Source organism: Niallia sp. FSL M8-0099, assembly GCF_038006945.1.
Classification (GTDB): Bacteria; Bacillota; Bacilli; order Bacillales; family Cytobacillaceae; genus Niallia; species Niallia circulans.
Genome location: NZ_JBBOWF010000003.1, coordinates 57,672 through 233,494, shown reverse-complemented (window position 1 = coordinate 233,494; position 175,823 = coordinate 57,672). Strand labels below are relative to the sequence as shown.

At 31.6% G+C, this 175,823-nt stretch carries 158 protein-coding genes and 1 pseudogene (1 of these 159 only partly in view); 57 read left to right on the top strand and 102 right to left on the bottom strand.

All coding sequences use genetic code 11. The features are described 5' to 3' along the window. Window positions 1–92: 92 nt before the first annotated feature. Complete coding sequence (gene istA, locus NSQ92_RS25475; RefSeq protein WP_061801336.1) at window positions 93–1,382, top strand: IS21 family transposase; 1,290 nt, start codon at window positions 93–95, stop codon at window positions 1,380–1,382. Next, window positions 1,382–2,140 (top strand): IS21-like element helper ATPase IstB, encoded by a 759-nt coding sequence (istB, locus tag NSQ92_RS25470; protein WP_061801337.1) that lies wholly within the window; start codon window positions 1,382–1,384, stop codon window positions 2,138–2,140. Before istA ends, istB begins: the two co-directional genes overlap by 1 nt. Window positions 2,141–2,778: 638 nt before the next feature. Here istB and xerS read toward each other — a convergent pair. Further along, window positions 2,779–3,894, bottom strand: a complete 1,116-nt coding sequence (gene xerS, locus NSQ92_RS25465; protein ID WP_341123892.1) for a tyrosine recombinase XerS — start codon at window positions 3,892–3,894, stop codon at window positions 2,779–2,781. 322 nt (window positions 3,895–4,216) lie between these two features. On the opposite strand from xerS, the gene NSQ92_RS25460 reads away from it, so the two are divergent. From NSQ92_RS25460 to NSQ92_RS25450, 3 genes are all read left to right on the top strand, one after another. Then, window positions 4,217–6,364, top strand: coding sequence for an ATP-dependent nuclease (locus NSQ92_RS25460; RefSeq protein WP_341123891.1), 2,148 nt, complete (start codon window positions 4,217–4,219; stop codon window positions 6,362–6,364). Beyond that, window positions 6,349–8,031 carry an ATP-dependent helicase gene (locus NSQ92_RS25455; RefSeq protein WP_341123890.1) on the top strand — a complete coding sequence of 561 codons (1,683 nt, stop codon included), beginning with the start codon at window positions 6,349–6,351 and terminating at the stop codon, window positions 8,029–8,031. The genes NSQ92_RS25460 and NSQ92_RS25455 overlap by 16 nt, the downstream gene beginning before the upstream one ends. A 738-nt stretch (window positions 8,032–8,769) precedes the next feature. Then, the gene (locus tag NSQ92_RS25450) at window positions 8,770–9,423 is read left to right on the top strand and encodes a hypothetical protein (protein ID WP_341123889.1); all 654 of its coding nucleotides are present in this window, start codon (window positions 8,770–8,772) and stop codon (window positions 9,421–9,423) included. A gap of 551 nt (window positions 9,424–9,974) precedes the next feature. On the opposite strand, the gene NSQ92_RS25440 is transcribed toward NSQ92_RS25450, so the two are convergent. The 6 genes from NSQ92_RS25440 to NSQ92_RS25415 form a co-directional block, all read right to left on the bottom strand. Then, on the bottom strand, window positions 9,975–10,940 hold the full coding sequence (locus NSQ92_RS25440; RefSeq protein ID WP_341123888.1) for a DUF3800 domain-containing protein: 966 nt from the start codon (window positions 10,938–10,940) through the stop codon (window positions 9,975–9,977). Between the two features lie 434 nt (window positions 10,941–11,374). Then, the gene (locus tag NSQ92_RS25435; RefSeq protein WP_341123887.1) at window positions 11,375–12,049 is read right to left on the bottom strand and encodes a hypothetical protein; all 675 of its coding nucleotides are present in this window, start codon (window positions 12,047–12,049) and stop codon (window positions 11,375–11,377) included. A 339-nt stretch (window positions 12,050–12,388) separates the two neighbouring features. Next, a complete protein-coding gene (locus NSQ92_RS25430; protein ID WP_341123886.1) occupies window positions 12,389–13,144 on the bottom strand; it encodes a hypothetical protein in 756 nt (251 codons plus the stop codon). A gap of 189 nt (window positions 13,145–13,333) precedes the next feature. Next, a complete protein-coding gene (locus NSQ92_RS25425) occupies window positions 13,334–15,433 on the bottom strand; it encodes a KAP family P-loop NTPase fold protein (protein ID WP_341123885.1) in 2,100 nt (699 codons plus the stop codon). A gap of 229 nt (window positions 15,434–15,662) precedes the next feature. Then, window positions 15,663–18,800 carry a metallophosphoesterase family protein gene (locus NSQ92_RS25420; RefSeq protein WP_341123884.1) on the bottom strand — a complete coding sequence of 1,046 codons (3,138 nt, stop codon included), beginning with the start codon at window positions 18,798–18,800 and terminating at the stop codon, window positions 15,663–15,665. 775 nt (window positions 18,801–19,575) lie between these two features. Continuing rightward, window positions 19,576–19,728, bottom strand: coding sequence for a hypothetical protein (locus NSQ92_RS25415; RefSeq protein WP_341153317.1), 153 nt, complete (start codon window positions 19,726–19,728; stop codon window positions 19,576–19,578). Window positions 19,729–19,941: 213 nt separating this feature from the next. Here NSQ92_RS25415 and NSQ92_RS25410 point away from each other — a divergent pair, with 213 nt between their 5' ends. Continuing rightward, window positions 19,942–20,127 (top strand): hypothetical protein, encoded by a 186-nt coding sequence (locus NSQ92_RS25410; protein WP_341123898.1) that lies wholly within the window; start codon window positions 19,942–19,944, stop codon window positions 20,125–20,127. A 589-nt stretch (window positions 20,128–20,716) separates the two neighbouring features. Here NSQ92_RS25410 and NSQ92_RS25405 read toward each other — a convergent pair. From NSQ92_RS25405 to NSQ92_RS25340, 14 genes are all read right to left on the bottom strand, one after another. Continuing rightward, window positions 20,717–21,031, bottom strand: a complete 315-nt coding sequence (locus NSQ92_RS25405) for a hypothetical protein (RefSeq protein WP_341123882.1) — start codon at window positions 21,029–21,031, stop codon at window positions 20,717–20,719. A 21-nt stretch (window positions 21,032–21,052) separates the two neighbouring features. Continuing rightward, window positions 21,053–22,648: an NlpC/P60 family protein gene (locus NSQ92_RS25400; protein ID WP_341153316.1), complete on the bottom strand. Its 1,596-nt coding sequence runs from the start codon at window positions 22,646–22,648 to the stop codon at window positions 21,053–21,055. 398 nt (window positions 22,649–23,046) lie between these two features. Beyond that, window positions 23,047–23,190 carry a hypothetical protein gene (locus NSQ92_RS25395; protein WP_341152933.1) on the bottom strand — a complete coding sequence of 48 codons (144 nt, stop codon included), beginning with the start codon at window positions 23,188–23,190 and terminating at the stop codon, window positions 23,047–23,049. A 15-nt stretch (window positions 23,191–23,205) separates the two neighbouring features. Then, window positions 23,206–23,661, bottom strand: coding sequence for a hypothetical protein (locus NSQ92_RS25390; RefSeq protein ID WP_152112338.1), 456 nt, complete (start codon window positions 23,659–23,661; stop codon window positions 23,206–23,208). 265 nt (window positions 23,662–23,926) lie between these two features. Further along, window positions 23,927–24,181 (bottom strand): hypothetical protein, encoded by a 255-nt coding sequence (locus NSQ92_RS25385; protein WP_016204214.1) that lies wholly within the window; start codon window positions 24,179–24,181, stop codon window positions 23,927–23,929. A 115-nt stretch (window positions 24,182–24,296) separates the two neighbouring features. Further along, window positions 24,297–24,623: a DUF4257 domain-containing protein gene (locus NSQ92_RS25380; RefSeq protein WP_016204213.1), complete on the bottom strand. Its 327-nt coding sequence runs from the start codon at window positions 24,621–24,623 to the stop codon at window positions 24,297–24,299. Between the two features lie 295 nt (window positions 24,624–24,918). Continuing rightward, window positions 24,919–25,164: a hypothetical protein gene (locus NSQ92_RS25375; protein WP_328283185.1), complete on the bottom strand. Its 246-nt coding sequence runs from the start codon at window positions 25,162–25,164 to the stop codon at window positions 24,919–24,921. 30 nt (window positions 25,165–25,194) lie between these two features. Beyond that, window positions 25,195–25,368: an aspartyl-phosphate phosphatase Spo0E family protein gene (locus NSQ92_RS25370; protein ID WP_016204211.1), complete on the bottom strand. Its 174-nt coding sequence runs from the start codon at window positions 25,366–25,368 to the stop codon at window positions 25,195–25,197. 40 nt (window positions 25,369–25,408) lie between these two features. Continuing rightward, window positions 25,409–26,029: a thermonuclease family protein gene (locus NSQ92_RS25365; protein ID WP_144545656.1), complete on the bottom strand. Its 621-nt coding sequence runs from the start codon at window positions 26,027–26,029 to the stop codon at window positions 25,409–25,411. 185 nt (window positions 26,030–26,214) lie between these two features. After that, window positions 26,215–26,388, bottom strand: coding sequence for a hypothetical protein (locus NSQ92_RS25360; RefSeq protein WP_186325669.1), 174 nt, complete (start codon window positions 26,386–26,388; stop codon window positions 26,215–26,217). A gap of 12 nt (window positions 26,389–26,400) precedes the next feature. Next, window positions 26,401–26,589 (bottom strand): hypothetical protein, encoded by a 189-nt coding sequence (locus tag NSQ92_RS25355; protein WP_047944802.1) that lies wholly within the window; start codon window positions 26,587–26,589, stop codon window positions 26,401–26,403. 65 nt (window positions 26,590–26,654) lie between these two features. Continuing rightward, window positions 26,655–26,954: a hypothetical protein gene (locus NSQ92_RS25350; RefSeq protein ID WP_047944801.1), complete on the bottom strand. Its 300-nt coding sequence runs from the start codon at window positions 26,952–26,954 to the stop codon at window positions 26,655–26,657. Between the two features lie 55 nt (window positions 26,955–27,009). Beyond that, the gene (locus NSQ92_RS25345; RefSeq protein ID WP_341123879.1) at window positions 27,010–27,237 is read right to left on the bottom strand and encodes a hypothetical protein; all 228 of its coding nucleotides are present in this window, start codon (window positions 27,235–27,237) and stop codon (window positions 27,010–27,012) included. A 212-nt stretch (window positions 27,238–27,449) separates the two neighbouring features. Continuing rightward, complete coding sequence (locus NSQ92_RS25340; RefSeq protein ID WP_016204207.1) at window positions 27,450–27,752, bottom strand: hypothetical protein; 303 nt, start codon at window positions 27,750–27,752, stop codon at window positions 27,450–27,452. A gap of 147 nt (window positions 27,753–27,899) precedes the next feature. Between NSQ92_RS25340 and NSQ92_RS25335 the strand changes: the two genes are divergently transcribed. After that, window positions 27,900–28,244: a helix-turn-helix domain-containing protein gene (locus NSQ92_RS25335; protein WP_171510432.1), complete on the top strand. Its 345-nt coding sequence runs from the start codon at window positions 27,900–27,902 to the stop codon at window positions 28,242–28,244. A 274-nt stretch (window positions 28,245–28,518) separates the two neighbouring features. Here NSQ92_RS25335 and NSQ92_RS25330 read toward each other — a convergent pair whose 3' ends face one another. Beyond that, on the bottom strand, window positions 28,519–29,328 hold the full coding sequence (locus NSQ92_RS25330; protein WP_341123878.1) for a Shedu immune nuclease family protein: 810 nt from the start codon (window positions 29,326–29,328) through the stop codon (window positions 28,519–28,521). A 114-nt stretch (window positions 29,329–29,442) separates the two neighbouring features. Here NSQ92_RS25330 and NSQ92_RS25325 point away from each other — a divergent pair, with 114 nt between their 5' ends. Together NSQ92_RS25325 and NSQ92_RS25320 are read left to right on the top strand one after the other, a co-directional pair. After that, window positions 29,443–29,916, top strand: coding sequence for a hypothetical protein (locus tag NSQ92_RS25325; protein ID WP_341153315.1), 474 nt, complete (start codon window positions 29,443–29,445; stop codon window positions 29,914–29,916). Window positions 29,917–30,227: 311 nt separating this feature from the next. Continuing rightward, entirely contained in the window at window positions 30,228–30,869 is a 642-nt protein-coding gene (locus tag NSQ92_RS25320) for a hypothetical protein (RefSeq protein ID WP_341123876.1), read from the top strand. A 364-nt stretch (window positions 30,870–31,233) separates the two neighbouring features. Here NSQ92_RS25320 and NSQ92_RS25315 read toward each other — a convergent pair whose 3' ends face one another. Together NSQ92_RS25315 and NSQ92_RS25310 are read right to left on the bottom strand one after the other, a co-directional pair. Then, entirely contained in the window at window positions 31,234–32,214 is a 981-nt protein-coding gene (locus tag NSQ92_RS25315; protein WP_341123875.1) for a helix-turn-helix domain-containing protein, read from the bottom strand. 134 nt (window positions 32,215–32,348) lie between these two features. After that, window positions 32,349–32,672, bottom strand: a complete 324-nt coding sequence (locus NSQ92_RS25310) for a hypothetical protein (RefSeq protein WP_341123874.1) — start codon at window positions 32,670–32,672, stop codon at window positions 32,349–32,351. 283 nt (window positions 32,673–32,955) lie between these two features. Between NSQ92_RS25310 and NSQ92_RS25305 the strand changes: the two genes are divergently transcribed. After that, window positions 32,956–34,119: a tyrosine-type recombinase/integrase gene (locus NSQ92_RS25305; RefSeq protein ID WP_341123873.1), complete on the top strand. Its 1,164-nt coding sequence runs from the start codon at window positions 32,956–32,958 to the stop codon at window positions 34,117–34,119. 526 nt (window positions 34,120–34,645) lie between these two features. Here the strand turns inward: NSQ92_RS25305 and NSQ92_RS25300 are convergent. From NSQ92_RS25300 to NSQ92_RS25100, 41 genes are all read right to left on the bottom strand, one after another. Continuing rightward, window positions 34,646–37,609, bottom strand: coding sequence for an SIR2 family protein (locus tag NSQ92_RS25300; protein WP_341123872.1), 2,964 nt, complete (start codon window positions 37,607–37,609; stop codon window positions 34,646–34,648). Window positions 37,610–38,814: 1,205 nt separating this feature from the next. Next, the gene (locus NSQ92_RS25295; protein WP_341123869.1) at window positions 38,815–39,462 is read right to left on the bottom strand and encodes a hypothetical protein; all 648 of its coding nucleotides are present in this window, start codon (window positions 39,460–39,462) and stop codon (window positions 38,815–38,817) included. 4 nt (window positions 39,463–39,466) lie between these two features. Then, window positions 39,467–40,813 carry a hypothetical protein gene (locus NSQ92_RS25290; RefSeq protein WP_341123867.1) on the bottom strand — a complete coding sequence of 449 codons (1,347 nt, stop codon included), beginning with the start codon at window positions 40,811–40,813 and terminating at the stop codon, window positions 39,467–39,469. A gap of 13 nt (window positions 40,814–40,826) precedes the next feature. Next, window positions 40,827–41,162, bottom strand: coding sequence for a hypothetical protein (locus tag NSQ92_RS25285; protein ID WP_341123866.1), 336 nt, complete (start codon window positions 41,160–41,162; stop codon window positions 40,827–40,829). Between the two features lie 71 nt (window positions 41,163–41,233). Then, window positions 41,234–41,767 (bottom strand): signal peptidase I, encoded by a 534-nt coding sequence (gene lepB, locus NSQ92_RS25280; RefSeq protein ID WP_053215780.1) that lies wholly within the window; start codon window positions 41,765–41,767, stop codon window positions 41,234–41,236. Between the two features lie 19 nt (window positions 41,768–41,786). Beyond that, window positions 41,787–42,080: a hypothetical protein gene (locus NSQ92_RS25275; protein ID WP_047944123.1), complete on the bottom strand. Its 294-nt coding sequence runs from the start codon at window positions 42,078–42,080 to the stop codon at window positions 41,787–41,789. A gap of 213 nt (window positions 42,081–42,293) precedes the next feature. Beyond that, window positions 42,294–43,139: a hypothetical protein gene (locus NSQ92_RS25270; protein WP_341123865.1), complete on the bottom strand. Its 846-nt coding sequence runs from the start codon at window positions 43,137–43,139 to the stop codon at window positions 42,294–42,296. 14 nt (window positions 43,140–43,153) lie between these two features. Next, window positions 43,154–43,561: a hypothetical protein gene (locus tag NSQ92_RS25265; RefSeq protein ID WP_341123864.1), complete on the bottom strand. Its 408-nt coding sequence runs from the start codon at window positions 43,559–43,561 to the stop codon at window positions 43,154–43,156. 15 nt (window positions 43,562–43,576) lie between these two features. Next, entirely contained in the window at window positions 43,577–43,888 is a 312-nt protein-coding gene (locus NSQ92_RS25260) for a DUF2325 domain-containing protein (RefSeq protein WP_047944126.1), read from the bottom strand. A gap of 96 nt (window positions 43,889–43,984) precedes the next feature. Further along, window positions 43,985–44,431, bottom strand: a complete 447-nt coding sequence (locus tag NSQ92_RS25255) for a response regulator transcription factor (RefSeq protein ID WP_047944127.1) — start codon at window positions 44,429–44,431, stop codon at window positions 43,985–43,987. A gap of 164 nt (window positions 44,432–44,595) precedes the next feature. Further along, the gene (locus NSQ92_RS25250) at window positions 44,596–45,144 is read right to left on the bottom strand and encodes a hypothetical protein (protein ID WP_341123863.1); all 549 of its coding nucleotides are present in this window, start codon (window positions 45,142–45,144) and stop codon (window positions 44,596–44,598) included. A 20-nt stretch (window positions 45,145–45,164) separates the two neighbouring features. Then, on the bottom strand, window positions 45,165–45,722 hold the full coding sequence (locus NSQ92_RS25245; RefSeq protein ID WP_047944130.1) for a hypothetical protein: 558 nt from the start codon (window positions 45,720–45,722) through the stop codon (window positions 45,165–45,167). Continuing rightward, complete coding sequence (locus NSQ92_RS25240) at window positions 45,715–46,395, bottom strand: hypothetical protein (RefSeq protein ID WP_047944131.1); 681 nt, start codon at window positions 46,393–46,395, stop codon at window positions 45,715–45,717. Before NSQ92_RS25240 ends, NSQ92_RS25245 begins: the two co-directional genes overlap by 8 nt. Then, on the bottom strand, window positions 46,383–47,033 hold the full coding sequence (locus NSQ92_RS25235; protein ID WP_341123862.1) for a hypothetical protein: 651 nt from the start codon (window positions 47,031–47,033) through the stop codon (window positions 46,383–46,385). Before NSQ92_RS25235 ends, NSQ92_RS25240 begins: the two co-directional genes overlap by 13 nt. A 285-nt stretch (window positions 47,034–47,318) precedes the next feature. Continuing rightward, window positions 47,319–48,047 carry a hypothetical protein gene (locus NSQ92_RS25230; protein WP_341118253.1) on the bottom strand — a complete coding sequence of 243 codons (729 nt, stop codon included), beginning with the start codon at window positions 48,045–48,047 and terminating at the stop codon, window positions 47,319–47,321. A gap of 10 nt (window positions 48,048–48,057) precedes the next feature. After that, window positions 48,058–48,657 (bottom strand): hypothetical protein, encoded by a 600-nt coding sequence (locus NSQ92_RS25225; protein ID WP_341123861.1) that lies wholly within the window; start codon window positions 48,655–48,657, stop codon window positions 48,058–48,060. A 229-nt stretch (window positions 48,658–48,886) separates the two neighbouring features. Further along, on the bottom strand, window positions 48,887–50,701 hold the full coding sequence (gene ltrA, locus NSQ92_RS25220; RefSeq protein WP_341123860.1) for a group II intron reverse transcriptase/maturase: 1,815 nt from the start codon (window positions 50,699–50,701) through the stop codon (window positions 48,887–48,889). A 573-nt stretch (window positions 50,702–51,274) separates the two neighbouring features. Continuing rightward, on the bottom strand, window positions 51,275–52,225 hold the full coding sequence (locus NSQ92_RS25215) for a hypothetical protein (RefSeq protein ID WP_341153314.1): 951 nt from the start codon (window positions 52,223–52,225) through the stop codon (window positions 51,275–51,277). Between the two features lie 60 nt (window positions 52,226–52,285). Beyond that, entirely contained in the window at window positions 52,286–54,085 is a 1,800-nt protein-coding gene (ltrA, locus tag NSQ92_RS25210; RefSeq protein WP_341123858.1) for a group II intron reverse transcriptase/maturase, read from the bottom strand. 692 nt (window positions 54,086–54,777) lie between these two features. Continuing rightward, window positions 54,778–55,578, bottom strand: a complete 801-nt coding sequence (locus NSQ92_RS25205) for a hypothetical protein (RefSeq protein WP_341153313.1) — start codon at window positions 55,576–55,578, stop codon at window positions 54,778–54,780. 277 nt (window positions 55,579–55,855) lie between these two features. Then, complete coding sequence (gene ltrA / locus NSQ92_RS25200) at window positions 55,856–57,721, bottom strand: group II intron reverse transcriptase/maturase (RefSeq protein WP_171510404.1); 1,866 nt, start codon at window positions 57,719–57,721, stop codon at window positions 55,856–55,858. Window positions 57,722–58,469: 748 nt separating this feature from the next. Beyond that, window positions 58,470–59,408, bottom strand: coding sequence for a hypothetical protein (locus NSQ92_RS25195; protein ID WP_213086491.1), 939 nt, complete (start codon window positions 59,406–59,408; stop codon window positions 58,470–58,472). A gap of 336 nt (window positions 59,409–59,744) precedes the next feature. After that, window positions 59,745–60,068 carry a hypothetical protein gene (locus NSQ92_RS25190; RefSeq protein ID WP_152116068.1) on the bottom strand — a complete coding sequence of 108 codons (324 nt, stop codon included), beginning with the start codon at window positions 60,066–60,068 and terminating at the stop codon, window positions 59,745–59,747. A 1,272-nt stretch (window positions 60,069–61,340) separates the two neighbouring features. Next, window positions 61,341–62,156, bottom strand: coding sequence for a hypothetical protein (locus NSQ92_RS25185; protein ID WP_341118258.1), 816 nt, complete (start codon window positions 62,154–62,156; stop codon window positions 61,341–61,343). Window positions 62,157–62,175: 19 nt separating this feature from the next. After that, complete coding sequence (locus NSQ92_RS25180) at window positions 62,176–62,733, bottom strand: hypothetical protein (RefSeq protein WP_341118259.1); 558 nt, start codon at window positions 62,731–62,733, stop codon at window positions 62,176–62,178. 1,945 nt (window positions 62,734–64,678) lie between these two features. Then, window positions 64,679–65,770: a DnaA N-terminal domain-containing protein gene (locus NSQ92_RS25175; protein WP_144545608.1), complete on the bottom strand. Its 1,092-nt coding sequence runs from the start codon at window positions 65,768–65,770 to the stop codon at window positions 64,679–64,681. A 355-nt stretch (window positions 65,771–66,125) separates the two neighbouring features. Then, on the bottom strand, window positions 66,126–66,395 hold the full coding sequence (locus NSQ92_RS25170; protein ID WP_016205235.1) for a hypothetical protein: 270 nt from the start codon (window positions 66,393–66,395) through the stop codon (window positions 66,126–66,128). 505 nt (window positions 66,396–66,900) lie between these two features. Further along, on the bottom strand, window positions 66,901–68,619 hold the full coding sequence (locus NSQ92_RS25165) for an LPD1 domain-containing protein (RefSeq protein ID WP_341123855.1): 1,719 nt from the start codon (window positions 68,617–68,619) through the stop codon (window positions 66,901–66,903). 60 nt (window positions 68,620–68,679) lie between these two features. Next, a complete protein-coding gene (locus NSQ92_RS25160; protein WP_341123897.1) occupies window positions 68,680–69,684 on the bottom strand; it encodes a DNA cytosine methyltransferase in 1,005 nt (334 codons plus the stop codon). A gap of 11 nt (window positions 69,685–69,695) precedes the next feature. After that, on the bottom strand, window positions 69,696–70,778 hold the full coding sequence (locus NSQ92_RS25155; protein WP_341161098.1) for a DUF6094 domain-containing protein: 1,083 nt from the start codon (window positions 70,776–70,778) through the stop codon (window positions 69,696–69,698). An 80-nt stretch (window positions 70,779–70,858) separates the two neighbouring features. Further along, window positions 70,859–72,658, bottom strand: a complete 1,800-nt coding sequence (gene ltrA / locus NSQ92_RS25150) for a group II intron reverse transcriptase/maturase (protein WP_341123854.1) — start codon at window positions 72,656–72,658, stop codon at window positions 70,859–70,861. Between the two features lie 798 nt (window positions 72,659–73,456). Continuing rightward, window positions 73,457–73,861: a single-stranded DNA-binding protein gene (locus NSQ92_RS25145; protein ID WP_016205240.1), complete on the bottom strand. Its 405-nt coding sequence runs from the start codon at window positions 73,859–73,861 to the stop codon at window positions 73,457–73,459. Next, window positions 73,858–74,517: a JAB domain-containing protein gene (locus tag NSQ92_RS25140; protein ID WP_341123853.1), complete on the bottom strand. Its 660-nt coding sequence runs from the start codon at window positions 74,515–74,517 to the stop codon at window positions 73,858–73,860. Before NSQ92_RS25140 ends, NSQ92_RS25145 begins: the two co-directional genes overlap by 4 nt. Before the next feature lie 46 nt (window positions 74,518–74,563). Continuing rightward, on the bottom strand, window positions 74,564–74,923 hold the full coding sequence (locus NSQ92_RS25135; RefSeq protein WP_144545596.1) for a DUF6018 family natural product bioysynthesis protein: 360 nt from the start codon (window positions 74,921–74,923) through the stop codon (window positions 74,564–74,566). A 201-nt stretch (window positions 74,924–75,124) separates the two neighbouring features. Continuing rightward, window positions 75,125–76,261 (bottom strand): DUF418 domain-containing protein, encoded by a 1,137-nt coding sequence (locus NSQ92_RS25130; RefSeq protein WP_144545594.1) that lies wholly within the window; start codon window positions 76,259–76,261, stop codon window positions 75,125–75,127. Window positions 76,262–76,359: 98 nt separating this feature from the next. Continuing rightward, a complete protein-coding gene (locus NSQ92_RS25125) occupies window positions 76,360–77,592 on the bottom strand; it encodes a replication initiation protein (RefSeq protein WP_341153312.1) in 1,233 nt (410 codons plus the stop codon). A 1,427-nt stretch (window positions 77,593–79,019) separates the two neighbouring features. Continuing rightward, the gene (locus tag NSQ92_RS25120; protein ID WP_016205245.1) at window positions 79,020–79,241 is read right to left on the bottom strand and encodes a hypothetical protein; all 222 of its coding nucleotides are present in this window, start codon (window positions 79,239–79,241) and stop codon (window positions 79,020–79,022) included. A gap of 167 nt (window positions 79,242–79,408) precedes the next feature. Further along, window positions 79,409–79,576 (bottom strand): hypothetical protein, encoded by a 168-nt coding sequence (locus NSQ92_RS25115; protein ID WP_341123850.1) that lies wholly within the window; start codon window positions 79,574–79,576, stop codon window positions 79,409–79,411. A gap of 109 nt (window positions 79,577–79,685) precedes the next feature. Further along, a complete protein-coding gene (locus tag NSQ92_RS25110; protein ID WP_341123849.1) occupies window positions 79,686–80,102 on the bottom strand; it encodes a hypothetical protein in 417 nt (138 codons plus the stop codon). Beyond that, complete coding sequence (locus NSQ92_RS25105; protein WP_144545589.1) at window positions 80,102–80,632, bottom strand: hypothetical protein; 531 nt, start codon at window positions 80,630–80,632, stop codon at window positions 80,102–80,104. The genes NSQ92_RS25110 and NSQ92_RS25105 overlap by 1 nt, the downstream gene beginning before the upstream one ends. Before the next feature lie 518 nt (window positions 80,633–81,150). After that, window positions 81,151–81,825 (bottom strand): SOS response-associated peptidase, encoded by a 675-nt coding sequence (locus NSQ92_RS25100; protein WP_341123848.1) that lies wholly within the window; start codon window positions 81,823–81,825, stop codon window positions 81,151–81,153. Between the two features lie 1,009 nt (window positions 81,826–82,834). Between NSQ92_RS25100 and NSQ92_RS25095 the strand changes: the two genes are divergently transcribed. Further along, on the top strand, window positions 82,835–84,070 hold the full coding sequence (locus tag NSQ92_RS25095) for an IS110 family transposase (RefSeq protein ID WP_095322885.1): 1,236 nt from the start codon (window positions 82,835–82,837) through the stop codon (window positions 84,068–84,070). A 308-nt stretch (window positions 84,071–84,378) separates the two neighbouring features. On the opposite strand, the gene NSQ92_RS25090 is transcribed toward NSQ92_RS25095, so the two are convergent. The 4 genes and pseudogenes from NSQ92_RS25090 to NSQ92_RS25075 form a co-directional block, all read right to left on the bottom strand. Then, complete coding sequence (locus tag NSQ92_RS25090) at window positions 84,379–85,452, bottom strand: Ger(x)C family spore germination protein (RefSeq protein WP_163187436.1); 1,074 nt, start codon at window positions 85,450–85,452, stop codon at window positions 84,379–84,381. Then, window positions 85,439–86,452, bottom strand: a complete 1,014-nt coding sequence (locus tag NSQ92_RS25085; RefSeq protein WP_286167769.1) for a GerAB/ArcD/ProY family transporter — start codon at window positions 86,450–86,452, stop codon at window positions 85,439–85,441. The genes NSQ92_RS25090 and NSQ92_RS25085 overlap by 14 nt, the downstream gene beginning before the upstream one ends. Before the next feature lie 62 nt (window positions 86,453–86,514). Next, window positions 86,515–87,840, bottom strand: coding sequence for a spore germination protein (locus NSQ92_RS25080; protein ID WP_163187434.1), 1,326 nt, complete (start codon window positions 87,838–87,840; stop codon window positions 86,515–86,517). Between the two features lie 822 nt (window positions 87,841–88,662). Further along, window positions 88,663–89,925 (bottom strand): annotated as a pseudogene (locus NSQ92_RS25075) (IS110 family transposase). Window positions 89,926–90,271: 346 nt separating this feature from the next. Between NSQ92_RS25075 and NSQ92_RS25070 the strand changes: the two are divergent. Genes NSQ92_RS25070 through NSQ92_RS25060 form a run of 3 tightly spaced genes read left to right on the top strand, consistent with a single transcriptional unit; the run spans window position 90,272 to window position 94,992 of the window. Continuing rightward, on the top strand, window positions 90,272–90,841 hold the full coding sequence (locus NSQ92_RS25070; protein WP_000668444.1) for a recombinase family protein: 570 nt from the start codon (window positions 90,272–90,274) through the stop codon (window positions 90,839–90,841). 1 nt (window position 90,842) lies between these two features. Continuing rightward, window positions 90,843–93,791 (top strand): Tn3 family transposase, encoded by a 2,949-nt coding sequence (locus NSQ92_RS25065; protein WP_163187432.1) that lies wholly within the window; start codon window positions 90,843–90,845, stop codon window positions 93,789–93,791. 10 nt (window positions 93,792–93,801) lie between these two features. Continuing rightward, complete coding sequence (locus tag NSQ92_RS25060; protein WP_341123895.1) at window positions 93,802–94,992, top strand: IS110 family transposase; 1,191 nt, start codon at window positions 93,802–93,804, stop codon at window positions 94,990–94,992. A 199-nt stretch (window positions 94,993–95,191) separates the two neighbouring features. Here the strand turns inward: NSQ92_RS25060 and NSQ92_RS25055 are convergent, their stop codons facing one another. After that, the gene (locus NSQ92_RS25055) at window positions 95,192–96,235 is read right to left on the bottom strand and encodes a hypothetical protein (protein ID WP_144545585.1); all 1,044 of its coding nucleotides are present in this window, start codon (window positions 96,233–96,235) and stop codon (window positions 95,192–95,194) included. Window positions 96,236–96,769: 534 nt separating this feature from the next. On the opposite strand from NSQ92_RS25055, the gene NSQ92_RS25050 reads away from it, so the two are divergent. Then, complete coding sequence (locus tag NSQ92_RS25050) at window positions 96,770–98,005, top strand: IS110 family transposase (RefSeq protein ID WP_095322885.1); 1,236 nt, start codon at window positions 96,770–96,772, stop codon at window positions 98,003–98,005. Window positions 98,006–98,332: 327 nt separating this feature from the next. On the opposite strand, the gene NSQ92_RS25045 is transcribed toward NSQ92_RS25050, so the two are convergent. From NSQ92_RS25045 to NSQ92_RS24955, 19 genes are all read right to left on the bottom strand, one after another. Continuing rightward, a complete protein-coding gene (locus NSQ92_RS25045) occupies window positions 98,333–102,442 on the bottom strand; it encodes a PKD domain-containing protein (RefSeq protein WP_341123847.1) in 4,110 nt (1,369 codons plus the stop codon). A 179-nt stretch (window positions 102,443–102,621) separates the two neighbouring features. Continuing rightward, window positions 102,622–103,668: a hypothetical protein gene (locus NSQ92_RS25040; protein ID WP_341123845.1), complete on the bottom strand. Its 1,047-nt coding sequence runs from the start codon at window positions 103,666–103,668 to the stop codon at window positions 102,622–102,624. A gap of 341 nt (window positions 103,669–104,009) precedes the next feature. Then, a complete protein-coding gene (locus tag NSQ92_RS25035; RefSeq protein ID WP_016205131.1) occupies window positions 104,010–104,510 on the bottom strand; it encodes a hypothetical protein in 501 nt (166 codons plus the stop codon). Window positions 104,511–104,519: 9 nt separating this feature from the next. Next, window positions 104,520–104,891 carry a hypothetical protein gene (locus NSQ92_RS25030; protein ID WP_341118161.1) on the bottom strand — a complete coding sequence of 124 codons (372 nt, stop codon included), beginning with the start codon at window positions 104,889–104,891 and terminating at the stop codon, window positions 104,520–104,522. A gap of 64 nt (window positions 104,892–104,955) precedes the next feature. Further along, entirely contained in the window at window positions 104,956–105,132 is a 177-nt protein-coding gene (locus NSQ92_RS25025; protein ID WP_162837589.1) for a hypothetical protein, read from the bottom strand. Window positions 105,133–105,148: 16 nt separating this feature from the next. After that, window positions 105,149–105,304, bottom strand: coding sequence for a hypothetical protein (locus NSQ92_RS25020; RefSeq protein ID WP_193224519.1), 156 nt, complete (start codon window positions 105,302–105,304; stop codon window positions 105,149–105,151). Window positions 105,305–105,498: 194 nt separating this feature from the next. After that, window positions 105,499–106,407, bottom strand: coding sequence for a hypothetical protein (locus tag NSQ92_RS25015; RefSeq protein WP_016205133.1), 909 nt, complete (start codon window positions 106,405–106,407; stop codon window positions 105,499–105,501). An 18-nt stretch (window positions 106,408–106,425) separates the two neighbouring features. After that, window positions 106,426–107,406: a hypothetical protein gene (locus tag NSQ92_RS25010; protein WP_341123843.1), complete on the bottom strand. Its 981-nt coding sequence runs from the start codon at window positions 107,404–107,406 to the stop codon at window positions 106,426–106,428. After that, window positions 107,399–108,937: an ATPase, T2SS/T4P/T4SS family gene (locus NSQ92_RS25005; RefSeq protein ID WP_341123842.1), complete on the bottom strand. Its 1,539-nt coding sequence runs from the start codon at window positions 108,935–108,937 to the stop codon at window positions 107,399–107,401. Before NSQ92_RS25005 ends, NSQ92_RS25010 begins: the two co-directional genes overlap by 8 nt. Before the next feature lie 15 nt (window positions 108,938–108,952). After that, complete coding sequence (locus tag NSQ92_RS25000; protein WP_341123841.1) at window positions 108,953–110,107, bottom strand: ParA family protein; 1,155 nt, start codon at window positions 110,105–110,107, stop codon at window positions 108,953–108,955. A 15-nt stretch (window positions 110,108–110,122) separates the two neighbouring features. Next, window positions 110,123–110,872 (bottom strand): hypothetical protein, encoded by a 750-nt coding sequence (locus NSQ92_RS24995; RefSeq protein ID WP_341123840.1) that lies wholly within the window; start codon window positions 110,870–110,872, stop codon window positions 110,123–110,125. Beyond that, on the bottom strand, window positions 110,869–112,335 hold the full coding sequence (locus NSQ92_RS24990) for a hypothetical protein (RefSeq protein WP_341123839.1): 1,467 nt from the start codon (window positions 112,333–112,335) through the stop codon (window positions 110,869–110,871). Before NSQ92_RS24990 ends, NSQ92_RS24995 begins: the two co-directional genes overlap by 4 nt. Before the next feature lie 591 nt (window positions 112,336–112,926). Then, window positions 112,927–113,769 carry a polymorphic toxin type 44 domain-containing protein gene (locus tag NSQ92_RS24985; RefSeq protein ID WP_341123838.1) on the bottom strand — a complete coding sequence of 281 codons (843 nt, stop codon included), beginning with the start codon at window positions 113,767–113,769 and terminating at the stop codon, window positions 112,927–112,929. 740 nt (window positions 113,770–114,509) lie between these two features. Beyond that, window positions 114,510–115,124: a hypothetical protein gene (locus tag NSQ92_RS24980; RefSeq protein WP_016205276.1), complete on the bottom strand. Its 615-nt coding sequence runs from the start codon at window positions 115,122–115,124 to the stop codon at window positions 114,510–114,512. Next, the gene (locus NSQ92_RS24975) at window positions 115,117–115,563 is read right to left on the bottom strand and encodes a hypothetical protein (protein WP_341123837.1); all 447 of its coding nucleotides are present in this window, start codon (window positions 115,561–115,563) and stop codon (window positions 115,117–115,119) included. Before NSQ92_RS24975 ends, NSQ92_RS24980 begins: the two co-directional genes overlap by 8 nt. Before the next feature lie 404 nt (window positions 115,564–115,967). Further along, window positions 115,968–116,771: a replication-relaxation family protein gene (locus tag NSQ92_RS24970; RefSeq protein WP_226752558.1), complete on the bottom strand. Its 804-nt coding sequence runs from the start codon at window positions 116,769–116,771 to the stop codon at window positions 115,968–115,970. Window positions 116,772–116,923: 152 nt separating this feature from the next. Then, window positions 116,924–117,829: a S1 RNA-binding domain-containing protein gene (locus NSQ92_RS24965; protein ID WP_226752557.1), complete on the bottom strand. Its 906-nt coding sequence runs from the start codon at window positions 117,827–117,829 to the stop codon at window positions 116,924–116,926. 198 nt (window positions 117,830–118,027) lie between these two features. Then, complete coding sequence (locus NSQ92_RS24960; RefSeq protein ID WP_341123836.1) at window positions 118,028–120,649, bottom strand: type IV secretory system conjugative DNA transfer family protein; 2,622 nt, start codon at window positions 120,647–120,649, stop codon at window positions 118,028–118,030. Beyond that, window positions 120,624–121,916, bottom strand: coding sequence for a replication-relaxation family protein (locus NSQ92_RS24955; protein ID WP_341123835.1), 1,293 nt, complete (start codon window positions 121,914–121,916; stop codon window positions 120,624–120,626). The genes NSQ92_RS24960 and NSQ92_RS24955 overlap by 26 nt, the downstream gene beginning before the upstream one ends. Before the next feature lie 1,188 nt (window positions 121,917–123,104). On the opposite strand from NSQ92_RS24955, the gene NSQ92_RS24950 reads away from it, so the two are divergent. The 5 genes from NSQ92_RS24950 (at window position 123,105) to ltrA (NSQ92_RS24925) (ending at window position 129,526) form a co-directional block, all read left to right on the top strand. Continuing rightward, the gene (locus tag NSQ92_RS24950; protein ID WP_144545552.1) at window positions 123,105–123,479 is read left to right on the top strand and encodes a hypothetical protein; all 375 of its coding nucleotides are present in this window, start codon (window positions 123,105–123,107) and stop codon (window positions 123,477–123,479) included. 32 nt (window positions 123,480–123,511) lie between these two features. After that, complete coding sequence (locus NSQ92_RS24945) at window positions 123,512–124,966, top strand: cell division protein FtsZ (RefSeq protein WP_341123834.1); 1,455 nt, start codon at window positions 123,512–123,514, stop codon at window positions 124,964–124,966. Between the two features lie 719 nt (window positions 124,967–125,685). Further along, window positions 125,686–126,630, top strand: a complete 945-nt coding sequence (locus NSQ92_RS24935; protein WP_341123833.1) for a hypothetical protein — start codon at window positions 125,686–125,688, stop codon at window positions 126,628–126,630. 351 nt (window positions 126,631–126,981) lie between these two features. Next, complete coding sequence (tnpA, locus tag NSQ92_RS24930; protein WP_095330205.1) at window positions 126,982–127,437, top strand: IS200/IS605 family transposase; 456 nt, start codon at window positions 126,982–126,984, stop codon at window positions 127,435–127,437. Window positions 127,438–128,263: 826 nt separating this feature from the next. Next, a complete protein-coding gene (gene ltrA, locus NSQ92_RS24925; protein WP_341123832.1) occupies window positions 128,264–129,526 on the top strand; it encodes a group II intron reverse transcriptase/maturase in 1,263 nt (420 codons plus the stop codon). 121 nt (window positions 129,527–129,647) lie between these two features. On the opposite strand, the gene NSQ92_RS24920 is transcribed toward ltrA (NSQ92_RS24925), so the two are convergent. Together NSQ92_RS24920 and NSQ92_RS24915 are read right to left on the bottom strand one after the other, a co-directional pair. Further along, complete coding sequence (locus NSQ92_RS24920) at window positions 129,648–129,971, bottom strand: hypothetical protein (protein WP_047185753.1); 324 nt, start codon at window positions 129,969–129,971, stop codon at window positions 129,648–129,650. Between the two features lie 12 nt (window positions 129,972–129,983). Further along, window positions 129,984–130,580, bottom strand: coding sequence for a hypothetical protein (locus tag NSQ92_RS24915; protein ID WP_047185752.1), 597 nt, complete (start codon window positions 130,578–130,580; stop codon window positions 129,984–129,986). A 224-nt stretch (window positions 130,581–130,804) separates the two neighbouring features. Here NSQ92_RS24915 and NSQ92_RS24910 point away from each other — a divergent pair, with 224 nt between their 5' ends. The 13 genes from NSQ92_RS24910 to NSQ92_RS24850 all read left to right on the top strand — a co-directional run bounded on the left by NSQ92_RS24910 (window position 130,805) and on the right by NSQ92_RS24850 (window position 141,256). Then, window positions 130,805–131,170, top strand: coding sequence for a hypothetical protein (locus NSQ92_RS24910; RefSeq protein ID WP_061794320.1), 366 nt, complete (start codon window positions 130,805–130,807; stop codon window positions 131,168–131,170). 18 nt (window positions 131,171–131,188) lie between these two features. Continuing rightward, complete coding sequence (locus NSQ92_RS24905) at window positions 131,189–131,446, top strand: hypothetical protein (RefSeq protein WP_061794319.1); 258 nt, start codon at window positions 131,189–131,191, stop codon at window positions 131,444–131,446. 225 nt (window positions 131,447–131,671) lie between these two features. Beyond that, complete coding sequence (locus NSQ92_RS24900) at window positions 131,672–132,283, top strand: recombinase family protein (protein WP_047185750.1); 612 nt, start codon at window positions 131,672–131,674, stop codon at window positions 132,281–132,283. Window positions 132,284–132,542: 259 nt separating this feature from the next. Next, on the top strand, window positions 132,543–134,996 hold the full coding sequence (locus tag NSQ92_RS24895) for a Tn3 family transposase (protein ID WP_445668883.1): 2,454 nt from the start codon (window positions 132,543–132,545) through the stop codon (window positions 134,994–134,996). Between the two features lie 178 nt (window positions 134,997–135,174). Next, a complete protein-coding gene (tnpA, locus tag NSQ92_RS24890; protein ID WP_445669277.1) occupies window positions 135,175–135,666 on the top strand; it encodes an IS200/IS605 family transposase in 492 nt (163 codons plus the stop codon). A gap of 369 nt (window positions 135,667–136,035) precedes the next feature. Further along, a complete protein-coding gene (locus tag NSQ92_RS24885) occupies window positions 136,036–136,491 on the top strand; it encodes a hypothetical protein (RefSeq protein WP_341123829.1) in 456 nt (151 codons plus the stop codon). A 417-nt stretch (window positions 136,492–136,908) separates the two neighbouring features. Beyond that, on the top strand, window positions 136,909–137,754 hold the full coding sequence (locus tag NSQ92_RS24880) for a tyrosine-type recombinase/integrase (protein ID WP_171510392.1): 846 nt from the start codon (window positions 136,909–136,911) through the stop codon (window positions 137,752–137,754). Between the two features lie 158 nt (window positions 137,755–137,912). Further along, entirely contained in the window at window positions 137,913–138,488 is a 576-nt protein-coding gene (locus NSQ92_RS24875) for a hypothetical protein (RefSeq protein ID WP_047943199.1), read from the top strand. Further along, complete coding sequence (locus NSQ92_RS24870) at window positions 138,485–139,147, top strand: hypothetical protein (RefSeq protein WP_144545548.1); 663 nt, start codon at window positions 138,485–138,487, stop codon at window positions 139,145–139,147. The genes NSQ92_RS24875 and NSQ92_RS24870 overlap by 4 nt, the downstream gene beginning before the upstream one ends. Further along, window positions 139,144–140,007: a hypothetical protein gene (locus NSQ92_RS24865; RefSeq protein ID WP_341123828.1), complete on the top strand. Its 864-nt coding sequence runs from the start codon at window positions 139,144–139,146 to the stop codon at window positions 140,005–140,007. Before NSQ92_RS24870 ends, NSQ92_RS24865 begins: the two co-directional genes overlap by 4 nt. Window positions 140,008–140,009: 2 nt before the next feature. Next, the gene (locus NSQ92_RS24860; protein ID WP_341123827.1) at window positions 140,010–140,522 is read left to right on the top strand and encodes a hypothetical protein; all 513 of its coding nucleotides are present in this window, start codon (window positions 140,010–140,012) and stop codon (window positions 140,520–140,522) included. Between the two features lie 122 nt (window positions 140,523–140,644). Next, window positions 140,645–140,770: a hypothetical protein gene (locus tag NSQ92_RS24855; RefSeq protein ID WP_341118176.1), complete on the top strand. Its 126-nt coding sequence runs from the start codon at window positions 140,645–140,647 to the stop codon at window positions 140,768–140,770. A 117-nt stretch (window positions 140,771–140,887) separates the two neighbouring features. Continuing rightward, window positions 140,888–141,256 (top strand): hypothetical protein, encoded by a 369-nt coding sequence (locus NSQ92_RS24850; protein ID WP_341153310.1) that lies wholly within the window; start codon window positions 140,888–140,890, stop codon window positions 141,254–141,256. Window positions 141,257–141,301: 45 nt separating this feature from the next. Here NSQ92_RS24850 and NSQ92_RS24845 read toward each other — a convergent pair whose 3' ends face one another. From NSQ92_RS24845 to NSQ92_RS24815, 7 genes are read right to left on the bottom strand one after another with little or no spacing between them, the layout of a single operon-like run. Beyond that, window positions 141,302–142,150, bottom strand: a complete 849-nt coding sequence (locus tag NSQ92_RS24845) for a ThiF family adenylyltransferase (protein ID WP_341123825.1) — start codon at window positions 142,148–142,150, stop codon at window positions 141,302–141,304. After that, entirely contained in the window at window positions 142,151–143,104 is a 954-nt protein-coding gene (locus tag NSQ92_RS24840; protein ID WP_016204961.1) for a hypothetical protein, read from the bottom strand. A 27-nt stretch (window positions 143,105–143,131) separates the two neighbouring features. Further along, window positions 143,132–143,845 carry a hypothetical protein gene (locus NSQ92_RS24835; RefSeq protein WP_341123823.1) on the bottom strand — a complete coding sequence of 238 codons (714 nt, stop codon included), beginning with the start codon at window positions 143,843–143,845 and terminating at the stop codon, window positions 143,132–143,134. Next, the gene (locus NSQ92_RS24830) at window positions 143,823–144,374 is read right to left on the bottom strand and encodes a hypothetical protein (protein WP_016204959.1); all 552 of its coding nucleotides are present in this window, start codon (window positions 144,372–144,374) and stop codon (window positions 143,823–143,825) included. Before NSQ92_RS24830 ends, NSQ92_RS24835 begins: the two co-directional genes overlap by 23 nt. Before the next feature lie 13 nt (window positions 144,375–144,387). Next, window positions 144,388–144,732 carry a hypothetical protein gene (locus NSQ92_RS24825; RefSeq protein WP_016204958.1) on the bottom strand — a complete coding sequence of 115 codons (345 nt, stop codon included), beginning with the start codon at window positions 144,730–144,732 and terminating at the stop codon, window positions 144,388–144,390. A gap of 51 nt (window positions 144,733–144,783) precedes the next feature. Further along, on the bottom strand, window positions 144,784–145,923 hold the full coding sequence (gene dnaN / locus NSQ92_RS24820) for a DNA polymerase III subunit beta (protein WP_341123822.1): 1,140 nt from the start codon (window positions 145,921–145,923) through the stop codon (window positions 144,784–144,786). A 56-nt stretch (window positions 145,924–145,979) separates the two neighbouring features. Continuing rightward, window positions 145,980–146,963 (bottom strand): Rad52/Rad22 family DNA repair protein, encoded by a 984-nt coding sequence (locus NSQ92_RS24815; RefSeq protein WP_144545533.1) that lies wholly within the window; start codon window positions 146,961–146,963, stop codon window positions 145,980–145,982. A 375-nt stretch (window positions 146,964–147,338) separates the two neighbouring features. On the opposite strand from NSQ92_RS24815, the gene NSQ92_RS24810 reads away from it, so the two are divergent. From NSQ92_RS24810 to NSQ92_RS24785, 6 genes are all read left to right on the top strand, one after another. Then, on the top strand, window positions 147,339–147,578 hold the full coding sequence (locus tag NSQ92_RS24810) for a helix-turn-helix domain-containing protein (protein WP_040344260.1): 240 nt from the start codon (window positions 147,339–147,341) through the stop codon (window positions 147,576–147,578). Next, complete coding sequence (locus NSQ92_RS24805; RefSeq protein WP_341123821.1) at window positions 147,550–148,920, top strand: hypothetical protein; 1,371 nt, start codon at window positions 147,550–147,552, stop codon at window positions 148,918–148,920. The genes NSQ92_RS24810 and NSQ92_RS24805 overlap by 29 nt, the downstream gene beginning before the upstream one ends. A gap of 179 nt (window positions 148,921–149,099) precedes the next feature. Then, on the top strand, window positions 149,100–149,393 hold the full coding sequence (locus tag NSQ92_RS24800) for a DUF4258 domain-containing protein (RefSeq protein ID WP_016204952.1): 294 nt from the start codon (window positions 149,100–149,102) through the stop codon (window positions 149,391–149,393). 23 nt (window positions 149,394–149,416) lie between these two features. Further along, window positions 149,417–150,676, top strand: coding sequence for a DUF3854 domain-containing protein (locus NSQ92_RS24795; RefSeq protein WP_341123820.1), 1,260 nt, complete (start codon window positions 149,417–149,419; stop codon window positions 150,674–150,676). A 61-nt stretch (window positions 150,677–150,737) separates the two neighbouring features. After that, entirely contained in the window at window positions 150,738–151,070 is a 333-nt protein-coding gene (locus NSQ92_RS24790; protein ID WP_016204923.1) for a hypothetical protein, read from the top strand. Between the two features lie 768 nt (window positions 151,071–151,838). Continuing rightward, on the top strand, window positions 151,839–152,123 hold the full coding sequence (locus tag NSQ92_RS24785; protein WP_341123819.1) for a hypothetical protein: 285 nt from the start codon (window positions 151,839–151,841) through the stop codon (window positions 152,121–152,123). A 273-nt stretch (window positions 152,124–152,396) separates the two neighbouring features. Here the strand turns inward: NSQ92_RS24785 and NSQ92_RS24780 are convergent, their stop codons facing one another. Further along, the gene (locus tag NSQ92_RS24780; protein WP_341123818.1) at window positions 152,397–153,680 is read right to left on the bottom strand and encodes a hypothetical protein; all 1,284 of its coding nucleotides are present in this window, start codon (window positions 153,678–153,680) and stop codon (window positions 152,397–152,399) included. A 900-nt stretch (window positions 153,681–154,580) separates the two neighbouring features. On the opposite strand from NSQ92_RS24780, the gene NSQ92_RS24775 reads away from it, so the two are divergent. The 8 genes from NSQ92_RS24775 to NSQ92_RS24740 all read left to right on the top strand — a co-directional run bounded on the left by NSQ92_RS24775 (window position 154,581) and on the right by NSQ92_RS24740 (window position 166,056). After that, a complete protein-coding gene (locus NSQ92_RS24775) occupies window positions 154,581–154,964 on the top strand; it encodes a pilin (protein ID WP_016204246.1) in 384 nt (127 codons plus the stop codon). Window positions 154,965–155,032: 68 nt separating this feature from the next. Next, entirely contained in the window at window positions 155,033–155,383 is a 351-nt protein-coding gene (locus tag NSQ92_RS24770; protein WP_016204245.1) for a PrgI family mobile element protein, read from the top strand. 1 nt (window position 155,384) lies between these two features. Continuing rightward, entirely contained in the window at window positions 155,385–156,293 is a 909-nt protein-coding gene (locus tag NSQ92_RS24765; protein ID WP_341153309.1) for a hypothetical protein, read from the top strand. Continuing rightward, window positions 156,241–158,355, top strand: coding sequence for a VirB4 family type IV secretion system protein (locus NSQ92_RS24760; protein WP_047944562.1), 2,115 nt, complete (start codon window positions 156,241–156,243; stop codon window positions 158,353–158,355). Before NSQ92_RS24765 ends, NSQ92_RS24760 begins: the two co-directional genes overlap by 53 nt. Before the next feature lie 20 nt (window positions 158,356–158,375). Beyond that, window positions 158,376–162,770 (top strand): hypothetical protein, encoded by a 4,395-nt coding sequence (locus NSQ92_RS24755; protein ID WP_341123817.1) that lies wholly within the window; start codon window positions 158,376–158,378, stop codon window positions 162,768–162,770. 6 nt (window positions 162,771–162,776) lie between these two features. Then, window positions 162,777–164,849: a peptidoglycan DD-metalloendopeptidase family protein gene (locus tag NSQ92_RS24750; RefSeq protein WP_341123816.1), complete on the top strand. Its 2,073-nt coding sequence runs from the start codon at window positions 162,777–162,779 to the stop codon at window positions 164,847–164,849. Between the two features lie 17 nt (window positions 164,850–164,866). Then, window positions 164,867–165,412, top strand: a complete 546-nt coding sequence (locus NSQ92_RS24745) for a hypothetical protein (protein WP_016204239.1) — start codon at window positions 164,867–164,869, stop codon at window positions 165,410–165,412. Beyond that, on the top strand, window positions 165,409–166,056 hold the full coding sequence (locus tag NSQ92_RS24740; RefSeq protein ID WP_047944560.1) for a hypothetical protein: 648 nt from the start codon (window positions 165,409–165,411) through the stop codon (window positions 166,054–166,056). Before NSQ92_RS24745 ends, NSQ92_RS24740 begins: the two co-directional genes overlap by 4 nt. Here the strand turns inward: NSQ92_RS24740 and NSQ92_RS24735 are convergent, their stop codons facing one another. Further along, window positions 166,057–166,803, bottom strand: coding sequence for a hypothetical protein (locus NSQ92_RS24735; protein WP_341123814.1), 747 nt, complete (start codon window positions 166,801–166,803; stop codon window positions 166,057–166,059). It lies immediately after the preceding gene. Then, complete coding sequence (locus NSQ92_RS24730; RefSeq protein WP_341123813.1) at window positions 166,796–167,977, bottom strand: hypothetical protein; 1,182 nt, start codon at window positions 167,975–167,977, stop codon at window positions 166,796–166,798. The genes NSQ92_RS24735 and NSQ92_RS24730 overlap by 8 nt, the downstream gene beginning before the upstream one ends. 323 nt (window positions 167,978–168,300) lie before the next feature. Here NSQ92_RS24730 and NSQ92_RS24725 point away from each other — a divergent pair, with 323 nt between their 5' ends. The 4 genes from NSQ92_RS24725 to NSQ92_RS24710 all read left to right on the top strand — a co-directional run bounded on the left by NSQ92_RS24725 (window position 168,301) and on the right by NSQ92_RS24710 (window position 171,282). After that, entirely contained in the window at window positions 168,301–169,161 is an 861-nt protein-coding gene (locus NSQ92_RS24725) for an ATP-dependent DNA ligase (protein WP_341153308.1), read from the top strand. A gap of 134 nt (window positions 169,162–169,295) precedes the next feature. Continuing rightward, entirely contained in the window at window positions 169,296–169,448 is a 153-nt protein-coding gene (locus NSQ92_RS24720; RefSeq protein ID WP_162837595.1) for a hypothetical protein, read from the top strand. A gap of 339 nt (window positions 169,449–169,787) precedes the next feature. Continuing rightward, a complete protein-coding gene (locus NSQ92_RS24715) occupies window positions 169,788–170,009 on the top strand; it encodes a hypothetical protein (protein WP_047944556.1) in 222 nt (73 codons plus the stop codon). A 10-nt stretch (window positions 170,010–170,019) separates the two neighbouring features. Next, the gene (locus NSQ92_RS24710; RefSeq protein ID WP_341123811.1) at window positions 170,020–171,282 is read left to right on the top strand and encodes a Y-family DNA polymerase; all 1,263 of its coding nucleotides are present in this window, start codon (window positions 170,020–170,022) and stop codon (window positions 171,280–171,282) included. A gap of 20 nt (window positions 171,283–171,302) precedes the next feature. On the opposite strand, the gene NSQ92_RS24705 is transcribed toward NSQ92_RS24710, so the two are convergent. Next, window positions 171,303–171,950, bottom strand: a complete 648-nt coding sequence (locus tag NSQ92_RS24705; RefSeq protein WP_341153307.1) for a hypothetical protein — start codon at window positions 171,948–171,950, stop codon at window positions 171,303–171,305. Window positions 171,951–172,785: 835 nt separating this feature from the next. Here NSQ92_RS24705 and NSQ92_RS24700 point away from each other — a divergent pair. From NSQ92_RS24700 to NSQ92_RS24675, 6 genes are all read left to right on the top strand, one after another. Beyond that, entirely contained in the window at window positions 172,786–173,490 is a 705-nt protein-coding gene (locus NSQ92_RS24700) for a 4'-phosphopantetheinyl transferase family protein (RefSeq protein ID WP_341123809.1), read from the top strand. A 77-nt stretch (window positions 173,491–173,567) separates the two neighbouring features. Then, window positions 173,568–173,837, top strand: coding sequence for an acyl carrier protein (locus NSQ92_RS24695; RefSeq protein ID WP_341123808.1), 270 nt, complete (start codon window positions 173,568–173,570; stop codon window positions 173,835–173,837). A gap of 38 nt (window positions 173,838–173,875) precedes the next feature. Next, entirely contained in the window at window positions 173,876–174,004 is a 129-nt protein-coding gene (locus NSQ92_RS24690) for a hypothetical protein (RefSeq protein ID WP_341123807.1), read from the top strand. A 79-nt stretch (window positions 174,005–174,083) separates the two neighbouring features. Continuing rightward, window positions 174,084–174,248, top strand: coding sequence for a hypothetical protein (locus tag NSQ92_RS24685; protein ID WP_341123806.1), 165 nt, complete (start codon window positions 174,084–174,086; stop codon window positions 174,246–174,248). A gap of 1 nt (window position 174,249) precedes the next feature. Continuing rightward, a complete protein-coding gene (locus NSQ92_RS24680) occupies window positions 174,250–174,813 on the top strand; it encodes a hypothetical protein (RefSeq protein ID WP_341123805.1) in 564 nt (187 codons plus the stop codon). A 4-nt stretch (window positions 174,814–174,817) separates the two neighbouring features. Further along, window positions 174,818–175,823: the 5' portion of an HAD-IIIC family phosphatase gene (locus NSQ92_RS24675; protein ID WP_341123804.1), read on the top strand. 791 nt of this gene lie beyond the right edge of the window; the window shows 1,006 of its 1,797 coding nt (coding positions 1–1,006); it begins with the start codon at window positions 174,818–174,820; its stop codon lies beyond the right edge, outside the window.

The following is a 175,823-nucleotide window of genomic DNA, read 5'->3' as shown; positions in this document are numbered from 1 at the left end:
TAGAAATGCTATTTTAAATATGTACAATAATGCTTGGATAAATATGTACAAATTTGCTTTCATTTTACATACTAGTCTTGAGGTGACTAGTCATGTATATATCATTAAATGTCGATGTTAATTTTGAGATTAATAGTCTTTCAGACTTACCAAAATTCAAACAAATAATGGAGCATATGAAAATGAAAATTAATAAGAGTAAATTGGCTGAAGAACTTGGAGTAGATCGACGAACAGTTGAGAAATATCTAAATGGTTTTGTCCCCAAGAGGACAAGAAAAAAGTCCTCAAAAATTGATGAATATTATGAAGTGATCGCTGCTCTTTTATCTGAGGATTCTAAACAGGTGTTTTATTATCGGCGGGTGCTTTGGCAGTACTTAAAGGATAATCACGGTTTAGACTGTGGTGCTTCGACCTTTCGAGCCTATATCGCTCGAATACCTGAATTTAATGCTTACTTTGTGGAGGACAAACGTATTGCTTCTCCGAAGGGGACGGTTCGCTATGAAACTCCGCCAGGTAAACAAGCTCAATTAGATTGGAAGGAAAATATTCAATATGAAACAAAAGATGGCGAGCAGGTCGAGATCAATGTAGCTGCGCTTATTCTATCTACTTCAAGATTGCGAGTATTCCACTTGAGTATTTCCAAGTCACAAAGTACGCTGTTTTCCTTTCTAACAGAAGCTTTTGAAACGTTTGGCGGTGTTCCTGAGGAACTCCTTACGGATAATATGAAAACAGTGATGGATGAAGCAAGAACGGAACATTATCCGGGTAAAGTGAATGCAAAGTTTGAGCAATTCGCAAAAGACTTTGGCTTTAAAGTGAAAGCCTGTATCGCTGGCAGACCAAGGACAAAGGGAAAAGTCGAAACGACAATGAAATTGTTAGACGAAATTCATGCCTATCAAGGACAATTCTCTTTAGAGGAACTGCATCAATTTATACAAGAGTTAGCCAACAGAGTGAATCACCAGATTCACCAAGGGACAGGAAGAATACCAATGATTGAATATAAAAAAGAAAGGAACCACTTACTCCAGCTACCAACTGATAAAGTAAGAGATTCCTATCGCATTAAGCACACACAAGTAAAAGTCAATGCATCCAACATGATCTCCTACAAATCAAACCAGTATTCCGTACCACCAGAATATCAAGGAAAGAAAGTAGGTTTACAAGTGTATGATAACAACTTATGGATTTATTATAACATGAAACTTATTGCACAGCATCCAATCAGCAAAGCGAAGCTAAATTATCAGGAAGCACATTATAAAGCAGGTTTGGCTGTTTCAGCCCCTTACTATAACTATCCGGAAATCGATGATTTGGCAAAGAAAAATCTAGCAACGATTGGAGAAGTGTATAAATAATGAATCTATCCACTAATTATCAACAATTATTAAGAAACCTAGAGTATCTAAAGCTGAAGCAAATGACTCTACATTTAAATGAAGTAATTGATTTCGGAGTCCAGAACCAGCTGTCATTTATTGATACGTTAATCAAGTTAACCAACTATGAAATTGATGTGCGAGAACAAAATATGACGCAGTCGATGGTAAAGGTGGCTGCATTTCCACATATGAAAGAAATAAAAGATTTTGATTTCACTTTCCAAACCTCAGTCAATCAGCAACAGATTCAAGATTTTCTAACCTTTCGCTTTATTGAAGAGAACGAGAATATTGTTTTCTTAGGACCAAGTGGTGTTGGCAAAACACACTTGGCCACCGCCATAGGGATTGCGGCAGCAAAGAAAAGAACAAGTACCTATTTCATTAAATGCCATGATTTAATTCAGAATTTAAGACGAGCACGATTGGAGAACCGCTTAGAAACTCGTCTAAAACATTATACAAAATATAAACTATTAATCATTGATGAGATTGGTTATTTGCCAATTGATCAAGAAGATGCGAAATTATTTTTCCAACTGATTGACATGCGATATGAAAAGCGCAGTACGATCTTAACAACGAACGTAAACTTTAAGGCATGGGATGAAGTATTTCAGGAGCCTAAGCTGGCAAATGCCATCTTAGATCGCATCTTACACCATGCGAAGGTTGTGACAATGGTGGGAAATTCCTATCGTTTAAAGGATCATTTAGTGCAAGAAAACGAGTGATTTTGTACATCCTTAAACGAGCGAAAATGTACATATTTGTGTTGACATTTATATTCTTCCTTCCGTGAATAGCTTATCTTCTTATGCCAGTGGTCACTCCACCCTCCAAGAGATCCCCCACGGAATTCACCGTTTCCTTCCTCAAGTGAGGTACTATGTTTTCTGTGTTCCTCATGACCTACTGAAAGCCAAGGGCTATTCTCTCCTAATTGTTCCGTCCTTCCAAATCGTTCTAGACCGATTTGTACTATGACATCGGCTGACTTCTGATGGTTCAGCTACTTATCGCTAAGTAGGTTAGGAAGTGTACTTCCCGTATCCATCAGACCTCCCCGGGTAAGAGTGCAATCTTTCCTTCCATCTATCTGCTTCATTTACTTTGTATCACCTTCGGCAGAAAGGACTTTGTTTTGTTTGGCAAACTCATCCAATGATACCTAGCCTTCTATGAAGTTCGTGTCCCTCAGACCGGAAGTTTGCCGCCCGCTTCCTTCAGATTCCGCGTCACCACGGACACCCTTGCGTTAGGCTAACTACTACTTCTGCCTTCGCAGTTCGGGACTTTCACCCTAAAGATTGCACACATGCCGGGCACACCAAAAAGGAAGCATAAAGTTTTCACTTTAATGCTTCCTTTTTTATTTTTTTCTCCTTTGATCAAGTTGTTCTGCAGCAAGCTTAGCTTTTTCTCTAGATGTATTGATATAAAGCAAGGAAATGTCAGATTGTGTATGACCCAATTGGTTCATAATAAGCGGAATGTCTCCTCCTGTTTGTTCTGCTAAATTAGTAGCGTAAGTATGTCTTAATTTATGGGGGGCCATTCGTTTATCAAATGATTTGGTATATTTATAAACTATATTCTCAACAGCACGTGCAGTAAGAGGGAGTGTATCTCCCTTATATTGTTTAACAAATAGATACTGACTTTCCTCATTTCCTGCTTTATATCTTTCATTTCTTATAGATAGATAATCTAATACATCTAACATAGAAGAAGGAGTAACTGGAATAGTATCTTTCTTACCGCCTTTTCTAATAATACTTATTTCGTTATTTTTACTATCGATATCTTTAAGGCGTAATTCTATCAGTTCATTTACTCTAATTCCGCTACCCAAAAATAATGAAATGATAGCAAAATTTCGTTCCTTGTCACGATTAAAGAACTTTAATTCTGAAGGGGAAAGAGTGTTTTCATATTCATTTTTTATATACTCCAAAAAATTGAGATCTTCATTTCCTATAAAAATCTTCTCCGAAATCTTTCGTGCTCTTTCATTAAAAGTTTCCGAAACTTTCTTGATAGGAATTTTTTTCATTACATTTCGATGAAAGTATGGTTCACCTTGTGTTCCTAAAACTTCTGCTTCAATCGTTAAATAATTGAAAAGCGAACGAAGGGAGGACTTATGCCTATTAACCGTTTTTGAACTTATTTTATGAGATTCATTTGCTTTCTCGTACTTTTTTCGACTGACATATTTAAAGTAATCTTGTGCATCTGATAGGGGAAGAGATCCTAACAAGCTTACTGGAAATGTTTTTAAACTAGACCATTTGACCCTTTCATCAGCCATTAACCAAGATAAAAACTCCTTATAATCTCTAACATAATTGAATAGGGTAAGAGGGGAGCGATTATCCATTTTGGCCTCTACATATTCATTTATAAAGTCTGGCATTTCCTTTAGAAGTTCCGCTAATCGCTTTTCATAATATTCATGTTGTTTTGTTATAGCCAATTCTATCACCCCTAAATAAGAACATTTCTTTACATAATGTATAATAACTCTTAAATAATTTCTAGTGGTAAACGTCTAAAACCTTGGTATATAAGGGATTAGACGTTTTCTTTATTATATCATAATTCAAATTAAGAAGGATTAACGCTTATTACTGCTTGAAACTGTGTATTTAACAGAGATAAGTATTTATTCATATGTCAAAATGGTAGATTAGTTACCGTATAGAGGAATAAGAATAAAGGAAATGTTCGAATATTGTAAATTAATATATGTTAATATATAAATAATTAAATAGAGTTACAAAATTTAACTATTAAGGAGTACTTTAATGTTTATATCAGAACTAAAAGTTACTAATTTTAGAGGATTTACTAGTGAACCAACTGTTATTGAATTTAAAGAAGGGATTAACGTGATAATTGGTCAAAATAACGCAGGGAAGACTACAATAATTAAAGCTTTAGAAATCTTGTTTGACAGTAAATCCTCTAGAAAACTAAATATTAATGATTTTAATCACAATTTAGCATTAGATAAATTAAAATCTAATCCTCCCAATATCTCTATATCCGCGAAATTAATGGAATCAGATAATGAAGAATCGTACTCGGATGAATTGGTTGCAGTTTCTAACTGGCTGACAAGTATAGGTACTCCATATGAAGCTACTATAACATTCAATTTTTTCTTACCTGATAATGATGTAGATACATACAGAAAATTAATGAATGAAATATCTAGTACTGATATAAATGATTACTGGAAAGTAATCGAGCAACATTTTTTAAAGAAATATGTTAGCAAAACATATGTGGGAAATGCAGATTTAAAAAATCAGGTTAATGTCTCAGAACTATCTAGATTCGACTTTCAATTTCTTAGTGCAATAAGGGATGTTGAAAGGGATTTATTTAAAGGTAACAATATGTTATTAAAAGAAGTAATAGATTTTTATATGGACTATGAAATTAAAAATGATGTAAATTTAGAAATCCAAGAAAAGCTTGATAAAATTCAACAAAAAAAAGATAGTTTTGCTCAAGAATCAAAGAAATTAATAAAGTCATTAAAAGATAGAATGACTCAAGGTGAAGAACAAATTCTGAAGTATGTAAAAAATACGGGTGCAGGTATAGACAATTCGAAACCCGTTTTTGAAGGTGAAATTCTCGATAATGAATTATATTCGGCTTTAAGATTAATTGTAGAAAAGGAAACGGGTGTTAAGTTACCCGCTACAAGCAATGGTTTAGGATATAACAATTTAATCTTTATATCTTTATTGCTTTCCAAAATGCAAAAGGACTCTTCTGGAGAGTATCTAGGATCTAATTCTAAAGTATTTTCAATTTTAGCAATTGAAGAGCCAGAGGCTCATTTACACCCTAGTATGCAATACAAGTTTTTACAGTTTCTAAAAAGAAATAAAGAATCTGAAGTAAGACAGATATTTATTACTTCTCATTCTCCTAATATAACAGCCGCTGTTGACTTAGAAGATATAATAATTATGCAAAAATTAAAAGTTAACATTGGAAACGAAAAACCTATAGAAGTTATAAGGCCGGCTTACCCATATAAAGTTTTTGAAACTAAAGAAGGTAATACCTATTCTGAAGAAGATCAGAAGTCTAGAGATTATGTAAAAAGATTTTTGGATGTAACTAAGGCGGATCTATTTTTTGCAAAAAATATTATACTAGTTGAGGGAATTGCAGAACAACTAGTTATACCAGAGTTTGCTAGTAAACTAGGGTTATCTTTGGAAGATAGCCATACAACAGTTTTAAATATTGGTGGCAGATATTTTGATCATTTCTTAAAATTATTTAATACTATTAAATCTCCTTATGCAATTAATAAAAAAATTGCTTGTATTACGGATTTAGACCCGGTGAGAAAGAAAATAATTGAAGGAACATCAGCAGAAGCAAATGCTAATTATGACACTACAGAAGATGATTCAAGCAATTGGGAAAAATGTCATCCTATTTTTTTTAGTATAAATAATGAATTATATGATTACAAAGAAACATCGAATCACCTTATCAGTAACAGAGAAAGCTATTCATCTAACATAAGAGTATATACACAACCAATTGGTTTGAGCTCTACTTTTGAATATGAAATGATCAGAACAAATTATACCAATGATATCTTAGTAACAAGTTCAATCTCTAATAGTAATGAGTTGAAAGAATTATTTAAAATGGTTGACCGAGAAGAAGCTTTAGAAGAAATGATAAGTAGGATTAGAAAATCAAAATTTAAAACGGAACTATTAGAATCGGTAGAAAATGGAGTTTTGAAAGATTCTAAGGAAAATAGAATTGCACTACTTGCAAGTAGATTTCTTTTATCAGTTAAAAAAGGGGAAGCAGCACAAGAAATGGCTTACTTAATTAGTAACGATGAGGAAAACTTAATTAGTCCCCCAGATTATATAAGGGAGGCGATAAAATGGATATCTCAGTAGCAATTGAATTGGAAAATAGCTTAAGTGAAATTCCTATTGACCAGAATTTTAAACTCTATGCAGGTCCAGGTGCAGGGAAAACTACTTTTTTGACAAATCATATTAGAAATATTCTCAAAAAGTCACATAAACTAAAGAAATCCAGACAAATTGCTTGTATCACTTATACCAATACAGCGGTGAATACTCTAATTCAAAGATTGCAAGGTTGTACAAATTCTACAGAAGTTTCCACAATTCATAGTTTTTGTTATAAATTTATTGTAAAGCCATATATTTGGGTTTTAAATGATCCTTTAATTCCTTTAGAAAAAATAGATGGGCACGAGGAAATTAAGCTAAGAAAAAGTCAGTTAAGAGATTTTAAAACAAGGAGTCAGCAGTTACATTTTGCTGATGATAAATCTTTAGTAGAAGCATTAGGGAAACTAAAATGGATTTTAGAAGCTGGGGAACCAGTACTTAAGTTTATAAAATTTAATGATGGACGAATTGGAAGCTATTCAATTAAGAAACAATCGTATATGCTTTATAAACAATTATATTGGACGGAGGGTAAAATAAGCCACGACGATGTCCTTTATTTCACCTATCGTATTCTTAAAGAAAAACCAGAAGTCATAGAAATTATAAGAGCTAGATTTCCTTATATTTTGATTGATGAATTTCAAGATACTAGTCCAATCCAAACAGAAATATTAAAAATGATTGGTGAAAGGGAAACTTGTATTGGGATTATTGGTGATATATGTCAATCTATATATTCCTTTCAAGGAGCTAATGTGGATTTATTCAGAGAATTTTCTTTAAATGAAATGAAAGTTTATATTTTGTCTGGAAATCGACGATCTACAAATCAAATTATTAATGTATTAAACCATATGAGAGAATCAGTGGATTTTAAGCAATATTCCCCTATTAACTTAGATGGTCCAGCACCGATGATTCTAGTTGGAGATAGTTCAGAAGCAGACTCTTATTTAAAAGATAATTTAGGGCAGGTTATGTTTTTATCGTATAAACATACCAATCAACCCAATGTGAATATTTTGGTAGATGATTCAGATGGAGATAGAAGTTGGAGAATATATTATTTAGTTCAAGCTTTAGAACTAGCTAAAAATCTTGATATAAAGAATGCATTAAAATATATGAAACAGGCCTATCGGAAGACAATTGGGTTTACTGAAAAGGAAGCTTTAGAAAACTTAAGGAGACTTATAAATGATTATGAAGTTATCCAAAATGAAAGTATTACCGATCTTCACAATAATTATATAGTTGGTCATTATGACGTAACAGGGAAAATTACTAGAGGTAAAGTAAAGGCTTTATATGATAAATTAACTTATATACAGCTAGTCTCGCAAATAAAGATTATAGAAAATGGATTGATCAATTTTAAAACTATTCATCAATCTAAAGGTGAAGAATATGAGACAGTTTGTGTAAGTCTACCTTCAAAGGGTGATGGCAAAGAAATTGATTTTCTTATTAATCCGGATATGAATAAAGAATCACATAGGGTTTACTATGTTGCGTTGAGTAGAGCTCAAAACAGGTTAATAATTAAAATGGAAGCTATCAGTGATGAAAATAGGATGAAGCTTGTAACTTTAGGTTTTGAAGTAATTCAACTAAGAGAAAAAAGTACATTAATAACATGATAAAAGGTAGTTAATTATAATATTATATGGAAGTAATTATGCTTAAAGATAGATAATGAGAGGCTTGTTAAAAGAGGTAATAAAAAATAAAAGATGTTGTGTATTGTAAAATAGAAGAGCAGAGATCTTCGCTTTATAAAAAGGATAGCTCTTCAATTCCCTCAACTGCAATAGGGCCAAACTAGCTTATGGAAGAAAAGGGGCAGCAAGCAACCCTGTAATAAGTGAAACCCTTGCTAATAATAGATAAAGGGGGGCGATTGTTGAATATAAGGACTCGTACTTATATATATCTAATATGTATGAGTCCTTATATTCTCTATATTATTTTAATTTTATTCTTTATGACAGGAAATCTTCTTGCTACAGGTATTCTTCAACAAGTTTCACTAATAACGGCGTCATTAGGAAGATAAGATAATATTATCCTTCGATTAACTTCTATATACAAATAATTCTAATCTATAAAAGGAGCTGATTATCTGCGACTCCTTTTTTTGAGGTAATCAGGTTTTCAGAAGAGATATAGGATATTCCTCTTTCCAAAAATTAAAAATGGCCATAGATTGATTAAAGCTAATAATTAACCTTGCTCTTGTTTTTTCCAATTGTTACTAAACTTCTAGAACAAAAATACGATATAAATATTAGAAGATTTATTAAATTTAAATAAGTATAAATTTATATTGAAAGAGAAAGAAATACATAAATTATTGGTAATAGATTTGAGGGTTAATTATGAATCAGGAACTACTAACAGATTTAGAATTATTAAATAAATTTAAACAGATTAATTTTCATAAGCTTGATAATTTTTTCAGTGACTTTTTTATAGAATATAGTGACTCTATTGAGATTAGGCATTTGAATTTAATGGAGGATTTATATAAAAAATTGAAAAATGCGCCAGTTCCCAATTTTTCAAGATTTGGTATGAAACAGTTTTATCATCGTGAATTTTATTTCGATGATGAAGATTTTTTTAGTTTATATTGGGATATTGAATTAGCTACCAAAATAATAAAAAGGAATAAACTAAAACCAGAGGCTGTACCAGTAAAATATTTACTTGATGGACTAACACAATTAAACCCTTCAAAAGTACAATCTTGCATCAATTTCACAAAAGTTAATCCAATATTTATCGTTGCATATGATCCTCATAATACTGTAATTGTTATCGATGGAAATCATAGAGTCAAAGCACAAGAACTTAAAAGGAATCCATATATTGATGCTTATTTACTAAATGATACCCTTTCAATGGAATGTATGGCAGGAGATATATTTAGATACTTATATGCAGTTCATACAAATGCCACTCTACTAGTTAATTCTATAGAAAACCAATCCTATAATGGTAACCTAGATGATTTATTGATAAAACTCTAACATAATTTATGGTCAACACTTACACTAAAAATTATATTTAAACAAAAAAAACCGAATAGCAATATCTACTGTCCAAATTTGCCAAACCAGGGTGTTGTTGTAAATATCTAAGTCGCCCAGGTCAGAAATTTGATGTTCTCGATTCTCTTATGAAGTAATTGTAAATCGAATAATAAAGTAACTAATACGATAAATGGAGCATGAATAAAGCCATGCTGCCATTTTATCTAACAAAAAGTTGTAATAAGGTAAAGTTGAGGTTATACAAGAAGATAACGGTCATTCATATTTCCACTTTTATGATCCAAATGGTAATTAACTTCAAGTACATTGGTAGGAAGAAAATAAATTTCCTTATTGCATTAACGGGCTCTTTATTTAAATAAAAGGATAAATTAATATTATAAGGTGAAAATAGGAATATTTATTAAAATAATATATTCCATAAATAACAAATATATTTTGTATAACCGAATAGAACAAACATTCGTATAATACAATTTTTACGAATGTTTGTTTACATAATTATATTATTGGCAACATCAAAACAATTAGTTTAATAGATATGTATTACGACCAATTCCATTGATTTGATCTTTATAACCTAATAATTGCCTTAATCGTGTATTGGGATATTGAAGCATAATTCTCAAATCTCTAGTAGATATCTTCGGATACTCCACCAAAATTCTTTGAATTTTAGTCATTTCTTCAATGTCATAATTTGCTTTATGGATAATAAAAGGGGATACGTACTCTGCAATATTAATTGGAGTAAGTTCCTCATTACCAGTCCACTTAAAAAGTCGGATTTGATTTTGAAATCGTATAATATTATCATCAACAGATAAAAAACGATAAATTAAATCACTTTTTACAATCGAATGATCTGAATCTTCAAGGTATCCTTCTTCTAACAGAAATACAACTATCCCCATAAAAGTATCTACAATTTGGAGGGGAATAGACTTTTTAGAATCCTGAGATATTACCTTGTTGACTCTATAGTTTTTATTTCGATATGCTGAATGTGCATTCATTTGTTCAGTTATTTTATCATTAAGAAATAGTTTATCATATTCATCATTGCTATCAATTTTAATCTTAACATTGACAGGGTCAATATTATTACCTATATGAGATAAATCACGCGTTAATCCATAGAAAAGCCGTTCTGGTATTTTAATATAAAATAAGTTTCGGAGTTCACTAGCTGATAAACCAATTTTATCAGCTGCTGAGAATGCATCAGTATTGTTCACTATTAAAATGTTTATTCTAATATTTTCTTTTATAACTGTATGTAACGTTTGTAAGTACTTTTTTATATGTGTATCCTTTGTATATTCTCTAAAATGTAATTCACTATTAGAATTACTGTTCTTAAAAATGACCCTTATTTTTTTTACAAGATTGGCAAGAGCCAAGTCAGTACCACTATATGCACCATAATAAGAAAACTCTTTATTAAATTGATCAATTTTGTTTGATTCATCGAAATATATTAAATAATTCATATAAACACTTCCTAGTGCTATTAATTTGACTTTTAGTACATAAATGTTATAATTACATCATAAATTATATGATATTACTTTCTCCGCTACCGTTTATGTAGAGCTGGTAATATACGCGCAAGAATAGCTTTTCCCCGCTACCGTTTTGGCAGGGCTGAGCTATTTTTTTGTTTTAAATCTATAATTATATTATACCAAACTTACATTTTATCCGTCCACATTCTATTGTTCGTAAAATTTATATTATACGAATAGTTAAAAGTAAAAGATTAAAAGATATTAACCCCCGCTCATTTTATTGTTGTGTAGGAAGGTTCTTATCTTTTATTAAAATTTTATCCTTTATATTTATACTAAATATTAATACTAAGTTATTTATATTATTTCTTCTTCAACTTAAGCATCCTTCTGTGTAAGTACAAAGTTTCATAAATTTATTCTAAGATAAAGCCATTTGTTAACAATTTCCCTAGGTTTATTGTGATTATCTTCTCCTTAGCTGATTCTTTAAATATAAGTAAGATTTCATCTGTACAAATAACTTGTTCTTTTAGAGGAACTATTAGACGAGAATCATTTAGAAGTTCCTTGAGCCTATCTTTGGTAATATTTATCGCTAAGAAAACCCCTTTTTGATATTCATATTTGTTTATAAACTGATCGATTTTCAATATATCTTTTTTCATATCTTTTATAGTAAGGCTAGGGTTGGCTTTAACTTCGATAATTAAGCCATTATTCATTGTATTAGGTTCATGTACTAGGAAGTCAGGATAATATATTTTATCGATACTTTGTACTTCACAATATTCTTCAATTTCACTACCTATTGGCCCTTTGCGGGGTTCACCTTGCAATATCCATTCTTCGGTCAGTTCATTTTGTTTTTGTTCCATTATTTTGCGAAATTGATGATAAAGCTCATAGCAGAATACTCTCTCTTGATGCCTACTCAAATACGGTATTAACTCTTTTCGGTCATCCTGGGATTCAATCTTATTCTCATGATAATTAAGCATAGAATCTATCCAAGCCTTATTTCCATAATAAACGTCTTCGACATTATTGATTGCTTTTCGCAAAAAATCTATATATTTACCAATATGCAAGTAATCATCACTCCTATATTATTTATGTACCAAATTCTTTGTCATAAATTAAGCAGAAGGTTTACTCTTCATTGATTAAATCTATTCTTAAGAAATATTAATAATCTATGAGAGTAGTAATAACTTCTTAATGCACCTTTCCCTTACTCTCATAAGGCAGATTTCACTAGTACATAACTATGCACTTAAAATATTCTTTCTCGTTTTCGACAAATCCCAAATCAGATTCTAATACAAGTTATATTGCGGATAATAGTTTCATTTCACAGAGAGATTTTAATTGTTCGCTATATATTAGAATTGTTTCATTTACCTAGTTATCTATTAATCCAGAATACTTTATTTAAATGTTTTTGGATTCTCTATAAATTCAATTCCAGCTAATTGATAGCGATAGAATGCATTTTGGCCATCCCAACCATTCTGCATATTTGTTGAAGGTAGAGAATTATCTTCTTCCTTTGTCACAGTACAAGTATAGTAATATCTCATTAGCACTTTATAGATTTCATCATAAGTTAATATTTTTTTTCTTGCTTTTTCCACTAGCATATTTAAATAAAGATTTTTGGGTATCATATGTTCAAAAATTAGTTTGACCTTTTCTTTTTGATGCATAAGGAGTAACGCTTGAGGTGTAATAAAGTCAGTCATACTGTATTTGCCATTATACAAGCCTTTCTGACGATGAAAGCTCTCAGTTAGATAGTATAAGTCATCCCCTAACCCTTTAGGACTTAAATGGTGTTGCTTTAATCGTTCATCGCTTATTTGGAGCTTTATGTAAATAATTTGCTCCAAATTTCTGCTTAAAAACTCAATGAATTCTATTCTGGAAAATTCACTTTTTTGGAGCGTATTTAGAGCTACCAGTTGTTGTTCCCTTTTAAGATTAACATCATCACTTAATTTACAAATTTTGTAAACATTTCCATCTGTGTGCATATAACTAATGTTATGCTGAATTCCCTTATTGACGATTGACCAGGGAATCTGTTTTCGACGTAGTTCTGCTTTCATAAAATGTGCTGCCTTTTGAATTGTTGGAAATTGTGCAAGTTTCTCATTATTTTTGAATATAATAACTGCTTTCATGCTAACTCCTTATTTATCATGATTTAGACGTTTATATTAGAGCTATTGAAGCCTCGATAAATATATATAAAAATTATAAAGTAAACCATTCACTTGTTTATTTTGGTAAAAGATAATAAAGGGTAAGATTCTTTAGATCTTATCAATTTTACTGTAAGTTGTTAATCTATTATCCCTCTTACTTTTGATTTATTGAGGATTATTATTAAGCCAAATAAACTGCCTTGCTAGCAATTCGTTTCTTTCGATATCAAAGGATGATGGATACTCCTCGTCATTTGGTAATAAAGGGTATTTATCAAGTAAATGATCAATTATAATTTGTGGGTCTATTAATCTGCAAACTGCCTTATAGTTATCTATTTCAAAATCTCCTCTATTTCTCCCACTGTAGGAAACAGGCGTATATCTTTCTAGGAATTCAAAAACAAAAAATTCATCTTGCTGAAGTTTTTCAATCAAATAGTCCGTAGCTTCATTATCTAAACCGTAGTCATTCCATATAGCAAACATGTATGCTAAATACTCGCTCGCTCCCTTAGTTTTACCGCCATATAACCTACTTGCAATGATTTCTGTTAAATATCTTGCAAGTTCTTTATAGTCGTTTTCAGAAAGTAAATTCTCATGAGTGAAATTTTTATTATTTTCTTTTTCTGGATTTAATAATATAAATGTTTCGATAGAAAAATCTAAATTATCTATACTCTTTAAAATATATCTACAAATAGAAAGTCTTAACTCACTGTCTTTAACAGAAGAAATACACCCAACAATTACATATGCCGCATTACCAAACTTAGTATTTCGCATAAATCCGTCAATTATTGGCAAATCATTTGATATATTAGCTAAAGCTAAGGCGATATGTTTAACCTGATTAATCGTGAACCATCTAGTCTTGCGTCTTAATTTAGTCATTATTGATTCCCTATTTTGTTCGGTAATTATCTTATTAAATTTTTCTTTAACTTTTATTTCATTTAAACTATCAGCAATTTTTAGCAAGTCATCCAGAACCATATCTGAAATATCTTTATTATTTACTGAGTATGAAAAATATCTTTGGAAATAGTCTTTTGCAGAAATTCTTTGTTTTAAACTCAATTGATCTTCTTCTTCACCAATAGAAAAGATTGTATAGATACTATTCAACTGGGGAAACAAGTATTTTAATAGATTCAACATTCCTTCAAATTCTTCATTATCTAGACCTTTTAAAGCTTCCTTAATTCTTTGAACTTTTTCTTCTTTATCTGTTTCTGAACTAGTGTTTTCAGATAAAAACAAATCTTGGTTATCCCTTATGAAGGAATAGATTATTGGAGTAAAAACTCTTATCCCTTCAATTAGCATTAAATCAACTACATTCACTTCACCTTTAAGTAAAGGTAATGAAAAGGTAAGAATATTCCCATATAATTTTGCTTGCCTTGGAGTACGAAGAAATAACTCCAAACTAGTTGTAAAGTAATGATAAAATTCCTCTTTTTCACTATAACTTAAGTCTATCTTATTTTTTTCAAGAATATGTTTTAGTTCATTCAAACAGTAATCCCTTAAATTTTCTAAATCTGCTGCTGGTAATTGTAATGGAACTTGTATGATTTTTTCTAAGAAAGAGGCTCCTGTGAAACTGCTGCTATAAGAATATTTATCTTGCAATGCTGAGGTTACAACCTCTTTATCAAAGGCAAGCACATATGCTGTATATTTAAAATCAGCAGTCAATTTAATAAGTCTAAATAAGGAATGTATTTCATTTTTATCTAAACGGTCTATATCATCTACTAACACAACAACTCTTATCTGCTCCTTATTCAGCTTTTCTTCTAGTCTAGTTTTAAGTTTATCTAAATTAACCCCGTTAGCTAAAAATGGGCTTACACCTTCAGCTATAGTATTAAAACCAGTAGCTTTTGCTATGGGAATACCATATGTATTAATTAGATTAGATATTTTATCCTTTTTTGTTTCTAAAGAGCTATCAATTGCGTCTGCTAAATAGTTAAAAAAGTTTATTAGCATCGTTTCTTCTGTTCCAAACCTCCATGGATTAAACTTTAGACATACTATTTCAGTATATGGTTTTAATTCATTTTCTATGAAGTTGAACACCGATGTTTTACCTTCACCCCAAGCTCCATTTATTCCTATAACAATACTACTTGGGTCAGTCCTTCCAGATATAACTTCAGCAATTCTCTTTGCAAATGGATACCTATTAAATTTATCTTCACTCAAGTCCATTATTGGTGCATCTGAAGAGTAATTATTAGTGTCTTCCAATATATCATCCCCCGAATAATTTAATTACTATATTTTGATTTTTGCCTAGGTGGTATCTAATTAAGGTAATATCATAAAGCCTTAGAATTAGAGCTAGTAAAAAGGTCAACCAATAACTGGTTAACCTTTTATACTAACTCGTCGTTTAATTGACAATAACCAATATAATATATTCTGGATAACATTCTCGTTTAGATTATTACGCACATACTTTATAGAAATTGAATTTTTATCTTAATACACTATTTTCTGCAGTAGTAATTCTATACATACTTTGAGGCTTATACTGGATTCCAACGCTAGAACAAATTTTTTGTTGTTCCTTAAAATCAGTTTTAAACATATACAGATGTCTTTTTACAAAATCTCTTAATAAATCTTGACCAATTTTATTATCGTTTAATAATTTATATAGATTTTTTATATCATCATATGGAAATTGATCATAATGTTCAAGTTTAATTGCGGCATTTATCAATCTTGCAGAATTAATATCTAGAACATCTTCAACTTTTCTTAATGTTTCATCTAACTCCTTAGATCCGACAGATAAAGAAACCTTCATTATTGTACCGCTAATAACTAATTTTGACATATTATATAAGATTCTTTTGGATCGCTTTGTAATTTCTTCATTTGATAAATTTGCATCTCCCTCTTTAGATATTATTAAATCTGTAATGAATTCAATTAAACTATCTTTATTATTTTTTAAATCCCCAATTATAGAGTTAGCTGTTCTTAAACCGATTGTGAAGGCTTCGCTACATAGGTTTTTCTTTTCTTCGCCCTTCATAGATCCATAATAATTCTTTAAAATTTGGCCAATTAATTCAATCATTTTAAATGCTTTATTCATTTCATTTATAATTTGAAGCTGATGGTTTTCAACATCCTCTTCTGATTCCTCATTGAAGTCATCTTCTGATTCATCTATTTTTGAGTCATATAAATTATCCGCACTTTTATTAACTTCATAACGGTTCGTTTTTACATCAATATCATGAATTACCATTGCTGGAATTGAATCCATAAAATCATTAATAATGCTAACATCTTCATCAAGTCTTAATTCAGTTAACGATTCAAAAATACCTTTTGCAGCCTCTTTCACTCTGAACATTATGGATGAATCTTTAGATAAATGAACTAAGAACATTAATATATTTGCATTTTTTTCTACATATAAATTCTTGCAAAGATTTGCAATGATTTTTTGCTCTTCTTCCTCTTTAACATTCTTTGCTAGATATTGAGCTATAAAATAATAATATATGTAAGAATAAGAAAACCTAAATCCGTCATTATGACTTTCCAGAATTTTTGCTCCTAACAATTTTTGCTTATAAATTGTAAATGGCAGTTGCTCATTCGTTAAATCATATTCTAATCTATATTTATCATGAAATTTGTCCCATTCAAGTGGTTTTATTTTCTTTAACTTGAATTTATAAAAGTAAAATGCTAATTCCGTCAAATAATTATTCATCGTTTCAATATCTTTGTTTTGTATCTGTATTTTCATCAATGCTTGCTTAATTAAGACTTCATAATAATAACCATTTGTGCTTTTATCTAAGTTATGTTCTTTACCACTTTCAAAGGTCTGCAGCATAACTAATATATATAACGGAAAAGTAGGAATGTAATTTGAACCAATAACCGAATTTACCATTTTTTCAAATTGATCAATTATGCGGATTTCTTGTTCCTCATTCAAGCTCTCTTCCTGACCTAATTTTACCCATTTACCAATCAACTCAGCTCTTTTTACATATCCAAACTCCGATAATTTAAACTGTCTTATCTTCAAATTTTCTATTGTTGTTGTTCTTAATTGCAGCATTTCTTTAATATTTGAAACTGAATCAGAAAAAAACACAATGTTATTAAACCACTTATTAGCATATTCTAAAAATTTTGTTTTCAATTTATCATTCAATGCTGCCTTCTGCCAATTATCAATGATTAAAACTCTATCATTTCTTTTTAATTGTAAATAACGTTCATAATTGCTTTTTCCGTATGTATCCCATACTGGTTCTTTCAGTAACTTTATCATATCTTTAATAAGTGCAGGTTTAATTCCTTGACCATCAATAAGAAGCGGATAATATCCTAGTTGATAAAATTCATTAAAGTACTTCTTGGATAACGTCGTTTTTCCTGATTCCTTTTCTCCAGTAATAAAAAAGTGTGTACTTGTATTTAGTTCACTCAATATGTGATCAGCATTTTTTTGTGATGTTACCTCATTATTCTTTTCTTGATAAAGCAACTCTTTCATATGTGGATAAACATAAATATCACTAATACTTACGTCCTCTACTCTGGGATGAGTAAGCGGAATTTGCAAATTGTTTATTTGATTTAAATAACGATCTGTAGGTTCTAATATTTCTGAATTATTACCTTTAACTGAGTGATTGTACTGCAAAGTGTTCTCCCAATCAGTTTCCATAATTCTTGAATAAATATCACCCTTCCAACCAATACAGACAACCTTTTGATGTTGATTTTCTAAATTAAAATGAATTACATTATAAGATGAGATACTATCGTCCCAATTCTCTTGAAGCGCTCCTCCTTCATGGTACTGAATTTTTCTTTTATTCCAATATTCAACAGTACTATTTTCCCCCGCATGTTCATGACCGCTTAATATAATATCTGAAGAATTTTCAATTGATTTACGAAATGCTTTTCTATTATCAGGGTCTAACCAGTTATCAGGATGATGTATTAAAGTTATATTTACATCTCCTAAATTATCTTCTATAGAATCTAACATATTTATAGGAAATATCATTTTCCCTGGATTTTCTTGTAATTCTGAAATCCATGAATTATTAATAAGATTAAAACAAATTTTTTTATTTTCTAAGATTAGAGTTACTTTTTCAAATAATTCATTTTTATATACTAATTTACAATTTTTCCAATCCTGATGAAATATCTCTTTAAATTCTTCGAAATATTTCTGCTGTTTTATCATTTTTATAATTGATTCTTCAATTGGAGAATCTTTCTTTTTTCTTACATCTTCTATGAGTATTTTGCGAGGTTTTTCAAATTCTTTATTGCTAAAATCACAATCATGGTTTCCTGGTATAAATAAAAACTCAACTTCTTTATTTAATTCATCATATATCTCTTGTTTTAAGTTATCAAAAAAGGAAAATGCCTTATTATAATATTGATCTTGCAAACCTGAATAAGCTATATCACCAGTAACACAACATACTATATAATCCGAATCTCTTAAGTTTGAAATTACAGATCTATAAAATTTGTCCAGCTTATCCTCAAGGGAATTATGCTCATTTTTAAAGTGTATATCTGAAATATGTAAAATTGTAAATATCATGAATTCACCCACCCTTTTATATAATCTCTTGAACTATCTCTAACCATTACAAAAGTTCTCCATTATCCTTTAATATAAGGAAATTACTTATCAATAATTTGATATTCTCTCTATTTTAAGTACTTTCGATAACACTAACCACTTCCTTTGTTGTCTTTGACATGTAAGTCGAATCCACCAAAATAATTTAAAGATTTATCATCTAATTTTTCTATTCAAATTATTAAGTGATTAAATAGAGGATTGGACATGTTTTTTATAAAAAAATACTTGGATTAAAAGAACGATTGAAAAATACATTAAAATCCTTTAGAACACCAAAGAACAGCAGTCTCAGAGAATTTATTATTATAATTTCATTGCTCTCTTCGCTGCTTCATTAGCCTCACGTTGCTTTAAATTTCCCTGTTGACTCTGTTGTGTATTAATATTATATTAAGCCTGTTTACCTGCAAGTTTCCAAGCATAATCAGCTTCTTAAAATTAAGTATATTATACCATGTTCCATACTAATAAATGGAAGATTACTTACTAGTTTTTCCTATATACATATATTCTTTTTAAAATCTTTGTTTTCTTTTAACTTTTGAAATATTCCTCTTGTATAAATTGTAACTTTCACTTTTCTAGATAGATATTTCCCATACCTCTCCTCCTTCAATAGATAGAAAAATTATAGAAACACGATGAGAATAATTTCCCCTCTACTAATTAATTTATTTTCTACTATTGTATATTATTATTTATTGAAGGTAGTGTTCTTGTACAGCTAAAGTTAGTCAACATTTACTTCGATAAAAATTGTAGTAGTTAAAATGCCCTCTGCAGCAGTAAACGGTAAAGCTATAAACACACCATATGAACCCCATTCCGAAGGAGCATCATATAATTTCATAGAAGCATGAAAAATTATCAAATTAAAGGTCAAAGTTATCCACTTCTTACTTGGCATATAACGGGTACAAATCCGGAAAGATATGGTTATCGATATTTAACTTGCAAAATGCCCTAAAGAAGAAACCGAAACATAAGAAATAAAGAAATGAGGTTATAAATGATGAAGATAGAATGGAAAAAAGAAACTATTATTTTTTAAACTTGAAGAGAATCAGAGGTATGGGCTGATACTTTAGCAAACGAAATACATGGTAGAACAATAAATGGATATATAACACCAGATTATAAAATAGCATATGCTCTTTCATTTTTTCTAGCTTCTAATCCTGATTATGTTGTTCATACAGAAAAGAGTTTCAATATTCATCCAGGATTAAAGGTAGAGGATTCATTTATTTATAAAGTTTGGGTAACTTTTAATAGTAAATAAATCATATATGAGGTGAATCTATATGATTAATACCTACTGAAAGCTTCTACATGTCAGCAAAAAATTTAGATTTTCTTTCATTCATTTATTTTTTGACGCTTTAACTTTTTTCAATTTAGTTTACTTCATTGGAAAATACATTGAAAAAACTTCTTGGATAATTAAAGGAAATTACTACTTAAATTCTCCATATTGAACATGGATTTGTAATATCGTATGTTGAAAAGAAACTCAAAAATGGAATTTTTATCTGTTTTCGAGTTTCTTCTCTTTAAAGCATCTAAATTTCCTCGTTCGTAGTAACATTTAGTTTTTTTAATAGTTAGTGTTACTTCTTTTACAAACGATATTTAGTTATTCAACACTTAGAAAAAACAATGAAAAGTTAAGTAATAAAATTTATGCAAATTTTGTTGCTTCCCAAGTACTTCTCACTGTAATTATAAATTTATAGATGAATGATTAAACAAAATCAATAGTAATTAAAATAGTCTTTTATTAATTATTTTTTTATGGGTGGAGGGTAGAAATATAATGAGATTTATCAACCTCATTGTATTTAAAAATTTTTAGAATTCATAGCTATCTTCTATGTTTGCATTTCATATATGTCTTCGCTACAAGTTAAACAGCTTCCATAAGCATCAGGTTTCACCCCTTTAAATGTCAGTCTTGCAGAGACTTCAATAGCAGAGATTTTAGATTTGCAAGGAATGTAATTAACTATACATCCTCCAATTTGACAATAGGAAGTTTGAACAATCCATCCTAATTCCCCATCATATAAAACATCAAAGACATATTGTTTTGATTCAATTATCAACTGAATTTGATTCTCTATTCTTACTATTTCATTTGCTAATTTCTTTGCATTATCTATCATTTTGCTATTTTTACTATCCATTTCCCATTCCTCCTCATATAATTAATGGGAAATTCTTTTAACTCTTCCATTAAACTTTTGATTCCAATAGCCATTAGACATATCTGCAATTGCAACTCCGGTAGAGCTTTGGGCGCCGATGAATTTCCCTTCTCCTAAATAAATCCCAACATGCCCATCTTTTTTATAAGTATCAAAGAATACGAGATCTCCTGGTTTAGCAGCTTCATAATTAACCGCATTCCCCATTTCTTTAAGAGTGTCTGTTGTCACTCCGGTTCTATTGCCTAAGGTTACTCCAACTTGTTCAAATGCCCAATGAACAAAGCTAGAACAATCAAAATACCCTCTACTTATATCCTCTTTGCTCCTTCCTCCTCCAAATACGTAATAAGAATTATTTATCCACTTATATCCTACTGTTGTAACATCAATCCCACTATTATTATTGATATTTAGATCGATTGTAGATATGTCCTTTTGGAACTTAAAGCTCTCTGCTAACTTTATAACTTTATCAACATACCAATCTGCATGGTTATAGGCCCATATTGCCTTCTCTTTGTTATTTTCAAATCCATGAGAAGCTAAGTAATACGCTGCGCTTGCAATGCTGTCCGCTGGATTCCACGGGTCTGCTTTTCCATCATTATTAGCATCAATTCCAAACCCGTTTCCTCTTTTTATGGTTTCTAAATCGGTGATGTCTATATCTTCAGCTACTAATCCTCCACCAATATCGTACTTAGATCCTACCCATGAAGAAGGCATAAATTGCATAGGTCCTATGGCTCCAACACTGGATTCCATGGAAATATGAGTGGAAAAGGAGGTTTCTACAGCATGTATAGCCGCTAAGTAATACCATGGTATGTTATATGTCTGTTCACCATAAAGATAATATGGCATATATTCTTCTGGTACCTCTTTAGATGATGTAATGCTTTTTTGGTAAAAATCACTTTCAAATCGTTCTCCATTTACCCTGGCATTTTCATTAGTAATAGCGGCTTCAATCATCTCTTTATCCTTTGATAAAGTTTTGCTTTTTAATTCTAATTTTTCTTTTTTTTCTTTATAAGTATCCTCTTTTTCCTTCAATGCATCTATTAACTTACTGGAAGCTTCCTGTTGTTGTTGCAATTGTTCATTCAAATCGCTAAATTCATTGAGTAATGTTTGTTTTTCCATTAAATACGTAAAATCTCTGTTCAAATCTTCTACGAAATTAAAGTTCTTTACGTTCTTCTTTATAATAATATCTTCATTTATCCCGGCAAAATTATCCGAAAGAAAGGGTAGATCATTCACCGAACTTTTCTTTTTTTCCCGATATTCATGTTCTTTCGCGGCCAGTTCATCTTTAACTTTTTTTACCTGCTTTTTATTTAAGTCTATTGCTGTTTTTAAATGATTTAGTTGCCTTTTTTTTAAAACTAATTCATTTTGGGTTATATTTATAGCCTTATCCATCTTTACAATTTGTTCTTTCAAATTTTTATTATATTCATCAATCGAATCAATCGTTGTTATTTCTTTTTCACTCTCATTTGCAGCAACATGGATTGGTCCATTTATCAACCCTATGGATAACCCAATAGCAGAAAGAAAAGTGATACTTTTAATTTTACTACTCATTTTAACCCTCCCCAAAAAATAACCCCAAGAATACATAGAAATGAATGTCTCTCTATGAATCTTGGGGTTATCCCATTTGAATTTTCAATTTGTTCAACATATTCATGTATTAACACTTTAAATAATCAATTAAAATTAGGATTAATTGAGGTAATGCTAGCACAATGCCCATATTCAGACCAAAAAGTACTTTTCCTATACACATTTACTTCTCACTCTCTATCAAACCTTTGTTAAATCAAGTGATTACTTTCTCAAACATTACTCTTTGGTAGATAAAGCTACTGCTAGAATCCCCAAATACCCTTTTGTCGAGCTATTTCTTTTTTGAATACGGTTTATCATCTCAACAAGCGTTTTTTTCTCTTCTCTACTACTTTTTTCTATAATTAATTCTGCTAATTCTTTACTCTCAATTTTTTTTTAATAAAGGGTATTTCAATATATTCATATTTACTTAATTCATATCTAATTACCATATCTGTATAATCTGTAGGAAATTGAATAAAGTCGTTTTTAACTAATTCTGAAGATAGAGACATTTGTTTCTAAGCCCCCTATTCTACTTCAGCAATTGTGTCATTAATCGCATTTGCAAATTCTTGTAAATTCCCTCTTTCCAGTATAGAAATCTCAATAGGTAAAGCTACCCCTCCATTATTCGATACATTTAACGAACAAGTATAACTGTTAAACAAGGGAACAATACCGATAAGAATAAGGACTAATCCTATGAAAAAATCACCATTAACAAAAGAAGGAAGTCCTAATATGAATGTAAAAAACAGACCAAACAAAAATCTCTTTAGATGAAATTTTGTTGATGTTGAAACACTAGCTATGTTCTTTAAGGACATAGTAACTTCATTTTTTCCTATAGGCATTAAACCTAAAACGGTATTGCGATCATACCCTTTAAACCGTTTATTAGTTAATAATAAATCTGTTGTTAACCATCTTAATAAAACATTCGTACAGTATGTGCCTTCTTTCAGTTTTTTCTCTCTTTCCATGACGCTTTTTCTCCTTTCAACAAAAAAATCCCCCTAGAATAAGACATACAGTTTATATGTCTTCATCTAGGGGGATTCCCTCTTCGTTATTTATATAGGTAAATTATAGCAACCATATAACGAAAAGTCTAGTTGTTATTAATTTTCATTAATTAAATGTTCCTTTATCCTATAAGCACTTTTATTTTCTTATTTTCATAAGAATCGTGCTTATGTACTTATCAAAAACAAAACAAAAAGAAGAGATTATTAATCTCTTCTCTGTTCAGTAAGATGATACTTTTCTTAATCGCTTAGGGGATCTTCTATGAAATATCCTTCTATCTTCCTGTAAGGAAGCTGCTTGCTCTTTATTTGAACCTATTGATTCATAATATCTTTTTTTAGCTTCATTAAAAATCTCTTCTATAGCCTTAGTTATCTTATCCATTTGGCGTTCAGTAATACAATCGTCTAACTCTACCATTAAATCATTAACTTGTTTTTTTTCTTCTTCCGTTAGGATATCATTCAGTTTCATGATTTCTCTCCTCTCGTCTATCTTACCTCGACTATATTCTATGCTCTTCTGCACTATACTACGATTATTGTTATAAATATTATAACATATCGAAATCATGTTGAAAAAATAAACACTACAGATCCTGATTTATCTTTCTGTTTATTTCCTCTATTCTGCTTTCCTTCTTTGATTGAAGTGATTCTTCAACTTTAATAATTGCATTTTCACCTACATATCCACCTAAGATTGATGTTAAAATTACTCGTTCCGTTCCATTTGGATCACTGAATAAAATCGTAACAATAGCTCCAACAGCTCCAAAACAACCATCCAATAAGAAACCCGGATAGAATGTAAGTTTATTATTCCTCGGTTTTTTTATTGTCCCATACCTCTTTGCGTGAGTTAAAACTCCCATACCAAATCCAATACAACCAGCCAAAATTATTTTATTTAACATGCCTATTCACCTCTCTTGAAAAATTTGCGCAAACACAAAAAAGCCTTTGAGGCAATAGACAATAAATACATGCGTTACATGTATTATGCCTATTAGCCCAAAGGCTGCGTGTTTATTAGTTAAGACGCTAATCCTAAATAGGATTGCCAAAAAAGAAAAAAGAAAAAAAGGTTATACATTTATTATACGATTTTCTTTCTTATAACACTACACAATTTAAAAAGAGATAGTAAACCTATCCCTTTTACTAGATATAAATTTTCAAGTCTAAGAATTTTTATTATTTGATCACTTCTCACCATAAATTAAAATCCACATAATTTTTTGCTGACTTTAATGTAGAAAATATTAGTCGTACGTCTCCCGCTTCTTCTAATGGAACGTACTCTCCTCCTATAAATGGATAAAACATACCAATTATCCAACCGTCCCCATCTGGATTTTCTAGAACCAGATACTTAGGTATTTCATCACCATAATAAGTAATTGTTTTATGATAGCTAAAGAATCTATTAACGTCTTCTTCTCTCCAATCTATCATTATGTCCCCTCCTAAACTATTCTTACCCTCTTAACAAATTCTAACTTCTACCGATTCATTTTGGTTCATTTGCTGATATCTTAGTATTAATTCATCTAACTCTTTACTCTTCTTTATTGCTTCGGGAGAATTAAATCCCTCTGAGAATGCAATTTTTAACATTTCTTCTCTTACCCGCTCTATTTGATCTCTTAGTTTATACATGAGTATTCCTCCAATTTTATTGTTTTAGAATATCTTTGTATTACTTAACAAAACCATTTAAGTCAGTATCTGCATAACCAGGGATGCTCCAAATATTTAATTGTTTTTCTTTTGCTATATTTTCTGCATCCTTATAGACATCAATAAATTCATATTCATCAAATAAGTAAGCTAATTTAACATATCCCTCTTTTAATAAATATGACTGAATACTAATTTGATCTAAAAAGACATGCGCCAAAATTCTTCCGTACTTATCCTTTTCATCAGCATTAGGATCCAATTGATAGGTAATTTCCTTTCCTTCTATAAGGTTAGCCAGATATTCCTTACCTTCTTGTCCAAATGGCTCATTCTTCCCTTTTGTAATTTCAGGTCCATTTATTCCGATTAACCTCAAAGCGGTATACTTATCTGCTTCCAAAACTAAAGTGTCAGCATCTATCACTTTTTTTACTATAGCTTTGTGTTTTTCTGTTTTAATATCAGCTGCCTTTTCACTAGAACGATTGACATCATTAAAGTACTTCTTAAACGAAATCTCCTTTTCTACCTGATTATCAGTCTTGTAGTTCTCTTTAGACTGGTATGTAACTAGGCTATCTGTTGAACATCCACTTAATAAAAATAAAATAAATAAAGTGGAAATAATCTTTTTCATCTAAACCCCTCATTTCCAAAAAAGAGAGCACTCCAATATACTAAGACTTTACTTAGTAATTGGGGTGCTCCCATTTCTCAATATATTATATTCACTCTTCTAATTTCCTATATATTTATAATAAGGATAAAAATAGAAAAATTCAACCCAAAAAAAACTAAACTCTCCTTTCAGAAAAGGCAAAGCTAAATTGCTTCTATATCCTCCATGATTTTCTTAGTTTTTTCATTATTATTGATTCCACTGGCCATGGAATACCACCAAACTAAATCTTTTCTTCTTTTCTTATTATCTATTCTTGCTAACTCCATAACTAATTTAGTCACAACTTCTTTTTCTTCTTCAGTATAACTAATCATTAAATAATCCTCCTATATAGATACTTTTTTGGTATTTATATCTGCTAGTAATTCATTTTCCATTAAAGTTAATGACAAAAGTGTTAAATCATCTATTTTTTCATCATCTTTATTTCGTGTGATCCCCTTTTCTTTTAGGAATTCGATTATTCTTTTTCTCTCTCTTTCCACTCTTATATGTATTTCACGATCGTAATACATCTCAGTTCCTCCATTTCACCTGTACCAATTATTACTAATATGATTCCAAAAAAATATCAGAATTTTTAATTTTCTTCATAGTAATCATCAGAGAAATCTGGTACATCCTTTTGGTTTTCACAAATATTTTTAATCTTTTCGATATCAAATAAATAAGAAACCTCTTCGCTAATATCATAATCAAACTCATTTGCAACAAATATAGCCGCTTCTTCATTTTTATAGATCATTAAACGAAATGAACTAAACTCCGATTGTGCCTCTTCAACATATAATCCATTATGCGTGGAAAATTCATATGTTTTAAAACATGAAGTTTCAACTTTAAAGTTCACCTGTTCTACAGTATTTATTAAAGTTTCCATTCTTTTGCCTCCCTTTTTATTAAAAAAACCAATGATAAATGCCAACTGATCTCTTTTAGAAAAATGAAATCTGTCCTGAAATACTTACTTTAAATGTAACCTCACTTTTCTCCCTTGTTTCCTCATTAATTTCAAAAGGTGTTTTTTCGTAGCAACCAAAATGAGCCTTCTTATTGTTAAAACGAGAAACATAAAAATAATCCTTACCATTTTCAAATAAGTAATAACTCATTCCAGGCACTAAGTTAGCACTATCTGCTTTTCCTAAATATTTCCCCTTCATTAATTACATACCGCTCCTTTCAGTGATAAACACAAAAAAGCCTTTGGTCCTTTTATTAACCTAACAAAAATATTGTTAAGTAAAAATCAAAGGCCCAAAGGCTTCGTGTCTATTAGAATATGCTTATCATAAAGATAGCTAAAAATAAAAATTACAAAAAAATGTATATATAAATTCTAGTTGATTATTTTGAAAAAAGCAATAATTACTGATTATTTACCACTTAATTTCTTATATTGGTGGGAATTTACACAGAACTCTTTTATTATCTTTTCTAGTTGCTCCTTTGTAGGATGAACAATACTCTTAGTTGTATAAATTTTTTCAATAATTAGTCCCCCACCATACACTAGCCTCACTTCAACAGTTCCGGTTAGACTAAATCTTGTGACTTCAACTCTTAATCCATACTCATTATCCTGAAGATAGTATGTAGTTTTCTTAATTTTATATTTACCATGCGAAAATGGTATAATGGTTTCTTTTTTCTTAATATAGTAGTTTTCTTCATTCATGGGAAATCCTTTCTGTTACTTATTATAGTAATGTAGAAATTCACCTGTCTTTTAATACTTATAAATATTATTCTACTTATTTTTTTGAATATAAACTACTGTATAGTATTTCCATTGTTTTTTACCCTTATAGAAAGAGGTGAAAAAATGAATAACTTAGTAAAAACCATTGGAGAAAGAGTCCGTTATTTCAGATTATATAGAGGTTTTACACAAGAGGAACTAGCTGAAAAGGCAAATATTCACTATACATATATTGGTGGTATTGAAAGAGGAGAAAGAAATATCTCCCTGGAAACGCTTAACAAAATTACGGAAGCTCTTGAAATTTCACCTACTGATTTATTTGCACAAAACTACTTAAAAAAAGAAACTGATAAGACATTACTATTAAAGCTTCATCAGGAATTATTAAGTACAAGAAGTACAGAAGAGATAATAATTGTCCATCAATTAACCCAAAACATTTTGCAATTAATAGATAGAAAATGATATTTATAAAACATTTGTAGTTAATCCATATTTCTTTATGTAAGCAGACATAACCGTTTAAATAGATGAAATGGTTTTAAAAAGTAGTTGTCCTGTAAAAAGGATAAAACAAAAGTATAAGAGCCTCGATACATTTCAATGTCCAGCAAGGCTCTTACAGTTAATTTTATTGATTTCTATACTTTAAAAGGTATTTCAGCAGCAGATTTATATCATAAAGAGTACCAAGAATGTGGATATTTATTTAAAAGTTTAATAGTAATTTCATGAAGTATTATAACTTTGTTTTATTGGACTTAAACCTCTGCCTAGTTTCTTCGGTATATTTGTTATTATGACTTAGAATATTTCCTACTTCCCATTTTTCTATTTCGTAACCTTGTTCAATTAGTATTTTTTTTTGTTCTGCCTCTAATTTTAAATTTGCTGGCGTTAAATAAGCAAATATACTTGTTTCTAAATTAGAAGGAATCGATTTCACTTGATACCCTTCACGCCAATGGGATAGAATCATTTTCCCATAGTTATACCATGCTGATGTATATTCTGAAATTAACGAATCAAAAGTCATTACTCTTATGTCATCATTTGTCTTTTGTGCAAACATCCTTGTTCTTCTAATATCATTTTCCTTTTCAGAGTTTCTACCATATATTAATACATATTTAAACCTAATTGGTCGATCTTCTAAGGGTTTTTTTAGAGGGGCTATTCTGTTTAATATTTGTGTAGGATTTTGTTCAATATACGCTTTCCATTCGGTTATTTGATCCATTGCATTATTAAATTTGGCACTAAACTTGATTTGTTCGTTATTATTTGTAAATATTTTTTTCTTGGGGTCTTCTAATTCCACCAAGACTAAATGCCAGAAATCTGTCGATTTAGTTAGAAAAGCAAAATCTGAGATAAGTCCATCACTTATCTTAAATTTTGTTATTATACTATTAAAGTGCAAGTGATGGTTTAATAAAAAAGGGGTCGAAATAAGTTCTGTATTTTCTTCAAGAAAATTTTGTATATGATTTTCGTTTAATGAAATGTCATCTAATTTATGTTTAAAACGTTCAATCAAATCACTCAATATTTTCTCCTCTTTCCATTTTAATATATTCTAATTATACAATAACCTATATACAATATAGTAACTTCAAGAATGACTAAAATAAAGGCAAATGAAAACAAGGAGGAGCTAAATATGGATCTAGAAAAATTATTTAAAATGTGGGTAAATCATCCAAAAGAAGGCTTTGGAAGAACTAATTTAGATTTTACAGATGAATGTTGGAAAAAAGTTATAAAAGATATTCAGATTTGGGAGAGTAGTGACAATAAAGTAGCAAACGAGTTTGCAAAATATTTGAAGTATACCGGCACATTAAGAAGAGTTCACCTAAATCTTGAAAAAGTGAATTTTAATAATCATTATGTTTCATGGACAGCAGCTGAAAGACTAGAAGATATATACTGGTTTAAATCATCGATTCCTCATACAATAATTACAGCAGAAGCAACAAAAGAGAATCCAGGGATTAGTGTTAAGGGGTTTATATCAGCTATGAAATTGGAGATTCCAAATTTTGAGTTAAACTCATCGGCTATCAGAGAAGAGCATGAAGTGATTTTTCCATTACAAGAAAAAACAATATTAAGAATAGAAAAAATAAAATAGAGGTTATATTAATAAAATTGATAGGAGAAATTCATGCTATAAAAAGTCGTTTTCCTATATTATTAATGTATCGACTTTTTTATTAGCATATTAGGGCAATAGATTTATGAACCAAAACAAATTTTCATTGGATCACTCCCTATCATATCGTAATTTATCATTAGAATTACTTGTTCCACTAACCTTCTTTTAGTGGATGAAAGATTTCTAAACCACTGGTTTGATTCTTTTTAACTAACTCCCTTCATTTACGATATTTAGTATTATTTTAAAGTTTTCATAAACAAACACTTGAAATGAGGTATTTCAATATGAATAAATATAATTTAGTTTGGTTACTTTCTGAATATAGACTAGAGTTAATTACACTATATTCTAACGAAGTAGAAAATTTTATAGAATCAAAATTTGATGAATTTATACAACAAGCAGATGAAGCAACAAAGGGGCTAAGCGAAGATGAGAAACAAAATTATTATGAATATTATTATGATGACTTGGCATTAGTACGGGATGAATATCCAAGTATTCTAAGATACTCAATTATTACTGCAACATATTCTAGCCTTGAGCGAGCATTATTTAGAATACATTATCAGCAATCAAAGGATAGACATGGTTTCAAGAAATACAAAAAAAACAATTCCGATCTAGATGCCATATTAGAATATATAACAATAGAAATGGAAATAAATATCCTTCATTTAGCAGATGAATTAAATTTTATACAAAGCTTAAATAAAGTTAGAAATAATATCGTTCATAGTAATGGAAGAATATTTGATGATAATAATCCTAAGCGAATTGAAAAAATTATTAATAAAAGTTCTAACCTAGAAATAAACTCAGGACAACTTGTGGTTAAGAAAGAATATATAGATGAAATGTTATTTCACGTTAATAATTTTCTGACGTCAATTTATAAAGAATTAGAAACAAAACATCCCTTCTAAAAAATAGGAGGGTTAATTCTCACCTTTCTAGATTCATGCATTTTGGTGTAATATGAATTCACCCTACATTTTCTTCTTATTTTCCCTCCAGATAAATTTATCTAAGTAACCAAAAATATTTTTTTATAAATGTTATATTTAGTGGTAATTCTCTGAGGTTTATTTCAATTTAACATGCTCCTTTAGTGCTATAAAAAAACTGCATATGGCAGCTTTTTTAAGTCTGGGGTGATTGTATATTATGTATATGAACGTTAAAATTAAGATTAAATTCATGGAACCCCAAATGGTTTCAATTTGTTCATTTTAAATCTCAATATATCAATTACCGCTGCCTATAAATATGTTTATCCAGAAAAAGATATTAGTTATTTTCATTAACATATTCTACAAGAATTTTAGAAACCAACTCTTCCAAAGTCAAATTTCTCTCAGACGCAATTTGTTTCAAAGAATCTTTAACATGAGATGGTATCTCTATAGATAACACGTCATATTCAGAATCTATAAAAATCCCTTTAATCGTTGAGATTATGGAACCTTCCACCATATATTCCTTAATAATTTTTATCGTATCTTCATCTAAAGTATCGTAAGGGAAACAATATGGTTTAATTTCTAACTCTATCTTTTCTTTATTTATGTTCATCTTCATATTTGTTGGAGTGATATATTCATAACATTTATCTAAGAAAGAGTATATATTAGATTCAACATTATTTTCGTAAGGGAACTCAAATTTAGCAAATTTCCTTTTGGAAATTATCGAACCTCTTTCAATTAAATAAACCGGTTTAAAACCATATTGCTCAATTTTCGTATATGGAATCTTATTTCCACTAGCAGTTAGTAAAAAGTAATCTTCATCTTCCCCAACCATCAATCTGCCATGTTCTTCACTTCTTTCATGAATAAACAATTGAAACCAACCTTGTTTATTTGGTTTGGAATAAAACTCTTTGTTATTTCTACTTCTAACATTTTTATAATTTTTTTGAAAACGTTCAAGCTCCGTTTGTTTAATAAAATATAATTCCCTACCTCTATAAACTTTTTTCTCTGCAGTAAGTTTACCATCCTTTATATAGTTAAATACCGTTACAGTAGATACACCTAATTGTGTAGCAACTTCACCGGTGCTAAGTCCTGGCTTTTTTAATTTGTCTTTTACCTCTTCTACATCATCAATATAAAAGTACTTCGTATTGTCAATTTGCCAACTTTTTTCATTCACTGCAGTTAATATGCCTTGTCTGGAATATGATAAAACTGTGTTCTCAGCAACACCTAATAATTCCGCAGCCTGTTTTGTAGTAATTTGCTTTTTCTTATCTTCTTGGCACATTTTATTCTCCCCAACTAATCATTATTAAAATAGTGTATACATATCATTTAATATTAACACAATATTATAATCTATTTATATGTTACCATTTACTATAGTCAATATTCAATTGGGGAATAATTCTAATTTATGTATTAATTCTCACTTTGTTTACAATACTCACTAGCATTCTCTAAAAAATCTGTAATACATTCTTCTACCTTTTTTCTTGTTGGTTTTTCTAATGTAATACTTTTAATAGTTTTATCAATAACTACCCCTCCTCCCCCTATCAATAATTTAATCTCCACTGTATCTTTTTCTCGACTCAAACTTCCTCTTTTATCTACAAATCTACTAACTTGCACTCTAAGACCATATTTGGATTTTTGTAAGAAATAAGTTTTCACTTGCACTTCATATTTACTTACAAAAAAAGTACTTTCATCTAATGCTCGGTATAAACTTTCGCTAATCAAAAAATCCACCTCTTCCTTTTATCATTAAACAGATTATAATATATATCTTAATATTAAACAAAGGTTTAATGTATATTTTATATAAAGAATATGATACCTACTATTTTATATTAAAACGTATTTTAAGTATTATCTTTATTTATATGTATATATAGTAGACAAATAAATGATTTTTCTACTAATATAGGAGTAGATATTAAATGTATTTAAATTTACTTAATAATGAATTACCTACAACCAGATAATTACTATACTTTTAAAAAATGACAAAAGGGGTGTGAAAATGCTAGAAAAGGAAATTTCTTTCCATTCGAATAAAAATTCGTTAGAATTTACAGGAAGTCAGTCATCCATCGCATCGTTTTCAAAAACACTAAAAGATCCATCAGTATTTCAAAATTTACCTGACGAGTTAATCATTATGGAGGATGTATCTAAAAATAAGGAAATAAATGACTTGGAAATGATGTATTTATTTTTACACCAAAAGAAAGATATGGATATACGAAAGAATAAAATGGAGAACACCATCGAAGAGTACAGCAGAGATTTACTTATCATGTATAAACAGATAATAGAAAATGCTTTTTCCATTGGATTAGATTTAAACGCACAGCAAAATCCTTATCAGATATTCAAACTACTCAATCATGTACATATTAGAAAATTTCAAGAGTGGTTAGCTGCAGCTCCGTTAGGGAAGGGGAAGAAGCCATACGCAGTTTCTACACTGAGTCGTAAAATGGTAGTTCTTAAAGGATTTCTTTCTTTTTTGTATAAAACAAAGTATATAGAAGTTCCGCTGCATGAAAAAATGTTGAGTAGTAATGTGCGGGATATTGATCGGCCAGATAGGGATTTAGGAAAAAATGAGGTAGTGCAGATATTGGACTATTATAAAGACCATCCCATTGTTCATTGTTTACTAGCAACCTTAATTACAACAGGGCTTAGAATAAACGAATTATGTCATAGTAAAATATCGGATATTTCTTATGTGGATGGAGATTACTGGTTATATGTATTAGGAAAAGGGAGACATGAAAGAGAGGTACTCTTACATCCATATATAATAGAAGAAATACGGAAATTTCGACGAACAAGACGGTTAGATTTTATATTAGATGGTAGTGATAATTCGTATATTTTTATGACGAACAAAGGGAAACCATACAATTATAAGTATTTATCTAATTATTTAACAAAAAAAATTAATGAAGCGGATTTACCTTTCATCAAAACAAGGAAAAATCCAATTACACCACATACACTAAGACATGCTTTTGCACAAATTAGTTCTGATCAAGGGGCGAGTTTGGATCAAATTAAAATTGCATTGGGGCACAAATCGATTCAAACAACATCTATTTATCTGCAGAAGAAATCAAGAAGAGAAAACAATGCGGGGCATGCTTGGAAAAATTCAAGAATAATTAACTCATTGTAACTAAATTAATTATTTTTACATTAGCTCTGGTAAACTTAAATGTTGAAAATATAAAAAAGGGAAGCCTATTCAGAAAGGTTTCCTTTTTTATATTTTCAAACTTACTCTAAAAAAAAGTTTCTATATAATGCTTTGATTAGATAACCCACTGTTCCAATTTTTTGACTCCGTAATTATAATAAAGTTCCTCAATCTCAATTGAAAAAATTTTCATGCCAAACCCCTTTCGGTCTCTTGGCCAGTTTTGTTAAACCATATTGCTCGAAGTCAAAGAAGATGGCTCACATTTCTTGTGATTGTCTTTTAAAAGCAACAGCTTCTAAATCCAAGTGTAATCTATCATAAGTAACTATCATGAGATTCTAGTAGGGAGTATCCCTTTATCATGCCAAATGTAATCCATGTTGCCTTTTAGACTGTACTAGTGGTATTGGTAAAATTTTTCTGCAAAACTTGCAACGATAACGTTAACGCCCATTATATTTACCTAATCGAACTACATGATTTCATTAAAAGAAGGGCCTTTTCAAAATCTTCTTACATACAGTTCATTAAAAATATCCTTATATTTTTCAAACGTTTGATTTCCCAATCTCTTTTCGAATAAGTTATATACAGATTCCTTGAATCCTTCTCTCTTCATTAAAGTTTCTATTTCTTCTTCTTTTAAATATAGAAGTAAATCTATATCAGTTAATTTAGGATTTTCCATATTAAACACTAAATCGAAATATTCTGAGTAGCCATCAAAGGAATGCACATACTCTTCAACTTCTTCTTTTTTAAGGCAATCATTTCTATATAAATCTGTTAATATATTTAGGTTTCTTTCTACAGGATCTGGATGTAACTTTATATTCTTATCTTGAGTACGAATTTTTTCTACTGTATCTTCTATTATAATTTTATTAATATCTTTGTCTGCAATAACAACATTGTTAATCAAAATGACATAGTAAAAATATAATTCATTAAAATCTAACGAACTTTGCTTAGTCTTTATTTCTTCTAATAAACTTTTTATTACTTCTATTATTAATAGTTTATGATCCTCATTTAAAGCATTAACTATCGGAACCAGTAGTTTTCCTAAAATTTCATATAAAAAATTATAATGGTTTTCTTTATAGGATTTCTTTACTAAATCTATAATATTAGATATTACATCTCTTTTTATAGGATATTCATTATAATCGGTATATATATTAGTCAAATTTCTATAAAATCCATTTCTATCAAATTCAACTATTCTCTTATTCTGTAAGTATGTTTTTAAATATTTCTCCAAATAATCTGATACAGTCTTTTGGAACAATACTTTTTTATTTGCTACCGAAACTATAAATTTATTTAGATATTTAAATTCATTTAGATAAATTTTTTCATTTATAAGTAACACTAATTTATTTGCGATATCATTTGCCTTTTGAATACTTAGGTTCGATTTCGAAATTAATGTTAATAAATTAAAAAGATATACCTCGCTTTTTTCTTTGTTTTTATTGTTTAATATATTTTCAATTACTGTATCTAAAACTTTCATAATATACTCAAAAGCTTTAATATTAAAGTTTATTTCTTTAATATTATAGTCTATCAAAATATTTTCTAAATCACTTGTCTTTAATTTTGTTACTATTATATACACTTCAAAAAGATCCAATTCTTCTATTTTATTTGCAGAAATTCCGCTGAAGAAACCTTTCGTGTTAGGGTTATTTTGAGTGCTATAACTCGCAAAAACACCTTCTATAAAACTTAAATATAAATATTTGATCTCTGTATATTTATTTATGCATAAATAGTTAGACTCTATAAACATCCAAATATTACTTATTATATGGAAATTTTTATCTATCGAACTATTAAAAGAAAAACCGCCTTTCTCAACAGTACGTTTAGTCTTCTTTAACGTATCTACTTCTTTATTTAACTTATTTTGTACTTTATATATTAAATTAAAGTCTTGGATTTCCTTCAAAAATTCTATACTCTTTCTTTCTTTGTATGGAAGATTGTTGTAAATATCTTCGAGGTCTATTTCTTTAATTTCTATTTCTAAATCATCATTTACTTTATGTGAATTAACTAAAAAATGTCCTACATGTTTTCTATTAAATTCAGAAATAAAATAAATTAAATATTCCTTGTCTTTAAAAGTCTTCAATGAAATAGTCTTATAATATTTATACGCATCAAGAAAATGATCATGTTCATAATATGTATATGCTTGATTTAACATAAGAAAATAATCTTCTCCCTCGATAAGACTCGTAAAACTATTTATATCTATAGGACTTATTAAACTATCTTTCTCTATAATTTTAATCATCAAATCATCTAAAAACTTATCTTCACTCTCAATACTAAATAATATCTTTTTTTCTATAGAAACTCCCTGAATATTTGCCTTTTCGAATATTTTTATAATTTTATCAAACATCCAGTTATCTTTATATTGGTCAGCATTTGAAAATATCTTTAATAAGGAATTTTCACCATTTATAATTGTTAAAGTTCTATCACCAAATAAATCATAACCCACTGACTTTAACCCTAAACTTTTCACAATTTGATCTGGCATAATAAAATTCAAATTCTCAAAACAACTGAGTTTTTCATAAATACCTTCTAAGTCACTCATCTTCATTGATTTATCAAACGAATTAAAATAAGTTAATATATCAAATAATCTATTTCCTCTCCAATTAGATTTATCAAACACATTATTATTTGGCAAATTATTGACTTCATCATCATACAAAATATTAATACCACGATTTTTATAGTATGCATGCTCTATACGGGAATATCTTTTACTACTTTCAATTAGATATGCTGGTTGGAAATGATTTCTCAGTATATTTTTAACCCATTGAAAAATCAAATTAAAGTTTGAATCATTCACTGAATATCCTATAAAGAGAACAGTATTTGTAGCTATTAAAGATTTAATATAACTTTCTATTAATGTAAAATTTGATGAATAATTTAAGTAGTCATCTTCCTTTAAAACAATATTTCGATTTTCAAAATCACCATGCATTTTAATAATAGTTTTATTAAAATTGTCATACGGGAGGTCTAAATCATGTTTTACAGTATGAAAAAATTGGCCTTCTTCTATTGCAGCTTCTTCTAGCAAAGTATCGTAATTGGTAGTAATAATATGAGTAGGCTTAAGCTTAAATATCTCCTTATGTATTGGATTTGATTTATATTTCTTTTTTCGAAAAATTTGATTTAATTTTTCGAAATACTCTTTTTCTCCCCTTTCATTAAAATAGTATTGAGGGATCTTCATATATAAATCCGGTGATTTATCCACCTCAAAATCCCCTAAATCTTTTGCAAATTCTTTAATTAATTCATTCCAAGTTGGCATTCCTGAATTCGCCGAAACTCCTGCTCCTACGAAAATTACTAATTTATTATTTTCACTCGCTTCTTTAATTTTTTTTATACTAGTGTCTAAAAAATAGTCAGCCATATATTTTTACTCCTTTAATTAAAGTTAGATTCTAACCGTATTTTCCATTCATAATTACTTTGCTTTACATGTTTTAACCTTTTAAAATTTAGTCTTGATAAGTCTTTAGTATATTCAAACTACTACTATTATAAATAAGATCCCTAATAGTTTTTAAAATAAGATGCTCTGTTTCATTATTATCTATACTTAAAATCAATGTGGATAAACTCTTGTCGCAGGTGTTGCAATTTCTATTACATAGAATTCTTTATTGCTTATCCTATTTTATATATAAAACTATACAGCACGATTTTCTTGTTCCATCTAATAACAATGAAAACTTTCTACCTAATGGCAAATAAACTATTTTCATTGCAAGATGATAATTACAGGCATCTTTAGATAACAATTGAATCATCTTTATAAAACTTTCTAACCCTTGGCTCTTAATATCCTTAGCAATCTGTAATGTGTTAAATTCAATCGGTCGAATCATACCACCATAAACCGATTCATCCACCCACGATTTATTGCTTCTTATTTAGAACGCCACCACCTTGAACTTAAATTTAGATATAAATATCACCCTAATTCACTTCTTGTATATCGCAAGACTCTTTCTGTACTATTGTATCATTGCCAAAGTCAAATTGTGTAACCTACACAGGCTGATTGGTATCCTGCTTTAAATGTTCGGCAGGATTGTCATTTAAAATAATTTCAGATCCGCCTTGATGTTGTGAATTTCTATATTTACGGTTACTTGGTGTAAAAATTCTTTTCTTAATTTGTGAAGCATGTTCAAGAGTATCTAATTTTCTTACCAAGTAACTAAGTATTTTTGGTTGTCCGTTTTCGTTTTCTACATATATGTTATAATCGTCTTTTGATAAAAAGAGCTTGTTTTTTTATCTTCATATTGTATGAAATGATATTATAATTCTCGAATTGATAATTATAATCGCCCTCATCACGAACATCAAAGAAAAACATTTTAGTATTTGTAACAAAAAAATAACTAATCCAACTATTCCTATTAATGTTAGGAGTGCCCCTACATCATCCTATGTCCATTTCCAATTTTCTTTTTTCTCTGTAATATCCATAATAACTTCCCCTTTTACTAACCTATCATTTCTATCAATGATTTAATCCAACCAAGTATCTTCAGAATGGCACCCAATACATCAATATAGAACAACATACCTGATCTCCTTCTCTATTTATTTGATCTTGTTGATCAATTGCACCTTTTTTATATTTTGTTCCATAGCTAAATGATGTTTCTCCAATAAATCTTTCATCTTTTCATCTTGATAGATTTTTACTTTTTGACTAGCCTGCTTTTCAATTCCATTAGCATATTCAGAAATTTCCTTAATAAAACCTATAACTCTCTCTATCTCTTTTTTTAAATCCTGCTCAGAAAGTTTTTTAGAGAGGTCTTCCAATGACGAAATCGAATAAATAATTTCTTCATTAAAATGAATCACAAAATATTCTTCTTTAATTTTTGATAAAGGAATCAAAATTTCATTTCTGAATAAGTAATAATTGCTATTGTCCAGCTTGAAAGCAAATCTCCTTTTATTTACTTCGTAATAACGGTTACTTACCCTCAGATTTTCTTTTCTCATGGACCAAATCAGATTCCATTTCGGATTCAGAGGGACATATTCATTAATAGGAAAAGAAAACTCAATAACTTTCCCTATGCTCTTCCCATAAGGAATATCAATTTCATTTATAAAACTTACCTTTTTATGATTTTTTAATTGGTCCAAATATTTACGAGAATAATGAATCTTAAATAATAATGAACCAATAAGAAAAACCAACAGTATTTTTTCTATCCATAATATTATTTGCATGTTATTACCTTCTCCCTTTTATAATGGTCATTTTAAGCTTCTTCCGATCTTTTAAACCATTGCTTAACATTATCGCTATTGAAATACATAAAGCACCTATAAAGACGATATGCAGCAGGATCTTTAAATCATCTAGTGATAAAAAGGGGGATTCGTTTTTGCTACTTGCCTTTTTCTCATCATCAAAGTTAAGCTTCCACATTCCTCCCTCATATAAAGCTTTAATTTCAACCTCAGTTGTTTTCTCTATATAATCCTCAAAAAATCCAGGATATAGATGAGTTAGATTAACTGTGAAAGAATACATTTGATCATTTTCTTTTTTCTCTTTAAGTATATCTATTGATGATAACGGGTTTTCGTTTTCACTAAATGCTTCAATCATTTCAGTTTTAATTTCTTCATCTGTCTTCCCCTTTGTAAAGCTTTGATTTTTAGAGACCAAAGTGCTTGCAGCCCCATAGTTTGCATTTATTACTTCTTTATAATATTTAGTAACTACTTCCCTTGGGGTTAAATCATGTTCATCGATCACTTGGTTAACAGCATCATCTACTAGATCAAAAGTTAAATACCATTGATTTTCAAACTTAATAGCGACGATTCTTTCTTGATAGGTATATTTTTTGGAGTCAGTTAACGAAGCAGTAAACAAAATACTTCTTCCATCGATTTCCTTAGCATCTTCTATGCTAAAAGTAGCAACAGAATTACCTTTGCTAGTATAAAATTGGGATATTTGTTTTATTACTTGTTGAATATCAGAGGTATTTCTCTTATCTTCAGGCACTAATTGACTTTCAATTTCCGGTTTAGATAGTAACAGCTCTTTAATTGCTGTTCCATAATTCCCTTGTCTTATTAATTCATAATAACTATTTACCTTTTTGCTCGCCTCTTCCTTTTCTTCTTCAGTAATCGGTTCAGTATCCTCAACAGGTTTTACATCTTTCAATTCTTCAACTTTAACTGGTTCGCCTGTTTCAGCAGAAACGTATATCGGATCTCCTTCATTGGTCACAGAATCTAAAATCAAATACACACCAGCAGTGGTTAATAATGTTTTGCTAAAATTATTCCCCTTATAATAAGCTTGTCCTTTATATTTATTTTTTCCTTTAGTTGCATTTGCTGCAGCATTTTTACTTTTAATATTACTAGGACTAGTTTTTGCATTGGTTTTTGTATTATTTTTTGATTTCACTGAGCTAACCTTACCGCTATTAATAGAAGAACTTTTCACACTAGAACCTCCGGTTTTCCCTAAAGATACCTTTGCAGAGGCTGTACTATATGCTGTGAAAAATAATAAAATAATACTGAGGGTCATTATTGCTATTTTTTGTTTCATTACATTTTCCTCCTTAATCAAAAGATGAAGAACTATCACTTGAAGAGTCATTACTATAATCACTAGATGAATAATCATAAGAATTATTGTTTGTATAATCAGAACTACTTGATGACTCGTTTGAATTTTCAATCATTTCCCTTAGGACATTTCCATTTTCAAAATAAAAATTATTATTGAAAAACTCATTAGAGTTTTTGTTAGTTTCATAACTGCTTTTATTAGAGTAACCTTTCAATTGCCCATTTTTCATTCCACTTCGTTCTCTTATTTCAGTACCATTACTTACGTTTATGAATTGTTGGATTTTTCTATGTTCCAAACTGTCTCTTCGTTGTTCTTTTTTCAACTCCGTTATATTTCTTTTCAAGTAGTCAATAACAAACATTAACGATATAACACATATTAGAAGAAAAATAATCATTTAAAACTATCCTTTCCGATTGAAATAGACACTTTGTTTAAAGGCCAATAACGCATTCCAATGCAGCCTTCTACACTTTCAATAGGAATTGTTCCTATTTCTCTACTATCCGTACTAAATTGTCTATTATCCCCTAATACAAATAAATGATCAGCTGGTACTTTCCCCACTAAAGCATAATCTTCCGTATAAATATCTTTGTTTTTAGGTATAAACACCTCATCAATAGCTTCATTATTTATAAACAATTGATTGTTCTTGTATTGGACCGTTTCACCTGGCAACCCAATTACTCGCTTTACTATTTTCTCTCCTGATGGAAGACGGGCAATTATGATTGAAAATCTATCCGGTGTATTAAATTTATTTATTAGAACTAAATCACCATTCTGTAGTGTAGGCTTCATAGATTCTCCATCTACCTTTAAAGGAACAAAAATAAATGATCTTACGATGAACAATACTATAAAAAAAATAAGAATTTTCCTTACATATGTTTTCATTTTTGTTCTCTCTTCTTGACTCATCATCTTATATCTATACTCCTATCTATTTTCGAAAACAGCCTATATCAAATAACCTTCCACTTTTTGTTACACCTGTTTCTAAAGTTAATATCCAATCATAGACATCATCTAGATTAAATCCATTTATCTTCAATTCTTTTGGGAATTCTATTTCTTCCTCAAAAATTTTATATAGCTTTTCTTTGGCCGTTTCAATTGGTCCAAATCCATATATATATTGATGTTTTACCTTCTTCCCCTCTCTATAAGATTTACGAATATACAAATACACCTTTCCTTTAGAGGTTTTCTTAGTTAAGTAACCCACCCTTTTCATGTACAACCTCACCTTTTTGTTTCTCCTACAAGTTGAAATTTTCTATATGTAGGGGAAACCCGTTTCAAAAAAATATTCCATTATAGATATAAATAGCTTTATCCAACCTATCAAACAAATCCATAACGGAATGGAGAAACATCCCCCTAAAAATACCCCTTTTATTAGGTTGCCTTCTAAGGTTTCTATTACTTCTTGTCTGATCAAATTAATTCATCCTTTTTTAATGATTTCTATATATTCGTCCGATTTAATTAGTAGATTGGTAAAACTCTTATCGTTAAATGTATTTTTATGTAGGTGTCCCCAACAAAGAATGTACTTTCCGATTAATTCTTCATCCGTATAAGTGAAATATTTAAAGTATTTTTCAAAGATAACGATTGAAAAAGGGATATTATTAATTTTTTTAAAGTTCAAGTAAATAACTTTTTCTCTTCTATTTATTGCTTCTATCTCTCCATGAACTAAATAAGGAAGGTTAAGTACAGCCATATCAGACCATAACTTCTCATGAGCTACCTCTTGGGACAAAATCAAATTGGAAATAGGGATTTTGTGGCCTTTCACTTGAATTAAAATACTACTAAGAATATCTGGTTCATAAGTGGAAAACAATTTAACAATAGATTTCAGTGAGCTTATGCTGTTAGGAGGAGCGGTTTCGTTTTTTATTTTAATAGTTTCCTTATTCTTTTTTTCTTCATCTTTGTCTTCTCTTTGGATTTTTCTAGGTTCATAATCAGGGTCTAATTTATTAAAACTTAATTTAATCACTGTTTCACTTAACCCTTGATCTATAAAATCACTTTGATAGTCATTAATTTTCGAAAGGCTCTCTTCAAACGATAGAGGTCTGTAAAATCCACAGGAAGAAGTGTGCTTAGATTCATTTTTACCTGTAGTTTTAAAATATGGTGTTGTTCTTTCGTTACCTTTTACATGAACCAATGGTGCCTTGCAGCTTTTATCGATACAATAAATTTGTTGACTGTGTAGTTCATCATTATATTCATTAATAGAGATAATTCTTCCATCACGAATCATAGCTGATATCATTTAATGTCTTCCTTTCATAACATAAATTTAGCTTTAACATATGTGCTCCAATTAACTTGGCGGCACTTCCATTTATACTTCTTCTCTTGCTTTCTCAAATAAGATATAGTTGCTTTTCTAATATTTTTTGCAAACTCTAATGCCTCTTCCATCTCAGAAAAGGAGAATGTCGTTCCGCTCAAAATATAGTCCTCTAAACAGTCCTGATCCTTTGTTAGCAAACTATCAGAGAAAATGATTTTTGCTCCTTTATTTCTACTAAACAAATGAAAATGTTGCTTTTTAATTTCTAAATGTATGGTTACCTTTTGGTAAGCTAATTCTAATAAATACTTTTCAAATTTTTCATCTGAAAAAGAAATTTTATAAAATACGCAAATCTTACCTTTTACACCTTTAATGTCCGTAGTAATGAAGAACATTATCTTAGCTCCTTTTTATGCAGACAATCCTTCAAAATAAGCAAGTGATGATTGAATTGCTCCAGTTACTCCGCGTCCTTGATGATAAACAATTGTTTTGTTTTGCTCTTTGCAAATCTCCTTAACCATAATCATAGATTTACGATTTATTGCCCCTTTTAACACAACTACACAATCCGCCTTATTGATTAACGTTTGGTATTCTTTTTTATTTCCTGACTTTTTCGATTCTCCAGGATGATGTAGCACTTTAAGCTCAAATCTGTCGCCCATTTTTTTGAACGTTTTATCTTGATTTCCACCAACAACCAACAATGTATTTGCCATTATGATCACTCCAATTACTTAATTTAAAATAATCATAACACAAAATACCACAAATACAACTATTTTTTTAATAAAACAAAACTTTCATTACATCATTCACAACCGAATCTCTTCTTTTGTTTTTAAGACATTAACAAATCGGTTATATTTTGATAAGATATATGCACCTATATCAGGGTGAACATAGATTGTTCCATGTAACAATACGTTTTCTATCGCTTCAGTCATTTCTTTAGTAGGCATTCGTTTGGATAAAAAACCGTTAAACATATTTAATTCAAAAGGAAACCCATTATCATTTTCCTTAATCAAAATGAACTTAGTACCATACTCGTACAAAGTCTTTATCTTATCCATAGCTTTTACTTCTTTTAAAGCCTCTTGTGTGAGAATTATAAGTTTTGGCTCACCACGTAAAGTATCTTGTAGACTATCTTTTGTCGAGACTATATAATCTTTACCGAATTTCACCTCCAATAGATCTTTAAAGCCTTTGCGAAAAGTAATATTCTCATTTTCAACAATAAAAATACATTCCTTCATAGCTGGTCCTCCCTAAGAAATCAAAAAAACCCTATCTTAAGTAAGACACCATAAAAGTGTCTAACTCAGATAGGGTTTTTCCCTTTAGATATTCAATTAATTGATATTATTATATCCTTTGAATCGCTAGATATCAACGTTTACTTCAAACTTTGATGGCTTTGTTAGTTTAGAATATGTCCATTGAGTAAGGTTACATATCGCCCTATACCATTTTCATCAATATACCAAGCTATTCGTGATGCTAAACCTATTGATGCATTATGATTATGAAGTGGTACTGCCGACTTATAGACTTTTTCTCCAGGATTAGGACTAACTAATACAATTGGCTTCTTATAATCATTAACTATCCAACAACCGTATTCTTGACAAGGAGAAACATACCAATTGGCATCCGTTCTTCCAGCTGGAAAATCCGGTTTAAAAGGATAGCACGATTTTTCTAAGGTTTCAATTTGTCCTTGTATCTCAGGATAAGAGATTTCCTCTTCTGCTAATCCATCCAATTCTTTTTGATTTATTTTTATATCCAGTTCCAAACTACTTATGGGTAAATATCTACTACATTTTGAAACAACGAACGGATTATCTACATCTACCTTATTCTTAATTGAACAGGATTCTGTTAAAACATCATAAAGATCACAAGAATTCCGGCATGTATAAGATATTTCTTTCGCATTTTTTGTATTATCTACTACTAAAGACAACAAGATATCACCTTCTTTATTTATGCTGCACCAAATGCATATGGGATTATAAAGCTAATAATCAATAGAAATCCCGCAGATGCCCATAGTCTCTTACTCCATCTACCAAATTCAGGGTGTTTCAAAAGTTTATAGAATAGAAACATCACTAATCCAACTAATGTCATTCCCACTACTGTATAAAAACCAGATAACTGTAATAAGTTTATTACATCAGTTGCAAACAGTGTAACATTTGTTGTGTTTATTGTAAATAATACAATTAAAAAAATACGAATTATAAAGAAAGAAATTGGAGCCCAAATTAGTACACCGGTAGCCCCTTTCATAACTTGCCCAGTTTTTGTAACAATTGAATACCCTAGCCTAACAACTCCAACCAGGAACATTATCGTAAAAAGAGATGAGAATAAACTAGAAACTATCGGTGCAGAATCATTTATGGAATTTCCCCAATTTGTAATCATATCATCCATAGATGGAGCATCACTAAAGGGATTTGCCATTGCTTTTGTAGGAATCAATAAAATTGTGATTATTATTAATGACATAATCGTTTTGACTTGGCTTCTAATCATTAAAGATCCCTCTTCGTTGATGAACTTTAAAAGTGAATTTGGACTCAAAAGTAGTGGATTGCATTCTACCATCAACAGCATAAACCTTATGTGAATAACTGAAATTATTGGCATTCTGATCCATGATATTTTCTACTGTAGCTAACCACTGAGAAATAATTTGTTTATTCACAGGTTTTGTTTTTGCCTCTTTTAAAAGAGGCGTAATTTTATTACCAGGAATTTTTAAACTTACATGGATGAGATTTGTCATGTATTTAAAACCACTTACATCAAAAAATTGGATGAAATTCCGATATTTTTCTAACACCTTAAATTGCTCATATAATGTACTCATTATTTTTGCCTTTTCTAGGCTTCCAGATAGTGGGATACTGATTGTTAAATCAATATTATGATGGTTCATTTCTCCTGAAGGTAAGACTTCTAAATGTCCTTGAAATGGACAATTTAAATCATCGCATAATGGTGAAAGCCAGCTATAATTAGCAAATATAAGATTTTCTTTTACATTTTCATAATAGTCATCTTCTTGCTTTATTTTCTCTGTACCAATTGGCCCTATTAAAACAAACTTATCTCTCGTTTTAAATTCTAATCTCGATAAGTTTAATTGTTTTTCCTTAATTGTTACCATAATCTCATTTATACTTTTTTCTCCTATACGAACCATTTCCATTTCTCCTTTTCATTTTTAAATTGTATTGGTTTTATCATTCCATTTTGGACTTTAATTTTTGTATAGAACGGTGTTTCTGGAAGATTGTCTATAAAATTATCAAAACTTGCTATCCATTGTCCTAAAACATCCGTTTTATTTTCATTTATTAAATAGGATTTTTCCTTAGGGTTAAGGTAAATTCGAATTTGATTTAACTGTTTTCTTTCTCCTTGAACCTCTATCGAATTAATTATGGGAAAAAGAGGGATGAGCTTTTTAAATTTGCTATATAATTGGGATAAAGTTGATAATTTATCAACTGCTTCTACAGGGATAATAATCTCTATATATTGCTCTTCCCGTATAAATTCACCTCTATCATTAATTTCTAAATTTACTGTAAAATCATGAACTTTAAGAGTGCTTAAAGGCAATAAGCTTCTCTCGTACATATTAATTACTTCTTGAGATAGCACCTCTAAGTAATTTTTCTTGAGTGACGTATTAAATGTATCTCCATATAAACAACCAATATAGAATTTATTATCTTTTATCCTATAATCTAAATTTAGTTTTTGAATATAACGATTGTCATCCTCAATCACAGACAATATAGATTCTAAACCAGCTGTGTTGATTTCAGATCTCATTCCACTGCCCCCTTTAGATGGCTTTTTATAATTTCTTTCATTTTTTTTATCATTGATGTACATTAGTATAGTATTAATATATATAGTAAAACTGTCGAAGTTTGTCGATTACAGGGATATTTTTACTAATTTTCATGAAAAATTCACCAAAAACTAGTTAAATAGACCTTTACTGGTGGATTTGTACCCGAGAGGATTCCCCCTTCACTAAATGAACAAATCCTAATTTGTTCATTTAGTGAAGGAGGTGAACTAAATTCACTTCCTCCGAATAGCAAATAACCCTTAAATTGCAGCTGCCTCATATTCGATTTTTTCATCCGGGATAATATAATCTGATGAAACAGCATGTTCTAAAATTTCTATCTTTAAAACTCTTATATTTTTTCCTTCTCTTTCAATTTCTAAAGACAAGGAATCCTTTCTATTTATTCGATACACACTTTCGCCAATATTTATCCACGCTCTTTTACCATCTGAAACATGAATATATTCCTCTTCCATACCTAGAACAGATACAAGCCAACGCTGCTTCCCTTGTAAATTATCAGCTATTTTTGTAGTGGGTATATCATCCACTTGATCCTCTATTTCTGAATTTACTTGTTTATTTCTACATTCTCGAGAAGTTGTGGTATTTAAATCTGTAAGGTTAAGTTCCTCTTCAAGAGGTCCACTTTGCTCGTCACATAGTTCCTCAAAATTAATTTCTTTAGTCAAATTCGATAAGTATTCTATTGTTCTATCATCTAATTCTGAAACAGTCGGAGTAATATGATAAATATTAGTTGGGCGCATAACTTCTTCCCAATCATCTTCCTGTATATTTAGATTTTGAGTTTCTTCTAAATAAATAATTTCATCTTTCGATTTAGGTTCTGTCTCTGTTGGAATTAATCCATTCTCTAAATAATACTGTTTCATCTTTAAATCCATACAGACTGCATGGAAAAAATATTCTATTAGAAAATACATATATACAAACCAATCTAAATTTATCGTAATAGTATGCATTTTTATCCTCCTAAAATAATTCGAATGCCAGCTGACCACTGACTACTCTAAGTTTATTTTTCTTTTCTGGTTTTTCCTCCACTAAATCAAACAAGGAAATTTGTGAACTATCATTATTTGTTTTAGACTCCCTCTCACTTCGAGTTAAATAGTCTACTATTTCACCATCAAGAGCTGAATCACTTCCAAAAGCAGCATATAAATCTACTTCCAATATCATTTCGTTAAAATGAAAACCAGGAATTTTACCTTTCTCTATATTGCTAGCGATAGTTTTAGATTTTCTTATAAGAACATTTCTTGAACTGTCAGTTTTAATGTACTTATTAGCCCATTCTTCGAAATATTCTTTGTTTGATTTTAATGAGAAATTCTTTGGTTTTCCAATATTAGAAAGAATTTCTCTAGCTCTATCAGACGCTTCTGCAACCCATTCTTCCGTACTTCCTTGAAGCACATTTCCTTTCTTTATCGACTGTATTAACATGGATTGTAAATCGCCAGTATCCCCTAACATAGCATTCAATCCATCACTTGAAACATCACCGTTAATAGCACCAGCAGCTTTATTCTTCATGGCTATCAATGTTGCCATTTGTTCTTGGTACATATTTTTATACGCTAAATAATACAGTCTACACTCCTCAGTTTGTTTTATTCTCCACGCTCTTCGTGCAGCTTGATTAATTGTAAATAAAGACCAACTAAATTGATAAAATATCAATGTTGGAGTACATAATAGTCGGGTAGGTCGGAGATGTTACCACCTCTTTCCCCCCTAAGAACCGTACTTGTACCTTTCAGCACATACGGCTCAAGCCATCTATCATCCTCTCAACTTAATAACGGAACTTCTTGAATGCTCTTTTCATAAGATTAATAGCCTTTTTACTATTCACGTCTTTGATACCATTGCTTTCTAGGTAGTTTACGACTTTTGGTAATTTCTTACCTTCGCCATAATTCTCTAACAATACATGGTGTGTTTTATGACATGATTTGTGTAGTAGTTCGAGGTTATCATAACTATCAACTCCGCCAATTACTACAGGCACTATATGATTGCTTTCAATTGGTTCTATTCCTTGTAAGGATTCACCACAAATTCTGCATTTGTATCTGCTCTTTTTCGCAAGTTTCCTTTTAGCATTAGTATTTTCCCTATTGAATATTTTCTCGTCACGTTTATCAAAGTAAACTTTAAGCGATGCGTCAAATGGACTATTATATTGTTTGATCTTTACGTGTCTTTCAATCTTAGTCCAACTCATGCGAATAAGCTGTTTCGTATTATCTTTTGGACACGTTAGGAGCCACTTGTCTTTGCTTACGCCTGTATTGTCTGGTTTAAAGTACATTTTCATCAGTTTTCTAAATGAAGTTCTATGATGTCTGTGTTTAAGGTAAATTACGACTTTTTCATTAACATAAGTATCAATGTCTCTGAAAATTACTTTGGCTACTGTTGGTGACCAATAGTTTGCAATCCCTTGTAATACACGATTCAGTTTTTCAATTAGATATGCTGTTTCTCTGCCTTTTCCCCAGTCGAATACTTCCTTGATTTTCTGTTTAGCATTTTTGACACTTTCAAGTGATGGTTTAATGAATAATTTATTTCCATCCTTAGTTGGGTATTGTTTGAAGTTAAATCCGAGGAAATCGAATCCTTCACTAATATGAACAACTCTTGTTTTCTCCTTTGCTAACTTCAATCCACGTTTGTCTAGATATGGTTGTAATTTTTCGTACATCCCAACGGCTTGTTCTTTCGTAGGGCAGACGATAACGAAATCATCTGCATATCTAACAACGCCAACTGACGAGGTATACAATGTATCTCCCTGTCTTTTAGAGTGGATATATCTTACTCCAATTTCTTCTTCCATCCCATGTAATGCTATGTTCGCTAACAGTGGTGAGATGATTCCGCCTTGTGGTGTTCCCTTGTCTGTTTTATGGAATGTAGCATTGTCAACGTATCCACTTTCCAACCATTCTCTAACGATTTTGTTATTTGGGAAGTTTTTAATTCTTTCCATAATAAGGTCGTGGTTTAAGTTGTCAAAGCAGCCTTCAAAATCACCTTCGAAAATCCACCCCTTAGCGCTTCCTCTGCTTAATTTCACGAATAAATCGCTCATAGCGTCATGTGCGCCACGTTTAGGTCTAAATCCATACGATGTCATTTCAAATTTTGCTTCCCACTGTGGTTCTAGAGCAGTTTTAAATACGTTTTGGTACACTCTATCAACAATTACAGGAATGCCTAACGGACGTTTCTTTCCATTCTTTTTAGGGATATATGTTCTTCTAGCCGGTTTAACCTTAATATTTCTTATACTGTACATTTTAAGTTTGTTGTATAATTCAACTCGCTCTTGCGGAGTGTTAGAAATATATCCGTCTATACCAGCTGTCTTTTTGCCTCTATTTTCTTGCGTTACGCGCTTAATACTTAACAGTAAATTCGCTTTACTTCTAAGTAGAAGTCTTTGTAATTTCCTTACTTTTCTCGTTTGTTTAAGTTGTTCGGCACGATAGATTCGTTGTTGAAGTTTCCTTACATAGCGATTAACTTTCATCCAATTAATTGAGTGCCAGTTATCCACCAGTGGGGAAACAGCCGACGCAACGTACTCGTTGGTTTTCATAACATATCTCCCTCTCTTTAAGGATTATTCTTTTCGCTTTCTATTCGTGTTGATGACCACGTGGAAGTCTGCAATCTTTCGATTTGGGTATTGCCCTATTCGACGGCTTATACAAATGAGTTTTCACCTTAACTTTCGTTATGTCGACATTCGCTTTCTCCACGTTCCTTTACCCTCTACATATTGTGGTTTCCTTACGGTCACCCTACCTTAGATGAGAGGAATGTATAGGGCTTACCAAGTTTCACTAATAATAGATACGTTAGGTTAGGCATCCTTCTTTACTCCGGTGGATCTATGGGTCATTTCGCAGTTCCTCGACCGTAGAACTTTTCCTATCCACATCTACAAGCTTGTTCAATCACAGTACGCTTGTTGTCGGTAACGAAGACTACAAAGGTTCAGCTTACGCTTATACCTTCCTAACTTTCCCTAGCTCTTTTGGAATTCTGTGTAAATTCCTCCATTAAGCATTTAACCCTCATGCAACCCAACAATTCGATTACTCGAAAAGCAGTGTCGGGCGGGAACGTCCTCAATGACTAAGACGGTTTCTTATGGAAACACTATTATTTAGCAACTTCTTGTCGCACGGTCTAATCCTACTTTCACTAATTCTTGAGATACAATACAAACATCATAATTTTCTTTTTTTATCTTTTTTTCTAACCATTCACTTCGTCTATTTGTACTTGTTGAAGAAGTATCCAGGATACAGACCTTAGCACCAATCATTTCTAAAATATGCTTTAATCGTGGTCTAACATCCCTACCTTCAACGCTTGACCCGGTATCTCGAACATAAACAATAGATTTTCTTCCTTCAGATATCTCGCCCTTAATTATTTCCTGTAACTTCTTCTCTTTACTAAGAATTCTTTCTTGTTCAAATGGTTCTGGCTTCCAAATAAGTTCACCATTCATATAAAATGCCGGATAAGTAAATGGATTATCTGGGTATGAAATTCCAGTCTGAGTTAACGGCATATATAATTTAAACCCATCTTCTAACTCCTCAATGGATCTTTCAAAAGTGTTGACCATTCTCAGATAATTTTGTTGAAGATCTTCATCTGGTTTCACTAGTATAGTTGGCACATTCACGAATTCAACTGGATCTGGCCAAACATCAACTAATCTAACAAGTACTGTATTTTGTACAAGAAATTTTGAAAAAACAAACGGTGAAATACCTGGTAGTATTTTCTCGTTTCTTTTTGTCCCACCTCTTGATTGCTTGTTTGTATATTCAGCATTGGAATCTTGATTATAAGTGGTAGTTTCAATTACCCCATATTCTTCGTTCCATTTTCTAACTTCAGAATATTTATAACCATTTTCCACCATCAAAGAAGGAAACAGCCTCCATAAGGTATAATAAATATCTTCCGCTTTTCCACCAAATAATGTTCCCGTTCCTCCAACCACTTTCTTAGCTGCAGCTGCAATACTTCCAAGTGCATTTCCTTGAGCACTAGTCGATGCTTTCAATATCCATAGGTAAGAATTTGATGTTATCTCCAACTTTTCCCCGGATCCACACCGTACGTGAACCTTTCAGCTCATACGGCGCTCCATCTAGATTTATCTAATAATAATCCTTTCGAGTTTACATAGCTTCCTGAGTTGGTTTAGTTTCTCGATTTGTTTAGTGTGAAGGTTGAATCTATTAACATACTTTAATATGGTTTCTTCCTTAGTAGCGTGTATCGCTATGTGTATATCCTTATGAACAACAACAAGGTTTTGAAATTCGTCTGTTCCACCAAGAGAGGTAGGCATTTTATGATGACAATGAACGTCAGCTGCTTTGAGAGGTACTCCAGTAACATGACATCTTCCTTTTTGTGCGGAGTATTTAGATAATCTATTATCCATATACTCTACACTTCTATTAGGAAGTCTGGATTTCATTAGTTCAGCTAGTTCTTTATCCCAATCAAAGACTTTTTCATCAGTGTATGGGTTAATTGCCTGCGAATAATTTAAATTATTCTTGGTCTTCACTTGACTTATTGGAAATAGGTACACACCAGCAATTCTGTATGTTTTACGAGTATTTTCGTAAAACTTTAGATATGCTCCTATTTCTGGAAGATTAATAGGTTTACCATACCATGCTATCTTTTTAAGTCGGCTTTTGAGAGTTCGAAGAACTCTGTATTCAATATCGCTCATATCATTAACAATGTGAGTAGCGTATTGGAAGTTATTTTGAACTCCTAATACTACGGAATTGTAAAGATTGGCGTTACCGGCCGTAGGATGTTTGTGTATGTTATGAATTCTATCCTTCAATTTCGCGATGATTTGTTTTTGTTTGTCGTCATCAATATGAGAATAAAAGACTCTTTTGTTTCCTTTTCTAACGGCTTTAAATATATAACCTAAGAATGAAGAAGATTTCTTTCTAAGATTTATAATTTTTGATTTGTTAGGTGATATTTCAAGTTTTAGCCTTTTGTTTAAAAAGTCCACGACTGCATGAAACCACTTAACTGCTGATTCATAACTATTGGTCATGATTCGAAAATCATCAGCGTATCTCACTAAGAATCCCTCTTTAAGTTTGGAATTTCTTCTAAGGTTTGTATATTTCGAGTGATTTACAGAGTATTTATACCTTGTTTCAAAGCTTTCCCACTGGTCTGCTACCCATTGGTCTAAATCATTTAGAACTATATTGGATAGAAGAGGTGATAAAATTCCACCTTGAGGTACTCCTTTTGATGGTATGCCTTCTCCTTTAATCGGCGCTTTAAGCATTTTACTTATGACCGAAATTACTCTCTTATCCCTTATGCCAATATTCCATAATTGTTTGAGTAGAATGGAGTGATTCACGTTATCAAAGAATCCTTTTATGTCAATATCAACCGTGAAGTGGTATTTATTGATATTTACTAGCGTTTGAACTCTTGCAACAGCATGTCTTGTTGTACGTGTTGGTCTAAAACCATATGAGTGATTGTAGAACTTTCCTTCACATATGGGCTCAAGTATATTTAAGAACATATGCTGTACTATGCGGTCTCTTATACTCGGAATACCTAAAGGTCTTTTCCCTTTTGAATAATTTTTAGGTATCCATACACGTCTGACTGATTTGGGTTTGTAGTTCAATACTAGTTTTCTCAAATGATGAATAAACTTATCTTGATCAACTTTAGCAAGGTCTAGAATGGTTTGGTCATCCGTTCCCGGAGTCTTTGCACCCATATTAGATTTAACTTGCCGATATGCTAGCAAGATATTTTCATCGGAAATAATAATCTCTAACAAATCCTTAAAGTTTTTAGTACCTTCGCGGCTCCTCTGAAACAAATCATTTTGTATTCCCGTGAAATCGTAATATTGTTTATGTCGATTTGCTATTGCGCTCATTGGTGTAGAAATCATCTCCTTAAAGTGATTTCCAACTCACCTTCTTACCCGAAAGATGAGCTACAACTCTAACTCGGATTTTAATTAGAATTCTAGACTTGGGTCTATCCCTCCACTATGTTTCCATAGCTTCAGCGGTACTGTGACCCTACTTTCACAACCATAAACACACTTCAATTCGTAAGAATCTTATAGTGACCTCCCCACTGATAGGTGTTTAATTAGGAGTTGGTTGCTTACCACGTTCCGATATACCTAGCTTTGCATATACCCTTAGATGGTCGCTTTACACCTGTGAGCCTTATAGCCTCATCGTTGGCTATCCCGATTTTCATAACGAACAATTTTACTCATCGGTATCTCACCCTACATTTAGTAGTACGAAGGGTTTCCCAATCGTCAATCCTCTAGGCGCGTACATTCGCAATCTTCGTCAGTTCCCCACGGAACATTCTCATCATAGGTATTTTATAGCGTCCCGGCCTATCTCCAACCATACCTTCTCTATAAGAGTGGCTTCAGATTTGAATTCAGCCGACTTCACCTAGTTCCATACAGAATGCTTGTATTTCTATCAAATACTTGCATGTAGGAGTATCAGACTGTCGGTTTCAGCTCAACGTGACGGCTTTCATTTCCGACATCGGTATATCAGTTGTATCTAAGATTATTCTTAGACCACCTATTTCGTATCAAACGACACTTATAAGGTAACGTGTCACACGTTCATGAATCTCATCCACAATTGCAATATCAAAAAAATTTTTCATTTTTCTTCGAATGTATTCAATACTAGCAACTCTTCGTGGTTGACCCTGCTTTTTTGGTACCTCTTTTTGGTTACTTTGAATATGCTCTAATAAGTTCTTATTTCCCTCTTTAATGGCATGAATCAATTTCTTTTCATATACATACCATTCTTTTATTGATGAATAACGAGTTGCTACCTTCTTGGTCCATAAGCTTTCTCCACATTCTGAACAAAAGGCATTTGCGGGCTTTTGTGTATTTTGGAGCCTTCTTCCAGTTCCGAATTCGTCTTTATCCATGGTTCTTGTAGAACGCACTTCTATTTCTTTAGAAGGTTCATCCGTATCAGGAATCATTTTTATATCTTCAATTACCTGGTGAGCCTTTCCACAAGAAGGACAATAATAACCATATCGATAAGGTAATCTATCTTCACTTTGCTGTTTACTAGTTTTTTTCTGACTAAATTGAACAGCCGGAACGATAGATGAATCTCCTCTCATGGTCGTAAAAGATATAACGAAAAAAACTGGTTTTTTTGGTTTCTTTCTTCCACTCATTAACCAATCACGATGATAATTAATTAATTGACTCGTTCTTTCAATTACTCTCACTTCAGCATGAGGAATTATTTCTTTAATCTCTTCTGGCCACTTTTTAGTTAAAGAAGGTGGGCACATTAAAACACTATGATATCCTTCTTTATTTTTCATATCCGATAGTACATCAGCCACAGCAGTCATAATGGTACTTTATGTGTGGCATCCCAATCCGTAAGGATTGAGGTAGCCACTACCCATTTCGGGTGCGATAGGTAAGAATTTGAAGTAATCTCCATCTTTTCCCCCGCCTCACACCGTACGTGCGATTTTCACCGCATACGGCGTTCCATCGGGAAGCCATATTTTAAACTGTTGTCTCAGTTCTCCATAAAGCCTGTTATAGCATTGCGACTATAACTGACATCACACTAATTTGTTCAAATACGAATAAGAGTTAATTAATCCTCGAAAGCCGTACTTATTTAGCCTCTTTAAGCAACTTTCTAAGTTGCTCTATTTTCTTTCCACCTTTGGTATGGGTAACAGGATTTTCATTGTGAACCAGCTTGTGGCATGTTTTGCATAAGGAAACTAGATTTATCACCTTATTGACTTTATTGAGCGGTAGTTTAGGGTTTTTGTGATGTGTATTAAGATTCCATTCATATAGTGAAACCTTACAGCAGTTACATTTCCCCCTATCTCTGTTAAATGCGTACTCTCTATTTAGATAGAATTCGAAATTATATATCGGATAACGGTTATTGAGTTGATAGAAAGGAATATCCTCTTGGAAGAAATTCGGTCTTTCTAGTGCCTCACGTTTGCCAGTTGTCCGTTTATAAATATTTCTACCTTCTTCTGTGTAGGGAGACATTAAGAGATTCACTTTCATTGCATTACGTTTAGGAGTAAATGCAAATTTGGTTATTCCTACTTTGGCTCCATGCTCTTCAACGAAGAACACCTTGCTTTTTTGCTCTTTATGTCTATCTCTTCTATTTATAAGGGTGTCCGCTGGAGTAGTTAGTTGATGATATCGTCCTCGACGATTGTTCATAAACAACCATGTTCTCCATTGGGCATAATGAATACGTTTATCAAACCCTTGAAATATAGTAGATACGTTGGCGATTTTATAATAATTTGCTATACCGACAATCTTTGAGTTGATACTCTCGATTATGGCAACCTGTTTGGATTTAGTACCGCGATGGTCATAAAGGGTTTTAATATCTTTATTAATTTCCTTTATTTTCAATTTGGCTTTATCCATATTAGGAATAGCTTTTCCTTGTATGCTGCCTTTTCTAAGCCGATGTTCTTCTGCAAAAATCCAGAATCCTAAGAAATTGACCCTATTAGTTCTCACATCAGTAATTAAGGTCTTTTCCTTGGATAGCTCCAGTTTCAATTGGTGGTTAAAATATTTCTCCACTTTTTTGAGAATCCTTTTGGCATTTTCCTCACTTTTACAGAGTATAACCCAGTCGTCTGCGTATCTGATTAGAAATGTATCTTCGTGTCTTTGACGAACACGTTGTAACCCATTTCGAGAAACGTCTTTGACCTTATACCTAGCTGGATGCTCTTGGAACATTCTAGCAATCTCCCAATCAAAGTAATTAAGATAAATGTTAGCCAGAAGAGGTGAGATGATACCGCCTTGTGGTGAACCACTAACGCTGTCTCTGAAGTTACCTTCTTCCATAATTCCTGCTTTTAGCATCTTCTTAATCATCATAAGCACTCTTTTGTCTCGGATTCCTAATGTCCACATTATTTCAATCAACTTATTGTGATTGATATTATCGAAATATCCTTTAATATCGCCCTCTATTACCCAATAGGTTTTGCTTCTCCTAATACGTTCTAGTGTTTCAGCAATGGCTTGTTCAGCTGAACGCATTGGTCTGAAACCAAAGCTGTAATGGTAAAACTTAGCTTCTGCTATGGGTTCAATGACAATTTTGGCTATTTCTTGTATGATGCGGTCTATCATGTTAGGAATACCCAAGGGACGTTGCTTACCATCTGATTTGGGAATGTACTTTCTTCTTACTGGACTAGGTTGATAATTATTGATATTCCTACGAATTAGGGACATCAACTTATCTCTGTCCATTTGAAGATAGTAATCAATAGTCTTACCATCAATACCAGCAGTTTTGCTTCCTTTATTACCCTTGATATTATGAATGGCGGTCAGTATAGTCTGCTCGTTCTTCATAAGTTCAATAAGGTTATAGAAAGGTTTATTGCTTTCTTTGGCTAATCGGTACATACTATCAAGTGCTAGTTTTAGCTCTTTTTCGTTTTGTGGAAATTGTTTATTATCCTTCATTTCTATGTGGATCGCCCCCTTGATTAGAGAAAATGGACTATCCGAAATGAATTAACTCTTTTACTCTCACATGGTTCGTTTGAACATTTTCCTCAATTAGTGCAATACTTCTCGACTAACACCCTTCCCTAGAATAGTTTCTACCCTCTCTTACATTTCGTTGCAGAAGCAACTTATAGCAAGATACAAACGGCTATTCATTATTGGTACTATGGTGTCGCTGACTTCCAATAAGTTTCATAAGTTCCAATACCTCCACTTATTGGCTCTCGCACGTTCCCTTTAAACCAGCCCTTCTTTTACATTCCTTAGATGCCCTCTATACTCCGGCGCAACTTGTTCATGAGTAGACTATTCCTAACTCTCATGAATCTTATATAGGCACTGGAAAGACCTATATAAGCAATTTCTCTACTGGCAAAAGGGAAATACCTTCACGCAAATCCCAACCATATATCTCGTTATTAGGTTGGGGAATGAGTAACGGAGCGTACATACGAGGGTTCGATTTCGCTCATCATAGAATGTTTTTAAAGCCTACCGCCCTATATCCACGTTCAACGAGTTCGCTTCAAGGACGACTTCACCTAGCTTCAGACCTCTATCACATTGGAATGATAGACGCATGTAGGAGTCTCATAGACATGACTTGACTTGGAATATTAGCCATGACAGGGAAATTTCACCCTGTAAATCGTTTAAAGAGTTGTAACCAATCTTATAAAGATTCGGCCCCCGCTTTTCGTGTTTAAGCTACACTTATAGCGGAACGTGCCGCACTACCTGTCGACATTTCGCCTTGGATGATTACAGCCTTACTCTTAGCAAGTTTTTTCGCTACAGCAGTACTTACATGAGCTTGAACTGGAAACAATTCACGTTTATAAGTACTAATTTTAGGACTAATATGATCCACTAAAGGATTATGAATTGGTGATACCTCTCTGCTAACTTTATTAATCATTCCCTCAACATTTTGTTGCATATACTCTGTCAAATCTGATACCATTTCTACTTCAGTTCCAGTACCCTCTTTGCGGAATCTTAACTTTTTCTCTTTAATCATTTTAGAGATTAAATTATCAACCTCTTCTTCTGTAGCTTGTAACTTAAATAAGGAAAATCCTTTTGGAAATAATTTAGAATCAAAGTAAATATCTACAGATTGTAAAATTCCTATATTTAAAAATTCATGAAAAATAATATCTTTCCATTCGGGTAGGATATGTAGTCCAAATTTGCCTCCGCCTAAAACTGTACGTAAGTCATCTGCTGGATCCCCAGTAAAAGATAAAATATAATCATCATTTCCCATTAATTCATCATGAACAACAACAATTGCTTTTCTATTATTAATAATAGTCATTGGAAATTTTTCGTATTTCCCTTTTTCTGTATAGAGTTCCAATTCTTTTGTATAAGTATAATCTGTTAAGCCTTTCTCTCCGTTTCCGAAAGACAAACCACTTGATCCTATATCAATAGCAGCCTTCATAGCTTGTACAGTAGAATCATTACCAGCAATAATAGTTAAAAGCAGTTTTGCTCTTTGCCAATTTTGCTTTGGTTTTTCATAGGCTAATCCATAGCAAAAAGCAGTCTGCCATGCATCATCAAGATATACTTCAATCATTTTTGGTGTTTCTATTAACTCTTCTGTTATACTTATCGTTTTAGTTTCCTTCATGCTTTCTACCTAATAAGAATAGAAAGCATCGATGCCTCTATCTAATTAGGTAGGGCACCTCCCTTTTATTATTTCATTTTTTTATCAATATACATATTAGATATATAAGACATTGCTGTATCAAAAGATGGACAAAGCTCATTAGATATAGACACTACTTCGGATCTTTTTGAATTATGAATCAAAAACCAATATTGGTTGTATTGATAACCGCAATATTCTATATATCTATCTTTGTATTTGAAATACGAGAACTGAACAGTTTCTATGTTCATATTTTCACCTTTGTGTGTGGTTATAATCTCATTTCCCATTACATTGTGCTTCCTGATTGGTTTAATCTTTAACAAGCGGCACAAGGGATACGCTTCCTTCTAATCCTGCTACTATATCTAGTAGATTCTGTCGATTTTCGATATTGATATCTTTTATTTCTTTAACCTTGTTAGCTGCTACGTCATATTCTCCAATCATTAATTCTATTTCCATCCACCACCAAATTTTATGGTAAGTTTCATTCCCATGATGAATCTGCTTTAAAATGCAATATCCATCCTGTTCTACTTTCTTTTCGATTTGTTTTACTAGTTCCTTGGTGGTCCTAGAATTCTTGGTACCCTCTTTTAATTTTCTCTTTTTAGATTGCTTTTTCGTCGTCATACCTCTCTCAATCCTTTCTGTTATGAATTCATCTATACAAGTGCTTCATTAAAATAACGCAAAAAAGCCTTTGTGATTTAATGTAGATAAATAGCTTATAAGCTATTTATTTTCATCAACCACAAAGGCTGTTAACGTTATATTAAGACTGCTAATCCCTTAAGGGATTGCAAATAAAAAATAAAAGTACGAAACATTTGTATAGTGGTATTATATCCCTACTTTTCTTTTAAGACAAGTAGATAACAAAATTGGTTTTCCCTTATATAATATATATTTTTAAAAGAATTGTTTTTATTAACTTAGTATTTATTTGCTTGCAAAAATTACAACCGCCCCTTGGAAATTTTTCAACCTATAAATACCTTAAAAAATTCACAATAGGGGTTGAAAATTTTACAAAGCGAAAATTATTAGATAATTGCGCCTTGTAATTTTTACAACCCCATGTTATATTTCCGCTTTGTAAATTTTGCAAGGGGGGATGTAAAAAATTCAAAACGCATTGGAAAATTTACAACCCTCCCTTACAATTTTGATAATGCGGAAAATATTAGTGGGTAACTCTAACATTATTTGTAGTTTTGAATAAAGATTGCTTAAGACATTTTAATGACTCTTTATTATTTTTAAGAATACAAAAATTTGAGGAAAGATTGTTCAAAATGTATTTTCTTTTAATAACACTAAAGAAAAAGAATTATAAGATATAAGCATATTAAAGATACAGGAAGAATGACGAAAATGTTTTTTGGCAATTAAATAATAACAAATAGAAGTTAATCTTTATGCTATATAGACCAAAATCATATAAAGCAATCCAATATCTTATAGCATTATAGATAAATTTAATATATTATTTGATTTATTTTTTACGCCGAAAGGTATTGTATGATAAATATTTGGTCTCTATATATTAACCGGTATAAATTTCCGTTCAACAGTGCAACTGGTCCTAGAAAGCGCTGGTGATTTTGCAATGGAGAATGTAGCTCCGTTAAAGGTATACTTTGTATAAACAAGCAATTTATCGCCGTTACCACTTCCTGTGAAAGTTACTTTTAACGTTCGCCTTTTGACACACCAAGAGTTTCTTGGTGCAGTGAGTCCGTCAACTCCTTATCCTACCTTCGGTCCGTTACCGTTGCCAGACGCCATATAAGGCTCTCTCGCCTTCGTGGGATTTTCCTTTGGTAATCCCCTTGGGTTAAAGTAAAAGAAAAAAGGACGCTCAGAAGCGCCCTCAATACGGAATAGAACTGTTTTGTTTTTTTAATTAATAATTTTTTTTATTTTATCAATATCATTATCAAGAACTCCATAAACAACACCGGGCATATTATACACATACTTACTATTTCCGAAGGTATATGAGAGGATAGGTGTAATGGTCATGAAATCATGATTCCCTTCACTTTTTTTATTAAGATTATTAATTTTTATTTGCTTTTTTTCTTGTGAATGAATGTTGAAAGACTGGTCAAACTCGTATGAAATGTCTTTCGTAAGGTCGTGAATTTCAGAAAAATTAATATCCTTGTCTGTTTTATTTTTAACACTAACATCTAAAGATAAAGAAGGATAACCAACATTATATTTACCCGAGGGTTCAATATGTTGATCTTGATAAGAAACATCACTTTGGATAGCTAAATTCCCAAAATTATATGCTTTTACATCCTCATTACCAAATTGAATAAGAACTTGATCTGCTGTTTCAACTTTATCGGTTAAGACCTTAGTAGTAACAATGATGTTAATCAACTTATAGTTTTGGTATATAATTCCTTCATCCACTTGGTAATCTATAACATCAATATTTGGATTGTTAAACTCAATAGATGACACCAAGTCTTTAATTGAAGAATTGGTGTTTTGGACATCTTGAACACCAAAAATATTAAAGGCCATACCATCTTTATTCTCAACGATATAACTTATAAAGTTATCACCGAATTTGAGATTTATATAGTTATGTTGATTACCTTCGACACGTTTGTTGTTTGTTTGAAATATCAAAAAGAAAACAACAAAGGCCAAAGCAACAATTGTTACTAAACTAAATACTTTTTTTCGGCTTTGTATCATGAAATTTTTCCTCGCTCAATTATTGATATACGACCTGTAAATAAGTATCTTTACGCGGAGCATAATGGTAAGTTTTTTTATCAGAATATAACAGACCTTGTGTATTATACAATCTTACTCTGACATACCTCTTATTATAATCACTATAAAAAGCAAGTTTACTATATTTACTGTTGCTTGCTGGAATAGTGATGGCAACACTATAAGTGGTTGTCACAGAATTTGAAACCCCTAATGAATTTGAAATACCTTTTGCAGTTACCCCAACATTAGAAGATATAGTTGAACTTGCTGATTGACTTTTACTCCAAGTATATGAGCTTGCTTTTGCCCATGATCCTGTTAAGTACCTAACAAATTTTTTCACAGTTGTTGGTCCTGAAAGCGTAGTTACTGCTGTATGTGCAGCCATTGTAGTGAATTCCGGTTCTGATAACTGACCTTCAACCTTAACACTTTCTCCTAGTTCTACATTTTCTTCTTCCTCACCACTGTAACCTAAACTTACTTGTGGAACCATTAATAAAAAAATCAACGCGAAAATCGTCCCCTTCAGAATACCCTTTAATCCTTTCATAGTTCCCCTCCTAATGATTGAATTTTCAAATAATTACATGTTTTTCAAAAGCACCTGCATACCTTCTTAAAACTACAAAAACAGGTAAAAATAACCATTACATTACTACCCCATCATTAACTCTAATTACCTCTGCATTAATTCCGGCAAAGTTTCCACATTGATTACAATCGCTTACATTCCAGTTAACTTATTTTTTTCATCATTTTTTCTCCTCCCTAAATTTTTTGTTGTTTATATCAATTTAATTGATACCTTTGTTTAACACTTATTTTAAATTAGTAATTTAAATATGAGTTGCTTATTTGTGAGGTTTATTCTAAATTCAATTGACTTAAAAAAATTATATACTAGAGTATGTTGTTAAAATATCAGATTTTTCGTTAGATTGGCTATATAATGGATAACCTCCATCTTGATTTTCTAATTCGGTAATTTTTTTATATCTCAATTGGAACAATATCTTTATCTAATTGTTGATTAATATCCATTATTGATTCCATTAATTGTATGTCCTATTTTGTATCCGAGATAGATTTCTGAAAATTAAGAAGATTTAGTTGTTTAATAATTGACGGATTTTCAATTCCTTGTTTTTTCAATGTTATTTCTATTGAAGAAAATAAATTTAAAACCCAGAAAATGAAACAATTTCATATTTATTGGTATCTAATTTAAACTCAGAATACTTTACTATAAGCCAATTACTTATAGTAAAGTAAATTTGATCTGATAACTCATAAGAGAGTTTATCTATTATTTCCAGAGCCATTTTGGTAGAAATTAAATAGTTCACTAGTTCTTGTTTGCTATCTCTCCGTGAAAAGATAAAAGTAATCGTTTGTTGATAGTAAATTGTTTGGTAATAATTGAATCTCTAGAAGGGGTTGAAAGTTGAGGTTTTTTAAAATTTTTGAATAAAGCCATATATCATATAAATTACCCATTTTATAATCTTGCAAAAAAAGGTTCAAAATCATGAGTATTAGTTAATAATTTTGCTTCCAGGAATAATATAGAGTATATAAATCAATATTTGACTCTGCTTTTATGGGGATTCCATTTTGTTGAACAATTGAGTATGATATTTTTCTTTAACATTGGTTATATTACCTCTTATGTAATACTCTAACACATTTTTGGGATTATTTGTATTCAAAATTAAATAAAAAGATAATGCACACAAATTATTTACACGTATTTATAACTAACTTAAGCATAACACTTCTTGTTAAACTATATATTGGAAAATTTATTATATTTCTTTTGAATCATTGTTAATTAAAGTGGTTTTATATTAAAAGAAATTTTATTAAAAAAGAAAAAATATCCTCCTTATAACTTATATATATAGAAGCTACCTACAATATTATTTCACATACTTCATGGTGTAATGTTGTACCAGCTGCAAGAATTCTCCCCTATTAATTTTTTATATTGTGGTTATTTTGGATACTGCCAATTTTTCTCTCGTTCTTAAAAACTGTTATTATTAAATGCTCTTCATCCAATTTACATAAATAATTGCTAGTCTTATATTCAAATTCTTCCATAGATCTCACCTTACTTGTTTGATTGCGTTTGATTAATCATAACTACCTCTAATTCTCATCTCCTTTTCTTTTTACATTTTTACTGTTCCCCTGTAATGATCCCTTCTCGAACCTTCGAAAAGACACTGAAAAAGAGTTAGAAGCAAATAATGCAATGACAATAGGAGAAGGGTCGAAACCTTTTATTCAAAGAGAGGCCGCTCACCTACAATTATTCCATCTCAATAAACAAACACTATTTTCTTGAATACATAGTTATTATCAATATTGCTTATTAAGAGATTTGCAACCTTCAAAATAATATTGTGCGCTTAGCAGCTAGATTAATATGAAGAAAAGGACCAAAAATGGTCCTTACTAAAATTGTTATAGTTAGCTTCTCTACATTATTATTAAACTTGCTTATAAAATTCATAATGGGAGAAATTTATGTCAGTGATCCAACTACCTGTTTTATTCACCCATTCTACTATATTATCTTTATATCTTTCTTCTAGCCAATCCATAGCAAATTCGTTCGGTGCATAAATAGTTAAAATATTATTTTGAACTTTTATTAGGATATCTTTAAACCAAGTATCGAAAGAGGGTTTAGAAATATTTGCTTGTGCAGATTCTAGAACAACAGCTAAAAGCAGTTTTTCATCTTGTGTCATATTCTTTTTTAAATGTACCTCTGTTTCAGAATAGGTAATAGATGAGTCAACTTCTTCACTTTTATCTTTTTTATGAATATTTTTAAGTATATCTTTATATTGTAAGTATTTATTGTAAATCTCCTCATAATCTAATTGTTCTGGAAGGATATCCGCTTTGTTTTTTAAATGCTTCCTGGTAAAAACTTCGTGCTCTTTGCGTAATCTAGGAGGTAATCCTTCACGTTCTTTTTTTAGCATTTTCTTTACATGAGCAGGTGCATTTTCAGGGATAATTATATTATTATCTCCCTCTATTAGCTTTTTAGATAATAAAGGAGTTTGTTTCCTGACTTTAAAAATAGGACTCTCTTCCATATTATTCCGAGACTCATTTATTACATTAAACTTATAGACAAAGCCGTAATGCTCTAGTATATCTAAATAGGTATGTAATGTTTTTCTTGATTTATCCATTTTCTCTGAAATCAATTCAAAATTGGGATACACATAGTCTTTTTCCCCATAAGCATGTCTTTTTAAATATGCATATAATCGTGTGGCGTCTCCCAGATAAAATCCCCAAAAGTCAAAAAAATAGTTATTAAAAATAGTAAGCTCACCATCAATTGCTGGAATAGACTCTCCGTGCTCGTCTAAACTAAAATTTCTAACTTGATTTTCCTCAAAGATCAATTTATCTTGCTCTGGGTAAAAATAGGTTTTATATTCTTGAGTATCCTCTATATTTATCAATTTACTTCTTTGCGTAAACATACCTGTATCTTTTAATCGAAAATACTTTAGTTTATCCTTTTTACCTTTTAAATTATAATACTCTTCTTCCACTATTGTTCCTCCTAAGTAAACCCAAGTAAACAAATTAAAGAAGGAGTTTTACTTGCTAAAACATATATTTATGTTAAAATATTTTCAAGAATATAAGTTTAGAAAACTCCCGCTTTCACTCAATTAAACTACTATCAGTTTAGCGCCTGATAGTTTAATTGTATCTAGGTGGGTTTTTTTATTTTATCATACAAGCTTTTGTTTATGGATTAAACAAAAAGGGAAAAACCCTATGACAAAATACCAAATCGAAATTTGGCCTTTTCATAGGGTTTTTCCCTTTGTATTTAATATTGAATTTATTAAAACATACTTTTTGGAATTATTCAATAGGATTAATTTCCAAAGATATTAATTATTTCAATATGATGGAATTTATTTCTCTTATTAACTCTTTTTCTTCATTAATTTTTAATAAGTAATCGGCTTGTTCCTTAGAAATTAGCAATTTTACTTCTTGGACTTTTTTACATCTATTTTTAGGTTTTTCTTGAATTATAGAAAGTAAAACACTAGATCTTATATTTTCATTACAATTTGTAAAATTTTCCTTTAACAAAGAATATAAAATCACATAATTATCTTCAGATGTAAAACCTATCCGTTTTAATAAGTAATTTTCCATCTTAATATCCCTCATTCTTATATCATCTTCTATTTATTTTAACTTATATATACAAACATTTTATAAATTTCTATAGATATCTCTCAATAAAGTATATAATTCACCAAAAAAAAGCTAACTAAACCAACGTTTACTTAGCTGTTATTATACTTTAGATATTAAGTAATAAAGTTCCAGTATACAGTGAATTTCTTTATAAATTTCCTATTCTTTTGTAACGTTAATGACATATTACCTATATTATAACCATTTTGAGGAAGAAAACAACTTTATTTTTAAAGTCCTTTGGACACTCCATTTATTTATTCACTCTTCAATTAAATTGGCTATTAGTTATCATTTTACCATCATCATAATAAAACTATAGTATAAAGTATATATAAAAAATAAACAAAATGTTAGGGTCTAAAGTTAGAGTTATAAAGAAGTTAATAGTAATTTTTATATAAAAAAGAAACCCAAGGTATCTTGAGCTAGATATCTTGGGTTTCTTATATTTTTTTATTTATAATATGTCATTGATCTTTAATGTATCAAATAATATATCAAAAGCTTTATTTATTTTTTCTCGCTCTTTTCCTTGAGGAAAAGCAATCTCCTCTGATGTCCCATACACTAGATAGTCATTACGTCTATTAGTTGCTGATAGTTTATCTGCAATGTAAGCTTCAAACGCCCTTGCAGCCATTTCAATAATATTACTCCAATATTTAGATTCATTTCCATTGTCTAACTCGATTGCATTTAGGTAATATTGTGATTTATCAGTTGGATAAGGTATTCTTTCAACTCTTTCTCCAGTAATTTTTTCATGATACCAAGCCATAGCCAATGCATATTTTTTAACTTCTCTTTTTGCCCTTCTTTTGAGTTTTTCTTTTTCTTTCTTTAGTGAAATTTCTGATGCTCCATAATACTGAGAAAAATCAAGTCTTCTATTTATGCTTTCTCGCTGAATAGTACATTCTTTTTTTATACCTAATGCTATATCTCCGTTAAAACGTTCATAATCTCTTTTTAAAGCAACTCCTCTATAAGTTACATCATCTTTGTTTGTGTTTATGAAATATGCTGTTCCATTTCCTTCTCTTAAACTCTCAGATAAATATTCTAAGGCACTTTTTATTTGAGAAGGTATTTGTTCACCTAGTGTATTACATTCTGTTCCATATCCTCTACTACTTGTATTTTTATGACTTTTAATGTAAATGTAGTGATCAATGCTATGAAATAGCTCATGGGCGAGAATTCCTAAACAACCTTTATTTTTTGTCATATTAATAACTCTTGATAGAGCCTCATAAGTACCTAATGCATTTCCGCCTCTTCCTCTTGCTCCAAAAGCTAGTCCAAGTGTTCCATCTAAAGATAAAGAAGTAACATCAATTTCAAGTACATCTGCTAAATCCAAAATTGCTTCTGAAGCTCGAACTAAATGCTCCATGCCTTTTTCATCATCCATATAATGGCCAAATTGCACTCCTCGAAATCCAAACAACTCCACCAAATCTTCAGGTTTTTTTACCGGGCTTGGTTTCCCACCTCTTCTATCAGGTCTTTCTGGTAATACTCTTTCCCATTTACTATTTTTCTTTTTTGTACCTTTTACGCCATTTTCCTTTTTCCCAAAGATATCGTCCCATGTATTTATTTTTGATGCTGTATTAATAGATGATTTATATCCTGCCCTCAGAAAAAATTTTAAGAAGCTTTTCCCTAAAATAAAGAAATTTGTATCTGATTCTTTATTTCTTTCTAATATAAGCGTTTTGGAAAAACCAACAATAAAGTCTGAAACATCGTCCCACTTTTTCACTTTATTAATAAGTTCTAAGAAACTTTGGATTGCTAACATAAAGTCTCTTCTTCCCTCTTTTGTTTGAACAGCGGGAACCTTATCTATTCTATTAATAATTAATTGCTTCAATTTAGCAACTCCTGGTTCTACACCATTTTCCTTTTCAAGCTTCAGAGAAAAAGATTTTGTTAATTCTCTTTTGGTTATTAATTCCTCTGAAAGAAGCGGATTAAGCTTTTCTATGTTTTCTAATTCTTCCTCAGAATGATTTTCCTGAAATCTTCTTTTTATTTTATCTAGTTCTTTTCTAGAACCAGTAATAAAGTCTCCAACGTCATATGCAACATTCTTATCAATTTGCTTTTCTGTTCTTATTTCTTTAACTTTCTTAATATTAAGATCAAAAATACTTAATTGTGAGTTCATGTTTATATCCTCCTAAAAAACGGATTAGAATATTAGATCTAATCCGTTTTTTCCATTTAATTAAATAATCAACTCTAATTGCCCTTTTGTATTTGTTAGTAAATCTTCTGCAAAATCCTCTTTTAGAATAACTTTAAAAATTGCTTCTAAAATTGGGACGACTATACTATTTCCTGCTAGTTCGTAAAGAGTAGCATTTCTACAACCCTTTCTAGAAGGGAATTGTTCCAAGATTAATTCAAAATCCCTATCATCAAAACCCATTAATCTCCATACTTCTCTTTCAGTTAGATATCTATATCCCTCTTTATCTTTTAATCTAATAATTCCAGCGTTAGGACATCGATCTTGTCTTTCTGTTATAGTCCAACAATAATCTTCTATTACGGATAATCTACGTTTATACTTATCCGTTTCCTTAACTGGGTTAAATTCTTCTATTCTACTCAACATACTTGGAACATTAACCAAATACTGAGAACCAGTTACTTTATTCTCTAAGAATCCACTAATATGACGCATTGGGGTTCTTTCTAATTTATTGAAGTCAAATGCCTCTTTTCCAAAAATGGATATACAAAACACTCTTTCTCTTTGCTGTGGAATACCAAAGTCAACAGCATTTAAAACATCGAAAGAATTTGTGTATCCTAGTTTACGCATTTGTTGAATATAAGAGTTAAACGGGCCAATTAGGTCTCTATCTAAAACGCCTTTTACATTTTCCCAAATTACAACTTTTGGTTTCCACTTCCCCATATTTTCTATAATTTTAAGCGTTTCAAACATTAATGAACTGCGAGTCTTAGTCTTTATATTTCCACCTTTTCTATATCCTGACCTTGAAAAATCTTGGCAGGGAGATCCGTGGATAAGGATATCCGGCTTCAGATTCCATCCAACAACGGATTGTGGTTTATGAGCATGGTCATATAGAGCATTATAAGCACGTACTCTATTTTCTTTTATCTCTACATAATCTATAGCTTTATGATCAACCCCCAGATTTAATAAAGCTTTTCTTGGGGCCCCAATACCTCCGAATAATTCTAAAATTTTTATCATATCAATCACCGTCACACTAATTTTTTTATCATCCCATTTGGAGTTATTATCTTTACAGATACATCCCTCTTTGTTCTGGTTTTAGTTATTACAGTCTTGCTGCCATTGTCGTGATGTTTTACCTCTTCATCCACAATTTTAGAAACGGATTCAAGACCTTGTACTAAATGATAATTTTCGCCTTCACCTAGCTCACCATTAATCGCTCCGCTTGCTAATAATAAAGACAATTGCCCTTGATTAAGCGGCAGAATAGGTTCTCCACCTATACTTAATTGACGTGGCTTGGTTCTATTCATAAAAGCTTCGAATCCTTTACTCTCTCTAATACTTTCAACAAAATCGTCTTTATTTGCCAATTTTGTATAAAATGTAGATAAGTTTTTATAACCGCTTGGTACATTCCATTTAAATTCTCTAGTTACAATCTGATCAATCGTATTTACATTCTTTAATATAAATTCCTCGGAATCCATTCTTAATAAAAAATCAAATAATTTTTCATTAATTCCTTTATATTTTCCTGCCTTTTTTCTTCCAATAAAAATACACTGTTTATAGTCTTCATAATCCTCTTTGGAAAATCGCATAATGCCAACTTCATTAAAGTTAGTTGCTAAAAACCTAGAAATTTTTTGATCTGCAAAACGATATGAAGGAATAATATATATCAATATTCCATTCTCTTTTAGATATCTATAATTCCTTTCTAATTCAACCCATTCTTTTCTTTTGGCTGAAGAATCATCCATCCCCTTTAATGCAAAATCATATGGTGGATTAAGAAATAAGAATGACACAGCTTCAATTTGTATTACCATAGATTCTATAGGGGCATTTATACAATGATTCAAAAGCTTTGAAGCGCGTTCAGCACGTCTTCTATCAAGTTCGACTCCATAAGTATTAATAATAGTCTCTTCATTATTAAAGGCAGCTGCAAGTTGATTTAGAATCTCTCCCTCTCCGCAAGTGGGATCAAACCAAACACCACTACCTTCGACATTTAGTAATTTAATGATATATTCACCTTGTGTTTCAGGTGTTGCAAAAAAACCTGCTTTTAGTTCCGATAGGTAAGTCTTTGATGTAATCTCCGACTTTTCCCCCGGTTAGCACCGTACGTGAGACTTTCACCTCATACGGCGCCCCATCTAACTGGTTATACAGTTTACTAGTCTTTAATAGGTTGAAGTTTGCAAGCTTTACGAAGCTTGTTTAATTTCTTTAGTTGATATTCGTTTATATTCAACAACCTCATATATTTTTCTATAGTTTCCTCTTTCGTAGCATGAACCAAGATATGAGCAAATTTATGAAGTACAGCCAAATTTTCGTATTCGTCAGTTCCACCTAAATATATAGGTGTAATATGGTGGCAATGATAGTTGTGAATGTCTATAGTTAGGTCCACACCTGTAACAAAACATTTGCCTTTACTGGCACTGAACTTTGAGACACGATTATCATTGTATTGAATGCTTCTTTTCTCAATGTAAGTTTTAGCTAGTTGTTGCACAGCTTTTTGAATGTTATACATGAGATTGACTTTACTATTTAGCTCTCTACCTTTCGGACTGTAGTCATTAATATCCTGTTGAAATTGTTTCACCACGATAGATTTCACCGCTGAAACAGGAATTAAAGGTACTTCTTTGATGGAAAAGGTAGTGTAATTGTATTTTTCATATCCTTTCACTTCACATTTGCCTGATCCACTAATTTTTGAAAGATTATTCCATATAGTTCGGTAAGTTTTGTAGGCAATTTCTTTCATATCAACGCTAACGTGCGATGCAGCAGAAAAGTAGTTATGAATTCCTCTAATATAAGAGTTGTATTCATATGCTTCTTTTCGGGTGTTAGAACGATATAGTGTTCTAGCTCTTTGGCGTAAGGATTGTATAATATCTTGTTTCTTTTTATCGCTGATGAAACTATGTGCTACGATTCTTTTTCCTTTCCTAACCCCTTTAATTTTGAATCCAAGAAATTCGGATTTTCTTTTGCGGAGATTTGTTATCTTCGATTTTTCTTTCGAGATATTTAAACCTAGTCTCTTTTCAAGGAAATTTTGTACTGCAAAATACCATCTTTTCGCTTCATTATATGAAGTTGTGATGATTTTAAAGTCGTCTGCGTACCTAACAATAAAGCCTTGCTTCATGTTTGTTTTGGTCTGCAAAAAGCGGTATTTACGAGTATCTTTACTTCCTAGTTTGCTAATGTCGAAGGTTTCAAATTGGTCACTTACCCAATGGTCGAGTTCGTTAAGAACGACATTTGAGAGTAAAGGGGAAAGTATTCCACCTTGTGGAACACCTTTGTTTGGTATCCCTTCACCTTCAATATTGGCTTTTAACATCTTTTTAATAATTGCCAGGAGCCTTTTGTCCTTAATACCTAAAGAAAATAGTTGTTTAATCAATTTGTTGTGATTGACGTTATCGAAGAATCCTTCAATGTCAATATCAACAACATAATGATTTTTCCCTACGTTTATAAGGTTTAGCATCCTTGCAAGAGCGTGATGTGTTGAGCGGTTTGGTCTAAAACCGTAGGAATGTTCAAAGAATTTCGCTTCACATATTGGTTCAAGTATCTGTTTTATGGATTGTTGGATAAGTCTATCTTCCATTGTAGGTATGCCAAGCGGTCTTTCCTTTCCATTAGCTTTAGGAATGAAAACTCGACGTACACTATTAGGGTGGAAGTTGGCTAACCTTTCTCGGATATTATTGATAAAGGTAGCTTCATCCATTATTTTATAATCTTTGATACTTAATCCGTCTGTTCCAACAGTTTTACTCCCCGTATTAGATTTGATATTTCTATATGCTAAAAGTAGATTGTCTCTACTAATAATTAGTTCATAGAGATTAGAAAATGAAAAATTTTCTTTTGATTTTGCGTATAGATTATCAAAAATTGGTTGCATTAAATAATATTCGGAATATCTTACACTATCATTCATTGGTAAGTTCGCTACTCTCCTTTAAAAGGATTTTGCCTACTTGTCCTAACCGATTGCTTACCCTAGTAATTTTCTGTTTAATTCCGTTAGACTAGTGGCCTTCCCTCCACAGTTTGTTATCCCTGTTTCTTCGGTACCATGCCACCACCATCACGAGTATTAACACACGTTATAGATTTGCTCTTTTCCGTATGAACGCTTCAAAAGTCTCCGAACCTCCACGTTACTCGCTTTCCACGTTCCAATCATTCCTATCTGTTCATATATACTTAGGTGCTTTCTTTACAACTACTTGCTGGAGCAACCCTTCTTTGTTGCTAAGGATTTTCATAACAAACATTCTTACTCATCCTCACAAGTACCGCTTTATACGGCGATGATTATTCCTAATCATCTAGGTTATAGTTGTGTACATTCGAAAGTTCGTCAGTTACAAGGACATTCTCACCATATATATTTTATAGACACCCGATTTATCGTTGAACCATTACAATAACAGCATTGGGACCAACTTCAATCGACTTTACCTAGCTTCACACCTCAAATCCTTCGGAGGGAGTTGACGCATGTAGGAGTCTTAGTGACTATGCTTCGGGGTGGTTAGTTCCCTCATTCATAGTTTGGAATGACAGTTAGATATGAATTTGCAATCCCATATCCGAGCTTTTCACGACTTTTTTTAATGTCATTTATAGCTCAACGTGTCGCACGTTTGTTACCTATATGAGACATGTTATTTCCTCCTATTTTTAATCATGAAAAAACGCCCATTCTATTAGAATGAACGTTTACTCAATATTATCTTTCCCAAGGCATTATATCCTCTTGATGATAATTCTCCTCATATGAATATTTGTGATTATTCTCTCCATCATCCTCAGTCTTCAGTCTCCTTTTACCTGAATCTAAAAAGACTATATCTTCTGCAATGATTTCAATTTCTGTTTTATTATCCTTAAATTTTGCTTGCAAACGTGCTGTAACAGCAATTAAACTACCTTTTTGTAAATTATTATGACAAGTGGTAGCTAACTTTTTCTCTTTAAATGCTTTAATTGGAATAAAGTCTGCCTCTCTTTCTCCATGCTGATTTCTATAGTTTCGATTTACAGCAAGTGTCATAAAACAGACTGGATTTTCCTCTGTACCTGCTAAATAAGGATCTCTACTCAATCGGCCTATTAGGTTACATTGGTTTTTCATGCTAATTCTCCTTTGGACTTATTCGTAATCTCTTCCGCAATAGAAACGCACATTTTTTTACCCAAAATAATATGATCAAGTACCTCAACATTCATTAGATTGGATATAGATAAAAAATAGTCGAATAAAGAATAGTCTTCATCTTTTAAAACTGCATAACCTGCAGGTTCATTACTACAGACTACTATTTTTGAAGCGTTTCTTTTAATTGCTTGTCGAAATGCCAAATGAACTAAGTCTTTATTGAGTGTTCTAGTCCCTTTAACAATATTTTGTCTGCCTATAACCACATTATTCTTATTTAAAAATAAAAGATCTAATTGTGAATCCTGCTTATAACGAATATCTCTCACACATTCAATTACATCAAATTTAGAAGATATTTTAAATTCCGATTGCCAATCAAATTTTGGTACCATATTTAAGATTCCATTTAGTGCTTTTATTCTAAATAAAGTTTCCGTAGTTATTCCTTCGAACTTCAATAGCTCCTCTTCAGATAATTGAGAAATCCCACTTAAACCTAACTCACCTAAAGTATCGATCGTTGAGTCACATACGGTTTCACCGACAATAATAGCCAGTAAATGTGGAAGACTAGTGTCATTCTCCCCAAAATACTTAATATATTCCTTTGCGTCGTTGTATCTACTCATAATAAATCTACCTCTCTTAATTAAATGTAAATGTCCTCATAGCTCTTTATTCAATATCAAAAAAATATCCCATTATCGCTTTCTTTAAGCGTGTAATTGTAGAAGGTTTTTCGTAGATAGTTGTACTAAAATGATAAACCTTATCGCCTTTATACCTCCACATTACTTTTGAGTTAATTCCTTGCTCTAAACACTCAATAAATACTAAGAATTCATTAAATGCATGTTCTTTTGACACTGACTTAGCTTTAAATATTCTTCGTTCCCCATCTGGCAAAATGATCTCGATACTATGACGAGAATGTAAGATTGGTTTACTAGCAATAATTTTTTCTGCTTTTCTTTTACTTTCCTCAAATACATTTCCTTGTAAAACTGGCCCCTTACTAATTGTTTCTTTCATCATTTTTCTTCATCCTCTCAATATATTATTTATATAAAACGCAAAAAGCGCCCTGAGAGATGGTTTAATGAATTACACATAAAGTGTAATACTCAATAAATCATCCCAAAGGACGCTGCGTTTAATATCTAAACTGCTAGCCAATAAAAGGCTGCTAAAATGTTAAAAATATAAAATAGTTACATTTTCATTCTACTATTATATCTATTTCTTATCAACCCTATTATAGGAAGGAGTCCTTTTATAGTAAGTTAACTTACGCCATACCGATTCAATGGGTCCTTGCTTATGTTTTTTTAACCACCAATTACTTAATAATATTTGTATGAATATTAAAGCTATAGAAAGAAAAACTAAATGACCAGGTGAAACTTGTGCATATAACTTAAATACTTTAAACATGAAAAAACAACATGTTGTTTGGAATAAATAATTACTCATAGATGTTTTTCCTATATTAGCAATTAATTTGAAATGCTTTCCTGTTTTTTTTAGTAATAACAGAATAGATAAACCATAAAATATGGACATGCTTATATTACCAAAAATTTCGGAAAGTCTTATTAAAAAGTAGGAGTCAGAATATATTATTGCTAATGTTTTTATTGCAATACCAATACTACCACTTATCACCCACATTAATTTGTGGATTTCCTTAATATTAGTAATCAATGCTTTATTTTTTCCTAATATCATCCCTAACAAAAACATTGGATAAATACTGCAGAACAAAGATGGAAGATTTTCTATAGAGTAAATCGTTAACCAATCAACAGTATTTTGTAATAATGCAATTCTTCCCCCTGTTTGATAATTAATAATCACATTTTGTAATAAGTTATAATCAACAGCTGCAATTTGATAATCAAATAACAGTATCTTAATTAATTCAAACAACATTGGAATCATAAATATACCAATCAGCAGCATCATAACACGACCAGGAACTTTATAAACAGGAAGTAAGAACAAACCTATTACTGCGTATATCATGAGTATATCTCCATAAAAAATGAAAAAGGCATGTAAGAATCCAATTGCAAACAGTATCCATAATCTCTTTGAGAATAAATAGTAAGGATTATATCCTTTGTCTTCTGCGTTCTCCATAAAAATAATTGCGCTAAAACCAAAAAGGATAGAGAAGAGGGAATAAAAATTACCTTCAGCGAAGATAAATAAAATCGATTCTACTAGTTTATCAATAGGATCCATCCAAATACTGCTTGGAGAGGATTCATATAAATGAGGACCACTTAGGGGTAATATATTTGCAAAAGCTATGCCTAAGATTGCAAATCCTCTTATAATATCAATTGAATGTATTCTTTCCTTCTTCATTATTCAATCTCCTTCGCAAAAAAGACTACCCCAAATATAAGGTAACTTTGATTTACCTTCATATTTGGGGTAGTCCCATTGAGTTATTTTTTGTTATGTTATCTATTATATCGTTTCTGTAATTGTTCATCTTTTTTGGTTTTAATTTGATACATAATAATTGTTTTATATTTTTCCCATAATTCACTTGCAACTTTTTCACTAACGTTCATGAACTTCATGAAAAATGGAATTACTTCTTTTTCTAGAAAATAATCTGGAATTAATTCCTTACCAGGCGCATATTTTGCAACGATGTTTTGACGAGCAAGATTTAATAGAGATTCATCTATTTCATTTATATCATCTATTATTTCTTTGCTAGTATTTTCCACTTTTCCTATATCAGGATCAACTTCTTTATTTTCATACTTACTTTTTAACACTTTTGATATGTAATTCTCATAATTTTCAATGTCTCTATGCTTTATTTCTTCCAAAACTTCTAAAATTAATTCTATTCCATACTTTTTCCAGGATAGAATTTTCTTATCAGAAATATCGATGCCATGAATATATAGAGATTTCTTTACTGATTCAACAAATTCCTGTGATTCTTTGGAAAGAGGAGTTTGTTGTTTAGGACTTTTTTTATGAATATTAAAATCTATTGCTACTGTTTTTCTACCTTGTTTGACTTCTTTAAAAGAAAAATATAATTCTCCAGTTGCTTCTAACTCTTTTTTGGCAACATTTAATATTCGTTGTTTGAAATTCCCGTATACAGGATACTTATCCCCTACTCCAATCATCCTTTTAAGTTCATCTAGCTCTATTGTTCTTTTTCCAATTTTCTCATACTGTTTTAACAGTTCATAAACTCTCACTGTATATCCACTTTTTAATTTTTTTATATCATCAAAAGAATATCCTGTAAATCTACTGTCTAAGCTAATTAAATAATCTTTAATTATTGGATTAAAAGAAACATGAACAGTACCATTATCATATATAATAGCGCTAAACCATGGAAACCATCCCATTTTATCATTAGACGAGCGAATCTTTATTCTTTTTCTTGTTAGATCATCAGCTAACTCTTTTATCTGACTATGATAATTATTTCCTTTAACATTCATGACTTCTGCAAATTCTTTAACAGTAATTGTATAGTCTGGAAATTGGGAATCATTTTTCTTAATTTTACTAGCAACATATCGAATAAACTTATGCTCTAAAGTGGTTAATTCATTATCATAATAAGCCTCTATTAAATCATTAGACTGGATGATTAGATCATTTACTTTAAATTCAACTTGCTTTGTTTCTATCAAACTATCACCTACTAACAAGTTTGTAATCTTAAACAAATTATGACATTATTTTCAGAGAAAAGAAAGTGAAATATAACAAAAGATTATTAACTGTTATATTTCAGAATATTCTAATCAATAAGATCTTCTACTTTCTAAAGCCTATCCCAAATATGTTATAGTTCTGCTTATCTCAAAGATAACACTATCCCAAATATGTTATAGTTCCGCTTATCTCAAAGATAACACTATCCCAAATATGTTATAGTTCCGCTTATCTCAAAGATAACACTATCCCAAATATGTTATAGTTCCGCTTTTTTTCAAAGATAACACTATCCCAAATATGTTATAGTTCCGCTTTTTTTCAAAGATAACACTATCCCAAATATGTTATAGTTCCGCTTATCTCAAAGATAACACTATCCCAAATATGTTATAGTTCCGCTTATCTCAAAGATAACACTATCCCAAATATGTTATAGTTCCGCTTTTTTTCAAAGATAACACTATCCCAAATATGTTATAGTTCCGCTTATCTCAAAGATAACACTATCCCAAATATGTTATAGTTTCGCTTTTTTTCAAAGATAACACTATCCCAAATATGTTATAGTTCCGCTTATCTCAAAGATAACACTATCCCAAATATGTTATAGTTTCGCTTTTTCTATATATAACCCTACCCCAGATATGTTATAGTTCACTTATCAAAAGATAACACTATCCCAAATATGTTATAGTTCCTTCATTCCAAAAGACATTACATCCAAAAAATTTTATAGTTCAATTATTAAAAGAAAAAACATCCCAAATATGTTATAATTCAAAATCTGAAAAAAGATAACATATTTGGGATGTTTTTTAGTAGTAATTTTTAAGAGTGTATTAAATATATTTTTTAATAAAAAATATATGCATATCATTATGATTTTAAAGATCCTCTGACTCGAGTAATTTAAGAAATGCAATTTATAAAAGATGTCTTTAAATTATCAACTAAATGTAACGTGCTTAAATATCATTTGTTCATTTGATCCCAAAATTGTTATACTTTATCCCAAAAACGTTATTTTTTATCCCAAATATGATATATTTACTATCATTAAACACAGATATATCAAGGGTTCATCAGATACCTAAAATATTAAAACTATAAAACTAAGGTAACTACATATCCTAAAAATGTTATATTTTATCCCAAAAATGTTACATTTTCACCCTAAATTTGCTATATTTCGTCCCAAAATTGCTATATTTCATCCTAAAAATGTTATATTTTATCCCAATTTTGCTATAATTGTCTACTATTAACCTATTAGTACCAAGGGTTTAAAGCTACGATAAAATATTAAAACATCTAAAACTATTAAAAATAAGTTAAAATATTAAAACTAGAAAGCTAGATAATTTATATATAATAAAGAGTATAGATAAATTATATTATCCATACCCTTTATTTAGTACTAATATTGTTTAATATAAATTATTTTAAAAGACACCTCTTTTAATTTAGCAATAATACTATCAATTTTATTTTTTGTATTCTCAAAATCCCTAGTAGGGTATTCTTTAAAAAAACCATGAGCCATTACCCATACCTTGTTTTCATAACCATAAATGTCAACTTTATTAGTCCAACCATCATTATTTTCAATATCTTCTAATTCTACATGTTTTAATAACATCTTATTTCCTCCAATATAGATTTAGTGTCAAGTATGTGTTCTAGATACTCTCTAACTTACAAAATAGCTGTTATTTGCGCTTCTGTTATAAGAGAAAGGTTTCTTATCTAAAATGTATAATAATTGTTCTAAAAGGATTTTCTCCCCTCTAATGCAATCCTGCTAGTTTACCAGTTTATAATATCAAGTATGATTTTTTTAATGCCTTCTGAGTCCACTTTAGAACATATAATTTCTTGATTCTCTAAAATAAATCTAATGTTTCCTTTTTTTTCGATTATATAATCCCATCCACGTTTATTAAGTATGTCAATTAAATCTTCAATTCTATTCATAAAACTTTTCCCCGTTTTTCTTTTCAATATTAAAAAGAGCAGCATTAAATATTTTCATTAAGAAACCACTACTAGTGATATAATAGTAATAGTGGTTTCTCCCTTTTCCTTATTGGATATTATTGAATAACCTAACAATGTTCACATTCTTAACATTTATATTTAAAATATGAAACATACTATAGTTTACCTTGATAATTCTCTTTGCATGGTCCTCGTTAGCAGCCAAAATATCTGTAGTTATATATCTTTCTTGCTCATTAAATTTAAGTAGAACCGACACGAGAAAATGTTTCTTAATTGTTTTTTGGCCATGATAAATTTCTAATGAATTATCAACGAATAATACATCTTCTGTTTTTATTATTTTTGGTATATTGCCTTTTTGAGATATTTTAATAAAAGCGGGTTCATCTTTTATAAGATGATATACAGAAATATTGCCCTTTTCTTCTATTTTTCCGTCAATCAATAATATATTTTCACGAATTTGATAGAAATGTTTACTAGTATAAAAATCAACCATTATGCTAATTCCTCCTCAAATGAAAAAAGATCGTAAGTGGTTGGAATAATATATTCAACCAATTCTTCGATCCTTTTTAACCCGCTTATTAATTTTAAGCTTGTATTCTTTTTACTTCTCAATTGGAACACTACAGTATTATTAGTAACAATTATATTTATACTGTTTTTTTGATAGAAACCCCTTGTGTCAATAGTAATTATAGATGGATTATTATCTAAAAGTGATAGCCAATCATTAGAGTTTTTCCCTTCCTCACTTAACATATACTCAATACAGGTAATTGTAGTATTTAAAGTTCCTAATGAAAGGTCAAACATATAAGCAAAGCTCATAGTATTATTACCATTAAAATACACTCTATATCCCTTTTCTCTTTGATTAGAATGTCCTTTAAATGGTTCAATACGAAAAACTATATCTTCAAAATACCATTCCAATCCATCTTTTTTACTTGAAAATCCTATACCCTTTAATAAGCTTTCTAACTTTGTAGGTTCTAGAGGACAAAAGCATGTGATTTTATACATATGTAATCCTCCTACAGACATTAGAATCAAATAATTTAGTCGTCGTCAAAACCTTTCCCTCCTAGTATTTTGTTTCATTTCTATTAATTTTCTTTACTGTCGTTTACTTTTTTCATAAAAAAAAGCCTTCAGGACAGTTAATAGCACAGCTGCTATTAAAACTGAACCCAAAGGCTCTACATTTACTAAGTAAAAGAAAAATCCAAAATAGAAAAATAATCTGATTTAATTTTAACTTTTTATCCTATTATTTTCAATAGTTTCAGAAGATATCGTCAGTTATTCGAGCAGGACAGTCTGTTTACAAACAAAAAAGTGAAATATACTTTTATACTTGAAGATACATCACAGTCATAGATTTCTATAATTTCCAGATACATAATTCATAACTAATGTTCCAGCAGCATCTATTTTAAAATTCGACTCTAGAATCGTTATATTCGAATAGATCTAAACTTGAACAAAAAGTCACTGTCGTCAATAAATGCTTTTAAACCACTATAAGTATTTGTTGTTTTCTAACAAATTTGCTGAATTAAGCTAGGTGAATTGTTTTTTGGAGAATTAACATCATTTGAAACTTCAAAAGCCTCCATTTGTTCAAAGTCAAAGGGAACAAGTAATTTACTTAACGAGTTAGTATCGGTATTTGTTGGATTTAGCCAGAATTGTTCATCTTCAGGTTTTAATATGACTGGCATTCTATCATGTATTTCAGTCATTAGCTTATTTGGTTGAGTGGTAATTACAGAACATGAGTATACCATTTCTCCTTCTGGGGATTTCCAAGATTCCCATAAGCCAGCCATACCAAATGGTTGATTATTTTTAAATTTTATACGCATAGGAATTTTACGTTCATTTGTACGTTTCCATTCATAGAAAGAATCAGCAAGGATCAAACAGCGTTTCTTTTTATAGGCATTACGAAAACTTGGCTTTTCGGCAATTGTTTCTGAACGAGCGTTAATCATTTTATAACCGATTTTCATATCTTTAGACCAGGAAGGAATTAATCCCCAACGTAAATATCCAAGACGATTCTTTTCACCATCATTGATCACAGAAAGTACGGATTGAGAGGGAGCTACATTATAGTTTGGGTTATAATGGGATTCTTCAATTGCTGAGTCGATATTAAAGCGGTCAATAATTGTTCCAAAGTCGGTAAATAAAGTAAAGCGACCACACATGCTATCACCTGCTTTTTAGGTTAAGTGTAGCAAAGTAGAATACGGAAAACAAACGAGTAGTAACTTATCGTCAAGTACGATAACTACTACGTATTATTATATTATTAATAATACGAAATCAGCCTTTAAAAAAATAACGCGCTACCTTCAGGCTGCGCGTTTATAAATATAACTACTATCCCTACTATTTTTCTCTTTATATTTTTTTCTTGTTCCCTTTTAATAACTAAACGCAATTAAAAATTTCTACCCGACTTTTTTGAAATAACTTTAAATTTTTCTTTCAGTCTTCTATTTGATAACCTATGAGATATTTTTTGATAACGGCAATTCTTTTATATTTGACCATAAAACTTCAATTGTTTTTTTTCCATTAGCAGCATTAAAGGTGATTTTATTTATATAAGTGAGTTTAACTAGATGCTTCTCAGTATAAAAGGTAGATGTTTTGTAAACAAGAGAGTGTTTATTATTTTTAGATTTTTTTATTAGCAAAATTATCATCCTTTATTTTTTTCTTAATTTTATTAAGAAAAGTGAGGTTGAAATGATAATTTTGACAATGAATTTTTCATTTACTTTTTCTCCAATTGTATAGAGATAATAAATACGTTTTTTTTTTTTTACATAAAAAACAAGAACCATCCTACGATATATTGTAGGATGGATTATTTAAAGTGGTTAATTTTGTATCACTATAATTATTCTTATCTTCGAATTTGATAATAAAGTTGTTTGACTATTAATAAACTAACGCACCCGTCGTATTATAAGGTCAGCCAGAGAATTCTGGTTGACTATTTTTTATTCAATTTATAGATTGATAGTAGCCGGGGAAGAACGGACGCACCCGTGGGACTTGATCCCGACAACTAAACTGTTCCCCTCTACTTGTTAACACATGATTAGGCTGGTTGGGACATGATGATCCCGTATAACAAGCGAAGATATGAATGACAAGCTAGATAGAGGTTACCGGTCAATCCACTACACTAGGAGGAGATAATTTATGAATCCAGTTGTTGGTCTGGATGTCGCTAAAGGTGAAAGTCAGGTTCAAATGTTCTTGGATAAAAAAATGCCCTATAAAAATAGTGTGAAAGTTGAACATACGGTGGATGGTTTAAAAGAGTTATACTCTTATTTACTAGATTTAGAGCATCAAACAGGGATGAAACCACCAGTTGTCTTGGAATCAACGGGTCACTATCATGCCCCAGTTGTACAGTTTTTAGAAGCAAGAGAGTACATTGTCATTATCGTAAATCCATTGGTATCTTACCGAGCAAAAAGTTCTAGTTTAAGAAAAACTAAAACAGATGCCATTGATGCTTATCACTTAGGCGAACTGTATTACAAAGAGGATTTAGAGCCGCAGAAAAAGCGTGGTGTTCAGTTATTAAACCTTCGGCATCTGACAAGACAACATGAAAATATGACGGGAATTATGGTTCAAACAAAGCTTCAATTTCAATCTGTATTAGATCAAGTATTTCCAGAGTATAAAGGCGTTTTTGGCGATCTGTATGCCGAGGTTTCATTAAGAACTTTACAAACTTTCCCTACCTCGGAGACTGTCTTAAAAACTTGTGTGGAGGAAATTGCACAATTTATTGATAGGCATTGTAAAGCAAGATCGTTTAATTGGGCGCTTGAAAAAGCAGAGGGATTAATCGCAGCTGCAGAACGCAACCCATTTCAGTCAACGCGTTATCAAAGCCTTCTTGTCAGTCTGAATATGTATATTGATTTACTTCAAGTGTACCACCAACAGCTTTCTACGTTGGAGCGTGAGATTGATCAGTTAGCAGTACAGCTCGAAGAATATGAACTACTCCAAACAATTCCCGGTGTAGGCGAAAAAATCGCTGCAACGATTATTTCTGAAATCGGGGAAATTGATCGGTTTAGTCATCCCAAAAAGTTAGTTGCCTTTGCAGGACTTGATCCTAGTGTATTTGAATCAGGTCGCTTTAAAGGCACGAAGAATCATATTACTAAACGAGGCTCTGCAAGGCTTCGCCACATGCTTTTTACAGCAGTTCGGTGTTCCATTCGAGATAGTCGTAAAAAGAAAACAACTGAAGAAACCATTGCACGAAATATGCGATTACGTGCCTTCTACGATTTAAAACGTGAAGAAGGTAAGCCTTATAAAGTAGCCATTATTGCATGTGCTAATAAGCTTTTACACTGGATTTATGCGATGTTAAAAACGAAAACACCATTCCAAGAAACTATTTAGTAACAACATTTTCCTATACAACTAAAACCTTCCAAATTGAATCAGGAGGGTTATTTGAGTTGTGCATTTTTAGTATAGCATTTAGTAATTATAAATTTAAAATATATTTATTGACAAACTATTAGCTGGTTTTGTTTAAGTACATTGTTTCACATAATTCACAAAGAAAGCCGGTTTTCTTATCGAAAAACAGCTTTTTATTATCTATTTATTTTTTCAATTGTTATATTCAAGATAACTGCTGAGATAACATAAATTTGATTCATAAAATCCAATCCAGTTACAAAAATGGATATAGATATAATTCTTTAAGTTGTTTTCAGATAACCTTCATTTTGAATGTCTATTTTAACATTAATATTAATCTTCATGTTTTTAAAGTAATCTGACCTCCAGTTTTTTAATTCATCACGAGGGATTTGATTTCTAAAAAACTGACCCATTCCGAATACATCAGCCTCATTCTCTTGAAGTTTTGTAAATAATTTATTATACCTCTCAGAGATTAGAGTATTAATTTCCTCTTTAATTAAATTCAAACTGGGTTCTCCTTTTGTTTCCAATATCACAACTCTCATTTTTATTAGACTTTCCATATGTGCATCATTATTCACTAGTCTTCCTATATTGTCAGTTTTAGAACCCAGTAGCATGACTGTAGCATGTTCCATTACTTCCATTTTTCCATTACCACTCTCCCCTTTAAAAACATTGTACAGCAGGGTTTCGTTTGAACTGATTTGCTCGACCATTTTTCCTCTTTTTAATATGGCAGAACCGATTTGATCCATAGTCGTATCTTTTCCCGAACGAATCAAAGGTATAGCCACATCATGTGTATAAGAATGTATGCCTCGGAAGACCTCCCAAACTCTTGTAAGGGCAATGTCAGGATTCCAGCCTGCATTTTTTTCGAAATAGTTATAAGTGCTGAGCCCTTTTTTTTCGGCATTAATTTTAATGTTATTGAAAAATTCTTGAAGATCCTCATCACATATTGCAACTAAAGCTTTTGGGGAAACGTCTCTTGAACGCATAAATCCTGCAATTATATCGTTTATTCCATCCTCAGCAGTTTCTTTCTCAATAAAGATTAGCTTTACATGCAATAAATACACATCGCTCTCCATATTTCTACTAATTGTATCCACTGCTTTTGAGACCGTTTCAGCTTTAGCAGATACAATTTTCGTTTCCATACTACCATCTATAGGCTCTGGTATATTCAGGATCACCAAATATTGGTCGTCAACTTTCTTAACACCTATCGACACTGGTAGTAGACGATGATTTATATCCTTAATATCCCAACAACCGCTCAATATCAACATAGTTAAAAGACTACAAATTAAATAAATGACTTTTTTATTAGATAGTTTCATTTGTATCCTTCCTCTTTAATCTTCTTCCAATATAGTAAATAGAAAGAGGTACAACAATTATAACGTATGACCTTAAAAGAGAATTCATAAAAAGGATATTTTCAACATCCTTCCAGTCTGGAATCCAAAAGCAAACGAAAAAGATTGCTACAGACAAACCGAACAATAGGTAGCTAGGTCTACTTTTAGGAATGTAATAGTTGATTATTCGAATTGCTTTCCACATTAAGAGAGAGAGATACAAAATAATAAAAGCAATAAGGCTTAAAAGAAAAAACATTGTAACTCGATCAAACATTAACCAATCAATATTTATAGAATCCACAATAAGTACAAAAGGAAGAAATGCTTTTGATGCAGTCGCTTGTCCCAAAGTAAGAATTGGAATGTATACTGAAAAGAGAAAGAAAGGAATAAGAAATATCGCAGACAAAATAACATATTTTCTTTCATAAGAGAAAAATGGTTGTACAAATCCAAGAAAGAGAAACCCACCGGCGAATGCAAAATAACTCTCGAAGTAAGCAGGCTTACTAATGAATCCTAAGTCTGTGTCAAAAGGTATGGCATATCTCCAATCAACATTCTGAAATGACATGATTAAGACAAACAATAATATTGGAAAAAATAATATAAATAATAAAAATGCAGTTCGTAAAATGGCTTCGATACCTTTAGATGAAATGTATGCAGAAACAGACAACAATAATAGTATAATTGTCCATAATGGGGTATGGGATAAAAATACCAAGGTTACGATTTCTGCGTATGCTCTGACCGTTATAATAATGGCCATGATTAGATAAAGTAAAACGGGAGCAAAAAATAAAAAAGTTACCCTTTTTTTGCTTTTCGAAAATATACTTAAAATATCCTTTTTTGGAAAAAAGCTGAGACCTTTCATATAAGTCAACAAACATACAAAATGTACAATAATCCCTATTAGAATTGGGAACCAATGGCCTTGTTCTGTACTAGCAATAATATCAGCTGGAAACATAAAAAAAATTAGTCCCAGATGACAAAGCACATACATTATCATAACATGTAGACTTCTTACCACTATTGTTCCTTCCTTCCTATATTTAAATAGAGATAGGACTTGCCAAAGGTAGTTAAACTTGCCAAATAAGAACTAATAAAAACTAGACCTACTACTAATCCTAAAACTCCAAATAGTGAAGAAAGAATTACATTAATATATTTAAATGATCTGATTGAAAGCGAGCTTTGAGCCCCCACAAGGGTTGAGTTAGCAATTGTTGTTGCTGCAAGAATGATGATTAAGAGATTGCTGACTAATTTAGCTTCTACAACTGCTTGTCCTAATATAATTCCTCCAACCATTGTAATTGTGGGACCTACTGATTTTGGAAGCCTTATGCTTGCTTCTAATATCAGTTCTAGAACAACCAACATGATTATAACTTCAACAAGTGCTGGATAAGGAACCCCTTCTCGACTTTGAGCTACAGAAAGTGCAAGCTCTATCTGTAACGCTTCCGGATTTACAGCAACAAGAGCAACATACATTCCTGGACTTATTAGAGCAATTAATGCACCAATTACTCGGAGGCAACTGATAGTTATCATAATGGGAAATGGAAAATTACGATCACTCTCAACAATAAACATATCCCAAAGGAGATTAGGCAGTATTAAAGCAAAAGGTAATTGATCAACTAATATAACAACTCTTCCCTTTTTAAGAAATTGTGATGCATGAAAAGGAAGTTCTGTCGTATTAAATTTTGAAACTGTATCCCAAGATGAAAACCCCAGCATTTTTGACATGCTTTGTAAGTTACTGATATCCATACTCTTATTCTTTTCAATAAGACTATTTATATTTTCAACAAGTTCTTTATCCACTAGACCATTAATAAATAGTAAAGAAATTTTTGTCTTCTGATTTTTCCCTGTTGTGAAGGAATGAACAAGAAGTTTATTTGAAGTAAGTTGTTTACGAAGGAGTCCAATATTTGTGTCAATATCTTCTGTGAAGGAGTTTGAAGGTCCTTGAATTACACTTTCATTTGATGGAACTTCAATTGAACGATTTAACCCCTTAGGAACAGGTTCGTAAATAATAAACTTTTTTGTATGTTCTATATATATAATAAGTTTACCTTCAAGGACTGATGTAATAGCCTTTTTTGTATCGTCTTCAAAAAGTTCACCCATTAAAATAAATATAGATTCTGATGTTTTCCCTTGAGAAATTAAACCCTCTGACTGTTTTTGAAGAATTGTTTTTGTTTTTGTCATATCTACTAAAGTAGATAGTCCTAGTAACAAAACTTCCTTTTTTAAAAGGTAATCACGTTTTATAAAAAAGTCATCATTACCCCCTAACGCTTTTTTAATATCTAAAACTATTTGTTCCATAACATTTTTCCTTTCATTTCCTATATGTTTAATTTGCACTTAATTTTATATAATTATTCAGGGGGAAAATTGATACTGGAACAATTTATATAACTTCTAAATGTTTAAGAAAATAAAAGGAAGTGAATGAACGCAAATTGGGAATACGAACTATTGTCCTTAGAAGAAAAAATTAAGATACAGAAATCTGGAAAAGTTGAAGTGTAGAAGTTTAGGATGAAGAGGAATACAATATTATTGTTTATAAACAGTTTGAAATAATTTTTATAATAAAAGTACATACCAGCTAAGTTACGGAATTTTTGAATAGCCACACAAATATCCCCATTTCAGGTGGGAACGAGGAATTTGTGTGAACAATCTTGATGATTGGGATTTGTTTTTATTAATAGCGCTATTCAACTAAACTCCCTCTATAAAAGAAGGGAAAACGCCGGATTACTCTTGTTTTCTTAGATTTTCATAGTTATTTACCTGTCGGTAAATGTCCTTATAGCTGGAGGATTCTCACTTGAAAGGATATATTTGGACTCTGAGAGAAAAAAGAGCTATAACCCATCAACCACCTTCTTACAACCATTGGTGGATGAGTAAAAATATGATTGCACTGGTGGATCTCCACATTTCTCATGGAGGTCAACCCTCCCATATCTCACAGAGTCTTCGCTCCAAAATTCCTTCGTCCAACCTTTCCATGAGGTGGATGTCAGTCATGCTGCCCGACAGGGTCCTTGCCCGTATTTTAGTTGTTTTACTGACTAATCCGTGCTTCAAATGTTTAAAACAATTAACCTACTAAATAATTTCAATCAAGAAAAGAAATTAAGCTGCTACCTGTAATACGTCCATATGAGGAATGTCCGATAACATGCGTTCTTCACTAAATTCGCACTGCTTTTTACCGATGGTAAATAAAATACGTATGAGCTTATTACATATTGCAATTCAATTAGAGATTGCATCTTCTTCAAAGGATTATTTGGACGCTTTGTAAAATACTCATGTAATGCTTTAAAAGCGGTATTTTTAGCGACCAAAGGCATTGCAACTCGAAAGAGGAGAGCTCTTAATGTCTTCCTACCTCTCTTGGTAATTTAGGTTTGTCCTTTATGCTTACCAGATGTATTTTCCTTAAGACTAAGCCCAGCTAGTTTGATAATCTGCCTTGGGTGGGAATAGTAACTTAGGTCTCCTACCTCTGAAAAAAAGCCTGCAACCGTGTCTTTCCCTATTCCCTTAATAGCCAACATTTGTTCAACACCTGGAATTTGTTCAAGAAGTTTATCTATGTTAGATTCCAGTTCTTCGAACTTTTCTTTTATTAGTTCATATTTGTCTATTAACGTGCGAAGCTCTAACTTAGCCATATCAGAACCTTCCCTAATACCAATTGAAGCAACTGCAATCTTCTTTAGTTCTTTTATTTTACTGAGTCCCACTGCACGTTTAACAGCTTTTCGAAGATGTACTAGTATCTCCTGTTCGGAGAGAGCTACTAACTCATGTGGCAATAAATTTAGTTTTAGTAATTGTATAGCAGATTTACCTTCCCAATCCTTAAAAGACGGTAAGAAACTCTGGAAAATAGCGGTCTATCCAATTATGGACTTGCCCTTGAACTGCTTGAAGATCAACAGATAGAAGATCACGTATTTTTCTAGCCACACGAAGTTCTGCATATCTCCCGTCTTTGACCAACTGTGCGATAACTCTTGCATCCTTTACATCATTTTTAGTTGGAGAATTATCATCTAACTCTTTACTTTTCTTTACATGCAAAGGATTTACAACTACAAACTTGATATTTTTCGCCTTAAGGAAGTGAGCTAAATTCAGCCAATAGTGACCTGTCGGCTCCATTCCTACGATCACTTTTTCCATATTGTTTTGATTCATTAACTTTTTTATCCACTCTAAGAAACAGTTAAAACTAGAATCTGTATTTTCAAAGTATAAAGGTGCTGAAAATTCTAAACCTCTAAAGTCTTGGGCTCTTGCCACATGCTTGTATTTAGCAATATCAACACCTATAATTAATGTTTGAGAAGTAATTTGAGCAATCTTTTCATTTTGGTTATAATTCATTTGAATAGCCTCCTGGTATATGTGTTTGTTGTCCTTTTTGCCGCCAGGCTTTGGACATTCATATCATACCAAGGGGCTTTTTTATGTTCAAACCTCATATTTCTTCATTACAGGAATGCTGCCCGTTAGTGTAAGTACACCTTTTCACAATCTCCTATATCCATTTCCTCTATATAAAAAAATACCAAAAACGACCGTTTTTGGTTGTAGAAAAGAGATTATCTAAAAATATTCAAAAACTACTTAAAACACATAACCAAAAATATAACCAAAATCAAATTACTAATATATCTATTTAAATACCCTTTATGGTATAGTAAATGTATTAAGTAAGGGGGGATTTGTGTTGAAATTTGGATATGCACGGGTAAGTACGCAAGATCAGTCATTGTCATTACAACTGGATGCTTTGAACCATTATGAAGTGGAACAGATTTTTGAAGAAAAAGAATCAGGTAAGAGGAAAAACCGGCCTCAATTGGACGAGCTACTTAAAGTTCTGCGTAAGGGCGACACAGTAGTTGTCTACAAATTAGATCGTATCAGTCGAAGTACCAAACATTTAATTGAACTCATGGAGCAGTTTGAAGCTAAGGGAATTCATTTCGTGTCTATTCAAGATAAAATTGACACAACAACAGCTATGGGGCGATTCTTTTTCAGAATGTTAGCCAGCATAGCCGAATTAGAACGGGACATCATTAGTGAACGAACTAAAGATGGACTGGTAGCTGCTAGAGCTAGGGGAAGAAATGGAGGTAGACCGAAGGTTGAACCTAAAAAAATCATGCTTGCCATGAAGATGTATGAAAGTAAAGACTACTCCTTATCTCAAATTAAAGAAGCCACAGGAATAGGAGCAACAACGTTATATCGTTACTTAGGAACAAAAGAAAAATCTGGCAAGGAGGTATAACATGAGAGGGAAAGAGCTGTTAACCTCCGATCAGCGAAATATGTTTGTGTCTATTCCTGATGATATGAATGAGCATGACATAGAAATGCACTATACTTTTACCTCAGAAGATCTTGGATTTATTAATAAGCACCGAAGAGACCATAATCGCTTAGGGGTTGCTTTACAGCTCGCTGTCCTTCGGTATCCAGGTTGGACTTTATTTCAGATTAAAGACATTCCCAGCCCAATACTCGATTATATTGCAAAACAAATTGATGTCTCCCCTCAAGAATATACCCAGTATGCAAAACGGGTAGCAACTCGAAATGAACATCTAGAGGAACTTCGGCAACATTATGGCTACCAAAACTTATCCTTTGGGGCATATCGAATAATTGCACAATTTACTCTTAAACTTGCTCTTGAGAACGGAAATACAGACTACTTGATTCGCTCAACAATTGAAGAATTGCGAAGACAAAAAGTAATTTTGCCAGCACTGACAACAATAGAAAGGATTGTATGGGAAGCTCGTCAACGGGCAGAAGAACGAATTTTTAAATCTATCATCTCTACATTAAGTGAATCTCAAAAACAAAAGTTAGATCACTTACTTGATGCAAGTTCCACCAATTCAAAGACACCCCTTGCTTGGTTGCGAGAAGTTCCCGGTCAATCTTCTCCAGATGCCTTCTTAAAGGTTATAAAACGTCTTCAAGTCATACGAACTTTGCAACTTAATGTGGATATTAAAGAAATTCATCCAAATAGGGTCTTACAGCTAGCACGATTGGGTTCCAAATATGAACCCCGTTCATTCCGTAGATTTAAAGAGAATAAGAAATTTGCGCTTTTAGTTTTACACCTCCTACAACTTAGCCAAAACCTTACTGATCATGCCTTTGAGATACATGATCGGCAAATTAGCCTATTGTTATCAAAAGGACGTAAAGCTCAAGAAGAGATTCAGAGGTTAAATGGTAAATCAGTTAATGAAAAGGTTATTCACTTTGCAGATTTGGGAACAGCATTGATTCAAGCAAAAGAACAAGGGAAGGACCCATTTGAAGCCTTAGAAGCTATTATGCCTTGGGAGGACTTCGTAAACTCAATAGAAGAGGCGAAGCAATTATCACGCCCTATGGATTACGATTACTTAGACTTACTAAAATTTCGCTTTAACTACTTACGTAAATATACTCCAACATTGTTAGAAGCCCTAGAATTCACTTCTACAAAATCAGGAGAGCCATTGCTTCAAGCTATTGAGACCATTAAAGAGATGAACAAAAATAATAAACGAAAAATTCCAGAAGGAGCTCCTTTGGACTTTATCTCGAATCGCTGGCAAAAGCACGTTTATGATGATGATGGTAATATAAATCGCCAATATTATGAGATGTCTGTTCTTACCGAGTTAAGAAATCTTGTACGCTCAGGTAACGTTTCTATTAAAGGAAGTCGTCAGCATCAAGATTTTGATAATTATTTAGTGACAAAAGAAGCATGGGAGCAAAACAAGCACCTTAATGGACTTACCGCACCACCTTCTGTTGATGAATACTTAAAATTGAAAATAGATGCATTACATGATCGGCTTGAATGGATTAAAGCGAATATCACAGAATTAGATGGGGTTAATTTTGAAGACGGACGGCTGCATCTCCATCGTTTGGAGAAAAACGTTCCAGAAACAGCACGAGAATATAGTTTATCTCTATATCAACTGATACCTCGTGTGAAGTTGACAGATTTGCTTATGGAAGTAGCAAGTTGGACGGGATTCGAAAAGCAGTTCCTCCATGCTTCTACGCTGAATCCACCGAAAGAAGAAGAAAAGCCTGCGATCATGGCAGCGATTATGGCTATGGGAACAAACATCGGTCTTACTAAGATGGCAGAAGCGACACAAGGGGTTTCTTACCGGCAAATGTCCACAGCCTCACAGTGGCGTTTATATGAAGATGCTATGAATAAAGCACAAGCCGTTATGGTGAATTTTCAACACCAGTTAAACTTGTCGTCGTACTGGGGCGATGGTACAACTTCTTCTTCAGATGGAATGCGTGTTCAAGTAGGAGTTTCATCCTTACACGCTGATGCAAATCCACATTACGGCACAGGGAAAGGAACAACCATTTATCGGTTTGTTAGTGACCAATTTTCTAGCTTCTATACGAAAGTGATTAATACAAACGCAAGAGACGCTGTTCATGTTATAGATGGTTTATTGCATCATGAAACCGACTTGCATATTGAAGAACATTATACAGATACGGCTGGTTATACGGATCAAGTATTCGGATTAACTAATTTGTTAGGATTTCGATTTGCCCCAAGACTACGAGACCTTGCAGATTCAAAACTTTATTCATTTGAAAAGCCAGACCAATATCCAGAAATGGAGAAGTTGCTTCGTGGAAGAATTAACACCAAGATCATTCAGGAAAATTATGATGATGTATTAAGGTTGGCACATTCCATTCGTAAAGGAACGGTCTCTGCTTCTCTCATTATGGGGAAATTAGGTTCTTATTCTCGTCAAAATAGCCTTGCGACAACTTTAAGAGAGATGGGTCGCATAGATAAAACCTTGTTTATATTAGATTATATTTCTAGCGAAACATTGCGTCGGCGAATTCAACGTGGATTAAATAAAGGAGAAGCTATGAATGCATTGGCACGAGCTATTTTCTTTGGGAAACATGGGGAACTTAGAGAAAGAGCATTACAAGATCAATTACAGCGTGCCAGCGCCTTAAACTTAATTATTAATGCTATTAGTATTTGGAATACCGTGTATCTATCACAAGCAATTGAACATTTTAAAAATACAGGAAAGTATCAAGAGGAATTGCTCCCGCACATATCACCATTAGGATGGGAACATATAAACTTTCTAGGAGAATATTCATTTATACCTGAGATTTTGAACTCAATACATTCCCTAAGTCCACTTAGGATATAAAAAAACCCTAATTTTTCTGCTTAGCGTAGAAAAATTAGGGTTTTCATATCCAAAAAATGTCTTAGCGTATAATATCCGCGTTTTGTCGGCAGTACCCCATTTACTAGATTTAGAGCATCAAACAGGGATGAAACCACCAGTTGTCTTGGAATCAACGGGTCACTATCATGCCCCAGTTGTACAGTTTTTAGAAGCAAGAGAGTACATTGTCATTATCGTAAATCCATTGGTATCTTACCGAGCAAAAAGTTCTAGTTTAAGAAAAACTAAAACAGATGCCATTGATGCTTATCACTTAGGCGAACTGTATTACAAAGAGGATTTAGAGCCGCAGAAAAAGCGTGGTGTTCAGTTATTAAACCTTCGGCATCTGACAAGACAACATGAAAATATGACGGGAATTATGGTTCAAACAAAGCTTCAATTTCAATCTGTATTAGATCAAGTATTTCCAGAGTATAAAGGCGTTTTTGGCGATCTGTATGCCGAGGTTTCATTAAGAACTTTACAAACTTTCCCTACCTCGGAGACTGTCTTAAAAACTTGTGTGGAGGAAATTGCACAATTTATTGATAGGCATTGTAAAGCAAGATCGTTTAATTGGGCGCTTGAAAAAGCAGAGGGATTAATCGCAGCTGCAGAACGCAACCCATTTCAGTCAACGCGTTATCAAAGCCTTCTTGTCAGTCTGAATATGTATATTGATTTACTTCAAGTGTACCACCAACAGCTTTCTACGTTGGAGCGTGAGATTGATCAGTTAGCAGTACAGCTCGAAGAATATGAACTACTCCAAACAATTCCCGGTGTAGGCGAAAAAATCGCTGCAACGATTATTTCTGAAATCGGGGAAATTGATCGGTTTAGTCATCCCAAAAAGTTAGTTGCCTTTGCAGGACTTGATCCTAGTGTATTTGAATCAGGTCGCTTTAAAGGCACGAAGAATCATATTACTAAACGAGGCTCTGCAAGGCTTCGCCACATGCTTTTTACAGCAGTTCGGTGTTCCATTCGAGATAGTCGTAAAAAGAAAACAACTGAAGAAACCATTGCACGAAATATGCGATTACGTGCCTTCTACGATTTAAAACGTGAAGAAGGTAAGCCTTATAAAGTAGCCATTATTGCATGTGCTAATAAGCTTTTACACTGGATTTATGCGATGTTAAAAACGAAAACACCATTCCAAGAAACTATTTAGTAACAACATTTTCCTATACAACTAAAACCTTCCAAATTGAATCAGGAGGGTTATTTGAGTTGTGCATTTTTAGTATAGCATTTAGTAATTATAAATTTAAAATATATTTATTGACAAACTATTAGCTGGTTTTGTTTAAGTACATTACTTCACAAATTTATTTTTATCATCGGAATGCTGTCCAGGCAGCTTCAACCTGTTACCGTTCAACTCTTGAATTAAGATAATCAAGGAGTTTATACTCTTGCCTGTTTTGCCAGTCACAGATAAAACCCTCTAAATTGAACAAACCCTCAAAGTTATCACTTAGTTTCACTACGGTTTCGAACCCATTACCGTAAAAACTTATATGACCAAATAAAATTTTCCCTTTCTGAATGATTAACAGTTTATGTGCTTGATCAGGAAATGAAATTGCAGAGAAATCCATCTCTTTTCCGGACAGTGTGGCAAATGTGTTTTCGCCGCCATTTACAATCCAATCTCGTATAGGATCGAAGCAAACCTGTAATACGAAATCTCGACCTTTTACAAAGGCAAGGTAATTGAAGATTGTTTTGGCACAGACCCTGAAATACCTATCATCAAACTCAAGTGTTTGGTGTACTCTTTGCTGCACCGTTCCATAATCCGGGATTTGCTTCTCGAATGGTTTTTGTTCAACTAATTTCTTTACAAAATTAGCAACTTCCAATTCAAGGTCTTTATTGCTTAGACCTACATACCATTTACCTTCATGAACCCCTAGAAGAAACTCATCCTGACTAAATCGCTCATCCTCGTGCAATGTATACCTGCCGTTATAATTACCCAAGTTCTTAGTAAAGTCTGTGGTCTGTTGACCAACATCACCGAAAGACTTGTCTGAAATAAACTGACAGCTACCATTTATATTTATTTTGATTTGAGAAATACTATATGGTCTTCCTAAACTTATATATCCAAATTCAACTGTATCTGGATTAATTACGCCACTCATTAAGCTAACTGCGCCTTGTGTCGCTTTCTTAGGATTAGTTATGTTCCCTCTCTTACCTGGCCCTACAAATTGTCTGGGTAGTGCTAAAAGGGACTTCTTCATAACTTGACCTTCCATGGCGGAAAACGCATTGTTAGCAGTATGGCTTACATATTCCATAGGAAGTTTCTGAATACCCCCGATACCAGCTGGGAAAATGTGTTCACCAGACTTAAATGTTACTACCGGCTCTGTTTTCTTTAAATACATACAATACTTCTCCATCTTTTTGACCTCCTATATCAAGTCCTCTCCAATCAGTATAGTATAGAAAGCACTACCAATCACTTAAGGAGTCTTCTTGTTACACCTTTATTAAAATATATGTCGAAACAGAACGATTATTGCTATTTACAAAAAAACATCTATCATTTTACCGAACCATTTAGGAAGCGGTATTTAGAAGATAGGTGCGTTTTTAATACAGGTTCAATACCACTTAAATATTTAACTTCCTAATTTATCCATACTAATAAACTTAAAATTATCTTCCTGTTCACTAACCTCCCCGTTCGTATTATAAGGTCAGCCAGAGAATTCTGGTTGACTATTTTTTATTCAATTTATAGATTGATAGTAGCCGGGGAAGAACGGACGCACCCGTGGGACTTGATCCCGACAACTAAACTGTTCCCCTCTACTTGTTAACACATGATTAGGCTGGTTGGGACATGATGATCCCGTATAACAAGCGAAGATATGAATGACAAGCTAGATAGAGGTTACCGGTCAATCCACTACACTAGGAGGAGATAATTTATGAATCCAGTTGTTGGTCTGGATGTCGCTAAAGGTGAAAGTCAGGTTCAAATGTTCTTGGATAAAAAAATGCCCTATAAAAATAGTGTGAAAGTTGAACATACGGTGGATGGTTTAAAAGAGTTATACTCTTATTTACTAGATTTAGAGCATCAAACAGGGATGAAACCACCAGTTGTCTTGGAATCAACGGGTCACTATCATGCCCCAGTTGTACAGTTTTTAGAAGCAAGAGAGTACATTGTCATTATCGTAAATCCATTGGTATCTTACCGAGCAAAAAGTTCTAGTTTAAGAAAAACTAAAACAGATGCCATTGATGCTTATCACTTAGGCGAACTGTATTACAAAGAGGATTTAGAGCCGCAGAAAAAGCGTGGTGTTCAGTTATTAAACCTTCGGCATCTGACAAGACAACATGAAAATATGACGGGAATTATGGTTCAAACAAAGCTTCAATTTCAATCTGTATTAGATCAAGTATTTCCAGAGTATAAAGGCGTTTTTGGCGATCTGTATGCCGAGGTTTCATTAAGAACTTTACAAACTTTCCCTACCTCGGAGACTGTCTTAAAAACTTGTGTGGAGGAAATTGCACAATTTATTGATAGGCATTGTAAAGCAAGATCGTTTAATTGGGCGCTTGAAAAAGCAGAGGGATTAATCGCAGCTGCAGAACGCAACCCATTTCAGTCAACGCGTTATCAAAGCCTTCTTGTCAGTCTGAATATGTATATTGATTTACTTCAAGTGTACCACCAACAGCTTTCTACGTTGGAGCGTGAGATTGATCAGTTAGCAGTACAGCTCGAAGAATATGAACTACTCCAAACAATTCCCGGTGTAGGCGAAAAAATCGCTGCAACGATTATTTCTGAAATCGGGGAAATTGATCGGTTTAGTCATCCCAAAAAGTTAGTTGCCTTTGCAGGACTTGATCCTAGTGTATTTGAATCAGGTCGCTTTAAAGGCACGAAGAATCATATTACTAAACGAGGCTCTGCAAGGCTTCGCCACATGCTTTTTACAGCAGTTCGGTGTTCCATTCGAGATAGTCGTAAAAAGAAAACAACTGAAGAAACCATTGCACGAAATATGCGATTACGTGCCTTCTACGATTTAAAACGTGAAGAAGGTAAGCCTTATAAAGTAGCCATTATTGCATGTGCTAATAAGCTTTTACACTGGATTTATGCGATGTTAAAAACGAAAACACCATTCCAAGAAACTATTTAGTAACAACATTTTCCTATACAACTAAAACCTTCCAAATTGAATCAGGAGGGTTATTTGAGTTGTGCATTTTTAGTATAGCATTTAGTAATTATAAATTTAAAATATATTTATTGACAAACTATTAGCTGGTTTAGTTCTAGAAGAGCTGGCAAGATTACGATGAATACTATTCATTTTTAAATAACTTTATTGTTTATTAAACAACTATATAGTTTTTTAAAGGGACATTATTATTCGTAAGCACCAATATAAATAAAAAAACCAGTATTAACAATAGTTTGTTAATACTGGTATTATGACATGCCATACTATAATTGACCACATTAATTAAAATTTGCGATGATATTTAGATGAGTTAAATGCGTCATCAATTATATTTATTTTAACGGTATCCTTTTTAATTACTCCATTCTTATACTTTACTTCAAATTCAAATTTAGCTTCTCCTACTTTCAACATAGTTGGATAGTACTGATGTTTTTCTTCATAAAGCGAACCATTATACAATATATTAGTTTCTTTATTTAAATCAACAGGAGAGGTAGTATTTTTGTTATCCATTTGAACCGCGGATAAAGTACTCTTTACATAAATAGTTTCATAAGGTGAAGTATCTGCTTCAAGTAAAAACTTTTCACCACTAAAAAATTTATCTAGTGTATTTCCAAGTTTCTCATGCTTTTTCTTCCAATCGGCTGTATGATTTACATGTCCTTTTATGATTAGTGGTTTAGCATAAAAGGATATATCTACAGTCGTTTTATCATGGCCATCATCCACTTCGGTAGTAAAATCATATTTCCCTACGTCCGGAACAAAAACATAACAAACCTCTTCACCAGAGTTAATATTTGATTTTGTTAAAACGGTTTGTTTATTCCCATAATCCTTTTTTAAAAATAATTTAACTGCCATTGGTTGTTTATCTAAATCAATTACTTTTATACAAACATTTACGGTATCACCTTCATATACATCCTTTGGTGTATATGTAAGAGTAACTTGTGGTGGTCTATTGGTAATCTTTAGAGTTTTCTCTTTTGTACCTGTAGCTCCATCATCATCTGTAACAGTTAATTTTATTTTATAATCTCCCACCTTAGTGAAAATATTTTTAGGATTTTTTTCAGTCGAGAATTTGGTCCAAGTCGTTTTATTTGGTTCCTGATATTCCCATATATTTGTTAATGGATCACCGTCTGTATCAAATGACTTGTTAGTGAAAGAGACAGTGGTATCATTATAAATGGTTGTTGGGTTCCAAGTAAAATCCGCAACAGGTGCTCGATTTTTAACAGTAACATTTTTAGTCACGTTGTGACTAGCTTCTCCGTCTGAAACCGTTAATCGGACTTTCCAAACCCCTTTCTTATTTAAAGTGTAAGAAGGGTCCTTAGAAGTAGAAATAGTACTCCAGGTAGATTCATTTGGCTTCTGAGCTTCCCATTTAAACGTTAGAGAATCTTTATCAGCATCCGTAGACTTATTAGTAAAAGAAACGGACGTATCATTATAGATAGAACTAGGACTCCAAGTAAAATCTGCTACAGGTATCCTGTTTTGAACAGTAATGTTTTTAATCACATTATGACTAGCTTCTCCGTCTGAAACTGTTAATCGGACTTTCCAAACCCCTTTCTCATTTAAAGTGTAAGAAGGGTCCTTAGAAGTAGAAATAGTACTCCAGGTAGATTCATTTGGCTTCTGAGCTTCCCATTTAAACGTTAGAGAATCTTTATCAGCATCCGTAGATTTATTAGTAAAAGAAACGGACGTATCATTATAGATAGTACTAGGACTCCAAGTGAAATCTGCTACAGGTATCCTGTTTTGAACAGTAATGTTTTTAGTCACATTATGACTAGCTTCTCCGTCTGAAACCGTTAATCGAACTTTCCAAACCCCTTTCTTATTTAAAGTGTAAGAAGGGTCCTTAGAAGAAGAGATGGTACTCCAAGTAGACTCATTTGGCTTTTGAGTTTCCCACTTATACGTTAAAGAATCTTTATCAGCATCGGTAGACTTATTAGTAAAAGAAACGGACGTATCATTATAGATGGTACTAGGATTCCATATAAAGTCAGCAACCGGAGTTCTATTCTGCACAGTAACATTTTTAGTTACGTTGTGACTAGCTTCCCCATCTGAGACAGTTAAACGAACTTTCCAAACCCCCTTTTTATTTAGAGTATAAGAAGGTTCTTTTGAAGTCGAAATACTACTCCAAGTAGTCTCATTAGGTTTCTGAGTTTCCCACTTATACGTTAGAGAGTCACCGTCAACATCTGAAGATTTATTACTGAAGGAAACAGAAGTATCATTATAAATGGTACTAGGACTCCAGGTGAAATCAGCATTCGGCGCTCTGTTTTTTACACTAATATTTTTAGTCACATTATTGCTAGCTTCCCCATCGGAAACAGTTAGACGTACTTTCCAAATCCCCTTTTTATTTAGGGTATAAGAGGGATTTTTAGAAGTCGAAATCGTACTCCAATTAGTGTCATCAGGCTTTTGAGTTTCCCACTTATACGTTAGAGAGTCACCGTCAGCATCTGAAGATTTATTACTGAAGGAAACAGAAGTATCATTGTAAATGGTACTAGGACTCCAAGAAAAATCGGCAGCTGGTGCTCTATTCTGTACAGTAATATTTTTAGTTACATTATGGCTTGCCTCTCCATCTGAGACAGTTAAACGAACTTTCCAAACCCCCTTTTTATTCAAAGTATAAGGAGGGTCTTTAGAAGTAGAAAATGTACTCCAGGTAGTCTCGTTAGGCTTTTGAGTTTCCCACTTATACGTTAATGAGTCACCGTCTACATCTGAAGATTTATTACTGAAAGAAACAGAAGTATCATTGTAAATGGTACCAGGATTCCAAGTGAAATCAGCTATTGGAGGTCTATTAATAACATATAAGGCATGACCGACAACACTTTCATCTTCTCCATCAGAAACAGTGAGTTTAAAGGTATAGTCTCCCTTTCCTATAGTGAAACTTGACGGCGTTTTTGCAGTAGACACAGTCACATAATTACTATCTGCGCTGCCATATGGTTTTCTTTCCCAGCGATATGTTAAAGAATCTCCGTCAGGATCTGAAGAACTATTAACCATCTTGATTGGTGTATCATTATAAATAGTATTGGAAGGATCCCATTCCCATTTTGCAACAGGAGGCCGGTTATTTACATATAAAGCATGTCCAGCTTCTGCCTCTTCTTTTCCATCAGAAACTACTAATTTAAAGGTATACTTTCCTTTTGCAATCTTAAAGCTAGATGGCGTTTTAGCAGTTGATATTTGAACATAATTACTATCAGCTGATCCATATGGTTTCCTGTACCATTTGTAAGTTAAAGGGTCGCCATCGGGATCAGAAGAATTGTTTATCATTTTGACAGTTGTATCATTATAGACGTTATTGGAAGGATCCCATTCCCATTTTGCAATAGGAGGTCTATTTGGTTGAAATGATAATTTAGCTTGATCTCCTTTAAAAGTAAAATATGCGGTATTTGCCCATTTGGTTTTATTACTATCATGTGGACTTCTAACTCCATACCAAACAGCTGTTTGAGATTCTTCAAAATCGACTTTTGTATAAGTTTTCCCTTGAGTGAAGTATCTGTTATTACCTAATTCATCAATGACAGAGGGTGCACTTTCTCTAGGGGTTTTCCTTCGTAATACACCTTCTGCATTCATTTCTAAGGTATTAGTATTGGTACCACTTGAAAGCGATAACTTTCCTCCCTCATATGCTTTATTACTAAATTCGAAAGGAAGAATAAGTGGCGTATACACAATTTGATTTTGTACTTTTTTAACGATAAATAAATCCCAATTAGCTTTTTCTTTTCTATTGAAAAGCTCTTCTAAGGGTAAATAAGCATTAAAACTTACATCTTGATATTTCATATTGCAATCATCGTTCCATCTATTTGTTGCACTCGATGGACATTGGTTCCATATGCCAGCCCCTTGATTATTATATTCTAGATCCTCGGTTGCATCTAAACTTCCTTGAACTGTTTTATAAATTTTTACTGTGCCGATACCACTATCACCAGATGATTTTCTAGCAACTATATACGTATCTTGGTTAGAAGAGGTATGTTCACGATGTCCAAATAATACTGACCAACCCGAAAATCTAATATATTTTTGACTACCTTTCCCAAAATTTTTTGTTATAACTTGATAACCATTTGTAACAAACTTGTCTGAATATACATCGTAAACTATTTTTCTTCCACTAGTCATAGTGAAATCTTTTGATCCCATTAGGTTATTCCAATTATTCTTAACCGTTGATGAAACATTATATATATCTTCATCACCAGTACTTGCGTGAGCATGATGCTCTTGAATAAAAAGTAAAAATAAAAAAAATAAAATAGGAATCAGAAAAAAAATCTTTGCATTTCTCATTTAAATCCCGCTTTCTATTCTTTGTAAAAAAATTAACATTTCACCTCCTAATAACAAAAAACGACCCAAAACTAAAGCAGTTTATTAAACTACTTCGTCTTGGGTCGTTCCCATTTAATATAAAAGTTTATATAAAATATTTTAAAGCAAATTAAATGGGGAATCAATAAATATCAAGTTTAAATTTTTAATTTTTTCTTTCTAATAATGAAGATTACTGCAGCTCCGATAATTAGTACTCCTACTACCGAAATAATTATTGGGAGTTTACTAGATTTAGACTCATCTTCATCTAGAATTGAAGAACGAGTTGCTTCTTCTTTAATATTATCATTGTTTTCATTTGTAATATTGGTATCCATGTTATCTTCCTTGTTTTCAGTAGAAGGGTCGTTTTTATCAGATCTTTCTTTTTTCTGCTCAGTTTCCATTGTGCTTTCTTTTGTTTTATTATCATTTTTATCAGTAGATGTATTACTTCCTTCCTTTATTTTTGTTACAGAGGCAACAACTTTATTTTCCTCGTTATTGCTTCTATCGGAAGAACTACTTTGACTTGATTTTGATGAACTATTGGAAGAAGAACTGCTGTTTGTTTTTTTACTTTCTGTATTATTGCTTGTTCCACTTGATTTTGATAGATTAGTTGAGTTGCTTTTACTAGAACTCGATTTTGAAGTATTAGTTGAGTTATTTTTACTAGTATTGGTATTGCTTGAATTTTTACTACCTGTAGAAGTAGAAGGTTTTGTTGCTTTATTATCAGAATTCGGTTGTGTAACCGGTTTGGACTCTGGTTTAGGCTTTGGTGCAGGTTTAGGGTCTGGTTTAGGCTCAGGCTTTGGTGTAGGTTTAGGTTCGGGCTTTGGCTCAGGCTTCGGTGTAGGTTTAGGAGTTGGCTTAGTAGCAACCCTGTTAATATAAACCGTTAATTCTGCATGAGTGTGTTTATCTGAAAAAACGGGTACTATAAACTTTTGACCACTTTTTGTTACAGATTGATGAACCCCACCAAAAATATTAAAAGTATCTGCAGCCTTTGCATAATATCCATACACTATATCTCTGCATAATCCACTTGCATTTGCTGGGTTAGCTTGTGTAGCCTTATCTGAATTAATTGTCATGCTACAGGATGCTAAAGGTAACTCATCTGCAAGCAAATGCACTGGTTTTAATACTCCTAAAATTAGTATTAATGTTAATAACGTTATTACTCTTTTCATATAAATTTCCCCTCTCAATTTTTTTACTTTATTTTTTGTCCTTTATAAACGAAAAAAAGCGATCCAATGGGACGTTTTAATGGATCAGAGTATAATCACCCTAATCAACTTCTAAAACATAGTCCCAAAGAACCGCATCTTTTTTCATTAATCGAATAGCCATTGATGGCACAAAAAATAAAAATAGTATTGATATGCCTTAATTATACCCGGTTCTTAAGATAATTTCATTATAAAAGTAAAAAAAATTGGTTGTTTTAACCATGTTCACTGTTTATATCGGATAATTTTGGAATTATTAAAAGAAAAAACCATACAATTAGCATGGTTCTTTTATCCTGTTATTTATTTTTATACTCATAAACCGCTGCTTGTCGTATCATTGCAAGATCTCCTTTGAACCAGCGGGGGCTTTCAGTAGTTACAATGGCAATTACACAAGGACCTTCTACGTTTTCAAATACCTGATAGTTATCGTTATAATATACAAACGGATAGGTCCTGGATATACTATCATCAATAAATTCTAGATGAACTAAGTACAATTCTTTCTGAAAAAAAGAGTTTGCGGTAGGTGTATAAACATAGCCCTGAGAACTTTTAAGTTTTAAATTATTATTTAAACTATTTTTAAGATTTTCTAATGATTTTTCTTTATCAAAGATTATCTTTCCTTCAGATAATGCAGCTGGATTAATCGCAAGACCAGCATCATGAACTGCTAATTCTAAAGAGTTCTTTAATTGTCTAGAAGCGGTTTTGTCTGTATCTAAATTAAGCTGTAATTGCATAATTAATGCAAAAAGTAGTGCAAATAATAAAGTTCTTAATGTTGTACTCATTATATACTCCTAATATTCGCTTAAGATTTTGGTGCTTTTTGAAATAGTTCTAGGACCTTGGTTGAATATATTAAGAATAAATATAAAAGTTCGTGGCACTTCAATAGTAGCTTCTATATATTCGTTTCGAGGGGTTAATTTAGATGTTCCTGTGATGATAATTTTAGATTCGTCAAAGTTATAACCCTCTACTAGAGTTTTTTTCATTTCCTTAATAATTTCTGGTGTTAATCTGCCCTCAATAGCGGCCTCTTTAGCTCCTTCGGTTAAAGTGACCTCAATTGCATCTCGATGCATACTATCAATTGATGTTAATAATGGTGTGAATATAAGATTTACTGTAATAAACAATACCATCCATTCAGCTAACGTTCTTGCCATTTAGAACACCCCTTTGAAAAAATCAAAGGAGCTGTAAACTCCTTTGACTGTAAATGTTGATCTTTTAATTATTACTAGATACACCAGCACCAGTAGGAAGGTTGCTTTGTGCTCCGTTAATTTTTGCAGAATAAGTAGTAGTATTTGAACCTACTAGATTGTAGCCGATGAAGAATAAGAATGCGCTAATTGTTACTACTGTAAGTCCGATTTTTAAGAATTGAGCTAAAGTTGTGTTCATTTTTAAAATTCCCCTTTTACAATTTGATTTTTATTTGATGTTCATTTTGTAGCATATCTTGATACTGATTGTTTTTTGCTTTATAAGCATTAAATGAGGTTCCTAAAATTAAATAAGTCATAATGGATACAATTGCTGCCATCATCATAAATGTTAATAGTGATTTATTCATAATAATATCCCCTCGTTATCCACCGCTTTTTGCAGTATATAGAGCCATAGAATCAGAGAAACCAGATAATTCCTGATACAAAGCTACAAAAATAAATGTACTTATCACAATGGCTGTAATGGCGATTTTCATGAAAGTACTTAGCGACGTATTTATTGTTGGTCACCTCCTTAAAAGAATAATAGATTCCACCTTTACATTTGTGATTTATCTAATATAGCTATTACCATCATTACTACTACAAGTACAAAATTTAATATATGAATAAAATGTGTAGCTTTGATAGGAATTTTTAATAGATCTGTTGTTATTTTTCTTTTTCTTCTGTAATTTTCAACTTGTTTTTTTGCAAATGTTCCATGCATTCCATTTAACTGTTCAAGTGCGGTCTCTCTTTTCATACTGTCTAGATTTTGTAAAACTCCGATTAGCGCCTCGCTGGGTTTAGAATCTAAGTGTTTAGAAAATTGTTCTAATGCTTTACTTGGTCCATCACTAGTCCATGAACTTAGTAATTCCGTTAACGGTTTTTGTAGCAAATAGAAAAATGGCTTTATATTTTGCAAAATACTATAAGTATTAAGACGATGGACAGTCATCATTTCTATTTCGTTAATGATTAAATCATAGAGCATAAAAATCTCTGAATGTAATTTCGATGTTTGATAGTCAATGGTTCTTTTCATGATATAAACAAATAACGAAATAGGATTACTAGGAAGAGCGAAAACAAATAGAAGTAATATAACAGCAGCCTTTGGTGCAAGATAATCCATATTCCCTAATAAAACCGGAAAAACTATGTAATAAAGAACTAAAAATGCTGTTACTGAATATAGAATTAAATAGTATTTAATACCATTTAGTCCTAATGGATACTTTGCTTGTTTAAACCATTCCTCGGCTTTAGAATTTTTAGCAAGTCCTAAAATAGAGTTCTTATTTTTTTGCAAATTGCTTTTAAACCGTAAACGGTGTTGCATTCTTTCAGATGTTGAATTCATTCCCAAATACACTAAATATCCTGAAGTAAAAGACAGAACAATTACTACTAGGTATTTAAATACATCTATGTATTTAAATAATAGAACTTCTGATTCCATAATATTTGACTCCTTTCCTTATAGGTCGTTTTTAGGATGTTTTAAATAAATTGAAATTATTAGTGAAAAAACAGTCCCTACTACGGAAAGGCAAAAGGTAAATAATGTCCATTTTTCTCCAAATTGAAGCTTAAACCAATCCTGTGCTCCACTTGTAAAATAACCTAATAATAGTGAGCCGATAAACAATGGAACCGTTAGGAATCCATCATAAATAGATTCAACAGTCTGAGATTGTTCTTCTTCTAACATTTCTTCTGTATCCTCTATTTGTTTTGTTAGAACTAAGAGAGAATGTAATACGTTTTCTTTATACATATAGCCTTTTAAAATAATACTTCCTAATCTTTTGGACCAATTGGTTCCAGTAGTATAAGTGAAAACTTGAATGCTATCTTTCAGTTCTTGTTCATTTCGAGATAACTGAAGATCAGTAATTAAGCGAACTGTTACTTTTCTTAAACTCTTATTCTGTATTTCGTTTTGCATGGCACTTAAAGCGTAATAAATATCATATTTATTAACACTATAGGCTTGGGTTAGTTTCTGAACCATACTTAGAAATTCTGTACTCATGACATATCTCAATTTGTTTAATTTTATCCTTAATATTAAATATGGTACGGTCATCAGAAGTAACCCGAATAGTAGGGCGATAACAAAATCTTTTATTAAATAAAAGATAAAAGCGAAACTAGTCAAACCAAGTAAAGTGGTGAATAAGAGAAATACACCAGTATCATTGTCACTACGATGATCACTTGTAGTTCTTATTAATAAGCTTATGTGTTTAAAAAAAGGGTGCTTATAGGTATGAGATTCTGGTGAAGCATTACCACTTTTGATTCTTCTTATTCGGTACTTATAATTAACTTCTTGATACTTTATTTTGACTGAATCCATCATAATCTGATAGGAAATATAAAGCCCAGAAACGATAAAGATGGAATAGAGAACGTAATTGATACCAGCTTGCCAAAACCATTGAAAATTATTCATTTAAAGCACCATCTAATAAATCATTAAGAATATTATCTTTTTGTCTCTCATATTCGCTCATTGGAAAAAGCTTTTCTTTCTTTTTTAGATGATTTAATAGAATTTTAGTATCCTCTACACTTTCTTCAGCCATTAGATATAGAAGTTCCTTACTTATGTTAGAAGAATAATAGTATTGTCCGCTTATTGGGTGGTAGCGAACTAGATCTTGTTCTTTTGGTTTCTTTTCGTTCTCATCCCATATAATTTCTGTTACACCGATAACCCTTTTCTTTCTTCTATCTCTTTCTGCGCTCAGGGAAATGACCAGGTCTATATTTCTTGCTACCCTCTCTTGTTCGTTATCAAATTTCCGATTGGGAAATTCATCTAATAAATGTCGGGTAATCTGAGCAACAATATTTTTAACGGCTGTTAAATGATAAGTAGAAAAGGCACCACGTTCTCCTCTTTCACAAGCTTGTAAGTACCCCTCTGTTTCTAGAGAACGAATCTCCCCAACAGTAATATAGTCATGTTCCATACGAAGAAGTCTTGGTACGGCATGATGTAAGTCTCCTTCTGTGGCCTGAACTTCATAAATTAAACGATCTTTTAAATCCTCGGTTAGATTTAATTCAAAATGTTTTTCTAAAACTGCAATTGTGTATTCAGGTGGTCTTTCGCGTATCATTGACTTCATAAAAGTTGTTTTTGCAGATCGAACTCTTCCAGCAAAAATGGTGTTAGCCATGCTTCTTGATAAGGCTCGATAAAAAGGAACATCATCTTGTGGGATTGTTCCTAATCTTGCTTGTTCTTCTAAACTGTTATTTTTAATTACGAATCGTCTAAATACTATAATGTCTAGTTTAGTTCTAGGATTCATCATCATGGTGATTCGCGAACCATCTTCTCGTTCTATTTCCAGTTCTGGTTGCTGCTCATTAATTAGTGCTTCTTTTGTTCTAATTTGAAAAGCTTTTTTTATCCGATTTACTACTGATATACTTTCAAATTCTTCTGGCTGTTTTTGAAAATAACCATGTTTATCGATCCATAATTCAGTCCCTCTGATAACAGCAGATTCACTATTAGGTTCTTTATCCCATTTATGTAGAATACTTACGCCCCATACTTCATGGAAAATTGCTTCTGGTAAAGAATCATAAAAAGAGGGATATTCATCGGACGTAATATTCTCTTTTTGTAAGACTTCGTTAATTTTTGTTATAAAGTAAGATATAGCCTGTTTGTCCCCAATAACTGCTTGGTGCTGCCTGTTTAACCAAACATCATCACTATTTGAATCATCGTTTATTAAAGAGGAAGATTGATCATTTTCTACAGATTCAGCTATTATGATACTTTGTAGCTCTTCTTTAACTTGGTTACAAATTAAACGAAATGTCTTTTTTCTTTCATAGGTAGTTACAAAATCTTTTTTTAACCCTTTTTCATCAATAGTTTTAGATAACCATTGGGAAGGCTCAAACTCACTTTCTAATCCTAATGATTGTTCTGTATCATTTTTAACTGCATTTAAAGTCATTTTTTCGCCTCCTTATTACCGGTTAAATATAGATAAAAATCCTTTCTTTTCTTTGTGTTCCTTCGTATCTTCTTTCTCTGTTAATTTAGCTTCAGCAATTATTACATTAGCTAAAACATCTATTGGCTTGTTATAGCTACTATCTGAAAAATCGTATAGTAATTTTTTCTCAAAAGTAGCAATGGATCCTAGCTCCTTCATATCTGGTATTGTGACAACTCGATTCATATTTAGTTCTTCCTCAAGTTTTTTTTCGCTTATTAATGCATTCGCAGGTTGGAATTTATTGATAACAAGCATAAAATCATCATTTTTCCCACCAGAAGGTTCAATTATTTGTTGGTATAGATAAGGATAATATCCTCTATAGCCTTTCTCTTCTTGATTAGTAACAAGAAATTTCATATTACAACTTAAGTAAGCTTGTGCTGCAAGTGCAGAATCAAAGTGAGTGCCAGCATCGATTAAAATTACATCAAATAACTGTTGAGCTGTTTGAATCAAATGTTCAATTTCATAAGGTTTATAAAATCTTTGCATTTTAATATCGCGGTTGCCGGCCAAATGATAAAAGGAATCATGATAATAAATAGCTTCGGATAACCTGTTTATCGTTAAATTTTTGACATTGAGATCTACTTTCAAATCATTTAAATATTGACCTTGATACAAGTAAAAATAATCGGCTGGATCCCAACTATTTAAACTCAAAACTAAAACCTTTTCTTTTACTTTGAGTGATAATGCTCTTCCTAAATTTAAAGTGGTAGAGGAAACACCAGCACCATTATGTGTGCCAAATATGCCAATGATTCTCTTTGATAAATAATCATCTTTATTCGTTAGGTTATTGATACAGTATTCAACTACTTGAAGTTCTGTAGAATATTCATGAATAAGGGTTACTTTATATGCTGCACATAGTCTTGTAATTGTCTTAGTAAATTGTTCACTCTTGATTTGAGTAGGCTTAAAATACATGGGAATAGAGGGATATTTCTCTCTAACTACTCCTATGTTATTGATGTCAAATGAATCTCCATCTAATAAAACAGCGTCAATTTTTTCCTTATTTGAATAATCAATATTGCCCATATGAGCATGGAGGTTGTCCATTTTGTCAATTAGTTCTTTGTAGATAGAGTTTTGACTAAAAATTAATATTTCCATTACATGTCCTTCTCCCTATTGATAAGTTATATATAATTTTGCTCCTTTACCGAGCACTTCGTTCATTAACTTTTTAAAGTCCTCTTCATTTAAAATAATCTCCAAATCACTTATGCTTGAAGTAGCATTAAGTCGTTTATCCTCTTTGTTGTTTTCTGAGGATGAGATTACCTCTTTATTACTCGAATCTTTTACATAAACAACCTTTATTGATTTTAAGAACGGTTCACTTTCCATTGAATTAGATATTTTTTCGAGCTGTTCTTTTGTATCCTCAGAGCTAGTAGTAGATGGACCATTTTTATTTAAATTTGTAGTTCCATCGTTATAAATCAAATAAATATTAACGGTATCTTTTCTTCTTAAAGAACCAGGCATTGCATAAATCATTTCTTTCGTTATAGGTCGAATAGCCTCGCCTTCCTCTTCATTTGGTAAAAGTTCGTCGTAATCTATCATTGTTTTAGTAAGAAGTGAATTCCCTTGGATAATCTGATTAGCATCTAATCCAATAATTTCATCCACTTCTGCAGGTAGGATGACGTCATTCATTAAAGTTTGTTTAGGTCTACGTTCTATCAGTAACTTATCTTCTGTAATAGGTTCATTTTTTAATATTTCAGAAGAGGGCTTAATCACTACAACCTCTGTTGAATCAATTCGTACTCGTAAAAATTGATCATAGAATAAGGTTAAACCGATAGCTGATACACCTACCAATAGACCGCTGATTATTTTGATGGAAGGTCTTTTAAAGAAATTCATTCGTTTTGATTACCTCCTGGATTCGTTTTTTCTATCTTAATTTTTCTATTGAAGAGTTTGTTTAATATCCCGCTTGCTTTAGTTTTCAAGAGTTTATTAGGAAGTAAAAGTTCTAATATAGGTACCAAAAGTTCATTTACTTTGCTTTTATAATCCTTATAGTCGTTAAGGAATATCCCTTGATACTGTGCTTCATATACATCTTCATCTTCAAAAGAGGGAATTATAGAAATTAATTTATCTTTAAATAAATCTTGAATTAAGGGATTTTTCTTTATTTTTTCATTGAAACGATTACCAATGATATGTGTTTTCTCAGATTCGATAAGGCTAGAGAATAGTGGATTTTCACCAAGCCCTTGAAGTTGGGTGACATCTGAGTCAAGAACAATGAATAGATGATCTGCTATCTCTAATAAATCAGTGACTACCTCATTGTCTAAGTTGCTACCAACATCAATAATCGTTACAAGTGATGAATTAGTGTAGAGTAACTTTATATAATCCTCAAAGCTAATTCCTACTGGTTCCTCACTTAAAGTGGGATTATGACATATAAGTTCAACACCATCACGAAACCACTCTGTTTGAATATCTGAAGTATTCTCTTGTTGTGCACTCCACTTATTTACGTAATTTGGAGCAAATTCATGGCCATAAAAACGGTCATATGTATAGGGATTTAGCAAGGGATCTTCCACATATAATGTGCTAACTTGGTAATTTGCTATGCTACGAGCTAATATATGTGAAATAAATGTTGTACCATTGCGTTGGTAAAAGCTACCTACAAGGATAGTTTTCTTCCTAACTGGAACACCTACTACTTTTTCACTGGGTGCATTATGTACGTGAATTGAGTATTCCCTTTTTATGACATTTTTTTGAACGATTCTTTGTACGATAGTTTTTTCTTTAGTGTTTTTTTCTTTGTGTGTTTTACCGTTCTCATCTTCGTTAACAGATTCCTCTTCCGAATCTTCTTCCAGTAGAGAGGGAATCACTTCACCATCGATACTAAGAGAGTTATTGATAAAACGTGCTACTTCTGCGAATGAGACTTTCCCTTTTAACTGGTTTATAAATTGTTCAATATCTATTCTTTGGGTATTGAATATATCAAGTACTCCCATACTAACTAGTCGAGAAAGAAGCGGATCATTGCTTGATCGTTCGCATAGGAAAACAATTCTTAATGCGTCGTCGAAATCAAGTCGGAGTTGTTTTATAATACTTAACAGCTCAATATCTTTATCTTTTTGATTTTCTTGCATGGATTCTAAATAAGTATCATGCACAATTAGTATTGAAGGAGTTTCTTCTTTAACAATTTCATAGAGATATTTTCGATGTAAAATTTCTTGTTTACTTAAAGTGAAATCTTCAGGAGACTTTGAAAAGGTCTCAATTAAAATCTTGGTATAGGTTTTATCACCTACCGCTATAAGAACCTTCTTTGTCATACTAAAACTCCTTTAAAACAAAAAAACACCCGAACACAAGGCAATTACAAAGAATTGTCTTACATTCGGGTGCTTCCCGTTAGTCATTATATTAATTTGCGTATTTTCGGTATGAAAGTCTTCTAGAATCCTAGAAGACATTTACATTTAAAAGAGAAAGATTGACGACGATTCAATCTTTAAAATTATAGTATCATGTTACTACTCCACATTCAAGTTAATTATTAACAAAAAGTATTGAAAAATTTAATTATCGCTTAAATCAATTTCTGTTACATATGAAAAGTTATATTTAGCTTCTTTTAAGGAGTCTCTTACAAAGAATAAGAAAAAAGTATTAGAAGTTGATATTGAAAAAGCTAGAAAATGCTCCTTAACAATAAATAAGAGATTATTAGTTGTTTTAACATAATATATTTTGAAATATTCTAAATATACCTGTTAAATTACAAATATAAGATTAATTAATATAATAGATATGTATATAAAAATACCTGTAGTTAGCATTCTTTTTAAAATGTCCTAACTACAGGTATCTCTGTTTATTCTGTTTAATCAATTATTTTATCTTATAAAAGTTCCAAGTGTATTCTAATGTTCAGAATTATATTTATCTATCCCTTTTTGAATTTGTGCTTGATCTTTTGGATCATCGAAAAAACTCTTGTAAAATTTTATGTTAGAAGTTCCAACACCGATTTGTACTAACCCAGCTGCAGACTTTAAAGTTGTAGCACTAAAAATAGATCTTCCAACATACCCATAATGAAAATTACCAATTGCTTCACCTGTCATTAAAGATTTATTTAAATCTGAAACTGTATACTTTGTTGTTGTTCCTAATTGAACTTTATAATCCCATACTCCACCGGGTTTAACTCTTTGTGCGAAATATGAACCAGCAACTAGATGTCTAGTTCCAAATACAGCATTGTCATATACTTTTTTAAGTGATTTTGCATGACTTCTAGTTGAAGACATAATACTAATAATTTGCGCCATAGGTCTTATAACAATTTCCCTAGGTACATCTGTAACATAGTTAATTAAAAGATCTTTGTCTACGGTAATTGCTTTTTCAGTAATTAGTACATTTATTTTTTCAATAAAATTCTTTAAAGTATTAAGATCATTCTCCGATAATTTTTCAGCATCTAAAAAACTATTATAATTAACATTGAGTGTTTTATCGGAATTTAATGAAACTAGATCTTTATGTTTAAGAAGTAGTGTATAAGCATCTTCATCAGAAGAAACGGCTGTAACATTTAAATCAATTGAATCATTATATATGTCTTCTATAGAATTATTAATTTCATTTAAAACACCATTTGAAGAGTCAGGTTCAGCAGCATAAATATTAGTAGGTGTAAGAATAAATAAACAAGCTATAACAATTATAAATTTAGTTAAAAAAATTCTATTACTCTTCATAACTTTATTACCTCACTATTAAATTATTTTTTAAGATTACTAACCATTGAACCAATCTGGACTAAAAAGTAACCAGACAATAAAAGTATAAGACATAATAAAAATTGAAATTAAGTACCCAATAGTCAAAAATATATCTACACTTTTAAATTTCTTTATAGTTATGGCATTTTTTAAATACATAAGAAATAAAACTAGACCAATTATTAAGCAGACAATATTTATAATTCCTAATAAATAATATCCAGGATATATTGGACTTATAATGTAAATAAAATAGATCAATAAATAAACAAAATCTACTAATAATAACTGAAATAATCTTTTTCTAATAGACATATTTCCCCCCCCTTTCTATACTGTAAATTTATTGCTAACTATTCCATTATATAGAAATTTTGTTGTTTTTCAATTTTTTTTGAAAATTATCAATATTTTAGGTTGGATAATTGATAATAGGTGGGGATAAATTTTGAGAAATTGAGGGGAAATTATTTAAGTCTTTAACTGGTAATAAAATGTAGTTCTTAGACTAACTTGTTCGTCATTATAGTCAATAGTCATTAATACACACAATAGCATAGGACGTTCATTATAGGTCCTTCAAAATATCGATTATAATAATTTTTCTATAAATAAACATGTATTACTAGGGTTTCAATCTTGAAAGTTTATTTTGCCTTACTGTTGCAATCAGTGTAAGGCAAAACAAAGTAGTTAGTCCATTCTGATTTTTCTTTTTATTTATCAGCATTCAATCTTCTAATTATACCTGGTATTACGTTTCCTAAGTTACCTTTCTTATACTGTTGTATAAAATCACGATATAGTAATCTTAATATATCCTCTACTACAAATTCATTTTCTGGTTCAACATCTGTAATATCAGATAGCATTACCTCCAATCTAAGTGCTACTTTTCTTCTTAGTGAACATTTAATCTGTTTTGTTTTGGTTGTTTTATTTGGTTTAGCAAAAGTAAGAGGTTGATGCTTATCTTCCGAATAACTATATATTTTTACAAAATAATCATTTCTCTGTTTTAATTCATGATATAAGTCGTAAGGATTGTTCCTATCTTTAACTTGAAATAGAAAGTCATCGACTAAAATACTTATAAGATCTCGTTGGGTAAATTCATAATTTCCCATTGCCTCCGCGACATCTTCACAAAATAACTCCCCTCTCAAATATTCAGAAACAGGGATGAAAAAGGAATAAGGAAGTTTAACTGGGTTAGTTAATTTATTTAATGAAAAGTTTAATAATCTGTCAAAAAATCCATCTGGTCGATACGATAACTCATTAAGTTCCTCTTCATAAACAGGATATATTGGTTTATTTGATTTAGCCATATAAATGACCATCTCTTTCTTTTATTAACATGAATTTCAATAGGCGGTATGCTGCTTCTTTAAGGCTACAATCCCATTCAACTGTCTTATCAAAGAGTAGGTCATGATAGTAAACTTCTAATTTAGCAGGATAAGGCTTGCCTTTTGGGTCATAGGAGTCATCAAAAATTTGGGCATCTTTATATTCTGTTAGAGCTTTTTTTACTAAGAGTGAACAAAAAGGTGTTGGTTGTAGTCCTCTCCTATTGGCCAATCTTTTAATGAGTTTTCTTTCTTCATCTGAAAGAGGAATCTTTACATCCTTTTTCTTATCTATCCTCGTTTTGCGTCCCTCATCTTTTGTTATTGGTATTTTCCGAACATTCCTTATTAGTAATTGATCTTCTTTCTTTTTATGATTGTTGTTAAAAATAGGATTTAATGGCTTCCTTCCATCCATAACCCTCTCTTCCCCCTCTTCCTTTTTTGTTTTCCCCTACTTTATCTCAGTGTCAGTATGCCAAATTGTTATATTGATAGTGTATGAGGAGGAGGAGAGGTTTAGAACGTATAGAAACTAGAATTTTGGACAAACTTTAAATAGACGAATAATTTTATATAAAAGGAGCTTTTTATATGGCCAAAAAAAATACTGTAATTAGTCCTGTATCTAAGGAAGTTTTAAAACAGTTTGGAGAGCTAGGGAAAAAATCAGCAGCAGTTAAGAAAGTAAAAATAAAAAAATAGCGGTTCTTGGATAAGGGCCGCTATACATAATTAAAAGTTCATCTCTTTTAAGGTAATTTGTTCTTTTATGATACTTACAACATTTTAATAATGATATATATTTACAGGGGAATTTAATTAATAATTCCCCTGCAAATGAACATTTATTCTTTGTAATTTTTGATGTTTCAGTGGTTGATAATAGGCACTTTCTAAATTTTCATTTATTAATTCTTCAACTAAGAAAAGAATATTAAATGGTAATGTATCTAATAACAGTTCTTTATGAATTGCTTCAGCAATAGATATGGTAGATGTATATATAATTACGATTTGCGGATTTTCAGGAAAATCTGAAATTGGTAAATTACCATATTTATTATAGACATATTTCCAATTCTCAAACTTATCTCTGAAATAACCAATAAAGTTTTGGTTCATTTGTGCTCTGTCAATAAGAAAGTTAATATTCCCATTAGGGGTTTTTACTTCTGCTGCACTCATTGGGAACTTATACCGAGCATTATTTGCTAGACGAGCATTCCATTTCCATTTAGAAACAACTTTCTTTTCTATGAATTGGCAGCGAAGTTCATTCATTGATACATATCGTTTTAATCCACCTACACCATAATTATCCCATCTATCAGGGGCCATAAAGAACTGATCGCTATAATAATGTTTTAGTAGCCTATAACCCGCTACCCCTAATGTAAAGGGAGCGGGAGGTCGTGTTTCTTCATCACCACGTATTCTAACTTTCCATCTATCTACAACACCATTGGTTCTCAATCGATCTAAACGCTTAGAGGTTTCTGACCTACTCATTAGAGAAGACATATATCTCCTAATTTGGTCCTCATTTGCACAAACAGCGTCACCTAGAACTTTAATAAGGGTAAAATCCGCTTCATCAATAATTTTTCTGTTTAATAGTGTCATAGCACCTTCTATCCCTGTATATGGGTAATATTTCGAAGGTTTTACATAACTACTTTTAAGTAGTGGATGGTCCCAGAAAGGGATTTCACCATTTCTTGTGGTGAAAACAGGGAAATCGTCCATTACTAAGTTATTTTGTTCAGAAATATTCATTATTCAAAGAGGAATGAAGCGACATCTTTGATTTTCTTTTTACCCCTTGGATACCCCGTAATAGTTACTTTGGCATGTCTTTTATCTTTATCGATGGAGCGGATAGTGCAAGAAACAATATCTCCAACTACTGGCTCTGGCAAGTGACGGGGACGGATCCCTTTAACTTCTAATCCTGCATCTAATTTAACAAATATCCCATGTATTGGGTCTAGATTCGTTACTTTACCAGCGACTGTACTGTTTTGATTATAAAGTTCGATTAATTTTTTAAATGGATCATCTTGAGTATCCCTTCTGCTAACTTGAATAAGATTATTTTCTTTATCAAATCTCAAAACTTTTACTTGTATTGTTTCTCCTCGATTAATTTCATGCTGAATATTTCCATTTTCCCAGCTCCAATGTCTAGCGTTCATAAAGCAATCTGCACCATTAATACGGACAAAAACCTTCCTCGTGTTTGGATTATAACCTCTTACTACACCGTCAAAAATTGTTGACTTTAAGGAATCTTCAGCTTCAAGTGTTACTAATTGTTTCATGAATTCCGCTTTTCTGATATCATCCGCTTTCCTTACTGATACCAATACAATATTGTCTTCAATGTCTATTTGGTCTACAATCACTTCTTGAATTGATCCTGTAAAACCGTTTAATGAACGGAAATCATGATCAGAAAATTCGTTGCTTGGGCAATATGCTGTAATGTTTGTACCTTCTAAGAGAAATGTTGCTACTTCCATCTGTTTTTTTACATATTTTCCATCTTCTAATACTTTGGTTTCCCTTGTTGATACTGCTGTTACAGCTCCTTTAATTATAGTTCTATCTCGCTTAATCTTTGCTAGTTCATTTAATTGGTTGTCATTAACCCATGATGTTTTTAGTGTTTCAGCCATCATATTCCCTCCTAATAGTGAATTTTCTGTAAACATAAAAAACGACCCAAAACAAAAGCAGTTATTCAAACTACTTCGTCTTGGGTCGTTCCCATTAAATATTTAATTTTATTATTTGTTTTTTATGTTTACTAACTTATTGGAATTTTAACCTATATTTTTAATTTTTTCAATACTTACTGAAAATTACCTAGGATATATTTAACTTTTATCAGAAAATGGAGTAATAAAGTCAAAAGGACTAGATTTTCCTTCTTCCTTTTTCTCAACTTCCCCCTCTTTTGTAGTATCATCAATTTCTTTTATTAAATCATTATAGAATGATTCTTCTTTTTCATCTAATACTGACTGATTAGCTACTTCATTCGAAGGTGGTAAATTTTTGGAAAATAAGCTTGATACATCAAGGTCAACCACTTCATCATTTATGTTAATTGCTTTTTCGCCTAAAGAAGTTCCTTTTTGTGATATTGGCTGCGTTTTATATGCTTCTTCTTTTATCGCTTCCTTTTTAGATAAATATTTATCAGGGTATCTATCAAATTCAACTAATTCTAATTCTATATCCTCTACAGCATCTTTTTCTGGAAGAGGAATTCCTATTAATGCTTCTTCCTCTTGAAGTGGTATATCAATTATTTCGGATAGCGCTTTATCTGTTTCGTGAAACAATTCCGTATTTAAGGATTTTGATTCTAACCAAATACTAGCACTTTCCTGGATTACTTTTACTTTCGCTTCTTTAAATTCAGCCTTTGGAACAAAGTTTGCATCAATCTGCCGTACAGGTATCGGTTTATTATTAACAACTGTTTTCACAGCAGCTTGGAATGGCTCCTGAAAAATTAACTTATTTGGTGTTAGAATGACATCTGTTTTTTGTTGATAGCTACTACCGGATCGCATAACAGGTTCTTCTTGAAGAGGGCTAACAGTCTGTTCGTTTTTCCCTTCTTCATAACTATCCTCTTCTCCTAATAATTTTGAGAATAATTGTGCGTCAAAATAAGAGATATCTCCATAAACCATTTTGTGTCTAAAACCAGTTAACAAAGTATGCATGTACATTTCTCCGTATTTGTCTGCCAATTGAGCTACTGTTTGTGCTGCAACAGTAATAATAGCTTTATATTTTCTAGCTTGCGATATAAATTCTTTAAATGGTAAATAAATATAGTCTGGAAATTCATCGATGATTATATGTGCAAAAGTACTAGTTAGAGGTGTTCTCCTATATACAGCATTCTGTAGGCTTAGCAAAACAAACTTCCCTAAAACGTTAGAAAGACCTCCTAAATCATCTTTTGCCGTATTGACTAATAATATACCGCCTCTATTTAAGTGCTCGTCAAAAGAAAACTCTGATTTATCAAATAGTACGCGTCTTATCAGTTTATTTGCTCCTATATCATTTAGAACGTTTCTTAGCCCCTGTACATATTCTCCTTGTGCGTCAAAATAAGCTGTTTCCCCATAGTATTCGCCTTCTTTAACTTGTTCATTAGCTCCATTTCGACTAGTTTTAGGAATATGGTTCATGTTAAACCAATTATCAATTTGTTTTACGATATCCCAATGGTTTCGTTCATCCCTATCTTTAATAAGGTGATAATCTTTAGGGATAGTTTCCTTTAACTTTAAATGCATATGCCTAACAATTTGAGGATCATTGTACATTTTTAATAAAGTATCAAATTGTGCCTCTGTAGACGGGTCGTGTAATTTTAATAGATAAATATAGTTTTTTAAGTGGTTTCTTTGACTTTGTTGAAAGAAAAAGTTTCCTGTTCCCCCTTCTTGAATTCCATCCATTACCATTGCAAATGCTTCGGCTACCTGGTCAACTGGTCCTTGCATGGGATTAATAGATGGTGTATTGGGATTCGTAGGGTCAATATAGAATACAGCCTCTTCAGGTATATCATGAGCTTTAACTAATTGAAATGCTTTCTGACACAAATCGTTAGATGGTTCAATTATACTAATACTACTTAAATATGTTCCTCTTATTTCCTCCGTTTTATAATTGGATAATTTAGAGACTTTAGGAAATACATTGATAAATTTTGTTAGCCAGTGCAAATCCTGATTAATGATAGGTAATATTAATGCTGATGTTTTACCTGTTCCTGGTGGTCCGAATATGCCATTATGTAATGATCTATCTTTACCAGGTTGAATAATAAGTTCTTTAGTTTGAGAATCGGGACCTAGAACAACGTCTGGCCAAACCTCTTCTTTACTATTTCTAAACCATTTTTGTAAATATACATTTTTAAATTCAAATTTTTCAAATGCTTCTTTAATTTGTTTAGAGTATTGGGAATATTGTCCACCCAGCCAAATTAAAATTATACTTGTAACTATAGAAGGTGTAAAAACTAAAGTGTAAAACAAAGTGTTAATATCCCCAACAGCTACATTAAACCAAATATTATCTACATGTATGCTATTGATAAGATTTCCTAGGTAAGGAATGAGCGTATTATAAACAGGTGCTGTGATTAACCACATATAATAGGCTGTTATTCCAATGAACATATTCCAAAACCATAGGCTTCTCCACAACTTTTTTTGTGTTTTTTCATATTTTGTACTTACTAACCAAGAGATAATCAAGAAGACTGTACATGTAAGAAAACCAATTAAGCCTGGACTTAAGCTGTTACCAAATAAAACGAAGCTAGGAACACTATTGTAAAACTGCCCAATAACTAAGAAAAGATAGTTACAAATACTTCTAACTGATAAAAAAACAGAGACTAACCCAGTAACTAAAATAGTGATCCCAGGGAGCTTAGGATGAACCTTTAGTTCTTTCAAGTACTCTGCCCCCCTTTTTCTTCTCCAATGTTAGCTGCTTTTCTCCTTGGAGAAGTAATGGCCAATTTTTAGTATCTGTAAATTTTAGTGTTTCATAATTTTTCATTACAATGTCATTTTCTAGTTCAGATCTACTCTGATAAACAATAAGAAGGTGTGAAACCTCTTGTTTAAATTTATTATTTTTGTTTTCTTCTTCTAGATAATTTATTTTGTTTAATGCAGCAACACTTGCCTCTTCCACTATATTCAAAACTAAAACTTGTTTTGAATTGGTTCTTTCTTTATGAATCAATTCATATTGTGCTATCTCTCCAATGTTATAACTATCATTATGAAATATTTCCTTTTTTGCAAGAGGCACCAATTGATAATTAGAATTGCTTATTTCCATTGATAGTTCAAAAAGTTCTTGTTCGGACTTAAAAGTAGATTTATCAAATGGATAAATTCCTTTTAATATATTGTTTGCAATAATTGGTGAGCGACTAGCTGTAGTAACATAAAAGTGAAGGTTAGATATCTTATCAGCGCCTTTATGAATTATGGTGTCTTTTATATTTAAAACTCTAGTTCTTCTATCATCATAATACTTTACTGTATAGATATTGCTGTTATCAGCAACTGATATTAATACATAATGTTCTTCTTCAGGTTTGTGTTTACTTAATTTGATGTAATTTTTTATTTTTTCTTTGATTTTTGTCATTGTCTGTAAACCTGTGTCATATTCAATATTTAGAGTGCGACTACCCTTTCTAAATACCCAATCAGGGACAATAAATGGTCCACCAACTTCATTTTTGTAAGTATCTTTGTTGGGATGTATTGAAATTATGTTTTTCCTATTTGATTTTAAAGCTATGAGAGTATCTATAACCACATCTTGAATTCCTAAATAATGAGAAGAGTTTCTAATGTAATTATTGATATTTATAGCTTTTTCTTCTTCCTTAATAATTCCTTCTTGTTTTAAAATGTTTATACCATTCTTTCCTAAGTAATAACATGATATAGGTGGTTTATTTAGGACGGACTGATATTCTATTTTTACAATAGCGTAATTTGACCACCTCTTTAATTTCTTTTGAATAGAATCCCCTTTATATCCAAATAATTGATTACCATATTTGGTTAATTGCTTATTAGTTAAATAACGGTTAGTCCAAATAAGTGATAATAGCTCCAAATCAGTTGAATTTATCCAGGCTCCTTTTCTTTTTTCATGTTCATTATCAAATCCATACCATACTCTGGCTGATTCCAAATTTCCTCCTCCTTAAAACAGAAAAACCCCCAAAATAGTGAAGAATCAATCTTCATCATTTTGAGGGTTTTTCCCTTTGTATTATTAAACTGTGACTAGTATATCATTTTGGGATGATCCTAACAACTAGAGTTTTATGCATAAATATTAGTATTATTCATTCATTAGGCATACTAATCTTAAATTAATTACTAGTAAAAAAACTCGAGATAACTACTGTAAAAAATTAATTTTGATTAGAGTACAAAAAACATAAAATGATGTGTGTTATCTAACTCTAAAAACATATGAAGTTGGGGTTTTAAAACCTAAAAAAATATAAGTTTATCAAGGGTTAACATCATCCTCTGTTAAGGATGTCCGCTCACGGACAAATAACCTTATCCGTAATAGGATATCCGTAAGCAGTTGAAATTAATTAAAAAAGTCAGCATTTTTTATATAATCACGAGTGTATAAAAAAGTGAATAAAAAATGAACTGTTTCATCTAAATTTTATAGGTGAAGGACAATGAAAATGGGAGTGATCTATATTCGAGTTAGTAATCTAATTGCGAATAAACTGACTTATAAGTCTTCATTTTAGAAGAAACCATGTTAATCTCTCGTTTATGTTTGATTAATGTAAAAAGTATATTTAGAGTAAGGAAATTGTTTATTGAGTTGATGTAAGAGTTACGTAAAACATTGGTTTATATGATTGGTATTTGCAGTGCTTATATAATTTAGATGTAAATCCACCAAAAAAAACAAATTAAATAAGTAGTAACTAATAGTGGTAACCATATCGGTTGTTACTTACTTATAGAACTTGTAATATATAAAAAATATCAAGTCATATAAGGTTTTTAATATAGTTACTAAATATAGTTACTATATTAATCGTTTAATATAAAAAATACTTTTAAATGATAGCGAAATAACTAAAAATACTAATTTGTGACTTTTAGATAATATTAAATTTATTTTTTTAAGCAATAATTAATGAAAATAAAGTGAGATAACTTATAATCAATCTATACAGTAACTTATTTTAGTAACTATGAGTAAAACGTTGATATTATTGGGTTTGTGAGATGTATTTCATTTGTTAATTTATTTATTAAAAGTGTAGACACTTGAATTAGTAACTTTAATTGGTTATTATATATTTAAATTATAAGAATATCTTAGTAAAGGAGGATAATATTGGACTTAGAGCTTCATCAAAAATATAAAAATACAAAATTTGATCCAGAAACATTAGATTTGTTCACCGATTTAATATCTAATGACACAGTATTAAAAAAAGTATTTCTCTTTATTGCAAAGAACGAAAAGGACAGTATTGTAACAGTTGGAGAAATATCTGAAAAAGTACAGGTAGAACGAAAACATAGAGTTGAAAAAAATAAACGTTATTCATTTGTTTCCAAGGATGATTACATACATAGAAAACAAGCGGAAAAAATAGTTGAGCGTTTGTTAGCAATGTCGTTGATATATTATAAAGCTGTTCCACCATATAAGCATTTGTTTTTAACTATTCGCGGCAAACAAGTAATTCAAAGACTTTATGGATGAAGAAGATTACTAGTAAATAAGGAGATGAGATAATGGCTAAAACGTTCACAAAAAATAAACCTGCTATTAACATAACTATGGTTGGGTTTGGACAAGCCGGTTCAAGAATGGCAGATCAATTTGCAGCTATAAAAAATGCTGATGGCACTTCTGTATATAATTGTTTAGCACTAAACAGTAATGATGGTGATTTAGCGGGATTAAAGCACATCACTCCCAATAATAGAGAGAGTCTAGAGCTGGGTGGTTTAGGTAAAAATCCTGAAGAGGCAATGCAAATTTTAGAAACAAATGAAAAAGTTAAAGAACAACTAAAAGGTTTCATAAAAGATAGAGTTAGACCGACTGACGACTTAGTAATGTTTTTTGCTGGTCTAGGTGGCGGAACGGGTACCTCTACTATCGTAAAGGCAATTGAAGAATTTTATGAATATAACAATAAACCTAAAATTCAAGAAGAGTTTAATAAATTAAAAGAAAAATATGGTATAGATGAAATAAAAAAAGAGCCAAAAAAATACTTAATTGAAGCTACTAAAATTGCTCGTAAACGATTTACAAAGATTGGTGTAGTGGCTACTATCCCTACTAGAGCGGATGGTCCTGATGTATTAAGACAAGTAAATAATTTCACTAAAAAAATTGACGATATTGCCAAAAACCCTAATAAAGGTGTAGCATTTGTAGTCTATCCTGATAACCAACTAATGTATGAAGAGTTCAATAGTTTACTAGAAAATGAGAGAAAAGGAATTGAAAATTACCGAGACTATGCAAATATTAAACTAGTTGAAGAGTTTCATGAACTAAATACTGCTACTACTGGTGGTGGAACCTCGGTTACTTTTGATAGTGCTGATTTTAGAAGAACAATTTTAGAACATCAAGGTTGTTTATTCATAAGTAAGGTAACTAAACCTGCTTCTGAAATAAAAAATGGTCATGATATTAATAAAATGTTTTCTGAGTCTCTCGATAAAAATAGCTTTCACGATCCTATAGAATTGATTAATCCAGAGACAAATCAAATGGCCAAAATTCACCATATAGGGATTTTAGCTATTATTGATTCAAAATTAAAAGTTGGTAGTTCTTTTATTGATGATGCTAGAGATGAAATTATTAATAAATTACCCCTAAACGGTACTGTTTTTTCTGGTTATATTGAAGAACAAAATGATTTTTCTGTAACTGTTTATACATTTTTTAAAGCGGAGGCATTTCCTAAGCGATTGGCTAAGGGATTAGTGGAAGAATATAACGAATTTAAAGAAAGACAAAAACAAATAACCTATATGTCCCAAGGCATTGAGCAAATTAGTGAAACTAACGAAGAGGATGATTTTGATCTTTCTGAACTGGCTGCAGAACTAGGAGTGGAAGATCTTTTTGAAGAATCGGTTGGAGAAATAGCCTCTTCTACTGATGATGAGGATATAGATATTGATGATATTTTACAACAAATAAATGAGAATGAATTAAAATAAGATAAAAAAAGCAAAGAATCGTCCTATTCTTTGCTTTTTTTTGACTTAGATACTTTTTTTCATTGAACAGTTCCGGCATTCCCTAAGTAGTTTCCCCTTTGATATAGAACTTTTAAAATGTGCCATATTACAATTGTCGCATCTACCACTGATCCTGTCAGGATATAAATTATAATCATAGATTTTATTTATATCAATTTCTTCTTTCGTTAAATAATTATTCATCTCATTACTTCCTTAATTTATAGTCAATAATACTATTATAATCTATTTGTTTCCCCTATTCGCTTGAATTCTTTTGGAAAGCGCATTCTTTATAAGAGAAAGTTTATGTAAATGGTTGTTTTATGTGATGTTTACGTTGAGTTTTATAGATAAAGTGTATATTAACATGAAATTAACGTACTCTATGGGTTTTACCAATGAAAACACTACGTAATAATGATGTAATTTATATATTAATCTTATGTACTTATGTAAGCCTTACGTATTTATGATATAAATTTTATGTAACATTATATTTATTTTACGTAATGCTTACAAAAGTATTTTATAAAGTTTATATAGAATTGCTGTAAGATGATGATTTATGTAAGCGTAATTTGCATTGATGGTATGTAAAATTATCGTTTACTTCCTTTGATTTTTTGGTTCTTTCCGTGTAAAATCAATTGTAAAGTGTCATTTTTGACAATATAATGTGGTAGGAGGTGCGGTGAATGAGTGAAATTTCTATGAGAGAATTATTAGAAGATGAATTTAAACTTGATCCTCTTTATAATGTTGCTATTATTCGTGAATTAGAAGATTATATTTGGACTGAAAAAATTTTAAGTATGAGTAATGAACGAACTTACGATACAGTAGAAGCAAGTAAATTTATTGGACGTGCTGATGCAACTATAAGATATTACTTAAGACATGAGCTAAGTGATATTTATATAAAGCCGGAAAAACAAGGGAGATATTATAAATTAAGTTATTATACTATCTTTAAAATTCATTTAGTCTCTATATTAATAGATATAGGGGGGTTGTCTACAACTGAAATACTAACTGAGTTAGGTCATAAAACTACAACTGTTCCTTCTAGTAAAAATACACCTTTATATGACGATCTTAAAAAGTTATCTCAATTTGTTGAAGCTTCTTATAAGTTTAATAATCAATTGTTAGTAAAAATGCAGCAGCAAACGGTTTTGTTATTATCATATGAGAAAATGTTGAGTAATTTAAGAATTGAGTCAGTAAACATTGATAGAAAAATTGCTGATGCTAAATCCGAGGTTACTGAACTTAAAAATGATTCTATGAGCAATTATCTCTTGGAAAGGCAAGACCAAATTTTAGTTGCTTCATTAAAGAAAAAACCAAAAGGTTTTTTTAGTAGATTTAAAAATGATTCTAAAGAAGAACTTATTAATATAGAAGTAGATAAACAACTTAAAGAAAAGCAAGAAGCTGCTGTTCAAAGTAAGACTGAGTTATTAAAAGAAAAGATTGATGGCTATTATAAAGAGTTAAATAGTATAAAAGAAGAAATAGCTGAAACGGAGCAAAAATATGAACTAGCGCTAAGGGAACAGGAAAGAATTCTTGAAGAGGGCAAATACTCGGTTCAAAACTTTCTAAATAATCCTTTAAAGAATAATATAATAGATTGAAAATTCTGTCATATTGTTTTATAATAAAGGTACATAAATGAACTGAGGTGGTTTTAATGTTTTTACTTAAAACAAAAAAATCTGAAAACGTTATTTTGAATACAATTGTAATAGTATCTATTTTTACTCTAGTTGGATCAATACTGGTAAGCATATAAAGAGGTACTTTTAAATAAAAAAGGCTAAGTTAATTGTACTTAGTCTTTTTTTATTGATTTTTTACTCTTTTTAAACCACAGGCTCTGCCTGTGTGAAAATAAAACTTGTAGAGTCGTATTAGAAAAAAACTCCAATCGTTATAATAGAAGATGGCCGTCAAACCAACTTCAAATAACGAGAGGAGTTCTGCTCATGTCGAGCGACAATAGTTTATCACATACAAGATGGAATTGTAAGTATCATATCGTATTTATTCCCAAATACAGAAGGAAAGTAGTATATGGGAAATTAAGAAAAGATATAGGTGCTATATTGAGAAAACTATGTGAAATGAAAGATGTAGAAATAATGGAAGCACATGCCATGCCAGATCATATACACATGCTGGTAAAAATACCACCGAAAATGTCTGTTTCGTATTTCATGGGATATTTAAAAGGTAAAAGTTCATTGATGATCCATGATAGACATGCAAATTTAAAATATAATCATGGAAATCGAACGTTTTGGGCGAAAGGATATTACGTAAGTACGGTTGGATTAAACGAAAAAACAATTGCAAAGTATATACGAGAGCAAGAAGCAGAGGACCGTTTGCGAGATAATATGAGCAAACGAGAATACGTCGATCCATTTAAAGATAAGTAGGGAGAGTAAACGGTTGGCGGTCAATTTAGAGGTCCCTTTAGGGGCTTCGTTGGTAAAGTGCCCTTATAGGGCGAAATTAAAACCGCCGGTTCTACCGGCGGATACTTACTTTACTCTTTTTAAACCACAGGCTCTGCCTGTGTGAAAATAAAACTTGTAGAGTCGTATTAGAAAAAAACTCCAATCGTTATAATAGAAGATGGCCGTCAAACCAACTTCAAATAACGAGAGGAGTTCTGCTCATGTCGAGCGACAATAGTTTATCACATAGTGTGTCCTGAATGCTAGAGGATGCTGAAAGAATTATAGTAACCCAAAAGCAATGCTTTCTAAGAGATGGAAGTAGGTCTTCCGCAATCGACATACAGGTGTAGATTGCAAAACACCCATAGGTGCTGTAGTCAAAAGCTATGGTATTGAGCGTATGAGGAAAAGGCAGTAAAGAAACTGTCAGTTGGGTGCCACAAAGCTGAACGAGAGTGAAGAACTGATGAAGCATCGTTAAGACTTACAAGTATAGTCAAAACCAGAGTATTGTGTGGACGCTGGGATAAATCTATCGGAAACCTGTTTACTGGATAGATGGCTGTCGGTGTTGAGGTTACAGGAGTGTGGCATAGGCTCTTGGGAGGAACAGGAGAATCTTGTATTGCTATGTTAACCGAAAAATACAAGCTTACAAATATGCGAGTATGAAAGTAGGGATGAGCAGTACAGGTGCGGAAGAATTCGTAGTAGTGGGGAAGCTGATGTAATGTCAGTGGAGCGAAGGGGTTCTGTCATTAAACTTCTTGAATATTACAACCAAAAAAAATGGGAGGATTTTATGAAAGAGGGGAAATCATTTCGGATTTCACAGAATGAAATACTGAATGCCTATAAGGCAGTCAAGGCAAACAAAGGCGCAGGTGGGGTAGATGGCATAGAAATAGATGAGTTTGATAAAGATTGGAAAAACAACCTTTATAAGCTCTGGAATAGAATGTCATCGGGAAGCTATTTTCCTAAGCCGGTGCGTGGAGTGGAAATACCAAAGAAGAATGGGAAAATGAGACTGTTAGGAATACCAACGATCGAAGATCGTGTGGCACAGATGGTTCTGAGAAATCGGATAGAGCCATTAGTGGAACCAATATTCTATGAAGATTCCTATGGTTATCGTCCAAGAAAATCTGCATTGGACGCAGTGGGACAAGCGAGAAAACGATGTTTTCGTATGAAATGGGTTGTAGAGTTTGACATCGTAGGACTCTTTGACAATATAGAACATGAACGATTGATGAGATTGATAGCGTATCATGTGAAAGATAATTGGATTATTTTATATATTAAAAGATGCCTAAATACATCCATTCAAATGCCAAACGGAGAGATTTTTGAAAGAAAATCGGGAACCCCTCAAGGCGGAGTAATCAGTCCAGTTCTTGCGAACCTATTTATGCATTATATGTTTGATGATTGGATGGTAAGAAATTTTCCAAATTGTCCATGGGAGAGATATGCAGATGATGGACTGATACATTGTGTTAGCAGAAAACAAGCGGAGTATGTACTTGACAGATTGATAGAACAGATGGGTTATGCTGGTTTGGAAATACATCCTGAGAAAAGCAAAATCGTTTTCTGTCAAAGAGATAATAGGCAGTTGGAATCAGATAATCATTCATTTATCTTTCTGGGATATTGCTTTAGGCAGAGAATGGTTAAGAGCCAAAAGGGGATATACTTTATGGGGTTTACACCTGCGGTCAGTAAAGAAGCTGGGAAAAACTTTAGAGAGAAAATCCGAAATGTAATAAAGGAAATGAATACAACTGATATAGTGCTGCTGTCACAAAAACTAAATCCCATCATTCGTGGATGGATGAATTACTTTATGAAATACACTCCAAGTGAAGCATTTAGACAAGGTATAAATTATGTGAATCTAACATTGACAAGATGGTTAGTAAGAACAAGGAAAAAGGTTAGACGAAGCTATATAAAATCACAACATCTTTTGTATCGTATAGGGGTACAGCCAACATTTCGGAAATTTTGTACGCTAAGCAAATTTCGACATGATAAAATTCGATTTTCCTTACTTTAAGGGGTCCAACAGTAAAATGTTCATATCGGTTTTGTTGGTATCCCTAGTTAGCCTAAGATAGGCTAGAATATGTAACAAAAAAAGGAAGCGCTTTGCTTCCTTTTTTAGATTTTTAATCCCGTTAATTATCATCTTGTTTTCTTAACAATTTTTCACAGAGTTCCACACAAATACCTTGTGAGCTAAACCTTTTCAACAGTTCGCTTAAATTGACTGACAAACCATTATCTTGTAATATTTCTTCAAACTGTTGGTAGGTTAAATCAGGCATGATTTTTGCTTTCTTTTCCGGAAAAGTCGCTTGAAATTTTTTGTTAATATCTTCTGTTTTAGACTCTAGTACAATTGCTGTGGATGTGAAAGTCAAAATTGTTTCAATGAAATCAATATCAGTATTAGATAATCCTTTACTTCCTAACCATTCACTAACAGTTTCATTTTCCATACTATTTCACTCCTAAAAAAATAACCAATCAGCACCGCGAATTGCCCAAGCTACAGCGATTGATATATTTTCAGCTACTCCTTTGCTAACCCTTGTGTTATCTTTAAACCATACAGGAAGCTGAGTACGAACTTCATTAGCTGCGTTGGCCCCTGCATTTTCAAACTTCTTCAAAAAATTCCCTATCTTTACACTATTGCTTTTAAATGTTCTTGCAGTGGCAGAATCAATAATTTTGAAGGCTCTAGCTGCATCAATAACTTCATCTCCACCTTTTAAAAGTAACTGAGAAACTTTTATAACAGCTTTTGATTTAGCTCCAAACGGAACGATTTTCCCTTCGCCAGCCTCACTCTCATTAATAGATTTTTCATAAGCAATTTGAGAAAGTATAGCTATCTCTTCTGCACTATATCTATCAGAGGCATATCTTTCAGCGGCGTTTATTGGCTCTTCATCATAGTTATCTTCCCATACTGCATCTCCTTCTTCATAAACTTCATTAATTCCTTCTGCTGCAAATACATTTGGTACAAATGCTAATACACCACTAAATAACAGAACACTTACCATGATCGTTAACCCGAGTTTCCTTAAAAGTTTTTCCATAGGTTTACCTCTTCTCTCTTTTTTCTCTTACACTATTAAAATACTACACTAAATTTACACATTTTTCTATACTTTACAATATATCTTACTTACTATTTAAGAGGGAATAATTTCTTCGGAAAACAAGAGTAACTTTCAGGAATGAATCATACATTGAAAAAAAATTACTGGAAGGTGGTATAATTAAGAGTGTAGAAAGCAATGTTAATCTAAAAAACCCACCAATGAGCAGAGCAACCGCAGATGAACTTTTACCGGCGCTAGATGCTATCGAGCATATTCCTGATGAATTATTGGAAAAAGGATCCCCAGAAGAAATCAAAAAATATTTTATGGAGACCTTACCTAGAATTCGCACACAAAGTGTATGGAGTTGTAGTTTGGCAATTAGCGAATTGCTTGTTATGAATGCAATACCGATTGCAAGACTTACTAAGATAAAGAAATATGTTAAAGCATTGGGAGGAGCATGGGAAACTGCAAAACTACTGGTAGGTGCTACAACAGCAGGTGAAAAAGTAGCAACTCCCTCAGCCCTTATTGCGGAATTATCAGGTTTTACAAACGTAAGGAATGAATGTGGTTTTTAAAATGATAGGAGTATCATTTTGATCTGGAGTTTAATCACATCATTCATTCTTAATGTAGCGTTCTTAATTTATATTGTTGTTTTAACTAATAAGGTTAAAGTTTTAAGAAAGGAAACTGCAAAGCCTAGTGAAAACAATGATGAATTAATTGCCTTAGCACAGGAGAAATTGAAAACTCTTGGTGACATTAAGACTATAAAGTATCTAAGAGAAGAAAAAGGCATGTCAATGTTGGACGCTAAGCAACTTGTAGATGCTTTAAAAAAACAGGAGTAGCTTTTGCTACTCCTGTTTTTACGTTTCCCCAGTACGGGGTCCCACCAACGCTACCCCCTTTAATAATTTTTGTCAAAAAGCATACTTTGTGACACGTTAGAAAACAGTTAATATTACCGTGTCATAAAGTGTGTTTTTTAATTTTGAAACATTTCAATTTATTGATATACTTTTTGACATATATTGATAAATAGTTTTATAGAAAGGGGAAAGGGGTTATTAATTTTGAAGATTGGATATGCTCGTGTTTCAGCTAAGGACCAAAACCCGGAACGACAGCTTAAAAAATTTCGGGAGCTTGGAATTGAAGAACGTTATATCTTTATTGACAAGCAAAGTGGAAAGGATTTTAACCGACCACAGTATCAAGGGATGCTTCTAATTATTCGGGAAGGGGATTTATTGTACCTTGATGCACTGGACCGATTAGGAAGGGATTACGATGGTATCATTCGGGAATGGAAGTATATTACTCGGGAGCTGAATGCAGATATTGTAGTCCTAGAAAATGAAACCCTTTTTGATAGTAGGAAATTTCGAACTATGGGCGATCTTGGAAAATTAATGGAAGACCAATTTTTAAGTTTACTTTCCTATGTCGCTGAGCAAGAACGTAAAAAAAATAAGCTGCGTCAGGCAGAAGGAATTGAAGTGGCCAAGAATAACGGTGTACGATTCGGGCGTCGTAAGTACGAAATTAATGAGGACTTCATTCGAGTGTATTCGGAATGGAAGTCTGGATTAATCACTGCGACGGAAGGAATGAAGCGTCTTAATTTAAAGCCTAATACTTTTTATCGAAGGGTAAAGGAGTATGAAAACCAAAGAAAAGCGTGAAAATCTTGCATGGAAAAGAAATTCTTACAATAGACCAACGACAAGAGGTAATGATCCCTCCTAAGCGAATGGGAGCTTGCTTCTTACTACTGCTTATCAGAACATGATTCAGAATTTTTGAATAGGGAAATTAAGGAATTTCAAAATTAATTATAAGGATTGATTTAACTTGAGTGTGAAAGAATTGCTGTCACCAGAACAGCGAAAAGAAATATTAAACCTTAATAATTTATCAGAATTTGAACCAACAATCGAGAGGATGGTTTGGTTAGCTAGAACACGTGCAGAGAAAAAAATATATGCCAAACTAATAAGTAATCTTTCTGAAAGAAATAAACGTGAACTAGAAAAACTGATTGATTTAACGGTAAATAATAATAAAACTCAATTAGCTTGGCTTAGAGAAATTCCCGGACAGTCGTCACCGGATTCTTTTTTAAAGGTAATAAAAAGATTAAAGTACATTAAAGAAATGAACATTGCAGCTGATACGGGATTAATCCACCCCAATAGACTTTTACAATTAGCACGAATTGGGGCGAGATATGAACCCCATTCTTTTAGAAGATTTAAAGAAGATAAAAGATATGCATTATTAGTTGCTCACTTAATCACTCTCTCCCAAGACTTAACTGATCATGCCATTGAGATTCATGATAGACAAATGATGGTGTTACAAGCAAAAGGTAGAAAAAGTCAAGAAGAAATGCAAAAACAAAATGGAAAGTCAGTAAATGAAAAAGTTGTGCATTATGCAGATATAGGAACGGCTTTAATTAAAGCCAAAGAGGAAGGGATCGATCCTTATTTGGCATTAGAGCAGGTAATGCCTTGGGAAAAAATTGTAGAATCGATTGAAGAAGCTAAATTATTATCAAGACCAATGGACTACGATTATCTTGATTTAATAAAAACACGATATAACTATTTAAGGAAATATACTCCAAGCCTATTGGATTCTTTAGAATTCAAATCTACTAAATCAGCAGAACCTTTATTAAAAGCATTAGGCACTATACGTGAGTTAAATAATTCTGGAAAAAGGAAAGTACCTGAAGGCTCGCCTTTGAATTTTGTTCCTAAACGTTGGCAAAAGCATGTCTTTGATGATGAAGGAAACATTAACCGTCAATATTATGAAATGGCTGCTTTAACAGAACTCAAAAACTATATCCGTTCTGGTGATGTTTGGGTTGAAGGTAGTCGATTACATAAGGATTTTGAAGAATATCTAGTGCCAAAAGACGATTGGGGAAAAGCAAAAGTTCAAGGGACTAATATAGCTGTTAATGTGAATTTTGATCAGTATATATCAGAAAGATATGAAACTTTAAATACGAAACTTAAATGGATTTCCAAAAATATTGATAATATCGAAAGTATCAACATAAAAAAACAAAAGATACATGTTGAGAGATTACAAGCAGATACACCTGAAGAAGCTAGAAATTTTAGCTTATCTCTTTATAAAATGCTTCCAAGAGTTAAACTCACTGATTTATTAATGGAAGTAGCTGAATGGACTGGATTTGAGGAGTCCTTTGTTCACGCTTCTTCCAATCAAGCACCTAAAGGTGAGGAAAAATCTGTTATAATGGCAACGTTAATGGCTATGGGTACAAATATTGGATTAACTAAAATGGCAGAGGCTACTCCCGATATATCATATCGCCAGATGGCTAATGTTATGCAATGGAGATTACATGAAGATGCGATGAATCGTGCTCAAGCAACGTTAGTAAATTATCAGCACCGTCTTTCTTTGGTTTCATATTGGGGAGATGGAACAACTTCATCTTCAGATGGTATGCGTGTTCCTGTCGGTGTATCATCATTACATGCAGATTCAAACCCACATTATGGAACGGGAAAAGGTACAACCATTTATCGATTTACAAGTGATCATTTCTCTTCATTTTATGCAAAGGTAATCAACACGAATGCGAGAGATGCCGTACACGTGATAGATGGATTATTACACCATGAATCCGACCTTTCAATTGAGGAGCATTACACAGATACAGCTGGTTATACGGATCAAGTTTTCGGATTAAGTCATTTATTAGGATTTCGCTTTGCTCCAAGATTGAGAGACATAAGCGACGCAAAATTATATACCCTTACGTCTCCTGATGATTTTCCGAGTATAAAAGTCATACTACGGGGAAAGATTAACACGAAGGTTATTAAAGAAAATTTTGATGATGTATTAAGGCTGGCCCATTCAATTCGGGAAGGAAGAGTTTCTGGATCATTAATGATGGGGAAATTAGGTTCGTATGCAAGACAAAACAAAATTGCCACAGCTCTTCGAGAGATTGGAAGAATTGAAAAAACAATTTTTATTCTTGACTATATTACGAATGAAACATTAAGAAGAAGGATACATCGTGGGTTAAATAAGGGAGAAGCCATGAATGGATTGGCTAGAGCCTTATTTTTTGGTAAACGTGGGGAATTCAGAGAACGTGGCATGCAAGATCAATTACAAAGAGCTAGTGCTTTAAATATATTAATAAATGCAATTAGCGTTTGGAATACAGTGTATTTGGGTGAAGCAACAAAAGAATTAAAGAAACATGATGCCTTAAAAGAAGAATTACTCCCACATATTTCACCTCTAGGTTGGGAACATATTAATCTTCTTGGCGAATATAAGTTTGATTCAAATAGGTTACCAGCTAATATGCTAAGACCCTTAAATAAAAATTAATCTGTATCTGAAGCCAAATTCCTTAACGTACAGGTATTTGGCTTTTTTTGTGTCAAAATTTGCTTAGCGTACAAAATTTCCGAAATGTTGGCTGTACCCCGTATAGCAATGTCAAATCCGGAAAGATTCTACCATTGGAAAGTGGGCTATATGCCAGTGAGATGACAAGAGCCGTATGATGGGAGACTATCACGTACGGTTCTGTGAGAGATTTGGGGTGAAACTCCCCTTATCTACTCGACCAAGATGGAATTGTAAGTATCATATCGTATTTATTCCCAAATACAGAAGGAAAGTAGTATATGGGAAATTAAGAAAAGATATAGGTGCTATTTTGAGAAAACTATGTGAAATGAAAGATGTAGAAATAATGGAAGCACATGCCATGCCAGATCATATACACATGCTGGTAAAAATACCACCGAAAATGTCTGTTTCGTATTTCATGGGATATTTAAAAGGTAAAAGTTCATTGATGATCCATGATAGACATGCAAAGTTAAAATATAATCATGGTAATCGAACGTTTTGGGCGAAAGGATATTATGTAAGTACGGTTGGATTAAACGAAAAAACAATTGCAAAGTATATACGAGAGCAAGAAGCAGAGGACCGTTTGCGAGATAATATGAGCAAACGAGAATACGTCGATCCATTTAAAGATAAGTAGGGAGAGTAAACGGTTGGCGGTCAATTTAGAGGTCCCTTTAGGGGCTTCGTTGGTAAAGTGCCCTTATAGGGCGAAATTAAAACCGCCGGTTCTACCGGCGGATACTTACTTGTTTATAATAATCTCTTTGTTAATCGTTTTGTAATAGTAATGAAGAATTGGCTGTATGGATTATTTTCTGATAGGACTTAGCCTGGCGCGAGAAGCTATAGCCTTCTTTTTTAATTGTCATAAAACCATAGTAATATCTACTCATTTTACAATTTTCCAAATAATTAACATTTTTCAAAAAGGTATTTAATACCAAAAGTAGAATAAGTACATTGTAACTCACGGTTAAAAAAATATTAAAAAGGAGTGTTCTCAAAAATGAAAATTAAGAAACTAGTTCTGAGTGCTACTGCAGCAATAGCTATTGTAGGTGGTTCTGCTATTCCAACTTTTGCCGCATCAGGAAATACTGAAAGCCAACTAACTTCAGCAAGTAACGAACTATCTACCCCATATGTGAATTTAACTGCATATGCTGCAAATTCATCAAGTGTTACTATAAGTCCGCCTGAATGGAAAGCGGTGTCAGGAGCTGTGGTTGGTAAAGGTCAGTATGGTAAAATAAAGCTTTATTCAACTGGGGTTGCAGGTTTAGATGTGCAAGAAAAAATCGGTAATAACTGGGTAACTATGGGTGGTACTGGTTTAACCTTGTTCGAAGAGGGTGGCGAAGCTACGCTAGATTATTGGATGGAAAAAGGTAAGGAGTATAGGATAGAAATAATCTCAGGTACTGCGTCAAAAACAACTGGAACAATAAGAAATTCACTATAAAAATACACTCAATAGAATCAATTTTAAACCTATTTCCCTTATTTTGTATCAAAAACTAAGAAACCGTCTTGCTAAAAGCAAAAGACGGTTTCTTGGTTTTTTCAAGTCAAATTAAAAAGTCGTGCCGTATGGACCGACTTACTATTGTGTGTTCCATTTTTACTTTGGCGGATATCCCTTAATGACATGTTATCTTTTAATAATTACGTTAGAGTACATATATACTCTAAGCTTTTTTAAAATAAATAACCAATACACATCATTAATGGGTATTTCCCTTTTAAAAACGTTAGATTAAAATGACATATTACTATCCATAATTTATACTAAAATATACTAAGGACTAAGTAAATAAAATTCTCGAAGTAGAGATTATAAGTTGAAATTACTATATAGTTTTTAAAAGGGGGATAGAAGATGAAGTATGATGGTTTTATTTCGTTTTTAGAAGAAAAGAATTATAGTGAAACTACTATAGCGAGTTATGAACTTGTTTTAAATCAATTCTTCTCATTCCTAAGACAACTCTATAAAAAGAAAATAGAATTATATGAAATCAAATCTAAAGATATAAGAGACTATCTTTCAACTCAGGGAGATAATCAGAAGGCAATCTCCACAATTAATAAAGAGTTGGCCATTTTAAAATCCTACTTTGATTATTTATGGGAAAGAAACAAAGTACCTATTGATCCAGCAGCAAAAATAAAAAGACTAAAGGTACAAAAACACCTGGATATTAGTTTGTTTTATGAAGATTTACTTAAGGTAAAGGAACTTGTAATAGCAAATACCAATTATTCAGCAAAGCGAAAAGCATTGTTTATACTTGCTATGGAAGGATTAAAAGCCTCCGAATTTAAGTTTAAAAAGGATGATGTTTCTATAATCGATGATAGAATTAAGATTAATCTTTCCAATAGAGTCATTACATTGGATAACATTGATGCAAGTATTTTTCTTGAGTTTTATTATAATAATTTACTAAACGAGTCAGAGTATCTATTCACTTATACGGATTCAGTAAATAATAGAATAATACCTATTACTTTTATGGGAATACACTATCACTTAAAAAATATACAAAAGGATTATGATATTAATCAAAACCTGCAGTTAACAACTATTAGAAAAGCTCTGTGCTACTATTTATATATTAATAAAAAACTCGCAGTCCAACGTATAGCTTTGATTATGGGTATAGAAGAACAAACTGTATCTATCTATTTAAGTAAGTTAACGAAGAGTATGAAAAGCATCTAAAACTTAATTAGAATCATATTAATAATAGGTTGAAATATAATAACTTTATAGGCTATAATACATTTAAATAAATCATTCAATGGGAAGAACCCAGAATAAACAGTTCTATAAAAGAGCTGTTTATTCTGGGTTCTTTTTTTAGGGAGAGAAGTTGATTAATGGAAAGGGAAAACAGCTTTATTAACAAGGTTATTACTGCGTCCCTCTTAAGTGAAGGAGAAAAAGAAATACAATCAAGTTCGCGAAAACTTAAAGTTCCATTTAATAAGAAAAAAATTCTTTATTTATCTAACTTATTAGCAGAATACAAATTAGAAAATAGCGTGTCAGTGCAATTCAAAAAAGGAGAATTCACTATTCATAGTAATGCTTTAGGATTCTTCCTAAGCAATTGGTACATTAAAGACCATAAGATATTTAGTTATCGTGTTGATCCATCATTAATTGATAAGGAAGCTATCATAATTGCTGCTATTTTGTTTGGGGAACGAAAACAGGATTATATTAGCATACACTCCAGCATTCACAAGGATCATCTTAAAACTTTGTGCTTATGTATAAATAAAAACATCAATGTCCCAGTTTCTTTCCATGGGGATCGAATTAGAATTTTTAATGTTAAACAGTTCTTTATGAATGTTTTTAGAAATTCTTCGACTATTCATACAGCGGAACTTGTTGATTTTCTTACAGAACAAGAGAAAAAAGAAATAAAGGAAGGGAGTTTTTTATGAGATATAAACCATTTTACTCTTCACTTTTGATCTCAGGTTTTATCATACTCTCAGGTTGTAGTAATGATCCATTTGTTAAGGAAGCGAAAAAAATAAATGACACAAAGGATACACATGAAGAAACTGAAACTGATAGTAAATCCCAGGACTTAGAATCATTCTATAAGGATCAGGTACGGCCTTTAGATGAGGTTGTCGCTGAATTGGACGGTGAATCTGTCAAAATACTAGATAAGAAAGAAGTGGAAGTAAAATCTTCTTATGAAGATCCAGAGGAGTTTGCAAGGTATGCAGCCGATATCTTATACAAATTCCAATCTCTGCAAATTTCTTCTGAGGACTTCTATAACTTTATTTTAGACTATGGTAGTATTCAGACCGTTGAAGAATTACCACAAAAACAGGATGCCATAAATATTTTCAAATCAATACAAGATTCCTATTTACAAGCTAATGTCAAAGGGGAGTCTTATGATATTACAGTAGTAAACTTAGATAGATTTAAAAGACAGGGGTACTTTTATCGCAAAGTATTAAGTACAGAAGGAATTAATTATTTTATTACTTCTATTTATAAAGAAGATGGTGCTTGGAAATATATTACTGATGAGCCATCAGATCCTTTTTATGAAGAATCCCAAGGAGGAAAAGAAAAATGAAAACTTTAGAAGAAATTCAGCAAAAAACAGAGGAAATGTTGATGTTACACTATCAAACAAATGGAGAGTTTAACAAAGATTTTTTTCTTTTGAACCAATATGTGCGTATACACCTTGAACAATTTATGGACGCAGAGAAAATTAAGGAATATGAGAATCATCTATTTAAAGTATCAAAATCTCTTTTATTTAATGGATATTTTATTGGGATGGAAATATTAAACAATCTAGAAGAGATATTTAAAGATGATGAAATATTTGAACAAAGTAATGCCAACCTTAAACAACAAACTTTTGATATGCTCCGTCAGGTCTTAGGTGAAAGTGTAGAGGATACATTAATTACAGAACCACATAGAAAATTAACTGCAAAACTAGTAATAGAATATGAAAATATTCTTCCTACTTTATTGAACTATGCATTTTATACAACCGTTTTGGGTGTACAACTTGCCTTTCAAGATGAACGGGATAGAAGAGAAATAAGTTTACCGAATCAAAATAAAGAGGGAGGAATATTAGCGAATATAGAAGATACACACTTCCTTTTTCCAGATGTATTTATGAATATTTCAGTTGTAAATAACAATGTAGAGGTATGGACCATTACCCAATCATTCTGGAATGGTTTCGACAAGATAGGGGACATTTTTGTCATTAAAAATTCTATAGGTGACCTCTATTTAAATGTAACGATGAAAAACACTTTACCTCTCGTTCAAAGAAACATGATATTTAACCGTATTGAAGGGATGATAAAAGAAAAAGCAAAAACAGGTAAATTGTTTAAAACTATGACCGTTGGAGAAGAGTTCTTTGATACAAGTGAAGAAAACTTTGATGAACTTTTGGAGGAATGAAAATGAAAAAATTCAAGAGATTTAGGCAGGAAATCTCCAGTGAAAGTAAACTTCGATCTACTCAATATAACCAAAAAGAACCAATCAATTGGATGGATTTTATTTTTAGCAAAATAAATAGAAATAAGGAAATAAAAGCAAAAATTCGTAAAAATTTAGAAACATTTTCAATTGAAGAACTAAGAGAAATGGCTTCATCAGTTTTACTAAATGGCTTGATGTTTTTTAGGTCAACATCAGAAATTAATAGTGAAAGTATGAATAAAGATTTCATTGATTTTCAGTTAGCTGTAAATTGGCATTTAGCAGATTCTCTTCACAATGTACCTGAAGCAATGTATGCAGAGAATAATTTAAGAGGAGACAAACCATCTTTAATATACTATCTTTCTGAGTACTTTAACTTCTTGCATGTATTCGAACAATTAGAAGACAAACCAAACTTTTACTACTATAGAAAATATTACACGAACTTCCAAATAAAAGAGGAATGGAAATTACTTTATGAAAATTAAAAAACTAAACTAGAAGAAAGGGAAAGAAAACTGGAGCTGTGAATGCAACTCACAAACGTAGTGAGATATTTAGAAAGCTTGTTTAAAATTTTTGGATTTTTATTTAGCTTGGAGGGATATTAATGGCTATTTTCGATCGTTTGGTTATTTCTGCTTTAATTGGAGCAGTTGTTGGGATATTGTGGGGGAGTGGGGCATTATTACTTTATTTAGTTTATTTTTTGTTTGATAAAATGTTTTATTTATAAGGCGTAGCTGAGACCTGTTGGAAAATAAAAGAGGTAATCAATCAAGAATAATCTATTCCGAAAATTTCCAAAGAATTTTATTAAATGCGCCTGTATATTAGTGAAAAGAGGAAATGAATGATGGATACTAGAAATTTCTTAACTCCATTCTTTTGGGTGGTAGGGATACTCTCGCTAATAACTATGTGCTTTTATTTTTATGAAGGATATAAGTTCGAATCAACTAGCGTTAAATATAAGGTCGAGTTAGCCAGTAAATTTGCTAATAAAAAAACAGTAATGGAACTTGATCCTGTAATGACAGCTGCAGGTGTACCAATCACAACATCAAAAGAAGAAATTAACTTATACTTTAAAATATTTGTTAATGAAAAGCCTTATGATATATTGGTGACAGAAAATGAATTTAATAACTACAAAGAAGGAGACAAAATTGATATATTGATAGGGTCTGGAAAAGCAAAGTTGGATAATAGCAAAGAGTAAAATAAAAAAGTAGCACAAACAAGTTCTATGTCTGTGCTACTTTTTTTATCCTAAAATCGGTTCACTCTTCATATAACCTCTTTTTGCATGATATAGAATCCTGTGAGTTGATAGACTTTTAGTTTCAAATATTTCATTCAGTACAGTAATTACAGATATAGCACTATAACGATTAGTTATTAATCTCTGAGGATTGGATGCAGCTAGTTCCTGACAACTTAATTGAGAAGGAGCTATTTCATCATTGTCCTCTAAAATATCTGGATATAACGTACCTATTGGTTCTGGAAGTATTTTCCAATCAGACTTGAAACCACAAACCATTTGTCCAGTGAAACCTGAATCTTTATATTCTTCCAATTCCTCTTTCGTCCAGGACTCAATTGGTCTATTTCTGTGATCCTTTGGTAAGATAACATTTTCATTGCCTACATCAAAATATAGTAGGGTCTGAGCGGTGTTAAAATACTCATGGAATATCTTTCTTGAATAGTTATTATCAACACAAGAAATAAGAATAGGGACTATTCTATAGTTATATGGAATTCTTTCATAATTGAGTTGGAACAATGTGTCTATTGTTTTAGTGTCTTCTACATAACCTCCAGTGTAAGTGGCTATGTCTAGTTGATAAGCAGCACGATACCTTTTAGCTAAGACATCTGCTTTATTTTTACCTACATCTTTTGCTAAGCATAGTTGGTTATTTCTATTTTTTTCTTCATAAATATCTGGTTCAGCAATTATTAACTTTGCCGATATCTCAAACATACTTAACATTTGGCACAATTGCTGAATAACAATTCCTCCAGTACCTCCTGCGCCTATAACTAGAATCTGATAATATACTTCACTTTGATAAGAGCGGCTTAAATCTATAGAAATAGGTTGCATCTATTCAACCTCCACTACAGTTAGATCATAGCCATTTACCTTTTGTTTAGTTGTCAATGTAAATTCAAATACTTTGCTACTATCTATAATAATATGTTCATTTAATTCTTTATTGAATGTACGAACTAGCACATCAGGGAATAATCCATTAATATTACCAATAATGGCATATAAAATAGGAGCACGCTGGTTGTCATCGTCTATTTTGGACGGTGTAGGACTTAAAATATGATGTGAATGTATTTCCATTACCTTTGAATACCTTCTCTCTATGAGTTTAAGAGCGGTCTCTTGTGCCTCTTCTGTAATAGTGACTAAATATCTGCTAACTCTTTGGGAAGGAATATCCATAAAAAATTCCTCAGTGTCATGATCAAAGTAAATATTAGCAAATACTTCAGTACCGTGATTATCTGAAAAGTACTTAGCAATATGGATAAAATCTAATAAGATTTGAAATGGAATCTTCTTTTTTTGTTGTTTTAAAGAAGAGTCCTCGAAAGAGAACTCTTTATTATCCATGCTGCCATTTTTCTTTGCTTGCATAATAGGAATAACCACATCTTGTTTTTCTACATATACCAAGGTGGTATATTTAGGTACTAAGATTGGAAAGTCTTTTTCTAATTTCTTTCTAAGTTGTTCTTCACTAATAGGTTTATATTCAATTTCTCCATCCTCAGACGTTTTTTTAGATGGAAGTCCTCTTTCAATTTCGTCCTTGGAGAAATAATTAGTAACTGGATATTCATTCATCCCAAACCGAATAATGGTTTTACTTGTTAATTTAAAGTTATCTTTCTTATTTGTTGAACTCTTTGTAGAACTAGAATTAGTATCAGTCTTTAGCTTTGGTTTATTTTCCTTTATATCATTCATTTTATTAAGGTCAACTTTTTTAGTCTCCACTTCAATATCAAATAGTGAAAAGATATCATCCTGTTTTATTGTCATTTTCAATTCCTCCATATTGTATTTTTATTATAGATTCTCTAAAATTTGAATTTTCGAATGTGGTAATAAGATTTCATCATCAAATTGTTTATTTTCATATTTTTCAAATAATGATGCCACACTTAAATTAGTAGTTGTTTTTGCTCCATAATCTTCTCCAAAAGGTGCCTGCAAAAACAATAAATGCAAACTGTTTAATTGATAGATGTCATCTATTTCAGGAAAAGTATTTCCTCCCATGCAAACATGACCGTCTAAAGATACATGTGAAAAGGGGAAAAGAAATACTTCCGTATCTTTTGTCAAAAATTTGGAGCCTTTAACAGCAACAATGTTTTTCAATTTTACTTTTTTCTCCATTACTTCATATAAGAAGATTAGTCTTGGTAGTCCAACCTGTTTAAATAGTGTTTTTCCATACCGCATATCAAGTTGTTGTTTTGGTACCTCTATATATACTAGTTGATGCTTTGCTAATTCATTAATCCAAACATGTTTCACGCAATTTTTTGGAAGAATTGGAGTTTGAGAATCAATTATGTAATCCTCTATACTTTCTTGAAGAATACTAAAAAGATTAGGGAGGGTAATGTTATATAATCCCTCTATCATTCTTCCATTTAACTTAATCATTTGATCTAATGAATCTAAAGTATTATTGAAATCAGAAGTGATTTGTAACACTTCGACTTGTGCATTTAAGTGCTGTGGTTCATCACTAAGCCGAAAGATAATGTCCATTTTGTTGTTCCTCCAGTTTTTCGTAAATATTATTAGTCTCATCAGCCACCTCTATTAAAGCTGATAATAATTCATGATAAAATCCATCAAAAATGAATCCAATAATAATCCCCAAAGACTCCTCTACAAATGCTTCACATTCTAAATCAATGTGATTCAAAGTTGACTTAATAAAGGCTATATACTCATCTTTTTGACTAGAAAGTAGTATTTTTTCCACTTTAAAGCTATTCAACACTATATACCATTCTGCTTTTGGGTTGATTACACTCTCGATTTGTTTAGCAAGTGAGATTTCTTCTGGATCATCCGTATAAACTGTTGCGTGTTTTGTATCAAAACCTAAATCATTCATACCTCGCATTAAAAAATCGTATCCAGGATTAGACATAAAACCTACTTCTACTCGATAGTTACCGTATCCACTTACATCCACATTAGCGTCATGGAGAATCTTTAACATTAATAAGTTAGAAATTGAATAGTCATAACTTGCTTTAGACTCTGCATCCATCAAAATTGATGTCATTTTCTTCACCTCTCTAAATAAAATCATCCTCATACCAATATATTTTTTTGCTTTCTTGACTCCAACGGACAAAAAATTCTTGGGTTTGCAAATAAGAGGACCACATATTATTTTTTATATTTTCATAGTCTTCTTCAGAAAAATCATCCGTATATTCATCCGATGGTAAATAATAGAATTCATCGAAGGCAAGAATTGCTTCATCATAGGTAAATGAATTGAAATTAATACTATCTGTTTCAGAATGGTTAATAACTATATCCATAAAGTAGGCCATTCCTGCTTCCGATGAATTTGGTTTAACAATAGTATTTTTATTTTTAATTTCCTGTGAGAGTTTCCTCATATTTATTTTCATAAATCCTCCAATAGAAAAAGAAGAAAGGAGAGCCTTTCTTCTAACATTTTGTTATTTATTTCTCACCGGAAGAATCAATTGTATTTCCTCATGAGAAGAATCACAAGGTGTTAATAAAAATGGACGCATAGAACCTTGGTATTTAAAGGACACATACTCTGATTCCATTGCTTTTAATGTATCGATCATATAATTATTATTAAAGGCAATATCAAAATTATCTTCACCTTCTAAACTTTCATAATCGATTTCAATTTTTCCGCTTCCAGTTTGCGCTTGATATGTTGATAAAGTCGCAACTCCATTTACATGGAGTTTAACGATTCCTTTAGTCTCATTATCTGCTGCATTAGTCAAACCACTAATCATTTCAAAGCCTTCCAAAAATTCTTTTCTGCTTATTTTCATTTCAGCAAGATGCTCTTTTGGAATTAAGCGGCTTACATCTGGATAAGTTCCTTCTAATAGACGGCAATAAAAAGTGAGATTATTATTTTGTAAAATAAGCATTCGATCATTTTCACAAAACACAGTAACTTTCTCACTTAAATCAAAGGACTTCAAACTTTCCAATATTGATTTTGCTGGGATAATAATCTTCCTGGACTCCTTATGAGATTCTGTGACGTCAATAACGCCTAAACGGTGAGAATCCGTACAGACAAGTCGTAGCTTATCTTCTGTAATTTCAAAACAAATTCCTTGTAGAACTGGTCTAGCATCAGAACTTGAAGCTGCATACCCTGTTTTTTTGATAAATGAATTAAATTCGGTTCCTTTAATAGACAGAGTTGGCTCTATACCATCAAATCTAGGTAATTTAGGATACTCTTCTGCCTTAAAAACTGATAGTTTAAATTCACTCTTTTTTTTCTTCCCATGTTTTATTACTAATTGCGTATCATCTAACGAAATGCTTAATTCGGTTTTAACTTTCTTAGCAATTTCATATAACTGATAGGGAACAACTACCTTACCTTCTTTATTAATAAGTATTGACTCATCTTCGAATAAAACTGGTAATTCATAACGAATAGTAGTGTTTAAATCAGATCCAATAACGATTATCTTATCTGACTTAACTTCTAAATAAAAACCTTGTAGTATTGGATTTGATGTTTTAGTTTTTACTAATTTCTCTACTTTTGATAGGACCTCTAATAAACTTTCTTTATTAATAATAAATTCCATGTAATTTCCTCCTAAAAAAGGTTAAAAAAATAACACAAAAATATTTTTGTGTTTGTTTACGCTGTTTGATGTTCAAACATATTATTTTTTATATCACCTTCAATAAATCCATTGATTTCTTTAATGTCTTCTCTGTTCAAACGTAGTAAACAAGAATGAAGATTATCGATCCTCTCTTGTGGTTTTAAAATCCTCACATAATTTAATACATTCTCAACTGGTATTTTATAATGAATACTCATTTTAACTAAGTCACTTACGGGTTTTAAGGTTTCATAGTATTTAATTAACTCTTTGTCAGTAGCCTTTTCCTTAATATCTTTTATTTCAACACAATCAGATTTAGTATCAGAATTTATATGATGAAATAACTCCATTGCTGCTCTTGGTTTAAGCTTGATTTTATTTATAAATTCGGTGATAGAAATAAAATAAGAATTCCTATTGAAGGTGTTATTTCCAGTCTTCTTATCAATTTCTCTTTTTTTATTGTTATTATCGCTAGTACTAGTTGTTTCATTGTTTTTTCCTTGTTTTTGCTCATCAGGTGGTAAAGCCCAATCAGGTAAACACGGTGGTTCATAATAACCCACTACTTTGTTTTTTTTATCATTCAAGTAGATAGAATTATTACTTTTAGTTTCAGAAACTTGAACATATATCGGCTCTAATTTGTATAAATAACGCCCAATACCAAACTGTACAGCAGCTCGCTTCATCGCATTCGATAAACCACCCTTAAAGGCTTCAAAATTAGAAGGTTCAGAACCATCCGATTTGGTAATCCATTGGCCATTAATATAACAACTAAGTTCACAAATTATACCACCGGAGAATTCTACGTATGAGTTTTTCCAGCCGCCAATACCAAATACTTCATCTAGTCTATTTTGAATAGCTCTGTTATTCACGTAAGCTACTACAAAAGCATAAGCTCCGTTGTTACCTTTGTTACTTGTTTGAACTTTCCATTCTATATCATTTTGTGAGAATGGTTGTCTTAATTTGTTAAGAATTTCTTCTGTAGATTGCGTCGTCATTTTTTTCTCTCCCTTTCTTAGAATAATTTATAACTCTTTTACATCGATAAACATAAAAAAGCCTTTGGAGAGATAGGGAAAGAATAGCAAAATGCTATTCTTAAAATCTATCAACCCAAAGGCTGTATGTTTATTTTAGAAACCGCAAATCCAAAAGGATCGCCACAAAATTAAAAATATAAAAAAGTTATAATTAAATTATACATTTTGTCTCCAACTGTAACAACTATTAAATAATTCATTCTATATATTTTTTAAAGTCTATGATATACTCTATTTAGATTAATAGTAAACATGAAAGCGATAACCGCTAGTATCCTCTTATCTAAGGGGATATTAGCGGTTTTTTTTATTTTTTGGAAAGAAGGGGAAAAAATGATGAGAAATTTAAACCAAATTTGTATTGAAGATGATGTTGAAAGACTTATTATTTTGAGGAAACGATTGAAGTTAAATCAATTTCAATTCGCGAAAGAGATAGGAATCAGTAGCAGCTATTTAAGAAAAGTGGAAAGCAGAACAATTCCTTTTCCATTTAAATTCCGAAAAAAAATTGATGAATACTTAAAACAGGAGCATTTAATCTATGAAAAAGGTTCTAACCTCTATAAGTGATGAACAGATCATCGGGGCAATACAATCAAATGATGTAGAAATTGTATTCTATGATTCTAACTTCATTAACCATGAAGAAGAAAATTACATCTTTAATTTGTTAATTATTACTTCAGATGAAATAAACAATCAGTTCTTTACGACTCTTAAAGTCCATGATATTTACATTTTGGGTAATTCAAATGACAATAAAGCAAATGGGAGAAACATGTATTTCTTTGAGAATGAGGATTCGCTCAGAAAGGCTCTATTCATCTGGCCAAAAAAAGTAAAAAATAGTCAAGATAAAGATATTAGTACTTCTGAGAATACACTCAATATGGAGGTTCAAGTTGACCAGGGATCTTTACATACTTCAATTACAGGAGAAGCAAAAGAAAATAAAATAATAGACTCCATTGAAACTGTTGATTGTAACAATGCACCACCGGTGAGTATTAAAGATGATTTCCCATCAACGGAATATCCTATTAACATTAGTCATTTCAGTACAAATAAAATTGAAGCTATGAGAAAGCAATATGTATACAAAGGAAAACAATACCCACAAAACAAAACGATTGCTGTATGGTCTCCACTTCATCGTATAGGAGTATCGAGTTTTATTCTAAACTTTGCAATATACCTTCAAGAACAAAAAATACAAACAGCTGTTATAGAGGCAATGCAACCTCCAAAATTATCTAGTGTTTTGTCTAGATATGAACCAATGCCGGTTAATTTTCGTTCTTTTATAGAAGTGTTTCATTTAGAAGAATATGAACTTATGGAATTAGATTATCACAAAACAAATTGGCAATATATGGGAGTTTTATGGTTACCTATTGGAGAAAAAGATTATGTTTATAACTGGACTGAGGACTTTTTAGAAGTGTATTTTCAATTTTTTCGATATCATGATGTAATTTTAACAGATTTGCCAAGTGGAAAGATGACAGAAGAAACAGAAAAAGTACTTAAAAATATTGATGAACTTTGGGTAATGGTAGACAATTCAATTGTAGATATTCTAATGTGGAAAAAGTATATTCACCAATTAAGAGAAAAACATGGAATATCGATGAAATTAATCTATAATCGTAGTTTTCCATTTAGTAAGATTAACTCTTTAGTGAATGGCCTCGAACTCCCCATAATAGGGACCATTCCGGATCTAACAGAAGAATATATTCGATTACAATATAAAAAGAAGCCTCTTATCTCATTTGATGAAGTAAGGGAAAAAGTAAAAGAGAATTATGAAAATCTTATTAAGGCGGGATTTCAATTGGATTCCATATCAAATTCAAAAAAATTTCCTCTCAAAACACTTATCAAAAAACTTTTCCAATCAAGAGGTTGAATAGAACTTAAATAAAGTGCTATGATAAATACATAAATTGTATATATTTTAGTATTTTGTTGCTTTCTTTTTGATAAGCGGTTTAATAATTAATAATAGCGGACTTTGGTTCGTAGTTTTGAGGAGTATTTCTGTCCTTTAACTACATACCAAAGTCTTTTTTTTTGGAGGTGAAGGAGATGAAATTACAAGAAGTAAAAAAAGTACTATTTAGTGGAAAAGGCAAAATTATAATCAGCATTCATACTATGCAGCGATTAGAGCAAAGAGGTTATACCAAAGCAGATATAGTTACTGCCATATTAAATGGAGAAATAGTGGAAAGGCAATCCATTTCAAAAGTTGCAGTACTTGGAAGAGATACTGACGATAATCCAGTGGTAGTAGTAATTGCAAAAGTATCAAATCATCAATTTAAGATTGTTACAACTATGCCACCAATTGATCGTAGTAGATTTAAATATTGTATTTAACAAGACGAAAGAGGAGGATAAGTATGAATTCCTTATATAGAAAAACAAAAGTAAAAGGGTTTTATGAATATTATCGTACTCCTTGTCCCATTTGTGGCAAAACAGGAGCATGCATGACCAATGAAGATAATAGCAAAGTAGTATGCATTCGAGTAGAAAGCGATATTCAGTTTTCAAAAAACTCCGCGTTAATTAGTTACTTGCATGTATTAAAAGAAGATAATAGAAATAAAGTGAATGTTAAGGGAATGGCTGAAGAAGTAAATGGATTTCCCAAAAAGGACCGTATCACACTAGATACCATCTATCATGCGCTTTTAGATAATCTAGTTTTAGATGATTTTCATTATAATCATTTAACTTCAAATGAACGGAAATTGAGTGATGAACAAATAACTATCAGAAATTATAAATCATTCCCTGATAAGCCTTGGAATATTGTAAAGGCCATTAGCAATGATTTAGGGATAAATGATTTTCAAGGAATACCAGGGTTCTATTTTCAAAATGGTTATTGGAGTATAGCAGGAATGAAAGGAATTCTCATTCCTTACAGAAACCAATATAACCAAATCGAAGGCTTTCAATATAGAATTGATAACCCACCGAATATAGTGGAAGTTAAACTTAATGGGAAAGAATTTCAGGCTAAAGTAATCGAACAGCCAAATGTTGTAGAAGTAAAATATAAAGGAAATATCATATTTCAAGGCGAGGTTCCTCTACAAAAGGAATGGACTACTATTACAGATAATAATGAGTTATTGGGATGGATTAGAGTTAAAAAAGCGAATAGATATTACTGGTTAAGTTCTGCCAATAAACCTAATGGGACAGGTTCTGGTAATCCAGCACCTATTCATGTATCAATTCCTAGTACAAAGTTAAAAAAATGGGTTCCTGGTACTCTTTATAAAGCTAAAACCGTGTGGCTTGGTGAAGGAGCTTTAAAAGGAGATATAGCAGTTGACTTAATGGCTAATCTATATGATCCATTAGAGATAGATCAAATTGGAGATACTTTCATTAGTCTTCCTGGTGTAGGAGCATGGAGGTTAGCAATCCCCGTATTAAAAGAGATGGGGGTTCAAACTGTTAATATTTGTTTCGATGCAGATGCTATTGAGAATGTATATGTAAAAAAACATCTATTGGAGTGTGCAAAGGAATTAAAAAAACAAAAATTTCATGCTAATTTAATTGTTTGGAAAGAATCGGATGGAAAAGGGATTGATGATTTATTATTAAACAATAAAATCCCTAACATTAAAAGGATTTATTGATGGAATTTAGTATAAGTATAAAGAAGTTATAATCTAAAAAATTTAAAAGGTGGACCTTAATATGCCAGTATATAGCATTTTTAATAATACTAAAGTGAAAGTAACTCCAACGGAAGCAGCAATAGATGTTGCAGCCGCTTATATAGGAAATAAAACGCTAACCATCTTACCTAGTTTTAACGGACAAGACTATAAAGGTGATACAATCACTCTCTTTATAGTAGGTGGAAGTTATAAAGGACATGAATATTTACCTGAATCGGGTATTACCAAAATACAAATAAGATATAAATATAATTTAAACGTATTCTTATGTAAATTAAGAGAATACTTCAAGGTCAATATTCTTCATGAAGACATAGTTGATTCACTTTCAGATATCAAAATTAGTTAAATGTAACAATTAAAATGGCATTCAAAAATCTCTCGGCTTGATAGGTACATTATTCAACCGAGAGATTTTTAATATTTAGAAAATGTATTTTACTTTCTACACTTAATAAATAAAGAACATTATTTATTAAGTGTAGAACTATCATAACAACCAAAGATAATTTCTTAGATAAAAACTTATTAATAAGAAATTGAAATTCCTTTTTATTCCTTGTGTTTTCTATTGTTGAACAAGGTTCTTTAATTAATAATCTTTTTCTTTCTTCAAGTAACAATCCTACATCTTTGTCTTCCTCTTTTTTTAGTAAAGCTGCATATTAATGTTAATTCAAAACAAATAGATGAACTATTATATGTTATTCGATTGGAAAATATTCTAAGAAGGTATCGATGAGGTTTTTGAGGTCGGTGGAAGTATTGGTTGCATCATATTGGTTTTTTAGATGGAGTAACAAATCATAGTCGTTCAATTATATCCCTCCTTTCATATTAATCTTTCTATTTCATAAGTATATAATCCTACTAGTTCACAATTTATTCAAAAAAAGTTTAATTTTTGGTACACTCTCTTCACTTTTTCCCTATAACTCTTTAGATGTTTAATATTAACCGTTTGTCCTAATAGAAGTTAAGATTGCAAGTATCTAATTATAGGGCTGAAATTACTCGAACATTTTCCGGTTATATATAAAGGACAGTTAACTATAATAAAGTCACGAACGAAGTAATCTATTTACTTAGAAAGTTCAAAGTGAAAGGAGATAATAAAATGAAGAAAAAAGAAGTAATTAACCAATTAGAAAATTTCTTAAATGAGATAAACAGAAGAAAGGAAGATCAACTTTTAAAAAAGTTATATGATAAGCAAATTCTTGATGAATTATCTTCAGATGTTCTTTATATTAAGGTCAGCTTAGAAGGAAGTTCAAATAACGAAATTCTTCTCAGCGAAATGGAAGAATTACAAATTCATTTTGACCATATGAAAGAACTTGTTGAATCAGATCTCTTTAGTCCACTCTATCATTTAATGATAGGTTTAGAGTTCTTTTAGAATAAAAGATCCGTTTAACTGGACTGTGTTAGAAAGATTCCCACTCTTTGGGGAATAAGTCAATACCCTAGGGGAAAATAAACCATATATCATCATAAGGATAAAGAAGGGGTAATCGTCAGGAAAATAGGTTTAGCTTTGCAAAACCGCATTTTCCTGACGCTACCCCATGCTATGAGAAGAAAATTTTAATACTCGCATTTTTTTACTTTATTTGATGTAAAAACTTTGCTTCAATACACCTTCTAGTGAGCACAGTTTATGGTTTTATTATTACATATCAAAACTCCATGATCCTTGTACGACACCAAAAAGCAATAAAAATTCGAGTGAACTAGTAACTTGATGGGAATAAATTTTCTTGCTACCAGTTGGGTAATTCATATAAAATTCATGACTTGGTGCTCTATCATGTTTTCCATAAGCAATAAATGATTTATTAGAAAGTTGAGCAACATAATTATAATCAATTTTAGGAGCAGAAATTTTTGGAACACCCACTGCATGATTCACAGCCCACATTAAGTCATTAGTTTTAACTCTATGTTTAAGTAATTTAATTCCACTATCCGATGCAGTTCCAAGAGATTTTGGTGATGAACAGCTTGAAGCAGTACAATAATGTGATTTTGAAACACTTTTCCATAAGGTTACTGCTGCTGGTTGACTTAACATTGCATATACTCTAGCTTCTGTTCTGTATTTATCAGAATAAGCAGTAGGATTTGATCTATTATCTCCTTTTAAGTAAGGATAGTCATCATTAGTTAAAACATTTGGATTTTTAACTGACTTGAATGGTATATAAGTCCTGTAATCAAATGAAAACTCATTTGATTTAGGAATTGCTTTTGTACCAATAGTGCCGCTACCCTTTGCCTTTTCAAAGATAGGATCCATAATTGGATCTTCAGTCAATGACTCTTCCTCTACGGATGGTATTGCTACTAGGGTAGATATTGAGCCATCATATTCAAACATTTCATCAGTTAATACTATTTTTTCTTTTATTGCTTCATTTTTTATTAAATCTGCAGTTTCTTCAGAAACAACATTATTAATTTTTAGCATGTAATTGTATTCTTTGCCACTCTCTACATTAGTATCAACATAATTTAGATCTGTTGTCTCAGCGATTTTTACATTATTTTTGAATATTTCATAAACATTATCTTCATCTGGAAGTTTAGGCCATTGTATAGTTACTGAATTAGAGGTGACGATAGTTTCTAATCTTGTATTTTGAACTATGCTATCAATATATTCCTCTTTTTCTGCGGTATTCATAGATGTTGGTTCAAAAATATTATGTTTATTATCAGCCGCTTTAACAGAGAGTACCTCGTTTAGTTTACCATTTGAATAGACTCCTATTTTATATTTTTGTGATTGATCAATATAGTCTGTATATTTATTGTTTGTACCACTATATTCTAACTGGTCGTCTTTGTATATTTTATAGTATTCGTTCTTTTTAGGGCTTAACTCTAAGATCACCTTATTATCATTTGTTTTAACAGTTACATCATTGTCAGCGCTAACAATTAAGGGAGACATAGCAAATCCTAAGGCTATAATTGAAGTAAAAATAATCTTTTTTTTTTACATTTTTTCCTCCTTTTATTTTTTAAATTTTCATTACAAAGCTATATATGTATAGTAGTAATGCTATAATTAATTGTAACAATATACATCTATACTATATATAGGTATAACTTACTAATATTGGAATTAGGAGGAGGTACTATGTTTATCATGAAATTAATAAACAACTTTTTTATCAGACTATTAATTTGTTCTGTTTCTTCAGCTTTTTTTCTTGCTCTTTTTTTGTTTTACTTTATTAACACGGTTCCATTTTCTATTTTCGACTCTTTTGATTTAGCTTCATTCTTGTTATTTTTTACAATTTTTAGTTTAATCTATCTAGTAATAGGAGCGCCCATTCAATTTTTCTTTAGAAAGTCCCTAAATAATTCCTATATTAAAAATTTTGTATTATTTTGTATATTAGGTTTTATAGTTAATTTGATTTTCTATCCGCTTGCTACCGATCTAAATCCCCAATTTTACTTAGACCAAAATTTTTATTATATGATCATCTCTAGTAGTGTAATATTTTGGTTGAATGATTTAATTTTCCTAAGAATTAATCACGAGAAATTAAAATTCTAAAATCATATTAATAAATATATCAAGAGCAGCATTATCTAGTATTTCTTTTAATAGTTTTACTTTCTGATGTTTTAAATTAAAGTTGGGTTTCGTATCAGTATATTTTTTGGCTAAAATACCTTGACCATATTTCTTGTTTTTATTATGATAAGGTTACAAGTGAAAAAACAACGGGAAGTCCCCGAGAATTCTATGGCATTGTACATAAGTACAATCTTCCATAGTCTTTTCGGGGACTTTTTTTATTGGTTTTTCCTTGATTTAAAAGGAGGGATTTTAAGAATGAAGACAGGGGCAATCAAAAGAGTAAAAGGGTTAAATGATATTCCTTTTTACCTAGGGGCACTGATACTAACCTATCTTTACTTATTTGTTCCAGAGTCTGCATTAGCAGCATGGAAAAAAGCTGGAATCACCAGTCAAGGGAATGTAAAAGACAGTAAGATATATACCCAGTTAAATAACGTTGTATATCTTATCACAGGAATCGGTGCAATATGGGCACTAGCTTGTATTATCTTTGCTGGAATGAAGTTATCTGGCTCACAAGGGAATCCACAAAATAGAACACAAGGTTTTATTGGTCTTGCAATGGCGGGTATCGGAGTCTTTGTTATTGTACAAGCAAAAGTAATAGCTGGTTATTTTGCAGGATTTGGAGCTTAAATATTGGTTTGAAACCCCTCTATCGTACTTTACATTGAGGGGTTCATTTCTAGGAGGGAAATTATTAAATGAGTCGAAGAGCTGAGGTTCCAATAGATATGGCATCTGAACAAAAAACTATTTTGGGATTCATCTCAATTAGACAATTGATTTATCTAGGAGCAGCAGGGTCAATAGTTTATGCATATATCCCAATGGTATACAAAATATTCTCAAGTGCCGGTGTTATTGTGGCATTGATAGCATGTGTATTTAGTGTTATTCCAACAGCAATTTTCGTAATTGTTTTTGGCTTTTTTAAAAAGAAAAATCTTCATTTAAACTTCGATCAGTACTTTTTAATAAAAATGAACATGAAAAAACAAAATGGCATATGGAGAAAAGGAACGTATCCAAAGAAATGGATGGTGAATAGTTAAAGTGGGAACTCTTTTGATTATGCTGCTCTTTGCAGTTGGTGCATATGTTTTCATGAAAATCATGCTGAAGGAACCGATTATCCCAGGTAGAGGAAAAAAAGCAACACCAATAAAGTTAAATAAGAAAAATAATGAAAATGGGAAGAATAATCCTCTTCAAGCCGAAGAAGATCCAAAAATATTCGAAGAGTTATTCTCAGATGTAAAAGATATATCTAATCACCTTATTCATTATACTGACTATTCTTTTTCTATAATCGCTGAAGTAGACCCTGTTAACTATTTTCTTAAAAGCCAATTTGAACAAGAGGCAATTGATGTGACTTTTGAGAGTTGGACAGCAACACTTAACTATCCTGTAAGTGTTTATCTCCAAAATAGATTCGTTGATGTTTCGGAGCCTATTGAAGCAATGAATAAAGTAATGGAAGAATCCAAGGATTTAAATGAAGCTGCCCTTTCATTTGGAAAAGCGATGATTGCAGATATTGTTGAATGGCAAAAATCCGCACCAAGATTTGAAACTAAAATTTATATGATTTTCACTCATAAAATAAATGTTAACTCTATTAGCGCGGATTCTGAAGAAGAGTTAGAAGAAAAAATTGTAGATAAAGCTTTTGCTGAATTAATGAGAAGGGTTAATTCTGCAAGAAATCAATTGCGAAAAGCCGATATACATGTCTCTCTTTTACCAACAGAAGGTATTTATGAATTACTTTACTATACATTTAATCGTCGTAAAGCTGTAAAAAACCGATTTAAGGATTTGGTTAATCAAGAAAAGGATGCATTATATGTAACTGCAGATCAAACAGACTCTCATATTGACTTAGTAAAGGAGACGATTCAGGAATATGAAGATAATGAAAACGAAAGAGAGAGAGCAAGAGAAAAAGAAGCTAGCTAAAAAAAATACTAGTAAGAAAGCAAAAGGGAATAAAAATAAAAAAAGCAATGAAGTAAAAGATATAGATTATCAAATTGATACAAAACCAACAATGTGGGAAATTATTTCTCCGGAAGGCTTAAAAATTGAGTCGGAAGATTATGGAGTTATAAAGACATCATTAGGTACAAAAACATATTTTAGACCAATGTACATACCTCGAGATGGATATCCACGGAAAATGCAAACCAATTGGCTCAATTCCTTACTATCAAGTGGAGAGGTAGATGTATTTCTTGATATTCATAAAGTTGGTAAATCAGATGCAATCCGTACTCTTCAGCGACAAATTACAATGTTGGAATCTAACCTCTCCTTTCAAACGAAAAGAGGGAATATTGACCAAATTAATGATTTAACAGCAAAGATAAGAGATACAGACTTATTGATGTCTGAAATACAGTTTGGTGAAAATGATATGTTTAATGTTGGAACTTTGGCCATGTTATATGCAGAAAATGAGAAGCAATTAAACTATTTTAGTGAGTCTTTAGAGGATGAATTAAGTAGTTCATTCTTTGGATTAACTAGTACATGGGGCAGGATCCAAAAGGGGTTCAAAAGTATCTTGCCCTTTGGAAAAAACCAAATACATGATTCTCTTAGAAATATAGATAGACGTGCTTTATCTACTTTCTCGCCTTTTATTTCTGGAAGTGGAAAGTACATGGGTGGAGTTCCTATTGGGATAAATAAAATTACTGATCAACTTGAATTTATAAATAGTTTCGGAAATGAAGATTTTCGACCTGATAATTATAATATGTTTATTTCTGGATTTTCTGGTAGCGGAAAGTCCGTTACTCTTAAACTCTTAATTGCAAGAGAACTTACCGGAGCAGATGTATATGCTAGATTAATAGATCCTGAAGGTGAATTTGTTAAAATTACAAAACGTTTAGGTGGAATTAATTTAAATATTAACGAAGAAGAAGATATCTGTATCAACCCTCTTGCATTAAACTATTCTGATATTCCCTTTGAAGATGGAGATGAAGAACTTAGTTTAATAGAAGAAAGCGACGAAAAGGAAATTATAGAAAAGGATGGGAAAATCTATATTCGATTTGTACCTATTCGAGAAAAAATCAATGAGGCAATCGATTTCTTTGACATTATATGTAGAGGTAAAAACCAAGAAGCTGAAGGGTTAGATGTCTTTGAAAGAAACTATTTAGAAGAAGCACTTCAGCATGTTATTCATAACAAATTAAACATAAATTCACACCCTGAATCCTTATTTGAAAACAATGTAAGAACTATCGATAATCATCTTGTTCAATCACGGGTTAGAAAACCAGAACCAACAATAAGTGATGTTAATGAATACTTAATAACAAAATACGGCGAAGAACCAAGGGCGTTTCGCTTAATAGCTGCCATCAAACCATTCTTAAGAACTGGTAGTAAACCTATTTTTGATGGACAAACTTTTTTAGGAAAGGGAGTCACTCAATCATTAGAAAATGCTAGACTCGTAAATTTCAATATTAGTCAAATGGAAGAAGGCTTTTTAAGACCTATTGCTTATCATGTACTCCTTAACTATACATGGGAACACTTTGTTAAGAGTTTGGATAACGCAAAGAAAAAGAAATTTGTTTATGCCGATGAAGCTTGGACTTTAATAGATTCAGAGCAAACTGTTAACTTTCTTGAGAAAATGGCAAGACGTTCTCGTAAGCGGAACGCTGGTTTAAGACTTGCAAGTCAAGATTTTGTTCGTTTTGTTGAAAATAAGAAAGCTAGGGGGATCCTACAAAACACTTACTCTTTTATGTTTTTAAAACAAAGCAAATTGGATTTAAAAGCTATAAGAGAAAATTTTGATTTATCTGAAGGAGAAATTAACATTCTATTCGGTAATCCGGATAAAGGAGAAGGAATTCTCCGAGTCGGAAAATCATCTGTATGGTTACGAACGAATCCTAGTAAAGAAGAATTATTCTTTATTGAATCCAATGAAGCGGTTTATGAAGAAACAATGCAAAGACAAAAACAAAAAGCTAGTAGTTTTTATTAGGAAGGAGGCGTTATCTTGCTTTGAATAAAATCCAGGAACTTATATCCTCACTTTTTTCTGCTATGGGTGATTGGATAGCATCGCCTTTTAAAAGTCTCCCAACATTAAAGAATTTGATTTTTGGAGGGGATGAAAATTTAGCTTTCTTAACTTTTACAGAAAATGAAATTACTAAGGTTTACACTCCAGGAATGAATATTTTCACAGCCTTAGCAGTTACCGCTTTATTAATTAGTATTATTATGGCAGCAATGAAAATTTCATCGACCAGTATCAATCCATCTAATAGAACCTATGTAATTGAGTATTTTAAAGAATTATTATTAGTTTCAGTACTATTCGCAAACTTGTACTCAATTTATGCCATTTTGTTTCTTACTAACCAGGCAATTGTCGGATTATTTGGATCTGATGTAGACTTATTAAATTTAAAAAATGCTATAGAAATGTCTAAATATCCAGGTGGAGTGTTAGGTGTTTTAGCAATTACGATTGTAAAAGTCGGTCTTTGTATATGGGCGTATTTCTATTATTCAATGCGGAAATTTACACTTATGTTGTTGTTAATTACCGGTCCTTTGATGCTGGTATTTTTCTTAATTCCTCAAACAAAGTCCATTACAGTGGCATGGTTTAAAGAATTAGTAGGCACTATATTTGTTCAATCTATTCATGCAGCCGTTTATTTCATAATGGCTGTTATGGTTGGTGCAGCAAATCCGATTGAAGCAGTTATTCTAATGATTATCTTTATTCCAGTAACTGAATCTTTAAGAGCTTTAATAGGTCTTGGAGGAAAAATGAATGATGGCTTCTCAAAAGCAGCTGCTATGATGGGTGGGTCCGCTTTAGTTGGAATGTATGGAGCAGCTAAAGGGGCATTAGAAGGTACATCAGTTACAGATGCTATTAAAAGGGGATACCTTAATGCTAAAAACAAAGGTAAAGGTAACGGAAAAGACTCTGACAATGTATCATCAGAAGATAATGATCCAGTAGGAGACATCAAAAAAACTCTTGCAGGAAATACAGGAACAGATACTGGGACTACTGCTAATGCTGAAAAAATGTTAAAACCAGGAAACATTTTGTCTAGAAGCGGTAAAGCTGTATTTGGGGCTACTGGTGCCCTTGCTGGTTCTGCTCTTGGACCAATGGGTGTGCTAACTGGTTCAACAATTGGTTTTCATGCCGGCGGTGTTGCTGGTGGACTTGCAGGAAGAGTTGGTGGAGCAAGTGCTCAATTATTAGCAAACAGAGGTTCAGCTCTTTTGAAAAGTGGACTTAAAGGTTTTAAAGATATTAATAATGCTGATAAAGCAGCGGATGAACAACTAGCTAATACTATTGCTGATGAAAAAGCTACAGCATGGGCAAATGAAAATGAAGAAGGGTTCAGAAAAGACTTTAAAGAACGTTTCCCGGATGCCCATGAAGAAGCTGTGAATAAAGCTTGGGATAATGAAAAAGCTTCAAAAAAAGCAGGATTTTTAAATGAAGCAAGAGGAATGGTTGCGGGTATGAAAAGCAAAGAAGGGAAAAATGCTAATGCTTCTTCTTTAGTTAAAAACGCAACTAGTAATCTAACAAATAAATGGGCGGAGAAAAATAAAGAACCATTTATGAAGGAATATGATCAGAAAAATCCTCTTCCCGAAAATGCAAGTAAAGAGGAGATATCACGCCATCAAAATGCTCGTGAAAATGCATGGCAATCTCAATTAAAGGAAAAAGAAAGCTCGATACAAAATTTAGCGAGTGATGTTGCTAATGATATCGGAAATGGTGCTTCCCTAAATCATAGTTATATAAATAAAGAGGACTTTGAAAAAAGAATGGCCGAAAGAATGGCTGGTGGTATATCCCAAAAGGCTATTACTAAAACAAGTACAAACCTTGCCAAAGATTGGGCTAAAGATAACAAAGATAACTTTATGAAAAATTATGATGAGAAAAATCCTTTACCTTTAAATGCGACTGCAGAACAAAAATCTGCTCACTCAAATGCTAAAGCAGAAGCATGGAAAAATGAAATTGATAATAAACAGAAAAGTATAGCTAATGTTCTTGGCAATGGTAATTTGAAATTAAGAAATGGGCAAGAAAAAAATCAGCTATTTACTAATCAATTGGCAAAAGATATCGGTTCTATTATAGGTGTAAACGAAAACTCAGAAAAAATGGATCAAATAAGTGATCAACTTCATAATGTGTATTCACCTAATCCGATTTCAACCGCTACTCAATCATTAACATCCAGTTGGGCTAAAGATAATAAAGCTAGCTTTATGAAAAATTATGATAAATCTAATCCACTTCCAGATAATGCGACATCTGAAGTAAAAGCCAACCATGCTCAACAAAAACAGAATGCTTGGGATAACCAGGTACAACAAAAGCAACAAAAACTTGGAAATATTTTAACTAGCCAAAGTAACGCAATAATGAGTGGTAAATATGTTCCACTAGAAAATGTTACAAAGTCAATTGCACAAGAACTAGGAATTAGTACTTCTGATAGTAGTAAAATGAATGCTATTTCATCACAAGTACAAACTGGATTGTCGTCAGTACAAGGTGCTAGTTCAAAAGTAAGCAATACTACTGAAGTATTAGCATCTAGTTGGGCAAAGAACAACAAACAAAATTTCATGAAAAATTATGATAAGTCTAATCCACTTCCTGCCAATGCAACTTCTGAAATGATAACGAGTCATAATCAACAAAAAGAAAAAGCATGGAATTCTGAGGTTCAACAAAAACAACAAAGTATTAGTAATATTATCCGAGATAATAGCAATGCTGTTCTTCATGGAACTCCTTCTCAAATTAGTAAAGTAACTTCAGCTATCGCAAATGAAATGGGAATTAGTTCTAACAATGCAGCTGGTATGAATGCTATTACTCAACAACTTCAAACAGGTATTTCATCACCATCGTTAGTTGATAAAGGGTTAAAATCAATTAGTTCTATTAATAATGTAAAAGATTCAATTGCATCTGTTAAAGGGACTTCCATGTACTCTGGTAAGGAAGTGAATGTTCCTTATGTTAATAATCAAATAGCAAGTATGAAAATAAATGAAGCTAGAGAGACCTTTGCGAATAATAGTAATCTACCACGCGCACAAGCGTATCAAAACTTTGATTCAAGTGGCAAAGCCCAAGAGATTACTTCGTCTGTTCAAAAATCGATGCCTTCTAACATTCCATTAGGACAAAGAATTATTCAGAATTCAGCTGGACGTATTACAGCTGGACTAGGAAATGGATTAGTACAAGGTGTTGTTGGTGCCTCTGGTCTTAAAGAGGTAAGTCAATTTGTTGGAGATACCAAAATTGGCCATGCAACAAAAACACTTGGTATGACTGCTGCTACTTCATTTATTAAAAATAAACCAAACCTAAATAGTCTAGCACAAAATCCTACGCAGTTAGTTTCTGCGGCAAAAGAAAGTATTGTAGATGGCGGAAAAGCCTTTGCAAATGATTATAAGTCTTATACTCCAAGTAATTTAGTAGAGAAGCAAGCGAAATTCCGAAACGCTGTTGCTTACGCAGGTGGTATGGTTGCAGGAGTTGGGGGTTATCAAGTGATGGCTAAATATGCCGCTCCAAGTATGAGCAACTCAAAGGCTTTTGGTCTAAAAGGTTTTAATCCATATAATAATGCAGTTAATAAACAAATAAAAGAAATTTCTGATGTTGCACATATGGCTCAAACAGTTACTTTAGATAATGGCCAAACTGAAATTGCACAAGGGGCTATTCAAATGGTAACTGATAATAAAAATACAGTTGTCCAAGTTAGGGATAAAACTGGTCAAACTCATGTAGTTTCGCGTATGGCTTCAGGTCACTCTGGATTGAAAAATAATCAAGTGGTTTATCAAGATTTAACTGTTAGGGACGGTCAATTATTATCCGCAAGTTCTTCCTACTCTTTAGACAGTGGAGGTGGTAAAGTACCAGCACCTAAAATTAATGTAAATCCAAACCAGTTATTTACCAATAGAAACACTAGTAAGACTCCAAGAGTAGTACAAGAGGTTCAAAGCTACAATCAATTAGTCGATAGTGGACAGTATTACATGAAAGATGCTCTAAACGAAATGGAAAACATCAAAATGGTCATTGATCATAATAGAAGTTATATGATTGGTACTAGAAATGGAACGACTTATCGTATTTCTCCTTACGGTCCAGGGGATGCAAGAGTTCAAAATGATAAAACAATAACTGCTAATTGTGAAGTACGAAATAAAAAATTAATTCCTTCTTTTAGTGATAGTGACTTTACAACTTCACTTAAACCCGAAGATTTAATGGCATATGCTGTACCGAATAAACGTAATTTTGCAAGAAAGCAATTAGAAATGCATAGAAATAAGGCATTTACTAGTTCTTTAAGGTGATAAGTGATGAGTGATAACAAAAATACTCAAGAAACCTTAAATGAAAAATTAGTAAATGGAATGAAGGGATTAGGTAGATTACTATCTAAACCCTTTAGTAAAAAATTTAAACAAAAAGCTGCTGCGGTTGCCAAAAAAGCCATAAAAGTTGCAGCCAAAGTAATTTTAAAAGTACTAAAACAGATTTTTGCTTGGTTAATTGGTACAGTAGGTATTCCTGGTATCTTAATAACTTTAGGAATAATAATTGTAACTGTTATCATCTCTGTTGCATTATCCTTTTTTTGGACTTCAGATGATAATTTAAGTGGTGATGATGCAAAAATTCAAGCGTATATTAAGGAACAATCCGAATCTACTGTGAATATGGATAGTGATTTAGAAAGACCTTATCGTGTACCAGAAGGGTTAATATCCTCAACTATAATGTTAGATTTTTTTGAGCAAAAAGATTACAGTCTTTCCCAAACGAAAAAAATTATTAGAAACATGGCTACTAAACTCGCTCCTGAATTTGAGTATGGTCAATATGATGAATGGAAAGAAAAGCAAGTGACTGTTTGTGAGGAAGGTAAAGAATGTAATGTTGGGAAAGTTCAACATACAAAAAACATGGTAACCAAATTAAATTCTGTAGAATATTGGAATGGTTCAACTATATTCTCCTATAAACCCAAAGTCACAGCGTGGAAATCAAATACAGTCATTATCCACAAAACCATAAAAGAAAATAAAAAAGTTGACTATTGGAAAGCGTTAGAAGTCCCTATGTATCTTGTAGATAGGTCAGATCCTTACTTTCCATTTTATAATTCAAACAGCAAAACGTGGAAATCACTACTAGCAGAAGAAACCAGACAGAAAAAAAATAAGATTAACACTTCAGGTTATGTTAAAGTGTACCTTTTAAAAACTAAGACAGTTAAAGTTGAAAGAATTGTAGAAGTAAAAACTACAACTAAAACTAGACAGCAATATTTTGAATCTAGTAAACAAGTAAAACAAGATTATGCGAATTTTGATGCAATATTAAACTCAATGGGACTGGGCTTGGATGATAAGATGCTTATAGAAGCAAATTATAGCTTCCTTGAAGGAGATATAAATTATATAGATTGGTTGAAAGGGAATGGTGGCGTATACGGGTTTGATGATATCAGTTATGATGGTGACATAATTCCTGGAGCTGGGGTACCTCCGCAATACATGCCTATATACCTTGCTGCAGAAAAAAAGTATGGGGTACATTGGTATACACTAGCCGCTATTCATAGTAAGGAGACAGCCTTCAGTACAATAAAACCAATGCTTTCTTATGCAGGAGCTGTTGGTCACATGCAATTTCTTCCTGCAACTTGGGCAGGATGGAAATACAATATTGGAGGGGGAAGAGTTTCAAATACTACAAATTATACAGATTTGAATGTTATTAAAGCAGGTGGAGGATACGGAGTAGATGGTAATAATGATGGAAAGGCAGATCCTTTTACTTTAGAAGATGCTATTTTCACTGCAGCAAATTATCTTTCAAAGAACGGCTACTCTACAGATAAGAGAAAATCAATTTATCAATATAACCATGCAGATTGGTATGTTAACGATGTACTAGCTAGGGCAGAAAAATTCAAAACAAGCGCTAGTTATAGCGGTGGATCTGATTCTCCAGAACTAAATCCAGGAAGTTTTATTAGACCTACCACAGGAAAAGTTACTTCTGGATTTGGTGCAAGATGGGGTGCTACTCACTATGGTATAGATATTGGATTAGGTGGTAGATCAAACGTGAAAATATATGCTGCTGCAGATGGTGTCGTTCATAGATCCTATCTAAGTAGTTCATATGGGAATGTTGTTTACATTCAACATACAATAGGTGGTAAGAAATATGAAACTGTATATGCACATATGCAAAATAGAGCAGTTTCTGCCGGTACAAAAGTAAAACAAGGGCAGTTTTTAGGATATATGGGTAGTACTGGGAACGTCACCGGACCTCATTTGCATTTTGAAATCCATTCACCAGCATGGACTGCAAATAAAGCAAATGCTAAAAATCCCGCTTTATACATCAAATTTTAAGTTATAGGGGTGAGTATATGAAAGCTACTAGTAAACTACGTTTTTCTTTTCTAATTTTGTCGTTAGTAATAATTTTAAGTGGATGCTCTTCAAGTTCTAAAGCTAATATAAAAGTGACAGAAGATAATATAGACTACCTCATTGAATACGATGAATCGTTACAAACATTTATAACAGAAATGACTAGTATTTTAACAAATTTTAATAATTCTTTAGATGGTCTATACACCCATGAGGTAAGTAATAGTCAATTTGCAACAATAATGAAAGAAACAATAAAAAAATCAAATGAACTTGTTTCCAACGTGGAGGCACTAGATGTTAATCCAGAACTTTTTGAGGCACACCAAAATCTTATTGTTTTAGTCAATCGTTCGCATCAATTATTACTTACAGCAATTGAAAGTGCCAATAATAGTAGTACAGATGAATCTAATACCATGGATAAGGACACATTAAGACAAGAATATATAGAAATTAAAAAGGAACAAGCAAATACTGCTAACCAATGGAAAATACTAAGAGAAGAGCTGGCAAGTGCAGCTATGGAAGAAGAAAAATGATGAAAAAACATTATATTTGGATTATCAGTATCTCAATAATCACAATCTGTATTGCGATATATATCAATGTTTCTTCCAGTCAAAAACTTACTCCAGTTGATTTAAAAGATATGCAAAACAATGTGGCTAAGGAAGTATCATTTAATAAAGAATATCAAGAAAAGACAATGGAGTGGGCAGAAAAAAATGCAAAAGGTGACATGGAGTTAGACTTAGGTTTTTATGAACCAAATGAACATAGTGACGTTTCTCCTCAGAGAAACGTCATCAACTACTTTATGACTGGGTTATTACAAGATAATATTGATTATTTTACTTCTGCATTTGATATTGAAGTTCTTTCACAGGATTTATTCCAATCAAAAGAAGAGGACAAAGAATTAGTGGTAAAGGAAATAATAAACAGAATTTCAAGAAACGGCAGTATTGAGGGATTAAAAATCAAAGAAGCGAAAGAAGGGATTGGTCCTAATTCTAATAGAGTATTATTAGAATTAAAATACTCAGACGGTCTTTCTAAAAGGATAGAAATTCGTATTTCTCCCTCGGAGTACGCTCACTCAGAGGAGCATCACCATTCCACATATTCTATTGTAACTTCCGCTTGGGAAATAGTTAAACAAATAGAAGGTACGGTAAAGTAATTATTCCGTACCTTTTGACATTGTTAGATAGGCTTTATCAATTTCTTCTTTTGCTTTTAACCATGTATCGAAAGTTTTTATATACTTATATGAAGAAGGTAAATTATTTTCCCTTGCAAATTCATCCCACTTTGTTTTAGTAGAATTGAGAAATTTGTATAAATACTCTGGTTTTAATGTAAGTTTTATTAGTTCTTCTTTTGATAAATTAAAAACTTTTTTCTTTCCTACTATATCCAATATTTCATCGTACGTATAATGATTTCTAATTGTTTTATAAGTTGGTAATTTATTCTCAGAAGCATATATATCCCATTGAGAACGTGAAATAAAAAATTCATTATGTTCTTCAAGAATTTCTTTTATTTTTTGCTTTGTATACTTCGGAGTTCTTTCATTCTCTACTCCAATGGCATTTTTAAACGATGACCAATCTTTAAATACTGTTAAAATCTGACCAGGAGAGGGAAGATCTAGTGTTTGATTAGCAGAGTAATCTTTCCACATTCTTATTGTTTTAGCGTGCTCTTTATGTTCCTTTCCGATTTGAATAAGGCTATTTCGATTATATTTTCCCTTTATCTCTGTTCCTAAAGCGCTTCTAATTTCGTTCCAATCATTAAAGAACTTTCTTAATGAGTAATAGGATGGTAGGTTGTGCTTTGAAGCATATTCTTCCCACTTGCCTACCGTTGTTAAATGTTCTTTATGAGGAATTAACAATTCTATTAAAGTTTCTTTATTCATTATTCACTCCTAGTATTTTGGGAGAATCATTTATCATTTTAACTATATCTTCATTTGTTGCATTTAATTCTTTAAGGTCATTAGTAACTTCTTGAAATTTTTCGCTTGATATGTCTCTATATAAAAAATTTAAAAGATGTTGTTTTTGAGAAAAATACTTTTCTACCTTATCTTCTAAATAAATTCGATAATCATTTCTTTTGCCGAAAGAGCTAATGTAATGCTTAATGTCTATTAAATCAAGATCCGGCATATAAAAAGACTTGATATCCCAAAAGTCTATATCCACTAAAAATTCATATTTAATTAATTCACTATTTACATTATACTCGGGATTTTTCTTCAAAGAAATGACCATTTTTTCTGGTCTATATTTCATGATATTAGAATCATCTTTTTTTTCTAACACAACATTTTTCAGAGTAAATGGTACTGCTTTTATAGGAGTAGAATAGTTCCTCCTATATTCGATATCCATCTTTCTATTATATTTCAATAAAGGGTCAGGCATTAAGATATAGAGTGATCCATCATAGGTTTCTCCTAGCATGAAAACTGTATCACCAAAAATGGGCAATCTATTTAACTGACTAATTGTATCCTCTATATAATAAGTAGTGCAGTATTTTTTTAATAAATCAGAAGGGGAAAGACGAGACTCTTCATACTTTAATTGCTCTTCCTTATATCTATCAGAATGTTCTCCAAAAGTCTCTTGATGCCAGTTTTCATATGACTCCTCTGCCTTTTCCTTTTTAGTACGAAATCCAAAACAATAAGCAATATAATATCCTAACATCCATACTATTAAAAGGGGAATCATTATAGTAAGTACCACATATGCTAATAAATTTTGTCCTAACTTAGAAGAGCCAATAATCATTAAAAATAAACTTAGAATTAAAGCTACGGCTAAGAAAAACATTATTACTATTGCTGCTCTTGATAAGAATAACATTATTGCGTACAACGTCGTTCCTGGTTCGCCCTCATATATCAAACCCAAATTATCAAAGAAATCAATAATTTTCAGCGATTCTAAAATTGGATAAGTAATATCCCATCTGTAAACTGCCAAAACAAAAATAATAAGTCCTAATAATCCAGCTAAACCTGTCTGTTTCCCCCTTCGGTATTGAACAAAACCGTTAAGGAATGTAAGTATCGTATTCATAACTGCCCTCTCCCTTTTTATGAACAAAACAATGACTACACCGCTTATAACTGAATTATAAATTATAACCAATGTTTAGTCAATGTTCTTCGCCACGATAAAACTGTAATCAAAATTAATACAATCATACATACTTCAAATGCATAAAATAGACGGGATGGTTATATATTAGTCTTAAAGCATGAATCACCACACTTAAGTCCTTCTAATAAACTGAAGGGCTTTTCCTTGGTTATGTCACCACATTATTCCTCTTTTAACAATAACGTTCTATTTATCGACCAATCTGTCTCTGTTATGATATTAGAAGAGGTGAAAAATCTGTGTTAAACACTCCTTTAAAACCAATGTTATTACAACCATCTGAGGTTATATCAACTGATTCAAATTATATACATCAGTTGAAATTTGACGGACATAGAGCTTTATTCCATTACGATCATGGGAAAATCACTATCTACACCAGACATGGAAATGATGTTACATTAAAGTACATTGAATTACTTAATTTAAACTTGCCTGTCCAAAAATGTATATTGGACGGAGAAGTGATTGTTCTTGATAAGAATGGTGAAATACCCAAACCAAATTTCGAATGCCTAATGGCACGATTTCAAGCGTCTCAAAGAGATAAAATTGTTTCTCTAGCGAAAGCTATCCCCGTACACTTCGTTGCATTTGATATTCTTTTCCTTAATGGAGTATCTACAATACATGATCCCCTAGAAAAGAGATTAGATATCTTAAGTTCGATTATTGATAATGACCATCTAATTTCGGCAGCTACCTCATTTAACGATGGACTAACCTTATTTAATAAAGTGAAGGAGCTAGGATTAGAAGGGATAGTAAGTAAAAAACTCTCATCTAAATATATATTAGATAGTCGAACCTTCGCTTTCCAAAAAATCAAAAATTACCAATTCTTAATAGGAAATATTTATGGATATAAAAAAAACTCTTTTGGATGGTTGATAAAAGAAGGGAACCAATCAAGAGGAATTGTGGAATTTGTCCCCAAAAAGGAAAGGGAAGCCTTTTATAAAATTTCAAAACAATTAATTATCGGAGAAGATAAGAACTTTGTTTATTTAGACCCTCTTCTAAAGGGCGAAATTAAATATCAATGTTTAACTTCTAAAGGTTTTATGAGAAGTGCTAGCTTTCAAAAATTTATCATTTAACACCCTTTACACAATGTAAGGGGTTTTTGTTTGTCCTAATGGAAAAATGGTGTGATATAATGGTGATACAACTACATAGGTGCGGGTGGTATGCACTCTTTTCCTGTCTAAGAGGGAAAGGAGGTGACATACAAATGGATTTCGTATTGGACTTACTCAAAGATGTAGCAAAAATCTTTTTTACTACTCTTGCTGCGGGCTATGCAAATCGCTTTGCAAGCAAAAAGAAGAACAAACGAAAACCCGCCCCGCGCCGTAGGAAGCAAAAGGGTGGGTCTTCTAAATAACTATTTAGCATACCACTCGTAAGTAGTTGTCCAAGGAGTTGTAGCTCCTTGGTTTTTTTAGTTTGATTCTTATATATTATAATATACCCTTACTACAAAAATTTCAATCCGTTAGAATCTAAAATCACAGATAGATAATCCTCTAACATTCTCTATTCATCTTCAATTAAATTCCCCGATAATAGGTATTTTTATTTCACCTTCTTCTTCCATTTTCTCATTTCATCATATCAATTATTTAAAATTCGATAGTATAAATCACACATTCCAGTAAGAAAATAACATTGTAATCGAACATAAGTTCTTATATAATTTTTATATTAATTGGAGGAGATAGTAATGACTTATTCTTTTCTTGAAGAAGAAACAATTTATAATGCAATGGAAACTAATTCTTCGGTTTCTTTTTATGTTTTTGACCATCCAGCACTAGGTGAGGCAATCATAATAGGGAAAACTATATTCATCGATTACAACAATAAGCATTTTCGTTTAGTTAAAGATACAACAGAAGAAATTTTATATCTACCTTTTTCAATGATAAGTAAAATAACAAAATAGGTGATTGTTTATGTTCGACTACTCTCAGTTTCCTCATAAAAACATACTAGCAGTCGATATGAAGTCATTTTATGCTTCCGTATCAGCTGTATTATTAGGTCTCGATCCTCTTACTTGTCACTTAGCTGTAGTAGGAAATACGGAGAGGGAGGGGAGTGTAGTACTTGCTGCCTCTCCTGCTATGAAAAGAGATTTTAAGATAAAAACGGGTTCTCGGAAGTTTGAAATTCCAAAAGATCCTCGTATTGTTGTAGTGGATCCATCGATGTCCTTATTTGTCCGCGTATCTACAGAAATTATTAAGTTATTTTATAAATATGTACCTCCTAATAAAGTACATGTTTACTCCATCGATGAAAGCTTTTTAGAACTTGGCCCTTCTGATAAATGGGGCACTCCAGAAGAAATAGCTAAACAAATTCAATATGATATTTACAGTGATTTCGGACTCCCCTGTACAGTAGGAATCGGTCCAAATATGCTTATGGCAAAACTGTGTCTAGATTTAGAAGCTAAAAAGGTGGATAGTGGTATTGCAACTTGGACTTTCAATGATGTACAAAAGAAATTATGGCCAATATCACCATTGAGTGAATTTTGGGGGATTGGTAAGCGAACTGAAAAAACATTAAACAGTATGGGGATATTTTCTATAGGGCAACTTGCTAGATACGATTTAAAATTACTGGAAAATAAGTTTGGAATATTGGGAAACCAATTGTTTCATCATGCTTGGGGAATAGATTTATCCGAAATTGGTTCACCAATTATGGCTGGGCAAGTCAGTTACGGTAAAAGTCAAATATTACTTCGGGATTACAAGGAAAGAAGAGAGATAGAAACTGTAGTATTAGAAATGTGCGAAGAGGTATGTAAAAGAGCAAGAAAAAATCATCATGCGGTTCGCACTATAAGTTTTGGGTTAGGATATAGTCGAGATGAGTATGGTGGGGGATTTAATCGGTCAAGAACAATCGAAAATCCTACTAATGCAACCATGGATATATATAAGGTATGTTTGGATATTATGAGAGAAAATTATCGCGGACAAACTGTTAGACAAATATCTGTTAGTTTGTCCAAACTCGTAGATGATTACGAAGTGCAATTGGATCTTTTTGATACTAATAGTTGGAAAAAACGAAAAATAGGTTATGTAGTAGACGAATTAAGAAATAAATTTGGCCCCACCTCTTTACTAAGGGCAGTCTCCTATACTCCAGGAGGGACAGCTGTACACCGTTCCAAATTGGTTGGTGGGCATAGAGCCTAATCCCCCCTTAAAGGGGGATTTTATTTTATACCAAGACTCTCCAATGTCTCTCGTACATTTTCGGGGTATACTTCAATATACAATTCCTGTAATTTTCTTCTTAGTTTTCTGTAGATTAAAAATAGTACTAATGAAATGATAACTACTGGAATAGTTGTTAGAAAAGCATAGAGAGGATTAACTAAAATAAAGAATCCGTAACAATGAGAAGAAATGAGATTTATAATCCTATCGAAAGTATTTATCCGTCTTAAACTATTTTCAGTTTTGAAATACCTCTCTGCAGCTGTTAATTCACGGTTGGTTTTCCCTTTCCAAGACCATTGAGCCTTCGCGAATTCTATCCATTCCTCCTTTTCCAATTTCGTTTCCTTTGAAGAAGCAGAATTCCTAATATCGCTCTTTTTTTCTGAGTAGAAATGAGCATATGCTTTCTTAATTTCTTGTCGATAAATTTCCCCCTCGATTTCCTGCACCTTTTTATAAACACCAGTTAAGCGGGATATCAAGTATGCACCATAACTGAAAAACATTACAGCAAGGAATATAAGAATCGTTTCACTAAAGTAATTTGGATATATGTATGTAATAGCATAGATAACTATAAAACTATATATAACATATGAGAGATATAAAAATAATCTTTCTTTACTAAACGGCCAACTCATTATAATTTACAATCCCCTTTCTTATCTACTATTATTATCGACGATTTTAAAATGTTCTTGATATTTAAACGGTGTAAGCTCTTGACACAGCTTTAACAGTTGGGTATAAATATAAGTTCTCCAGCCACCATCAAAACCATGATATAAAGTATCGAATAAACAATTAAGTTTAATATGATCTCTTCTTTGTAATAACATCGATATAGTGAAGAGGCTTTATTAACATATGGAAGGTCAATAAAAATAGTAGTTTGCTTCCACCATTACTCTCTTCAATCATTTCACAAGCATCCCGATTAGTTATCGTTACTTGTTCTGCAAAGGAATGTAAATTTTTCTATTCGTCTTATTAGTTCATCTGGAGGTGCTTTAATTTTTATTGGTTTTGAAATACATAATCAAACTAATGATTTAAAAATAATTTTCAGGTAATGTTCATTTTATAAAATCATCAAATAGGATGAATAGAAAATCTAATATAGGAATAAATTTGTGGCATTAGAGGATAAAAACTTCTATGCTTTTTTGTGTAAAAGCACAATTAATGGTGTTGCAATAGTCTCTCTTTTAGTCTTGTTTATTAAAAAGAAATATAATTTCAATTATCATTGGATTTTTTCTTTAAGTCCATATAGTTCGTAAATTAGTATTTATAATGGAAAAAATTGTAGAATTTTTTCTTTTCCTTGATGTATAATGAAGTAAAGTGTAAATAAATACCCAAAAATGTAAAGAGTTGTGTAATATAAATATATAAATATGAAAGAAGTACAGTTTTATTTCTAAGTAAATCACTAAATTATTACTTGTTATCTACTAAAAGGAGAAATTTAGTTTGGTACAACTATATTCAGTAAAGATTGAAAATTACGAAAATAATATAGAAGATATTCTTTATTTGCTATCAGAAGAACGAAAAAAACGAATATTGAGACTCCGACAAATACCGGATCGAATTAGAGGTGTTGTAGCAGAAACATTAGTAAGAACTCTAATAATTCATAGACTCAATATTGACAATAATGACATTACTTTATGTATTAATAATTTTGGAAAGCCCTATTTAAAAGAGTACCCTGAATTCCAATTCAATATTTCTCATTCGGGTGACTATGTTCTGTGTGCAATATCAGATCGTCCAGTAGGTATTGATATTGAAGAAATAAAAGATATAGATTTAAAAATAGCTGATCGCTTTTTTACTAATAGTGAAATCAACTACATAAATCAAGCAACTAATGAAAATCGTATTAAACGTTTTTATTCTATATGGACAGCTAAAGAAAGCTATATCAAATTTATAGGTGAAGGTATGTCTATACCGTTAAATTCGTTTACCATTGAAATCTTTGATAAGGCAATAAAACTATATGAGTGTAATGGACAAATAATCACTGAACCATCTTGCTATTTTAAATCGTACAATATTTCAGAAAAATACAAGACTACTTTGTGTTCACAAAGCCCATATCATTCAGATGTTATTCATTTCAAGTTTTCAGATTTATTCGAGGAATTTACTAAAATTGCTTACAAATAGTAGCGTATTATTAAACTTTATTAATTCCTAAATCCTTATAAATATCAATTTTACTAAATGAAAAGGAGAGTGAATCTTTGAATAGGTTAGAAATAGAAAAAAAACTACAAATTGCTATTAGTAATTGCTTAAATGTAAATATAGATTTTAACCAAATTGGTAAGGAGGATAATTTATTTAGTCTTGGTTTAGACTCCGTACAAGGGATTAAATTGTTAGTTGTTATTGAAGAACAATTTGATATTGAATTTTATGATGATGAGTATAGTTTGGAAAACTTCAAAAGTATTGGATCAATTATTAATTTAATACAAAGTCATGTTAGTAGTGCTACTCCTGAAATATAAAAAAATTTCCTAAAGAATATTGAAAGGAGGTGTTAAATATGAAGAAGAATGAAACCTTGAGTCAGCTAAAATACTTAATTTCCAAAGTTACTACAGATGCAAAAGGAATGGAATACAGAGAAGTGGAATTTGTTAAAGCTAGTCCTGCTACCAAAGCAGCAAATTAATACAAGGCAAGACAGGATATAAGAGTAGTTTCTTTTATCCTGTTCTTGCTAAACATCACTTTTTTGGAGAACTCTCTGCTTGAAGAACATTATTAAAATATATATTCTTTTTGCAAAAAATTTTATGTTTTCGCTTAATGGCTATATATTAAATGCAAATGGCACTTTACATAAATCAGGTGATTTCCTGTCCTTTAGACCGTTTACTTATTATCATGCTTTACTTTCTAAATGGAGGAATTGAAATGTCCTATAAATATAATTGTTTAGACTTAAGTAATATATTAAATCATAAGGCCTGTTCACTAAAGGACTCTGAAGAAGGAGGATACCTAACAATATCAGGTTCTTCCATTCCCGAAGAATATATGCCTTTTAATAAGGTTTTTGAATATAATACTATACCATTCTATATGGGTAAGCAAAGTAATTGGGATAATTTGGAGTTATCGGGACAACGAGTTTTTTTATCAGATACAGAAGCTTCAGCAATACATGTTATTGGAACATCTAGTATGACAGATATGGAAGAAGAAATAGAGATTTATTACAAAGATACAACAATTCATACTGCACCCTTAAAACTTAGTTATTTTGGAACTGATCCCTCAAAGACTGATAATGAATGCTTTATTCAAATCCCTTTTCTGTATTCAGGAACAAAAGTAAATTCAAAAATCCAACCATGTATTTGGTATACAAAATTAAGTCTTCCAGTCCCATCTCTTATAGACTCTATTTTACTTGGGGAAAACCCCTGTATGCACATTTTTTCAATTACAGTTGAAAAACAAACTGAAAAGGAATAATGATATGTTAAATAATCCCGGCAAGGAAGAATTTTTAAATATATTACAAACTAATGAAGCGGAAAAGTTAGAAGCTAAAGAACAAATTAATATAACAATTTTCACAAATGTAACCTTAAAACCTATATTTGATACTTATTTAATTCATTTCCTCTTACAAAACCAAATAAGTGCTGAATTATCTTTTCTTGATATTGATGAGACTATAATGAAAATACATAAACAACATACTAATCTACTACAACAAGAAAGTGATTTTATAATTATTTTTCCTAATATCAATGCGTTAAATGACAATTTATTCAAAAACCCCTATCAACTGGATAAAAATAAATTAATTGAAGAGACAATCTCTGTTAAACATAATCTATTAACACTTTTAAAGGGAATACGCAAACATTCAGAAGCTATTATACTATGGAATTTGTTTGAATTGCCGAGCATACCTACTGTAATGATAAATTCAAATTTAGATTATAATCCTTATAAAATAATAAAAAATTTAAATGATTTTATGGAAGTTGAACTTGATAAATCATATAACACTTTTGTTATAGATTTGAACCTTGTTTTATATCGTTTCGGAGCCGAGTTTATTTATGACAAACGACAATGGCATTGGAGCCGTTCACCATATAGTAAAGATGGCTGTCGAGAGATAACCAGATATATGGCAAGTAACATATGTGCACTTCGTGGTAAAAGTCGGAAATGCCTAGTGTTAGATTGTGATGATTTACTATGGGGTGGAATCATAGGAGAAGAAGGAATTCAAAATATTCGTTTAAGTCCTTACCATCCTGGTTCTGCTTATTATGAATTCCAGCAAGAAGTGCTAAATTTTTACAATAGAGGAATTCTAATTGCTCTTTGTAGTAAAAACAATGAATACGATGTAATTGAAGTGATACGAAATCACCCTCATATGTTAATTAAAGAGAATCATCTAGCAGCATATGAGATAAATTGGGATGACAAAGCAACAAACCTATTACGAATTGCAAATAAAC

Coding starts and splice junctions, on each gene's coding strand:
- NSQ92_RS25360 (WP_186325669.1), bottom strand. CDS start 26,388: ATGATTAGTTATACTGAAGAAGAAAAAGAAGTTGTGACTAAATTAGTT.
- NSQ92_RS25190 (WP_152116068.1), bottom strand. CDS start 60,068: ATGACGACGAAAAAGCAATCTAAAAAGAGAAAATTAAAAGAGGGTACC.
- NSQ92_RS25035 (WP_016205131.1), bottom strand. CDS start 104,510: ATGAGTACAACATTAAGAACTTTATTATTTGCACTACTTTTTGCATTA.
- NSQ92_RS25320 (WP_341123876.1), top strand. CDS start 30,228: ATGAATAAATATAATTTAGTTTGGTTACTTTCTGAATATAGACTAGAG.
- NSQ92_RS25390 (WP_152112338.1), bottom strand. CDS start 23,661: ATGGAAAGAGAGAAAAAACTGAAAGAAGGCACATACTGTACGAATGTT.
- NSQ92_RS25130 (WP_144545594.1), bottom strand. CDS start 76,261: ATGAAGAAGGAAAGAATACATTCAATTGATATTATAAGAGGATTTGCA.
- NSQ92_RS24710 (WP_341123811.1), top strand. CDS start 170,020: ATGTTCGACTACTCTCAGTTTCCTCATAAAAACATACTAGCAGTCGAT.
- NSQ92_RS25120 (WP_016205245.1), bottom strand. CDS start 79,241: ATGTTATTAAAACATGTAGAATTAGAAGATATTGAAAATAATGATGGT.
- NSQ92_RS24920 (WP_047185753.1), bottom strand. CDS start 129,971: ATGGAAAATGAAACTGTTAGTGAATGGTTAGGAAGTAAAGGATTATCT.
- NSQ92_RS24875 (WP_047943199.1), top strand. CDS start 137,913: ATGGAAAGGGAAAACAGCTTTATTAACAAGGTTATTACTGCGTCCCTC.
- NSQ92_RS24985 (WP_341123838.1), bottom strand. CDS start 113,769: ATGAAGAGTAATAGAATTTTTTTAACTAAATTTATAATTGTTATAGCT.
- NSQ92_RS24860 (WP_341123827.1), top strand. CDS start 140,010: ATGAAAAAATTCAAGAGATTTAGGCAGGAAATCTCCAGTGAAAGTAAA.
- NSQ92_RS25340 (WP_016204207.1), bottom strand. CDS start 27,752: ATGAATGAAGAAAACTACTATATTAAGAAAAAAGAAACCATTATACCA.
- NSQ92_RS25165 (WP_341123855.1), bottom strand. CDS start 68,619: ATGAACTCACAATTAAGTATTTTTGATCTTAATATTAAGAAAGTTAAA.
- NSQ92_RS24740 (WP_047944560.1), top strand. CDS start 165,409: ATGATGAAAAAACATTATATTTGGATTATCAGTATCTCAATAATCACA.
- ltrA (WP_341123832.1), top strand. CDS start 128,264: ATGAAAGAGGGGAAATCATTTCGGATTTCACAGAATGAAATACTGAAT.
- NSQ92_RS25050 (WP_095322885.1), top strand. CDS start 96,770: ATGAATCCAGTTGTTGGTCTGGATGTCGCTAAAGGTGAAAGTCAGGTT.
- NSQ92_RS24780 (WP_341123818.1), bottom strand. CDS start 153,680: ATGTCTCCCTTAATTGTTAGCGCTGACAATGATGTAACTGTTAAAACA.
- NSQ92_RS24690 (WP_341123807.1), top strand. CDS start 173,876: ATGAAGAAGAATGAAACCTTGAGTCAGCTAAAATACTTAATTTCCAAA.
- NSQ92_RS24775 (WP_016204246.1), top strand. CDS start 154,581: ATGAAGACAGGGGCAATCAAAAGAGTAAAAGGGTTAAATGATATTCCT.
- NSQ92_RS25185 (WP_341118258.1), bottom strand. CDS start 62,156: ATGATACAAAGCCGAAAAAAAGTATTTAGTTTAGTAACAATTGTTGCT.
- NSQ92_RS24680 (WP_341123805.1), top strand. CDS start 174,250: ATGTCCTATAAATATAATTGTTTAGACTTAAGTAATATATTAAATCAT.
- NSQ92_RS24945 (WP_341123834.1), top strand. CDS start 123,512: ATGGCTAAAACGTTCACAAAAAATAAACCTGCTATTAACATAACTATG.
- NSQ92_RS24840 (WP_016204961.1), bottom strand. CDS start 143,104: ATGACAATAAAACAGGATGATATCTTTTCACTATTTGATATTGAAGTG.
- NSQ92_RS25440 (WP_341123888.1), bottom strand. CDS start 10,940: ATGAATTATTTAATATATTTCGATGAATCAAACAAAATTGATCAATTT.
- NSQ92_RS25180 (WP_341118259.1), bottom strand. CDS start 62,733: ATGAAAGGATTAAAGGGTATTCTGAAGGGGACGATTTTCGCGTTGATT.
- NSQ92_RS25090 (WP_163187436.1), bottom strand. CDS start 85,452: ATGAAACTATCTAATAAAAAAGTCATTTATTTAATTTGTAGTCTTTTA.
- NSQ92_RS24880 (WP_171510392.1), top strand. CDS start 136,909: ATGAAGTATGATGGTTTTATTTCGTTTTTAGAAGAAAAGAATTATAGT.
- lepB (WP_053215780.1), bottom strand. CDS start 41,767: ATGATGAGTCAAGAAGAGAGAACAAAAATGAAAACATATGTAAGGAAA.
- NSQ92_RS24705 (WP_341153307.1), bottom strand. CDS start 171,950: ATGAGTTGGCCGTTTAGTAAAGAAAGATTATTTTTATATCTCTCATAT.
- NSQ92_RS24845 (WP_341123825.1), bottom strand. CDS start 142,150: ATGCAACCTATTTCTATAGATTTAAGCCGCTCTTATCAAAGTGAAGTA.
- ltrA (WP_341123860.1), bottom strand. CDS start 50,701: ATGAAAACCAACGAGTACGTTGCGTCGGCTGTTTCCCCACTGGTGGAT.
- NSQ92_RS25300 (WP_341123872.1), bottom strand. CDS start 37,609: ATGGCTGACTATTTTTTAGACACTAGTATAAAAAAAATTAAAGAAGCG.
- NSQ92_RS25135 (WP_144545596.1), bottom strand. CDS start 74,923: ATGATGAAAGAAACAATTAGTAAGGGGCCAGTTTTACAAGGAAATGTA.
- NSQ92_RS24830 (WP_016204959.1), bottom strand. CDS start 144,374: ATGACATCAATTTTGATGGATGCAGAGTCTAAAGCAAGTTATGACTAT.
- NSQ92_RS24915 (WP_047185752.1), bottom strand. CDS start 130,580: ATGGAAAAACTTTTAAGGAAACTCGGGTTAACGATCATGGTAAGTGTT.
- NSQ92_RS24770 (WP_016204245.1), top strand. CDS start 155,033: ATGAGTCGAAGAGCTGAGGTTCCAATAGATATGGCATCTGAACAAAAA.
- NSQ92_RS25025 (WP_162837589.1), bottom strand. CDS start 105,132: ATGAACACAACTTTAGCTCAATTCTTAAAAATCGGACTTACAGTAGTA.
- NSQ92_RS24760 (WP_047944562.1), top strand. CDS start 156,241: ATGAAGATAATGAAAACGAAAGAGAGAGAGCAAGAGAAAAAGAAGCTA.
- NSQ92_RS25365 (WP_144545656.1), bottom strand. CDS start 26,029: ATGAAAAAGATTATTTCCACTTTATTTATTTTATTTTTATTAAGTGGA.
- NSQ92_RS24810 (WP_040344260.1), top strand. CDS start 147,339: ATGATGAGAAATTTAAACCAAATTTGTATTGAAGATGATGTTGAAAGA.
- NSQ92_RS25020 (WP_193224519.1), bottom strand. CDS start 105,304: ATGAATAAATCACTATTAACATTTATGATGATGGCAGCAATTGTATCC.
- NSQ92_RS25005 (WP_341123842.1), bottom strand. CDS start 108,937: ATGACTTTAAATGCAGTTAAAAATGATACAGAACAATCATTAGGATTA.
- NSQ92_RS25160 (WP_341123897.1), bottom strand. CDS start 69,684: ATGATAAAAATTTTAGAATTATTCGGAGGTATTGGGGCCCCAAGAAAA.
- NSQ92_RS25290 (WP_341123867.1), bottom strand. CDS start 40,813: ATGAAACAAAAAATAGCAATAATGACCCTCAGTATTATTTTATTATTT.
- NSQ92_RS25240 (WP_047944131.1), bottom strand. CDS start 46,395: ATGGTTCGTATAGGAGAAAAAAGTATAAATGAGATTATGGTAACAATT.
- NSQ92_RS25375 (WP_328283185.1), bottom strand. CDS start 25,164: ATGATAGATTGGAGAGAAGAAGACGTTAATAGATTCTTTAGCTATCAT.
- NSQ92_RS25305 (WP_341123873.1), top strand. CDS start 32,956: ATGCTAGAAAAGGAAATTTCTTTCCATTCGAATAAAAATTCGTTAGAA.
- NSQ92_RS25110 (WP_341123849.1), bottom strand. CDS start 80,102: ATGGTTGATTTTTATACTAGTAAACATTTCTATCAAATTCGTGAAAAT.
- NSQ92_RS25045 (WP_341123847.1), bottom strand. CDS start 102,442: ATGAGAAATGCAAAGATTTTTTTTCTGATTCCTATTTTATTTTTTTTA.
- NSQ92_RS25345 (WP_341123879.1), bottom strand. CDS start 27,237: ATGAAGGGGAAATATTTAGGAAAAGCAGATAGTGCTAACTTAGTGCCT.
- NSQ92_RS25040 (WP_341123845.1), bottom strand. CDS start 103,668: ATGAAAAGAGTAATAACGTTATTAACATTAATACTAATTTTAGGAGTA.
- NSQ92_RS24800 (WP_016204952.1), top strand. CDS start 149,100: ATGAAATTACAAGAAGTAAAAAAAGTACTATTTAGTGGAAAAGGCAAA.
- NSQ92_RS25140 (WP_341123853.1), bottom strand. CDS start 74,517: ATGAGTAGATACAACGACGCAAAGGAATATATTAAGTATTTTGGGGAG.
- NSQ92_RS24745 (WP_016204239.1), top strand. CDS start 164,867: ATGAAAGCTACTAGTAAACTACGTTTTTCTTTTCTAATTTTGTCGTTA.
- NSQ92_RS24735 (WP_341123814.1), bottom strand. CDS start 166,803: ATGAATAAAGAAACTTTAATAGAATTGTTAATTCCTCATAAAGAACAT.
- NSQ92_RS25260 (WP_047944126.1), bottom strand. CDS start 43,888: ATGGCAAATACATTGTTGGTTGTTGGTGGAAATCAAGATAAAACGTTC.
- NSQ92_RS24750 (WP_341123816.1), top strand. CDS start 162,777: ATGAGTGATAACAAAAATACTCAAGAAACCTTAAATGAAAAATTAGTA.
- NSQ92_RS25205 (WP_341153313.1), bottom strand. CDS start 55,578: ATGACTGCTGTGGCTGATGTACTATCGGATATGAAAAATAAAGAAGGA.
- NSQ92_RS25385 (WP_016204214.1), bottom strand. CDS start 24,181: ATGAAACTGAATGATATCCTAACGGAAGAAGAAAAAAAACAAGTTAAT.
- NSQ92_RS24975 (WP_341123837.1), bottom strand. CDS start 115,563: ATGGATGGAAGGAAGCCATTAAATCCTATTTTTAACAACAATCATAAA.
- NSQ92_RS24895 (WP_445668883.1), top strand. CDS start 132,543: ATGGTTTGGTTAGCTAGAACACGTGCAGAGAAAAAAATATATGCCAAA.
- NSQ92_RS24970 (WP_226752558.1), bottom strand. CDS start 116,771: ATGACACTATTAAACAGAAAAATTATTGATGAAGCGGATTTTACCCTT.
- dnaN (WP_341123822.1), bottom strand. CDS start 145,923: ATGGAATTTATTATTAATAAAGAAAGTTTATTAGAGGTCCTATCAAAA.
- NSQ92_RS24835 (WP_341123823.1), bottom strand. CDS start 143,845: ATGGACATTATCTTTCGGCTTAGTGATGAACCACAGCACTTAAATGCA.
- NSQ92_RS25355 (WP_047944802.1), bottom strand. CDS start 26,589: ATGTATTACGATCGTGAAATACATATAAGAGTGGAAAGAGAGAGAAAA.
- NSQ92_RS25145 (WP_016205240.1), bottom strand. CDS start 73,861: ATGAAAAACCAATGTAACCTAATAGGCCGATTGAGTAGAGATCCTTAT.
- NSQ92_RS24980 (WP_016205276.1), bottom strand. CDS start 115,124: ATGGCTAAATCAAATAAACCAATATATCCTGTTTATGAAGAGGAACTT.
- NSQ92_RS25325 (WP_341153315.1), top strand. CDS start 29,443: ATGGATCTAGAAAAATTATTTAAAATGTGGGTAAATCATCCAAAAGAA.
- tnpA (WP_095330205.1), top strand. CDS start 126,982: ATGTCGAGCGACAATAGTTTATCACATACAAGATGGAATTGTAAGTAT.
- NSQ92_RS25335 (WP_171510432.1), top strand. CDS start 27,900: ATGAATAACTTAGTAAAAACCATTGGAGAAAGAGTCCGTTATTTCAGA.
- NSQ92_RS25295 (WP_341123869.1), bottom strand. CDS start 39,462: ATGCAAATAATATTATGGATAGAAAAAATACTGTTGGTTTTTCTTATT.
- NSQ92_RS24990 (WP_341123839.1), bottom strand. CDS start 112,335: ATGACAAAGAAGGTTCTTATAGCGGTAGGTGATAAAACCTATACCAAG.
- NSQ92_RS25085 (WP_286167769.1), bottom strand. CDS start 86,452: ATGTTTCCAGCTGATATTATTGCTAGTACAGAACAAGGCCATTGGTTC.
- NSQ92_RS25315 (WP_341123875.1), bottom strand. CDS start 32,214: ATGTGCCAAGAAGATAAGAAAAAGCAAATTACTACAAAACAGGCTGCG.
- NSQ92_RS24850 (WP_341153310.1), top strand. CDS start 140,888: ATGATGGATACTAGAAATTTCTTAACTCCATTCTTTTGGGTGGTAGGG.
- ltrA (WP_341123854.1), bottom strand. CDS start 72,658: ATGAATGATAGTGTAAGATATTCCGAATATTATTTAATGCAACCAATT.
- NSQ92_RS24730 (WP_341123813.1), bottom strand. CDS start 167,977: ATGAATACGATACTTACATTCCTTAACGGTTTTGTTCAATACCGAAGG.
- NSQ92_RS24825 (WP_016204958.1), bottom strand. CDS start 144,732: ATGAAAATAAATATGAGGAAACTCTCACAGGAAATTAAAAATAAAAAT.
- NSQ92_RS24865 (WP_341123828.1), top strand. CDS start 139,144: ATGAAAACTTTAGAAGAAATTCAGCAAAAAACAGAGGAAATGTTGATG.
- NSQ92_RS24965 (WP_226752557.1), bottom strand. CDS start 117,829: ATGATGGCTGAAACACTAAAAACATCATGGGTTAATGACAACCAATTA.
- NSQ92_RS25265 (WP_341123864.1), bottom strand. CDS start 43,561: ATGTTCTTCATTACTACGGACATTAAAGGTGTAAAAGGTAAGATTTGC.
- ltrA (WP_341123858.1), bottom strand. CDS start 54,085: ATGAGCGCAATAGCAAATCGACATAAACAATATTACGATTTCACGGGA.
- NSQ92_RS25100 (WP_341123848.1), bottom strand. CDS start 81,825: ATGTGTGGTCGCTTTACTTTATTTACCGACTTTGGAACAATTATTGAC.
- NSQ92_RS25450 (WP_341123889.1), top strand. CDS start 8,770: ATGAATCAGGAACTACTAACAGATTTAGAATTATTAAATAAATTTAAA.
- istA (WP_061801336.1), top strand. CDS start 93: ATGTATATATCATTAAATGTCGATGTTAATTTTGAGATTAATAGTCTT.
- NSQ92_RS25430 (WP_341123886.1), bottom strand. CDS start 13,144: ATGAAAGCAGTTATTATATTCAAAAATAATGAGAAACTTGCACAATTT.
- NSQ92_RS25195 (WP_213086491.1), bottom strand. CDS start 59,408: ATGAAGGAAACTAAAACGATAAGTATAACAGAAGAGTTAATAGAAACA.
- NSQ92_RS24805 (WP_341123821.1), top strand. CDS start 147,550: ATGAAAAAGGTTCTAACCTCTATAAGTGATGAACAGATCATCGGGGCA.
- ltrA (WP_171510404.1), bottom strand. CDS start 57,721: ATGAAGGATAATAAACAATTTCCACAAAACGAAAAAGAGCTAAAACTA.
- NSQ92_RS25395 (WP_341152933.1), bottom strand. CDS start 23,190: ATGTCTCTATCTTCAGAATTAGTTAAAAACGACTTTATTCAATTTCCT.
- NSQ92_RS25065 (WP_163187432.1), top strand. CDS start 90,843: ATGAGAGGGAAAGAGCTGTTAACCTCCGATCAGCGAAATATGTTTGTG.
- NSQ92_RS25455 (WP_341123890.1), top strand. CDS start 6,349: ATGGATATCTCAGTAGCAATTGAATTGGAAAATAGCTTAAGTGAAATT.
- NSQ92_RS25255 (WP_047944127.1), bottom strand. CDS start 44,431: ATGAAGGAATGTATTTTTATTGTTGAAAATGAGAATATTACTTTTCGC.
- istB (WP_061801337.1), top strand. CDS start 1,382: ATGAATCTATCCACTAATTATCAACAATTATTAAGAAACCTAGAGTAT.
- NSQ92_RS24790 (WP_016204923.1), top strand. CDS start 150,738: ATGCCAGTATATAGCATTTTTAATAATACTAAAGTGAAAGTAACTCCA.
- NSQ92_RS25350 (WP_047944801.1), bottom strand. CDS start 26,954: ATGGAAACTTTAATAAATACTGTAGAACAGGTGAACTTTAAAGTTGAA.
- NSQ92_RS24815 (WP_144545533.1), bottom strand. CDS start 146,963: ATGACGACGCAATCTACAGAAGAAATTCTTAACAAATTAAGACAACCA.
- tnpA (WP_445669277.1), top strand. CDS start 135,175: ATGGGAGACTATCACGTACGGTTCTGTGAGAGATTTGGGGTGAAACTC.
- NSQ92_RS25245 (WP_047944130.1), bottom strand. CDS start 45,722: ATGATTAGAAGCCAAGTCAAAACGATTATGTCATTAATAATAATCACA.
- NSQ92_RS25420 (WP_341123884.1), bottom strand. CDS start 18,800: ATGATATTTACAATTTTACATATTTCAGATATACACTTTAAAAATGAG.
- NSQ92_RS25095 (WP_095322885.1), top strand. CDS start 82,835: ATGAATCCAGTTGTTGGTCTGGATGTCGCTAAAGGTGAAAGTCAGGTT.
- NSQ92_RS25080 (WP_163187434.1), bottom strand. CDS start 87,840: ATGGAACAAATAGTTTTAGATATTAAAAAAGCGTTAGGGGGTAATGAT.
- NSQ92_RS25270 (WP_341123865.1), bottom strand. CDS start 43,139: ATGATATCAGCTATGATTCGTGATGGAAGAATTATCTCTATTAATGAA.
- NSQ92_RS25055 (WP_144545585.1), bottom strand. CDS start 96,235: ATGGAGAAGTATTGTATGTATTTAAAGAAAACAGAGCCGGTAGTAACA.
- NSQ92_RS24870 (WP_144545548.1), top strand. CDS start 138,485: ATGAGATATAAACCATTTTACTCTTCACTTTTGATCTCAGGTTTTATC.
- NSQ92_RS25030 (WP_341118161.1), bottom strand. CDS start 104,891: ATGGCAAGAACGTTAGCTGAATGGATGGTATTGTTTATTACAGTAAAT.
- NSQ92_RS24720 (WP_162837595.1), top strand. CDS start 169,296: ATGGATTTCGTATTGGACTTACTCAAAGATGTAGCAAAAATCTTTTTT.
- NSQ92_RS25225 (WP_341123861.1), bottom strand. CDS start 48,657: ATGTACCAAGAACAAATGGCAACATTGATAGCCATGAAGAATAAAGCT.
- NSQ92_RS25370 (WP_016204211.1), bottom strand. CDS start 25,368: ATGTATAAACTAAGAGATCAAATAGAGCGGGTAAGAGAAGAAATGTTA.
- NSQ92_RS24995 (WP_341123840.1), bottom strand. CDS start 110,872: ATGAATTTCTTTAAAAGACCTTCCATCAAAATAATCAGCGGTCTATTG.
- NSQ92_RS25170 (WP_016205235.1), bottom strand. CDS start 66,395: ATGGAAAATTACTTATTAAAACGGATAGGTTTTACATCTGAAGATAAT.
- NSQ92_RS25010 (WP_341123843.1), bottom strand. CDS start 107,406: ATGAATAATTTTCAATGGTTTTGGCAAGCTGGTATCAATTACGTTCTC.
- NSQ92_RS25105 (WP_144545589.1), bottom strand. CDS start 80,632: ATGTATAAAATCACATGCTTTTGTCCTCTAGAACCTACAAAGTTAGAA.
- NSQ92_RS24795 (WP_341123820.1), top strand. CDS start 149,417: ATGAATTCCTTATATAGAAAAACAAAAGTAAAAGGGTTTTATGAATAT.
- NSQ92_RS24910 (WP_061794320.1), top strand. CDS start 130,805: ATGAGCAGAGCAACCGCAGATGAACTTTTACCGGCGCTAGATGCTATC.
- NSQ92_RS25405 (WP_341123882.1), bottom strand. CDS start 21,031: ATGGATAGTAAAAATAGCAAAATGATAGATAATGCAAAGAAATTAGCA.
- NSQ92_RS25275 (WP_047944123.1), bottom strand. CDS start 42,080: ATGAAAAGGGTGGGTTACTTAACTAAGAAAACCTCTAAAGGAAAGGTG.
- NSQ92_RS25000 (WP_341123841.1), bottom strand. CDS start 110,107: ATGGAAATATTAATTTTTAGTCAAAACTCTATCTACAAAGAACTAATT.
- NSQ92_RS25015 (WP_016205133.1), bottom strand. CDS start 106,407: ATGGAATCAGAAGTTCTATTATTTAAATACATAGATGTATTTAAATAC.
- NSQ92_RS25380 (WP_016204213.1), bottom strand. CDS start 24,623: ATGTTAAATAAAATAATTTTGGCTGGTTGTATTGGATTTGGTATGGGA.
- NSQ92_RS25235 (WP_341123862.1), bottom strand. CDS start 47,033: ATGAGATCTGAAATCAACACAGCTGGTTTAGAATCTATATTGTCTGTG.
- NSQ92_RS24855 (WP_341118176.1), top strand. CDS start 140,645: ATGGCTATTTTCGATCGTTTGGTTATTTCTGCTTTAATTGGAGCAGTT.
- NSQ92_RS24885 (WP_341123829.1), top strand. CDS start 136,036: ATGAAAATTAAGAAACTAGTTCTGAGTGCTACTGCAGCAATAGCTATT.
- NSQ92_RS25115 (WP_341123850.1), bottom strand. CDS start 79,576: ATGAATAGAATTGAAGATTTAATTGACATACTTAATAAACGTGGATGG.
- NSQ92_RS25230 (WP_341118253.1), bottom strand. CDS start 48,047: ATGCATACTATTACGATAAATTTAGATTGGTTTGTATATATGTATTTT.
- NSQ92_RS24785 (WP_341123819.1), top strand. CDS start 151,839: ATGAAGAAAAAAGAAGTAATTAACCAATTAGAAAATTTCTTAAATGAG.
- NSQ92_RS24715 (WP_047944556.1), top strand. CDS start 169,788: ATGACTTATTCTTTTCTTGAAGAAGAAACAATTTATAATGCAATGGAA.
- NSQ92_RS25460 (WP_341123891.1), top strand. CDS start 4,217: ATGTTTATATCAGAACTAAAAGTTACTAATTTTAGAGGATTTACTAGT.
- NSQ92_RS24935 (WP_341123833.1), top strand. CDS start 125,686: ATGAGTGAAATTTCTATGAGAGAATTATTAGAAGATGAATTTAAACTT.
- NSQ92_RS25400 (WP_341153316.1), bottom strand. CDS start 22,648: ATGAGTAGTAAAATTAAAAGTATCACTTTTCTTTCTGCTATTGGGTTA.